The sequence below is a fragment of the Nonomuraea sp. NPDC049480 genome, from assembly GCF_044465905.1.
Lineage (GTDB): Bacteria > Actinomycetota > Actinomycetes > Streptosporangiales > Streptosporangiaceae > Nonomuraea.
Window position 1 is genome coordinate 1 of the sequence record NZ_JBITMD010000001.1, and the last position, 225,585, is coordinate 225,585.

Annotated in this window: 218 protein-coding genes, 1 tRNA gene, 1 pseudogene and 2 riboswitches (1 of these 222 only partly in view); of the genes and pseudogenes, 89 read left to right on the forward strand and 131 right to left on the reverse strand. The window is 69.5% G+C overall.

What is annotated here, in order from left to right; all coding sequences use genetic code 11:
• Positions 1-380: 380 nt before the first annotated feature.
• Positions 381-1,421, forward strand: a complete 1,041-nt coding sequence (locus tag ACIBX3_RS00005) for an AI-2E family transporter (protein ID WP_397111510.1) — start codon at positions 381-383, stop codon at positions 1,419-1,421.
• Here the strand turns inward: ACIBX3_RS00005 and ACIBX3_RS00010 are convergent.
• Complete coding sequence (locus ACIBX3_RS00010; RefSeq protein WP_397111511.1) at positions 1,398-2,102, reverse strand: DUF6597 domain-containing transcriptional factor; 705 nt, start codon at positions 2,100-2,102, stop codon at positions 1,398-1,400. The genes ACIBX3_RS00005 and ACIBX3_RS00010 overlap by 24 nt on opposite strands.
• Positions 2,103-2,138: 36 nt before the next feature.
• Complete coding sequence (locus tag ACIBX3_RS00015) at positions 2,139-2,993, reverse strand: hypothetical protein (RefSeq protein WP_397111512.1); 855 nt, start codon at positions 2,991-2,993, stop codon at positions 2,139-2,141.
• A 79-nt stretch (positions 2,994-3,072) separates the two neighbouring features.
• Here ACIBX3_RS00015 and ACIBX3_RS00020 point away from each other — a divergent pair, with 79 nt between their 5' ends.
• On the forward strand, positions 3,073-3,330 hold the full coding sequence (locus ACIBX3_RS00020; protein WP_397111513.1) for a hypothetical protein: 258 nt from the start codon (positions 3,073-3,075) through the stop codon (positions 3,328-3,330).
• Here the strand turns inward: ACIBX3_RS00020 and ACIBX3_RS00025 are convergent.
• From ACIBX3_RS00025 to ACIBX3_RS00050, 6 genes are read right to left on the reverse strand one after another with little or no spacing between them, the layout of a single operon-like run.
• Positions 3,320-4,516: an ABC transporter permease gene (locus ACIBX3_RS00025; protein ID WP_397111514.1), complete on the reverse strand. Its 1,197-nt coding sequence runs from the start codon at positions 4,514-4,516 to the stop codon at positions 3,320-3,322. The genes ACIBX3_RS00020 and ACIBX3_RS00025 overlap by 11 nt on opposite strands.
• Positions 4,513-5,175: an ABC transporter ATP-binding protein gene (locus ACIBX3_RS00030; RefSeq protein ID WP_397113341.1), complete on the reverse strand. Its 663-nt coding sequence runs from the start codon at positions 5,173-5,175 to the stop codon at positions 4,513-4,515. Before ACIBX3_RS00030 ends, ACIBX3_RS00025 begins: the two co-directional genes overlap by 4 nt.
• Entirely contained in the window at positions 5,175-6,269 is a 1,095-nt protein-coding gene (locus ACIBX3_RS00035) for a peptidoglycan-binding protein (RefSeq protein WP_397111515.1), read from the reverse strand. Before ACIBX3_RS00035 ends, ACIBX3_RS00030 begins: the two co-directional genes overlap by 1 nt.
• Entirely contained in the window at positions 6,266-6,793 is a 528-nt protein-coding gene (locus ACIBX3_RS00040) for a hypothetical protein (RefSeq protein ID WP_397111516.1), read from the reverse strand. The genes ACIBX3_RS00035 and ACIBX3_RS00040 overlap by 4 nt, the downstream gene beginning before the upstream one ends.
• Positions 6,794-6,816: 23 nt before the next feature.
• Positions 6,817-8,223, reverse strand: a complete 1,407-nt coding sequence (locus ACIBX3_RS00045; RefSeq protein WP_397111517.1) for a sensor histidine kinase — start codon at positions 8,221-8,223, stop codon at positions 6,817-6,819.
• A gap of 10 nt (positions 8,224-8,233) precedes the next feature.
• Positions 8,234-8,911 (reverse strand): response regulator transcription factor, encoded by a 678-nt coding sequence (locus ACIBX3_RS00050; RefSeq protein WP_397111518.1) that lies wholly within the window; start codon positions 8,909-8,911, stop codon positions 8,234-8,236.
• 239 nt (positions 8,912-9,150) lie between these two features.
• Between ACIBX3_RS00050 and erm the strand changes: the two genes are divergently transcribed.
• Positions 9,151-9,969, forward strand: a complete 819-nt coding sequence (gene erm / locus ACIBX3_RS00055; RefSeq protein WP_397111519.1) for an ErmE/ErmH/ErmO/ErmR family 23S rRNA (adenine(2058)-N(6))-methyltransferase — start codon at positions 9,151-9,153, stop codon at positions 9,967-9,969.
• On the opposite strand, the gene ACIBX3_RS00060 is transcribed toward erm, so the two are convergent.
• Positions 9,958-11,349, reverse strand: coding sequence for a hypothetical protein (locus ACIBX3_RS00060; RefSeq protein ID WP_397111520.1), 1,392 nt, complete (start codon positions 11,347-11,349; stop codon positions 9,958-9,960). The two genes, erm and ACIBX3_RS00060, sit on opposite strands and share 12 nt — an antisense overlap.
• Before the next feature lie 117 nt (positions 11,350-11,466).
• On the opposite strand from ACIBX3_RS00060, the gene ACIBX3_RS00065 reads away from it, so the two are divergent.
• Positions 11,467-13,056 (forward strand): molybdopterin-dependent oxidoreductase, encoded by a 1,590-nt coding sequence (locus ACIBX3_RS00065; protein ID WP_397111521.1) that lies wholly within the window; start codon positions 11,467-11,469, stop codon positions 13,054-13,056.
• Positions 13,057-13,082: 26 nt separating this feature from the next.
• Here ACIBX3_RS00065 and ACIBX3_RS00070 read toward each other — a convergent pair whose 3' ends face one another.
• The 8 genes from ACIBX3_RS00070 to ACIBX3_RS00105 all read right to left on the reverse strand — a co-directional run bounded on the left by ACIBX3_RS00070 (position 13,083) and on the right by ACIBX3_RS00105 (position 23,285).
• Positions 13,083-13,601 carry a carbohydrate binding domain-containing protein gene (locus ACIBX3_RS00070; protein WP_397113343.1) on the reverse strand — a complete coding sequence of 173 codons (519 nt, stop codon included), beginning with the start codon at positions 13,599-13,601 and terminating at the stop codon, positions 13,083-13,085.
• Positions 13,493-15,175: a fibronectin type III domain-containing protein gene (locus ACIBX3_RS00075; RefSeq protein ID WP_397111522.1), complete on the reverse strand. Its 1,683-nt coding sequence runs from the start codon at positions 15,173-15,175 to the stop codon at positions 13,493-13,495. The genes ACIBX3_RS00070 and ACIBX3_RS00075 overlap by 109 nt, the downstream gene beginning before the upstream one ends.
• Positions 15,172-16,746 (reverse strand): chitinase, encoded by a 1,575-nt coding sequence (locus tag ACIBX3_RS00080; protein ID WP_397111523.1) that lies wholly within the window; start codon positions 16,744-16,746, stop codon positions 15,172-15,174. Before ACIBX3_RS00080 ends, ACIBX3_RS00075 begins: the two co-directional genes overlap by 4 nt.
• A gap of 149 nt (positions 16,747-16,895) precedes the next feature.
• Positions 16,896-18,722: a M14 family zinc carboxypeptidase gene (locus ACIBX3_RS00085; protein ID WP_397111524.1), complete on the reverse strand. Its 1,827-nt coding sequence runs from the start codon at positions 18,720-18,722 to the stop codon at positions 16,896-16,898.
• Between the two features lie 199 nt (positions 18,723-18,921).
• On the reverse strand, positions 18,922-20,313 hold the full coding sequence (locus ACIBX3_RS00090) for a cellulase family glycosylhydrolase (RefSeq protein WP_397111525.1): 1,392 nt from the start codon (positions 20,311-20,313) through the stop codon (positions 18,922-18,924).
• Between the two features lie 101 nt (positions 20,314-20,414).
• Positions 20,415-21,005 carry a hypothetical protein gene (locus ACIBX3_RS00095; RefSeq protein ID WP_397111526.1) on the reverse strand — a complete coding sequence of 197 codons (591 nt, stop codon included), beginning with the start codon at positions 21,003-21,005 and terminating at the stop codon, positions 20,415-20,417.
• Positions 21,002-22,393 (reverse strand): selenium-binding protein SBP56-related protein, encoded by a 1,392-nt coding sequence (locus ACIBX3_RS00100; RefSeq protein ID WP_397111527.1) that lies wholly within the window; start codon positions 22,391-22,393, stop codon positions 21,002-21,004. Before ACIBX3_RS00100 ends, ACIBX3_RS00095 begins: the two co-directional genes overlap by 4 nt.
• A gap of 31 nt (positions 22,394-22,424) precedes the next feature.
• On the reverse strand, positions 22,425-23,285 hold the full coding sequence (locus tag ACIBX3_RS00105) for a TIGR03619 family F420-dependent LLM class oxidoreductase (RefSeq protein ID WP_397111528.1): 861 nt from the start codon (positions 23,283-23,285) through the stop codon (positions 22,425-22,427).
• Between the two features lie 91 nt (positions 23,286-23,376).
• Between ACIBX3_RS00105 and ACIBX3_RS00110 the strand changes: the two genes are divergently transcribed.
• From ACIBX3_RS00110 to ACIBX3_RS00120, 3 genes are all read left to right on the forward strand, one after another.
• Positions 23,377-24,570, forward strand: a complete 1,194-nt coding sequence (locus ACIBX3_RS00110; RefSeq protein WP_397111529.1) for a serine hydrolase domain-containing protein — start codon at positions 23,377-23,379, stop codon at positions 24,568-24,570.
• A gap of 3 nt (positions 24,571-24,573) precedes the next feature.
• Complete coding sequence (gene leuE, locus ACIBX3_RS00115; RefSeq protein WP_397111530.1) at positions 24,574-25,227, forward strand: leucine efflux protein LeuE; 654 nt, start codon at positions 24,574-24,576, stop codon at positions 25,225-25,227.
• A 214-nt stretch (positions 25,228-25,441) separates the two neighbouring features.
• Positions 25,442-26,083: a VC0807 family protein gene (locus ACIBX3_RS00120; protein ID WP_397111531.1), complete on the forward strand. Its 642-nt coding sequence runs from the start codon at positions 25,442-25,444 to the stop codon at positions 26,081-26,083.
• An 8-nt stretch (positions 26,084-26,091) separates the two neighbouring features.
• On the opposite strand, the gene ACIBX3_RS00125 is transcribed toward ACIBX3_RS00120, so the two are convergent.
• Positions 26,092-27,279, reverse strand: a complete 1,188-nt coding sequence (locus tag ACIBX3_RS00125; protein ID WP_397111532.1) for a sensor histidine kinase — start codon at positions 27,277-27,279, stop codon at positions 26,092-26,094.
• Positions 27,280-27,682: 403 nt separating this feature from the next.
• Here ACIBX3_RS00125 and ACIBX3_RS00130 point away from each other — a divergent pair, with 403 nt between their 5' ends.
• The 9 genes from ACIBX3_RS00130 (at position 27,683) to ACIBX3_RS00170 (ending at position 37,766) form a co-directional block, all read left to right on the forward strand.
• Entirely contained in the window at positions 27,683-28,300 is a 618-nt protein-coding gene (locus ACIBX3_RS00130; RefSeq protein ID WP_397111533.1) for a DedA family protein, read from the forward strand.
• 36 nt (positions 28,301-28,336) lie between these two features.
• Positions 28,337-29,149 (forward strand): DMT family transporter, encoded by an 813-nt coding sequence (locus tag ACIBX3_RS00135; protein WP_397111534.1) that lies wholly within the window; start codon positions 28,337-28,339, stop codon positions 29,147-29,149.
• A 75-nt stretch (positions 29,150-29,224) separates the two neighbouring features.
• Positions 29,225-30,442 carry a glycosyltransferase gene (locus tag ACIBX3_RS00140; RefSeq protein ID WP_397111535.1) on the forward strand — a complete coding sequence of 406 codons (1,218 nt, stop codon included), beginning with the start codon at positions 29,225-29,227 and terminating at the stop codon, positions 30,440-30,442.
• Positions 30,439-31,119, forward strand: a complete 681-nt coding sequence (locus ACIBX3_RS00145) for a DUF998 domain-containing protein (RefSeq protein ID WP_397111536.1) — start codon at positions 30,439-30,441, stop codon at positions 31,117-31,119. Before ACIBX3_RS00140 ends, ACIBX3_RS00145 begins: the two co-directional genes overlap by 4 nt.
• A 47-nt stretch (positions 31,120-31,166) precedes the next feature.
• Positions 31,167-31,907, forward strand: a complete 741-nt coding sequence (locus tag ACIBX3_RS00150; protein WP_397111537.1) for a hypothetical protein — start codon at positions 31,167-31,169, stop codon at positions 31,905-31,907.
• Positions 31,904-32,641, forward strand: a complete 738-nt coding sequence (locus tag ACIBX3_RS00155) for an isocitrate lyase/phosphoenolpyruvate mutase family protein (RefSeq protein ID WP_397111538.1) — start codon at positions 31,904-31,906, stop codon at positions 32,639-32,641. The genes ACIBX3_RS00150 and ACIBX3_RS00155 overlap by 4 nt, the downstream gene beginning before the upstream one ends.
• 30 nt (positions 32,642-32,671) lie before the next feature.
• A complete protein-coding gene (locus ACIBX3_RS00160; protein ID WP_397111539.1) occupies positions 32,672-35,491 on the forward strand; it encodes a BTAD domain-containing putative transcriptional regulator in 2,820 nt (939 codons plus the stop codon).
• A gap of 35 nt (positions 35,492-35,526) precedes the next feature.
• Complete coding sequence (locus tag ACIBX3_RS00165; RefSeq protein WP_397111540.1) at positions 35,527-37,035, forward strand: DHA2 family efflux MFS transporter permease subunit; 1,509 nt, start codon at positions 35,527-35,529, stop codon at positions 37,033-37,035.
• A 59-nt stretch (positions 37,036-37,094) separates the two neighbouring features.
• Complete coding sequence (locus tag ACIBX3_RS00170; protein WP_397111541.1) at positions 37,095-37,766, forward strand: hypothetical protein; 672 nt, start codon at positions 37,095-37,097, stop codon at positions 37,764-37,766.
• A gap of 301 nt (positions 37,767-38,067) precedes the next feature.
• Here ACIBX3_RS00170 and ACIBX3_RS00175 read toward each other — a convergent pair whose 3' ends face one another.
• From ACIBX3_RS00175 to ACIBX3_RS00205, 7 genes are all read right to left on the reverse strand, one after another.
• Positions 38,068-38,844 (reverse strand): serine hydrolase, encoded by a 777-nt coding sequence (locus ACIBX3_RS00175; protein ID WP_397111542.1) that lies wholly within the window; start codon positions 38,842-38,844, stop codon positions 38,068-38,070.
• A gap of 185 nt (positions 38,845-39,029) precedes the next feature.
• Positions 39,030-40,424, reverse strand: coding sequence for an NAD(P)/FAD-dependent oxidoreductase (locus ACIBX3_RS00180; protein WP_397111543.1), 1,395 nt, complete (start codon positions 40,422-40,424; stop codon positions 39,030-39,032).
• 37 nt (positions 40,425-40,461) lie between these two features.
• Positions 40,462-41,247: an ABC transporter permease gene (locus ACIBX3_RS00185; protein WP_397111544.1), complete on the reverse strand. Its 786-nt coding sequence runs from the start codon at positions 41,245-41,247 to the stop codon at positions 40,462-40,464.
• Positions 41,244-42,095, reverse strand: coding sequence for an ABC transporter permease (locus ACIBX3_RS00190; protein ID WP_397111545.1), 852 nt, complete (start codon positions 42,093-42,095; stop codon positions 41,244-41,246). Before ACIBX3_RS00190 ends, ACIBX3_RS00185 begins: the two co-directional genes overlap by 4 nt.
• A 2-nt stretch (positions 42,096-42,097) precedes the next feature.
• Positions 42,098-43,297 (reverse strand): spermidine/putrescine ABC transporter substrate-binding protein, encoded by a 1,200-nt coding sequence (locus ACIBX3_RS00195; RefSeq protein ID WP_397111546.1) that lies wholly within the window; start codon positions 43,295-43,297, stop codon positions 42,098-42,100.
• A 9-nt stretch (positions 43,298-43,306) separates the two neighbouring features.
• Positions 43,307-44,368, reverse strand: coding sequence for an ABC transporter ATP-binding protein (locus tag ACIBX3_RS00200; protein WP_397111547.1), 1,062 nt, complete (start codon positions 44,366-44,368; stop codon positions 43,307-43,309).
• Positions 44,369-44,374: 6 nt separating this feature from the next.
• Entirely contained in the window at positions 44,375-45,808 is a 1,434-nt protein-coding gene (locus ACIBX3_RS00205; RefSeq protein ID WP_397111548.1) for a gamma-aminobutyraldehyde dehydrogenase, read from the reverse strand.
• Between the two features lie 198 nt (positions 45,809-46,006).
• On the opposite strand from ACIBX3_RS00205, the gene ACIBX3_RS00210 reads away from it, so the two are divergent.
• Positions 46,007-46,498, forward strand: a complete 492-nt coding sequence (locus ACIBX3_RS00210; RefSeq protein WP_397111549.1) for an Lrp/AsnC family transcriptional regulator — start codon at positions 46,007-46,009, stop codon at positions 46,496-46,498.
• Here ACIBX3_RS00210 and ACIBX3_RS00215 read toward each other — a convergent pair.
• From ACIBX3_RS00215 to ACIBX3_RS00240, 6 genes are all read right to left on the reverse strand, one after another.
• Positions 46,495-48,000 (reverse strand): purine-cytosine permease family protein, encoded by a 1,506-nt coding sequence (locus ACIBX3_RS00215; RefSeq protein ID WP_397111550.1) that lies wholly within the window; start codon positions 47,998-48,000, stop codon positions 46,495-46,497. The genes ACIBX3_RS00210 and ACIBX3_RS00215 overlap by 4 nt on opposite strands.
• Complete coding sequence (gene speB / locus ACIBX3_RS00220; RefSeq protein ID WP_397111551.1) at positions 47,997-48,932, reverse strand: agmatinase; 936 nt, start codon at positions 48,930-48,932, stop codon at positions 47,997-47,999. Before speB ends, ACIBX3_RS00215 begins: the two co-directional genes overlap by 4 nt.
• A gap of 219 nt (positions 48,933-49,151) precedes the next feature.
• Positions 49,152-51,905, reverse strand: coding sequence for a glycoside hydrolase family 38 C-terminal domain-containing protein (locus ACIBX3_RS00225; protein WP_397111552.1), 2,754 nt, complete (start codon positions 51,903-51,905; stop codon positions 49,152-49,154).
• Complete coding sequence (locus ACIBX3_RS00230; RefSeq protein WP_397111553.1) at positions 51,902-52,987, reverse strand: Gfo/Idh/MocA family protein; 1,086 nt, start codon at positions 52,985-52,987, stop codon at positions 51,902-51,904. The genes ACIBX3_RS00225 and ACIBX3_RS00230 overlap by 4 nt, the downstream gene beginning before the upstream one ends.
• Entirely contained in the window at positions 52,984-53,859 is an 876-nt protein-coding gene (locus ACIBX3_RS00235; protein WP_397111554.1) for a TIM barrel protein, read from the reverse strand. Before ACIBX3_RS00235 ends, ACIBX3_RS00230 begins: the two co-directional genes overlap by 4 nt.
• Positions 53,860-53,905: 46 nt before the next feature.
• Positions 53,906-55,084, reverse strand: a complete 1,179-nt coding sequence (locus ACIBX3_RS00240) for a CehA/McbA family metallohydrolase (RefSeq protein ID WP_397111555.1) — start codon at positions 55,082-55,084, stop codon at positions 53,906-53,908.
• A gap of 372 nt (positions 55,085-55,456) precedes the next feature.
• Here ACIBX3_RS00240 and iolD point away from each other — a divergent pair, with 372 nt between their 5' ends.
• On the forward strand, positions 55,457-57,310 hold the full coding sequence (gene iolD / locus ACIBX3_RS00245) for a 3D-(3,5/4)-trihydroxycyclohexane-1,2-dione acylhydrolase (decyclizing) (protein ID WP_397111556.1): 1,854 nt from the start codon (positions 55,457-55,459) through the stop codon (positions 57,308-57,310).
• A 164-nt stretch (positions 57,311-57,474) separates the two neighbouring features.
• On the opposite strand, the gene ACIBX3_RS00250 is transcribed toward iolD, so the two are convergent.
• Positions 57,475-57,915 (reverse strand): DivIVA domain-containing protein, encoded by a 441-nt coding sequence (locus ACIBX3_RS00250; protein WP_397111557.1) that lies wholly within the window; start codon positions 57,913-57,915, stop codon positions 57,475-57,477.
• 168 nt (positions 57,916-58,083) lie between these two features.
• Here ACIBX3_RS00250 and ACIBX3_RS00255 point away from each other — a divergent pair, with 168 nt between their 5' ends.
• Together ACIBX3_RS00255 and ACIBX3_RS00260 are read left to right on the forward strand one after the other, a co-directional pair.
• Positions 58,084-59,010, forward strand: coding sequence for an ATP-binding cassette domain-containing protein (locus tag ACIBX3_RS00255; RefSeq protein ID WP_397111558.1), 927 nt, complete (start codon positions 58,084-58,086; stop codon positions 59,008-59,010).
• Positions 59,007-59,675, forward strand: a complete 669-nt coding sequence (locus tag ACIBX3_RS00260) for a hypothetical protein (protein ID WP_397111559.1) — start codon at positions 59,007-59,009, stop codon at positions 59,673-59,675. The genes ACIBX3_RS00255 and ACIBX3_RS00260 overlap by 4 nt, the downstream gene beginning before the upstream one ends.
• Position 59,676: 1 nt before the next feature.
• Here the strand turns inward: ACIBX3_RS00260 and rlmN are convergent, their stop codons facing one another.
• Entirely contained in the window at positions 59,677-60,777 is a 1,101-nt protein-coding gene (gene rlmN, locus ACIBX3_RS00265) for a 23S rRNA (adenine(2503)-C(2))-methyltransferase RlmN (protein ID WP_397111560.1), read from the reverse strand.
• 116 nt (positions 60,778-60,893) lie between these two features.
• Here rlmN and ACIBX3_RS00270 point away from each other — a divergent pair, with 116 nt between their 5' ends.
• A complete protein-coding gene (locus tag ACIBX3_RS00270; RefSeq protein WP_397111561.1) occupies positions 60,894-61,916 on the forward strand; it encodes a suppressor of fused domain protein in 1,023 nt (340 codons plus the stop codon).
• Here ACIBX3_RS00270 and ACIBX3_RS00275 read toward each other — a convergent pair.
• The 7 genes from ACIBX3_RS00275 to ACIBX3_RS00305 all read right to left on the reverse strand — a co-directional run bounded on the left by ACIBX3_RS00275 (position 61,913) and on the right by ACIBX3_RS00305 (position 68,697).
• Positions 61,913-62,752: a phosphatidate cytidylyltransferase gene (locus ACIBX3_RS00275; RefSeq protein WP_397111562.1), complete on the reverse strand. Its 840-nt coding sequence runs from the start codon at positions 62,750-62,752 to the stop codon at positions 61,913-61,915. The two genes, ACIBX3_RS00270 and ACIBX3_RS00275, sit on opposite strands and share 4 nt — an antisense overlap.
• 58 nt (positions 62,753-62,810) lie before the next feature.
• The gene (gene frr, locus ACIBX3_RS00280; protein WP_397111563.1) at positions 62,811-63,368 is read right to left on the reverse strand and encodes a ribosome recycling factor; all 558 of its coding nucleotides are present in this window, start codon (positions 63,366-63,368) and stop codon (positions 62,811-62,813) included.
• Positions 63,369-63,414: 46 nt separating this feature from the next.
• Complete coding sequence (gene pyrH / locus ACIBX3_RS00285) at positions 63,415-64,113, reverse strand: UMP kinase (protein WP_397111564.1); 699 nt, start codon at positions 64,111-64,113, stop codon at positions 63,415-63,417.
• 145 nt (positions 64,114-64,258) lie between these two features.
• On the reverse strand, positions 64,259-65,092 hold the full coding sequence (gene tsf, locus ACIBX3_RS00290; protein WP_397111565.1) for a translation elongation factor Ts: 834 nt from the start codon (positions 65,090-65,092) through the stop codon (positions 64,259-64,261).
• A gap of 573 nt (positions 65,093-65,665) precedes the next feature.
• Positions 65,666-66,640 (reverse strand): 30S ribosomal protein S2, encoded by a 975-nt coding sequence (gene rpsB, locus ACIBX3_RS00295; protein WP_397111566.1) that lies wholly within the window; start codon positions 66,638-66,640, stop codon positions 65,666-65,668.
• Positions 66,641-66,898: 258 nt separating this feature from the next.
• On the reverse strand, positions 66,899-67,552 hold the full coding sequence (locus tag ACIBX3_RS00300) for a response regulator (protein WP_397111567.1): 654 nt from the start codon (positions 67,550-67,552) through the stop codon (positions 66,899-66,901).
• Entirely contained in the window at positions 67,516-68,697 is a 1,182-nt protein-coding gene (locus ACIBX3_RS00305; protein WP_397111568.1) for a sensor histidine kinase, read from the reverse strand. Before ACIBX3_RS00305 ends, ACIBX3_RS00300 begins: the two co-directional genes overlap by 37 nt.
• A gap of 157 nt (positions 68,698-68,854) precedes the next feature.
• Between ACIBX3_RS00305 and ACIBX3_RS00310 the strand changes: the two genes are divergently transcribed.
• Together ACIBX3_RS00310 and ACIBX3_RS00315 are read left to right on the forward strand one after the other, a co-directional pair.
• Positions 68,855-69,775 (forward strand): ABC transporter ATP-binding protein, encoded by a 921-nt coding sequence (locus tag ACIBX3_RS00310; RefSeq protein WP_397111569.1) that lies wholly within the window; start codon positions 68,855-68,857, stop codon positions 69,773-69,775.
• Complete coding sequence (locus ACIBX3_RS00315) at positions 69,772-72,075, forward strand: alpha/beta fold hydrolase (RefSeq protein WP_397111570.1); 2,304 nt, start codon at positions 69,772-69,774, stop codon at positions 72,073-72,075. The genes ACIBX3_RS00310 and ACIBX3_RS00315 overlap by 4 nt, the downstream gene beginning before the upstream one ends.
• 68 nt (positions 72,076-72,143) lie before the next feature.
• Here ACIBX3_RS00315 and ACIBX3_RS00320 read toward each other — a convergent pair whose 3' ends face one another.
• Positions 72,144-72,758: an ArsR/SmtB family transcription factor gene (locus tag ACIBX3_RS00320; RefSeq protein WP_397111571.1), complete on the reverse strand. Its 615-nt coding sequence runs from the start codon at positions 72,756-72,758 to the stop codon at positions 72,144-72,146.
• A gap of 70 nt (positions 72,759-72,828) precedes the next feature.
• Between ACIBX3_RS00320 and ACIBX3_RS00325 the strand changes: the two genes are divergently transcribed.
• Together ACIBX3_RS00325 and ACIBX3_RS00330 are read left to right on the forward strand one after the other, a co-directional pair.
• A complete protein-coding gene (locus ACIBX3_RS00325; protein WP_397111572.1) occupies positions 72,829-74,157 on the forward strand; it encodes an MFS transporter in 1,329 nt (442 codons plus the stop codon).
• A gap of 110 nt (positions 74,158-74,267) precedes the next feature.
• Positions 74,268-75,134, forward strand: coding sequence for a murein hydrolase activator EnvC family protein (locus ACIBX3_RS00330; RefSeq protein WP_397111573.1), 867 nt, complete (start codon positions 74,268-74,270; stop codon positions 75,132-75,134).
• A 72-nt stretch (positions 75,135-75,206) separates the two neighbouring features.
• Here ACIBX3_RS00330 and ACIBX3_RS00335 read toward each other — a convergent pair whose 3' ends face one another.
• The 4 genes from ACIBX3_RS00335 to ACIBX3_RS00350 all read right to left on the reverse strand — a co-directional run bounded on the left by ACIBX3_RS00335 (position 75,207) and on the right by ACIBX3_RS00350 (position 80,445).
• Positions 75,207-76,088 (reverse strand): tyrosine recombinase XerC, encoded by an 882-nt coding sequence (locus ACIBX3_RS00335; RefSeq protein WP_397111574.1) that lies wholly within the window; start codon positions 76,086-76,088, stop codon positions 75,207-75,209.
• Positions 76,089-76,582: 494 nt separating this feature from the next.
• Positions 76,583-77,938 (reverse strand): DNA-processing protein DprA, encoded by a 1,356-nt coding sequence (dprA, locus tag ACIBX3_RS00340; RefSeq protein WP_397111575.1) that lies wholly within the window; start codon positions 77,936-77,938, stop codon positions 76,583-76,585.
• A 617-nt stretch (positions 77,939-78,555) separates the two neighbouring features.
• Positions 78,556-80,091 carry a YifB family Mg chelatase-like AAA ATPase gene (locus tag ACIBX3_RS00345; RefSeq protein WP_397111576.1) on the reverse strand — a complete coding sequence of 512 codons (1,536 nt, stop codon included), beginning with the start codon at positions 80,089-80,091 and terminating at the stop codon, positions 78,556-78,558.
• Positions 80,092-80,445: a YraN family protein gene (locus tag ACIBX3_RS00350; protein WP_397111577.1), complete on the reverse strand. Its 354-nt coding sequence runs from the start codon at positions 80,443-80,445 to the stop codon at positions 80,092-80,094.
• A gap of 89 nt (positions 80,446-80,534) precedes the next feature.
• Here ACIBX3_RS00350 and ACIBX3_RS00355 point away from each other — a divergent pair, with 89 nt between their 5' ends.
• The gene (locus tag ACIBX3_RS00355; protein ID WP_397111578.1) at positions 80,535-80,819 is read left to right on the forward strand and encodes a hypothetical protein; all 285 of its coding nucleotides are present in this window, start codon (positions 80,535-80,537) and stop codon (positions 80,817-80,819) included.
• Positions 80,820-81,227: 408 nt separating this feature from the next.
• Here ACIBX3_RS00355 and ACIBX3_RS00360 read toward each other — a convergent pair whose 3' ends face one another.
• The 14 genes from ACIBX3_RS00360 to ACIBX3_RS00425 form a co-directional block, all read right to left on the reverse strand.
• Entirely contained in the window at positions 81,228-81,551 is a 324-nt protein-coding gene (locus ACIBX3_RS00360; protein ID WP_026215037.1) for a DUF2469 domain-containing protein, read from the reverse strand.
• Positions 81,552-81,590: 39 nt separating this feature from the next.
• Positions 81,591-82,259, reverse strand: coding sequence for a ribonuclease HII (locus ACIBX3_RS00365; protein WP_397111579.1), 669 nt, complete (start codon positions 82,257-82,259; stop codon positions 81,591-81,593).
• 52 nt (positions 82,260-82,311) lie between these two features.
• Positions 82,312-82,905 (reverse strand): signal peptidase I, encoded by a 594-nt coding sequence (lepB, locus tag ACIBX3_RS00370; protein WP_397111580.1) that lies wholly within the window; start codon positions 82,903-82,905, stop codon positions 82,312-82,314.
• The gene (gene lepB / locus ACIBX3_RS00375; RefSeq protein ID WP_397111581.1) at positions 82,905-83,771 is read right to left on the reverse strand and encodes a signal peptidase I; all 867 of its coding nucleotides are present in this window, start codon (positions 83,769-83,771) and stop codon (positions 82,905-82,907) included. Before lepB (ACIBX3_RS00375) ends, lepB (ACIBX3_RS00370) begins: the two co-directional genes overlap by 1 nt.
• A gap of 146 nt (positions 83,772-83,917) precedes the next feature.
• On the reverse strand, positions 83,918-84,280 hold the full coding sequence (gene rplS / locus ACIBX3_RS00380) for a 50S ribosomal protein L19 (protein WP_397111582.1): 363 nt from the start codon (positions 84,278-84,280) through the stop codon (positions 83,918-83,920).
• A gap of 137 nt (positions 84,281-84,417) precedes the next feature.
• Positions 84,418-85,197 carry a tRNA (guanosine(37)-N1)-methyltransferase TrmD gene (gene trmD, locus ACIBX3_RS00385; RefSeq protein WP_397111583.1) on the reverse strand — a complete coding sequence of 260 codons (780 nt, stop codon included), beginning with the start codon at positions 85,195-85,197 and terminating at the stop codon, positions 84,418-84,420.
• Positions 85,197-85,697: a ribosome maturation factor RimM gene (gene rimM / locus ACIBX3_RS00390; protein ID WP_397113345.1), complete on the reverse strand. Its 501-nt coding sequence runs from the start codon at positions 85,695-85,697 to the stop codon at positions 85,197-85,199. The genes trmD and rimM overlap by 1 nt, the downstream gene beginning before the upstream one ends.
• A gap of 70 nt (positions 85,698-85,767) precedes the next feature.
• Positions 85,768-86,013, reverse strand: coding sequence for an RNA-binding protein (locus tag ACIBX3_RS00395; RefSeq protein ID WP_043634919.1), 246 nt, complete (start codon positions 86,011-86,013; stop codon positions 85,768-85,770).
• Between the two features lies 1 nt (position 86,014).
• Positions 86,015-86,461 (reverse strand): 30S ribosomal protein S16, encoded by a 447-nt coding sequence (rpsP, locus tag ACIBX3_RS00400; RefSeq protein ID WP_397111584.1) that lies wholly within the window; start codon positions 86,459-86,461, stop codon positions 86,015-86,017.
• 308 nt (positions 86,462-86,769) lie between these two features.
• Complete coding sequence (gene ffh, locus ACIBX3_RS00405) at positions 86,770-88,317, reverse strand: signal recognition particle protein (protein ID WP_397111585.1); 1,548 nt, start codon at positions 88,315-88,317, stop codon at positions 86,770-86,772.
• Positions 88,318-88,374: 57 nt separating this feature from the next.
• A complete protein-coding gene (locus ACIBX3_RS00410; protein WP_397111586.1) occupies positions 88,375-88,962 on the reverse strand; it encodes a GTP-binding protein in 588 nt (195 codons plus the stop codon).
• On the reverse strand, positions 88,943-89,368 hold the full coding sequence (locus ACIBX3_RS00415; protein WP_397111587.1) for a DUF742 domain-containing protein: 426 nt from the start codon (positions 89,366-89,368) through the stop codon (positions 88,943-88,945). Before ACIBX3_RS00415 ends, ACIBX3_RS00410 begins: the two co-directional genes overlap by 20 nt.
• Before the next feature lie 5 nt (positions 89,369-89,373).
• Complete coding sequence (locus ACIBX3_RS00420) at positions 89,374-89,796, reverse strand: roadblock/LC7 domain-containing protein (RefSeq protein WP_397111588.1); 423 nt, start codon at positions 89,794-89,796, stop codon at positions 89,374-89,376.
• Positions 89,793-92,672 carry a nitrate- and nitrite sensing domain-containing protein gene (locus tag ACIBX3_RS00425; protein WP_397111589.1) on the reverse strand — a complete coding sequence of 960 codons (2,880 nt, stop codon included), beginning with the start codon at positions 92,670-92,672 and terminating at the stop codon, positions 89,793-89,795. The genes ACIBX3_RS00420 and ACIBX3_RS00425 overlap by 4 nt, the downstream gene beginning before the upstream one ends.
• Before the next feature lie 490 nt (positions 92,673-93,162).
• On the opposite strand from ACIBX3_RS00425, the gene ACIBX3_RS00430 reads away from it, so the two are divergent.
• The 5 genes from ACIBX3_RS00430 to ACIBX3_RS00450 all read left to right on the forward strand — a co-directional run bounded on the left by ACIBX3_RS00430 (position 93,163) and on the right by ACIBX3_RS00450 (position 97,998).
• On the forward strand, positions 93,163-94,095 hold the full coding sequence (locus ACIBX3_RS00430; protein WP_397111590.1) for an ABC transporter substrate-binding protein: 933 nt from the start codon (positions 93,163-93,165) through the stop codon (positions 94,093-94,095).
• Positions 94,092-94,868, forward strand: a complete 777-nt coding sequence (locus ACIBX3_RS00435) for an ABC transporter permease (protein ID WP_397111591.1) — start codon at positions 94,092-94,094, stop codon at positions 94,866-94,868. Before ACIBX3_RS00430 ends, ACIBX3_RS00435 begins: the two co-directional genes overlap by 4 nt.
• Positions 94,865-95,656 (forward strand): ABC transporter permease, encoded by a 792-nt coding sequence (locus tag ACIBX3_RS00440; protein ID WP_397111592.1) that lies wholly within the window; start codon positions 94,865-94,867, stop codon positions 95,654-95,656. Before ACIBX3_RS00435 ends, ACIBX3_RS00440 begins: the two co-directional genes overlap by 4 nt.
• 86 nt (positions 95,657-95,742) lie before the next feature.
• On the forward strand, positions 95,743-96,678 hold the full coding sequence (locus ACIBX3_RS00445) for a methyltransferase (RefSeq protein ID WP_397111593.1): 936 nt from the start codon (positions 95,743-95,745) through the stop codon (positions 96,676-96,678).
• Positions 96,679-96,888: 210 nt separating this feature from the next.
• Positions 96,889-97,998: an ABC transporter substrate-binding protein gene (locus ACIBX3_RS00450; protein WP_397111594.1), complete on the forward strand. Its 1,110-nt coding sequence runs from the start codon at positions 96,889-96,891 to the stop codon at positions 97,996-97,998.
• A gap of 290 nt (positions 97,999-98,288) precedes the next feature.
• Here ACIBX3_RS00450 and ACIBX3_RS00455 read toward each other — a convergent pair whose 3' ends face one another.
• The 4 genes from ACIBX3_RS00455 to ACIBX3_RS00470 form a co-directional block, all read right to left on the reverse strand.
• Entirely contained in the window at positions 98,289-98,876 is a 588-nt protein-coding gene (locus ACIBX3_RS00455) for a GTP-binding protein (RefSeq protein WP_397111595.1), read from the reverse strand.
• The gene (locus ACIBX3_RS00460; RefSeq protein ID WP_397111596.1) at positions 98,857-99,288 is read right to left on the reverse strand and encodes a DUF742 domain-containing protein; all 432 of its coding nucleotides are present in this window, start codon (positions 99,286-99,288) and stop codon (positions 98,857-98,859) included. Before ACIBX3_RS00460 ends, ACIBX3_RS00455 begins: the two co-directional genes overlap by 20 nt.
• Positions 99,288-99,710: a roadblock/LC7 domain-containing protein gene (locus ACIBX3_RS00465; protein WP_020546542.1), complete on the reverse strand. Its 423-nt coding sequence runs from the start codon at positions 99,708-99,710 to the stop codon at positions 99,288-99,290. Before ACIBX3_RS00465 ends, ACIBX3_RS00460 begins: the two co-directional genes overlap by 1 nt.
• A gap of 67 nt (positions 99,711-99,777) precedes the next feature.
• A complete protein-coding gene (locus ACIBX3_RS00470; protein ID WP_397111597.1) occupies positions 99,778-102,594 on the reverse strand; it encodes a nitrate- and nitrite sensing domain-containing protein in 2,817 nt (938 codons plus the stop codon).
• A 619-nt stretch (positions 102,595-103,213) separates the two neighbouring features.
• Between ACIBX3_RS00470 and ACIBX3_RS00475 the strand changes: the two genes are divergently transcribed.
• The 4 genes from ACIBX3_RS00475 to ACIBX3_RS00490 all read left to right on the forward strand — a co-directional run bounded on the left by ACIBX3_RS00475 (position 103,214) and on the right by ACIBX3_RS00490 (position 106,734).
• Positions 103,214-104,215: an ABC transporter substrate-binding protein gene (locus ACIBX3_RS00475; protein ID WP_397111598.1), complete on the forward strand. Its 1,002-nt coding sequence runs from the start codon at positions 103,214-103,216 to the stop codon at positions 104,213-104,215.
• Positions 104,212-105,027 carry an ABC transporter permease gene (locus ACIBX3_RS00480; RefSeq protein WP_397111599.1) on the forward strand — a complete coding sequence of 272 codons (816 nt, stop codon included), beginning with the start codon at positions 104,212-104,214 and terminating at the stop codon, positions 105,025-105,027. The genes ACIBX3_RS00475 and ACIBX3_RS00480 overlap by 4 nt, the downstream gene beginning before the upstream one ends.
• Positions 105,024-105,863, forward strand: a complete 840-nt coding sequence (locus ACIBX3_RS00485; protein ID WP_397111600.1) for an ABC transporter permease — start codon at positions 105,024-105,026, stop codon at positions 105,861-105,863. Before ACIBX3_RS00480 ends, ACIBX3_RS00485 begins: the two co-directional genes overlap by 4 nt.
• Positions 105,864-105,963: 100 nt before the next feature.
• Positions 105,964-106,734: an ABC transporter ATP-binding protein gene (locus tag ACIBX3_RS00490; protein ID WP_397111601.1), complete on the forward strand. Its 771-nt coding sequence runs from the start codon at positions 105,964-105,966 to the stop codon at positions 106,732-106,734.
• A 34-nt stretch (positions 106,735-106,768) separates the two neighbouring features.
• On the opposite strand, the gene ACIBX3_RS00495 is transcribed toward ACIBX3_RS00490, so the two are convergent.
• Positions 106,769-107,245, reverse strand: coding sequence for an NUDIX hydrolase (locus ACIBX3_RS00495; protein ID WP_397111602.1), 477 nt, complete (start codon positions 107,243-107,245; stop codon positions 106,769-106,771).
• Between the two features lie 103 nt (positions 107,246-107,348).
• Between ACIBX3_RS00495 and ACIBX3_RS00500 the strand changes: the two genes are divergently transcribed.
• From ACIBX3_RS00500 to ACIBX3_RS00515, 4 genes are read left to right on the forward strand one after another with little or no spacing between them, the layout of a single operon-like run.
• Positions 107,349-107,690, forward strand: coding sequence for an ArsR/SmtB family transcription factor (locus ACIBX3_RS00500; protein ID WP_397111603.1), 342 nt, complete (start codon positions 107,349-107,351; stop codon positions 107,688-107,690).
• The gene (locus ACIBX3_RS00505; protein WP_397111604.1) at positions 107,680-108,276 is read left to right on the forward strand and encodes a TIGR03086 family metal-binding protein; all 597 of its coding nucleotides are present in this window, start codon (positions 107,680-107,682) and stop codon (positions 108,274-108,276) included. Before ACIBX3_RS00500 ends, ACIBX3_RS00505 begins: the two co-directional genes overlap by 11 nt.
• Complete coding sequence (locus ACIBX3_RS00510) at positions 108,264-108,743, forward strand: SRPBCC family protein (protein ID WP_397111605.1); 480 nt, start codon at positions 108,264-108,266, stop codon at positions 108,741-108,743. Before ACIBX3_RS00505 ends, ACIBX3_RS00510 begins: the two co-directional genes overlap by 13 nt.
• A gap of 5 nt (positions 108,744-108,748) precedes the next feature.
• Positions 108,749-109,090 (forward strand): YciI family protein, encoded by a 342-nt coding sequence (locus tag ACIBX3_RS00515; RefSeq protein ID WP_397111606.1) that lies wholly within the window; start codon positions 108,749-108,751, stop codon positions 109,088-109,090.
• A gap of 13 nt (positions 109,091-109,103) precedes the next feature.
• Here ACIBX3_RS00515 and ACIBX3_RS00520 read toward each other — a convergent pair whose 3' ends face one another.
• Positions 109,104-110,528 (reverse strand): glycoside hydrolase family 6 protein, encoded by a 1,425-nt coding sequence (locus ACIBX3_RS00520; RefSeq protein ID WP_397111607.1) that lies wholly within the window; start codon positions 110,526-110,528, stop codon positions 109,104-109,106.
• A gap of 132 nt (positions 110,529-110,660) precedes the next feature.
• Here ACIBX3_RS00520 and ACIBX3_RS00525 point away from each other — a divergent pair, with 132 nt between their 5' ends.
• Positions 110,661-111,215, forward strand: a complete 555-nt coding sequence (locus tag ACIBX3_RS00525; protein WP_397111608.1) for a hypothetical protein — start codon at positions 110,661-110,663, stop codon at positions 111,213-111,215.
• Between the two features lie 110 nt (positions 111,216-111,325).
• On the opposite strand, the gene ACIBX3_RS00530 is transcribed toward ACIBX3_RS00525, so the two are convergent.
• Positions 111,326-111,874, reverse strand: coding sequence for a GNAT family N-acetyltransferase (locus ACIBX3_RS00530; protein ID WP_397111609.1), 549 nt, complete (start codon positions 111,872-111,874; stop codon positions 111,326-111,328).
• Positions 111,875-112,332: 458 nt separating this feature from the next.
• On the opposite strand from ACIBX3_RS00530, the gene ACIBX3_RS00535 reads away from it, so the two are divergent.
• Positions 112,333-112,878 carry a GrpB family protein gene (locus tag ACIBX3_RS00535; RefSeq protein WP_397111610.1) on the forward strand — a complete coding sequence of 182 codons (546 nt, stop codon included), beginning with the start codon at positions 112,333-112,335 and terminating at the stop codon, positions 112,876-112,878.
• Positions 112,879-112,936: 58 nt separating this feature from the next.
• Here ACIBX3_RS00535 and ACIBX3_RS00540 read toward each other — a convergent pair whose 3' ends face one another.
• The 6 genes from ACIBX3_RS00540 to ACIBX3_RS00565 all read right to left on the reverse strand — a co-directional run bounded on the left by ACIBX3_RS00540 (position 112,937) and on the right by ACIBX3_RS00565 (position 120,485).
• Positions 112,937-113,515, reverse strand: a complete 579-nt coding sequence (locus ACIBX3_RS00540) for a GTP-binding protein (RefSeq protein WP_397111611.1) — start codon at positions 113,513-113,515, stop codon at positions 112,937-112,939.
• Positions 113,496-113,900, reverse strand: coding sequence for a DUF742 domain-containing protein (locus ACIBX3_RS00545; protein ID WP_397111612.1), 405 nt, complete (start codon positions 113,898-113,900; stop codon positions 113,496-113,498). Before ACIBX3_RS00545 ends, ACIBX3_RS00540 begins: the two co-directional genes overlap by 20 nt.
• Before the next feature lie 22 nt (positions 113,901-113,922).
• Complete coding sequence (locus ACIBX3_RS00550; RefSeq protein ID WP_201760494.1) at positions 113,923-114,336, reverse strand: roadblock/LC7 domain-containing protein; 414 nt, start codon at positions 114,334-114,336, stop codon at positions 113,923-113,925.
• Positions 114,337-114,345: 9 nt separating this feature from the next.
• A complete protein-coding gene (locus tag ACIBX3_RS00555) occupies positions 114,346-117,624 on the reverse strand; it encodes a nitrate- and nitrite sensing domain-containing protein (RefSeq protein WP_397111613.1) in 3,279 nt (1,092 codons plus the stop codon).
• Positions 117,625-117,801: 177 nt separating this feature from the next.
• The gene (locus tag ACIBX3_RS00560) at positions 117,802-119,199 is read right to left on the reverse strand and encodes an aminobutyraldehyde dehydrogenase (protein WP_397111614.1); all 1,398 of its coding nucleotides are present in this window, start codon (positions 119,197-119,199) and stop codon (positions 117,802-117,804) included.
• Positions 119,200-119,213: 14 nt separating this feature from the next.
• Complete coding sequence (locus tag ACIBX3_RS00565; RefSeq protein ID WP_397111615.1) at positions 119,214-120,485, reverse strand: glycosyltransferase; 1,272 nt, start codon at positions 120,483-120,485, stop codon at positions 119,214-119,216.
• 125 nt (positions 120,486-120,610) lie between these two features.
• Between ACIBX3_RS00565 and ACIBX3_RS00570 the strand changes: the two genes are divergently transcribed.
• Positions 120,611-121,216, forward strand: a complete 606-nt coding sequence (locus ACIBX3_RS00570; RefSeq protein WP_397111616.1) for a TetR/AcrR family transcriptional regulator — start codon at positions 120,611-120,613, stop codon at positions 121,214-121,216.
• Here ACIBX3_RS00570 and ACIBX3_RS00575 read toward each other — a convergent pair.
• Genes ACIBX3_RS00575 through ACIBX3_RS00590 form a run of 4 tightly spaced genes read right to left on the reverse strand, consistent with a single transcriptional unit; the run spans position 121,210 to position 125,080 of the window.
• The gene (locus ACIBX3_RS00575) at positions 121,210-122,259 is read right to left on the reverse strand and encodes an ABC transporter ATP-binding protein (RefSeq protein WP_397111617.1); all 1,050 of its coding nucleotides are present in this window, start codon (positions 122,257-122,259) and stop codon (positions 121,210-121,212) included. The genes ACIBX3_RS00570 and ACIBX3_RS00575 overlap by 7 nt on opposite strands.
• The gene (locus tag ACIBX3_RS00580) at positions 122,246-123,106 is read right to left on the reverse strand and encodes an ABC transporter permease (RefSeq protein ID WP_397111618.1); all 861 of its coding nucleotides are present in this window, start codon (positions 123,104-123,106) and stop codon (positions 122,246-122,248) included. Before ACIBX3_RS00580 ends, ACIBX3_RS00575 begins: the two co-directional genes overlap by 14 nt.
• Positions 123,099-123,953, reverse strand: a complete 855-nt coding sequence (locus ACIBX3_RS00585; protein ID WP_397111619.1) for an ABC transporter permease — start codon at positions 123,951-123,953, stop codon at positions 123,099-123,101. Before ACIBX3_RS00585 ends, ACIBX3_RS00580 begins: the two co-directional genes overlap by 8 nt.
• A 5-nt stretch (positions 123,954-123,958) precedes the next feature.
• Positions 123,959-125,080 (reverse strand): spermidine/putrescine ABC transporter substrate-binding protein, encoded by a 1,122-nt coding sequence (locus ACIBX3_RS00590; protein WP_397111620.1) that lies wholly within the window; start codon positions 125,078-125,080, stop codon positions 123,959-123,961.
• A 330-nt stretch (positions 125,081-125,410) separates the two neighbouring features.
• Between ACIBX3_RS00590 and ACIBX3_RS00595 the strand changes: the two genes are divergently transcribed.
• Positions 125,411-126,427, forward strand: coding sequence for a hypothetical protein (locus tag ACIBX3_RS00595; RefSeq protein ID WP_397111621.1), 1,017 nt, complete (start codon positions 125,411-125,413; stop codon positions 126,425-126,427).
• The gene (locus ACIBX3_RS00600; protein WP_397111622.1) at positions 126,424-127,452 is read left to right on the forward strand and encodes an SIS domain-containing protein; all 1,029 of its coding nucleotides are present in this window, start codon (positions 126,424-126,426) and stop codon (positions 127,450-127,452) included. Before ACIBX3_RS00595 ends, ACIBX3_RS00600 begins: the two co-directional genes overlap by 4 nt.
• Here the strand turns inward: ACIBX3_RS00600 and ACIBX3_RS00605 are convergent.
• The 4 genes from ACIBX3_RS00605 to ACIBX3_RS00620 are packed head-to-tail and all read right to left on the reverse strand — an operon-like array spanning position 127,449 to position 131,435.
• Positions 127,449-128,015, reverse strand: coding sequence for a GTP-binding protein (locus ACIBX3_RS00605; protein ID WP_397111623.1), 567 nt, complete (start codon positions 128,013-128,015; stop codon positions 127,449-127,451). The genes ACIBX3_RS00600 and ACIBX3_RS00605 overlap by 4 nt on opposite strands.
• Positions 127,996-128,364: a DUF742 domain-containing protein gene (locus ACIBX3_RS00610; protein ID WP_397111624.1), complete on the reverse strand. Its 369-nt coding sequence runs from the start codon at positions 128,362-128,364 to the stop codon at positions 127,996-127,998. The genes ACIBX3_RS00605 and ACIBX3_RS00610 overlap by 20 nt, the downstream gene beginning before the upstream one ends.
• A 12-nt stretch (positions 128,365-128,376) precedes the next feature.
• Positions 128,377-128,799, reverse strand: coding sequence for a roadblock/LC7 domain-containing protein (locus ACIBX3_RS00615; protein ID WP_397111625.1), 423 nt, complete (start codon positions 128,797-128,799; stop codon positions 128,377-128,379).
• Positions 128,796-131,435, reverse strand: a complete 2,640-nt coding sequence (locus ACIBX3_RS00620) for a nitrate- and nitrite sensing domain-containing protein (protein ID WP_397111626.1) — start codon at positions 131,433-131,435, stop codon at positions 128,796-128,798. The genes ACIBX3_RS00615 and ACIBX3_RS00620 overlap by 4 nt, the downstream gene beginning before the upstream one ends.
• A 369-nt stretch (positions 131,436-131,804) precedes the next feature.
• On the opposite strand from ACIBX3_RS00620, the gene ACIBX3_RS00625 reads away from it, so the two are divergent.
• From ACIBX3_RS00625 to ACIBX3_RS00640, 4 genes are all read left to right on the forward strand, one after another.
• Positions 131,805-132,833 carry a glycine betaine/L-proline ABC transporter ATP-binding protein gene (locus ACIBX3_RS00625; protein ID WP_397113347.1) on the forward strand — a complete coding sequence of 343 codons (1,029 nt, stop codon included), beginning with the start codon at positions 131,805-131,807 and terminating at the stop codon, positions 132,831-132,833.
• The gene (locus ACIBX3_RS00630; protein ID WP_397111627.1) at positions 132,830-134,854 is read left to right on the forward strand and encodes an ABC transporter permease; all 2,025 of its coding nucleotides are present in this window, start codon (positions 132,830-132,832) and stop codon (positions 134,852-134,854) included. The genes ACIBX3_RS00625 and ACIBX3_RS00630 overlap by 4 nt, the downstream gene beginning before the upstream one ends.
• Positions 134,851-135,822: an ABC transporter substrate-binding protein gene (locus ACIBX3_RS00635; protein WP_397111628.1), complete on the forward strand. Its 972-nt coding sequence runs from the start codon at positions 134,851-134,853 to the stop codon at positions 135,820-135,822. The genes ACIBX3_RS00630 and ACIBX3_RS00635 overlap by 4 nt, the downstream gene beginning before the upstream one ends.
• 171 nt (positions 135,823-135,993) lie before the next feature.
• A complete protein-coding gene (locus ACIBX3_RS00640; protein WP_397111629.1) occupies positions 135,994-136,926 on the forward strand; it encodes an ABC transporter substrate-binding protein in 933 nt (310 codons plus the stop codon).
• A gap of 12 nt (positions 136,927-136,938) precedes the next feature.
• Here ACIBX3_RS00640 and ACIBX3_RS00645 read toward each other — a convergent pair whose 3' ends face one another.
• On the reverse strand, positions 136,939-137,706 hold the full coding sequence (locus ACIBX3_RS00645) for a TetR/AcrR family transcriptional regulator (RefSeq protein ID WP_397111630.1): 768 nt from the start codon (positions 137,704-137,706) through the stop codon (positions 136,939-136,941).
• Between the two features lie 80 nt (positions 137,707-137,786).
• On the opposite strand from ACIBX3_RS00645, the gene ACIBX3_RS00650 reads away from it, so the two are divergent.
• Together ACIBX3_RS00650 and ACIBX3_RS00655 are read left to right on the forward strand one after the other, a co-directional pair.
• Positions 137,787-138,725, forward strand: a complete 939-nt coding sequence (locus ACIBX3_RS00650) for an ATP-binding cassette domain-containing protein (protein ID WP_397111631.1) — start codon at positions 137,787-137,789, stop codon at positions 138,723-138,725.
• Positions 138,722-139,531 carry an ABC transporter permease gene (locus ACIBX3_RS00655; RefSeq protein ID WP_397111632.1) on the forward strand — a complete coding sequence of 270 codons (810 nt, stop codon included), beginning with the start codon at positions 138,722-138,724 and terminating at the stop codon, positions 139,529-139,531. Before ACIBX3_RS00650 ends, ACIBX3_RS00655 begins: the two co-directional genes overlap by 4 nt.
• Here the strand turns inward: ACIBX3_RS00655 and ACIBX3_RS00660 are convergent.
• Positions 139,528-139,980: a MarR family transcriptional regulator gene (locus tag ACIBX3_RS00660; RefSeq protein WP_397111633.1), complete on the reverse strand. Its 453-nt coding sequence runs from the start codon at positions 139,978-139,980 to the stop codon at positions 139,528-139,530. The two genes, ACIBX3_RS00655 and ACIBX3_RS00660, sit on opposite strands and share 4 nt — an antisense overlap.
• Positions 139,981-140,055: 75 nt before the next feature.
• Between ACIBX3_RS00660 and ACIBX3_RS00665 the strand changes: the two genes are divergently transcribed.
• A complete protein-coding gene (locus tag ACIBX3_RS00665) occupies positions 140,056-140,925 on the forward strand; it encodes a nitroreductase/quinone reductase family protein (RefSeq protein ID WP_397111634.1) in 870 nt (289 codons plus the stop codon).
• On the opposite strand, the gene ACIBX3_RS00670 is transcribed toward ACIBX3_RS00665, so the two are convergent.
• From ACIBX3_RS00670 to ACIBX3_RS00700, 7 genes are all read right to left on the reverse strand, one after another.
• Complete coding sequence (locus ACIBX3_RS00670; protein ID WP_397111635.1) at positions 140,922-141,500, reverse strand: GTP-binding protein; 579 nt, start codon at positions 141,498-141,500, stop codon at positions 140,922-140,924. The two genes, ACIBX3_RS00665 and ACIBX3_RS00670, sit on opposite strands and share 4 nt — an antisense overlap.
• Positions 141,481-141,843 (reverse strand): DUF742 domain-containing protein, encoded by a 363-nt coding sequence (locus ACIBX3_RS00675; protein ID WP_397111636.1) that lies wholly within the window; start codon positions 141,841-141,843, stop codon positions 141,481-141,483. Before ACIBX3_RS00675 ends, ACIBX3_RS00670 begins: the two co-directional genes overlap by 20 nt.
• 26 nt (positions 141,844-141,869) lie before the next feature.
• On the reverse strand, positions 141,870-142,292 hold the full coding sequence (locus tag ACIBX3_RS00680) for a roadblock/LC7 domain-containing protein (RefSeq protein WP_397111637.1): 423 nt from the start codon (positions 142,290-142,292) through the stop codon (positions 141,870-141,872).
• A 21-nt stretch (positions 142,293-142,313) separates the two neighbouring features.
• Positions 142,314-145,160: a nitrate- and nitrite sensing domain-containing protein gene (locus ACIBX3_RS00685; RefSeq protein ID WP_397111638.1), complete on the reverse strand. Its 2,847-nt coding sequence runs from the start codon at positions 145,158-145,160 to the stop codon at positions 142,314-142,316.
• A gap of 137 nt (positions 145,161-145,297) precedes the next feature.
• Positions 145,298-147,523 (reverse strand): [protein-PII] uridylyltransferase, encoded by a 2,226-nt coding sequence (locus ACIBX3_RS00690; RefSeq protein ID WP_397111639.1) that lies wholly within the window; start codon positions 147,521-147,523, stop codon positions 145,298-145,300.
• A gap of 112 nt (positions 147,524-147,635) precedes the next feature.
• Positions 147,636-147,974, reverse strand: coding sequence for a P-II family nitrogen regulator (locus ACIBX3_RS00695; RefSeq protein WP_043616024.1), 339 nt, complete (start codon positions 147,972-147,974; stop codon positions 147,636-147,638).
• Positions 147,971-149,323 (reverse strand): ammonium transporter, encoded by a 1,353-nt coding sequence (locus ACIBX3_RS00700; protein WP_397111640.1) that lies wholly within the window; start codon positions 149,321-149,323, stop codon positions 147,971-147,973. Before ACIBX3_RS00700 ends, ACIBX3_RS00695 begins: the two co-directional genes overlap by 4 nt.
• 207 nt (positions 149,324-149,530) lie before the next feature.
• On the opposite strand from ACIBX3_RS00700, the gene ACIBX3_RS00705 reads away from it, so the two are divergent.
• Positions 149,531-150,466: an ABC transporter substrate-binding protein gene (locus ACIBX3_RS00705; protein WP_397111641.1), complete on the forward strand. Its 936-nt coding sequence runs from the start codon at positions 149,531-149,533 to the stop codon at positions 150,464-150,466.
• 1 nt (position 150,467) lies between these two features.
• Here the strand turns inward: ACIBX3_RS00705 and ACIBX3_RS00710 are convergent, their stop codons facing one another.
• Complete coding sequence (locus ACIBX3_RS00710) at positions 150,468-151,229, reverse strand: MOSC domain-containing protein (RefSeq protein WP_397111642.1); 762 nt, start codon at positions 151,227-151,229, stop codon at positions 150,468-150,470.
• A gap of 10 nt (positions 151,230-151,239) precedes the next feature.
• Entirely contained in the window at positions 151,240-152,046 is an 807-nt protein-coding gene (locus ACIBX3_RS00715) for an alpha/beta fold hydrolase (protein WP_397111643.1), read from the reverse strand.
• A gap of 82 nt (positions 152,047-152,128) precedes the next feature.
• Between ACIBX3_RS00715 and ACIBX3_RS00720 the strand changes: the two genes are divergently transcribed.
• Entirely contained in the window at positions 152,129-152,698 is a 570-nt protein-coding gene (locus ACIBX3_RS00720; RefSeq protein ID WP_397111644.1) for a TetR/AcrR family transcriptional regulator, read from the forward strand.
• A gap of 99 nt (positions 152,699-152,797) precedes the next feature.
• Here ACIBX3_RS00720 and ACIBX3_RS00725 read toward each other — a convergent pair whose 3' ends face one another.
• From ACIBX3_RS00725 to ACIBX3_RS00745, 5 genes are all read right to left on the reverse strand, one after another.
• On the reverse strand, positions 152,798-153,739 hold the full coding sequence (locus ACIBX3_RS00725; protein ID WP_397111645.1) for an RNA polymerase sigma factor RpoD/SigA: 942 nt from the start codon (positions 153,737-153,739) through the stop codon (positions 152,798-152,800).
• 103 nt (positions 153,740-153,842) lie between these two features.
• Complete coding sequence (hutI, locus tag ACIBX3_RS00730) at positions 153,843-154,991, reverse strand: imidazolonepropionase (RefSeq protein ID WP_397111647.1); 1,149 nt, start codon at positions 154,989-154,991, stop codon at positions 153,843-153,845.
• A complete protein-coding gene (locus ACIBX3_RS00735) occupies positions 154,988-156,313 on the reverse strand; it encodes a formimidoylglutamate deiminase (protein ID WP_397111649.1) in 1,326 nt (441 codons plus the stop codon). Before ACIBX3_RS00735 ends, hutI begins: the two co-directional genes overlap by 4 nt.
• The gene (locus ACIBX3_RS00740; protein ID WP_397111651.1) at positions 156,304-157,467 is read right to left on the reverse strand and encodes an allantoate amidohydrolase; all 1,164 of its coding nucleotides are present in this window, start codon (positions 157,465-157,467) and stop codon (positions 156,304-156,306) included. The genes ACIBX3_RS00735 and ACIBX3_RS00740 overlap by 10 nt, the downstream gene beginning before the upstream one ends.
• 93 nt (positions 157,468-157,560) lie before the next feature.
• Entirely contained in the window at positions 157,561-158,247 is a 687-nt protein-coding gene (locus ACIBX3_RS00745; protein ID WP_397111653.1) for an SDR family oxidoreductase, read from the reverse strand.
• A 64-nt stretch (positions 158,248-158,311) separates the two neighbouring features.
• Here ACIBX3_RS00745 and ACIBX3_RS00750 point away from each other — a divergent pair, with 64 nt between their 5' ends.
• From ACIBX3_RS00750 to ACIBX3_RS00760, 3 genes are read left to right on the forward strand one after another with little or no spacing between them, the layout of a single operon-like run.
• Entirely contained in the window at positions 158,312-158,833 is a 522-nt protein-coding gene (locus ACIBX3_RS00750; protein WP_397111655.1) for a PadR family transcriptional regulator, read from the forward strand.
• Positions 158,834-158,854: 21 nt separating this feature from the next.
• Complete coding sequence (locus tag ACIBX3_RS00755; RefSeq protein WP_397111657.1) at positions 158,855-159,808, forward strand: ATP-binding cassette domain-containing protein; 954 nt, start codon at positions 158,855-158,857, stop codon at positions 159,806-159,808.
• Complete coding sequence (locus ACIBX3_RS00760; RefSeq protein ID WP_397111659.1) at positions 159,805-160,554, forward strand: ABC transporter permease; 750 nt, start codon at positions 159,805-159,807, stop codon at positions 160,552-160,554. The genes ACIBX3_RS00755 and ACIBX3_RS00760 overlap by 4 nt, the downstream gene beginning before the upstream one ends.
• Here ACIBX3_RS00760 and ACIBX3_RS00765 read toward each other — a convergent pair.
• The 3 genes from ACIBX3_RS00765 to ACIBX3_RS00775 all read right to left on the reverse strand — a co-directional run bounded on the left by ACIBX3_RS00765 (position 160,534) and on the right by ACIBX3_RS00775 (position 164,864).
• Positions 160,534-161,370: a MurR/RpiR family transcriptional regulator gene (locus ACIBX3_RS00765; RefSeq protein WP_397111661.1), complete on the reverse strand. Its 837-nt coding sequence runs from the start codon at positions 161,368-161,370 to the stop codon at positions 160,534-160,536. The two genes, ACIBX3_RS00760 and ACIBX3_RS00765, sit on opposite strands and share 21 nt — an antisense overlap.
• A gap of 69 nt (positions 161,371-161,439) precedes the next feature.
• A complete protein-coding gene (gene hutU, locus ACIBX3_RS00770; protein WP_397111663.1) occupies positions 161,440-163,089 on the reverse strand; it encodes a urocanate hydratase in 1,650 nt (549 codons plus the stop codon).
• A 44-nt stretch (positions 163,090-163,133) separates the two neighbouring features.
• Positions 163,134-164,864, reverse strand: a complete 1,731-nt coding sequence (locus tag ACIBX3_RS00775; RefSeq protein WP_397111665.1) for an ABC transporter ATP-binding protein — start codon at positions 164,862-164,864, stop codon at positions 163,134-163,136.
• A 226-nt stretch (positions 164,865-165,090) separates the two neighbouring features.
• On the opposite strand from ACIBX3_RS00775, the gene ACIBX3_RS00780 reads away from it, so the two are divergent.
• The 5 genes from ACIBX3_RS00780 (at position 165,091) to ACIBX3_RS00800 (ending at position 170,716) form a co-directional block, all read left to right on the forward strand.
• A complete protein-coding gene (locus ACIBX3_RS00780; protein WP_397111667.1) occupies positions 165,091-166,467 on the forward strand; it encodes a DUF4331 domain-containing protein in 1,377 nt (458 codons plus the stop codon).
• A gap of 196 nt (positions 166,468-166,663) precedes the next feature.
• Positions 166,664-167,818: a tetratricopeptide repeat protein gene (locus ACIBX3_RS00785; protein ID WP_397111669.1), complete on the forward strand. Its 1,155-nt coding sequence runs from the start codon at positions 166,664-166,666 to the stop codon at positions 167,816-167,818.
• On the forward strand, positions 167,815-169,302 hold the full coding sequence (locus ACIBX3_RS00790) for a nickel/cobalt transporter (RefSeq protein ID WP_397111671.1): 1,488 nt from the start codon (positions 167,815-167,817) through the stop codon (positions 169,300-169,302). The genes ACIBX3_RS00785 and ACIBX3_RS00790 overlap by 4 nt, the downstream gene beginning before the upstream one ends.
• Before the next feature lie 35 nt (positions 169,303-169,337).
• Positions 169,338-169,916: a PadR family transcriptional regulator gene (locus ACIBX3_RS00795; RefSeq protein ID WP_397111672.1), complete on the forward strand. Its 579-nt coding sequence runs from the start codon at positions 169,338-169,340 to the stop codon at positions 169,914-169,916.
• Positions 169,916-170,716, forward strand: coding sequence for an SGNH/GDSL hydrolase family protein (locus tag ACIBX3_RS00800; protein WP_397111674.1), 801 nt, complete (start codon positions 169,916-169,918; stop codon positions 170,714-170,716). The genes ACIBX3_RS00795 and ACIBX3_RS00800 overlap by 1 nt, the downstream gene beginning before the upstream one ends.
• Here the strand turns inward: ACIBX3_RS00800 and ACIBX3_RS00805 are convergent.
• The 4 genes from ACIBX3_RS00805 to ACIBX3_RS00820 are packed head-to-tail and all read right to left on the reverse strand — an operon-like array spanning position 170,683 to position 173,219.
• Positions 170,683-171,375 carry a nucleotidyl transferase AbiEii/AbiGii toxin family protein gene (locus ACIBX3_RS00805; RefSeq protein ID WP_397111676.1) on the reverse strand — a complete coding sequence of 231 codons (693 nt, stop codon included), beginning with the start codon at positions 171,373-171,375 and terminating at the stop codon, positions 170,683-170,685. The genes ACIBX3_RS00800 and ACIBX3_RS00805 overlap by 34 nt on opposite strands.
• Positions 171,375-171,698: a hypothetical protein gene (locus ACIBX3_RS00810; RefSeq protein WP_397111678.1), complete on the reverse strand. Its 324-nt coding sequence runs from the start codon at positions 171,696-171,698 to the stop codon at positions 171,375-171,377. The genes ACIBX3_RS00805 and ACIBX3_RS00810 overlap by 1 nt, the downstream gene beginning before the upstream one ends.
• Positions 171,699-171,701: 3 nt before the next feature.
• Positions 171,702-172,457, reverse strand: coding sequence for a hypothetical protein (locus ACIBX3_RS00815; protein ID WP_397111680.1), 756 nt, complete (start codon positions 172,455-172,457; stop codon positions 171,702-171,704).
• Between the two features lie 57 nt (positions 172,458-172,514).
• Positions 172,515-173,219, reverse strand: coding sequence for a FadR/GntR family transcriptional regulator (locus tag ACIBX3_RS00820; protein ID WP_397111682.1), 705 nt, complete (start codon positions 173,217-173,219; stop codon positions 172,515-172,517).
• Between the two features lie 123 nt (positions 173,220-173,342).
• Here ACIBX3_RS00820 and ACIBX3_RS00825 point away from each other — a divergent pair, with 123 nt between their 5' ends.
• The 4 genes from ACIBX3_RS00825 to ACIBX3_RS00840 all read left to right on the forward strand — a co-directional run bounded on the left by ACIBX3_RS00825 (position 173,343) and on the right by ACIBX3_RS00840 (position 177,664).
• The gene (locus ACIBX3_RS00825; RefSeq protein ID WP_397111684.1) at positions 173,343-174,701 is read left to right on the forward strand and encodes a glutamine synthetase family protein; all 1,359 of its coding nucleotides are present in this window, start codon (positions 173,343-173,345) and stop codon (positions 174,699-174,701) included.
• A gap of 2 nt (positions 174,702-174,703) precedes the next feature.
• Positions 174,704-176,044, forward strand: coding sequence for an aldehyde dehydrogenase family protein (locus tag ACIBX3_RS00830; RefSeq protein WP_397111686.1), 1,341 nt, complete (start codon positions 174,704-174,706; stop codon positions 176,042-176,044).
• A gap of 115 nt (positions 176,045-176,159) precedes the next feature.
• The gene (locus ACIBX3_RS00835) at positions 176,160-176,966 is read left to right on the forward strand and encodes a 3-oxoacyl-ACP reductase (RefSeq protein ID WP_397113349.1); all 807 of its coding nucleotides are present in this window, start codon (positions 176,160-176,162) and stop codon (positions 176,964-176,966) included.
• An 8-nt stretch (positions 176,967-176,974) separates the two neighbouring features.
• Positions 176,975-177,664 carry a gamma-glutamyl-gamma-aminobutyrate hydrolase family protein gene (locus tag ACIBX3_RS00840; protein ID WP_397111688.1) on the forward strand — a complete coding sequence of 230 codons (690 nt, stop codon included), beginning with the start codon at positions 176,975-176,977 and terminating at the stop codon, positions 177,662-177,664.
• A 1-nt stretch (position 177,665) separates the two neighbouring features.
• Here ACIBX3_RS00840 and ACIBX3_RS00845 read toward each other — a convergent pair whose 3' ends face one another.
• The gene (locus tag ACIBX3_RS00845) at positions 177,666-178,523 is read right to left on the reverse strand and encodes a hypothetical protein (RefSeq protein ID WP_397111690.1); all 858 of its coding nucleotides are present in this window, start codon (positions 178,521-178,523) and stop codon (positions 177,666-177,668) included.
• Positions 178,524-178,616: 93 nt separating this feature from the next.
• Positions 178,617-178,714: riboswitch (glycine riboswitch) on the forward strand.
• A 90-nt stretch (positions 178,715-178,804) separates the two neighbouring features.
• Positions 178,805-178,903, forward strand: a riboswitch (glycine riboswitch).
• 34 nt (positions 178,904-178,937) lie between these two features.
• Between ACIBX3_RS00845 and gcvT the strand changes: the two genes are divergently transcribed.
• From gcvT to ACIBX3_RS00875, 6 genes and pseudogenes are all read left to right on the forward strand, one after another.
• Entirely contained in the window at positions 178,938-180,023 is a 1,086-nt protein-coding gene (gene gcvT / locus ACIBX3_RS00850; protein ID WP_397111692.1) for a glycine cleavage system aminomethyltransferase GcvT, read from the forward strand.
• Entirely contained in the window at positions 180,020-180,409 is a 390-nt protein-coding gene (gene gcvH / locus ACIBX3_RS00855; protein ID WP_397111694.1) for a glycine cleavage system protein GcvH, read from the forward strand. The genes gcvT and gcvH overlap by 4 nt, the downstream gene beginning before the upstream one ends.
• Before the next feature lie 57 nt (positions 180,410-180,466).
• Positions 180,467-181,843: an L-serine ammonia-lyase gene (locus tag ACIBX3_RS00860; RefSeq protein WP_397111696.1), complete on the forward strand. Its 1,377-nt coding sequence runs from the start codon at positions 180,467-180,469 to the stop codon at positions 181,841-181,843.
• Between the two features lie 143 nt (positions 181,844-181,986).
• Entirely contained in the window at positions 181,987-182,262 is a 276-nt protein-coding gene (locus ACIBX3_RS00865) for a Txe/YoeB family addiction module toxin (protein ID WP_397111698.1), read from the forward strand.
• A gap of 9 nt (positions 182,263-182,271) precedes the next feature.
• Positions 182,272-182,376: pseudogene (locus ACIBX3_RS00870) on the forward strand (L-serine ammonia-lyase, iron-sulfur-dependent, subunit alpha); the annotation flags it as partial.
• Between the two features lie 259 nt (positions 182,377-182,635).
• Positions 182,636-182,718, forward strand: a tRNA-Leu gene (locus ACIBX3_RS00875).
• A gap of 985 nt (positions 182,719-183,703) precedes the next feature.
• On the opposite strand, the gene ACIBX3_RS00880 is transcribed toward ACIBX3_RS00875, so the two are convergent.
• Positions 183,704-184,225, reverse strand: a complete 522-nt coding sequence (locus tag ACIBX3_RS00880; protein WP_397111700.1) for a hypothetical protein — start codon at positions 184,223-184,225, stop codon at positions 183,704-183,706.
• Between the two features lie 166 nt (positions 184,226-184,391).
• Here ACIBX3_RS00880 and ACIBX3_RS00885 point away from each other — a divergent pair, with 166 nt between their 5' ends.
• The 4 genes from ACIBX3_RS00885 to ACIBX3_RS00900 all read left to right on the forward strand — a co-directional run bounded on the left by ACIBX3_RS00885 (position 184,392) and on the right by ACIBX3_RS00900 (position 189,566).
• Positions 184,392-185,561, forward strand: coding sequence for a sensor histidine kinase (locus ACIBX3_RS00885; protein WP_397111702.1), 1,170 nt, complete (start codon positions 184,392-184,394; stop codon positions 185,559-185,561).
• 14 nt (positions 185,562-185,575) lie between these two features.
• On the forward strand, positions 185,576-186,226 hold the full coding sequence (locus ACIBX3_RS00890; protein WP_397111704.1) for a response regulator transcription factor: 651 nt from the start codon (positions 185,576-185,578) through the stop codon (positions 186,224-186,226).
• A 159-nt stretch (positions 186,227-186,385) separates the two neighbouring features.
• Positions 186,386-187,075, forward strand: coding sequence for an ABC transporter ATP-binding protein (locus tag ACIBX3_RS00895; protein WP_397113351.1), 690 nt, complete (start codon positions 186,386-186,388; stop codon positions 187,073-187,075).
• A gap of 1 nt (position 187,076) precedes the next feature.
• The gene (locus ACIBX3_RS00900; protein ID WP_397111706.1) at positions 187,077-189,566 is read left to right on the forward strand and encodes an ABC transporter permease; all 2,490 of its coding nucleotides are present in this window, start codon (positions 187,077-187,079) and stop codon (positions 189,564-189,566) included.
• Between the two features lie 164 nt (positions 189,567-189,730).
• Here ACIBX3_RS00900 and ACIBX3_RS00905 read toward each other — a convergent pair whose 3' ends face one another.
• The 3 genes from ACIBX3_RS00905 to bcp form a co-directional block, all read right to left on the reverse strand.
• Positions 189,731-190,000, reverse strand: coding sequence for a hypothetical protein (locus ACIBX3_RS00905; protein WP_397111708.1), 270 nt, complete (start codon positions 189,998-190,000; stop codon positions 189,731-189,733).
• Positions 189,997-191,058 carry a toxin glutamine deamidase domain-containing protein gene (locus ACIBX3_RS00910; RefSeq protein ID WP_397111710.1) on the reverse strand — a complete coding sequence of 354 codons (1,062 nt, stop codon included), beginning with the start codon at positions 191,056-191,058 and terminating at the stop codon, positions 189,997-189,999. Before ACIBX3_RS00910 ends, ACIBX3_RS00905 begins: the two co-directional genes overlap by 4 nt.
• 124 nt (positions 191,059-191,182) lie before the next feature.
• Positions 191,183-191,671: a thioredoxin-dependent thiol peroxidase gene (gene bcp, locus ACIBX3_RS00915; RefSeq protein ID WP_397111712.1), complete on the reverse strand. Its 489-nt coding sequence runs from the start codon at positions 191,669-191,671 to the stop codon at positions 191,183-191,185.
• Positions 191,672-191,798: 127 nt separating this feature from the next.
• On the opposite strand from bcp, the gene ACIBX3_RS00920 reads away from it, so the two are divergent.
• The gene (locus ACIBX3_RS00920; protein WP_397111713.1) at positions 191,799-192,128 is read left to right on the forward strand and encodes a DUF3618 domain-containing protein; all 330 of its coding nucleotides are present in this window, start codon (positions 191,799-191,801) and stop codon (positions 192,126-192,128) included.
• A 3-nt stretch (positions 192,129-192,131) separates the two neighbouring features.
• Here ACIBX3_RS00920 and ACIBX3_RS00925 read toward each other — a convergent pair whose 3' ends face one another.
• Positions 192,132-193,325, reverse strand: a complete 1,194-nt coding sequence (locus ACIBX3_RS00925) for an amino acid deaminase/aldolase (protein WP_397111715.1) — start codon at positions 193,323-193,325, stop codon at positions 192,132-192,134.
• 136 nt (positions 193,326-193,461) lie between these two features.
• Between ACIBX3_RS00925 and ACIBX3_RS00930 the strand changes: the two genes are divergently transcribed.
• Positions 193,462-194,061 (forward strand): DUF6286 domain-containing protein, encoded by a 600-nt coding sequence (locus ACIBX3_RS00930; protein WP_397111717.1) that lies wholly within the window; start codon positions 193,462-193,464, stop codon positions 194,059-194,061.
• Complete coding sequence (locus ACIBX3_RS00935) at positions 194,061-194,555, forward strand: hypothetical protein (protein WP_397111719.1); 495 nt, start codon at positions 194,061-194,063, stop codon at positions 194,553-194,555. The genes ACIBX3_RS00930 and ACIBX3_RS00935 overlap by 1 nt, the downstream gene beginning before the upstream one ends.
• Before the next feature lie 14 nt (positions 194,556-194,569).
• On the opposite strand, the gene ACIBX3_RS00940 is transcribed toward ACIBX3_RS00935, so the two are convergent.
• From ACIBX3_RS00940 to rph, 3 genes are read right to left on the reverse strand one after another with little or no spacing between them, the layout of a single operon-like run.
• Positions 194,570-196,426: a molybdopterin-dependent oxidoreductase gene (locus tag ACIBX3_RS00940; protein WP_397111721.1), complete on the reverse strand. Its 1,857-nt coding sequence runs from the start codon at positions 196,424-196,426 to the stop codon at positions 194,570-194,572.
• A 46-nt stretch (positions 196,427-196,472) separates the two neighbouring features.
• A complete protein-coding gene (gene rdgB / locus ACIBX3_RS00945) occupies positions 196,473-197,063 on the reverse strand; it encodes an RdgB/HAM1 family non-canonical purine NTP pyrophosphatase (RefSeq protein ID WP_397111723.1) in 591 nt (196 codons plus the stop codon).
• The gene (gene rph, locus ACIBX3_RS00950; protein WP_397111725.1) at positions 197,060-197,779 is read right to left on the reverse strand and encodes a ribonuclease PH; all 720 of its coding nucleotides are present in this window, start codon (positions 197,777-197,779) and stop codon (positions 197,060-197,062) included. The genes rdgB and rph overlap by 4 nt, the downstream gene beginning before the upstream one ends.
• A 68-nt stretch (positions 197,780-197,847) precedes the next feature.
• On the opposite strand from rph, the gene ACIBX3_RS00955 reads away from it, so the two are divergent.
• Positions 197,848-199,086 (forward strand): MFS transporter, encoded by a 1,239-nt coding sequence (locus ACIBX3_RS00955; RefSeq protein WP_397111727.1) that lies wholly within the window; start codon positions 197,848-197,850, stop codon positions 199,084-199,086.
• Here the strand turns inward: ACIBX3_RS00955 and ACIBX3_RS00960 are convergent.
• From ACIBX3_RS00960 to ACIBX3_RS00970, 3 genes are all read right to left on the reverse strand, one after another.
• Entirely contained in the window at positions 199,071-199,823 is a 753-nt protein-coding gene (locus ACIBX3_RS00960) for an MBL fold metallo-hydrolase (RefSeq protein WP_397111729.1), read from the reverse strand. The genes ACIBX3_RS00955 and ACIBX3_RS00960 overlap by 16 nt on opposite strands.
• A complete protein-coding gene (gene murI / locus ACIBX3_RS00965; protein WP_397111731.1) occupies positions 199,820-200,644 on the reverse strand; it encodes a glutamate racemase in 825 nt (274 codons plus the stop codon). The genes ACIBX3_RS00960 and murI overlap by 4 nt, the downstream gene beginning before the upstream one ends.
• Before the next feature lie 93 nt (positions 200,645-200,737).
• Positions 200,738-201,529 (reverse strand): thioesterase family protein, encoded by a 792-nt coding sequence (locus ACIBX3_RS00970; RefSeq protein WP_397111733.1) that lies wholly within the window; start codon positions 201,527-201,529, stop codon positions 200,738-200,740.
• Between the two features lie 109 nt (positions 201,530-201,638).
• Between ACIBX3_RS00970 and ACIBX3_RS00975 the strand changes: the two genes are divergently transcribed.
• Together ACIBX3_RS00975 and ACIBX3_RS00980 are read left to right on the forward strand one after the other, a co-directional pair.
• Positions 201,639-201,965, forward strand: coding sequence for a hypothetical protein (locus ACIBX3_RS00975; protein ID WP_397111735.1), 327 nt, complete (start codon positions 201,639-201,641; stop codon positions 201,963-201,965).
• Between the two features lie 86 nt (positions 201,966-202,051).
• Complete coding sequence (locus ACIBX3_RS00980) at positions 202,052-203,749, forward strand: DUF3352 domain-containing protein (RefSeq protein WP_397113353.1); 1,698 nt, start codon at positions 202,052-202,054, stop codon at positions 203,747-203,749.
• Positions 203,750-203,927: 178 nt separating this feature from the next.
• Here the strand turns inward: ACIBX3_RS00980 and ACIBX3_RS00985 are convergent, their stop codons facing one another.
• From ACIBX3_RS00985 to clpS, 5 genes are all read right to left on the reverse strand, one after another.
• Positions 203,928-204,875, reverse strand: coding sequence for a PLP-dependent cysteine synthase family protein (locus tag ACIBX3_RS00985; RefSeq protein ID WP_397111737.1), 948 nt, complete (start codon positions 204,873-204,875; stop codon positions 203,928-203,930).
• Between the two features lies 1 nt (position 204,876).
• Positions 204,877-205,152: a MoaD/ThiS family protein gene (locus ACIBX3_RS00990; protein WP_397111739.1), complete on the reverse strand. Its 276-nt coding sequence runs from the start codon at positions 205,150-205,152 to the stop codon at positions 204,877-204,879.
• A 230-nt stretch (positions 205,153-205,382) separates the two neighbouring features.
• Complete coding sequence (locus ACIBX3_RS00995; RefSeq protein ID WP_397111741.1) at positions 205,383-205,784, reverse strand: Mov34/MPN/PAD-1 family protein; 402 nt, start codon at positions 205,782-205,784, stop codon at positions 205,383-205,385.
• Between the two features lie 9 nt (positions 205,785-205,793).
• The gene (locus ACIBX3_RS01000; RefSeq protein ID WP_397111743.1) at positions 205,794-206,318 is read right to left on the reverse strand and encodes a DUF2017 domain-containing protein; all 525 of its coding nucleotides are present in this window, start codon (positions 206,316-206,318) and stop codon (positions 205,794-205,796) included.
• Positions 206,319-206,337: 19 nt separating this feature from the next.
• The gene (clpS, locus tag ACIBX3_RS01005) at positions 206,338-206,631 is read right to left on the reverse strand and encodes an ATP-dependent Clp protease adapter ClpS (protein ID WP_397111745.1); all 294 of its coding nucleotides are present in this window, start codon (positions 206,629-206,631) and stop codon (positions 206,338-206,340) included.
• A 46-nt stretch (positions 206,632-206,677) separates the two neighbouring features.
• Between clpS and ACIBX3_RS01010 the strand changes: the two genes are divergently transcribed.
• From ACIBX3_RS01010 to ACIBX3_RS01020, 3 genes are all read left to right on the forward strand, one after another.
• Positions 206,678-207,961, forward strand: coding sequence for a nicotinate phosphoribosyltransferase (locus ACIBX3_RS01010; RefSeq protein ID WP_397111747.1), 1,284 nt, complete (start codon positions 206,678-206,680; stop codon positions 207,959-207,961).
• A 15-nt stretch (positions 207,962-207,976) separates the two neighbouring features.
• Positions 207,977-208,546 (forward strand): isochorismatase family protein, encoded by a 570-nt coding sequence (locus tag ACIBX3_RS01015; RefSeq protein ID WP_397111749.1) that lies wholly within the window; start codon positions 207,977-207,979, stop codon positions 208,544-208,546.
• Between the two features lie 126 nt (positions 208,547-208,672).
• Positions 208,673-209,170 carry a hypothetical protein gene (locus ACIBX3_RS01020; RefSeq protein ID WP_397111751.1) on the forward strand — a complete coding sequence of 166 codons (498 nt, stop codon included), beginning with the start codon at positions 208,673-208,675 and terminating at the stop codon, positions 209,168-209,170.
• Here the strand turns inward: ACIBX3_RS01020 and ACIBX3_RS01025 are convergent.
• Positions 209,167-209,544, reverse strand: a complete 378-nt coding sequence (locus ACIBX3_RS01025) for an STAS domain-containing protein (protein WP_397111753.1) — start codon at positions 209,542-209,544, stop codon at positions 209,167-209,169. The two genes, ACIBX3_RS01020 and ACIBX3_RS01025, sit on opposite strands and share 4 nt — an antisense overlap.
• Before the next feature lie 178 nt (positions 209,545-209,722).
• Positions 209,723-209,950 (reverse strand): hypothetical protein, encoded by a 228-nt coding sequence (locus ACIBX3_RS01030; RefSeq protein ID WP_397111755.1) that lies wholly within the window; start codon positions 209,948-209,950, stop codon positions 209,723-209,725.
• A 565-nt stretch (positions 209,951-210,515) separates the two neighbouring features.
• Between ACIBX3_RS01030 and ACIBX3_RS01035 the strand changes: the two genes are divergently transcribed.
• Together ACIBX3_RS01035 and ACIBX3_RS01040 are read left to right on the forward strand one after the other, a co-directional pair.
• The gene (locus ACIBX3_RS01035) at positions 210,516-211,619 is read left to right on the forward strand and encodes a hypothetical protein (RefSeq protein ID WP_397111757.1); all 1,104 of its coding nucleotides are present in this window, start codon (positions 210,516-210,518) and stop codon (positions 211,617-211,619) included.
• Positions 211,609-212,865 carry a hypothetical protein gene (locus ACIBX3_RS01040; protein WP_397111758.1) on the forward strand — a complete coding sequence of 419 codons (1,257 nt, stop codon included), beginning with the start codon at positions 211,609-211,611 and terminating at the stop codon, positions 212,863-212,865. Before ACIBX3_RS01035 ends, ACIBX3_RS01040 begins: the two co-directional genes overlap by 11 nt.
• Before the next feature lie 765 nt (positions 212,866-213,630).
• Here ACIBX3_RS01040 and ACIBX3_RS01045 read toward each other — a convergent pair.
• Positions 213,631-214,737 carry a helix-turn-helix domain-containing protein gene (locus ACIBX3_RS01045; RefSeq protein ID WP_397111760.1) on the reverse strand — a complete coding sequence of 369 codons (1,107 nt, stop codon included), beginning with the start codon at positions 214,735-214,737 and terminating at the stop codon, positions 213,631-213,633.
• A gap of 367 nt (positions 214,738-215,104) precedes the next feature.
• Between ACIBX3_RS01045 and ACIBX3_RS01050 the strand changes: the two genes are divergently transcribed.
• Positions 215,105-215,620: a GNAT family N-acetyltransferase gene (locus tag ACIBX3_RS01050; protein ID WP_397111762.1), complete on the forward strand. Its 516-nt coding sequence runs from the start codon at positions 215,105-215,107 to the stop codon at positions 215,618-215,620.
• 145 nt (positions 215,621-215,765) lie between these two features.
• On the opposite strand, the gene ACIBX3_RS01055 is transcribed toward ACIBX3_RS01050, so the two are convergent.
• The 6 genes from ACIBX3_RS01055 to ACIBX3_RS01080 all read right to left on the reverse strand — a co-directional run bounded on the left by ACIBX3_RS01055 (position 215,766) and on the right by ACIBX3_RS01080 (position 223,015).
• A complete protein-coding gene (locus ACIBX3_RS01055) occupies positions 215,766-217,523 on the reverse strand; it encodes a DEAD/DEAH box helicase (RefSeq protein WP_397111764.1) in 1,758 nt (585 codons plus the stop codon).
• A 124-nt stretch (positions 217,524-217,647) separates the two neighbouring features.
• Positions 217,648-218,619 carry a hypothetical protein gene (locus tag ACIBX3_RS01060; protein WP_397111766.1) on the reverse strand — a complete coding sequence of 324 codons (972 nt, stop codon included), beginning with the start codon at positions 218,617-218,619 and terminating at the stop codon, positions 217,648-217,650.
• An 82-nt stretch (positions 218,620-218,701) separates the two neighbouring features.
• Positions 218,702-220,087 carry an MFS transporter gene (locus tag ACIBX3_RS01065; protein ID WP_397111768.1) on the reverse strand — a complete coding sequence of 462 codons (1,386 nt, stop codon included), beginning with the start codon at positions 220,085-220,087 and terminating at the stop codon, positions 218,702-218,704.
• A 26-nt stretch (positions 220,088-220,113) separates the two neighbouring features.
• Positions 220,114-220,992 (reverse strand): zinc metalloprotease, encoded by an 879-nt coding sequence (locus tag ACIBX3_RS01070; RefSeq protein ID WP_397111770.1) that lies wholly within the window; start codon positions 220,990-220,992, stop codon positions 220,114-220,116.
• A 77-nt stretch (positions 220,993-221,069) separates the two neighbouring features.
• Positions 221,070-221,330: a DUF3039 domain-containing protein gene (locus ACIBX3_RS01075; protein ID WP_305918338.1), complete on the reverse strand. Its 261-nt coding sequence runs from the start codon at positions 221,328-221,330 to the stop codon at positions 221,070-221,072.
• A gap of 77 nt (positions 221,331-221,407) precedes the next feature.
• The gene (locus tag ACIBX3_RS01080; RefSeq protein ID WP_397111772.1) at positions 221,408-223,015 is read right to left on the reverse strand and encodes an MFS transporter; all 1,608 of its coding nucleotides are present in this window, start codon (positions 223,013-223,015) and stop codon (positions 221,408-221,410) included.
• A gap of 159 nt (positions 223,016-223,174) precedes the next feature.
• Between ACIBX3_RS01080 and ACIBX3_RS01085 the strand changes: the two genes are divergently transcribed.
• The gene (locus ACIBX3_RS01085; protein ID WP_397111774.1) at positions 223,175-223,783 is read left to right on the forward strand and encodes a TetR/AcrR family transcriptional regulator; all 609 of its coding nucleotides are present in this window, start codon (positions 223,175-223,177) and stop codon (positions 223,781-223,783) included.
• Here ACIBX3_RS01085 and ACIBX3_RS01090 read toward each other — a convergent pair.
• Complete coding sequence (locus ACIBX3_RS01090; RefSeq protein ID WP_397111776.1) at positions 223,780-224,358, reverse strand: YqgE/AlgH family protein; 579 nt, start codon at positions 224,356-224,358, stop codon at positions 223,780-223,782. The genes ACIBX3_RS01085 and ACIBX3_RS01090 overlap by 4 nt on opposite strands.
• A gap of 161 nt (positions 224,359-224,519) precedes the next feature.
• Positions 224,520-225,131 (reverse strand): TetR/AcrR family transcriptional regulator, encoded by a 612-nt coding sequence (locus ACIBX3_RS01095; RefSeq protein WP_397111778.1) that lies wholly within the window; start codon positions 225,129-225,131, stop codon positions 224,520-224,522.
• Between the two features lie 244 nt (positions 225,132-225,375).
• Between ACIBX3_RS01095 and ACIBX3_RS01100 the strand changes: the two genes are divergently transcribed.
• Positions 225,376-225,585: the beginning of an IclR family transcriptional regulator gene (locus ACIBX3_RS01100; protein ID WP_397111780.1), read on the forward strand. It continues 540 nt past the right edge of the window; the window shows 210 of its 750 coding nt (coding positions 1-210); its start codon is at positions 225,376-225,378; its stop codon lies beyond the right edge, outside the window.

The window sequence follows — 225,585 nt, forward strand, 5'->3', positions numbered from 1 at the left end:
TCCAAGCAATAACCGTCAAATATGACGGGGTCATACATGTGTGATGCACATGCACTGGCTTTTAACACACTGTTGAGTTCTCAAGAAACGGACGCGTTTTCCGGCGTTTCGTTCCGTCTTTCGTTGTGTCTTAATTCTCGCCGCCGTTCGAGTTTCTGTCAAATTGACCGGACTCGCTCGATCTGCGGGAATCAATCCACGCCCCGTTTCCGGGACAACTCTTCTAACTTACCAGCTCTTCAGAGTGGAAGTGTCAGGGAGCCGTCCCCGAAGTGAGGTCGGCGATCAACGCCGTACTCGCGGGACTGGTGAACTCTATGTACGCCTCCCGGAACCGTCAAATCGACGCCTTCCCCCGCGGACGCGGGTAGGAACCCGGCGTGCGAGATCAACCACTGCCCAGAGCCGTCATCATCCTGGTGGGCGTCGCCGGCGCGGTGATCGCCCTGTTCGGCATCCGGGAGGTCGCCTCGATCGCCGGTCCCGTCGTGCTGGCTCTGGTCCTCGTCATCGCCGTCGCCCCCGTGCGCGGCTGGCTGCACGCCAAAGGGGCGCCCGCCTGGATACAAGTGGCGGTGCCGTTCCTCATCGTCGTCCTGGTGCTGGTGGCCATGGTCGGCATCCTCACCATCTCGGTCGCCGAGCTCGCCTCGCTGCTGCCCGCGTACGCGAACGAGTTTCAGCAGCTGGTGGCCGACGCCCAGCGGTTGGCCACCGCACACGGGCTGAGCAGCGACGTCATCAACCGGGCACTGCGGGCGTTCGACCCGAGCGGGTTGCTCGGATTGGCGCAAGCCCTGCTGGGGAGCTTGATCGGAGTTCTCTCCGGGCTGTTTCTCATCGTCGTGTTGTTGCTGGCGATGTGCCTCGACGCGCCGATCACCGCGAGAATTCTCTCCGCTGGGGAGGGAAGCCGGCCGCATCTCGTGACGGCGCTCTCTACTTTCGCGCACAAGACGCGTCGTTATCTCATCGTCTCCACGATTTTCGGGCTCTTGAACGCCATTCTCGACGTGGTCGCGCTGTCGCTGCTCGACGTGCCGTTGCCGCTGCTCTGGGGGGTGCTCGCGCTCATCGCCAATTACATCCCCAACATCGGATTCGTCATCGCGTTGTTGCCGCCCGCGATGCTGGGGCTGCTGGACGGCGGGGTGCGGACCATGGTGCTGGTCATCATCGCCTACAGCGTCATCAACGTCGTCACCCAGTCGTTCATCCTGCCCAAATTCCTGGGTGACGCGGTCGGGCTCTCGACGACGATGACGTTCATGTCGTTGCTCGTGTGGACTCTCGTGCTCGGTCCGCTGGGCGCCATCCTGGCCATCCCGCTGAGCCTGCTCGTCCGGGCGCTGCTCGTCGACAGCGATCCGAGCGCCAGATGGGCGCAGGCGCTCGTGTCAGGCAGGCCGCCGGACAGGTGACAGCAGCCGGCCCATCGGCACCCCGCTCAGCCGCTTGACGTCGTTGGACAGGTGCGCCTGGTCGCTGTAGCCGCCCTCGGCCGCCACCTCGGCGAGGGAGACGCCGGCGCGGGCCATGCGCAGCGCACGCTGGAAGCGGACGATGCGCTGGAGGATCTTGGGTGCGTAGCCGAAGGCGGTCACGCTGCGGCGGTGCAGCTGGCGCTCGCTGAGGCCGAGGTCCCAGGCCACCTCCGTCACCGTGCGCCCGGCCTTGAGCGCCTCGACCGTGGCGAACGTCGCGGGCTCGATGGAGTCGGAACGGGCCAGGCGGCTCTGGACCGCCGCCCGCATGGCCTCCAGGCGCCATTTCGGCTGCGGGGCGCACGCCTCGTCGATCGGCAGGCCGGGGAGCGCGGACAGGGGGACGCGCTGGTCACGCAGCTCGGAGAGCGGCACACCGAAGAAGTCGCCCACCGCGCCGGGCTTGAACCGGATGCCCACGAACGTGTCACCGGCCGCCATGGGCGTGGGCGCGGGGCCGGTGTCGGGTCCGGCCACGAACAGGCCGCCGGGGCCCCAGATCAGGTCGACGCAGGCGTCGGGCACCACCAGGTGGGTGCTGTCCGTCTCGCTGACCTGGTGCCACACGCAGGCGATGCGGCCGGCGAGGTCCGGGCCGGGAGGCCGTTCCGCGTACATACCTCCAACGTACGCGTCCCCGCCGACAGAACCATGTCAGCCCGGCAGCCGCCCGTACGCGCGCAGCGTCTTGAGCTGCGCGACGGTGAGGTAGCCGCTCCATTCGTGCGCCACCAGCGGCGTCCACATCTGGAAGTTCGGACTCCAGCCGCCCTCGTCGGACTGCGTGGACACGAGCGCGTCGAGGTGGGTGTCCAGGACGTCCTGCCCGAACAGCGGCAGCCGCAGCGGCTCGGGCGCGAAGTCCAGCGGGAAGTGCGCCTCCCCCGGCGTGTCCGGGTCCAGCGCGACCGTGGCGAGGATGGCCTCGCGCAGCCGGGCGAACTCGGCCTCCGCCCGTGAACGGTCCCGGACCAGGTTCAGGAAGGTCACGATCGCGCGGGCCTCGTACGGGCTGGTCTCCTGGACGGCCGCGATCCGCGACCAGCAGAAGTCGGTGGCGGTGGCCAGCCACGGATGCGAGATGCCGTGCTTGTGGAGGAGGCCGGCGATCGACGCCGTGGGGATGAGGTTGCCGGGCGGGTCGTCGTCCGTCTGCCACCAGGGGGCGCGCGGGTCGTCCCTGACGGAGGGCAGGACGAACGGGACCCCGCCGTCGGGGGTCGTGATGCCGGCCAGGTAGTCGCAGGCGGCGGGGACCATCGGCGAGTCGAAGGCGTCGAACTCGTCCAGGATCCAGAACGCCACCTCGACCGGCTCCGGTTGGCTGCCCGCGCCCCGCAGGTCGGGCTCGAGCGCGTGGCCGAAGCCGCCGTCGGGGTTCTGATAGCAGCACAGCACGTCCAGCACCCGCTCCCGCGAGCCGTCGCGGAACAGCGCCGCGAACCGCAGCCTCTCGATCAGCCGGCCGTGCAGCAGCAGGTATTGCTCCGCGCGATCCAGCACGTCCATGTCAGCCGTCCTTCCGTAGTGGGTTCTCGCGACGACGCTATCCATGGGCACATGCCGGGTTCTTGTAACAATCGGACGCATGGAGCGGCAGCGGCGATGGGACATCGACGAGCGGTACACCGGTGTGAGTGACGCGGCGGCGATGCTGCCCGCCGTGCACCAGCTGGAGGAAGCAATGCGCGGCGAGGGGTGGGTGACGGAGGAGCCGGACGCGCATCTGCTGCCCGCGCTGCGGCGGGTGCCCGGCTGCGAATGCGTGACGGGCGTGATGCCCGGCGACCCGCCGGGGGTGTACAAGTCGCACGGGCATCTCATCCGAGTGATCGTCACGGAGTAGCGAGTGCCTCCGTCGGCGGCATCCTGGCGGCGCGCATCGCCGGGTAGAAGCCCGCGACGCCGCCGATGACGAGCGTGGCGAGCACGCCGCCGAGCATGGCCCAGACGGGCACGATCGCCGGCCATGTCTGGAGGCTCGCGTACGCCGCGGTGACGCCGATGCCGAGGAGGACGCCGCCGACGCCGCCGATGGCCGACAGCAGCAGGGACTCGGCCAGGAACTGCAGCCGGATCTGGCCCCTGGTCGCGCCCAGCGAGCGGCGCAGGCCGATCTCGGCGCGGCGCTCCAGGACCGAGATGACCATCGTGTTGGCCACCCCCACGCCGCCGACCAGCAGCGCGACGCCGCCGAGGCCGAGCAGGAGGGCGTTCAGCGTGGCGTCGGTGGCCTGCTTGGCGGCCAGCGCGTCCGACGGTCTGGAGACCTCGACCTCGTTCGGCTTCTCCGGGTTGGCGGTGGCCGCCAGCACGTCACGGACGGCGACGACGTGCTCCTCCTGTGCCCTGGTGTAGATGGTGGTCGCGTACCCGTCGAAGTCCAGGCGCTCCTCCGCGACCGGCCAGCCGACCAGCGCGGCGGTGTCGAGTTCCGGGGCGAGCGGCGCGGGGGCGAGCACGCCGACGACGGTGAACCACTGGCCGCCCAGCCACACCCGCTGGTCGGGGCCCGCCTGGACGACGCCGAGCCGGTCGGCGGCCTTGGCCCCGAGCACGGTGGCCGGGTAGCGGTGCGTGGCCTCGTTCAGCCAGGAGCCGCCGGCCACGGTGGCGCCGACGTCCTTGAGCAGGTCGAGGCGGGCGGCGGTGACGGACACGCTGCCGGTCTCCGCCTTGGGGATGTGGTCGTTGCGGTAGACCTTGGCGGGCGTCGTGCCGGTGGCGGTGACCGAGGCGACGGGGGCGATCTGGCCGATCATGCCCTCGGCCTCGGCGGGCAGGTGGGACGCCTCCCCGAACAGGCTCTGGCCCGGCGACACGGTGAGCAGGTTCGTGCCGAGGGCTTCGAGCTGCCGGTTCAGGTCTTCCTGGCTGGAGGCGGAGATGCCGACGACGCCGAGCATGGCGGCGATGCCGATGGCGATGCCTAGCGCGGAGAGGAACACCCGCAGCGGCCGGGATCGCAGGCCCGCGCCGCCGACTCTGATCACGTCGCGGGGGCGCATGCGGGATGTGGTCAGCACCGTCACAGGCGTGCTCCTTCCGTGATGCGGCCGTCGAGCATCTCGACCTGCCTGGGCAGGGAGACGGCTATGTCGCGGTCGTGGGTGATGATCACTACGGTGGTGCCGCTCGCGTGCAGCTCGCGCAGCAGCTCCATCACGCCGGCCCCGGAGTGGGAGTCGAGGTTGCCGGTGGGCTCGTCGGCCAGCAGCAGCCGCGGTCCGCCGACGACGGCGCGGGCGATGGCGACGCGCTGCCGCTCTCCGCCGGACAGCTCGTGCGGGCGATGGCCGAGCCGGTGCCCGAGCCCCACGCGTTCCAGGGCGTCGTACGCGCGCAGCCGCCGCTCTCGGAGCGACGGGCCCGCGTACAGCAGGCCGTCGGCCACGTTGTCCAGCGCCGGCACCCCGCCGGCCAGGTGGAACTGCTGGAAGACGAAGCCGATGACGTTCGCGCGCAGGGCGGACAGCTGCTTGTCGGACAACGAGCCGACGTCGTGGCCGGCGATGCGGACGGTGCCGCCGGTGGGGCGGTCGAGGGTGCCGATCATGTTGAGCATGGTCGATTTGCCGGAGCCCGACGGGCCGACGATGGCGACGAGCTCGCCGTACTCGATGTTCATGGTGACGCCGCGCAGCGCGGCGACGTCGCCGTACAGCTTGCTCACGTCGCGCAGTTCGACGATCACTTGGGCACCGCCACGGCCATGCCCTCCTGAACGCCGTCGACCTCGACCTTGCCGTCGGCGAACAGGCCCGTCTCGACCGGGACGTAGCGGGTGGCCGAGCCTTCCACGACCTGTACGCCGTAGCCGCCCTCGGCCAGCGCGACCAGCGCGCCGACGGGCACGGCCAGGACGTTCTCGCGCTGTTCGGAGACGATCGTGACGTCCACGGGAGCGGCGTCGAACGACTTCTTCAGCCCGCTCACCGACACCGTGACCTCGACCGTGGTGGCGGTGTCGTTGCCGCTGCCGGTCTCGGTGGCGACCTTGCCGACGCTCGCGACCTTGCCCTTCACGGTGCTGCCGTCGGGCAACTCGACGGTGGCCTGCTGGCCCTTCTTGACCAGGTGCTCATCGGCCACGTCGAGGTTGACGAGCACCTCGCGCGTGCTGCCGGTGGCGGTCAGTACGGGGCCGCTCGCCGTGTCACCGAGGGTCTTCTTCAGCTCGGCGACACGGAGAGGGCCGTCGGCCACCACGACGTCGCCGGGCTGGACCACGCCTGTGACGTCGTGGCCGAGGTCCTCCTGCCAGTCCTCCACGGCCTCCCTGGTGGCCCAGGTGAACTCGTTGTCGACGTCGAAGCCGGTGTAGCCGAGTTTGTCCAGGTTGCGTTCGAGGAGCTCGACGTCCCTGCCCTCGACACCGTCCTCCAGGGTGCGGTAGAGGGGCATGTCGCCGTACAGGAGGGGGCGGCGGTCGGCGTCCACGCTGTAGACGCCGTGGCCTCGGGTGACGGTGGAGCCCTCGCCGGGGAGCCAGGTGATCGTGCCCTGGGACTTGCTCGCGATGGTGATCGGGTCGCCGTAGCCGAGGGCGCCGTCCACGGTCTTGGTCTCGGTGAGGGTGGTGCGGGTGACCTTGGCGGTGGCCGGAGGCGTGCGGCCGGCCACGGCCGTACCGGCGCCGTTGCCGCCGAAACCCACGGCGGCGGCCGCGAGGGCGGCGGCGAGCAGCGCGGCCCCGCCCGTCCAGGCCAGGACGCGCACCGGGCTGCGGCGGCGCGGCGGCAAAGCACGTGTGGCGCGCGCAGTCTTCTCCTCGATCTGGGTCACTCGGTCTCACCCGTTCTGGGGAACTTGTCCTGGCACGCGTCGAACGCCTTCTGGAACTGCGGGTCGTCGCGGTCGAAGTTGCGTCCTTCGCCGCTGCCCATGGTGCCGTCGGGGTTGGGGTCGGGCATGTCGACGCCGTTGTCGCGCATGCACTGGGCGAACTGCCGCATCTGCTCGATCTGCTCGGGGTTGAGCTGCGAGCGGTCCCTGGCCGGCGCGTAGTCGCGGCAGGCCTCCATGGCCTTCTGGACCTTGTCCCTGTCGACGTCCTCGCCGAGCTGCCTGAGACCGCCGCCGCCGTTGGGATCGGGGTCTTCCATGGGGATGCCCTGCTCGCGCATGCACTGGGCGAACTTCATGCCCTGTTCCTGGGGATCGGCGGTGCCGGTGGGCGTGGCGCCTGCGCTCGCCGAGGGCGGGGACGAGCTGCTGGATACGGAGGCGACTCCGGTGCTGCCCTGCTGCCCGCTGCAGCCGGCGGCCAGCGCGGCGAGCAGGGTCGTCGCGACGATTGTCCATCTCATGCTCCGAATGTGCCGAGCGCGCTTCAATACGAGCTGGGAGCCGCCTCGGAGTCAGGTAGGAGCACGCGGAAGCTGGTGCCCTTGTCCGGCGCGGTGTCGAGTTCGACGCGGCCGCCGTGTGTGCGGACGATGGCGGAGACAATGGCCAGGCCCAGCCCCGCGCCGCCGTCGGCCCTGGACCTGCCCTGGCCGATCCGGTAGAGGCGGTCGAACAGATGTGGCACGTGCTCGGGCGAGATGCCGGGCCCGGTGTCCGCGACCTCGAGCACGGCCATGCCGTCCGACCTGCCGACTTTGACGGTGATCACGGCGTCGGGCGGCGTGTGGCAGAGCGCGTTGCCGACGAGGTTGGCGGCCACCTGGCGCAGGCGGGCCTCGTCGCCCACGATCGAGACGGGCGCGAGGGGACCGCCGAACCCGCCCAGCCTGACCTGCCGCTCGGGCACCCGTACGCGGGCGTCCCTGATCGTGTCGGCGGCCACTTCGAGCAGGTCGACGGGGTGCCGGTCAAGCGGGCGTTCCTCGTCGAGCTGGGCCAGCGTGAGCAGGTCGTTGACGAGCACGCCCATCCTCGCGGCCTCCTCCTCGATCCTGCGCATCGCCTCGTCGGCGTCGCCGCCGCCCCTGCGGTGGAGCTCAGCGAAGCCGCGTACGGAGGTGAGCGGGGTGCGCAGCTCGTGGGAGGCGTCGGCGAGGAAGCGCCGCATGCGGGCCTCGGAGTCGGTCCTGGCGGCGATCTCGGACTCCAGCCGGTCGAGCATCACGTTCATGGCGCGGGCCAGCCGGCCGGGTTCGGTGTGCGGGTCGTGGCCGGGGACGCGGCGGGAGAAGTCGCCGCGGGCGATGTGCCCGGCGGTGGCCTCCATCCTGGTGAGCGGGCGCAGGCCGAGGCGTACCACGGCGGCGGCCGCCATGCCGAGCAGGAGCAGCACGAGCGCGCTCACCGCGACGGCGATGGCGATGGCCGCGTTCTGGGTCTGCTCCAGCTCGGCCAGCGACTGGGCGAACACCCAGACGCTGCCGTCGGCCACCTCGGCGGCGCGGATCCGCCACGACGGGCCCGAGGTGCCGGGAACGGTGTAGGCGACGTCGGTCCTGACCTCGTCAAGGACTGGAGCGGGGTCGCCGGGTGCGGAGCTCCTGAACCGCAGCGTGCCGTCGGGCTTGTAGATCATCATCTGGATGGCGGCGAACCGCCTGGTGAGCGTGTCGAAGTTGTCGTTCCCCTGGATCTGCCTCTGGGTGATCGCCGGGACACCCCGGGCGGTGGCGACCCTGGAGATCTGCGTCAGTTGCTGGTCCACGCGGCCCATCATGTTGTCGCGAAGCAGCGTGACGCCGAAGACGTTGGAGAGCACGAGAGCGACCGTGGTGAGGCCGAGGATGGCCGTGACCAGCCGGGTGCGCAAGGTCCAGGTGCCGGGTTTCATGGCAGGGTCCTCATCGCGGGGTCCTCAGCGTGTAGCCGACGCCGCGCACGGTGTGGATGAGCTGCGGCTCCCATTTGTCGATCTTCTTGCGCAGGTAGTAGACGTACGACTCGACGATGCTGGAGTCGCCGTCGAAGTCGTAGCGCCAGACGCTGTCGAGGATCTGCGCCTTGCTCACGACCCGGCCCGCGTTGGTCAGCAGGTATTCGAGGAGGTTGAACTCGGTGGGCGACAGGTCGACCGCCACCCCGGCCCGGCGTACCTCGTGGGCTTGCGGGTCGAGCTCCAGGTCGGCGTAGCGCAGGACGTCGTCCTCGGGGAGGGAGCGGCTGCGCCGCAGGATGGCGCGGATGCGCAGCACCACCTCCTCCAGGCTGAACGGCTTGGCCACGTAGTCGTCGGCGCCCAGTGTGAGGCCCCGCACGCGGTCCTCGACCTGGTCGCGGGCGGTCAGGAAGAGCACGGGGACACGCTCGCCGAGCCTCCTGGCGACCTCGAACCCGTCGAAGTCCTCCAGCATCACGTCGAGCACCACGATGTCGGGCGTGAACTCTCTGGCGGCCGTCACCGCCTCCGCGCCGGTCGCCGCCGTCCTGACCTCGAACGAGACCAGTCGCAGGGTTTGGGAGAGCAGGGCGCGGATGTTCGGCTCGTCGTCCACGACGAGAACCCTGGCCGGTCGGTCCATGGTCCAAGCATTACCCGAGCCAGCTCAATGCCAGCTCAAAATCCCTTTGCCGCGGCGACCCGGCACGACCTACTGTGATCGGCATGTCATGCATGTTCACCTGCCAGGTTTTCATTCGCATCCGCCGCAGCCGGGCTCTGGCCCGCTAGCGGACGCGATGACCTGAGGCCGCGCGTCCGCACGCGTGCCCAGGGCCCTTCGAGATTCGTTCACTCTCGAGGACCCGGAAGGGCAGTGCTGTGGCGCGGAATTTCGCACACGGAAACTATTCACACACCCAGAAGAAGGCCAGGAACACCGGGCGTACGGCCCGGGATCAGACGCGGCGTACGCTCTCGCAGAATTTCATGGTCGACCGGCATGCCGTCGACCTGATGGTCAAGGCCGCCGCTCCCGAAGGGCTCGTACTGGAGCCCGGCTCTGGGGAAGGGGCGCTCACGCTGGCGCTGGCAGAGGCCGGCGCGCGGGTCGTCGGCTACGAGATCGATCCCCGGCTGGCCGGACAGCTGGCCGCGCGTACGCGCAACGATCCCAGGATCGACGTGATCAGAGGCGACTTCACGGCCGCGCGGGCACCGCGTGAGCCGTTCGCGGTCGTGGGCAACATCCCGTACTCGGTCACGTCGAAGATCGTGGACTGGTGCCTGCGGGCGCCGGATCTGACCTCGGCGACGCTGCTCACGCAGCGCGAGTACGCCCGCAAGCGCGCCGGTGACTACGGCCGCTGGAGCCTGGTCACGGTGGAGTCGTGGCCGTGGTTCAGCTGGCGGCTCGGCGACACGATCGGCAGGGAGAGCTTCCGCCCCGTGCCGTCGGTCGACTCGGCGATCCTGCTCCTCCGGCGGCGGCCCGAGCCGCTGATCCGGGGCCGCCGTTCGTACCAGGAGCTGGTCGAGCTGGGGTTCGGCGGTGTCGGCGGATCGGTGCGGGCCTCGCTGAGGACCCGCTATCAGGGGGTGGACGCCGCGCTGGCGGCCGCGGGAGTACCCCGCGACGCCGTCGTGGGGTACGTCCACCCCGACCAGTGGATCACCCTGTGGGAGCGGCTATGCGGCTGAGGTGACCTTGGCCTTCGCCGATGTGTCGACGGCGGGGGCCAGGTCCGGGGCCGTCGAGACGCGGCGGCCCCACGGCATGGCCAGCGCCAGGATCGGCAGCAGCACGATCGAGGCGCGCGACCAGTCGCGGTGGAGATACCACCACGTGGTGACGTCGAACTGGGTCATGTAGAGATAGCCGTACGCCGCCCACAGCGAGACGCCGACGATCGCCGGCCAGGCGAACCGGGTGGGCCGGGCGATCAGGAACGGCATGAACCACAGCAGGTATTGGGCGCCCAGCCGGGGCGTCACCACCATGAACACCAGCAGGATGGCCATGGTCATGTCGATCGGGTCGGCCCGCCGCCAGACGAAGATCGCCCCGATGACGCATGCGTAGATGAGGTACGTGCCGAGCTTGGCCGCCCATGGGATCAGTGCCCAGTCGCCGCCGGTGATCCACGGCGTCCAGCCCCACTCGCCGATGATCGGCCGGATGTCCTGGATGATGCGGATGACCTCGGGGATCTGCTTGAGCGACGTGCCTGCGAAGATCGGCAGCGTCACCAGGAAGAAGATCGGCACCAGGCCGGTGGTGAACAGGGCGGCGACCCGGGAGCGCAGGTTGGGCAGGAGCAGCAACATGCCGGGGATCAGCCAGATCGGCCAGCTCTTGGCGCACAGCGCCAGGCCCATCAGCAGCCCGGCCAGCGCGGCGCGCTTGAGGTGCGCCACGTCGCCGGGGCCGGGCAGCAGGGCCCGGTGCAGCATGCCGCCGCGGCCGATCACCCGCGGGATCGAGGCGCGCACGCCGTACGCCGCCACGCCCCTGCGGACCTTGGCGACCACCTCGGTCCGCACCCCGGCCCGCTCGGGCGAGCCGGGGCCTCGGGCGACGACGAACGCGGCCACGCCGAACACGAGCGCGACCGGCTCGACCTGGCCGTGCACCGAGGCGATGAGCAGGGCGAGCGGGCTGAGCGCGTACTGCAGGGCGCGCAGCGACGCCTTGGGGCCGCCGGCCAGCTTGGCCACCAGCGGGATGAGCACGATGTCGGCGACCACGGTGACCAGGCGTCCGGCGTATTCCCACGGGATGCCGAGCCACAGCAGGATGCCGTACACGTAGGGGATCGTCGGCAGGAAGTGCCAGCCGCCCTCGCTGGCCAGCACCGGGTCCTGGCCCCGCAGCACCGCCTCGCCGGCGGGCTTGAAACTCTCCATGAAGTCGACGGGTTGCCATGAATCGATCGCCGAGGTGTACATGATGAGCACCCGCACGGCGACGCCCACCACGATGGCGACGACGAGCGGGGGCCGCCAATCGCGCCATTGGGCGACGAGGGCGAGCATGACACCGGCGACGAGGACTATCCCCGTGAGAACTGCGTAATCCATGGCGAGATCTAGCCTGCCGCAACAATCTGAGTGCCGCCACCTGGGCTTCCAATTCTTATCCCCGACATGCCGACACGTATCGCGATACGGCACCACGGTCTGTGTTCAACTTTTGCCATGGGGGGATCGCAGGTCAACCAGGCACTGGTCAGGCTCTACTTCGAGGTGAGGGATGGGCTGCGCGACCCGGTCGCGGCCTGGGCGAAACTCACAGGGAATTCTCAGCAATACGCCAGGGCGAGAGGCGAGCGCCGGGTACCGCTCGACGACGGCACGGCGGCCGAGCTGGCGGCGGCCGCGATCGTGCACACGGCCGCCGAGCACGGCGCCGAGCGGGTGGCCGCGCTGGCCACCTCGCCGCTGGCGGGGCTCGTCGGCGGGCTCGGGGGCGCGGTGCTGACCGAGCATCCGTGCGCGCCCGAGCAGGTGCTGGGGCCGCGGTTCGCCGGTCCGGGCGCCGAGGACTGGGCGCGGGCGGCGTACGTGCTGCTGTGGGGGGAGAACAACCGGCTCGTGCGGACGGCGGACACGCCGTGGGTGATCGCCGGCCGGTACAAGGGGCAGAAGGTGGTCGCGATCGGCACCCACCCGACGCGGCTGTCGGACGAGACACTGGTCGTGCGGCCTGGGACGGACGGGGCGCTGGCCATGGCCATGGGGCACGTGCTGCTCAAGGAGTTCTTCCTGGACCGGACGCCGTTCGCCCGGCATGCCATGGGGCGCACGGACCTGCCGTTCCTGGTGCGGCTGCGACCCAGGGAGGACGCGTACGTGCCGGGCGGGGTGGCGCTGGGGCGGGTCTGCGACCGGCTCGGCGTGTACGGCGGCGAGGCGGTGGAGGTGCTGCTGCCGCGCTTCGACGACGGGCCGGGTGTGCTGCGTCGCGGCGTGCCCGTGCTGCGTGACGGCGACGAGGTGCTGACGACGGTGTTCGACCTGCTGCTGGCGGTGTACGGCGTGTCACGCCCCGGGCTGCCGGGCGTGTGGCCGGACGGGTACGACGACCGCGCCGAGCCGTACACGCCGGCCTGGCAGGAGGCCTGCACCGGCGTGCCCGCGTCGCGCGCGCTGAAGATCGCCCGCGAGCTGGGGGTGACGGCGGAGAAGACCGGCGGCCGGTGCGTGATCGTGCCGGGACGGCTGGAGACGCCGCACGCCGACACCGCCTACCGGGCGATGCTGGCGTTGCTCGTGCTCACCGGGTGCGGCGGCGGCTGGGCGCAGGCGGGCGGGGCGGGCATCCCGCTGGTGCCCTACCTGTGCCTGCACGCCTGCGGCGAGGACCGGTCGGACGTGGGCGCGCTGAGCTGGGCGCTGGCGGAGGGGCTGTTCGCTCGCCGGACGTCGCGGTCGGTGCTGCTGGAGGCGGTGCGCGACGGCTGGCCGATGGCGCCGCCGCCGCGGGTGCTGGCCCTGCCGCGGCCGATCTACCCGCTGCCGCCCGGCGTGGATCTGCTCATCGGGCCCGACGACCACTGCGACCTGTCGCCGCCGGACGCGCGGCTGGTGGCCGACGCGGTGGCCAGGCTGACCGGGCACACGGCCGTGACCGAGCCGGACGGCCACAAGCCGGGCGGGCGGATGCGGCTGCTGGTGGACCACGCCTGGATGCACGAGTACGGCGAGGCCCTGCCGACGTACCGCCCGCCCGGCCTGGGCGTGCCGCTCAAGCCGACCCAGCTCGTCCGCGTCACGGGAGAGCGTTGAGATAGGACCGGTGGCTCCTGGAGACTTCATCGATGCGGGCAGCCGGATGGCCACCTGGTCCTGGCGCAGCGGCGGGAACACGTTGGACGGATCAGGTTGACGATGACCGGGTGGTGGGGGCGGCCCGTCCCCGGCCGGACGGTGACGGTCTGCCGGCACCTGGCGATGTCACTGCCCGCCGGGATGGCGCGCAACGCTTTCGCGCCGCCGTGCACGGGCGACGACACGGCCGCCGCGCCGGACCCCGCCGAGCAGGTCCAGCCGGTCAGCCCGGACTCGAAGCCCGGATTGGCCAGGATGTTCGCGGCCGCGGCCGGGGAGGAGTGGAGTGGAGTGCGGTGAGTCCCAGGGCGAAGAGGGCGGCCAGCGCTCGGAATCTCGTGGGAGCTCCTTCGCAGGGGCCCGCCCCTCGGTGAGGGGCGGGCCGGGTCGCGGGTCAGAAGCCGGCGGTGATCCTGGTGAACTCCCAGTCGGACTGGGCGATGCCGCTGCAGTTCGACACCACACCGCCGCCGGGGCAGGGGCGGTCGCGGTTGACGGCCCAGTACGCGAACCTGGTCAGGCCCTTGGACCTGGCCCAGTCACGGATCTGGGTCCAGGTGGCGGGGGTGGTGAGCTCCTGCTGGTCGGACAGGCCGTTCATGCCGGAGATGCCCATGCGCGCGTACGCCTGTGCGTCGCTCCAGCCGAACGCGTTCTTGAGGGCGTTCTTCAGTCCCTCGGAGGCGTTGACGGTGTCCTGGTAGATGTTGGAGCTGCCGAAGTCGAACGGCATGATCGTGTAGTTGTCGATCGGCACGCCCAGCGCCCTGGACTGGTTGATCAGCCGGATGCCGTGGGCGTTCGGGCCGGTCCGCGTGGTACCGAAGGTGACGACGACCTTGACGTTCGGGTTGTTCTGCTTGACGATCTTGAGGCCGTTCAGGATGCGGTCCTGGACGGTGTAGTTCTCGAACTCGTCGGTGTTCTCGATGTCGAAGTCCACGACGGCGGGGCCGACGGCGTTGATGACCTGCTGCACCGCGTTCGCGAACGCCTGCGGGGTGGAGCAGTTGGGGCCGAGCTTGTTGCCCGACCAGCCGCCGAAGGAGATCTGGACGTTGCCGCCCTTGGACTTGATCGTGTTGATCGCCTGCTGGTCGGCGCCGCCGGTCAGCGGGCGGTTGCCGTCCCAGGCAGGGGTGCAGCCGCCGCTGGACAGGATGAACGCCATCGTGAACGACCTGACGCCGGTCGCGTCCATGACCGTGCCCGGGTTGGGCGGGTTGCCCCAGCCCATGTAGAGGTAGGGGGCGCCGGCCATCTTGCCGGGGTTGGTGCAGCCGCTCGTGGTGGCGGTGGCGTCCCGCCCGTCCGACTCGCCGGCCGAGTTGTACGCGCGCACGGTGTAGGTGTGCGTCGTGCACGCGCCGAGCCCGGAGATCGTCGCGCTGGTGCCGGTTACCTGGGCGCGCTGCGCGCCGCCCTCGTACACGCGGTAGCCGGTCACCGTGCCGGACGAGGCACCCCAGCTGAGCGAGATGCTGGAGCCGGTGACGGACGTGGAGATCGTGCCCGGCCGTCCGGGAGCGCCGGTGCCGCCAGAGGTGGTGGCGGTCACGGAGTTGCTGTTGCCGGAGAGGTTGCCGGCGGCGTCTCGGGCCCGGACCGTGTAGGTGTAGCCGGTGTTGGCCGCGCGGCCGGTGTCGGTGTACGTGGTGCCGGTCACCGTGGTCACGAGGGTGCCGCCGCGGTAGACGTTGTAGCCGGTGACGCCCACGTTGTCGGTGGAGGCGTTCCAGGCCAGCGAGACGCTGCTGGAGGTGACGCCGGTCGAGCGGAGGTTGCCGGGGACGGACGGCGCGGTGGTGTCGCCGCCGCTGCCGGTGCCGGGCTTCCAGAGCGCGGGCACGTTCGGCGGCTCCCAGCCGGGCTGGGAGGTGTGGGCCTGGAGGCAGACGTAGTCGACGCCGTTGTAGGTGACGACCGCGCCGACGGCGTACGAGGTCCACGGGGCCCAGGCGGCGGCCATCTGCTGCGCCGCGCCGTAGGCGGCGGGGGCGCCGGTGGCGAGCCCGGCGCCGGTCAGGGCGAGGACCGTGCCGGCGAGTAATGCGAGGATTTTGCTGCGAAATTTCATGGCATTCCCTGAAGGTGCGGCTTGACGGTCTTGGAGAACGACCAGTTGTTGCTCGCGTCCCAGTTGATGGACCACGTCATCGCGCCCCGGATGTCCGGGTAGGCGCGTGGCGGCACGAAGGTCCCGCAACCGGTGCGCTTGGCCAGGCAGTCGAGCGCCTGGTTGACGAGGGAGGGCGACACGACCCCGCCGCCCGCCGCGCCCGGGCCGGCCGGCAGGCCCAGCGCCACCTGGTCGGGGCGCAGGCCGTTCTCGAGCTGGATGCAGGCCAGCGCGGTCATGAAGTTCACCGAGCCCTGGGCGTAGGCGAAGGCCTGATCGCATCCGAGCATGGAGCCCGAGTTGTAGTACTGCGTGTGGACGACGGTGAGGATGTCCTTGATCGACAGGGCGAGCTTGAAGTACTCCATCCCGGTCGACTGCATGTCGATGGTCTGCGGGGCCATCGTGATGATCAGGCTCGAGCCCGCCTTCGCGCGGAGCGCCCTGAGCGCCTGGGCCATGTAGGTGGCGTTGAGCCCGTTCTCCAGGTCGATGTCCACACCGTCGAAGCCGTAGCTCTGCATGAGGGCGTACACGGAGTCGGCGAACCTCGTCGCCGCCGCGGCGTCGGCGACCTGCACGCGCCCGGCCTCGCCGCCGACGGACAGGATGACCTTCTTGCCGCGCTGATGCAGGGTCTGCACGTCGGCCTTGAACTGGGCGTCGGTGTAGCCGCCCACCGCCGTGGCCAGGCCGGGGTCGAGGGTGAAGACGACCTGGCCGGGAGTGGCCGTGGCCTCGCCGAACGCGATGGCGACCAGGTCGTACTCGGCAGGCACGGCCGACAGCTTGAGTTCGGTGGCGGCGTTGACGAAGTTGTGCCAGTAGCCGGTGAGGAAGTGCCTGGGCAGCGTGCCGCCGCCACCCGTGCAGCCGGTGGTGGTGCCGGTCACGGGATCGCCGGGGGCCGACTCGCCCTGGCTGTTGTACGCCTTGACCGTGTAGGTGTGGCTCTCGCAGGCCCCGAGCCCGCCGATGGTCGCCGTGGTGCCGGTGACGGTGGCCTTGACCGTGGTGCCCTCGTACACGCGGTAACCGGTCACCGTGCCCGGCGAGGCGCCCCAGGTGAGGGTGATGGAGGTGTTCGTGCTCGTGGCCGAGGCCGCGCCTGGCTTGCCGGGGACGCCGGGCTGCTGGCCGCCACCGCCGCAGGACGCGCCGTTCAGCGTGCAGCCGGTGATGCCGGGGAAGTTGCCGGGGCTGCCGTTGAAGCCGAAGCTCGCGCTGGCCCCCGCGGCGAGCGTCGGCGCCCAGGTCGGGTTGGTGAAGGTGTAGTGCTGCCCGCTCCTCGTCATGACCGCGTCCCACGCGGAGGGGATCGAGAAGCCGGCCGGGACGTCGAACTGGACGTTCCAGCCGTTCATGGCCGTGGAGGTGCCGTTGGTGACGGTGACCTTGCCCTCGAATCCCGAGCCCCAGTCAGAGACTTCGACGAAGGTCGCGGTGGCCGTGGCGGCTTGGGCCGGAGATGGGGCGATCAGACTCAGTGCGACGGTTGCTAACGCCAGGAGGATCTCGCGGTGTTTCACGGGGGTCTTCCTTTGGGGGGTCGCGTGCCGTACGGCTCGCGCCGGGGGGCGAGAGCGCGAGCCGTGCGGCCCACTTTTAGGAAAGTTTCCTAAGAGTTGTCGCGATCGTAGCCTTGACACCCCATGCTTACAAGACCCAAAAGGCGTGTTTACGGCTGCTGCGTGATCCTGACGTCATCGACTCCGGCCTCGACCAGGGAGGCGCCCGAGGCGTCGGCGGCGTCGATGACAATGCGGACCGTCTGGCCCGCGAACGCGTTCAGGCTCGCGGAGGCGGTCGCCCAGGCGCCGTTGCGGTTGGAGGCCGCGCCTGCCTGGTTCAGGACGGTGGTCGTGGTGTTGCCCACGACGCGAACTCTGAAGTAGTCGGCGCTGGAGGCGTTCGAGCCGTGCGCCAGGTACCACGAGAAGGACAGGTTCAGCGCGCCCGACGACGGGAGCGTGATCGGCGGGGACTGGATGGAGGTGACGCCGCCGTCGATGTCGTTGGCGCCGGCGGACGCGCCTGCCAGCCTGGCGGTGACCAGGTCATTCGTGCCACTGACCGTTGTGCCGAGCTGCTTGGCGCCCGAGGACGTGGTGGCCTCGGGGTCACCGCGCTCCCACTGGCCCAGGGTGGCGGTGTCGGTGCCGCCCGGGTTGACGGTCCAGCCGGCGACCGTCTCGAAGGTGTCGGAGTAGACGGTCACCGGCGGGTTGCCGGTGCCGCAGTACTGGGCCTCCTTGCCGATGATCCGGTACACGCAGTCGGAGTACTCGAGGAAGCGGAGCACCGCCTCCCTGTTGCGGGTGGTCTGGGGGACGATCTGCTCGTCCGGCGGGTAGAAGCCGGGGTTGGAGCCGGTCGGGAACATCTCGAACGTGAAACTGAAGATCTTGTACGCGCCCCACATCCAGTCGTCGATGGTGCCGTCGGTGATGTAGAGGTCGCTGGCCTGCTCGGGCGTGTAGCCGTTGGTGGAGGCCATGTTCTGGCCGAGGGTGGCGTGGGCGTCCCGGTCGTCCTGGGTCAGGCCGGGCGCGGTGTCGTTGAAGGTGTAGCCGTAGGGCCAGAGGATCAGCTCGCTGTAGGTGTGCCAGTCGATGTGCGCCTTGAGCTGCTGGACGCCGCCTACGACGCGGCTGCGTACCCAGTTGGCCGCCGCTCTGACCTCGGGCGCCGACTCCGCGGCCGAGCCACGGTAGGTGTCGCTCGACGTCGAGCCCGAGGAGCCGCCGCAGCAGCCCCAGTTGTAGGCCCAGTTGCGGTTCATGTCGGTGCCGACGGCCGACGAACCGGAGTTGGGCTGGCGGTTCTTGCGCCAGGAGCGGTAGGTGCCGGTGGCGATGTCGTACTCGCCGCCGTCGGGGTTCATGTCGGGCATGATCCAGATCTCCCTGGAGTTGACCAGGTTCGTGATCCTGGAGTCGCTGCCGTAGTTGTCGGCGAGCAGGTGCATGATGTACAGCGCCATCTCGACGGTCAGGTGCTCGCGGGCGTGCTGGTGGGCGGTGAAGAGCACCTCGGGCTCGGCCTCGTCGGTCCCCACGTTGTCGCTGATCTTGATGAGGCGGAGCGCCCTGCCCTCGTGCGACGTGCCGTACGTCGTCTGGCTGACGATGTTCGGATGGGCCGCGACCAGGGCGTTGATGTTCGCTGTCATCTCGGCGAAGTTGTGGTAACCGGAGTCCGCCGGCGGGAAGTCAAACGCGTCGGCGGACGGGGGTGTCGGGCGCGGGACCTCCGCAACCCGGTAGCCGAGCCGCTTGATCGCGGACACCTCGGCTTCCGTGGCCGTGACCAGGACGGAGTCCGCGGCCACCTCCTCGATGGCCGCGCCGGTGGCGGCGACGGCGCTGCGCTGCTGCGCGGTGGCAGGGCCTGACACGCGGTACTGCTTGTTGGGCGGGGGCTCGGCCGAGGCGCCCGCCCCGGTCATGCCGGTGAGGCTGATCAGGCTGAGGGCTGCCAGAAGGATGACTAAACGGCGTTTCACCTGTCCTCCATGGGCGCTCGGGATCTCGGGTGTTGACCGGCGCCTGAACCGACATTGATGAGGTTGGCTCATGTAGGAAAGGCCCAAATTTACGGACATGCACCGTCGCCTTGACATGTCCTTGCCAGATCGAGCAGCGGATCTTCCGCGGCGGCCGGCCGGCCAGGGCCGGTGGGGACCCTGGCCGGAGCTGATGAGGTCAGAAATCGTCGGCGGTGCGGATGCGGTCGCGGATCCAGACGCCGGCCGGCTTGAGCCGCGAGGTGCCGGCGAAGGGGCCGCTCGGGCAGGTGCCCTCGGTGAAGACGGCGCCGGAGCGGAAGTCGTCGGAGTAGTTCCAGTTGACCCAGCTGATCTTCTTCTGCGCCATCAGGTCGATGTACTGCTGCGACCTGGTGAAGTTGTTCGACCCGTCACCGGAGGACGTCTGGGTGCCGAACTCCGTGACGAACATCGGGATCCGGTCGGCCGCCCTGGACAGCGTGTTGAGGTATTCGCTGCCGTGGGAGGCGGCGTAGAAGTGGAAGGTGTACATGATGTTGGTCGCGTTGACCGGGTTGTTGATCACCTCGGTCTCACTGGCGCCGTCGGAGACGCCGAGCGACGACCAGGCGCGGGTGCCGATGAGGATCGGGGTGTCGGGGTCGTGCTGCCTGATCACCGGGATGAGCTGGTGGGCGTAGTTCCTGACGGTGGACCAGGAGACGCCGTTGGGCTCGTTCGCGATCTCGTACAGGAGGTTCTTCTTGTCGTTGTGCCGCTGGGCGATCTCGGTGAAGAACGTCCTGGCGCGTGACAGGTTGTAGTTGGGGTCGCCGGGGCTGAGCATGTGCCAGTCGACGATGGCGTACATGCCGCGCGCGGTGGCCTGCTCGATCAGGTTGTGCACCCGGTCGGTGAACAGGCGGGGGTTGGTCTCGTAGCCGTCCTCCTGGATGTACATGGAGATGCGCAGGACATCGGCCTTCCAGTCGTTGGCCAGCGCGTCCAGGGAGGCGGTGTTGAGGCACTGGTGGTACCACTGCAGGCCGTGCGAGCTCATGCCGCGCAGCTGGATCTGCTTGCCGTTCTCGTTGCAGAGCCGGACGCCGCACACCGTGAGCTGCCCATTGGCCTGGACGGGGGTGCCGCCGGCCGAGGGGGCTCCGATGACGAGGCGGTCGAGGTTGGGGCCGCCGTTCGCGGTGGTGGCGGTCGCGCGGACCGTGTTGGCGCCGGCGTTCAGCGTTGCGGTGAGCGTGGTCTCCTGCCAGCCGGTCCAGGCGCCGGTGCCGGGGAAGTCCCGGTTGGTGGTGGTGCCGTTCACGGCGATGGCCATCGGGCGGTTGATGGTGGTGCCGTTGGCGTATCTGAAGGTGAGCGTGGCGGGGCCCGCCGTGGCGGCGTCCACGGCGAACTCGACGTACGAGCCGGTGGCGTTGACGTAGTTGACGAAGCCGGTGCCGCTGTAGCCGGTGTGGTTCGACTCGACCGCGCCCTGGGAGATCGTGGCGTTCTCGGCCTCGTACGTGGTGGCGGCCTGAGCCGGCACGGCCTGTAACGAGGCGATGACGATCGCGGCCAGCGCGGCGACGCGCAGGGATCGATGCATGGACGAGCGCTCCCTGTTTCATTAGGAAACTTTACTAACGAGCAAGTGGAGCGTAGATGCGCGAGCTGTCAGCGGACAAGACCCAAAATTGACCGGGCCGGTCAAGCCTGGAGTACGGTGAGGACGCCCGCGCAGACGAGCGCGACCGCCCACATGCGGTCCACGTTGAACCAGGCCCGCCGGAGCACCGCCAGCCCGGCCACCTTGTAGACGATCACGGCGATCGTCCCGGCCACCAGGAACATGGCCAGCGTGTGGTACGCCGCCACGGCCAGCCCCCCGGAGACGGCATGGCCGTGCGTGTGCTGCACGGTGAACACGGGCAGCAGCATCAGCCCGGCCCCGTGCGCCGACGACATCAGGAACGACCAGGCCGCCAGTTGCCACAGCGACAGGCGCATCCCCACCCAGCGGAAGTGCCGGGACGACAGCAGCCGCCACAGGCCGAACACCACCAGCACCACCCCGCCGCCGACCGCCAGCACGGTGCCGGTCGCCAGCGAGCCGGTGGCGGCCACGACGAGCGCCACCAGCGCCACCGAGCCGAGATGCCCTGCGGCGATCGCGGGGATGGACTGCAGGAGCCGGTCGACGCTGCGTTCCTGCAGGCCGCGGGCCACGGCGAAGAGCCAGCCCATGGCGGGGTTCAGCCCGTGGAAGGCCCCGAGCAGGAGCACCGCCGTCAGCGTCACGGGTAGCAGTAGGAGTCGGAGGAGGCATCGCCGCCTTGGAGACGGACCTGGTGGGGGCGCAGGCCGCGGAAGTCGTCGCCGTGCGGGAAGAAACGGGTGTCGAAGGTGAACGAGTCCGTGTCGATCTTGGCCATCCAGGCGCCCACGCCCTCGGGGTAGAACTGGTCGTCCCAGGAGCCGTACAGCGAGTTGGTGAGGTAGACGCGCCGGCCGTCGCGGCTGACCTCGACCATCTGCGGCCCGCCGCGCAGGGCGAGCCCCGGATCGGCAGGGTGCGGCTCCTGACGGGCGATGCCGCCGGCCCGCAGCGACCCCAGCTCCACCGGCCGGTACGGATCCGACACGTCGTACTGCTTGATCTCCCCCGTGCCCCAGCAGGAGACGTACAGCCGCTGGTCGTCCACCGCCAGCGCGATGTCGGTCACCAGCGGCGGCACGGCCTTGAACGGCTGCAACAGCGGCGGGAGCACGCTGGGATCGGCCGGCTCGGCCGGAATGGAGATGACCTTGCGGACCTGCCAGCGGCCGTCCTCGTGGAACCAGAGCCACACGGAGGCCGACAGGTCCTCGACGCTGATGGCGACGCCGACGAAGCCGTACAGGCGGGTCGGGTCGTGCGCGGGGCGCAGCTCCAGCGGCATCTGGTACTGGTCGCCCAGGTCGACCTCCTGGACGTGGGTACGCTTGCGCAGATCCCAGAAGTGCAGCTTGTGGCCGTATTTCCGGCCGAGCAGCAGCTCCCCGACCACCCCGTCCTCGATCATTGACGGCGTCCCCCACTCCGAGGACACCAGCACGTCATGGTTGATGTGCCACCAGAAGTCGTACGCCAGGTACTGCGGTCCCCGGTCCAGTTCCCACTGCCCGGTCACCTCGAAGGACGTGTGGTCGAGCACCGCGATGCCGCCCGGACCGTCCTGGCCGTCCGCACCGCCGAGCGCCGAGACGTACAGGCCCTCGGGCCCGCAGTGGACGGTGTGCGGGCGCGAGTAGCCGGCGCGGCGGGCCAGCGTCTCCGGTTCGATGACCTTGACCAGCTCCGGGCTGACCCGGTCCTTGGTGTCGTAGATGTGGATGCGCGAGGAGCGCAGGCCGGGCACGACGAGGTAGCGGCGCTCGACGTGCGGGTGCGGCGCGTTCGGGCACAGGGCGCTGCTGCACGCGTTCCAGCCGAAGTGGTGCAGCTCGTCGCCGGTGTTGGGCAGGTCCGTCCAGCCCGCGACCGTGCCGTAGCCTGCCGAGGAGGGATCGGTGTCGATGACGGCCAGCGCGTCCGGCCGCTCGGCCGTGCGGTCGAAGGCGGCCACGTAGGCCAGCTTCTCGGGTGGCGCGCCGGCCGCGTCCCTCGGCGACGGGTAGAACGTAGGATCGGGAGTCCAGAGTGTCATTACTCCAGATATAGACCGATTCCCGACCCGGTCAATAGGTATTGAGCTGCTGGATGCGGCCGACCATCTCGGCCGGGTCGGCGTCGAACGTCTGCCAGCAGACGTGGTCGACGCCCATCGCCCTGACCTCGGCCAGGTCCTCGGCCACCTGCTCGACCGACCCGGTCAGGGGCATGCGCTCGTCCAGCGGCCGGTCCGTGACCGACCCGTTGATCTGGGCGACCAGCGGCCCCTGGCCCTTGCCGTACGTCTGGACGGCGTCCCTGAGCTGCTCCCAGGCGAACACCACCACGGTCATCCCCAGCCCGAGCCTGGCCGCCCGCTCGATCGCGGCCGGCGCCGCCGCCCCTGCCAGCAGCGTCAGCCCGGTGGGCTTCGGGCCGATCTGCGACTCGGGGATGGAGTAGAAGCGGCCGTCGAAACGCACGGGGTCGGGGCCCCAGCAGGCGCGCATGGCGGCAAGGTGCTCCTCGAAGCCGGCGCCGCGCCGCCTGGCGGGCACGCCGGTCGCGTCGAACTCCTGCTGCATCCACCCCTGCCCCAAGCCGATCATGGCGCGCCCGCCGCTGAGCCGGTCGAGCGTCGCCAGCCGCTTGGCCAGCACGACCGGGTTGTGGAAGAGCGCGTCCACGACGCTCGTACCGAGCCGGATCGTGCTGGTCTTGGCCGCGACGTACGCCAGCGTCTCCAGCGGGTCGTACATGGCGCCGATGCCGTCCGGCAGCGGTAAGACCTGGTCGGTGCCGGCGAGCAGCGGCTCGGCGGGCCGCAACAGCCGCTCGCCCGTCCACACCGCGCCCAGTCCCGCCCGCTCCGCCTCCAGCGCCACCCCGGCGATCGCCTCCGGGTCCGCGTGCCGCCCCCACGTGGGGAGGCCGATTCCGAGATCCATCTCGGGCTCCTCTCTGCTCACCGGTATTGACCGGCATGACGATGAAAAGTCATCACTTTACGGAACCCTTCTTTCATGGTTGCTTCATGAGATGAGCGTGCAAGGTACCTGTGATCCAGGCTTCTCCCAGGTCGCGGAGGAGTTCGAGGTCAACCTCGCCTCCCGCGGCGAGGTGGGCGCGTCAGTGTGCGTGATCGTCGACGGCGAGGTCGTCGTCGACCTGTGGGGCGGCCAGGCCGCGCCCGGCGTCCCCTGGCAGCGCGACACCATCGGCCATGTCTGGTCGTGCACCAAAGGCGCCACCGCGCTCTGCGCCCACCTGCTGGCCGCGCGCGGCGAGCTGGACCTCGACGCGCCCGTCGTGCGTTACTGGCCCGAGTACGGCGCCGCGGGCAAGGAATCGACGCTCGTCCGGCACCTGCTCGCCCACCAGGCCGGGCTGCCCGCGCTGCGCGAGCCGCTGCCGCCGGGTGCCTTCTACGACTGGAAGCTGATGGCCGATCGGCTCGCGGCCGAGGAGCCGTTCTGGGAGCCGGGGACCGCGCACGGGTACCACGCGCTGACGTTCGGCTACCTCGTCGGGGAGGTGGTGCGGCGGGTGAGCGGGCGCTCGCTCGGCACATTCTTCCGCGAGGAGGTGGCCGAACCGCTCGGGCTGGAGTTCTGGCTCGGCCTGCCGGAGGAGCAAGAGGGCAGGATCGCGCCCACGATCCCCGCCGATCCTCCGCAGGTGCCGCCCACGTTCTACGTCAGGGCCTTCACCGATCCGGCATCGATGCCCGCGCTGCTGCTGGCCAACGAGGGCGGCTACATGGCGCCCGGCGAGTCGGACAGCCGGGCGGCGCACCAGGCCGAGTTCGGGGCCATCGGCGGGATCACGAACGCCCGGGGGCTGGCCGGCCTGTACCGGCCGCTGTCGCTGGGCGGCGGGGAGCTGGTCGGCAGGGAGCACCTGCAGGTCATGGCGCTGACGGCGGTGGCGGGCGGCGACGCGGTGCTGGCCGTGCCGACGCGCTTCTCCCTGGGGTTCATGAAGTCCGCGGACAACCGGCACCTGCCGCCCGCCGACAGCGAGGGCGCGCTGATGTCGGCGACCGCGTTCGGGCACGCGGGGATGGGCGGCTCGGTCGGGTTCTGCGATCCGGCGGCCCGGATGTCGTTCGGCTACACCATGAACAAGCAGGGCACCGGGCTCGGGATCAACCCGCGCGGGCAGGCCCTGGTGGACGCGACGTACCGGACGCTCGGCTACCAGCGGGTATACGGTGGGATTTGGTACATATAGGCCATGTTCTTCGGTATCACCGATTTCTGGGCCTACGTGATCGGCGCCTTCCTGATCATCCTCCTGCCCGGCCCGAACTCCCTGTACGTCCTCAGCTTCGCCGCCCGGCACGGCGTGCGCCAGGGCTACCGGGCCGCGGCAGGCGTCTTCGTCGGCGACACGGTGCTGATGTTCCTGGCCGCCGCCGGCGCCGCGTCCCTGCTCCGCTCCAACCCGGTGCTGTTCACGATCGTCAAGTACGCCGGCGCCGGCTACCTGGCGTGGATCGGCTTCCAGATGATCAGAGGCGCCTGGCGGTCCTGGCGCGCCAGGGGGACGGCCGCCGCCGCTCCCGAGGCCGTCGTCGAGCACCAGGCGCGCCCGTTCCGCAAGGCCCTGGTGATCAGCCTGCTGAACCCGAAGGCGATCCTGTTCTTCGTCTCGTTCTTCGTCCAGTTCGTCGATCCGGGATACGGGACGCCGGCGCTGTCGTTCCTGATCCTCGGCGCGGTGATCCAGGTCTTCAGCTTCCTCTACCTGACGGCGCTGATTTTCGGCGGGACCTTTCTGGCCAATCAGTTCCGCCGGAACCAGCGGCTCAGCGCCGGTCTGACGTCGTGCGTCGGCGCCGTCTTCCTGGGGTTCGGCGCGAAATTGGCCACGGCGTCACTCGGTTGAAAGTCTGGTTCAAGGCTTTGCTGATTTGGTAGGGAACAGATGGAACGTGTCAAAGGAGGCAGTCGCATCACTGCGGCTCGGGTACGGTAGGCCATCGGCGTGCTTCCCGGGATGCAGGGATCGTCGCTGCGGTTAGCGCGAGCGGTCCATCTGGTTAGCCTGGTCCCTCGAAGCCCGGGTAGTCGCTGATCGTCGGCCTATCTGCGGAGCAGCCTTGAACCATCCCCCGGTAACCCTCCCCCGCCTCACCGCACTCGCCCGGCAGGCGGCCCCCAAGCTGCTGGAAGGCGTCGTCGCGCCGTTGGCGGTCTTCTACTTGGCCATGGTCGTCCTCGGATTCAAATGGGCGCTCGTCGCGACGGTGGCGTGGGTCTACCTAGGGGTGGCGTGGCGGCTGGTCAGGCGGGTCAAGGTGCCGGCGACGATGTTGCTGGCGGCGTTCGCGATCACGATCCGCGCGCTCGTGTCGTTCTGGACGGGCACGTGGATGTGGTTCTTCATCCAGCCGGAGATGGGCACCATCTGCATCAGCATGGCCTTCCTCGCCTCGGTGCGGCTGAACAAGCCGATCGTGCAGAAGCTCACGCTCGACTACATCCACCTGCCGTCTGCGGTGCTCAAGCACGAGCGGATCCGCAGGTTCTTCGCCAGGATCACGCTGTTGTGGGCGTTCGTGCTGCTGATGAACTCGACGTTGAGCATCGCCCTGGCCGTCCACGAGAGCCTCTTCGGGTCGCTGGGCGGATTCATGCTGCTGCGGACGTCAGCGGTGGCCCTGATCAGCGGTGCCGCGATCGCGTTCTCAATCTTCGCGTTCAAGCGGGTGCTGCACCGGCTGCACGTCGCCCACGCCTGACCTCTCGGTCAGGCGGGCGTCCGCTCCCCTCCCGAGCGGCGGGGATCCTCCTCCCCCGCGCGGGGGAGATCGACGGCCAGCTCGAAGCCGTCGCCCATCGATCCCGCGGTCAGCGTGCCGCCCGCCAGCCGTACACGCTCCCGCAGGCCCGCCAGCCCCAGGCCGCCGGACCGGGCGAGAGGGCGGGAGCGCGGCGGTCCGTTGCGCACGCTCACGCGGTGCGGCGTGACCGAGACCCGTACGGCGGAGCCGGGGGCGTGCTTGGCGGCGTTCGTGAGCCCTTCCTGGACGACGGCGCGGGCCAGGCCGGGCACCGGCCCCTCCGCCAGGTCGAGGGCGATGGCCATGCCAGAGGCGGCGGCCCGCCGCACCAACTCGGCCACGTCCTCGTCCACAGGCGCCAGCGGTGCCCCGTCTGAGTCGTCGCGCAGCAGTCCGATGATCTGCCGCAGCCGCTCCGTGGCGTCCGCGGCCGCCAGCCGCAGCTCCCCGGCCGCCCTGACGTGCCCTGGATCAAGCCCAGGCGCCAGTTCCAGCCCGGCGGCCCTGACCGCGATCAGCGCCAGGTCGTGGCCGAGCGAGTCGTGCATGTCCCGGGCGATCCTCGCCCGCTCTCGCAGCCGCGCCTGCGCCTCGGCCGACAGCCTGGCCTGCCGGCGCTGCTGCAGCAGCCTGCGCCGTAGCAGGCCGAGCAGGTACGGCACGAGGTAGGTGCCGATGAGGGCGCTGACCATGGAGACCCACAGCGCCAGATCGCCGCCCATGGCCAGCACCGTGCCCACGCCGAACCCCGTGATCACGCAGAACACCGCCGCCGCGGGCCAGGTCCTGACCATGCGCCGGCCGGTGAGGTAGGCGTACCACATGATGAACGGCGAGGTGGCCAGCAGCGGGAGGATCTTCACGTTGCGCCTGGGCAGCAGCCAGGTCAGGTCCACGGTGGCGAACCCCTCGGTGAAGCGCCACGGCCCGAGCGGCAGCAGCAGCATCACGGCCGCCAGGGGCCAGCGGCGGCCGACCACCACCGCCACCGCGCACAGCGCGACCTTGGGCACGCTCACCAGGCCGAACGCGGCCAGATCCCGCAACGGGTCGGGGCCCATGGCGGTGACGAAGATGCCCAGGACGATCCAGAGCAGCACGTCGTAGACCACCTGGCGGCGGCTTTCCCGGCGCAGCAGGAGCAGATGCTTCACGGCACCGACGTTATCCGGCGACGGAGGCCGGGGCCCTCCCCCAAAGGCAGGATCCGACCCTGACGAAAGTCAGGCGAGGGAGTGAGGCCATGAACACAGCTGCGTTGGGGGTAGAGCTAGCCCCACCCCCAAAGCGCCTACCTCCACTCCTGTGCCCGTCTGCCGGAACGGGTTGGATCGAAGGTGTCACCCGGAGGTCGCAGCCCTGACCCCGACGAAAGTCGGGGGTGGTGCCTGCCGATCGACCGATGTGCCGTGACCTGCGCAGTTCCTACGTTCATGGGGTACCGGCCCTGACCCGTATAGGGGAAGGGTCCGCGTTCGACCCGGGGCATCCCCGATGTCCCGGGCCCGCTCACACAGAGACGCTGTGGGAGTGCCCTAAAGATCGGAGTACACGCTCATGTCGCACGCCGTCCTCGACCTGGTCCAGCAGGTCATGTCGTCGCCCTGGTTATACGCGGCGCTGTTCGCCCTGGCCTTGCTCGACGGGTTCTTCCCCATCGTGCCGGCCGAGACGTCGGTGATCACGGCGGCGGTCTTCGCCGCCTCCGGGGAGACGAACCTGGCTCTGGTGATCGTGGTCGCGGCACTCGGCGCGTTCGCGGGTGACCACATCTCTTATCTGATCGGCAACAAGTCCGGAGGCAGGTTCCGGAACAGGAAGGCGTTCGTCTGGGCAAGGAACGCGCTGGCGGAACGGGGCGGCCTCGTCCTGGTCGTGGCCAGGTACATCCCCGGGGGGCGTACCGCGACGACGCTGACCATGGGGGCCGTGCGTCACCCGCTGCGCTCGTTCACGTTCTTCGACGCGATCGCGGCGAGCTCGTGGGCCCTCTACTCGGGGCTGATCGGGTTCTTCGGCGGGATGGCGTTCGAGAACGACCCGATCAAGGGCCTGCTGCTGGGCCTGGGCATCGCGGTGTCCGTCACCGGGGTCGTCGAACTCGTCAGATGGGCCAAAAAGCGACGCGCCACCCAGACTTCCCCAGAACGTCTTCCAGCGGACACGTCCGTTTGACGTTGCCTGGCAACCATCCGTCTGAAAGGAGTGCGCATGACTGTGCTGGCCGCGGTGATCGCCTTGGTCGGTTCGCTGTTCTTCGCGCTCGGAGCCGCCCTGCAGCAGTTCGAGGCCGTCGGCTCGGCCAAGCCGGGCCTGCTGGCCCTGCTGCGCAAGCCGCGCTGGCTGCTCGGCGGGGCATCCATCCTGGCGGGTGGTGGCCTGCACATCGTGGCGCTCGGACTCGGTCCGCTGACCATCGTCCAGCCGATGGGCGTGGCGAGCCTGCTGTTCGCCCTGCCCCTCGCCGCCGCGTTGCACGGGCGCAAGCCCTCCCGCCGGGAGCTGGCCGCCGCGGCGGTGGTGGCGGCCGGGCTGATCGTCCTGGTGCTGCTGGTCCCGGAGTCCGCGGGACCCACGGTCCTCGCCCCGGACGGCGTGCTCATGCTGCTGGGCGTGGCCGGCGTCGCGGCGGTGCTGTTGTGGGCCGGCTCCAGGGCGGCCTCGCCGGCGGGCCGGGCGGCGCTGCTGGCGACCAGCTCCGGCGTCCTGTACGGCGCCACGGCCACGCTCGTGCGGGTGCTCGTGGACGGCACCTGGAACTGGTGGTACCTGCTGGCGCTGCCGGTGCCCGCCCTGCTCGCGCTCGTGATGCTGCAGCGCGCCTACGCCGTGGGCCACTTCGGCGTCTCGTTCGCCTCGCTGCAGATCGCCGACCCGCTGACCGCGGTCGCGTTCGGCGCGTTGCTGCTCGGCGAGCCGCTGCCGAGCGGGATCGCCCCGATCGCGGCGGCGGCGCTGACGGCGGCGGGCACCGTCGCCCTGGCCCGTACCAGCCCCTTGGAGGCCCGCAACGACCTCGCCTGATCCTCGCTCGTCGTCCCCCGTTCTTCCTCCGGCCCTCCCCCAGCCGGGTTCCCTTGTGAATTTGGAGTCACCGTCATGGCCATGCCCCTGCACAGCGTCACCGACCACGCCGAGCTCGCCCCCACCCCCGCCCCCGAGCGTCCTCGCCGGGTGCTGATCTCGTCCGATACCTATCCCCCCGACGTGAACGGCGCCGCCTACTTCACCCACCGCCTGGCCACCGGCCTGGCCGCACGCGGCAACGAAGTGCACGTGGTGTGCCAGTCGGACCTCGGCCCGGCCAGCGCCGACGTGGTGGACGGCGTGATCGTGCACCGGCTGCGCTCGGCGCCGCTGCTGGTCCACCCCACCATGCGCTTCACCGTCCCGACCCGGCTCGACCGGCTGGTCGCCGACATCAAGCCGGACGTGCTGCACACCCAGGGCCACTTCGTGGTCGGCAGGGCCGCCATCGCCGCCGCCCGCCGTGCCGGCGTCCCGGTCGTGGCCACCAACCACTTCATGCCCGACAACCTCTTCCAATTCGCCCACATCCCCGAGCGGCTGCGGGCGAAAGCGGGCCGGCTGGCCTGGCGCGACTTCAGCCGGATCTTCAACCGGGCCGACCACATCACCACGCCCACCCCGCTGGCCGCCAGGCTCCTGGCCGACCAGGGGTTCGCCCGCGAGGTGGAGCCGGTGTCCTGCGGGATCGACCTGGGCAGGTTCCACCCGCACGCCGAGCCCAAGGCGTGGGCGCGCAAGCTGTTCGACCTGCCCGACCGGCCCACCGTGCTGTTCGTCGGCCGCCTCGATGAGGAGAAGCGCATCGACGAACTGGTCCGCTCGCTGCCTCTCGTGCTCAACGAGACCGACGCGCAGGTCGCGCTCGTCGGCAAGGGCAACCAGCGCGGCGAGCTGGAGAAGCTCGCCAAGCGCATCGGGGTGGCCGAGCGGGTGTTCTTCCTCGGCTTCGTGCCCGACGAGAGCATGCCGCAGGCGTACGCCGCCGCCGACGTCTTCGCCATGCCGGGCGTCGCCGAGCTGCAGAGCATCGCCACGCTGGAGGCCATGGCCACGGGCCTGCCCGTGGTGGCCGCGGACGCGATGGCGCTGCCGCACCTGGTGAACGGCAACGGCCACCTGTTCCAGCCCGGCGACATCGTCGCGCTGGCCCGCCACCTGACCGCCATCCTGACCGACGACGACCTGCGGGCCCGGCTCGGCAGGTCCAGCAGGGAGCTGGCGCTCACCCACGACGACCAGACGTCGCTCGGCCGGTTCGAGAAGATCTATGACGAGGTGGCTCAATGACCCCATGGCAGGCCGTCTGGGGCACCGTCGCCGGCACCGTGGCGTCGGCGTGCGCGCTGGCGTACGCGCAGGTCGCCTTACCCGTTCAGCCGCTGATCAGCGACTACGCGCTGGTGTCCGGCGGGCTGGTACCGGTGCTGATCGGGATGCTGGCGCTGGCGGGGGCGTGCCTGTGTCTCGCGTACGGGCTGGCGGCGACCGAGCCGTCGCGGACGGCGGCCACCCGCGTGCTGCTGCTGGCCGGGGCCGCGGGCCTGATGATGAGCGCGATCTTCCCCACCGATCCCGGCACGTCGCAGGTCGGCTCGCTCTCCGGGGAGATCCACCGCTGGGCGGCCGCGGTCGTCTTCACGTCGCTGCCGGTCGCCGGCTGGACCCTGGCGAGAGGCCGGGAGGCGGCGCCACGCTGGAACGCGGTCCGGGCCATGAGCGTGGCCTCGGCCGTGACGCTGGCGGTGTACCTGGCGGCGCACCCCGCCTCCATCACCTCGCCGCTGATCAACGGCGTGGCCTACTACGGGCTGATGGAGCGTGCCGTGGTGCTGGCCGAGATGCTGCTCATCACCGTGATGGCGCTGGCGGCCCTCGCCGGCCGGCCGGCGGTGCGGGCCGAGGCGGCGCCCATCGAGGCCGCCGAGCCCGAGCGGCCCCACGATTCCCCTCGGCTGGCGGCCTGAGCACGCTTCGACCGCCGTCGAAATGATCGCGTTCTAGCGTGGAGTCCATGCTCATCACACGCCATGCCGAAGCCCTAGTGGTGCTGGCCGACGCCAGGTACGTGCCGCCTCCCGTACGCCAGGACGGCCGCGAGGGGACGCTGGCCTGGCTGCGCGCGCACGTGTCGCGGTTCAGCACCGGGGACACGCACACCGGTCGGCGCCGCCTGGTGGTGGACCGGCTGGCCGCGTTGGACCCCGCCGAACTGCGCACCGCGGCCAGGGCCAGGACCCTGGAGCGGGACGGCGACTGGCGGGGCGTGCCCACGGAGGTGCTGGGGACCGCGCTCGGCGTGCGGGACACCGGCGCCGTCCCGGCCGCCGCGAACGGCTACCTGTCGGGCGAGGAGAGCCCGGAGGCCGACGCCGCCGTCGCCAAGCTGCTCGCCCAGGCCGACCTTCCGGCCGTCACGCTGCTCCTGCAGGCCCACGCCGCCACGGAGGGCCTGATCGAGAACGCCCTTCGCCATGCCGACCACGGAGGCGACGTCGACGCGCTGCTGCGCGAGACGCTCAGACATGACCCGCCGCTCAAGGCCACCCGCAGACTCGACACGGTGACCGGCGACGAGGTGACGATCGATCTGGTGGCGGCCAACCGCGACCCCGGCGTGTTCGCCGGCCCGGACAGTTTCGATCCCGCACGCGCCGACGCGCCGCATCTGACCTTCGGACACGGCGTGCGCCCCTGCCCGGCCCCCGTCCACGCGCTCGCCCTGGCCGCAGGCGTACTGGAGGTCCTGCTGTGAGCTTCCGCGACCTGCACCGCCCCGGCGAACCGTTCCTCCTGCCGAACGCCTGGGATTACGGCTCGGCCGCCGCCCTGGCCGCGCAGGGCTTCCCGGCTATCGGCACGACCAGCCTCGGCGTGGCCGCCGTGTACGGGAAGCCGGACGCGGCCGGCGCCACCCGGGCCGAGACGATCGAGCTGGCGGAATCGATCACGGACCTGGGCGTCATGATCACGGTGGACGTCGAGGGCGGCTTCAGCGACGACCCGGCCGAGGTGTCCGACCTGGTGGCGAGCCTGGCCGCGCTCGGCGTGGCGGGTGTCAACCTGGAAGACGGCCGCCCCGACGGGACGCTGCGCCCGATCGAGCTGCACCAGCGGATCATCGAGGCGGCAATGGGCCACGGCGTGTTCGTCAACGCCCGTACCGACACGTGCTGGCTGCGTACCGGCGACACCCTGGAGCGGGTGCGGGCGTACGGTCACGCCGACGGGATCTTCGTGCCGGGGCTGCGCGACCTCGGCGAGATCGCGCAGGTGGCGGCGAGCACACCGCTGCCGCTCAACGTGCTCTACCAACCGGGCGGCCCCACGCCGGCCCGGCTCGCCGAGGCCGGTGTTGCCAGGGTGAGCACCGGGTCGCTGCTGTACCGGGCGGCGCTCCAGGGCGCGCTGGCGACGGCGCTCGGCATCCAGGGCAGACCCGCACCCCAGATCCCGACATATGCGGAGACGACCGCGCTGCTGCCGTGAGGCCATGACCCCAGCCGCGATAATCGACGCATGCGCTTCCACATCCTCGGGCCCACCGCCGCGCTGGGCGAGAACGGCGAGCCCGTCGCACTCGGCGGCCCCCGGGTGCGGGCCCTGCTCACGCTGCTGGCCCTGCACGCCGGGCGCATCGTCGGCGCGGAGCAGCTGGTGGAGGGCATGTACGGAGCGCATCCGCCCGACGGCGTGGCCAACGCGCTGCAGTCGCAGGTGTCCAGGTTACGCCGGGTGCTGGGCAAGGACCTGGTGGAGTTCCACCCGGCCGGATACCGGCTGGTGGCCGACCCGCAGGACGTCGACGCGCGGCGGTTCGAGCAGCTCGCCCAGGCCGGCAGGAAGGAGCTGGCCGGCGGCGACCCCGGCCGGGCGGCCGCGCTGCTCCGCGAGGCGCTGGAGCTGTGGCACGGCGCGCCGCTGGCCGACGCCCCCTACGCCGAGGCCGCGGCGACGGCGCTGGAGGAGCTGCGGCTGGCCGCCACCGAGGACCGCGTGCAGGCGGACCTGGACCTCGGCCGGCATCGGGAGCTGGTCGCCGAGCTGAGCCAGCTCATCGCCGCCCACCCGCTGCGCGAACGGCTGCGGGCCCAGCTCATGCGGGCCCTGTACGGCAGCGGCCGCCAGGCCGAGGCGCTGACCGTCTACGACGAGGCCAGGAAGATCCTGGACGAGGAGCTGGGCGTCGAACCGGGGCCCGAGCTGGCCGCCGCGCACCTGGCCGTGCTGCGGGCCGACCCGGCGCTCGGCGCGCCCCTGCCCCGGGCGGCCAGGCAGCGGCAGGGCCTGCGGGCGCAGCTCACCACCTTCGTCGGGCGGGCCGATGAGCTGGCCCAGGTGAGCGAGAGGCTGCATGCCGGCAGGCTCGTCACATTGATCGGCCCCGGCGGCGCGGGCAAGACGCGGCTCGCGATCGAGACGGCCGAGCAGGAGCCGGAGGACGTCTGCTTCGTGCCGCTCGCGCCCGTTTCCGACGCCGCTGACGTGCCCCGGGCGGTGCTGGCCGCGCTCGACATCCGTGACGCCCTGCGGCACCCTGCCGACGGACGGGCCGTGGACCCGGTCGCGCGGCTGGTCACCGCGCTCGCCGACCGCAAGCTGCTGCTGGTGCTGGACAACTGCGAGCACCTCGTCGCGGCCACCGCCGAGCTGACCGACCTGCTGCTGGCCTCCTGCCCGGATCTGCGGGTGCTGGCGACCGGGCGGGAGGCGCTGGGCATCACCGGCGAGTCGATCCTGCCGGTGGCGCCGCTGCGGCTGCCGCCACCCGAGACGGACGACCCGCTGAGCTATCCCGCTGTCCGGCTGTTCGCCGACCGGGCCGCCGCCGTCCAGCCCGGCTTCGCCGTGCACGCGGGCAACGCCGCGCACGTCGTGCGGATCTGCCGGGCGCTCGACGGGCTGCCGCTGGCGATCGAGCTGGCCGCGGCGCGGCTGCGGACGTTGTCGGTGTCCGACGTGGCGGCGCGGCTCGACGACCGGTTCCGGCTGCTGGCGCGCGGCAGCCGTACGGCGCTGCCCCGGCACCAGACGCTGCGCGCGGTCGTGGCCTGGAGCTGGGACCTGCTGGACGAGAGCGAGCAGCGGCTGGCCAGGCGGCTGACCGTGTTCGTGGGCGGGGCGCGGCCCGAGGCGGCCGAGCGGGTGTGCGGGCTGCCGGAGGAGGTGTTGTTCTCTCTGGCGGAGAAGTCGCTGGTGGAGTTCGTGGGCGGGCGCTACCGGATGCTGGAGACGATCCACGCGTTCTGCGCGGAGCGGCTGGCCGAGTCCGGCGAGGTGGAGGCGATGCGCGATGCGCACGCCGCGTACTACCTGGACCTGGTCCTCGCGGCCGACGCGCGGCTGCGGACCCGCACCCAGCTGGAGTGGCTGGCCAGGCTCGACGAGGAGAGCGACGACCTCAACGCGGCCGTGCGCTGGGCGACCGACTCGGGTCGGCTGGAGATGGCGCTGCGCCTGCTGGCGTACAGCGCCTGCTACTGGTGGATGCGCGGCGACCGCGCCACCAGCGCCGCTCTGGCCGCCGAGGTGCTGGCCAGGCTCGGCGCCACCCGGATCGACGGCATGGAGGAGGAGTACGTCATGTGCGTGCTCGTCACCGCCTGGGCCGGGCAGATCGACGACGAGCTGCGTGCGCGGCTGGCGGAGGTTCGCGAGATCCTGCCGATCACCTACCTGCCGCAGCGGGTCGAGTTCCTGATGATGTTGCTGTCGATGTTCACGGGGCCGCCCGACGACTTCGTGGCGGCCTACGAGGAGCTCACGGTCAACACCTCGGTCCTTCCTCCCTGGCCGAAGGCTCTGGGCATGGCCGGAGCGGCGTTCGTGCTCCAGGCGCTCGACCGCGTGGCGGAGGCCGTGGACCATTTCGAGCGGAGCCTGGCCGCGTTCAAGGCCATCGGCGAGCGCTGGGGCACCGTGCTGGTGCTGTCCGGGCTCGGCTACCTCTACCAGGCTGGGCGCGACTACCGGAGGGCGTACGCGCTGGCCGGCGAGGCGCTGCTGATCGCACGCGAGCTCGGCTCCAACACGGAGATCGCCGAGGCGCTGTGCCGCCGTGCCGACGCCCTGCTGAGCCTGGGCCACCCGGCGGGCGCCGGGGCCGACTACGCGCTGGCCGAAGAGCTGTCGCGCAGATACGGCTGCATGGACACGCTGGCCTGGGCGTATCTCGGCATGGGAGAGGTGGAGCTGGCGCGCGGCGAGGCGGCGGAGGCGCGCGCCCACCTGATCCGGGCCCGCGACGTGTGTCCCCAGGAGTGGTACAGCACCGAGGACACCCGCAAGCGCATCGACGCCGCGCTGGCCGAGGTCAGCCGGATGGTCAGCGAACGGTAGGCCGGCGGTCAGGCGATCGCTGAACAGTGGGCGCCATGAAGAACAAATGGGCCTGTCTGGCCATCGCCTGCCTGGCCACCCTGCTGCTCTCGCTCGATCTCACCGTCCTGCACCTGGCCCTGCCCCGGCTGGTGACCGACCTCGGCGCCGACTCCACGCAGCTGCTCTGGATCGGCGACATGTACGGCTTCGCGCTCGCCGGACTGCTCATCACCATGGGCAACCTCGGCGACCGGATCGGCCGCAAACGCCTGCTGCTGATCGGCGCGGCCGCGTTCGGGGCGGCCTCGGTCGTGACGGCGTACGCGCCCAACGCCGAGCTGCTGATCGCCGCCAGGGCGCTGCTCGGCGTGGCCGGGGCGACGATCATGCCGTCCACGCTCTCGATCGTCAGGAACGTCTTCACCGAGCCCGGCGAGCGGACCACGGCCGTCGGGATCTGGAGCGGCATGAGCGCCGCCGGCTTCGCCGTGGGCCCGGTGGTCGGCGGACTGCTGCTCGACCACTTCTGGTGGGGCTCGGTGTTCCTGATCAACGTGCCGATCATGCTGCTGGTGCTGGTCGGCGGGATCCTGGTGCTGCCCGAGTCGCGTAATCCGCACGCGGGCCGGCTGGACCTGATCAGCGTCGCCCTGTCGTTCACCGGCATGGTGACCGTCGTCTACGCGGTCAAGGAGGCCGCGCACAAGGGCGTCGCGCACGCCGACGTGCTGATTGCGGGCGTGGCCGGGGTGGCGCTGCTGGCGCTGTTCGTGTGGCGGCAGACGCGGCTGGCCGAGCCGCTGATCGACGTGCGGCTCTTCGCGCGCAGGGCGTTCAGCGCGTCCATCCTCACGAACCTGCTGGCGATCTTCGCGATGTCCGCCATGATGCTGATGTTCGCCTGGTACCTGCAGCTCGTGCTCGGCTGGTCGCCGCTCCAGGCGGGGCTGGCGCAGCTGCCCGGCGGCCTGAGCGGCGCGGTCGGCGGGGTCCTGGCCGCCAAGCTCATCCAGCGCATCGGCAGGAACGGCGTGGTCGCGCTGGGCCTGGCCATGAACGCGGGTTCGTTCCTCTACTACGCCACGCTCGGCACCGAGCTGAACTACCTGACCCTGCTGCCGGTCATGGTGATCGGCGGCGTCGGCATCGGGTTCGCCTTCACGGTCAACAACGACAACGTGCTGGCCACCGCGCCCAGGGAGCGGGCGGGGGCGGCGGCCGCGGTTTCGGAGACGGCCTTCGAGCTGGGCGGGGCGCTCGGCATCGCGATCCTGGGCACCGTGCTGACCAGCGCGTACCGCGCCAACCTGGAGCTGCCGGCAGGGGTGCCCGGGGAGGCCGCCGCGGAGTCGCTCGCAGGGGCGGTGGGCACGGCCGCGGCGCTGCCCGCCGAGCAGGCCGGGCAGCTGATGCGGGCGGCGCAGACCGCGTTCCTCGAAGGGGCACACCTGATGTCGCTGGTCACGGCGGTGATGCTGGCCGTGGTCGCGGTGCTGGCGCTGGTGGGGCTGCGGGGCGTGCCGAAGGAGATCCCGGAGGAGGTCCTGGCCGCCCGCGCGTAGTCAAACCTTCTACGGCGGTTTCGACCCCGGCCTGGAACTTCTCTATCCAGCCTGTGCTCGTGGAGCACAACGAGAACGCAGGAAACGATCTGCGACTCTTCTACGCACACTGCCGCCGGAAAGGTAACCGAATGCCAGCACCCACCTACCTCTACGACCTGCTGGTGTCCTACTGGCCGCCGGCGGAGGACCAGTTCGCCGCCGTCTGGGCCGAAGACCTCAGCACGGTCGAGGCCGCCACCCGTCTCGGAGCCGACCTCACGACCGCCACGCCCTGTTCCCTGCGGGGCATCGGCGGGGGATTCTTCAACGATGCGGAACGTCCCGCCGATGCCGATGGGATCATCCTGGTCGGCGAATGCCGCTCATGGACGTTGGCCGTGCAGGTCCAGCAGTTGGACATCGTCGAAGAGTGGGCTCTTTCCGCGCTGTCACGCAACGGTGGCCGCGCGATCGGCCTGTACTGGCACGTCAACGGTGGCCACCGTGTCGTCTACGCGATGGACGGCATCGTCGTCTCCTCCGGAGATATGCGCTACATTCCGGCTCCGCTGGAGGGCTATGCCGAGGGGTTACGCATGCCGGACACGGACGAGGACGACGATCTCTCCGACGAAGAAATGATCACAACGGCCCTGAAACTGGCCGGACGCGTCACGGGAGAGAGGATCAACGAGGACTGGCTCTACGATCCGCAGACCCGGTACATCATCCGTGCCGCCGGAACGTGATTCGGGGTCCTTGAGCCTGTCGGATGGCCGGAAGAAGGCGCACGTGCCGGCTCTGCACCCATCAGCACAGTTTCAAGCGGCATCCGAGCATTCGGGAAGGACTCCGCCGAGCGGTCTCGTCTGCGTATGTCCATGCCGACGATGTTGACTGGATCGCTGATCGGATCCGGAACCGGGGGCGGGAAGCAAGAGGCCTGCGGCTGAGGAACCGCAGGTCAGACGGAAAATGCCTGGTGGAGAAGAGTGCCCCAGGCCGGATTCGACCCTGCGGCACCCACGGTGGGAGAGCGGTGCCGGATGGTCAGGCGATTGGGGTGGCGGGGCAGGGGCGCGCGGTGGTTGGGGACAGGGTGTGGAGGCGGAACCCGATCATTCTGGCGATGCCCTCGATGGACTGGACCCCCGTCCCCTCCCCCGGTTGGCGGTCGGTCTGAACCGACAGGAGCAGGTCGCGCCCGGGACCCACGATGCGGCCGTAACTGGTGACGGCCCACGTGTTGTGGATGAACGGCCGGGGCGTCCAGCCGTTCTTGAGCGCCACCCGGTCCCCCGGCCGGGCGGCGGCGCTGACGCCCCACGCCTGGTCCTTCTGCACCCGCCCCATCAGCCCCAGCACCAGCCTCCGGTCGGCGGCGCTCAGCCCCTTGCCCCCTCGGACCAGCACTTTCAGCAGGCGGATCCGATCGGCGGGGCTGGTGGTGGTGCCGCCCCAGTACTTGCTCGGGCCGGGTGTGGTCTCCCGCAGGTCCACCCGGTCGTAGAAGGCGCTCATGCCGCCGCCCGCGCCGACCCGGGACCACATCGCGTCCGCCGCGCTGTTGTCGCTCTCCCTGATCATGCGGGCCGCAAGGTCCCGTTCGCCCTCGTCCAGCCCGCCGCTCCGGCGGGCCAGCAGCGCCATGACGACGTCCACCTTGGCGCCGCTGGCAGTGATCATGTCGTGCTCGTGCTCTCCCCGGCCCAGCCTGGCGCCGGTGACGAGGTCGAGCGCCGCGTAGACGATCCGCCCAGGGCGTCGGCTGAGATATCGGGAAATGTCGTGTTGGAGCCGCGCCCGAGCGGCGCGTCCAGCCCGCAAGTCAGGAAATTTCAGGACACATCGCCCTACCTTGACCGGCGCCTTCACCGCGGCAGGCAGGACCGGCGCCCGCTCGGCCCCGCACCCCACCACGAGCGCCAGGCCAACCCACGACGCCACACACTTCGCACGCACGCGCCAACCCCCGTGATCTCATCGGGGGTTGGCAGGATCATGCCCTCATGTCAGGAGTCGAATCCCAGCCCCATCCGGTCGAGCGCGCGCAGCCACAGGTTGCGCCTGCCCTGGTGCTGATCGGCCTGGGCGATCGACCATCGGGTGAACTGGATGACCCCGGACCGCACCGGCTCGGGCGGGAACGGGATCGGCTTCTCCTTCACCATCCGCAGCTCGGTCCGCTCGGTGCGCTCCCCGGACAGCAGGTCGAGCATGACGTTCGCCCCGAACCGGGTGGCCCCGACGCCCATCCCGGTGTAGCCGACCGCATAGACCAGCCTCCCGCCGTGCGCCTGCCCGTAGAACGCGCTGAACCGGCTGCAGGTGTCGATCACCCCGCCCCACCGGTGGGTGAAGCGCACCTTGGCGAGCTGTGGGAAGGTGTCGTAGAAGTGCCGCGCGAGCGTCACGAACGTCTCGTCGCGCTGGTCGTACTCCGGCTTGACCAGGCCCCCGTTGTAGTAGACGGCGTCGTAGCCGCCCCACAGGATCCGGTTGTCGTCGGTCAGCCGGTAGTAGTGGAAGCGGTTCCCGGAGTCGCCGACGCCCTGCCGGTTGCGCCAGCCGACCTCGGCGAGCTGGGCGTCGGTCAGCGGTTCGGTCATGAGCGCGTAGTCGTACACAGGGACCACGAAGTGCTTGAGCCACCGCAGAAGCGGCGGGAACACCCCGGTGCCGAGCGCCACGTGGCGGGCGGTGACAGTGCCGTACAGGGTGCGGAGGGCGATCGTGGCGCCGTCGTCGCGCAGCGAGCGGACCGCGCTGCGCTCGTGGACGCGTACGCCGAGCCGCAGGCACGCCTCCCGCAGCCCCCACGCCAGTCGCGCCGGGTCGAGCATGGCGCAGCCGCTGCGCTCCCAGAGCCCGCCCAGGTAGGTCGGCGAGTTCACCTCGGCCCGCACTTGGTCCCGATCCAGGGGCTGGTAGTCGAGCCCCAGCTCGGAGATCAGGTCGAGGTGCTCGTTGAGCCCGTCGAGCTGCCACGGCTCGGTGGCCACGTGCAGCTCCCCGGTACGCTCGAAGGAGCAGTCGACGTCGTAGCGCTCCAGTGTGCGCTCGATCTCGTCGAGGTTGTCCACCCCCATGCGCTCCAGCCGGTCGATCTCCTCCGGCCACCGTTCCAGCCCGTTGGCCAGGCCGTGGGTGAGGGTCGCCATGCAGAACCCGCCGTTGCGGCCGGTGGCCGCCCAGCCGATCCTGCGCCCTTCGAGCAGGACGACGTCCAGCGAGGGGTCGCGTTCCTTGGCCATCAGGGCCGTCCACAGCCCCGAGAAGCCGCCGCCGACGACGACCAGGTCGGCGGTGGTGTTTCCGATGAGCCGCGGCTGCGGCTCGGGTCTGGCCGGGCTGTCCAGCCAGTACGGCTTGCGCTCCGCGTCAGCCAGCGCCTTCAGCGGATCCACAAATCCCACTTCCCTACGAAAGAGTCAGGTACGGCCCTCAGTTTCGACGCCGGGCCGCGACCGCGTTCCCGATCGCGATCAGCACCCCGATGCCGAAGATCAGCGTACCCATGACGTTGACCTGCGGCGGGATACCCGTCTTCACCGCCCCGACGATCCACAGCGGGAAGGTGACGGTGGAGCCGTTGACGAAGCTGGTGACCACGTAGTCGTCGATGGACAGCGCGAACGACAACATCGCCCCGGCCATCACGCCCGGCAGGATCGACGGCAGCGTGACCTGCCGGAACGTGCCCCACGCCGTGGCCCCGAGGTCGCGAGCGGCCTCCTCCAGCGACGGATCGAGGGTGACGACCCGCGCCCGCACCGTGACGACCACGAACGACAGCGAGAACAGCACGTGCGACATGATGATCGTGTTGGCGTCGCGCGGCACGTTCCCGGAGACGAAGAGCGACAGCAGTGACGCGCCCATGACGAGCTCGGGCGTCGAGATGGCGGCGAAGACCAGGAAGTTCGTGACGCCTTTGCCGCGGAAACGGTGCCGGCCGAGCGCCAGCCCCAGCATGGTGCCGATCACGACTGTGATGATCGTGCTGACCGCGGCGATGACCAGCGAGTTCCGCAGCGCCACGGTCAGGTCGGAGATGTCGAAGAGCTCGGCGTACCACCGCAGCGTGAAGCCCTGCCAGGTGGTGTTGGACTTGCTCTTCTTGTCGTTGAACCCGAAAAGGATCATCACGGCGATCGGCGACGACAGCCAGAGGATGATCAGCCACGTGTAGACGTGGAGCAGCTTGTCCCCGAGCCGAGAGCCCCTCATCGGGCCGCCGCCTCGAGGACGTTCTCGGTGCCCAGCGCCCTGGCGTAGACGAAGATGCCCAGGAGCAGCACCGCCATCAGCGTGAACGACAGCGCCGAGGCGGTCGGGTAGTTGAGGTTGGTCAGATACTCGGTCTGGATGATGTTGCCGATCATCGTGTTGGAGGTGCCGCCGAGGATCGCCGCGTTGATCGGGTCCGCCGTGGCCGGCACGAACGTCATCAGCACCCCGGCGAACACCCCGGGCAGCGACAGCGGCAGCACGACCCGCCGGAAGGCGGAGGCCCGGGTGGCGTACAGGTCCTGCGCCGCCTCCACCACCCGCGGGTCCACCCGCTCCAGCGCCACGTAGATCGGCAGGATCATGAACGGCAGGAAGTTGTACGTCAGCCCGCCCACCACGGCGAACGTCGTGGCCAGTACGTGGAAGTCGTCAGGCAGCAGCCCCCAGCCCTTCAGCGTGCCGAACAGGACTCCGTCGTCCGACAGCAGGAAGTTCCACGAGATCGTCCGCAGCACGAACGACACGAAGAACGGCAGCAGCAGCAGGAACAGGTACATCGACTTGCGCCGCCCGCCCTTGAAGGCGATCCAGTACGCCACCGGGTACCCGATCATCAGCATGGCCACGGTCGCCATCGCGCCGTACAGCAGCGAGCGGACCAGCTGGGTGCTGTACCTGCCGAGCGCGTCCGAGTAGTTGGAGACGCTGAACGTCATGGCGAAGCCGTCGATCGCGTTGCCGGTCTGCAGCGACACCGACGCCATCGCCACCATGGGCACGACCAGGAAGATCGCCAGCCACATCCAGCTCGGCAGCGCCAGCAGGTAGGGGGTGAGCCGCCTCATCGCTACGCCTGGGTGATGGACTGGAAGATCGGGTTGAAGATCTGCTGCTGCTTGTTGTCCAGCGGCGTGTAGCCGCGCAGCTTGGCGTAGTCGGCCTCGGTCGGGAACATGAGAGAGCTGCCGACCATGTCCTCGAGCGCCTTCTTGGTCTCCCCCTTGGCCGTCTTGGCCTTCTCCCTGAGCAGGTCCTGGACGGCCGGGACGGGGGTGACGTACTGGATGAACTCATCCAACTCGGCGGCCACGGCCGGCTGGTAGAGGTAGTCCATGAGGATGAGCGCGTCCACCGGGTTGGCGGCGCCCTTCGGGATGAGCATGTTGTCGGTCCAGATCGTGCCGCCCTCCTCGGGCACCACGAACTTGACCGGCTCGCCGGCGAGCTGGCGCTGGAAGACGTCGCCCGACCAGGCCATGGTCAGCCAGACGTCGCCCTTGGACACGGCGTCGATATAGCTCTGGTCATAATATTTCCGGACAATTCCGGCGTCGCGCTGCTCCTTGAGCTTCTCCCCGGCCTTGCGCCAGTCCGCCTCGGTCGACTTCTCCGGGTCGATGCCGAGCGCGAACATGCCGAAGTTGCCGATCTCCTGCGCGTCGGACATCATGCCGACCCGCCCCTTGTACTTCGGGTCGAACAGCGACCGGATGCTGGTGATGCCTTCCTTGACGTGCTCGGTGTTGTACGCGATCCCGGTCACACCAGAGGTGTACGGGATCGTGTACTTGTTGCCCGGGTCGTAGGCGCGTTCCTTGTACTTCTGCCCCGCGTTGGCCGCGAAGTTCGGCAGCTGGGCGTGGTCGAGCGGCACGCAGTAGCCCAGCTGGATCATGTTCTGGAGCTGGATGCCGTTGGTCATGACGACGATGTCGTAGCCCAGCGACTGCCCGGCGCGCAGCACCGGATCGGCCTTGCCGAAGAACTCGGCGTTCTCCTGGATGACCTCTTTGTACTCGTACGAGATGCCGGTGGCCTGCTGGAACTGCTTCAGCGGAGCCTGGTCCTCGGGCATGTACTCGGGCCAGTTGGCGAAGACGAGCTTGCCGTGCTTGGTCTGCTTGGACCAGAAGTCCTTGACGGCGTCGGCCTTGGGCGGTGCGGCCTTCTGCCCCTGCACGCCGCAGGCGGCCAGGGCCAGCCCCGCGGCGGAGAGCCCGGTCAGCCTGAAGACGTCACGACGGGGGAGGTGGAGACGGGGTTCCATGAGGTGCTATCAACTTCCAATCACGTACGAGTGCTGCGCCTGCCAGGACAGCCACACGGAGTCTCCCCGCTCCGCCGTGGCCGTGGCGTCATGCGCGTTCTGCTGGAAAACGGTGATCTCGGCCCCGTCAGCGAGACTCACCGCGTAACTGTTGTAGGTGCCCAGGTAGACCACCTCGGCCACGGTGCCGCGGACGGAGCTCAGCCCGTCCGAAGGCTCCTCGGTGCCGATGGTGATCTTCTCGGGCCGGACGGTGACCGTCACGTCGCCGTCCTGGCCGGGCACCAGCACCCGGCCACCGCTGATCTTGAGCGTGCCGCCGGTCGCGGTGCCCGTCAGCAGGTTCGAGGTGCCGATGAAACCGGCCACGAACGCCGTCGAAGGCCGCTCGTAGATCTCGCGCGGCCCGGCGAGCTGCTCGACCAGGCCGTCGTTCATGACGGCGATCCGGTCGCTCATGGTCAGCGCCTCGTTCTGGTCGTGCGTGACGTACACGAACGTGATGCCGACCTCGCGCTGGATGCGCTTGAGCTCGATCTGCATGGCCTGACGCAGTTTGAGGTCGAGCGCGCCGAGCGGCTCGTCGAGCAGCAGCGCCCGCGGCCGGTTGACCAGGGCCCTGGCCAGCGCCACCCGCTGCTGCTGGCCGCCGGACATCTCGCGCGGGCGGCGCTTCTCCCTTCCCGTGAGGTCGACGATCTCCAGCATCTCGCCGACCCGCCGCCTGATCTCCTCCTGCGGCGTCTTGCGCTGCTTGAGCCCGAAGGCCACGTTGTCCCAGACGCTCATGTGCGGGAAGAGCGCGTAGGACTGGAAGACCATGTTGACGTCGCGCCTGTTCGGCGGGACGTTCGTGACGTCCTGGCCGTGCAGCTTCACCAGGCCCTTCGTCGGGGCCTCGAAGCCGGCGATCATCCGCATGGTCGTGGTCTTGCCGCAGCCGGACGGGCCGAGGAGGGAGAAGAACTCCCCCTCGGCGATGTCCAGCGAGACGCCCTTGACGGCTTGGACGGTCTCTCCGTGCGAGAGGTATTCCTTGACGACGTTCGCAAGCTCGATGGCACTGGTCATCGTGTGCTATTCACCGATGTAGTGCATGACGTGCTTGACGCGGGTGTAGTCGTGCAGGCCGAACACCGACAGGTCCTTGCCGTACCCGGAGTGCTTGAAGCCGCCGTGCGGCATCTCCGACACGAACGGGATGTGCGTGTTGACCCAGACCACGCCGAACTCGAGCCGGTTGGACATGCGCATGGCGCGGCCGTGGTCGGAGGTCCAGACCGAGCCGCTCAGGCCGTACTTGACGTCGTTGGCCTTGGCCAGCGCGTCGGCCTCGTCGGTGAACGTCTGGACGGTGATCACGGGTCCGAAGACCTCGTTCTGCACCATCTCGTCGTCCTGCTTGAGCCCGTCCACGATCGTCGGGGCGAAGAAGTAGCCCTTGTCGCCGACGCGCTGCCCGCCGGTGAGGATCTTGGCGTGCGGCGGGACGCGCTCGATGAAGCCCTGGACTTTGGCGAGCTGGTTCTCGTTGTTGAGCGGCCCGTACAGCGCGTCCTCGTTGTCGAGGCCGCCGGTGACGGTGCCGGCGGCGGCCTCGGTCAGCGCGGCCACGAACTCGTCGTGCACGCTCTCGTGCACGAGCACCCGGCAGGCGGCGGTGCAGTCCTGGCCGGCGTTGTACAGGCCCGCGGTGGCGATGTCGGCGGCGGCCTTGCTCAGATCCTTGACGTCCTCGAAGACCACGACCGGCGCCTTGCCGCCGAGTTCCAGGTGCACCCGCTTGAGGTCGTCGGCGGCGCTCTTGGCGACCGACATGCCCGCGCCTACCGAGCCGGTGATCGCGACCATGGAGGCCACCGGGTGGCTCACGACGAGCGCGCCGGTCTCGCGGTCGCCGGTGACGACGTTGAAGACGCCCGGAGGCAGGACCTCGCCGAGGATCTCGGCGAGCTTGAGCGTGGAGGCCGGGGTGGTGTCGGACGGCTTGAGCACGACCGTGTTGCCGGCCGCGAGCGCCGGGGCGATCTTCCAGACCGCCATCATCATCGGGTAGTTCCACGGCGTGACCTGGCCGACCACGCCGATCGGCTCGTGCCGGATGACGCTGGTGTGGTCGGCGAGGAACTCGCCCGCCGTGGGGCCCTCGAGCGTGCGCGCCGCGCCCGCGAAGAAGCGGAAGTGGTCGGCGGCGATGGGGGTCTCGTCCTCGGCCATGCGGGCACGCGGCTTGCCGGTGTCGCGGCACTCGGCCTCGTTGATCTCATCGGCCCGCGCGTCGATCGCGTCGGCCACTTTGAGCAGGAGGTTGGACCGCTCGCCCGGGGTGGTTCTGCCCCACGAGTCGAAAGCGGCGGACGCGGCGGCGAAGGCGGCGTCGACGTCCTCGGTGCCCGACACGGGGGCCTGCACATAGGCCTCACCCGTGCAGGGATCGATGATGTCGGAGAATCGGCCGCTCTTGGCGTCCACGAACTCACCGTTGATGAAGTTCTGCAGACGGGTGGTCATGCGCCCTCCTCGCGAGGTGGCTGAGATGCCGCGACTCTGACAGAGCGGAAGCATCTGGACAAGGGATTTCGTGGTGAAGATATCAAATTGCTACGAATTCGCTTGACAGACCGCCAAGAACTGACAACATGTCGCAGCAGGACGGCAACCAAGCGGGAATGCCCCCGAAACGCCGGACCGCTAGGAGGATCCCTCTCGATGACGACGCCGCCCCGCGTACGCCGAAACAGCTCGAACCCCGGTCCCGTCGTGCTCGACGACCTGTCCAAGCAGATCATCGAGCAGCTCCAGGCGGACGGGCGCATGCCGTACGCGTCGATCGGCAAGGCGGTGGGCCTGTCCGAGGCCGCGGTACGCCAGCGCGTGCAGCGGCTCCAGGAGGCCGGCGTCATGCAGATCGTCGCGGTCACCGACCCCCTGACGCTGGGTTTCCCCCGGCAGGCGATGATCGGGATCAACTGCGAGGGCGACCTGGAGGCGGTGGCCGACGAGCTGGCCGCCATCGAGGAAATCGACTATGTGGTGCTCACGGCGGGCTCCTTCGATGTGATCGTCGAGGTGGTGTGCGAGGGCGACGGGCACCTGCTGGAGATCCTCAGCAAGATCCGCGCCATCCCCTCGGTACGCGCCACGGAGTCGTTCGTGTACCTCAAGCTGCGTAAGCAGACGTACTCCTGGGGCACCCGCTAGCCCACGGTCTCGGTCTCCAGGATGGGCAGGATCGGTGTGTCCGCCGTCCGCACGAGACGCGGCCCGTCCGGGCCGTAGACCTCTCTCGGCTCAGGGAACGCGGTGAGCAGCGCCAGGTAGAGCACCCCGGCCACGGCCAGGCCCACCGGCAGCGAGACGTCCACGCCGCCCGCCAGGTCGCCGAGCGGGCCGACGAACTGGCCCGGCAGGTTCACGAACGCCAGCGCCGGCCCGGCCGACGCCAGCCAGGCGGTCAGGCCGCGCCAGTTCCAGCCGTGCGCGAACCAGTAGCGGCCGCCGCGCTGGCGGCGGTTGAAGACCTGGAGCGCCTCGGGGTCGTACCAGCCGCGCCGGGTCACGTAGCCGAGCATCATGATCACCATCCACGGCGCCGTGCACGTGATGATCAGCGTGGCGAACGTCGAGATGCTCTGCGTGAGGTTCGCGGCGAAGCGGCCGATGAAGATGAAGACGATCGACAGCGTGCCGATGAACACGGTCGCCCGCACCCGCGAGAACCGGGGGAAGACGCTGGAGAAGTCGAGTCCTGTGCCGTAGAGCGCGGTCGTACCCGTGGACATGCCGCCGATGAGCGCGATGAGACAGACGGGCACGAAGTACCAGCCGGGGGCGATGGCCAACAGCCCGCCGACGTAGTTGGGCGCGGCCGGATCCATGAGCTCCGCCGCCTTGACCGCGATGATCGACGCCGTGGCCAGCCCGAAGAAGAACGGCAGGATGGTGGCGATCTGCGAGAGGAAGGCGGCGGCCATGACCCGGGAGCGCGGCGTGCTTGCCGGGATGTACCGGGACCAGTCGCCCAGGAAGGCGCCGAACGACACCGGGCTCGACAACACGATCAGCGTCGCGCCGATGAACGACGGCCAGAACAGCGGATCGCCCGCCGGGAGCGTGCCGGGATAGGACGGGTCGAAGTCCCCGGCGAAGGCGAAGGCCCCCAGTACGAACAGCAGCGACGCCGCCGCCACCGCGACCTTGTTGACGAGCAGCATGAACCTGAACCCGTACACGCAGACGACGAGCACGAGCACCGCGAAGATCCCGTACGCGACGCCGTACGACAGGTCCGTGTCCGGCAGCCCCGCCAGCCGGTGCGCACCTCCCACCAAGGCGTCCCCCGACGACCACACCGAGATCGAGAAGAACGCGATCGCCGTCAGCAACGACAGGAAGGACCCCACGATCCGGCCGTGCACGCCCAGGTGAGCCGACGACGAGACGGCGTTGTTGGTGCCGTTGAGCGGCCCGAACAACGCCAGCGGCGCCAGGATCAGCGCGCCCGCCACGAGCCCCAGCACGGTCGCGGCCAGCCCCTGCCAGAACGACAGGCCGAACAGGATGGGGAAGGCCCCGAGCACACACGTGGCGAAGGTGTTCGCGCCGCCGAACGCCACCCTGAACAGGTCGAGCGGCCGCGCGGTCCGGTCCTCGTCCGGGATGCGCTCGACGCCGTACGTCTCGATCTCGGTGATCTCGCTCATGACTGTTTCTCCCGCATCGCCAGCAAGGTGACAAGGTCGTACGCCACGTGGGAGGCGGCGATCGAGGTGATCTCCGCGTGGTCGTAGGCCGGGGCCACCTCGACGACGTCCGCCCCGATGAGGTCGCATCCGGCCAGGCCGCGCAGAATCTCCAGCAGTTCCCGGCTGGTGAGGCCGCCCGCCTCCGGCGTCCCCGTGCCCGGGGCGTGGGCCGGGTCCAGCACGTCGATGTCGATCGAGACGTACAGCGGCCGGTCGCCGACCCGCTGCCGCAGCATGTCGATCACCTCGTCCAGGCCGCGCCGCAGCACGTCGGCCGCGGTCAGGATGCCGAACCCGAGCCGCCGGTCGTCCTCCAGGTCCTTCTTGCCGTACAGCGGCCCCCGGATCCCGACGTGGCTGACGGCCTCGGTGTCCAGCAGCCCCTCCTCCACCGCCCGCCGGAACGGCGTCCCGTGCGTGTACTCGGCCCCGAAGTAGGTGTCCCAGGTGTCGAGGTGCGCGTCGAAGTGCAGCAACGCGACGGGCCCATGCTTTCTGGCGGCCACCCGGAGCAGCGGCAAGGCGATCGTGTGATCCCCGCCGATGGTGACGAGCTTCGCCGGGACGGAAGCGGCGGCCTCCTCGATGCTCTCGATGGCCGCCCCGATATCGAAGGGATTGGCCGCGATATCTCCGGCATCGACCACCTGCGCCCTCTCGAACGGCGACACGTCGAGCCCGGGGTGGTACGGCCGCAACAACCGCGAGGCCTCACGGACCGCGGCGGGCCCGAACCTGGCGCCGGGCCGGTAGGAGACGCCGGCGTCGAAGGGCACCCCCACGACGGCGACGTCGGCCCGCTCCACCTGGTCGAGACGGGGCAGGCGGGCGAAGGTGGCGGGCCCTGCGAAACGCGGGACCCTGGCGGAGTCGACGGGGCCGATGTTCATATCGGCCAGTGTTTTCCATGCCTCTGAGCTGGGGCAATTGTCGGCGACATGAAGTAGAGCCGCGTGTGTTGTGGCTGCCCACAAGGCGGCGGGAGGTTGTGCGGCGATGAGGCACGCCGGCTACCCGGTCGTTGTCCGGGTCTCGTTGCGTCTCCCGAACGACGCCGAATTCGGTGGCTCGGGCCGGCGCGATATTACTTTTTGCGTTCGATACGCTACCTACAGTTGACGAATCTGGATGGTCGAGATTTCCCAAGCCTTCAGGCGAAGCCGTACCTCGCCATCCTTGACCTGCACTGACTCGCCCGGACGCCCTCGCAGGTCGGCATGCCGGGCTTGCACGATGCCGCCCGAAATCACGGCTTCCGTGTCGTTAGGGGTGAGCGCCACCACGCGGAGTTCCCGCCACCCGTCGCGGACCCGCAGCGAGGTCATCACCACGCCGTCCCCCGTCACCGACAGCCCGGCGGCAGGGGCGGGCAGGTCCAGAGAACGATCGCCGGTCCCCGGGACCACCAGCAGGTCGTGGCGGAAGGTCTCCGCCTGGGGGACCACCTCGCCCCACGACTTCTCGTACGGCATCAGCGCCAGGCTCACCGACCGCACCCCGCGCGACTGCGCCCCCGGAGTCGGCAGTTGCGGCCCGGCCGGTTCCGGGCGGAGCGCGTTGCGGTTGCGGGACAGGTAGCCGGCCGAGCGCAGCAGGGTCAGCGCCAGCTCCCCGTCCACCAGCTCGTACTCCGTCACGTGCTCCAGCAGCACGGCCACCCCGCCGGCCGCCACCCACGACGAGGCGGGGAAGGTGGGCAGGGGCGTCTCCCCGCAGCCCGGCTCCGCGGTCAGTCCGCGCGTCACGACGGCGAACTGGCCTTCGGCGTGCGACTTCGTCGCCGCGACGGGGAGCGGGACGTGCAGGCGGACACGGTGGTCGGTGCAACGGTTGTCGAACTCGACGTGCAGGCGGACGTACGGCTCGCCGGCCCGCAGCTCCACCCTGGTCGTGACGACGATCTCCTCCGTGCGGGAAGTCCTCGAAAGAGCGGGGACCTCGGGCGCGCCGTCGAGCCCGTCACCGGCCGCGGGCCACCGGTACGTGCGCCGTACGTCCACCGCCGCCACCAGCGGTCCTGAGCAGACGAGCTCCACCTCGACCGACTCCGGCGCGGACACGATCAGGTCGGCCGGCGGCGGCGCGTGGTTGTAGGTGTCGCCGACGTCGCCCCCGTCCACGATGCGGCCCGCTCCCGTCACGGTCGTGCCGTCCTGGCCGATCAGCGTCAGCGTCCCGTCGCCGGCGATGGCGACCCGCAGCAGCCCGTTGTCCATCACCTCCTCGTCGCCGCGCACCGGCAGGGTGGCCGAGTCGGAGCCGAGCCAGCAGGAATCGTGGTGCCGGATGTCAGGCAGGCCGCCGGAGGGCACGGGCGGGCCGAACACCCGCTCGCGCGGCACGGGCCGGAGACTGGTGTGGCCCAGCGGCGGCACCTCGACCATGGCCGCGACCGTGCGCCTGGGCTCGGCGAGGATGCGGACGCGGCTCACGCCGTCCAGCGCCCCGCGCAGGTCGGCCACGTCGAAGGCGGCCGAGGTCTCGCGGGCCACCGTGAAGGTCAGCACGCCGTTCTCGGCCGACCAGCCGGTGATGTGCTGCCCGTACAGCTCGGTGCCATGGATGAACGTCAGCGCCGTGGCGGGGTCCATCTCCTCGTCGAGCAGCAGCGTGGGCGCGTACTCGAGCGGCTGGGCCGGCACGGGAGCGCCCGAGGGGTCCACCAGCGGGTCGCTCCCGGCGACGTCGACGATCACGATGCCGCTGCGCACGCCGGGCGTGGGGTTGACGACGAGCACCCCGTCCGACGGCACGGCCGCGGCCAGCTGCGCGGTCACCATGTCGCGTACGGCCTGCCCGAGGTGCTCGGCCTCCGCGATACGGGCGGCCACCTGCTGGGCGGTCTCGTCCACGCCGCACCCGGTCACCGAGTCGTGCCCGCTGGCGTCCACCAGCCGCCACCACGCCATGTCGAGGAACCGCCCGGGCCACTCGCCGCTCCAGAGGGCGGCCATCGGCTCGGCGTAGCGCTCGACCATCCGCTCGGCGCGGCCCATGGCCTGCTTGAGGTGGGGGCGGATGGAGATGACGCCGGGGAGGATGTTGGCCCGGGCATGCGAGCGCAGCTCTCCCTCGACCCGGGGCAACCCCGCCACGTCATCCGAATATTGTCCGGAATAGCGGGACCCGATATAGCCGGACAAGGTGTCCATGCGGGCGTCGATCGCCGCCACCATCTCCGGCAGGCCGCGTACGGGCGCCGAGTGGTCGGTGCCGTACATCGCCAGCAGCGGCCCCTCGGGCCCGTGCCACTCGCGCATCGTCTTCACGAAGGCGGCCGCCCGGTCCGCCAGCCCTTCGGGGTCGTGGAAGAGGTGGGCGCCGTTGCCGTACCCGCCGGCCGGGAGGTACTGGGTCCGCAGCGCCGTCCCGTCGGGGGCGACCCAGGCGAAGGCGTCGGTGGTGACGGAGGACGGCACGCCCCGGTAGACGCAGGCGTCCGCGAGCCCGGCCTTGCGCAGGATTTGCGGCATCTGCGCCACGTGCCCGAACATGTCCGGCAGGTAGCCGACCGGCATCGCCCCGCCGAGCTTGTCGGCACGGTCCATGCCCAGCTCCAGGTTGCGGACGATGTTCTCGCCCGAGCACAGGAACTCGTCCAGCAGGATCTGCCACGGTCCCACCGCCAGCCTCCCCGACTCGACCAGCGCGGCGACGCGGTCGCGGTTCTCCGGCCGCACCTCCAGGTAGTCGTCCACGCAGGCGAGCTGGCCGTCGAGGGTGAAGTGGTAGCCGGGCTCGCGCTCCATCGTGTCGAGCACCTCGTCCAGCAGCGCCACCAGGCGCAGCCGGAAGCGCTGGAACGGCTCGTACCACTCCCTGTCCCAGTGCGTGTGCGGTACTACGACGATCTCCGTGCTCACACTGCCTCCCCTCCGATGGGCAGATCATGCTGTACGGCGTAGCGGGCGGCGATCCGCTGGGCCGTCACGATGTCCTCCAGCGCGCCGCGCACGTCGGTGAGCGGCGGCTTTCCATCGTTCACGAAAGCATGGAAGGCGGCCAGTTGTACTTCGAACGCCTCGGTCACGTCCCGGTATTCGTTGCGGGACTCGGCGCCGGACACGACGGTGAGCGTGGTCGGCGCGTTCATGAGGTAGGGCGCGGGGAAGGCCAGCTCCAGCGTGCCCTGGTCGTGGTGGATGGCCACGGTCTCGCGGTAGGCCGGGTAGTCCTCCAGGTAGTGCCAGCGGATGGCGAACCGGCCCTGGGCGGGCAGCCGGCCGGAGATCTCGATGGAGCCGGGGGCGGTGGCGGGGCCCCAGGCCTCCACGTACGAAATTTCCACAGGCGACCCGGTAAAGCGCCTCAAGAGCGACAAGTCGTGACATATCGACCCCAGCGCCACTCCGTACACATTCCGCACCGCCTCCGGCGCCGCATCCCCCAGCGCCCCTGAGACGAGCGCGCTCTCGGCGGCCCGCAGCGAGGCGAGCAGGCCGGCGTCCACGTCACGCGCCTGAGCCAGGTTCGCGAACGCCAGTTGCGACCCCGCGCTCGGATGCAGCACGGTCACCTCGACCGACCTGATCACACCGGGGCCGCCCAGCTCGGCCAGCAGTTCCTCGGCCCGGCGAACGGCGGGGTCGTACTGCTTCATGTAGCCGACCATCAGCCGCCCCGCGGGCAGCGCCGCCACCTCTGCCCTGGTCACGGCAAGAGGCTTCTCGCAGAGCACCGCGTAGCCGGCGGCCAGCGCCCGGCGCACGGTCTCGCCGTGGGAGCCGGAGGCCAGCACGAGCACGGCGTCGAAGCCGCCGGCGTCGATCAGTTCCTCCTGCGCCGTGTAGCGCCGGGCGACGCCGAGCCGATCGCCCACGGCGTCGGCGAGGGTGCGCGACAGGTCGCAGACGGCGGTCACCTCGAACAGGTCGCGGCGCCTGGACAGCAGCGGCACGTACACCGCCTGCGTGACCGCGCCGCATCCGATGAGAGCGATTCTCACAGTCCCAGTTCCTCCAGTTTGCGGCGGTTGGCGGCTTGGTCGGCGATGTTCTCGGCGACGGTACGGCGGCCGGGCAGGGTGTCCTGCTCGATGACGACCCAGCCCGCGTAGCCGATCTCGTCGAGCGTGCCCACCACGGCGGGCAGGTCCAGCTCGCCCTCGCCCAGCCGGGCGAACCCGCCGCGGCCCATGAGCTCGTGCAGATCGGCGCCGTCGGCCAGGGCCTGGGCGAGGATCGCGGTGTCGCCGTCCTTGACGTGCACGTGCCCGATCCGGCCGGCCCACGCGCGCAGCGCCGCGACCGGGTCTCCCCCGGCCAGCAACAGGTGCCCGGTGTCGAGGCAGAGCGGCACGTCGGTGAGCTCCAGCAGCCGCTCCACGTCCTGCGGTGTTTCCACGTACGTGCCGAGGTGGTGGTGGAAGGCGGGCTCGAAGCCGCGGTCGCGGCAGCGGTTCGCGGCCTCCTGGACGCGGGCGGCGTACGACGGCCACGCGGACGCCGTCAGCCCGGGAACGCTGCCGCCCGGCCGGGCGAACCGCTCCGGCGAGCCGGAACAGCCCAGCGTGGGCCGTGGCGGAAACGGAGCGGCCGGCGCCGCGGCGAACACGTCAAGGGTGGCCTCCAGCGCGGGCAGCCCTCGCTCGAACTCCTCGGCGTCGCCGTACCGCAGGTCGGCCCAGCCTCCGGCGAGCAGCAGCCCGCCGAGCCGGTCCATGCTCAGGTAGCCGATCGGCCCGAGGTCGATGCCTTCGTACCCGGCCCCGGAGACCGCGTGGACCATCTCGTCGGCGCTCAGCGGCGGCGGCACGTCGGTCAGCCCGAACACACCGAAACTCACGGGAGCGTTCGCCACCATCACTCGCGCGTTCACGGCCTCACTCCGTGAGGCGGTCTCGTTCGTCTTACACCGCCGGCACTCACTCGCATAGCGCGATCACCTCGTTCTCGTAGGTTTCCAGCCGGTGCGGTCCCGCGCCTGCCGGCACCAGCGCCCGCTCGCCGCGGATCACCCGCCGGGCGCCGCCGGGCCGGACCAGCACCAGGCCGTCGGCGTCCAGTGCCAGCAACTCCTCGCCCAGCCGCAGCAGCAGCGGCGCGTCCGGGCCCGCCGAGACGGCGGTGCGTCCCGCGCGTACGCCGTCCAGCACCGCGCCCGCGTCCTCGGCCAGCACCCAGGTCGTGGGCGCGCCGGGCAGGCCGTCGGAGCCGTGGCGGTGGAAGTCGCTGCCGCCGATCGCGATCACGTCGTCACGCCAGGCGTCCGCCCAGGCCAGCGGGGCGCCCCAGCGGCGGTCCCACCAGCCGGAGCTCCACACCTCGGCGACGCGGGGGCGGCGGCTGATCGGCAGCAGCCAGGCGCAGTCGCCGCCGAGCGGGTGGTTGACGGAGATCAGGCCGCCCGTGCGTTCGGCGTGCTCGGCCCAGGAGTCGGCCGGCTGCCGGAAGTCCACCCAGCCGACGTCACCGAAGACGTTCGCGTGGCCCCGGTCGGTGGTGACCTCCTGTCCGGGGATGAGGGCCACCCCCCGGTCGGTCTTGGCCAGCCAGGGGTGATGGCTGACGGTGTTGTGGTCGGTGACGGCCAGGAAGTCCAGGCCGCGCCCGTGGGCGAGCTCGGCCAGCTCGGCGATGGTGAGGCTCCCGTCGCTGTGCACGGTGTGGGCGTGAAAGTCCCCCGCGAACCACCGCATGCCGTCGATATCAGGGATGTCCCTCCGGGGCGGACGCTCTCCGTGCGGCGGCTCCTCGACGACCGGTTCGGGCGGGGCGACGTTTTCAGCGGAGACGTCGAGGGTGAAGTCGAGCCCGTGGGGCGGGATCCGGTGCAGCCGCAACCACACGTGCCATGTCCCGGCTTCCGGCGCGCCGGGCAGGTACCCGGGCGTCGCCCAGTCGGCGGTGATCACGTACTCGTCCCGCGCACCCCCCGACCAACCGCGGAAGCCGCCGGGCGAGCCGCACCCGAGGTCGATCACCCCCTGCGACCGGTCGTACCCCAGCCGGACCGTCACCGCGGCGGTCCCCGGGGGCACGTCGAAGGGCACCTCGCGCAGGATCCGCTCCAGCCGGTCGTCCAGGCTCCAGTGCCCTCTCACACTCGTTCCCCGTCCCACCACGGTCTCATAGCACTCACTCGATGACGCGTACGTTGAACCCGTTCCCTTGAGGGGGCAGTCATCGCCAATATGTCATGACATCCACATGACATAAAGGGTTGGCCGAATTCCGGTAAAGAGGCGCGGTGGATCGCCGCCTCCGCGGCCGCTCACCGACCGCCCGGAGCAAGGAGCCGGGCCCCGGACGCTCCCGCAGCCAACGTACGTTCCGAGTCGCCGTCGCGAAAATGGGCCCGAAGGCGTTTTCGCGCGTACCTCCTAGGAGAGCAGTCTGGTGAAGCCCGTGGAGGGTGGAGGACCTGATGCGAGGGCCGGTTCACAGACCCCAGACCGCCGTTCAGGAGGACCCTCATGACCCGTTTGACCGTCGCGCAGGCCGTCGTACGCTTCCTCGCCAACCAGTGGAGCGAGCGCGACGGCGCGGAGCGCAGGTTCTTCGGCGGCTGCATGGGCATCTTCGGCCACGGCAACGTCGCCGGGCTCGGCCAGGCGCTGGCCACCTCGGCGGAGGACCTGCCGTACCACCTGAGCCGCAACGAGCAGGCCATGGTCCACACGGCCGCCGCCTACGCCCGCGCCGCCAACCGCCTGGCCACCCTGGCCTGCACCACGTCGATCGGGCCCGGCGCCACCAACATGATCACCGGCGCGGCGGGCGCGACGATCAACCGGCTGCCCGTGCTCCTGCTGCCCGGCGACATCTTCTCCACCCGGGTGGCCGGACCGGTGCTCCAGGAGCTGGAGGACCAGCGTTCGTACGACATCTCGGTCAACGACTGCTTCAAGCCGGTCTCCCGCTTCTGGGACCGGATCAACCGCCCCGAGCAGCTGCCGTCCGCGCTGCTGGCGGCCATGCGGGTGCTCACCGACCCGGCCGAGACCGGCGCGGTGACGCTGGCGCTGCCGCAGGACGTGCAGGCGGAGGCGTACGACTGGCCGGACGAGCTGTTCGCGCACCGCGTCTGGCACATCCCGCGGCCGCGCCCCGAGCGGGCCGCCCTGGCGCGAGCGGCCGAGAGGATCAAGTCCTCCGCCCGCCCGCTGATCATCGCGGGTGGCGGAACGATCTACAGCGAGGCCACGGAGCAATTGCGGATCTTCGCCGAGACGTACGGCATCCCGGTGGCCGAGACCCAGGCCGGCAAGGGCGCGCTCGCGTACGGGCACCCCCTCGCCGTCGGCGCGATCGGCGCCACCGGCACCACGGCCGCCAACACACTGGCCCGCGAGGCCGACCTGATCATCGGCGTCGGCACCCGCTACAGCGACTTCACCACGGCCTCGATGAGCCTCTTCGACCCCGGGGCCGCCTTCGTGAACCTCAACGTCACCGGCTTCGACGCGGCCAAGCTCTCCGGCCTGCAGCTCGTCGCCGACGCCCGCGAAGCCCTTGCGGACCTGACCGGGGCGTGCGCGGGCTGGAGCGCTCCCGCCGCCCGCCGCGAGGAGGTCGCCGAGCTGACGCGGGCGTGGGACGCGGCCGTGGACGCCGCGTACGCGCTGGAGGGCTCGCCGTTGCCGCAGTCCGCGGTGATCGGCGCGGTCAACACGGCCGCGGGCGACGACGGCGTGGTGGTGTGCGCGGCCGGGTCGATGCCCGGCGACCTGCACAAGCTCTGGCGGCCGAGCGGCCCCGGCAGCTACCACGTGGAGTACGGCTACTCGTGCATGGGCTACGAGATCGCGGGCGGGCTGGGCGTCAAGATGGCGGTCCCCCAGCGCGAGGTGTTCGTGCTGGTGGGCGACGGCTCGTACCTGATGATGGCCCAGGAACTGGTCACGGCCATCTCCGAGGGCATCAAGCTGACCGTGATCCTGGTGGACAACTCCGGCTTCGCCTCGATCGGCCACCTGTCGGAGAGCGTCGGCGCGCAGCGGCTCGGCACCTCGTACGCCTACCGCGGCGCCGGCCGCTTCGACGGCGGCCCGCTGCCGGTGGACCTGGCCGCGAACGCGGCCAGCCTCGGCGCGTCCGTGCTGCGCGCGGAGTCGGTCTCCGACCTGCGCAAGGCCCTCGACGCGGCACGCTCGGGGACCGTCACCACGGTGATCTACGTCCGGACCGACCGGACGGCGGACGACGCGCCCTCCTCGGAGGCGTGGTGGGACGTGCCCGTGGCCCAGGTGGGGACGCCGAGCGCCATCCGGGACGAGTACGCGGCGAGCAAACGCTCCCAGCACCCGCACCTCGCCCCGCCCGGCTGACCAGGATTGCCGCCGATCGCGCAGGTGAAGTCCTCTGAGCTCCCGGCCGCCCGGTCACGTCCGTGATCGTGGCTCTGCTGCGCGGGCCGCCTGCCGTCACGCTGTCTTTCAGCACCTTGTGGGTGACGTCCCCGCGCACCGGCCGGGCGTCCGCCGCGTGTGGATCAACCGCGCCGTTCCAGCACGTCCGCGATGTCCGCCAGGAACGAGTCGACGTCCGCGATGAGGTAGCCGGACCTGAACAGCACGGTGGAGAACTTGGCCTGCCGCACCTCCTTCGCCGTCACCGGGAACTCGGTCGTGCCGCGTAACGTGGCCACGACGCGGTCGAGGAAGGCGTCGACCTCGTCCTCGTTGTAGCCGGTTCCCATCCGCCCCGGGCGGAACGCCACCCGCTCGACGCGGGCGGCCTGGGTCTCGAACCACTCCTCGTGCAGCAACTCGCCGGTGGGCTCGGCCATGGCCAGCCGTACGGGCCGTTTGGCCTGGGTCTCCAGGGCGACCACGAACGCCTCCAGGGCGAAGTCGACCGCGGTCTCCTGGTAGCCGCCGCGCCTGGCGCGGAAGGTGGCCGCCCGCACCTCATCGGCGGTGACGGGGTCCAAGGTGTGCGGTCCCCTGCCTAAGGTGGATTCGATGCGGCCGATTAAAGCATCGACTTCCACGGGGTCATAGCCTGAACGCATACCCATGACGCGCGGAAAGCGGTTCAAGCGCACTCCTCTTGAATCGTGCTGGGGGTTACCTCCATTGTGAGGCTCTTTATCGCGCCCATGCGACCCGACATATACCGTTACACCACCATGCGACTGTCCAAGGTCTCATTCCGCTACCGAAGGCGTGAACCCTTCGTCATCCACGACGCCGACGCCGAGCTCTCCCCCTGCGACGTGATCGAGTTGACAGGCGTCAACGGAGCCGGCAAGTCGACCCTGCTGCGGCTGCTGGCGGGACTCGCCGGGCCGACGAAGGGCACGATCGCCGGGCGTCCCGCGGTCGTCGGATTCGCGCCGGACCGCTTCCCCCCTGGCCAGCCGTTCACGGTCACGGCGTACCTGCGCCACATGGCGCGCGTACGCGGCGGCGCCCGATGGGAGCCGTGGGCCGAGCGGCTCACCATGGGACACCTCCTGGCGCTGCCGCTGGGTGAGCTGTCGAAGGGCAGCGCCCACAAGGTCGGCCTGGTCCAGGCGCTGATGGCGGAGCCGGGGCTGCTGATCCTGGACGAACCGTTCGCCGGGCTCGACGCCGAAACGCGTGAGGCGCTGCCCGAGATCGCCGCCGAGGTGGCGGCACGGGGCGGCATCGTGGTCGCCAGCGACCACCAGGGCGGCCTGCGCCGCCTTCCCACCGTGCGCCATTGGTCCCTGATCGACGGCCGCCTCAAGGAAAGCACGCCGGCCCCCGCGCTCGCCGCTTCCGCCGCCGGCACGACGCGGACCACGAGCACCACATACACCGTGAGCGCCACATACACCGCCAACACCGCCGCTCCCGGGGAAACAGCCGCCTCAGTGCAGGCCGCAGGCACCGCGGATGCCGCCGTGTCCCCCCAAGCCGGTGTATCCCCCGAGGGCGGCGCGGCCGGGCGGGCGCTGGCCACCGTCGCCGTCACCCTGCCCGCCGGCGAGCTCCACCACTTCCTGGCGAGGATGCGCGGCGAGGGCTACCAGGCCCGGGAGATCGAGGAGACCGGATGATCGCCCTGGCCACGTTCCGCCTGGCGGCCTACGTCCGCTCCCACCGCGTCTACCAGGCCCTCCTGCTGGCCTTGGCCATGCTGGCGATCCTGAACGGCAGCCGGGCGCCACGCGGCGCGGAGGTCGGCGTGCTCACCGACACCGCCGTACTGATGATCCCCATCCTGGCCTGGGCCGCGCGCAGCCTCCTCGACACCGAGCCCGACCAGCAGCGCGAGCTGTCCGCGGTGGCGGTGGGCAGTCGAGCCAGGGAGGTGGCCGCCGGGCTGGTGGCGGCGTTCACGACGTGCGCCGCGCTCGCCGGGATCGGGCTGGCCGCGGCGCTCTTGCTCGGCATGAGCGGCACCCCGAGGGCCGGCGTGCTGAGCGCGGGCCTTGCCCTGCACGCCCTGGCGGCGCTGGCGGGGACCGGGCTGGGCGCGCTCACCAGCCGCGCGATCCTGCCCTCCCCGGCCCTGTCGATCATGGGCTTGGTGCTCGGCTTCCTGCTGATGCTGCTGCTGAGCGCCTCGCCGTTGTACTGGCTCACGGTCCCGGTCGTCGTCTGGATGCGGGCCGCTAACGACGGCGACCTCCTCGCCCGCTTTCCCGAGCTGGCCGCCGTCTCGCTCACGTGGTGCCTGCTCGCCCTCGCGTTCTACGTCTGGCGGCGGCTCGGACGGTGACCTATTCGGCCGCGGCGAGCTGCCCGCAGGCGCCGTCGATCTCGCGCCCGCGCGTGTCACGCACCGTCACCGGCACGCCGTGGAACTGCAGCCGCCGGACGAACGCCCGCTCGTCCTCCGGCCGCGAGGCCGTCCACTTGGACCCGGGCGTCGGGTTGAGCGGGATGAGGTTGACGTGCACCAGTTTGTTCTTGACCAGCTTGCCGAGCAGGTCGGCCCGCCACTCCTGGTCGTTGATGTCCTTGATCAGGGCGTACTCGATCGAGACCCGCCGCTTGGTCCGTGCCGCGTACGCCCACGCGGCGTCGAGCACCTCCGAGACCTTCCACCGCGTGTTGATCGGCACGAGCGTGTCACGCAGCTCGTCGTCGGGCGCGTGCAGCGACAGCGCCAGCGTGACCGGAAGCCCCTCGTCGGCGAGCTTGCCGATGGCCGGCACCAGGCCGACGGTGGAGACCGTGACGCCGCGCGCGGAGATGCCCAGACCGTGCGGCGCGGGCTCGACCAGGCGGCGGACCGCGCCGATCACCTGCTTGTAGTTGGCCAGCGGCTCGCCCATGCCCATGAACACGACGTTGCTGACCCGCCCGGGCCCGCCGGGCACCTCGCCGGCCGCCAGCGTCCTGGCGCCGGCGACGACCTGCTCGACGATCTCGGCGGTGGACATGTTGCGGGTCAGGCCCGCCTGGCCGGTGGCGCAGAACGGGCAGTTCATGCCACAGCCGGCCTGGGACGACACGCACATCGTGACCCGGTCGGGGTAGCGCATGAGCACCGACTCGACCAGCGCGCCGTCGAACAGCCGCCACAGTGTCTTGCGCGTGGTGCCGCCGTCGGTGGCCAGCTCCCGGACCGGGGTGAGCAGGGTGGGCAGCAGCGTGGAGAGCTTCTCGCGGGAGTCCGCGGGCAGGTCGGTCATCGCGCCCACGTCGGTGGTGAGGCGCTCGAAGTAGTGGCGCGAGAGCTGGTCGGCGCGGAAGGCCTTCTCGCCCAGCTCGGTCACCGCCGCCCGCCGGTCGGCCATCGACAGGTCGGCCAGATGCCGGGCGGGCTTGGCCCGGCGCGGCGCGACGAAGGTGAGCTGACCTGGGGGCTGGGACACTGTTATCGCCTAACTGCCTTTGCTTCGAGGGTTGCCGACCAGGGTAATGAACGTTCGGATCGGAGGTGGCATTCCTGCTCGCGTCATGGTCTCAACCGGATCTACAGTGCACACGTATGGCGATTTTTCGGTCGGCGTCTGGCGAGGGTGGCGCCGAGGTGGTTCTCGCCGCCGGCAACCCGTACGGGAGCCGGACGCTCGTGGTCGAGCGTGACGAGGACTCCTCGGTAGCTTACCTGTGCTCTCCCGACGGCACCGTCCACGGCGCCGTCTGGCTGGCCAACCACCGCCCGGCCCCCGCCGTGGTGGACCTCGCCAGGATCAACGCCGGCCTGCCGCCGCTGATGCCCCGGGCCAACACACTGCACCCGGACGGTCGCCGCCCGCTCGGGCAGCTCACCGCGTTGTGGTTCGAGGAAGGCGACGGCGTCGCGCTGTACGAGGACGACGACCTGCTCGCGGTCATCCCCGGCTGGGCGGACATGAGCAGGGGCATGCCGGGGTACGCGCGTGACGCGGTGGGCGAGTCGCCGTTCGCCTGGGCGTTGTCGGAGGCGCTCGAAGGGCTGGATCCGCGCATCTCCAACGCCAAGTCCTACTGGCGCTGGCGGCACGGCGAGGGGTCGTGGCCGTCGTTCCAGCAGTTCGTCATGGGGCATCTGGACCGGGCGCTGGGGCCCGCGGGCCGATACTGGGACGCCAGCGGCGAGCGGCTGCCGACCGTCGGCATCACCGAGCGCCCGCCGCACGGCAAGCGTGACTTCACCGTGCTGTCCACGGTGGGGATGAGCTGCCAGCGCATGCCGACGGTGGAGCAGTGGATCGACCAGCCGGGCGCGTACGCCAGGATCGAGCTGGCCGTGGCCACCCGCGAGGATCCGAAGGACGCGGCGCTGCTGCTGGTGTGGCTGGCCCAGTATCCATGGCACTCGGTCACGTGGCTCGGCCACGGGCACACGGCGAAGTGGTATCACGAGCCGTCGACGTTCCCGCTGGGACCGCAGTACTCGGGTGTGCAGATGCTGGCCAAAACCCCCCACATGCCTGACATGTCAGGATTCGCGTTCGGCGGCGAGGCCGTACGGTGGCTGTGGCTGACCCCTGTCACCAGGGAAACGCTCGAAGCACAACACCGCTAGAAGAACAACGTCATCAGCAGCCAGACCGGCACCAGCGTGGTCACCAGCGAGTCCAGCCTGTCCATCAGCCCGCCGTGGCCGGGCAGGATCGTGCCGAGGTCCTTGATGCCGAGATCCCGCTTGATCATCGACTCGATCAGGTCGCCCACGGTCGCCAGCAGCGCTGCCAGCGCGCCGATCAACGCCCCCTGCCAGATCTCGCCCTCGAGCAGCCACGTCACCAGCCACGCCCCGACCGCCGTGCACGCGATCACCGACCCGGCGAATCCCTCCCAGGTCTTCTTCGGGCTGATGGCCGTCATCTTGTGCCTGCCGAACAGCACGCCCGCGATGTAACCGCCGATGTCGCTGGCCACGGTCACCGCGAGGAAGATCACCACCCGGTGGTCGCCGTCCTCGGCCCGCAGCAGCATGGCCGCGAACCCCGCCAGCAGCGCGGGGTAGAACAGCGTGAACACCGACGCCGTGGCGTCGCGTACGTAGCCTTCCGGCCCGTGGCTGAACATCCGCCAGATCAGCAGCACGAACGCGAACACCGCGAACGCGGCCAGCAGCCAGACCGGCCCGCCCCAGTACGCCGCAGCCTGAGTCGTCACCAGGCCGGCCAGCACGGGCACGGCCGGCACCTTGATGTCACGGGTCGCGAACGCCCTGGTCAACTCCACCACGCCGACGCCCACGGCACCCACGATCACCAGGAGGAACAGCTCCTTGACCGTGTAGAGGGAGCCGAGCGCGAGCGCGCCGAGCACCACCCCGACGGCGATCGCGGCAGGCAGGTTCCTTCCGGTACGGCTGCCGCCGCTCGAGCTGGTGCCAGCCGTACGTTCTTCCACAGAGTTCTCCAAGAGCCACGGCCCCCGCCTCCGGGGCGAGGGCCGCGCCGCGGGCCGCTCAGACCTCGAGCAGCTCGGTTTCCTTGTGCTTGAGCAGCTCGTCGATCTTGGCGACGTGCTTCTGGGTGATGTCGTCGAGTTCCTTCTCGGCCCGCCGGACCTCGTCCTCGCCCGCTTCGCCATCCTTGATCATCTTGTCGAGGATCTCCTTGGCGGAGCGGCGGATGTTGCGGATCGAGACCTTGGCGTGCTCGCCCTTGTTCCTGGCGACCTTGATGTACTCCTTGCGGCGCTCCTCGGACAGCTCCGGGAACGTCACGCGGATCACGTGGCCGTCGTCGGTCGGGTTGACGCCGAGGTCGGAGTCGCGGATGGCCCTCTCGATGGCAGTCATCGAACTCTTGTCGTAAGGCTGGATCAGCACCATGCGAGCCTCGGGCACGTGGAACGACGCCAGCTGCTGGATCGGCGTCGGCGTGCCGTAGTACTCGGCGTTGATCTTGTTGAACATCGAGGGGGTGACCCGGCCCGTCCGGATGCTCGCGAAGTCCTCCTTCGCGACCGAGACGGCCTTGTCCATCTTTTCCTCGGCTTCGAGGAGGGTTTCGTCGATCACAGCGGCTCCCTGTCGTCTTCTAGCTGGCGGTGTCGGGCTCGCTCCGTCATTTCCCTGCGGGACTCACCAGCGTGCCGATTTTCTCACCGCGTACCGCTCGCAGGATGTTGCCCTCGCCCATGAGGTCGAAGACCACGATCGGCAGATCGTTGTCCTTGCACAGGCTGATCGCGGTGGCGTCCATGACCGCGAGGTCACGCAGCAGCACCTCGCCGTAGTCGAGATGGTCGAACCTGACCGCGTCCGGGTTCTTCCGCGGGTCGGAGTCGTAGATGCCGTCCACCTGCGTGCCCTTGAGCAGCGCCTCGGCGCCGATCTCCAGGGCGCGCTGGGACGCCGCGGTGTCGGTGGAGAAGTAGGGCGAGCCGAGCCCGGCGCCGAAGATCACCACGCGGCCCTTCTCCAGGTGCCTGATGGCGCGGCGCGGCAGGAACGGCTCGGCGACCTGCTGCATGGTGATGGCGGTCTGCACGCGTGTCTCGACGCCCCGCCGTTCGAGGAAGTCCTGCAGGGCCAGGCAGTTGATGACCGTGCCGAGCATGCCCATGTAGTCGGCTCTGGCCCGGTCGATGCCGCCCTGCGACAACGTGGCGCCGCGGAACATGTTGCCGCCGCCGACCACGACGGCGACCTGCACGCCTTCCCTGACCGCTTCGGCGATCGAATCGGCCAGGTGATCGACGACCCCCGGATCGATGCCCAGCGGCTCATTGCCGGCGAACGCCTCGCCCGACAACTTCAGCATCACCCGCTTCCACCTCAGGTGGTTGAGCGGGTTTTGGGATGAGGAAGCCGCCGTCCGTGTGGATTCGTGGGCTGGCTCCCGGTGGTCCTGCACGGCGGCGGCCTCCTTCATTCGGTGGATCGTTGGGCTGGTGGCTTGCCTAAGCCTAAGCCTGACCGACCTTGAAGCGGACAAAGCCGAGGACCTCGACGCCGTTCTCCTCGGCGTACTTGCCGACGCTCTTCTTGTTGTCCTTGACGAACGCCTGCTGGAGCAGCGTGAAGTCCTTGTACCAGCCGTTGACCCGGCCCTCGACGATCTTGCCGATGGCGGCCTCGGGCTTGCCCTCCTCGCGGGTCATCTCCTCGAAGAGCTTGCGCTCCTTCTCGACGACCTCGGCCGGCACCGAGTCGGCCTTGAGGTACTGCGGGGCCATGGCCGCGGCGTGCTGCGCGATGTCCTTGGCGACGTCGGCGTTCGGCTTGTCCAGCTGGACCAGCACGCCGACGGCGGGCGGCAGCGCGGGGTCGGTCTTGTGCATGTACGCACCGATGTAGCCGCCCTCGAGCACCGCGAAGCGGCGAATCTCGATCTTCTCGCCGAGCGCCACGTTGGCCTCGTCGAGGTGCTGCTTGACGGCCTTGCCGTCGAAGGAGGACTCCAGCAGCGCCGCCACGTCGGCGGGCTTGGACTCCAGGACGTGCGCGACGACCTGGTTGGCCAGCTCCTGGAAACGCTCCGCCTTGGCCACGAAGTCGGTCTCGCAGTTGAGCTCCAGCAGCGCGGCGGAGGAGTCGCCGTCCTGCTTGAGCGCGACGAGGCCGTTGGAGGCGGTGCGGGCCTCGCGCTTGCCCACGTCCTTGGCGCCCTTGAGGCGCAGCAGCTCGATGGCGCGGTCGAAGTCGCCGTCGGACTCCTCGAGAGCCTTCTTGCAGTCCATCATGCCGGCAGCGGTGATCTCGCGAAGCCGCTTGACGTCGGCCATGTTCACGGAAGCCATTGCTCTTTTTCCTTGTGGGATTTCGTCGTCGTGGATCGGGTGGACGCCGGGGATCCGGTGCCCACCCTTGTTCGGCACTGCGGGCGCGTGCCGTACAGGAGCCTTTGTCGTGCTCGGGGCTCGGGGCGGCTCGCCGCTGCTCCGCTGGCATACTGCCCAGCCTCGCCGCGGCCTACCACCTGAGCTCGGCCACACCTCACAGCCACGGCCCGGCTTGGCACGGCCACCGCCGCGCCGCCTCGGCCCCCAGCCTGGCACGACCGCCGCGCCGCCTTTGGCTTGGCTTGGCCGGCCGTCTGACTGGCTGCCTTGGCTTGGCTTGGCCGGCCGTCTGACTGCCTTGGCCTGGCCGGCCGTCCGGCTGAGGTGCCATGCGGCCGGCTCGCCGCGCCACGGCCTGGCTTACCGCCTGACCGTGGCGCCGTGTGATCCGGCTCGCCGTGCCCGGCTCGGCCGTTTGCCCAGTCCGGACGCGTGCCTTGCCGGTTGGTGATGCGCCGCTCTTCAGATGTGGCTCGTCTTGCCTTCGCCCGAGCCCGTGGCAACGGCGGCGTCGCCGTTGCCATCGGGTTGTCAGGCCTGCTGCTCGGTCTCGCCCTCGGCGGCGGCCTCGACCGGAGCGGTCTCCTCGGCAGCGGCCTCGACCGGAGCAGCCTCATCGGCGACCTCGGCCGGAGCGGCCTCCGCCGGAGCAGCCTCATCGGCGACCTCGGCCGGAGCAGCCTCGGCCTGAGCAGCCTCCGCCGGAGCGGCTTCATCGGCCGCGCGCTCGCCGGTGCCCTGCTCGATGAGCTCGCGCTCCCACTCGGCCAGCGGCTCGGCGGCGGCCGGCTTCTCGTCACCGCGGGCGGCGCCGGAGCGGGCCATCAGGCCGGCGGCGACACCGTCGGCGACGACCCTGGTCAGCAGGCCGACGGCGCGGATGGCGTCGTCGTTGCCCGGGATCGGGTAGTCGACCTCGTCGGGGTCGCAGTTGGTGTCGAGGATCGCGACGACAGGGATGCCAAGCTTCTTGGCCTCGCTGATCGCGATGTGCTCCTTCTTGGTGTCGACGATCCACACCGCGCTGGGCACGCGGCCCATGTCCCGGATGCCGCCGAGCGTGCGCTCGAGCTTGTCCTTCTCACGACGGCGCATGAGGAGCTCCTTCTTGGTGAGCCCCGAGCCCGCGACGTTGTCGAAGTCGAGCTCCTCGAGCTCCTTCAGACGCTGCAGCCTCTTGTGCACGGTGGAGAAGTTGGTGAGCATGCCACCCAGCCAGCGCTGGTTGACGTAGGGCATGCCGACCCGCGAGGCCTGCTCGGAGATGGCCTCCTGAGCCTGCTTCTTGGTGCCGATGAACAGAATCGTGCCGCCGTGGGCGACGGTCTCCTTCACGAAGTCGTACGCACGATCGATGAAGGAGAGCGACTTCTGCAGGTCGATAATGTAGATGCCGTTGCGCTCGGTGAAGATGAAGCGCTTCATCTTCGGGTTCCAGCGGCGGGTCTGGTGACCGAAGTGAACGCCGCTCTCGAGCAGCTGTCGCATGGTGACGACGGGGGCCATCTGCTGGTCCTCCAGGTCTGGGCGCCCTGCGGATGGGCGCGGTTCTCGGTTGTGTCGCGGCAGCGCATAGGCTGCCGCCCTGATGCCCCGATCCCGCTCCAGCCGGGCGATGAGCCCGGACCGATGGCGCGGTCCGCGGTGGGACATGCGAAGTCGGCCTGTGGTCACAGGCCATCGAAAAGTCTACCTCCCACACCGCCCCAGGCTGACCGTCTGAGGTCAAAGGGACGTCCTGTCCCCTCTGTCACCGCCCAAGGATCATCCGGGGTCCGCCTCGAGGTAGGCGAGCACCGCCATGACGCGCCGGTTGTGATCGTCGCTGGGCGGCAGCCCCAGTTTGGCGAAGATGTTGTTGGTGTGCTTGCTGACCGCCTTGTCCGTGACGAACAGTCGCGCGGCGATCGCGGCGTTCGACATGCCCTCGGCCATCATCGCGAGCACCTCGTTCTCCCTCGGGGTGAGCCGGCCCAGCGGTTCGTCCCGCCGCCTGCGGGTGAGCAACTGGGCGATCACCTCCGAATCCATGGCGGTGCCGCCCGCCGCCACCCTGCGCACCGCCTCGACGAACTGCTCCACGTCCCCGATCCGGTCCTTCAGCAGGTAACCGACCGCGCCGGCCTGGTCGGACAGCAACTCGCGGGCGTAGAGCTGCTCCACGTACTGGGAGAGGATCAGCACCGGAAGTCCGGGCCGCCGCCTGCGGGCCTCCAGTGCCGCGCGCAGCCCTTCGTCGGTGCAGGTGGGCGGCAACCGTACGTCGACCACGGCCACGTCCGGCCGGTGCCGGTCGAGCGCGGCGAGCAGCATCGGCGCGTTGTCCACCGCCTCGACCACGTCGAACCCGTACGCCGACAGCAGGCGGACCAGCCCGTCCCTCAGGAGGGCGAGGTCTTCGGCGATGACAACGCGCACGGTATCTCCATGGTGAGTTCGGTCGGGCCGCCGGGTGGACTGTGGACGCCGAGCGTCCCGTCGAAGGCCGACAGCCGGCGCCTGATGCCGTCGAGGCCGCTGCCCGCCGCCGAGTAGGCCCCGCCGCGCCCGTCGTCGCCCACCATCAGCCGCAGGACGCCCGCCGATTGTCGCAACCGTACCCATGCCCTGGTGGCGGCGCTGTGCTTGGCGACGTTGGTCAGTGCCTCGGCGGTGGCGAAGTAGAGCGCGGACTCGACGGGCGGCTCCGGGCGGCCGGGCAGGTCGATGTCGACCTCGACCGGAATGGGGCACAGCAGCGCGACGGACTGGATCGCTCCGGCGAGCCCTCTGTCGGCGAGCACCGGGGGATGGATGCCGTTCACGAGGTCGCGCAGGTCGACGAGCGCCTGTCCGGCCGCCTCCCAGGCTTCCTGCACCAGCTCGCGGACTCTCTCCGGCTCGCCGGCGCTCTTGGCCATCCCCAGGCTCATCCGCACAGCGACCAGCCTGGCCTGCGCGCCGTCGTGCAGATCACGCTCGATCCTGCGCACTTCGGCCGCCTGCGCGCTCACGACCGCGGCCCTGGACTCGGTCAGCGCCCTGACCCGGTCCTCCCAGGTGTCCGGGGGCCGCAGGAACTGCTCCGCCAGGCGTGCCTGCAGCGTGCGCAGGCGCGGGATCGCCCACAGGGTGAGAGCCGCGATCGCGACGATCGCCAGCGACAGGGCGAGTGTCCGCGGCCGGCTGTTCTCCATGAGACGCAGGCGCCAGATCATGCCGATGGCAGCCGGTGCCAGCCCCAGGGAGATCAGGCAGGCCGGTCCGACGACGGCTTGCGCCGCCAGCCAGGCCACCGCGCGCCCGTTCCCGTCCGCGCGGTGCCGCCCGCGGCCCATGCCGTGCCCCACCCGCTCCGGCGCTCCGGTGACCTCGCGGCCGAGCACGCGCGCCGCCCAGTCGAGCTGGAACCCTGCCAGCGCACGGATGACGGCCAGAACGCGGGGCCGCAACCTCCGACCGCCCACCGGGACCAGCACCGCGCATCCTCCGAGCAGGAGCAGAAGCCCCCACGCCGCCACGCCCGTGACGGCGTTCAGCAGCAGCCCCGCGAAGGGCTCGACGACGTGCCGGATCCTGATCACCTGAATCAGTCTGCCCGCTCACGGCCACGAAGACGGTAGGCCTAGCCCTACCCGGGGAGGGGGCGAATTCCCACCTCCGCTGTGGTGGCAGGCCGATGGAGCCGGCGGACCCACGCCCCGAGGCTGTTCTTCAAGCAATCGAAACGAAGGACAGCCCATGATCGAAGTGACCGCTCTGACGATGCGGTACGGCGCCGCGCTCGCGGTCGACGACCTGACGTTCACCGTGCGCCCGGGCATGGTGACCGGTTTCCTCGGTCCCAACGGCGCGGGCAAGTCCACGACGATGCGCGCCATCCTGGGCCTGGAGAGCCCAGACAGCGGCACGGCGCTCGTGGGCGGCCAGCCGTACGCCTCGTTCCAGCGGCCGATGCGCGAAGTCGGGGCCCTGCTGGACGCCGGCGCCGTGCACGGGGGACGCACCGCCGCCGCGCACCTGTGGTGCCTGGCCCGCGGCAACGGCATCGCGCGCGACCGGGTGGGCGAGGTGCTGGAGCAGGTGGGCCTGGCCGAGGTCGCCGACCGGCGGATCGCCGGGTTCTCGCTGGGCATGCGCCAGCGGCTCGGCATCGCGGCCGCGCTGCTCGGGGACCCGGGCGTGCTGATGTTCGACGAGCCGGTCAACGGGCTGGATCCCGAAGGCATCCGCTGGATCAGGGAGCTGATGCGGCGGCTGGCGGCCGAGGGGCGTACCGTCCTGGTCTCCAGCCATCTGATGGGTGAGATGGCGCTCACCGCCGACCACGTCGTGGTCATCGGCCGCGGCCGGCTGATCGCGGACACCGCGATGGCGGAGATGGTGTCGCAGTTCGAGCAGGGCATGCTGGTCCGCGCGGCGGACCAGCCGGCGCTGGCCGGCGTGCTGAGAGCCGGCGGGGCGGACGTGCGCGAGGAGGACGGAGGGCTGTCGGTCATGGGCCTGGACGGTCCGCGGATCGGCGAGCTGGCCCTCTCGCACGGGATCGCGCTGCACGAGCTCACGCCGCGCGGCGCCTCGTTGGAGGAGGCGTTCATGAAACTGACGGAAGGCGACGTGGAGTTCGCCGCCGGAGCGGCTATGAGGGAGGCCGTGCGATGAGGAACGCCATCGCCTCCGAGTGGCTGAAGTTGCGCACTCTGAGATCGAATCTCTACCTGCTGGCCTTCTCCCTTCTGTCCGTGCTGCTGTGCGCCGGGCTGGCGTACATGGTCTCCCGGGGCTTCGACGGCCAGACCGGAGACGACAGGCTGAGCTTCGACGGCATCCGCGCCGGGCTCGGCACCGGGCTCCCGGTCGCGTACTTCGTCATGGCCGCCCTGGGCGCCTTGTCGATCACCTCCGAGCACGCGACGGGCCTGGTCAACACGAGCCTGGTGGTCGTGCCGAAGCGGCTTCTCTTCCTCTTCGCCAAGATCCCGGCCCTGGCGGCCGTCACCCTGGTGGCGGGGGAGGTGCTCGTGTTCGGCATGCATTTCGCCGCGCAGGCCGTGCTGGGGGATCGCGCAGATCAGATCACCATCGACGGCACCACGCTGGGTGCCGGCCTGTCGGAACCGGGCGTGGCGGCCGAGCTGCTGGTCGCGGGGGCGGCCATGCCGCTGGCCGCCATGATCGGGCTCGGCCTCGGCGCGGCCATCCGCTCCACGGCCGGCGCGCTCGTCACACTCATCGTGATCCTCTTCGTCCTGCCGATCGTGGCCCAGGCGCTGCCGAACGAGACCGGCGCGAAGATGGCCTCCTTCATGTTCGAGACCCTGCCCGGCCAGGTGGCCGGCGAAGGCGCCCCCGGCATCCTCACGCCGTTCGCGGCGCTGGCCCTGCTGCTCGCCTACCCGGTCGTGGCGCTCACCGCCGGTGCGGTCGCCATCTCGGCACGGGGCCGCGCGGGCACACCGTTGCTCGGCGGCGGCATGGTGACGGCCCTGCTGGGGGCCATCCTGGTGATCCCGCCGACCGCCTTGGGCGGCGAGGCGCCCGTGCGACCGTACGGCGAGCTGCGGGCATGGCCGGCCGCCACCTCCGCGCTCTCGTGGAAGTCCTGTGGCGGAGACCTCGAATGCGCCTCCGTCCGCGTGCCGGTCGCCTGGTCGAGGCCGACCGGCCGCAAGATCTCCATCGAGGTCGCCCGGCTCCCCGCCACGGGCACGCACCGCAGGATCGGCACGGTGTTCTTCACCCCCGGCGGGCCGGGCGCCTCGGGCATCGAGACCCTCAAGCAGAAGGGCGCCGTCTTCACCGCTCTGCGCCGGCGTTTCGACGTGGTCAGCCTCGCCCCGCGCAACACCATAGACCGGGGCGTCATCCCGTTCGGCTGCCTCACCAGCGGTCCCTGGATCACCCTGCCCGCCGGCCGCGCCGACTACGACAGGCTGGCCGCGCGGAACCGGGCATCCGCCGAACAGTGCCGCAAGGCCGACCCTGAATACTTCGACAACCTGGACTCGGCCTCCGTCGCCAGGGACATCGAGGCGATCCGCGTCGCCCTGGGCGAGCAGAAGCTGAGTTTCGTGGCCAACTCCTATGGTGGCGCGGTCGCCACCACATATGCCCGGCTGTTCCCCGAGGGCGTGCGCGCGATGTTCGTCGACGGCGCCATCGACCATCTCGCCGACCGAGCCATGGAGCAGCGGCTCAAAGCGGAGGGCGTCGAGGGCCAGTTCACCCGCTTCGCCGCCTGGTGCCGGTCCACCACGACCTGCGCCCTGCACGGTCGCGACGCCGGCGCCGTCTGGCGCGGCCTGACCACCGCCGCCGACCGTTCACCCGTCCCGGTGCGGCGCTCGCCCGTCGTGAAGGGGAAGCAGGTCGCCTACAACGGCTTCGACCTCAAGGTCGCCGCCGCGCCCGATCTGATCAGCCCGGGCCCCGCCCCGGACTTCCCCAACTGGCAACGCTTCGCCAAGGCCGTCGAGCAGGCCGTGGCCGGGGACGCCGGCGGCTTCGCCGACTACGTCGAGCAGGCCACGAAGAGCCTGAAGGTCCCCCTGTTCCGTGGCATGAGCATGACCCACTGCCCCGACGGGCTGGGATTCACCAGCTACGAGGAGTACCAGCAACTGAAGGCGCGTAGCGAGAGGCTCTCACCGAACTTCGCCGGTAACGAGCTCTGGCACTCGCTCGGCTGCGTGGGATGGCCGACACCCGTCACCAACCCCCCGACCCCGATGCCGGGCGACCGGCTCCCGCCGTTCGTCGGCGCGGGCACCTGGACCGACCACGACGACGTCGCCTCCATCGTGGCCCGCGTCCCGGGCTCGTCCACGATCCGCTACAACGGTCCCGGCCACGGCCTCTACCGCAGCGGAAACCAGTGCACCATCGCCCATGCCAACCGGTACCTGATCTCCCTCCGCCCGCCGGCCAAGGGCACCACCTGCCAGCCACCGCCCGTGGAGTGACGCGTCCACCGGCATCGGACGGAACGCGCTGACGCGCACCTGCCTCCCGCACGGCAGGCGGGTGCGCGTCAGCTCACCGCGTCGTGATCCTCTGTGGGCAGCCCCGGAACGACCCGCTTCGCCACCGGGAAGAGGTTGAACTGCACCTCGGCGATCCTGGCTCCGCTCGGCGCGTCCTTCTCGCCACGCCGGCGCAGGATGTACGGCTCTATCAGCTTCTCGATCTCCTCGTTGAGCCGCGCCAGTTCCTCGGCGGACACCCTGATCCACGACCGGTTGAAGCGGGTCGCGTCACGCCACTCAGGCGGCTCGTGAACGTTGCCCATCGCGCGATCCGCCTCATCGTTGGCCTCGCGACGAAACGCCATCATCAGCAGCAGCTTGGCATCCCGGACATCGGCCTGGTCATTCGGCAGAAGCCCCACGCTGAGCGGTCCCTCCACGGCCCGCCACAGCCGCTCCCTGCCGTCGCCCCGGGGCGGCGCGTCCTCCACGAAGCCGTACTTGGCCAGCATCCTCAGGTGATAACTGGCGGCGCTGGGCGTGATGCCGGCGATCTCCGCCACCTCCGTGGCGGTGGCGTCGCCCTCCATCTTGAGCCGGTTGAGGATCATCAGCCGCGCCGGGTGGGCCAGCGCCCGCATCGCCTTGGGATCGCTGAGCCCATCCCTGTCCCGAGTCATGCGACAAAAGTACCCGGCCCTCGATGTGAAACATTGCCTTCAGAACTATGAAGGGTTACTTTCATAGTTTATGAAGCAAACCCTTCATAAATCCGGGCAGGTCATTCCTGAACCGCCTCCCCTGCGCCGGCAACGCGATTACCGCCTGCTGTGGACCGCCCGTACGGTCTCGATCACCGGCTCGGAGGTCTCCAAGCTCGCCATCCCCCTGACCGCGGTGACCCTGTTGACCGCCTCCCCATCACAGATGGGACTGCTGACCGCGGCCGCCTCGGCACCCGCCCTCCTGTTCGGGCTCCAGTCGGGCGCCATCGCCGATCGCCTCTCCCGGCACCGCCCGCTGATGATCGCGTGTGAGCTGGTCTCCTGCGCGGCCGCCACCACGGTCCCCCTGGCCTGGCTCCTCGGCCTCCTGAACATCCCGTGGCTGATCGCCGTAGCCCTGGTGATCGGCACTGCCGGTGTGCTCTTCCGTGCGGCGAACTTCCCGCACCTGGCGGCCGTCGTACCGCCGGCGCGGCGCACGGAGGCGATGGCCGGCTTCCACGCCTCCTACTCAGTCGCCTCCGTCGGCGGCCCCGGCCTGGCCGGCCTCCTGATCCAGGGACTCACGGCCCCGCTGGCCGTCCTGGCGGAGGTACTGTCGTTCCTGGCGTCAGCCCTGCTGCTGCGCGGCATCCGCACGCCCGAGCGGAACAAGCCGGCGCCTTCGCGGGGCATGGGGCGAGACGTCATGGCGGGCCTGCGAGCCGTCGTCGTCCACCCGGTGCTGCGCGCGCTGATGGCGGCAGGCATCACGATCAACTTCTTCGCCATGGCGTACACGGCCGTCTACATGCTGTACATGCTGAACACCCTGCGCATCCCCAAAGGCATGATCGGCATCCTCATCGCCCTGGGTGGCGTGGGCGGCCTCCTGGGCGCCTGGATCACGGCCCGCCTGGCGAAGCGCTACGGCGAGAACCGCATTCTGCTGATCGCCGTACTCTTCTTCCCGATCGAAATCCTGACGGTAGGCCTCCTGACCGGTCCTCTCTGGTGGAAGCTCTCTCTGCTGTCGGTCACGGGCCTCGTCACGGGAGGCATCGTGGTGGCCTTCGCCACCTGCATGGGCGCGATCAGCCTCCGCGAGACACCCCCGGAGCTCCGCGCCCGCGTGAACGCCACCACGACCTTCGCGGTCCAAGGCGTCCTGGCCCTGGGCGGCCTGGCGGGAGGCCTGGCCGCCGACCTCCTCGGCCTCCGGCCGGTGATCCTCATCTGCGCGGGAGGCATGGCCCTGAGCGCTCTCTGGATCTGGGCCTCCCCGCTACGCCCGCACCGCCCCCGCCCTCCAGACCGACCGACGCCTCATTCCGTGGACGACCTCATTGCCATGAAACGCCACGGCTGGACCTGATCCGCACACCGCCGACGGACTATCCACAGGGCGTCCGCCACGTCGACCCGTCATCAACAGAACGACGCTCGGCCCTACGCCGTCCCGGGCTTCTCGACGAAACTCCCGCCATGAAATCCCGGACCGCCTTGCCGGCCCTCGTTCTGGCGATCGCCGTCATCCCCCTCGCCGCTCCCCCAGCACGGGCCTCCCCTCCCGACTGGCGCTGGCCGCTGGACGGTCACCCCCGCATCCTCCGCCGCTTCACCCCGCCTCCAGAGCCTTGGCTCGCCGGGCACCGCGGCATAGACCTGGCCGCCCCCGCGTCCACCCCGGTCCTGGCGGCAGGACCGGGCACGGTCCGCTTCGCCGGCGCCGTAGCGGGGAAAGGCGTGGTCACCATCGATCACGAGGGCGGCCTTCGGACGACATACCTGCCGGTCGCCGCATCGGTGAAACGGGGCCAGCAACTCACAACAGGAGCCGAGCTAGGCGTCATCGAACCGTCAGGAAGCCACTGCCAGGAGTCCTGCTTGCACTGGGGCCTCCTCCGCGACGCCCGCTACCTCAACCCGCTGCTCCTCCTGGGCCACGTCCCCATCCGCCTCCTCCCCTTCTGGCCCTCCGCTCCGGCACGAACGACCCCGCCGTCGCCACTCCATGACCTACCAGTCGCAACGGCGGCGACACACAACCCACCACACCGCCTCGCCGCATCCACCGCATCGCGCAAGTCCCCCGGCGCGACACCACCCAGCCCTCTGAACGGCTACCTCACCGGCAACTCGTCGCCCCATGCAGCCCCCGCCATCGGCCTGGCCCTCACATTGCTGGGGGCATTCCTTCTGATCGGCGCACTCCACCGCCGACGCCACCACCGAGCCAGAACGAGCGGGCACAGCCCGCGCGAAGGCCGGCACCGCAAAAATCGCCACAGACGCCACGGCGGAGGACCCCGCACCCGCCGCTCACGGTCTCGCCCCCATGAGGAGGACTAATCTCCATGAAAACGATGAACCAGCCACCCCCAGGAGAAGCAGAACCGGAACCCCGTCCCCTGAGCAGGAGCATCAAGCCCTCGGATGAGCTTGCCGATAGGCGGAACGCAAACGCTCGATCGAGACGTGTGTATAGATCTGCGTGCTGTTCAAGGACGCATGTCCAAGGAGTTCCTGAACACTACGAAGATCCGCGCCACCTTCGAGCAGATGGGTCGCCGCCGTGTGCCGCAACCCATGCGGTCCCATGTCCGGTGCCCCGTCCACCTGCGCCAGCCGAGCATGGACCACCCGCCGGACCGTCCCCGCGTCGATACGACCACCACGCACCCCAAGGAAGAGCGCCGGCCCCGACGCCGGCCGCATCCACCGCGGCCGCCCGTAAATACACCACCTGTCCAGCGCCTGGAGCGCAGGCAATCCGAACGGCACCGACCGCTCCTTGCGCCCTTTGCCCATCACCCTGATGACGTGCCGGTCGCGGTCCACGTCGTCGACATCGAGCGCACACAGCTCGCTCACCCGCACGCCGGTGGCGTACAGCAGCTCGAGAAGAGCCTGATCCCGCAGTTCCTTGGGCTCCGCCGTGGCCGGCGCGTCCAGGACGGCCCGCGCCTGTTCCTGATCGAGTACGGAGGGCAGAGAACGAGGCGCCTTGGCACTCCCGAGCAACAACCCGGGGTCCGCCGGCAGCCAGCCACGGCGATGGCAGTAAGCGGTGAACGTACGAGCGCAGGCGGCCCTTCGCGCCAGAGTGGCCCGCGCCTTGCCCTCCCCGTGCTGATCGGCCAGCCACTTTCTCAGCGTCCCGATGTCCAACATCTCGATCGGCCCGTTCAGGTGATCGAGCAGGGAACCGACATCTACCAGGTAAGCCCGAACCGTGTGCGGGGAAAGATCGCGCTCGAACCGCAAGTACCGCCCGAACTCGGCTACCACCTCATCCCTGCCCACGCGTACCTCCGTTCCCCGCACTCACGACGATCGTGCCACCCTCACCCGAACCCAAACAACCTCACCCACTCAGGCGGCATCGCCCCGGCCCTCGGCCGAACACAGGGGATGCCGCCCGAACGTCTGCCGAGCTCACAGAGATGACGAGGCGACATCCACGGTGGAGGACTCGGGAGCGAAAACCTGACCGCCCAATGCCTCGTGCAGAAATGGTGACGGCCACCGCAAGATCCTCCGAGGGCCTGAAAGAACCGGAGGAACGCCGAGCGATGGCCGCAGACATCAGTGTGTCCCCTGCGATGTCACCCGGCGGAGCAAACGACAACCGGTGACCCCCACTTTGCCGAGATCGCCCTCCACGCCCCCGGAGGCCGTGCCACCACCCACCTGAACCCAGCAGCTCACCCTTGACCGGCGTATCAGTCAGGCCGGGCTCGTCACTCAGACGACGATCTCATCGCACCGCGCCACCACATCGAGACAGGTGTAGCCCTTCATCCCAGGGCATGTCCCCTCTTCACCCCAGGGACGCATTCTTGTTCCGAGAAGCCACGTTCATCTTCTCTCCGACGACCATGCTTCGGCCCTGGGGGATCGTCCTCTGGACCGGGGAGACCGTCCTCGCGGCGCGCCAGGTCGTCCTCGTCCGGGTATGGCGGGTCCTGAGTCGGATCCGTGTCCTCCGCGATGGGTGGGCGCTCCAGGGCAGCGGAATCCGATGCCTTCCGGTACGAGGTCGTCCGCTTGCGGAGGCGCCAGCCGTCCGGCGACCGTTCGATGTAGCCCGCGGCTGCCAGGCCGCCCAGTGCGCTCAGGGTGGCGTCCAGGCCCAACCCCGCTGCGACCGCTATGGAGGCCGGGCCGACGCCGCCTCGGGCAGGGATCGAGTCCAGGACTCTTTTCGTCGACTCGCTGAGCTTGTCCCTGGGGACCGCGGGGGCTCGGGATTGCGGGGCCAGGTCGTCGCCGATCACGCCGACGAGCTCGATCATCTCCTCCGGCGAGGTGACGCATACGGCCTTGCGTTCGCGGAGAAGCCGGTGGCAGCCGGCCGACATGCGTGAGGTGACGGGGCCGGGGATCGCGGCCAGGTGCCTGTTGAGCGACAGGGTGTGGGCGGCCGTGTTGAGGGCTCCGCTGCGCAGGGCGGCCTCAACGACGACCGTGCCGCGCGCCAGGGCGGCTATCAGGCGGTTCCTGATGAGGAAACGCGCCCGGGTGGGGTGGACCCCTGGCGGGCATTCGCTGAGCACCACGCCTTGGTCTCTGACGGCCGCGAACAGGGTGTCGTGGCTGCTGGGATAGCAGACGTCGACGCCGCAGGCCAGGACGACCACCGTCGGCGAGCCGGCCGCCAGCGCTCCGCGGTGGGCCGCGCTGTCCACCCCGAAGGCGCCGCCCGACACCACGGTCCAACCGGACTCGCTGAGGCCGACGCCGAACTCGGCCGCGATGTGGACACCGTATGCGGTGGCGGACCTGGCACCCACCACGGCCACCGATGTGAGGCAGGAGAAGCGGAGGTCCGCCCTGCCGTGCAACCACAGTCCAAGGGGACGGCTGGGGCCGAGTTGGTCCAGTTGGGTAGGCCATTCCGGGCTGCCCGGAATGATCAGACGGGCTCCGGTCTTCTCTCCGGCTTCGAGGTCGGCGGCGGGGTTCGCGGCTGCCAGGCGGGCGTGCCATGCCTTCAGCCGGGTCGTCAGGGCGGTGGGACGCTCTTGCTCCGCCTCCTGGGCTACGAAGTCCGCGGGGAGAGTGCGGGCGCGGATCGCCTCCACGGCGCTTGCGGCTCCGTACTGTGCCACGAGACGGCCCATGATCGTGTCGCCGACGTCCGCGGCCCGCATGAGAGCGGCTCTTGCCTCATGCTCTGCACTGATCGGTGATGCACCGGCGGGAAGCCGATGTTGAGCCGCCACCGGCTCGGTCCCCATCGGTTCCGACGCCGGCAGCCCCGTCCCTGCCGTCCCTCTCGTGCCTGTCCGCGGCGGCTTCGTCCCTCCTGGTTCCGCCCCCACCATCGGCTCGGTCCCCGGCGGCTCGATCGCCAGAAGCCTCGTCCTTCCTGACTCCGTCACCACTGGCTCCGTCACGGTTCGTTCCGTCCCCACCGATGCTGTTCCCGACGGCGCTGTTCCCGACGGCGCTGTTCCCGACGGCGCTGTTCCCGACGGCGCTGCTTCCACCAGCTCCGTCCCCACCAGCTCTGTCCCCCTTGATCCCGTCCCCCTTGATCCCGTCCCGTTTGATTCCGGTGGCATGGGTGCGTGGGGCACGTAGTGCATCGCCTGTTGTGCGTTGTGCCCGCCCTGTGGGCTCGGCGTGCTCTGTGGGCTCGGCGTGCTCTGTGAGCTCGGCGTGCTCTGTGAGCTCGGCGTGCTCTGTGAGGCCGTGAGTGGTGAGGACATGATGCCTTCGGGGTGCGGGGGTGTTTCGTTGGGAGTTGTGGAGGTGATGGCGCGCATTACGACATGACCCCCAGCCAGAAGTGAAGGGCTGCCGTGGTTTCCTCTTCCTCCGGACGCTCCTTGTCGGCCAGATCGGCGAGGGTCCAGGACACGCGGACCGCGCGGTCCAGGCCGCGAGCCGTGAGAGTGCCTGAGTCCAGGCAGGACGTCATGGGTTTCATGGCCTCTGGGGACGGGCGGTATTCGCTGTGGAGGACGGATGAGGGCACTTCGGCGTTCGTCCGCCACGGGGTGCCGGCCAGGCGTTTGACGGCTCGGTCGCGTGCGGCGAGGACGCGTTGGGCCACCGTCGCGCTGGATTCCGTGAATTGGCGGTCGGCCATGAGCTCACGTCTGGAGGCGCGGACCACGGTGACCTTCATGTCGACGCGGTCCAGGAGCGGGCCCGAGAGTCTGCCGAGGTAGCGGCGCCTGACCGTGGGGGAACACCTGCAGTTTTCGCCCTGGTCCTCGGCTTGGGCGCACGGGCAGGGATTCGCGGCCAGGACCAGCATGAACCTGGCCGGGAACGTGACCGAGCCCGCCGATCTCGACACGGTCACGCGGCCGGACTCCAGCGGCTGGCGCAAGGCGTCGAGTACGTGGCGGGGGAACTCCGGGGCTTCGTCCATGAAGAGAACGCCTCGGTGGGCGAGAGAGACCGCGCCAGGGCGCACGATCGTGCTGCCACCGCCGATGATCGCGGCCGCGGTCGCAGTGTGGTGAGGGCTGACGAACGGCGGTCGGCTCATCATGGGTGCGTTGGACGGCAGGACGCCCGCGACCGAGTGGATGGCCGTGACCTCCAGGGCGTGGTCGAGCTCCAGGTCCGGGAGAAGCGTGGGGAGGCGTTCGGCCAGCATCGTCTTGCCGGTGCCGGGCGGACCCAGCATCCACAAATTGTGGCCGCCCGCCGCGCACACCTCCAGAGCCCGGCGGGCGACCGGCTGGCCGACGACGTCCGCCAGGTCCACCGCGGGATCCGTGGTGGTCGTGGGCGGTTCCAGGCACTCTTCCGCCTGCGGTTCGGGGGCTTCCTCACCCTTGCGGAGCCACTCCACCAGCTGGCGCAGGCTCGCCACCGGAATCACCTTCACGTCGGGGACCAGAGCCGCTTCCGCCGAGTTCGCGGAGGGGACGATGACCGTGGCGTCTCCGTGCTTCGCCGCACCGAGGACGGAGGGCAGCACCCCGCGTACGGGTCTTATCCGGCCGTCGAGGCCTAGCTCCCCCAGGAAGAACGGCTCCGCGATGCGCTCGGCGGGGACCACCCCCGCGGCGCCCAGGATCGCCACCGCTATGGCCAGGTCGAACTGCGAACCGCGCTTGGGGAGGCTGGCCGGGAAGAGGCTGACGATGATGCGGGCGTCGGGCCACGGGTAGGTGCTGTTGACCACCGCGGATCTGACCCGGTCGCGGGCTTCGCTCAGTGCCGTGTCGGGGAGGCCGATGAGGTGGATGCCCGCCAGGCCGTTGCCCACGTCGGCCTCGACCTCGACGCTGCGGCCCGTGACACCGACGAGGGCCACGCTACGGGTGCGGGCCACTGCCATCTAGATCGCCCCCCGTACGTGGCGCAGCGCGAAGTCGCCCGCGAAGCGGTCCAAGGCGATCACGTCCACCCGTACGGCGTCGAACGTGCGCGACTGCGTGGCCAGCCACTTGGCGGCGAGCATCCGGAGCCTGGCCAGTTTGGTATGGCTCACCGATTCCAGGGCCGTGCCGTGGGATCTGCCCGATCGGGTCTTGACCTCGACGACGATCAGGAGGGGTCCCTCCTCGGCGATGATGTCGATCTCGCCGTGGCGGCAGCGCCAGTTTCGGTCGATGATCTTCATCCCCTTGGCCTCCAAGTACGTCACGGCCAGTTGCTCGCCTTGCTTGCCGAGCTCGTCTTTCTTAGCCATGTGCCACCTCCGTCAGGTCCGGGTCCGGTTCGGGAACCGACCTTTGCGGATGCAGGGCGGCGGCCGTTGGGCCGAATGGGGTTCTGGGGATGGCGAGGGCGCGAAGGCTGTGGGTTGTGGACGAGGACGGGTTTGGCGTCCCCCACCAGACCCGCGTCCACGCCCTCGACAACGGCCGTTCCATCGCCCCTGGCCGTCTCGGCAAGGCCCCAGGGCAGCGCCACCCGGACCGGCGCCGCACCGCCCCGGACAACGCCTCGGCAGCCCGTCCCAGGCCGCAGCCCCCGACCGCCGCACTGCTGGTGGGAGCACATGCCAGGAGCGTGGGACTCGCGCGGCAGCGGGCCGCTCAGCGAGGGAGGGAAGGCGGGTGAGGTCGTGTGAGCGGGGCCTGACGCGGATCATGCCGCGGTGGAGCGGCCCCTTGTGGGATGCGCGGCGACAGCCTCTTGGCCGACGTGCGGCCCGGCCCGTCGACGACGACGACGCGTGAATGGGACCGTGGCCGGCAGGGTCACGGCAAGGATTCGTGACGGGATGGCGACACGAATCCCCTGATCAAGGGAACCGCGCGCGGGGAGGCAAGTGCGGCTCCGATGGCCGGCGAAGCCGACAGGCATGCTGACAGCCGTGCTGAGTGGACGCGGGTGGGCGCCTGACGACCGAACCTGGTCGAGGGCGCATGGTGCGTTCACAGCGTGCTGAGAGGACGCGGGCGGTGCCTGAGGACCGAACCTGGCCGGAGCACCTGGTGCCCTGCCAAGCGAGCGAGTGACTGCGGTCTACCCCGAGAACCCCTCCTTGGGCATCTCCAGATCTGCCTTGGCCAGCTCCTCCACGTTCACATCCTTAAACGTGACCACCCGCACGTTCTTCACGAACCGCGCCGGCCGATACATGTCCCACACCCAAGCGTCCTGCATCTTCACATCGAAGAAGACGTCGCCGTTCTCCGCGGTACGGACGTCGAGATCGACCGAGTTGGTCAGATAGAACCGCCGCTCAGTCTCCACAACGTATGTGAACAAACCGACGACATCACGGTATTCGCGGTAAAGCTGCAGCTCCATCTCGGTTTCGTACTTTTCGAGATCCTCTGCGCTCATCGCGGTCCTCCTGTCGTACCGGTCCCCCGGTTTGCCTGCTCAGGCAACCCCGGCCCCCATTTCATTCTCACCCATCTCCCTGGCCACCGTGACGAAGGAGTAACGGTGGTCGGCACATGGGCCATGCGTTTCCAGCGCCAGCCGGTGCCCCGGTGTGACGTACCCCTTGTGGTCGGCGAAGCCGTACCCAGGGAAGCGCTCGTCGAGCGCGACCATCATGCGGTCCCTCGTCACCTTGGCGACGATGGACGCGGCCGCCACGCACGCGGCCACCTGGTCCCCCTTCCACACGGCGAGCGACGGCGCGGGCAGCCCCGGCACCGGGAAGCCATCGGTCAGGATGTACTCCGGGTCACAGGGCAACTGTGCGACAGCTCGCCGCATTCCTGAAACATTGCATTTGTGAAGACCTTTGGCGTCGATCTCCCCCGGCGGGATGATCACGATGCCTACGTGGGAGACGCGCATGATCTTGTCGTAGAGGCTCTCGCGCACCGCGGGCGTGAGCAGCTTCGAGTCGCCGAGGCCGTCGATCTCCCTGCGCAGGATCACGGCCGCGACCACCAGCGGCCCCGCGCAGGCGCCGCGGCCCGCCTCGTCGACGCCGGCGATCGGAGTGAGGCCACGGCGGGCCAGCGCCCGCTCATAGGCGTAGAGTCCGGAATCGCGCCGGACGACGCTCGGTCGAGGGCGGAACGCAACTGTCATGACACAGGCAGCGTACGCCCCATTCGCCGCAGCCCGCGACCGAAAGCCCCCTCTACTTGACCTTGTCGAAAATGTCGGGACGCGAGAAGAGATAGCCGCGATTCAGCGGCCAGTAACGCACCACTGCCTTGCCGATCACCGCGTCTTCCGAGATGAAGCCGTCACCAGGCTCCTCCACGTGGGCCCGGGAGTCGGCCGAGGCGCTGCGGTGGTCACCCATCAGCCACAACTTCCCCGCCGGCACCTTGATGTCGAACTTTTCGTCGGAGGGGTAGTCGCCGGGGTAGAGGTAGGACTCCTCGTCCAGCGGCGTCCCGTTGACGGAGATGCGCTTCTTCGCGTCGCAGCACTTGACCCGATCGCCGCCGACGCCGATGACCCGCTTGATGGTGTCCTCGCCGTTCCAGCCCTTGAACACCACGATGTCGCCGCGCTCGGGCTTGCCCGCGAGCTTGTTGACGAACACGCGGTCGTTGATCAGCAGCGTGTTCTCCATCGACTCGGACGGGATGTAGAACGAGCCGACCACGAACGTCTGCAGCAACAGCGCGATGCCGACGCCCATGACCAGGAGCAGCAGCGTCTCACGGAAGCCGCTCTTCTTCTTCTCTTTCCCCACGCCCTCCGCCTTCTTGGTGACGGCCATCAGCGCCTCCTTCGCAGCCAACGCCGACGAACCAGGACCAAGGGTATGGCGAGCCCGAATCCGGCGACCAGCGGTACCGAACCGCCGAGTGCCTGGAGCGCGGGCTGCGCGAACGTGGCCGGGATGTCGATCACACTGGCCCGGTCGAACGGCCAGACGATCACGAACGCCCGGCCGATGACCTGGCCTTCGGGAATGGAGCCGCCACCCGGGTCACCGGTGTGGGAACGCGAGTCGAGCGAGACCGAGCGGTGGTCGCCCATCACCCACAGCCGTTCCTGCGGCACCTTGATGTCGAAGAACTTGTCGGAGGGCACGTTCCCCGGATAGAGGTAGCTCTCCTCGTCGATGGGCGTGCCGTTGACGGTGATGCGCCCCTTGGAGTCGCAGCACTTGACGTGGTCGCCGCCCACGCCGATGACCCGCTTGATGTAGTCCTTCTCGCCGGGCACGACGCCGAACGCCGTCCCGACCCACCTGAAGAACCCCGCGACCGGGTTGGACGGCTCCTCGAGCTGGAACTCGCCGTCCCAGGAGTCGACGCCGGAGAACACCACCACGTCGCCCCGCTCGATGTCACGCGTGTGGTAGACGAGCTTGTTGACGAGGACCCTGTCGTTTTTCAGCAGGGTGTTCTCCATCGACTCCGATGGAATGTAGAAGGCCTGGACCACGAAGGTCTTGATGATCAGTGCCAGGACAAGGGCTACGACGACGAGAACAGGGAGCTCTTTCCAGAACGATCCCTTCTTCTCCTTCTCCTTTTTTCCGCCCTTGGCCGGCTTCTGAGTCTCTTCCGCGACCACGTCCACCTCGTCCTCGACAGGGCGGCGCGCCGCGCCGTGCTCCTGGCTTTCGCTAGTCATCAACTGTCGAGCCTAGATGATGGATGGGCCCGACAAGCCTCGACCGACGTTACACCCACGCACGGGTCGCTCCACATAAAGGAAACGCCGCCGTAAAACCGAATGGCCCGTGCGCGGGCACGGGCCACAGGGCAAGGACCAGGGCTTTACTTCGCGGTGGTCGTCTCGCGCTTCTCGCGGATGCGGGCGGCCTTGCCACGCAGGTCGCGCATGTAGTAAAGCTTGGCCCGGCGGACGTCGCCGCGGGTGGCGAGCACGATCTTCTCGATGACCGGGCTGTGCACGGGGAAGGTGCGCTCGACGCCGACGCCGTAGCTCACCTTGCGGACCGTGAAGGTCTCGCGGGCGCCGCTGCCCTGCCGGCGCAGGACGAAGCCCTTGAAGACCTGAATACGGGAGCGGTTGCCTTCGACGACTCGTACGTGAACCTCGAGCGTGTCACCGGGGCGGAACCCCGGCACGTCGCCGCGCAGGGTCGCCTGCTCGAGCTCCTGGATCTTCGTGTGCATGAGAGCTGTCCTCAAGTCCTCGTGAGCACGCGGAGGTCCACCCGGCCGAAGCTCGCGGCGGACGCGCTTGCTGATGTGATGAGCCCGGGACCGTTTCCCGGGCATGACGGACCAACCAATTGACAGTTGGCAGCGATTCAGTTTGCCATATCTTCCGGCCCGACGCGAAACGACAGCTCCTCGAGGAGCTTCCTGTCGTGCTTGTCGAGCGTCCCGGGGTCGAGCTCCGCCGCGAGTTCCGGCCGGTTGCGCACAGTACGGCGCAGCGCCTCGTCCCGCCGCCACCTGGCGACCTTCCCATGGTGCCCGGACAGCAGCACGGCCGGCACCTCGTGGCCGCGCCAGACGGGCGGCTTGGTGTAGACCGGGCCCTCGACCAGGTTGCGCATGGACCCGGCCGCGAACGAGTCGTCCACGGCCGACTGGGCGTTGCCCAGCACGCCGGGCAGCAGCCTGCCGATGGCCTCCACCATGACCAGCACCGCCACCTCACCGCCGGCCAGCACGTAGTCGCCGATGCTGACCTCGTCCACCCGCAGCCGCGTGGCGTATTCCGCCATGACCCGCGAGTCGATGCCCTCGTAGCGCCCGCACGCGAACAGCAGCCACGGCTCGCCCGCCAGCTCCTGCGCGAGCTCCTGGGTGAACGGCCGGCCGCTCGGCGTCGGCACGATCATCCGGGGCGCGCCGTCGCCGATCACCGCGTCGATGGCCTCGCCCCACACCTCGGGCTTCATGACCATGCCGGGACCGCCGCCGTACGGCGTGTCGTCCACGGTCTTGTGCACGTCGTGCGTCCAGTCGCGCAGCTGGTGCACGCGTACGTCCAGCGTGCCGCGCTCGCGCGCCTTGCCGATCAGCGACACGTCCAGCGGCGCGAAGTATTCAGGGAAGATCGAGATGATGTCGAGCCGCATCACAGCAGGCCCTCCGGCGGATCGACCACCAACCGGCCCCCCGCCAGGTCGACCTCGGGCACCAGCGCCTTGACGAACGGGATGAGAGCCTCGTCCTGCCCTTCGCGGCGCACGACGAGCAAATCCTGGCCGTGGTGGAGCACGTCCTCCACCTCGCCGACCGGCTCGCCCGAGACCGTCTCCACCGCCAGGCCGATGAGCTGGTGGTCGTGGAACTCGTCGGGGTCGTCGGACGGCTCGACCTCGGCCGAGTCGATGACCAGCAGGGTCCCCCGCAGGTCCGCGGCGGCGTCGCGATCGGTCACGCCCTCGAACGTCACCAGCAGGACGTCCTTGTGCCAGCGGCAGCCGGCGACGACGAGCGGCCCTCTGCCGGCGGGGTCCGTCGCGATCGACGTGCCGACGGCGAAGCGCCGCTCAGGCTCGTCGGTGCGCACCTCCACGGTCACGTCACCGCGTACCCCGTGCGGACGGCCTATCCGGCCGACGACCAACTGCACGTGAATGTGCCCTTTCTCACGCAAGCGCCCTCATCGGTAAGCGAACCGATGAGGGCGCGGAAACCTGACGCTAACGGACTGCTTCGTGCAGGTCGAGCAGGTCGACCCGAACGTACTTCCCGTCGGCCAGGGCGTTCACGACCGTGCGCAGCGCCTTGGCGGTGCGCCCGCCGCGTCCGATGACCTTGCCCAGGTCCTCGGGGTGCACCCGGACCTCCAGGACGCGCCCGCTGCGAATGCGGCGTGCGCGGACCCGGACATCGTCTGGATGTTCGACGATGCCCTTGACGAGGTGCTCGAGAGCCTCCTCGAGCACGTCAGCCCTCGCCCTCGGTCGGGGTCTCGGCGGGGGCCTCGGCTACTTCTTCCTTCTTCTTGGCCGCCTTCTTCGGCGTGGTGGCGGCCGTGCCGGTGTCGCCACCGGACAGCGCCTCCTTGGCCGCGGCCTCGTAGATGGCGTGACGGTCAGGCGCGGGCTCGGCGACCTTCAGCGGTGCAGGGGCGGCTTCGCCCTTGAACTTCTGCCAGTCGCCGGTGAGCTTGAGCAGCTTGAGCACCGGCTCGGTCGGCTGCGCGCCGACACCCAGCCAGTAGGCCGCACGCTCGGCGTTGACCTCGATGCGCGAAGGGTCGTCCTTCGGGTGGTACAGGCCGATCTCCTCGATCGCCCGGCCGTCACGCTTGGTGCGGCTGTCGGCGACGACGATACGGTATTGAGCGTTGCGGATCATGCCGAGCCGCTTGAGCTTGATCTTGACTGCCACGGGTGTGGTCTCTCCTGCATTCGAGCGTGGGTGAGCGACGTCTCGCCGAGTGGGGCACGGTTGAACGACGCTCCAGGGACAGGCGCGGCCGGCGGGAGATGAGAGGGCACCCGCCTGGTCACGATGTTCCAACATGTCATTGTGCCAGATCTACGGCACTGCCTTCGACCTCACATGGAACGGCGCCCCAAAGACTCGGCAAGAATCTCGTCTCGCCCGCCCCGAACGCGTCCCGCACGCGCGGCACCCACGACCCCAAAAGGGCCGTGGGTGAGCCGGCAGCGCCCCTCCCAGGAGGGCGGACGGCGTTAGTTCTGGCCGGGGAGCTTGAGCTTGGAAGGGTCGAAGCCGGGCGGCAGCTCCATGCCCGGAGGCAGCTTGCCGTGCAGGTTGCCCAGCATCCCGCCCTGCTTCGGCTGCGCGGAGCCGTCGCCGGACGACGTCTTCTCCAGACCCGCCTTACGCGGGTCACCGCTCACCCGCCGCCCCTTCTTGTTCTTCTTCTGAGCCTTGGCCGCCTTGCCACGCCCCCCCGGCATGCCGGGGATGCCCATCCCGCCGGCCATCCGCTTCATCATCTTCTGTGCCTCGAAGAAGCGGATGACCAGGTTGCTCACAGCAGTGACCGTGACGCCGGAGCCGGCGGCGATGCGTGCCCGCCGCGACCCATTGATGATCTTCGGATCCTGGCGCTCGCCCGGGGTCATGGAGCGAATGATCGCGGCGATGCGGTCGAGGTCGCGGTCGTCGATCGCGTTGAGCTGGTCGCGCATCTGACCCATGCCGGGCATCATGCCGAGCAGGTTCTTGATGGGGCCCATCTTCTGGACCATCATCATCTGCTCGAGGAAGTCCTCCAGCGTGAAGCTCTCGCCCGAGGTGAGCTTGCCGGCCATCTTGGCCGCCTGCTCCTCGTCGAACGTCTTCTGAGCCTGCTCGATCAGGGTGAGGATGTCACCCATGTCGAGGATGCGGGAGGCCATCCGGTCGGGGTGGAAGGCGTCGAAGTCCTCGAGCTTCTCACCCGTCGACGCGAACATGATCGGCCGGCCGGTGATGTGCCTGACCGACAGCGCGGCACCACCGCGGGCGTCGCCGTCGAGCTTGGTCAGCACGACCCCGTCGAAGCCGACGCCCTCCATGAACGCCTGCGCCGTGGTGACGGCGTCCTGGCCGATCATGGCGTCGACCACGAACAGGACCTCGTCGGGCGAGACCGCGTCGCGGATGTCGGCGGCCTGCTTCATCATCTCCTGGTCGATGCCCAGGCGGCCGGCGGTGTCGATGATGACGATGTCGTGATTGAGGCGCTTGGCCTCGTCGATCGACCGGCGGGCGACCCCGATCGGGTCGCCGACGCCGCTGCCCGGCTCGGGCGCGTAGACCGCGACCTCGGCGCGCTCGCCCACGACCTGAAGCTGCTGGACGGCATTGGGGCGCTGAAGGTCGGCGGCGACCAGCATGGGCGCGTGACCCTGCTCGCGCAGCCACTTGGCCAGCTTGCCGGCCAGCGTGGTCTTACCGGCGCCCTGCAGACCCGCCAGCATGACGACGGTCGGGGGCGTCTTGGCGAAGCGGAGCCTGCGGGTCTCGCCGCCGAGAATCTCGATCAGCTCGTCGTTGACGATCTTGACGACCTGCTGCGCCGGGTTGAGCGCCTGGGAGACCTCGGAACCGCGGGCGCGCTCCTTGACCTGGGCGACGAACGCCTTGACCACCGGGAGCGCGACATCGGCCTCCAGCAGGGCGATGCGGATCTCCCGGGTGGTGGCGTCGATGTCGGCATCGGACAGCCGGCCCTTGGATCGGAGGGAGGAGAAAACCGATGTGAGGCGGTCGGAAAGCGTCTCGAACACGTGGTTGGCCAGTCCTCGAAGCGAATGAACGTCTAAGACTCCAGCCTATCCGCTCTCCTAGCCGCTCCAGCCGGGCACGGCCATCCGGACTGTGAGCGCGTGCTCGACGAGGTTGATCAAAGCGATCTTCACGGAGTCCTTCGAGCGGGCGTCGAGCCGCACCATCGGGATGTGCGGCGCCAGCGTCAGGGCGTCGCGCACCTCGGAGTCACTGTGCGGGTAATCGCCGTCCCAGCCGTTCACCCCCACGATGAACGGCAGCTGGGCCTCCTCGAAGTAGTCGATCGCCGGGAAGCTGTCGGCAAGACGGCGGGTGTCGACGAGGACGACGGCGCCGATGGCGCCGCGCACCAGGTCGTCCCACATGAACCAGAACCGGTGCTGCCCGGGCGTGCCGAACAGATAGAGGATCAGGTCACGATCGAGGGAGACCCGGCCGAAGTCCATCGCCACGGTCGTGGTCGACTTCAGCGGTGTCATGCCCAGGTCGTCGATGCCGGCGGAGGCGTCGGTCATCACCGCCTCCGTGGTCAACGGCATGATCTCCGACACCGCACCGACGAACGTCGTCTTGCCCACCCCGAATCCCCCGGCCACGACGATCTTCGTCGAGGTGAGGCCGGGGCTAGAGCCTGCGAAGTCCACTGAGCACCCTTTCCAGCAGGTTGACGTCCGGTCTACCCGCATCCAGCTGCGGCTGATGCACGCGTACGAGGCCCTCCGCCGCCATATCCGCGATCAGAACGCGCACCACGCCGAGAGGGATCCGCAGCAGCGCCGACACCTCCGCCACCGATCTGACCTGGAGGCAGAGCTGGCTGATCGCCTTGTACTCGGGCGTGATGTGCGAGAACTCCCGGTGCTCGGCGGTCGCCGAGGAGACCAGAGCCTCCATCGCCAGTTTGACCTTGGGCGCGGTACGCCCTCCCGTGACGGCGTAGGGCCGCACCGGCGAGGCGGGTTCCGAGCTGGAGGGCGGAGGCTGCGGGGGTTCCCATCCACCGCTGTTCCATCCGCCGCTGTTCCAGCCCTCGCTGTTCCAGTTCGTCACCTACATCACCTGGTCTGACTGGCGCGCAGCTCCGCGCGCACAGCCGGGGTCAGCACCTGACCGGCGCGATCAACCATCAACGTCATCTGGTACGCCACCAAACCCATGTCGCAGTCCGGCGCCGCCAAGACCGCGAGGCACGAGCCGTCGCTGATCGCCATGATCAGCATGAGCCCGCGCTGCATCTCCACGATCGTCTGATTGACCGCACCGCCCTCGAACACCCTGGCCGCGCCGTGCGTCAGGCTCACCAGGCCCGACGCGATGGCGGCCAGCTGGTCGGCCCGGTCGGCCGGGAAGCCGGACGAGGCCGCCAGCGGCAGCCCGTCGGACGAGACGACCACTGCGTGCGCGACCCCTGGAACGGTACTGACGAAGTCGGTGATTAACCAGTCCACCCCGCGTGCCGCGTGGCTAAGGTCGTTCACGCGCCCTCCTCCCCATTGTTACTCCTGGGGCCGGACCCGTACGTCCTGCCCTCGCTGATGTCGTCCCGCGCGGCTCTGAAGCCTTGCTGGAAGTTCGAAAGGCGGCTGCGCACCCGGTCGGGCGAGATCGTCGGCATGGGCGCGACGCCCTTCGGCGCCGAGACGGCCTCGGCGGAGCCGGGCACCAGGTTGGCCTTGGGCACCCGCTTGGGGAGCCCGGAGGCGGTGGCCCCGTCGCGCACCGGTTCCACGACGGCCTGGGCGGCACTCCAGCCGGCGTCGGCCTTGGCCGAGCTCCAGGTGGCGTCGCTGTCGCCGGTGTGCTCGAACCAGGCGGACTCGACCGAGGCGAAGATCGGCAGGTACTCGTCACCGGCCGAGGCGGGCTTGACCACGGGAATGGGCCCGGTCGCCGCGGACTCCGTCTCGGGGAAGTCGTAGCGCTGCGACAAAGCGCTCGGCTGCTGTTGCTCGGCACCCCGCGTCCAGGCGCTCGGCTGCTGTTGCTCAGCACCGCGCGTCCAGGCGCTCGGCTGCTGTTGCTCAGCACCGCGCGTCCAGGCGCTCGGCTGCTGTTGCTCGGCAGGACCACCCCGCCGGGGCAGCACGGTCTCTCCCGTCACGGGTCCGCGCGAGGACACCCACACGTCGGACGAGGGAGCGGGGTTGTCGGCCATCCAGTTGCCGCCGCCGTTGTCGGCCGGCCACTTCGGCGCCGACGACCAGGGCGTGCTCGGCGCCGACTCCGACGGATACGACGGATACGACGGGTGCCCGGGACCCGGCTGGTAGCCGCCGGCCGGCCACTGGGCGGCGGCCGCGGGCTGCGGCGTGGGGAACGGCTCCTCGCGAACGGCGTTCGCGGGCGCGGCGCCGGTGAACGAGGGGGGCGCCTGCGCGCCGAGCAGGGACTCGGGAATGAGCACCATGGCGGTCAGGCCGCCAGTGCCGTGCGGGCGCAGCTGCACCCGGATGCCGTGCCGGTGCGCCAGCCTGGCGACCACGAACAGGCCCATGCGCCGCGACACCGACACGTCCACGGTGGGTGCGTGCATCAGGCGCTCGTTGGCGGCGGTGAGTTCGTCGCCGGTCATGCCGATGCCGGAGTCGCTGATGGACAGCATCACGCCGCCGCCGTCGATCCTGCTGCCGGACACCGTCACGCGGGTCTCGCGAGGGGAGAACGACAGCGAGTTCTCCACCAGCTCGGCGATCAGGTGGATCACGTCGTTGACGGCCTGGCCGGCCACGGAGACGCCGTCGGGCACCTGGAGGACGACCCGCTCGTAGTTCTCCACCTCTGACAGCGAGGCGCGTGCGACGTCCACGAGCTTGACGGGCTTGCTCCAGCGGCGCGGCGGTTCCTGGCCGGCGAGGACCAGGAGGTTCTCGCTGTTGCGGCGCATGCGGGTGGCCAGGTGGTCGAGCTTGAACAGGTTCGCGAGCCGCTGCTCGTCCTGCTCGCCCTGCTCCAGCCCGTCGATGAGGGTGATCTGCCGCTCGACCAGCGTCTGGCTGCGCCGCGACAGGTTCACGAACATCGCGTTGACGTTGGTGCGCAGCCGTGCTTCCTCGCCGGCCAGCCGGACCGCCTCGCGGTGCACCTCGTCGAACGCCCGCGCCACTTCGCCGATCTCGTCCTTGGAGTTGATCTCGATGGGCGGCACGCGGAGCTCTTCGGGGCTCACGTCCGTACTGCGGAGCTGGCGCACGAGGTCGGGCAGGGTATGGCCGGCGATCTTCAGTGCGTCGCCGCGCAGGCGCCGGAGCGGCCGCACCAGCGAGCCGGCCATGACCGCGGTGATCGCGAGAACCAGGACCAGCAGCGCGGCGACGATCGCGATGTTGAGCGCGGCGAGTTGCCGGTCGCCGCTGGCGACGTCGGCGCTCCGAGTGGCGATCTGGGTCCCGAGCGCCTTCTGGACCTGGAAGAGCCGGTCGATGGTCTCGCTGATGGACTCGAACCAGCGGTCGGCGTCGTTCGCGGCGTCGAGGTCCAGCCTGCGCAGGCTGGTCTTGTTGTTCTGCAGCAGGATGGCGCGGTCGATGTAGAACTCGGCGCGGCCGATCTTCTGGCTGGCTACCGTGTCGTCGAAGGCCTGCCTCTGGTCCAGCGTGGCGACGGCGAGAAAAGCCGCGCGCTCGGCGTCGCGCCGGAAGGTGGCGTCGAGGAAGGCGTTGAACTCGGTCTCTTCGAACCCGGGGATGGGTTTGGCGAGCGCCATCGTCAGCGCCGCGCGCTGCTTGGACGCCTCTTCTCCGGCTCGGGCGATGGCACGCAGTCCGTCACTGGTGGAGATCAGTTCCTCGTCCGTCGCGCCCTGGCCGAGCTCCTCGTAGAGCTGCAGCATCTCGGCGATCGTCTCGGAGTACTTCTCCATCGTCGGCAGCGGCGGCAGGGTCGACTTCGTCACCGTGTCACGCAGGGACTTCAGCTGGTTGAGCCGGATCTTGAGGCGTTCGAGGTTCCTGCGGCCGATGTCCGACAGGGAGGGCTCGACGACCCTGGCGGTGAACAGGACACGGTTGACGCTGATGTCGACGACGCCCTGCTGTTCGACGAGCCGCTGCTGCGTGGCCGCCGTCCTGCCGGCGGCGGCGAAGCGGGTGGCCAGGTCTCTCTCGAGGCCGAGGTCGCGGGAGAGCTCGCCGACATGGCTGATCAGCGTGCCGACCTCGCCGATGACCTGGTACTGCTGGGCACTGGAAATCGAGCCGGTGACCCGCAGGGCGCCCAGGATCACGGCCACGAGCGTGGGGATGGCGATGAGGGCGATGAGGCGGCTGCGTACTCGCCAGTTGCGCAGCGCGAGCGGGCTGCCCGGCTTGGGCAGCTCAACGTCCGGCACCTCGCCGTCCACTGGCTTCTCGGGCACATCTGGGGCCGTGCCACGACCGGGGTCGGTCGTTTTTGTCCTCACTGGTGGCAACCTCTCGCCATGGCCTGCTTCGGGGGTCTCAGCGGCTTCGTCGCGCAGACGGGTGATCGCAGGCTAGTTCGAGGCCCAATTTGAGCACAAACATCATACTTCAGCCAACGTCTCAGCCGTTTTCAACCGTTCCAGCTCACACATTGTTCACGTCGCAAGCCCTCGAACACGGAGCGCAACTACAACACCAGTTCGGACAGACGACCCTCAAACGGTCTTTATCCCCATATTTACATCTACAGACGCTTACTGCCATATTGATCCGATAACCCGGCGATACGAGGCGCAGGGCCACCCGATCAGATCCCCCTTCCGGTACGCTTCACGCCCGGTATCCTGTGCCGATCTCCAAAGACTTCCCCCTCGTAGGAGAACCCCCCCAATGACACGCAAACTGCGCTGCAGCGCCGTCGTACTCGGCGTCGCAGTCGCTCTAGTGCTAACTGCCTGTAGCGGCTCCGACAGCTCCACGAGCGCGTCGGCCGGCGCCAACGGCTTGGAGAAGACCACCATCAAGGTCGGGGCGATCCCGATCCCTGACTCCGTATCGCTCTATGTCGCCATCAACAAGGGCTACTTCAAGCAGGAGGGCCTGACGGTCCAGCCGGAGGTCATCACCGGTGGCGCGGCCGCGATGCCGAAGCTCATGAGCGGCGCCCTCGACGCCACGCTTCAGAACTACGTGTCGGGGTTGGTGGCCTTCAGCGCGGGCCAGAAGATCAAGCTGGTCGCGGAGGCCTCCCAGGGCGCCCCGAACACGTTCGTCCTCATGGTTCCGAAGGACTCGCCCATCAAGACGGTGGCGGACCTGAAGGGCAAGACCGTCGCGGTCAACACCTTCAACAACATCGGCACGCTCGCCGTTGAGACGCAGCTCAAGGTGGCCGGGCTCACCAAGGCCGACGTCAAGTACAAGGAAATCCCGTTCCCCGACATGACCAACGCGCTCAACACGGGCCTGGCCGACGCGGGCTGGATGGTCGAGCCCTTCATCACGACCAGCCAGAGCACGGTGGGCTTCCGCAAACTGGCCGACACGATGACCGGCCAGACCGAGAACTTCCCCATCTCCGGTTGGTCGGTCACCGAGGACTGGGCGAAGAAGAACCCGAAGACGCTGGCCGCGTTCCAGCGAGCGATCGCCAAGGCGCTGAAGGACCTCTCGACCGACCGTAAGGAGCTCGAGGTTACCCTGCCGAAGTACACGAAGATCGACGCGAAGACCGCGTCCGTGATCACGCCGCTCACCTACCCGACCGAGCTGACCGCGAACCGCCTGCAGAAGGTGGCCGATCTCCTGCTCGAGTACGAGTACATCAAGAGCGCGATCGACGTGAAGTCCATCATCGTGCCCCCTCCGGCCGGATGACCGGTACTCGAGTGCTCCGCGGCGCCGCCGGCGCCGCGGGGCTCCTTGTCATCGGGGAGCTGCTCGTCCGCTTCGTCATGAGCGACGACGTGACCTTCCCGGCCCCCTCGACCATCCTGTACGAAGCCGCGCGCCTCCTGGTCGACACCGATTTCCTGACGGGACTCGGCACGACCCTGACGAACTGGGCGTTCGGCCTGCTGATCGCGATCGGGATCGCCGTCCCCCTGGGCGTGCTGCTCGGCGCACTGCCGCCGGTGGAACGGGCCATCAGGCCCGTGCTGGAGTTCATGCGCCCGATCCCCTCGGTCGCGATCATCCCGCTCGCCATCCTGCTGATCCCGGTGGACGGGCTGATGAAGATCTCGGTCATCGTGTACGCCTGCATGTGGCCGATCCTGATCAACACCCTCTACGGCATGCACGACGTGGACCCGCAGGCCAAGGAGTCCTTGCGCAGCTTCGGCTTCGGCCAGCTGTCCGTGCTCGCCAGGGTGAGCCTGCCCAGCGCCGCCCCGTTCGTCGCGACCGGGGTCAGGATCGCCGCGGGCATCGCGCTGATCCTGGCGGTCAGCGCCGAGCTGCTGGCCGGCGGGGCCGCCGGCATCGGCGTCTACGTGGTCACGGCCAGCAGCGGCAACCGGATGGACCTCATGATGGCGGCGACGTTCTGGGCCGGGATGTTCGGCGTGATCGCGAACCTGACGCTGCTGGCCGGGGAGCGCCGCCTGTTCCACTGGCACCGCATGCGGACGGGAGCGCAGGAGTCGTGAAAACCCTCGTGAAGGCCGGCGCCAGGCTCTGGGTCGTCCCCGTGGTGCTCGTCGCCTGGGAGCTCATCGCGCGGGGGCTGGAGGACATCAACTTCCCCCCGCCCACGACGATCGTCGCCCGCATGTACGAGCTGTGGTTCTCCGGGCCCGTCTCGCGGATCTTCCTCACCGACGACGCGGTGGGCAACCTGTTGCCGAGCCTCGGCCGCATGTTCAGCGGCTGGGCCCTGGCCGCTGTGCTCGGCATCGTGCTCGGCGTCGTGCTCGGCCGCTCGCGGACGGCGACCGACTACGTGGACCCACTGATCGAGTTCGGCCGGGCCATCCCGCCGCCGCTGCTGCTGCCTGTGTTCATCGTGCTGTTCAAGGCCGGGCTCACCATGCAGCTGGCCTCGATCGTGTTCGGCGTGATCTGGCCCGTGCTGCTCAACTCCATCGACGGGGTCAGGGCCGTGGACCGCACGTACACCGAGACGGCCAGGGTCTTCAACCTGTCGAAGGCACAGTACCTGCGCGTGGTGGTCCTCCCGGCCGCCTCGCCGAAGATCTTCGCCGGGCTCCGGCTGAGCCTGTCGCTCGCGCTGATCCTCATGGTCATCTCGGAGCTGTTCGGCAGCACCGACGGCATCGGCTACCAGCTGCTGCAGGCCCAGCGCAGCTTCGACGGCGCGGGAGTGTGGGCCACGATCGCCCTGCTCGGGGTGCTGGGCTACCTCGTGAACTCCGTGTTCGTGCTCGTGGAGCGGCGCCTGCTCGTCTGGCACCGGCAGGCCACCCGCAACGCGTGATTCATCTGGAAGGACTCATGCCGCATTCCGACGGCCTCCTCTGGGGAGCCGTAGGCGATTTATCCCGTTTCGCAGCGCTCCTGACCATGGCGGAGCTGGGCCTGGCCGACCACCTGGCGAACGGCCCGCTCGACACCGCCGAGCTGGCCAGGCGCTGCGGCGCGCACGCGCCCTCGCTGCGCCGGGTCCTGCGCGAACTGGCCGGCATGGACCTGGTCCGCCCCGCCGGCACGGACGCCCACGACCTCACCGCGAAGGGCACCGCCCTGCGCTCGGACGTCCCCGACTCGGTCCGCTCCTCGATCCGCATGCTCGGCGAGGAGAGCTTCTGGTACGCCATCGGCATGCTCCCCGCCACGGTGCGGGAGGGCAGCTCGGCCTTCGTGAAGCGGTACGGCCACCTCTACGACCACTTGGCGAAGAACCCCGCGACGAGCAGCATGTTCGACGAGTACATGACGCGCCGGGCCCTCACCTTCACCGTGGCCCTGGCCAAGCGGTGCTCCTTCCCCTCCACCGCGACCTTGGTCGACGTGGCCGGCGGCAAGGGCCACATCCTGGCCACGGTCCTGCACGCCAACCCGCAGATGCGCGGCATCCTGTTCGACCTGGAGCACGTCGCCGCGCACGCGGAGCGGACGCTGGCCGCGGAGGGCCTGTCCGACCGGACGGAGGTCGTCTCCGGCGACTTCTTCGCCTCGGTGCCGCCTGGGGGCGACGTCTACCTGCTGGCCAGCGTGCTGCACAACTGGGACGACGAGGACGCCGTCAAGATCATGCGCAATGTCCGCCGGGCCATGAACCCCGGCGGCCGCGTGCTGATCCTGGAAGTGGTGCTGCCCGACGACGAGACGCCGCATCTGGGCAAGGACATCGACCTGCGGATGCTGGCCATCTTCAACGGGGGCACCGAGCGCAGCCGCGAGGAGTATGCGGTGCTGCTCGGCCAGGCCGACCTGACGCTCAGCGACGTCGTCGAGCTGAGCGCGGATGCGAGCCTCATCGAGGCCGTCCCCCGCTGACATCCGTCCTCGCACGGCTCGACCTACCAGGCAGGGGCATGCTCCCGGTGCTGCCAGGGCAGTCAAGGGGCACGATCGCGGCGCCGGGCTCGGCGGCTTCTCCACCGCGGTGAACCCCACCCGGCTGCAGAGCGTGGCGGACCTGATTCTGGAGTTCGGCTACCTCAAGACGAAGTACGACATCAACACCATCCTGGCCCCAGGAGTCTCGTGATCGCTCCGAACATTCCCAGCGCACCCCGGGCACGCGGGCTCCGCGGCCGCGCGTTCGTCCTCGGCCTCGCGCTCGTTCTCGGGCTCACCGGATGCGGCGGCGCGGCCGAGGCGCCGCTGCCCATCGTTCACGGCCTCGAGAAGACCTTGATCAGGGTCGGAGCCCAGGCCACCGCCTACCCCGTGGCGCTGTACATCGCCCTTGCCCAGGGCTTCTTCAGGGAGGAGGGACTGACGGTCGAGCCCATCTCGATCACCGGCGCGGACGCGCTGCCGCAGATCGAGAGCGGCCTCCTGGACATCTCGCAGGCCAACTACGTCTCGACGTTCCGGGCCGTCAGCCGGGGCAAGCAGGTCAAGCTGATCGCCGACATGTTCCAGGCGGCTCCCGGCACCTTCGCCCTCATGGTCCCCAAGAACTCCCCGATCAGGACGGTGGCCGATCTGAAGGGTAGGACGATCCTGGTCAACAGCCTCAGGAACATCGCCACACTGGCCGTGACGACGCAGCTCAGAGCGGCCGGCCTCAGCGAGGCGGACGTCACGTTCAGGGAGATGCCCTCCCCCGAGATGGGGGAGGCGATCCACGCGGGACAGGCCGACGCCGGGCTGATCATCGAGCCCTTCATCGCGGCCAACCGGGGCGCACTCGGCTTCCGTACGCTGGCCGACGCGATGACGGGCCGGACGGCGGACCTGCCCGTCGCGGGGTGGATGGCCACCGGTGATTGGGTGCTGCGGCACCCGAAGACCATGGCCGCGTTCCAGCGGGCGATCTCCAAGGCGCAGCAGCTCGCCGCCTCCGACCGCAAGACGATCGAGACCACGCTTCCGATGTACACGATGATCGACGCCAAGACCGCCTCGGAGATCACCCTGGGCTCCTACCCGAGCCGCCTCGATCCGGCTCGACTGCAGAACCTGGCGGACCTCATGCTCGAGTACAAGTACCTGCGCAGACCGGTCGACGTACTGTCGATGATCGTCCGCAGCACCGGGCCGGCCACTCCGAGCTCGATGTCCTCGGCCTCGCCCGGGGTCAGGCCGCCGGCCGGGAGCGCCAGGGCGCAGTCGATGGCCGGATGCGTGAAGTGGTTCGCCGGGTAGGGCTTGTAGACCTACGCAGGGCACCCTCCTCGGTCCCATAGCCGTGCACGCTGGACCGATGGCGTCCGAAGGGACGTGCCACACGGGCCGGGGGCTTTGCCCACCGGCACCAGGGCACGAAGACGATCGGTGCATGCCCGGCATTTCGCCGTGCACTATTCCTCAGGATCGCTAAACCGATCAGAGACGCTTGGAAGAAGCCGAACCGGCCCTCCAGCACGCGGGATGGCTCCCCTTTCCATCACCACAATGACCTTTAGACAGTACAGGTGACGGAGGGGGCCTCTTCGCTAGCCGCCCCAGCCCGGCACGGCCATCCGCACCGAGAGGGCATGTTCGACGAGGTTGATCAGTGTGCTCTTCACCGAGTCCTTCTTGCGGGCGTCGAGCCGCACCAGCGGGATGTGCGGCGCCAGCGTCAGGGCGTCGCGCACCTCGGAGTCGCTGTGCGGATACTGGCCGTCCCAGCCGTTGACGCCCACGATGAACGGCAGCTGGGCCTCTTCGAAATAGTCGATCGCCGGAAAGCTGTCGGCAAGACGGCGCGTGTCCACCAGCACGACGGCACCGATCGCGCCGCGTACGAGGTCGTCCCACATGAACCAGAACCGGTGCTGCCCGGGCGTGCCGAACAGGTACAGGATCAGGTCACGATCGAGGGAGACCCGGCCGAAGTCCATCGCCACGGTCGTGGTCGACTTCAGCGGCGTCATGCCCAGGTCGTCGATCCCCGCGGAGGCGTCGGTCATCACCGCCTCCGTGGTCAACGGCATGATCTCCGACACCGCACCGACGAACGTCGTCTTGCCCACCCCGAATCCCCCGGCCACGACGATCTTCGTCGAGGTGAGGCCGGGGCTAGAGCCTGCGAAGTCCACTGAGCACCCTTTCGAGCAGATTGACGTCGGGCCGACCGGCGTCCAGCTGTGGCTGATGCACGCGGACCAGGCCTTCGGCCGCCATATCGGCGATCAGCACGCGGGCCACGCCGAGAGGGATCCGCAGCAGGGCCGACACCTCCGCCACGGACCGGACCTGCCGGCACAGTTCGCTGATCGCCCGGTACTCCGGCGTGATATGCGAGAACTCCCGCTGCTCGGCCGTGGCCGAGGACACCAGAGCCTCCATCGCCAGCTTGACCCGCGGCGCCGTCCGTCCACCTGTCACCGCGTACGGGCGGACGGGCGAAGCGGGATCTGGGTTCAGCTGCGACTGGGACTGGGGCTGTGAGTGGGGCTGTGACTCTGGCGCCCAACCGCCGCTGGTCCATGTGGGGTCTGACACGTACATCACCTGGTCTGGCTGGCACGCAGCTCCGCGCGCACAGCCGGGGTCAGCACCTGGCCGGCGCGATCGACCATCAGCGTCATCTGGTACGCCACCAGACCCATGTCGCAGTCCGGGGCGGCCAGCACCGCCAAGCACGAGCCGTCGCTGATCGACATGATCAGCATGAGCCCGCGCTGCATCTCCACGATCGTCTGATTGACCGCACCGCCCTCGAACACCCTGGCCGCGCCCTGCGTCAGGCTCACCAGGCCCGACGCGATGGCGGCCAGCTGATCAGCCCGGTCGGCCGGGAAGCCGGACGAGGCCGCCAGCGGCAGCCCGTCAGATGAGACGACCACCGCGTGCGCGACGCCCGGTACCGTGCTGACGAAGTCGGTGATTAACCAGTCCACCCCGCGTGCCGCGTGGCTCAGATCGTTCATGGGCCCTCCTCCGCCGGTCCCATGAACGAGACTCGGCTGTGTTCAATGGGTCGCTCGCTTCGCTCGCTCATGCGCCCTCCTCTCTGTCGTCGCTCCAACGGCTCGAGGGACTCGAGGGCAGCGCTCTGCCCTCGCTGATGTCGTCACGCGCCGCCCGGAATCCCTGCTGGAAGCTCGAGAGCCGGTTGCGCACCCGGTCCGGCGACACCGACGGCATCGGCGTCACGCCCTTCGGCGAGGTCGCCGTGGCCGCCGAGCCGGGCACCAGGTTGGCCTTGGGCACCCGCTTGGGCAGCCCGGCCGCCGTCGACTCGCCGCGTACCGGCTCCACGACCGCCTCGGCCGCGTTCCAGCCCTCGTCCGCCTTGGTCGAGTTCCAGCTCTTGTCACGCCCGAACCAGGCGGACTCCACCGCGGCGAAGATCGGCAGGTAGTCGTCCCCGCCGGAGGCCGGCGCGGCCGACGGCATGGGACCCGTCGACGCCGACTCGGATTCGGAGATGCCGAACCCCGGCCGCTGCGGCGGCATGGTGTCGCCGTTCCAGCCGCCGGGGGGCGGCTCAGGGGGCGTGGGACGCTTGGGCAGGCTGCCGCCGTTCCAGGACGAGCCGCGGGGCGTCGACCAGACGTCGTTGTCGAATCCGCCGACGACGCGTGGCTCGGAAGGCCAGGCGCCCGGGTCGGGCTGCCACTGGGGCTGCGCCGGCCAGCCACCCGCCTCCGGGTTGGACGGGAAGGACGGGTGGCCGGGCCCCATCTGGAACGTCGGCGGCGCCGGCCAGTCCGTGGCCGGGGGCGCGGGATGCGGCCCCGAGTACGGCTCGTCCCTGCCGCTCCCCGCACCGGAGAAGGCCAGCGGCTGATCGCCGGCGAACGCGGGCGGCTTGTTGAACGGCGACGGCTGATCGCCGGCGAGCGGCGAGGGCGGGTCGCCCGCGAACATGGGCGGCGGGTTGAACGACGGGGGCTGGTTGCCTGAGTAGGACGGCTGGCCCGGGAAGGTCGGGGCCTGCGAGCCCAGCATGTTCTCCGGGATGAGCACCATCGCGGTCAGGCCGCCGGAGGCGTGCGGGCGCAGCTGCACCCGGATGCCGTGCCGGTGCGCCAGCCTGGCGACCACGAACAGGCCCATGCGCCGCGACACCGACACGTCCACGCTGGGCGCGTCCGTCAGCCGCTCGTTCGCCTGGATCAGCTCCTCCTGCGTCATGCCGATGCCGGAGTCGGTGATCGACAGCATCACGCCGCCGCCGTCGATCCTGCTGCCCGACACCGTCACGCGCGTCTCCCTCGGCGAGAACGACAACGCGTTCTCCACCAGTTCGGCGAGCAGGTGGATCACGTCGTTGACGGCCTGGCCGGCCACCGAGACGCCGTCGGGCACCTGGAGCACCACCCGCTCGTAGTTCTCCACCTCCGACAGCGACGCCCGCGCCACGTCGACCAGCTTCACCGGCTGGCTCCACCGGCGCGGCGGGTCCTGGCCGGCCAGCACCAGCAGGTTCTCGCTGTTGCGGCGCATGCGGGTGGCCAGGTGGTCGAGCTTGAACAGGTTGCCGAGCCGCTGCTCGTCCTGCTCTCCCTGCTCCAGCCCGTCGATGAGGGTGATCTGCCGCTCGACCAGCGTCTGGCTGCGCCGCGACAGGTTCACGAACATCGCGTTGACGTTGCTGCGCAAGCGGGCTTCCTCGCCGGCCAGCCGGACCGCCTCGCGGTGCACCTCATCGAACGCCCGCGCCACCTCACCGATCTCGTCGTGCGTGTTCACGCCGATCGGGACGACGGGACCGACCGTGCCGTCGCCGCTCTCGCGCAGCTGCTGCACGGTCTCGGGCAGCCGCTGCTCGGCGATGTCGAGCGCCTCGCGGCGCAGCCTGCGCAGCGGCCTGATGAGCGAGCGGGCGATGAGCGAGATGATCGCGAGCACCGCGAGCAGGAGGATCAGGATGAGTCCGCCGGAGATCATCGCCGATCGGTTGGCGCCCTCTTCCAGGGTGCGGGCCCGCAGGATCACGGAGGAGGCCAGGTCCTTCTCCACGGTGCGGAGCGCGTCGATCTTGCCTGTGCTGGCCTCGAACCACGTGGTCACGTCCCTGTTGGACGGCACGCCGATGCTCAGCTCCTTGCCCTCGGCCGACTGCGCCATGGCCCGGAGCCGGAACAGGTCTGTCTGGTCGACGTCCCTGCCGACGACCGTGTTGCGGTAGAGCTCCAGCTGGTCGAGGTTGGCCAGCGTGGCGAACAGGGTCTCCTCGCTCTCCTCGCGCGACTTGGCGTCGGTGAGCGCGTCGAGCTCGCCGCTGTCGAAGCTCTTCTTGTCCAGCGCGCTGGCCAGGATGCCCCGCTGCTTGGACGCCTGCTCCTTGGCCCGGGCGATCGCGGCCATCGAGCCGGCGCTGCGGGCGACCTCGTCGTCCACCGCGACCTGGCCGACCTGGCCGTGGAACTGCAGGAGGGTCGCGATGATCTCCGAGTACTTCCGGATCACCGGCAGCGGCTGGATCTTCCCGTTGACCGCCGTGTCGCGCAGCGTGGGGATCTCGTCCAGGCGCCGCAGCACCGGTCGTACGGCCTCGGCATGGGTGTCCATGAGCCCGCGCGCCCGCTGCTCGGCCTCCTCGATGAGGCCGTTCACGCCGCTGTAGGTGGTGCGCAGCTGGGCCTCGCGGTTCTGGGGGCGTCCCTGGGCGATGTAGAGCGCGGTCTCGTCGCGTTCGAAGGACAGCTCGTGGGTGACGGCCCCGAGCTGCTCGCTGAGCTCGGCGACCTCGCGGAGGTTCTGGTAGGTGTTGGCGTCGTTGAGCGAGGTGATCACGTTCAGCCCGCCGAGTCCCACGGCCACGGCCGTGGGAACGACGATCAGCGCGACGAGGCGCGACCGCACGTGCCAGTTGCCCAGTCCGAACCTTCCAGAGGAAGGTTTGGACAGCCGTCGCTTCTGGTGCGCGTGCGGCTCGCGGTCAGCGGAAGCTTCAGCGCTCTGCGTTCTCACTTGCCTTCGCAACCTCTCGCCCCGGAGGGGAATTCTCGGTGACATGCAGGTAAATGCACGTGGGGCAATATGTACGTCGAGATAAGCGCCATTTGAGCACACGGGTTAGCACGGGCCAACCACCGAAAGTGCCCCGATGAGGTGTTTATCCCGTATTGTCCGAAAAATACGACAGAATCGGTAGACCGCCATCCACCTGGGGAAACAGGCAGCGAGAGATCATCCCGCGAGCCGAATCCAGACCCGCGGACAAGATCGAACGCCCTGTATCATCCGTATCCGAAGTCCCGCCGCCACCACCTTTCCCAAAAAGGACAAACACTAAGTTTCTTACGGTCCGTCAAAATTCACGATATAGCGGCAATCGGACATTGCAACCACAAGTGTTATCTTCGCGATAATGACCACCAATTTGGTGCTACGGTCGATCCCTGTTGTGCGTCAGGCACGCAGCCTCCGGCAGCAGAAGCCGCCCGGTCCCCCCTGGCTCCATCTGAAGGGAGTCCCTGACATGAGGCTTGGCCGTCCCGCCAGGGCCGCCATCATCGGATTAGCTTTGACACTCGGCGCCGTCGCGTGCAGCACGGGCGGCTCCACGACCGCCAGCGCACCACCGGCCGCCACCGCCGCAGGCGGTCTGGAGAAGACCAAGATCAAGATCGCTACTCTGCCCGCCATCGACAGCGCCGCCCTCTACGTCGCGATCGACCAGAAGCTCTTCGAGAAGGAGGGGCTGGAGGTCACCCCGCAGGTGGTCCAGGCCGCGCCCGAAGCCATTCCCATGATGCTGAACGGCGAGATCGACGCCATGTTCGGCAACTACGTGTCGATGTTCGCCGCCCATGACAAGGGCGCGCTCAAACTGCGCATCCTGGCCGAGGGCTCGCGTGCCGCCCCCGACTCGCTGAGCATCATGGCGCTGCCCAACTCGCCCATCAAGACGGCCAAGGACCTCGAAGGCAAGACGATCAACGTCAACGTCCTGCGCAACTTCCAGGAGCTCGCGCTCACGCAGGTGCTGAAGGCCAACAACGTCGACCCGGCCTCGATCAAGTACGTCGCGGTGACGTTCCAGAACATCATGCCCTCGTGGAAGAGCGGTCAGATCGACGCCGCCTACCTGGGCGAGCCCATGGTCACGGCGGCCACCACCAAGGAGGGCGCCCGCAAGATCCTCGACCCGGCCTCCGGTCCCGCGGCCGAGTTCCCGATCTCCGGCTACGTCAGCACCCAGGACTGGTACGACAAGAATCCGAAGGTCGCGGCGGCGTTCCAGCGGGCCATCCACAACGCGGCCAAGCTGATGGAGAACAACCGCGAGGCGGTGGCCAAGGTGCTGCCGACCTTCACCCAGATCGACGCGGCCACGGCCGCCACCGTCACGTTCCCGTACTTCTCCAGCAACGACAACCCGGTCCGCCTGCAGCGCGTGGCTGACTGGATGCTGGAGGCCAAGTGGCTGTCCAAGGCGATCGACGTCAAGGCGCTCATGTCGCCGACCACCTCCGGGTGAGCGCTCAGACCCTGACCCGCGTCCGCCCGGCCGGCACCGCCACGCGGTGGTCGCGCCGGGCGGCCGGGGCCGTCGCCTTCGCCGCGCTGATCGAGCTGCTCAGCCGGACGGGCCTGGCCGATCCCGAGTTCCTGCCGCCCGCGACGGAGATCGCCGGGCGGGCGGTGACGCTCGTGGCCAATCCGGCCTTCCGCGCACACGCCCTGACCAGCCTGCTGGCCTGGACCGCCGGGCTCGGCCTCGCGACGCTGATCGCGGTGCCGCTCGGCCTGCTGCTCGGCAGCGTGCCGATCATCGACGCGGCGACCCGCTCGGTCGTGGAGTTCCTGCGGCCGATCCCCTCCGTGGCGCTGATCCCGCTGGTGGCGCTCGTCATCGGCACGGGCCTGCAGCTGAGGGTCACGCTCGTGGTCTATGCCTCGCTGTGGCCGATTCTCTACAACACGATGTACGGCCTGCGCGGCGTCGACCCCGTGGCCAAGGAGTCGCTCAGGTCGTACGGCTTCGGCCCGTTGTCGGTGCTGCTGCGGGTGTCGCTGCCGTCGTCGGCGCCCTTCATCACGACCGGCGTCCGGCTGGCCGCCGGAGTGGCGCTGATCCTGACCGTCAGCACCGAGATCGTGGCCGGGCGGGGCGAGGGCATCGGGGTGTTCATCTTCTTCGCCGGCATCGCCGTGCCCGCGCGGATGGCCGACATCCTGGCCGGGGTCTGCTGGGTGGGGCTGTTCGGGGTCGCGGTGAACGCGCTGCTGGTCGCCTTCGAACGGCGGGCGTTCCGCTGGCATCACGCGCGGTTGGGAGAGCAGGGATGAAGGCCACCGCAGAGGTCGCCGCACGGACCGGGATCGTCAGGACGACCCGGACCGCCCGGCGCCGGGGTGTGCGGACGGCGGCCTTCCGCTGGCTGGTGCTGGTCGTGCTGGTCCTCGTGTGGGAGGCGGCCACCAGAGCGTCGGGCAGCGCGTTCTTCCCCACGCCGAGCACGATCGTGACGCGGATGCACGCGTTGTGGTTCTCCGGGCCGCCCGGCACGCTGTTCCTGACCGACCAGGCCATCGAGAACATCCTGCCCAGCCTCGGCCGGATGGCCGCCGGGTTCGCCGGGGGCGCGCTGGCCGGGGTCGTGCTCGGGCTGGCGCTGGGGTTGTCGGCCCGGGTGTACGACTATCTGGACGGAGTGCTGCAGTTCCTGCGGGCGATCCCGCCGCCCGCGCTGGTCACGGTGTTCCTGGTGTTGTTCGGGTTCGGGCTGCGGATGCAGCTGGCGTTCATCATGTTCAGCATCGTGTGGCCGGTGCTGCTCAACACCGCCGACGGCGCTCGTTCCGTGGAGCCGCTGCACCTGCAGACGTGCCGGGTGTTCCGGCTGTCGCGAACCGAGCGGCTGCGCCGGGTGATCATTCCGTCGGCGCTGCCCAAGATGTTCGCCGGGCTACGGCTGGCGCTGTCGCTGTCGCTGATCGTCATGGTGTTCTCCGAATTGCTGCCCGGGACCACGAACGGCATCGGGTTCCAGCTCACGGACGCGTACTCTATGTTCGACCTGCCCGCCATGTGGGCCGGGATCGTGCTGCTCGGAGTGCTCGGCTACGTGCTGAACGAGCTCTTCCTGGTCGTGGAGCGCCGGGTGCTCGCCTGGCGTACGTGAAAGAGGTTTACGCGCCGGACATGTCCCATCGTTTCGCACTCCGATATGGTTTTGTCCTGACTCTCGACCCGTCTGCGGTCTTGCCCCCAAGGAACCCCCATTGCTCGAGATAGACAACCTCTCCCACGTCTACGGCGCAGGCACCCCTAACGAGCACCGCGCCATCGACGGTCTCAACCTGAGCGTCGCCGCGGGCGAACTGCTGTGCATCGTCGGGCCGTCGGGCTGCGGGAAGTCGACGCTGCTGCGTTCGATCGCCGGCCTGATCAACCCCACGGGCGGCCAGGTCACCGTCGAGGGCAACCTGGTGCGCCAGACGCCGGACAACCTGGCCGTGGTCTTCCAGGACTACAGCCGCTCGCTGTTCCCGTGGATGTCGGTGGTGGACAACGTGGCGCTGCCGCTGCGCCGTAAGAACATGGACAAGCGGGCGCGGCGCGAGGCCGCCCACGAGGCCCTGGAATCGGTCGGGCTGTCGGGCGCGGAGCGCAAATACCCGTTCCAGCTGTCGGGCGGCATGCAGCAGCGCGTGGCGATCGCGCGGGCGCTGGCGTACCGGCCGTCGCTGATGCTCATGGACGAGCCGTTCGGCTCGGTGGACGCGCAGACCAGGGAGGACCTGGAGGACCTGGTCCTCAAGGTTCGCGGGCACCACCAGATGACGATCGTGCTCATCACGCACGACATCGACGAGAGCGTGTACGTCGGCGACCGCGTGGTGGTCCTCTCCAAGGCCCCCGCGCACGCGGTCGGCGACCTCAAGGTGGACCTGCCCGAGCCCCGCGACCAGATCACCACCCGCGAGCACCCTGACTTCGTGCACCTGCGCGCCGAGGTGGGCCGCCTGGTTCGCGGTCACGCGGCTGTCTGAGGCCGCGCTGTCGCGGATGTGAGCGGGGCCTCGGTCAGGCCGGTCCTCCGGCGTGCCCCAGCAGCGCCGCGAGCGGCTCTCGGATGTCGGCGGGATGCAGGTTGAGCTCGTCGAACTCGTCGGCCGTCACCCACATGAGCTCGAAGCTGTTGTCCGGCCCGTGTGCCTCGGCCTCGCTGCCGGACAGGACGGGTGTGCCCTTGACCTCCGCCAGCAGGAAGTAGGAGGCCGGGCGGCGGTTGTGCCGCCCGGTCCACAGCAGCCGATCGATCCTGCCCTCGAGCGTCGTCTCCTCGGTGAGCTCCCGCAAGGCCGCCGTCTCCGCGCTCTCGCCCTCCTCGACGTGACCACCGGGCAGCACGGCGTAGTGGTGCCCCGGGCACATCGGCCCCCGCCCGCCGGCGGCGTCGCACATGGCGCAGCCCTCGGAGCGCGCCTGCCTGAGGAAGCGCTTGATGATCAGCACTCGGGGCCCGTCGACCACCACGGCGACGGCTCTGGGAATCGGCATGTGCCCGATCATGACATCCGCCTCCGACAATCGAGGGCCGCCTCCTGGATGTCGTCCGCCGACCCCATTTGACAACCGATCGGTTATATTAATACTTGGTGATGTGAGTACCGAAAGTCTCGATGCCACCTTCGCGGCGCTCGCCGATCCGACGCGCCGGGCGATCCTGGCCCGGCTCAGGGCGGGCGAGGCCACGGTGATGGAGCTGGCGGCGCCGTTCGCCATGACGCAGCCGGCGATCTCCAAACACCTCAAGGTCCTGGAGCGGGCGGGGCTGATCTCCCGCGGCAGGGACAGGCAACGGCGTCCCTGCCGCTTGGAGGCCGGTGCGCTCAAGGAGGCGACCGACTGGCTGGAGAGCTACCGGGAGTTCTGGGAGGACCGCTACGAGAGCCTCGACGTCCTCCTCGACGAGCTCAAGAAAGGCGACACCCATGAGCAGTGAGACAACCGATCGCTACCGGCGCCGGGCCGACGCGTTCGAGCGCAAGGTCGTGTCCGTCCGTCCGGACCAGTGGTCCAACCCGTCTCCGTGCGAGAAGTGGACGGCCACGGACGTGGTGCGGCACATCGTGGACATGCATGGGGCGATGCTGCGGCCCCTCGGGCGTTCTCTCAGCCCGGCGCCGTCGGTGGACGACGACCCGGTGGCGGCCTTCCGCGCCGCCCGCGCCGACGTGGAGGCGATCCTGGAGGACCCGTCACTCGCCGGCCGGGAGTGCGACACGCCGACCGGCCGGATGACGGCGGAGCGGCACATCGACCAGGTCGTCAGCGACGACCTCCCGCCGCACGGCTGGGACCTCGCCCGCGCCACCTCCCAGGACGACACCATGGACCCCGAAGACGTCGAGCGGGCCTGGTCGGCGATGCGCGCGATTCCCGGCGAGCTGCTGGAGAAGTTCCGGACGCCGGGCGCGTTCGGACCGGGGATCGAGGTGTTCGGCCCGGAGGTGAAGGTCGCGGAGGACGCCTCCGATCAGGACAAGCTGCTGGCCTTCATCGGGCGGGATCCGCAGTGGCGGCCCTGACCGTCGCGACGCCGTCGGACCGCGCGATCGTCATGAAGCGGTCGTTCGACGCCCCCTGCCACCTGGTCTTCGCCGCGTGGACCAGGCCGGAGCTGATCTCCCGCTGGTACGGCGCGAAGGGCTGGGACATCGTCGACGCGCGGATCGACCTGCGGGTGGGCGGCGTGTGGCGGTTCGTCTGGCAGGGGCCGGGCGGCGCCACCATGGCCTCCGGCGGCGTCTACCGCGAGATCGTCACACCCTCGCGGCTGTCGTACACGGAGTCGTTCGACGACCACTGGTATCCGGGCGAAGCGCTGGTCAGCCACGACTTCGCCGAGCAGGGCGGCACCACCACGCTCACCACGACGCACCTGTTCGCCTCCCGGCAGGCGCGCGACCTGGTGATCCTCTCCCCGATGGCCCGCGGGGTGGCCGAGGGCTACGAGCGGCTCGACGACGTGCTCGCGACGAAAGGGATGCGATGAAATACATGTTGATGCAGTTCGGCGACGAGTCCGCGCTGAGCGCCAAGTCCCGGGAATGGGTCCAGCAGATGATCAAGTTCATGACCGAGTTCACCACGGGGCTCAAGGAGTCCGGTGAGCTGCTGGCCGACGAGGGTCTGGCACTCGCCCCGAACGCGAAAGTCGTCAGCATCGAGGACGGCGCGGTGGCCACCCGGGACGGCACGTTCACCGATCCCGAGCAGTCGCTGGCCGGCTGGTGGCTGGTGGACGTCGTGGACGAGGCGAGAGCGCTCGAACTGGCCCGTCAGATCGTCGCCGGAGCCGGTGAGCCCGTGGCGGTCCGCCGCTGCCACGAGCTCCCCTGAGCCCGGCGGCGCGTCAGGAACCGCCGTTGATCAGTGCCATCGCCAGCTCGGGGCTGAACTTCCCGGCCGGGGTGTTCGGCGGAGCGATGCCGCACTGTCCGTCGGAATCCCCGGGCACCTTGACCCAGAGGAGGTACTCGGCGCCGCTCCCCTGCTGGGTGGGTGGCGTCCCGAGCCGGCGCTCGGGCGGGTTGCACCAGTTGTCCTCGGGGGTCGGGTCCGTGTACGGGCCGTTGCCGTTGCGGCTGGTGTCGATCACGTACGGCTTGGCGCCGACCGTGCCGGACAGGCGACCGTTGAGCGCGGTGGCGTACGCCTCGCTGTCGTCGGTCGTGATGTAGTTGGACACGTTGAGCGAGAAGCCGCGGGTGTTGGCGATGCCGGACTTGACCAGCATCGGTGCCATACGGTCGGCCGAGATCCAGGTGGCGTTGCCCGCATCGAGGTAGACCCAGGCATTGGGTGCCTGGGCGCGCAGCACCTGGGTGGCGTCCAGCAACATCCGATACTGATCCTCCGGGTCCTTTCCGATCTTGGCGACGCATTCGGCGGCGGCCACCGCGTCCGGCTCCAGCACGACGATCGCGTGCCTGCTGCCGATGGCCCCGGCGAACTCGGTGATCCAGTTGTGGTAGGCGGTGGCGTCGCCCGCGCCTCCGCCGGAGTGCCCCGCGCAGGCGTCACGGTTGGGGATGTTGTACGCCACCAGCATCGGCAGCCGATCCGCAGCCTGGGCGGCACCGACGTAGGAGTCCACGGCCAGCGTGAGGTCGCCGTACCAGCCGCCGAACCACTCGAAGATCGGCTTGCTGGCGATGTGCGCCTGGATGGCGTCCGCCTCTGGCGTGCCCGCGTGGTCGTCGGCCCACCTGGCGGGGTTCGAGCCGGTGGAGACGTACAGGGCGGTCGGGCGGGTCGTCTGCGTCTCCATCAGCGACACGTTGTCGAAGCGGACCGTCGGGACCCCGCCGGAGCCGCCGAGTTGGAAGGTCACCTCGGCGGCCGTGTCGGTCGCGGCAGCGGCCACGAAGGGAATGCTGTATCGCTTGCTCGCCGTCGTGAGCTGCACGTTCGTGGCCAAGGACTGATTGGTGCTCGGGGTGGCCACGTACTGGACAGTGGCGCGGGCCGTGAAGACGGTGTCGGAGTACGCGTCGAACGACAACGTGTAGCTCTTGCCGGGGTTGAGTGCGGCGGTGGAGGGCGCGGCGACCATGGCGTCCCAAGGGTTGGCGACGGCCCTCTTCACATCCACCCGCATGCGCCCGGAGTCGGCCGCGACCGTCGTCTGGCCGATCGCGGTCCATGGGGCGGTGGAGCCGGTGAAGGTGCCGTTGCCGATGAGCTGGGCGGCGGCGGAGGCGGGGGGTGGGGCCAGGAGTAAAGCGGTCAGGGAGACGGCGGCTAAGGCCACGATCTTGCCTGCGATGGAGCGCACGTGTTCACCTTTCGGCGGGGGCATCGCTGTTGATCATCACTGACGCTCCTGACAGGGTCAATAATCCCTGTGAAGCGGAATCAGCACTCCCCGTAGGCCGTTCCCTCCGGTATGGGGAAGCTCGATGAACGCGTGGACCAGCATTTTTGGGTGGCGTTCCCGGCGAGTGCCCTGCTCATCGGCGCGATTCCCGTGATCCTCTGGCAGCAGGTGGCCGACCAGGCCGAGTTCTGGCCGCGTCTCACGGCGGGCGCCGTGATCGGCACGGGGCTCGTGGCCCTCGTCTCCTTCCCGGTGCTCTTCCGCAGGACACGCCGGACGGCACTGAACACGCTGGCCCTGGTCATCGCGCTGGGGCTGCTGGTGGCGGCCGCAATGGCGGCATACAGCGTGCGGCTCCCGCTTCCGCTGGCGGACCCCGGTCAGGCCGAGCTCGTGGGCGCCGCGGCGATGATCACCGCCTGGGGCGCCGTGGCGGTGCTGGGAATGGGCCGTTACGCGGTCGCCGGGCCGGCGCGCGGCCGCCGGCACTGTGGTTTCATCGAGGAGTTCGGCGGGGGCGCAGAGTACGCGGCGGCCTGCGAGTGCGGCTGGCGCGGCCAGGTCGTTCAGGACAGCTCGGTGGCCTTCACCCGCGCGGGCGACCACGCGAACACGGTGCGGCTCACGATCCGGAAGATCTCATAGTCCCGGTGATCCAGCAGCGAGCTCGCGTATGCCCCGGCTCACCACGGATCTGATCACGAGCCGTTCGGCGGCGCGAGTAGTGCGGCAAGACGATAGGACGGGCCGAGAGATCAGGTCCTCAGCTGAACGCTGATCTGCGCACCGTACTCCCTGAAGCCCAGCGCCCGAGCGACTCGTCGCGACGGCTCCGGACGCGCTCTCCACTGCGGCAACAAGCCGTTGGCGAGCGCGTCGGCCACCGCCGCCGAGGCCACCAGGCGAGCCAGTCCACGCCCCCGATACCCCGAAGCGGTCAAGACCGCCATGTGCGCCGCCGCATCCAGCCACGGCCCATATCCCGCAGCCGCGATCACGTCGCGCCCCTCGCGGAGCACGAAGACCGGCGAAACAACCTCGTCAAGACCGCACTCATCGGCGTCCTGCTCGTCCACCGAGGCGATCAGAGCCTGGACGTCCCGATGCCCCGCCGGAAGACTTTCGACCTCACCGTCGATATGGGCGGCGGCGAAGTCCTCAGCATCGAGATACGCCAGCGTCGCCGGGCCCAGGACGTCCTGCACCGGCAGTTGACCCGCGAGCCGAGCAAGATCGATCTCCGTCTCTCCGAGGTGCCGGAGCAACGCGCCGCGCAACGGCTCGATCAGGGCGTCCTCGGGCACGGTGCTCAGAAGGGCGCCGTCCAGGGCGACGATGCCCGCCCATCCCGGCGGGCACAGCCACGAACCAGGCGAGGCGACGACGCTCGCCTCACCACGCCTGGGAAACACGACTGGGACACACGCCAAGTCCGCCCACAACCGACGCGCCCGATCCGACGAGCTCCGCGACACTCATCCATGATCCCGGCTGCCGACCATCTGCTGCAACGTGGTTGATTGTCTGGAGTGCCCGGATAGAGAGATCAATGTCGCGTCTCACCGCGTACAACACGTCGCCACCGCCCGGGCCCTGCGCAGCGGTTCGGGGATCGGCGGGAGGTCGGCGCTGCGGTCCGCGACCGCAGCGAGGCACTCCGGCGAGCCGCGTGCTCTTCCTGGAACACCTCCCGCACAACCTGCACGAGTGGCTGAGAGGGCAGGTGCGAGCGGGGCGGAGAGGCGGGTGGCACAATCGGGGCGTGGGAGATCCCGTCGAGATCGTGGACTACGATCCCGCGTGGCCGGCGCAGTTCGCGACGCTGGGCGGAGTGTTGCGTGAGGTGCTCGGCGACGCCGCGGCGCGGATCGATCACATCGGCTCCACCTCGGTGCCCGGCCTGGCCGCCAAGCCGGTGATCGACGTTCAGATCTCCGTGCGGTCATTCGAGCCGCTGGACGCCTTCAAGGCACCGCTGGAAGGCGTCGGTCTGGTGCATCGGCCGGACAACCCGGAGCTGACCAAGCGCTACTTCCGGGAGGCGCCGGGAAGTCGCCGCACCCATGTCCACGTGCGCGAAGCCGGCACCTTCTCCCAGCAACTCCCTCTGCTGTTCCGCGACTACCTGCGCGCCCACCCCGCCGCCGCGTCCGAGTTCGCGGACGTGAAACGGCGGTGTGCGGCGGAGTCCGGGGATGCGCGGCAGAAGTACGTCGCGGCCAAGGAGCCGTTCGTCTGGGACATTCTGCGTCAGGCGGACGCCTGGGCCCAGGGCATCGGCTGGAGACCGGGGCCGAGCGACGCTTGAGCTGGAGGAGGGTGCCGCCGGCCCACCTACGACAAGGCGGCACCCAGAGTGCGAACGTCTATACGGGCGTGTGCATGTGACGGGTCAGAGCATGCTCCACCAGGGTGATCAGGGTCGACTTGACCGACTCGCGCTGCCGCGCGTCCAGCCGCACGATCGGTATGTGACCGCCGATCGACAGCGCCTCCCGGATCTCCTCCTCCGCGTGCGCGAACTGCCCGTCCCAGCCGTTGATACCGATCACGAACGGCAGTTTCGCCTCTTCGAAATAGTCGATGGCCGGAAAACTGTCCGCGAGGCGGCGGGTGTCCACCAGGACGACCGCGCCGATCGCCCCTCGTACGAGGTCGTCCCACATGAACCAGAACCGGTGCTGCCCGGGCGTGCCGAACAGGTACAGGATCAGGTCACGGTCGAGCGAGACGCGGCCGAAGTCCATGGCGACGGTCGTGGTCGTCTTGTTCGGCGTGAGGGAGACGTCGTCCACGTGCGCGGACGCGTCCGTCATCACGGCTTCCGTGGTGAGCGGGAGGATCTCCGAGACCGCACCCACGAACGTCGTCTTCCCCACGCCGAAGCCCCCGGCCACGACGATCTTCGTCGAGGTTAGGCCGGGGCTAGAGCCTGCGAAGTCCACTGAGCACCCTTTCGAGCAAGTTCAGGTCCGGCTTTCCGGCGTCCAGCACAGGCTGGTGCACACGGATCAGGCCCTCCGACGCCATGTCGGCGATCAGCACCCGGACCACGCCGAGGGGCTGCTTTAGAAGGGCGGAGATCTCGGCAACCGACCGGACGTTCCGGGTCAGTTGGATGATTGCCTGATACTCCGGACTGAGTAGGGAAATGTCTTGGTATTCAGACGTCACGGAGGACACCAGCGCCTCCATGGCGAACTTCATCCGCGGTGCAGTGCGCCCCCCGGTCACGGCATAAGGCCGTACCAGGGAGCTCTGCTTCTGCGGACGGGGAGCCGCCGGATGCGGCGGAGTGCTATCACCAGCCCAACCCTGACCTGTCACCATGATCTCCTGTCACGCACCCCCGTTAGCGGGGGCGTGCCGCTTGCAGCTCTGCGCGTACGGCCGGAGTCAGGACCTGCCCCGCCCGCTCGACCAGCAGGGTCATCTGGTACGCCACCAGACCCATGTCGCAGTCGGGAGCGGCGAGGACCGCCAAGCAGGACCCATCACTGATGGACATGATCATAAGGAGCCCACGTTGCATTTCGATGACGGTCTGGGTCACCATTCCGCCTTCGAAGACCCGAGCGGCGCCCTGGGTCAGGCTGATCACACCAGAGGCGACCGCCGCGAGCTGGTCGGCCCGGTCCTTGGGGAACCCCTCGGAGAAGGCCAGCGGCAAGCCGTCGGACGACACCACGACCGTGTGCGCAACGCCTGGCACGTTGTTCACGAAGTCCGTGATCAGCCAGCTTATGCCGCGCGCTCCCTGACTCATCTCTCTCATTTAGTCCTCCTCATTTTCGTCTCCGCGGGTGAACGCTCGGCCCTGCCGGACACCCTGCTGGAAGCTGGAGAGCCGGCTGCGCAACCGCTCAGGCGAAATCTGCGGCGCCGGTGACGTGGGCTGGGGCTCGGCGAGGCTCGCCGTACCGGGCACCAGGTTGGCCTTGGGGACGCGGCGCGGCAGGCCCGAAGGGGTCGTGCCGCCCTGCGCGGGCTGCGCCGCGGCCTGCGCGGCCTGGAAACCGGAGTCCGCGGGCGAGGACCAGGACGCGCTCACCCCCGACGCCCCGGGCTTGCGCTGCGGCAGCGACGACCTGCCCGCGGTGTCGGCGGCGGACTGGGCCGGGGGCGAAGGCACGGCCGGAGCCGAGGGCGGATCGGCGTGCACCGCCCGACGCACCGTGGCGGTGTCCTCCTCGTACGAAGGCTCCGGCTCGGTACGCGGCTTCAGCACGTCGGGGTCCGGCCGCCGGAACCAGTCCGAACCGACCGACGAGAAGATCGGCAGGAACTCCTCGCCCTGCTCCTCCATGGGCGAGGTGCGCACCACGGGGAGCGGCCCGGTCATGTCCTGGGAGGAGTAGTCCCCCCGTCCGAACGGCCCGTAGTCGGACTGCCCGTTCTGCCCGAACCTGTCGGCGTGCCTGGGCTCCTCCGCGAACGGCAAGCCGTGGTCCAGGCCCGGCCGCGACTGCCGCTCATCGGTATCGAACATCGACCTGCCCGGCAGCGGGTCCGAGAAGGACGACCACCGGGGCGGCTCCTCCTGCTCCTTCGGCGGCTCGGTGGAGAACGACGGCCAGCGCGGCTCTTGCTCCTGCAGGGGCGGCGGCTGCTCGGCGAACGACGGCCACCGGTTCTCCGCGAACGACTGGGGCTGCACCGGCTCGGGCGGCGAAGGCTCCTCCGCGAACGACGGCCACCGGTTTTCCTCGGCGAACCAGCGGTGCTCCTCCTGCGGCGCCCCGGGCGAAGGCTCCTCGGCGAACGAAGGCCAGCGCGGCTCGTCCACCCCACCGGCAGGCGGCTGGTCCCCGAAGGCCGGCGGCCTGTCGCCGAACGCCATCGGCTGCTCACCGAAAGCGGGCTGCTCACCGAAAGCGGGCTGGTCACCGTAGACGGGCTGGTCACCGAAGGACGGCCAGTTGCCGGTCCCCGGCGCGGGAACCGAACCCGGCCACTGCGTGTCCACGACGTGGTCGGACGAGTCCCCGGGCTGCGAGTGACGCGGGCCCGACCCGTTCGTCGACGGCTGGCCGAACATGCTCGGGTCGAACGAGGTGAACGCCTCGTACTGCCCGCCCGGCTGGGGCACCCCGGCCCCGTTGGTGATGAGCATGTCGGGCAGCATGACCAGCGCGCTCAGGCCGCCCGTCTCCCGCATGCTGAGCTGCACCCTGACGCCGTGCCGCAGGGCCAGGCGGCCGACCACGAACAGGCCCATGCGCCGCGACACCGACACGTCCACGACCGGCGGGTTGGCCAGCCGCCAGTTCGCCTCGGCGAGCTCCTCCTGGCTCATGCCGATGCCCACGTCGTTGATCGTCACGAGCATTCCGCCCTCGGCGGGTGTGCTGGTGACCGTGACCTTGCTTTCCCGCGGGGAGAACGAGATCGCGTTCTCGATCAGCTCGGCGAGCAGGTGGACGGCGTCAGTGACGGCCGGGCCGACGATCAGCGTGCCGGACGGGATCTGGATGTGGACGCGCTCGTAGTTCTCGACCTCGGAGAGCGAGGCCCGGGCGATGTCGACCAGCGGCACCGGCTCGCTCCACTTGCGCGCGGCCTCCTGGCCGGCGAGGACCAGGAGGTTCTCGCTGTTGCGGCGCATGCGGGTGGCCAGGTGGTCGAGGCGGAAGAGGTTCGCGAGCCGCTGCTCGTCCTCCTCGCCCTGCTCCAGGCCCTCGATGAGCTGCAGTTGCCGCTCGACCAGCGTCTGGCTGCGCCGCGACAGGTTGACGAACATGGCGTTGACGTTGGCCCGCAGCTTGGCCTCGTCGCCGGCCAGCCTGATCGCCTCGCGGTGGACCTCGTCGAACGCCCGCGCCACTTCACCGATCTCGTCCCGCGTGTTGACGCCGACCGAGGGAACCTCGGGGATCCGCGCGTTGTCGCCGGCCTCCCGCAGCACGCGGACGGTCTCGGGAAGGCGGGAGGTGGCGACCTGGAGCGCCTCGGCCCGCAGCCTGCGCAGCGGGCGGACGAGCGAGCCGGCCACGCGGGTGGTGATGATCAGGACGAGGAGCAGCAGGACGAGGATCATCGCGCCGGAGATGATCGCGCTGCGCTGCTCGGCGTCGCTCAGGTCGCGGGATCTGGTCACGATCTCCGTGGCCATGGCCTCCTCGACCTCGCGCATGGCGCTGACGGCCAGTGTGGTGCTGTCGTGCCAGAGGGTCAGGTCGCGGGTGGTGGTGACGTCGAGGTCCCTGATCCGGTTGTTCTCGCGCATCTGGGCCAGCGCCCGCTGCCGCATGGAGTCGCCGCGGTCGATCTGCAGCCCTCTGACGCTCTGCCGGTATTCCTTCAGGTGGTCGGCGTCGACAGTCTGCTCGAAGGCGGCCAGCTCGGCCTGCTGCCTGTTCCAGGAGCCCAGGAAGTCGGTGAAGGCCTCATTGTCCAGCCGGCGCTCGACAAGTGCGACGATCATGATGATCTGCTGGCGCGAGACCTCTTCCTTCATGCGCGACATGGAGTCCAGCGCGGCCACGTCCCCTTGGAGATGGTCGTCGCTGATGCCGTCGGCCAGACTGTCCTCGATCGCCGAGAAGACGTCGATCATGGTGGTGTACGTGCCGATGGCCGCGCGGGGCGGCACGTTCCCCGACATGGAGGTACGCAGGCTGTCGAGGCCGTCCAGCCAGCGGCGCATGTTCGCCACGCCCTCCTGGATGCGGCTGGTGTACGCCCCGTCGATGCCGGAGACGGCGCTGACCACCTCGGTCTTCGCCTTGTCCGTGGCCTGCCGCTGCGTCTTGAGTTGGACGAGGCGCCCGGCCCTGCGGTCGGCGACGTACCACGCGGTGAGCGTGCGTTCCTTGGCCAGCTCCTGGTTGAGCGCGCCGACGCGCTGAACCAGCTCGGCGACCTGGGTCAGTCGCTGGTACTCGGCACCGGTGGCGATGGCGTTGGTCAACTGGATGCCTGCGAGGAGCACGCCCACGACCGTGGGGATGAGGATCAGCGCGACCAGCCTCGAGCGCACGCGCCAGTTGGCCAGCCGGAACCTTCCGCCTGTGTACTCCCCCGACCGCGTGTGCCTGGGGTCTTTCGTCCTCACTGACTCTCGCAACCTCTCGCCGGTACGTGCTCGAAAAAAATCAGACACGCGTGTGGCGCATGGGATTTAGTCCGGCTGGGTAATTGGAACACAACCCGTACCAGATGGGCCAACCGAACATACCCCATCAAACACGCCCGTCACAGCACTTCAGGGCGTATATCGCCGTACACGTTCTCAGGCGGGCCGGAAAGAATCCCGCTCGACCGGTGCCGCGTGCTTCACCATGAGGTGCCGCGTCACCGAATACTCCAGGACCGCTTCCTGGCTCATGTCCTTGCCGAACCCGCTGCCCTTCACCCCGCCGTGCGGCGCCTCGCTGGCGATGGGCAGATGGTCGTTCACCCAGGTCACGCCCACATCCAGCCGATGCGCGACACGCATCGCCCGCGACACGTCGCGCGACCAAACCGACGATGCCAAACCGTACCTGGTGTCGTTGGCCAGCCGGACCGCCTCCTCCTCGCCGTCGAACGGCAACACCACCAGGACCGGCCCGAACAGCTCGCCTTGCACGATCTCGCTGTCCTGTGCGACATCCGTCACAAGCGTGGGCGAGTAGAAGAATCCCGGCCCGCCCGCCGGAGCGCCGCCGTGCAGCACGCGCCCGCCGGAGCGGGAGACGAACCCGTGCACCCGGTCCCGGTGGGCGGCCGAGATCAGCGGGCCGATGTCCGTCGCCGGGTCCCACGGGTCTCCAAAGGAGATTTCGGCAAGAGTTGCCCGGATCGCCTCCACCGCGTCACCGAAGATCTCCCCGGCGACGTAGACGCGGGTGGCGGCCGTGCAGTCCTGCCCGGTGTTGTACGTCGCCCCCATGGCCACGCCGCGGGCCGTCTCCGCCAGGTCGGCGTCCTCGAAGACCAGCGCCGGCGCCTTGCCGCCGAGCTCCAGGTGCACCCGCTTGAGCGTGGCGGCGGCGCCGGACATCACGGCCCGGCCGGTCTCCGTGGAGCCCGTGACGCTCACCATGTCCACGCCGGGGTCGGTGACCAGCGCCTGGCCCACCTGGGCATCCCCGGTGACCGCCTGGACGAGCCCGTCCGGCGCTCCGGCCTTGGCGAACAGCTCGGCCAGCCGCAGCGTCGTACGCGGTGTCTGCGGCGCCGGTTTGATCACCACCGCGTTGCCCGCGGCCACCGCCGGGCCGAGCTTCCAGACGGCCATGACGAACGGAAAGTTCCACGGTGCGATCGACCCCACCACCCCGACGGGGCGGCGCAGCATGACCGAGGTGTAACCGGGGCTGAACACCCCGGCGCCCGAGCCCTCCAGCGAGCGGGCGGCGCCCGCGAAGAAGCGCAGGTTGTCCACGGCGAACGGCAGCTCGCCGTCCCTGAACACCGCCGCCGGCTTGCCGGTCTCCTCCACCTCGAGCCTGGTCAGCTCCTCGGCGTCGGCCTCCACGAGATCGGCCAGCCGCAGCAGCAGCCGCGCGCGCTCGGCCGGGGTCGTCTGCGACCACTCCTCGTACGCGGCACGCGCGGCCCGTACGGCCGACGCCACGCCCTCCACCGGCGTGTCCGGAATCTCGGCGCACGGAAGCCCGGTGGCGGGGTTGATCAGTTCACGCATGGAAAGTCATGTCCTCACTGGCCGAGCTGCTCGATCAGGTCAGCGGCCTTGCGCAGGCCGTCGCGACGCCGGATCTCCTCGCCCGCGGCGGCGAGCCGAGCCCGCAGCTCGGTGTCGCCGAGCAGCCGGGCGACCGCTCCCGTCAGTTCCTCGTCGGTGAAGGTGTAGGTGGAAAGCCTGACACCATAGCCCATTTCATCGACCCGCTGGGCGTTGTCGTACTGGTCCCAGAAGAGCGGCAGCAGGATCATCGGCTTGCCGAAGTGCAGCGCCTCGGTGGTCGTGTTGTTGCCGCCGTGCGTGATGACCAGGTCACACTGAGGAATGATCTTGGTCTGCGGGAGGAACTCGGCGCCCCACATGTTGTCGGCGAGCTTGATCTCCGCGTGCAGCGGCCCCTTGGAGACGATGTACTGGTGCGGCGTGGCGGCCAGCACGTCGATCACCCGCTGCATGAGCTCCACGTCGGAGGAGCCCAGCGAGCCGAGCGAGAAGTAGATCAGCGAGCCATCGTTGCGCTCGAAGGGCAGCTCGAACTCCTCGTCGGTCTCGCGGACCGAGGAGTCGAGCCGGTGCCAGGTCGCGCCGAGCGGGCGGGCGTCGGCGTAGTCGAGGATCTCCGGGTAGACGTAGAGGTTCAGGTCGCCCTCGTGGATGAAGTCGAGGTCGGGCAGCGGCTCGGTGCCCTGCTCGACGCACCACTCGTTGAAGGCGGTCCACAGCTCGCGGTGGGTGCGGTCGTACTCGGCGCGGAAGGCGTCCCACTCGGAACGGTCGCCGGCGGGCAGGCCGGAGAACACCGGCGCGACGTTCTCCCCGCGCACCTCCAGCGGGTTGCAGGAGACGATGCGGACGAACTTCTTGCCCGCCGTGAGCAGCGCCGGGAACGTGATCACGTTGTCCTCGACGATCACATCCGGGTTCACCCGCTCGATGATGGCCTTGAGCTGCGGCTCGCAGTACTTCGCACCCTCGATCAGCTCGGCCCAGATGGGCGCGGTGACGGTCTCGAGCTGCTCCTGCGTGCTCTTGCGGTATTCGGGCGCGGTCTCGCGGATGAAGTCCTTCCAGAACTGGCCCGGGTCCTGCTCCTCGGCGTTCTCCGGCGGCGGGGCCAGGTCGACGAGGTCCTCCTCGAACCCGAGCGCCTCCAGCTTGCCCTTCCACGACGCCTCGGCGGCGAAGACGACGCGGTGGCCGCGGCGGCGCAGGATGTCGCCGATGCCGATGGAGTTGTTGGTCGGGCCGTACGCGCTTTCCGGCATGAACAGGATCGTGAGAGACATCGAGACTCCGGGGGATCTCAGCGAGTTGAAGGGCAATTCAAAAACGTGTCTAGCGTGATGGTCAAGTTAAGGGCACTATGGTCACGGCTAACTGAACAACAGCCGAACGAGTGAAGGTGGTGGGGGTGACCAAGCGCAAGAGCCGGAGCGACCGCCGCCTCGATTTGATCGAGGCCGCGCGCAAGGCCATCGTCCGCCACGGGATCGACGGGACGCAGCTCTCGCACGTGGCCGAGGAGGCCGGGCTGACCTCCGGCGCCGTGCTCTACCACTACCCCGACCTCGGCGAGCTGCTGGTCGAGGCGCAACACGCGGGCATGGAGCGCTTCTACGAGCAGCGGGTGCGCCGGCTGGCCGACTTCACGGACCCGGCCGAGAAACTGGTCGTCACGATCAGGTCCGGCCTGCCCACCGGGCCGCTCGACCCGGACGTCCGGCTGCTCAACGAGCTCGGCGGGGCCGCGGGCCGCAACCGGGTCTACGGCGTCCTGCTCACCTCGCTCTACGACCGCCAGGTGTCGATGTACCAGGCGATCCTGGACACGGGGTCCGCGCTGGGCGTGTTCAAGCTGAGCTCGGACTCGCAGACGATCGCGCGCAACCTGGTGTCCCTGGAGGACGCGTACGGCTACCGCATCACGGCCAGGCACCCGGTGATCGGCCCCGAGGAGGCGGCCGAACTGATCCTGTCCTACGCCCGCACGGCCACGGGCAACGACCTGGCTCATTGATCGACCGCCATGATGACCGCGTCCTCGGCGGCCCATCGGACCTTGACCTTGGCGCCCGTCCGCACCGTGCCGGCTCCCTGCACGGCCGCCAGCACCGGCTTGGGGTGCCCGGGCACGCCCACGGAGATGTGTGACACGCCGCCGTAGAAGGCGACGTCCAGAACGCTGCCCGGGAGACCTCTGACGGCACTCTCGTCGGCGAGGTCTATCTTTTCCGGACGTACCGCCAGAAGCGCCGCAGAGCCCCCCACAAGCTCCGTGAGCGGCGTTCCGGGCAACATCCCGAACTCCTCGCTCTTGAGCGCCTCCAGGCCACTTGCGACGCCGCGGAAGAGGTTGTTGGCGCCGACGAAGTCCGCCACGAACGGCGACCTCGGCCGCTCGTAGAGCGCGACCGGCTCGTCCACCTGACGCACCCTGCCGCTGTCGAAGACCGCGATGCGGTCGGCCAGCGACATGGCCTCCTCCTGGTCGTGGGTGACGACCACGAACGTGATGCCGACCTCGTGCTGCAGCCGCTTCAGCTCCAGCTGCATGTCGGCGCGGACCTTCTTGTCCAGCGCCGACAGCGGCTCGTCGAGCAGCAGCAGGCGGGGGCGCTTGACGATGGAACGCGCCAGCGCGACCCGCTGCCGCTGCCCGCCGGACAGCTGGGCGGGCCTGCGGTTCGCGTGCTGCGACAGGCCCACGGTCTCCAGCACCTCGCCGACGCGCTGCTTGATCTCTTGGCGCGCCAGCCGCTCCCGCTCCAGCCCGTAGGCCACGTTCTTGGCCACGGTCATGTGGGGGAACAACGCGTATGACTGGAACATCAGGCTGATCGGCCGCCGGTTCGGCGCCTTGGCCAGCAGGTCCTCGCCGTCGAGCGAGACCCTGCCGCGGTCGGGCGTCTCGAACCCGGCGATGATGCGCAGCAGCGTGGTCTTGCCGCAGCCGGAGGGCCCCAGCAGGGCGAAGAACTCGCCCTGCTCGATCTGGAGCGAGACGTCGTCGAGCGCGGTGACGTCCCCGAACCTCCGGGTGACGCCGTCAATCTTGAGCACGTGACACTCTCTTACTGGTCGAGTCCGCCTCACCTTGCACCTGGAGGTCCACACGTGGTCCTCCAGGTGTGCGCTTCGGCTCCCTCTCCCCGATCTTGGTCAGTCGCTGCCCGGCGATCACCGCCGTGAAGCTCACCAGGAGCAGGATTGCGGCCAGGGCGTTGATCTTCGGGGTCACCCCGAAACGGATCATGGAATAGATGACGATCGGCAGCGTCGGCTCGGCGTTCCCGATCGTGAAGAAGGCGATCACGAACTCGTCCAGCGACAGCGTGAACGCCAGCAGTGCGCCCGCGACGATGCCGGGCGTGAGCTGCGGCAGCGTGATCTTCAAGAACGTGACCACCGGCCCGGCCCCCAGGTCGCGCGAGGCCTCCTCCAGCGAGGAGTCGGCGCCCGACAGCCTGGTGCGCACCACCGCCGCGACGAACGCCATCGAGAAGAGCGCGTGCGAGAGCATCACCGACTGCAGGCCGAGCGTCATCTGGATCAGGCTGTAGAACATCAGCAGCCCGATCGCCAGGACCAGGTCGGGAAGCACGGCCGGCATCAGCGCGAGCGCGTCCAGGGCCTTCGACCTGGTGTGCCGGGCCAGGCCCACGGCCAGCAGCGTGCCGAGCACGGTCGCGATCACGGTCGAGCCCGCGGCCACCACCAGCGTGTTGACCACGCCGGTCATGATCCGCTGGTCCTCGGCCAGCGCGCCGTACCACTTGAGGCTGAAGCCCTCGTACGTGTACGCCGAACTGCCGGAGTTGAACGACATGACGACCAGCACGACGATCGGCAGGTAGAGGAAGAGGTACGTCGCCCAGAACGGGACGTACAAGAGCTTGGACCTACGCACGGCGGGCCGCCCATGCCTGCGCGAGCAGCAGCAAGACCAGCACTGCGATGAGCGCCAGCGTCACCGTCGAGGCGAACGGCCAGTCGCGCGCCTTCAGGAACTCGTTGCGGATCACGTTGCCGGCCATCAGCGTCTTGCCGCCGCCGAGGATCTCGGGAATGACGAAGTTCCCGAAGCTCGGCACGAACACGAACAGGCAACCGGTCAGCACACCCGGCACCGTGAGCGGCAGCGTCACCTTGCGGAACGTGGTGAACCCGGAGGCCCCCAGGTTGGCCGACGCCTCGCGCAGTTGCGGGTCGAGCTTCTCGATGGCGGCGTACAGCGGCAGCACCATCAGCGGCAGGTACGAGTAGAGCAGGCCCACCACGATCGTGCCCTCTTTGTAGAGCAGCTCCAGCTCCGTGCCCAGCAGCGAGTTCACCAGGCCGGGCCCGCTCAGCAGGATGATCCAGGCGTACATCCGGATGATGAAGTTCGTCCAGAACGGCAGCACGACCATCACCAGCGCCACAGTCTTCCACTTCCTGGGCAGCTGGGCGATGAGGTAGGCCGTCGGGTAGCCGAGCAGCAGCGCGAGCAGCGTCGTGAGGCCGGCGATCTTCAGCGACCCGCCGAGCACGCTCAGGTAGAGCGGGTCGATCAGGCGGGTGAAGTTCTCGGTCGTGAACTCGTACACCACGCCGCCGAAGCGCCCACGCTGGAACACCGTGTAGCTCAGCACCAGCGCCAGCGGCACCAGCAGCAGCACGACCAGGTACGTCAACCCGGGCGAGAGGAAAACGAACGCGCCCAGCCGGCGTCCCCTCGCATGGGACACCGGCCGGGCCTCAACCTCAGACTTCACCGCGACTACGACTGCGTGACTTCGCTCGACAGGCGGGTGTACTTGGTCGACGACTGACCCAGGTCGATGATCGACTCACCGTCGAGCAGCTCTGCGGGCTTGATGCCGAGCAGCGAGCCCTTGGGGACCTGCACCTTCTCCATGGCGGCCTTGTTGGGCACCTTGTAGTTGATGTTCTGGGCGGCCCAGCTGTGGATCTCGGGGTCGAGGACGTAGTTGATCAGGGCGTGCGCCGCCTCCTTGTTCTTGGAGGACTTCATGATCACCATGGTGTCCACCCAGAGGTCGCTGCCCTCCTTCGGCACCTTGAAGGCGATGTTGCCCTTCGGGTCCGTGGTCGGGCACCAGCCGTCCCACGCCTCGACCATGACGGCCTCGCCGGACTTCAGCAGGTCGCCGAACGTGGTGTCGTCGTACTTGAGCAGGTGAGGCTTGGCCGCCATCAGCAGCTCCTTGACCTTGGCGATCTCCTCGTCCTTGTCGGTGTTGACCGAGTAGCCGAGGGACTTGAGCGCGGGCAGGGCCAGCCAGCGCTCGGTGGTCATCATCGTGACCTTCTTGTCGGCCCAGGCAGGAGGCTTGAGAAGATCGTTCCAGCTCGTCGGCTCGGCCTTCACCAGGTCCGTGCGGTAGCAGATGCCGGTGGTGCCCCAGGTGTAGGGCACGGAGTACTTGTTGCCCTTGTCGTAGGACAGCTGGGTGGCCTCGGGGTAGAGGTTGGCCAGGTTGGGGATCAGCTCGGGATGGATCGGCTCCAGAAGGCCCTGCTCGTTGAGCGCCTGGGCGTACTGGCCGGACACGAACGCCACGTCGACGCCGCTGTCACCGGAGGCGGTGAGCTTGGCCATCGCCTCCTCGTTGGTGGCGTGGAGGGTGATCTTCATGTCCTTGACCTTGAGCTTCGCCTTGACCTTCTCAGGAAGCTCCTTGGGCGTGTAACCGTCCCAGACCGTCACTTGGAGTGACTGTTGCGACAGATCCGCGTTGGGCTTGAGCTGATCGGCTGCCGCCACGGTCGTGCCTTCTGAGCCGTTCGACGACTCACCGCCGCACGCCGCTACGGCAAGCGCGAGGCCGGCCGCCGCCGCGGCAGCCGGAAGACGACGGGTGAACCGGGTACGAGACACGGCCGCTACTCCTTCTGAATGTGCGATGTACGAGGGGTCGCGCGACCTTACCGGACACAGCAGACCAGACCAGGAGTGTTGCAGCAGTAGTCAACATGAGCAAGACTTTTCCCCACATTGCTACCAGGAAGTTTGTTCTACGTGTTGAATTCGTATTCAATTGCTCGGCGATTGATCTCGCTGGGTGAGAAACCCCTTACCGCCCGAGATCGCGGGCTCACCGCCGCTCTCCTGACGGTGTTGGAGGGGGAGGTGCCGCCGCCGTTCACCGTACGACGCTTCCTTCCGTTGCCCAGCCTCCCGTACGACCTTGGAGATCTCCACACCGGGGTGCCTACTGAGCGTGATTTCGGCGCTCACGTGGACCAGACGAACTACTCGGTCGTGGTGGCCGAAAAGGTGGTCGTCAAGTGGCTGACCCCGCCGGCGCCGCTTCCCCACCCCACCCCGGACCTCCTCGCCCACCTCGTTGAGGCGGGCTTCAACGAGACAGCCCCGCCTTATGCCGCCCTGACGGGGCCGGTGGACGGCCGCGAATGCCTCCTGGCCCTGGTGACCGGCTTCCTGCCGGAGGCCAGGGACGGCTGGGAGTGGTGCGTCGACGAGGCCGCCGCCGGCCGCACCGCCTTCGCCACCGCCCTCGGCCACCTCACCGCCGGCCTCCACCTCGCCCTCTCCACCTTCCCCGCCTCTTCACCGCACGAGGACACCTCACCAGAGGAACGGACCCCGCCAAGCGCCGGTGCGGCCAGCACCCGTACGACGCAGCCCGGCGGGACACCGGCGGCCGTGCGGGCGGAGGCGGCGCTCGCCGAGGCGCTCGCACTCACGGACGGCGAGGACGGCCGCTGGCTGGCCGCCGGAGCCGAGCGCCTCAGACACGAGCTGACCAGGCTCAACGCCCCCATCACCACCCCGCGGATCAGGATCCACGGCGACCTCCACGTGGGCCAGATCCTCAAATGGCAGGACGGCTACGCGGTCATCGACTTCGACGGCAACCCCACGGTCGCGGACGCCGACCCGCACCAACCGGCCGCCAGGGACGTGGCCCAGCTGACGACGAGTCTGGAGCACGTGGCCCAGGTGGCGATCAAGAGGAGGGCCACCCCACCCGACCGGGCGGCGGCCTGGGCGGCCGAGGCCCGCGCCACCATGCTGGCCGCCTACCGCGCCCGCCTGGCCGCGCGGAACCGCCCGGACCTCCTGGACGAGAACTTGATCCGCCCGTTCGAGGTCGAGCAGGAGTGCCGCGAGCTGATCTACGCCGCCCGCCACCTCCCCCGCTGGCGCTACGCCCCCATGGGCGTCCTGCGCACCTGGTACCCCGAGGAGAACATCACGTGAATCCTGAGCTCTACCTCTCCGACCTGGAGTCCAAGCCGGACGCCCTGGCGAACCTGGCCGACGCCCTCACCGCCGAGGACCCGTTCGAGAACCTCCCGGAAAGCCCGGCGAGGGTCCTGTTCCTGGGCATGGGCAGCTCCCGCTACGCCGCCGGCGTCGCCGCCCTGCGCCTGCGCGCCGCCGGCATCGACGCGTACGCCGACTACGCCTCAGCGGCGGCCACCTACCCGCCCTCACCCGGCACGCTGGTCGTCCCGATCTCGGCCACGGGCGGCAGCAGGGAGACCCTGGACGCCGTGGAGCGCTACGCGGGCGGCCCGGCTTTCGTGGCCGCGCTCACGAACTTCCCACCAACCAACCCCGGCCGACCTCCCGGCTTCCCACCAACCAACCCCGGCCGACCTCCCGGCGCGCCCGCATCGCCCCTCGCCGCGGGCGCCGATCAGGTGATCCCGATGCGGGCCGGCGAGGAACGCGGCGGGGTGGCTTGCCGTACGTTCCAGCACACGCTGGCGCTCCTCCTTGCCCTGGAGGCGAAGCTGACCGGGACGGGCCGCGACGTGCCCGCGCTGATCAGGCGGAGCGCCGAGGCCACCGCGGACCTCCTGGACCGCAGGGACGAGTGGCTCCCGCTGGTCATGGAGCTGCTGGACGGCCCCCACGGCGTGTACACGATCGCCCCCGCCGAGCGCCTGTCGTCGGCCGAGCAGTCGGCGCTCATGGTCCGGGAGGGCCCGCGCCGCCCCGCCGACGCCTGCGAGACGGGCGACTGGGCCCATGTGGACGTGTACCTGACCAAGACCCTCGACTACCGGGCCCTGTTCTTCCCCGGATCCCGGTACGACGCGCAGGCCATGGACTGGGTACGCGAGCGCGGGTCCACCGTGATCGCCGTGGGCGCGGAGGTGAAGGACGCCGCGGCCACCGTGCGGTACGCGTACGACGACGATCCGGACGTCGCCCTGCTGACCGAGACGCTGGTGGCGGAGCTGGTGGCAGCCTACTGGTGGGCCGACCAGGTTTAGTCGGCCCGGACGGAGACTGCGTGCTCCACGAGCGTGATGAGCGTGTTCTTGACCGCCTGCCGCTCGCGGGCGTCCGTCCGGACGATCGGGACGTGCGGCGAGAGCGTGAGCGCCTCCCGCACCTCGTTCTCGATGTGCGGAAACTCGCCGTTCCAGCCGTTGAGGCCGACGATGAACGGGAGGCCCGAGTCCTCGAAGTAGTCGACGGCGGGAAAACTGTCGGCCAGGCGCATGGAGTCAACGAGCACGACGGCGCCGATGGCGCCGCGTACGAGGTCGTCCCACATGAACCAGAACCGGTGCTGCCCGGGCGTGCCGAACAGGTAGAGGATCAGGTCACGATCGAGCGAGAGCCGGCCGAAGTCCATCGCCACGGTGGTGGTCGTCTTGCCGGGCGTGTGCCCGAGGTCGTCGATGCCCTGGGAGGCCTCGGTCATCACCGCTTCCGTGGTCAGCGGCATGATCTCGGAGACCGAGCCCACGAACGTGGTCTTGCCCACACCGAACCCGCCGGCCACAACGATCTTCGTGGAGGTGAGCCGGCTAGAGCCTGCGAAGTCCACTCAAAACCCTTTCGAGCAGGCCCCTGTCCGGCAGGCCCGCCTCCAACTGCGGCTGGTACACCCTGACCAGCCCATCCGCCTCCATGTCGGCGATCAGCACCCGCGCCACGCCGAGCGGGACGCCCAGCAGCGCGGAGATCTCCGCCACGGATCTCACTTGACGGCACAGCTCGCTGATCGCACGGTGTTCGCGGGCGTAGGTCGGTCCGAGCTGCACCGAGGTGGCCGACGATACCAGGGCTTCCATGGCGAGGTCGGTGCGCGGAGTGGTCCGGCCGCCTGTGACGGCGTACATCCGGACCAGCGAGCTGCGCTCGGGCTCCGCCTCCCCGTTGTGCCATGATGCCAACGTCTGCTCCCCTCACCATGGTCGCGCGGACGAGAGTTCCGCCCGCACGGCCGGCGTCAGCACCTGTCCGGCGCGCTCGACCAGGATCGTCATCTGGTAGGCCACCAGGCCCATGTCACAGTCGGGCGCGGCCAGCACCGCCAGGCACGATCCATCGCTGATGGACATCACCAGCAGCAGACCGCGTTCCATCTCGACGAGGGTCTGGGTGACCCCTCCGCCCTCGAAGACGCGCGCGGAGCCCTGCGTGAGGCTGACCAGCCCGGCCGCGATGGCGGCCAGTTGGTCGGCGCGGTCCTTGGGAAAGTCTCGGGAGAACGCCATGGGCAGGCCGTCGGCGGAGACGACCACTGCGTGCGCGACGCCGGGGACCTCCTCGACGAAGCTGGTGACCAGCCAGTTCATGTCCCTGGCGGCTTGACTCAGCTCCTTCATGAGTCCTCCTCGAGCTCTGAGCGACCCTTGCGCACGCCCTGCTGGTAGCTGGCCAGCCTGCTGCGCAGGCGGTCAGGTGAGAGCGAAGGAGCGGGAGCGGGCGGCGGCTTCGGGTTTGCGGTGCCCGGTACCAGATTCGCTCTTGGCGTCCGTTTCGGCAAGCCAGAGTTGGTCGTCCCGCTCTGCGCGGGCTCCGCGGCCGCGCCGGCCGCCTGCCAGCCCTGGTCGGCGGACGACGACCAGCCGGCGGGCTCGCGCCGGTCGGCCGTCGGCGTCGACTTGCTGAACCAGCTGCTCTCCTCGACGGAGGCGAAGATCGGCAGGAACTCGTCCTTCGCCGGGGCCGCCGGGCCCGGCGCGTGGGAGGACGGGGCAGGCGTGGCGAACGACGGGTACGACGCCGCGGGATCCAGCGGCTGCTCCAGGGACGCCGAGCCGGAATGCGGGTGCTGCGAGCTGAACCAGGACGAGGGCGCGGGCGCCGGAGGCGCGATGTCGAAGGACGGGTGCTCAAAGGAGGGATGTTCGAAGGATGGGTGCCCGAAGGAGGGATGTTCGAAGGACGGGTGCCCGAAGGACTGCATGGCGGAGGCGGCCTGCCTGGGCACCTGCACGTCCGGCTGATGCTGGGGCGGCGGCTGGAGCTGCGGCCGCGACTGGGGCAGGGGCAGCGGGCTGGGCGCGGCGGTGAGCAGCATGGGCGGGATCAGCACCATGGCGGTCAGCCCGCCGATGTCCTGGCGGCGCAGCTGGACCCTGATGTTGTGCCGCAGCGCCAGCCGGCCGACCACGAACAACCCCATGCGCCGCGACACCGACACGTCCACGACCGGGGGGTTGTCCAGCCGCCAGTTCGCCTCGCCCAGCTCCTCCTGGCTCATGCCGATGCCGTTGTCGGTGACCGACAACATCAGCGCGCCGCCGTCGATGCGGCTGCTGTTGATGATGACCTTGGTGTCCCGCGAGGAGAAGGAGACGGCGTTCTCGATCAGCTCGGCGAGCAGGTGCACGACGTCGGTGACGGCCTGCCCGGCGACGGCGACGTCCGACTCGATCTGGATGCTGACCCGGTCGTAGCTCTCGACCTCACCGAGCGCCGCGCGCACGATGTCCATCAGCTCGACCGGCTCGCTCCACTTGCGCGCGGCCTCCTGGCCGGCGAGGACCAGGAGGTTCTCGCTGTTGCGGCGCATGCGGGTGGCCAGGTGGTCGAGCTTGAACAGGTCGCCGAGCCGGGTGTCGTCGCGCTCGCCCCGCTCCAGCTTCTCGATCAGCGTGAGCTGCCGCTCGACCAGCGTCTGGCTGCGCCGCGACAGGTTGACGAACATGGCGTTGACGTTGGAGCGCAGCCGCGCCTCGTCGCCGGCCAGCCGCACGGCCTCGCGGTGGACCTCGTCGAAGGCGCGGGCGACCTCGCCGACCTCGTCCTTGGTGAAGATGCCGATGGGCGGGACCTCGGTGTCGACCGCGCCGTCGCGGGACTCGCGCAGGTGCTGGACGAAGGCGGGCAGGCGCTTGCCGGCGATCTCCAGGGCCTCGCCGCGCAGGCGGCGCAGCGGCCGTACGAGCGACCTGGCCACTCCGGTGGTGACCAGCAGCACGGCCACCGTCAGCGCGAGCACGGCGCCCGCGATCGCGATGGCCCGCTGCCGCTCGTCCGCGCTGAGCGACTCGCTGCGGGCCACGATGCCCTGGGCGTGGCGCTCCTCGACCTTGCGCATGGAGTCGACGACGACCTTGGTGGCCGTGAACCACTCCCTGGCGTCGTCCTTCTTGGCCAGGTCGAGGCCGCGCAGCGGCAACCCCTCCGTGGCCCTGATCAGCACCAGCTCTCTCAGGAACAACATGCGCTCGGCGGAGTTGCCGTAGACCGTCTCGTCGAAGAAGCGGCGCTCGTCGGCGGTGGCCTCGGCGTCGAAGGCCTTGCGTTCGTTGTCCTCCTTGGATTGCTCGCCGAAAAAGCGCTTGAGCTGGTCCTGGTCGAAGGCCTCCTCGACCAGGACGACCGTGACCAGCGCCTGCTGGTAGGAGACGCTCTCCTTCGCACGGGCGAGCGCGTCGAGCAGGCGGGTCTGGCGGAACAGCTCGTCGTCGGCGCTGCCCTTGATCAGCTCGTTGTGGACGGACAGCAGGTCGTTGATCACCGTCGTGTAGAGCTCGACGGCGGGGGCGGCCAGCAGGTTGGCGTCGAGGGCCTGCTTGCGCAGGCCGGTCAGGTCGTCCAGGCGGCTGAGCAACTGCTCGAGCTGGTCGGCGGTACGGCCGGTGACCTCGGCCAGCAGCTGCTTGGCGATGCCGCGCACATCCTTGGCCTCGAGGTCCACCTCGTTCATCTGGTTCTGTACGTCGCCCAGCATGCTCGCGGGCCGGTTGCGTGCGATGTACCAGGCGGTCCTGGCCCGCTCGCCGGAGACGGCGTGGGTGAGCGCGCCCAGCTCCGAGGAGAGCTGGGCGAACTGGTTCGTACGGGCGAAGTCGCCCGCGGCGGACGTCGAGGCGAGCACCTGGATGCCGCCCAGCAACACCGCGGCGGCCGTCGGAATCAGGATGAGAGCGACGAGCCGTGCCCGGACACGCCAGTTACGCAGGCGCCAGTTACTCTCGCCGGCCTGCATCTGGCCCAGCTCTGTACTCACCGAACGCACCTCGCCCAAATCGGCGTATATGAGGGGGTGCTGTGTCCCCTGGCAAATCATCAAGTGTCGGTAATTGGAACACATCACACCGCTGGTGGCCAAGCGAACATAACGCGACAAAATTTGAGCCGTGTGACTCCTGGGAATAGAAGCTGGAGCTCCATGTGCCCCACTCTGGGGGTCAGAAATGGATCTTCCACCCACCCCATGTCCACTTATGGGGGATTTAATCGATTCAAACCGAATAACACACTGGAAGCACCCAGGTCTCTGGACGGTCACAGCGTTGAGATTGACGTTATTCACCACATATGTTGAGCGACGGCAAACGAGGAGGCGAGTGTGGGGGTTTCTCCCGACAGCGCGGCAATCACTGTTGCGGGGCTTTGGAAGATCTTCGGACCCAGGGCACAAAGGGTGCTGGACAGCGAGGACCGGCATCTCGAACCCGCCGCGTTGAGAGAGAGGACCGGCTGCACCGCCGCCGTGAGGGACGTGAGCTTCGAGGTGCGCCCCGGCGAGGTCTTCGTGGTCATGGGCCTGTCGGGCAGCGGCAAGTCCACCCTCGTACGCTGCCTCACCCGGCTCATCGAGCCCACCGCCGGCGAGATCAAAATCGGTGGCGATGACATCGGACGGGCCTCACCCGCCCGGCTCCGCGAGATCCGCCGCCACCAGGTCAGCATGGTCTTCCAGCACTTCGGCCTGCTGCCGCACCGCAAGGTGATCGACAACGTCGCGTACGGCCTGGAGATCCAGGGCACCCCCAAGGCCGCCAGGCACGCGCGGGCGGCGGAGATCCTCTCGCTCGTCGGCCTCGACGGGTACGCCGACGCCTATCCCGACCAGCTCTCCGGTGGCATGCAGCAGCGTGTGGGCCTGGCCCGCGCGCTGGCGGTCGACCCGCAGGTGATGCTGTTCGACGAGCCGTTCAGCGCGCTCGACCCGCTGATCAGGCGGGACATGCAGGCCGAGGTGATCCGCCTGCACCGGGAAGTCGGCAAGACGATGGTGTTCATCACGCACGACCTGTCGGAGGCGCTCAAGCTGGGCGAGCGGATCGCGATCATGCGGGCGGGCTCGATCGTGCAGCTCGGCACCGCGGAGGAGCTGGTGGGCGCGCCTGCCGACGACTACGTGGCCGACTTCGTCCGCGACGTACCCAGGAGCCACGTGCTGACCCTGCGGTGGATGTGCCGCGAACCGGAGCCCGGCGAGCCGCTGGACGGTCCGGAATTGGCGGCCGCCACGCTCATCAAGGACGCCATCGGCGTGGCCTCCGCCTCGTCCCGCCCGATCAAGGTCGTGGACGGCGGCGAGCTCGTGGGCGTCGTCGACCGCGTGGACCTGCTGACCTTCCTCTCGGGGCAGGACGTCGCCGTCAAGGCGGGCGCATGAGCACAACGACGGCGGTCAGCACGCCTTCACGCCTCGGACTGCCGAGGTGGGCGGCGCCGGCGGGGGTGGCGGTCCTGTTCGCGGTGGCGTACGTGGTCTTCCGCGGCACGGGGACGCTGCCGCACGACAAGGAGGCGCCGCAGTTCCTCGCCATCACCGACCTGCGCGAGTGGATCGACGACCACCGCAACGACAACCCGCTCTTCCTGTACTTCCTCAACTACATCAGGCTCTTCGTCGGCGAGCTCTACGGCCTGTTCCAGGCCGTCCTGCACGCGCTCGGCTGGCCGGGCCTCACCGGCGTCATGGGCGCTCTGGCCTGGCTGGCCGGCGGCTGGCGCATCGCGCTGCTCGTGGTCTCGGGCGTGAGCGCGCTCGGCTTCCTGGGGCTCTGGCAGTCGAGCATCGACACGCTGGCCCTGGTCGGAGTGGCGGTCCTGCTGTCGCTGGCGATCGGGATCCCGGTGGGCGTGTGGGCCGGGCGGTCGGACCGCGTGCGGCGGGCGATCACGCCTGTGCTGGACGTCATGCAGATCATGCCGACGTTCGCGTACCTGGCGCCGCTCGCGTTGTTCTTCCACATCGGCGCGCCCGCCGGGGTCATCGCGACGATGATCTACGCGATCCCGCCGGCCATCCGCATCACCGCGCTGGCCATCTCGGAGGTCTCCCCCACGGCGGTCGAGGCGTCGTCCTCGCTGGGCGCCACCCGGCGGCAGACCCTCTTCAAGGTCTACCTGCCGCTGGCCAGGTCCACGATGGCGCTGGCGGTCAATCAGACGATCATGATGGCGCTGTCCATGGTCGTCATCGCGAACCTGATCTCCGCGCCGGGTCTCGGCAGCGAGATCATCCGGGGCCTGTCGCGAGCCCAGGTCGGCATCATGCTGCCGGCGGGCGTGGCCATCGTGATCATGGCCGTGATGCTCGACCGGATGATGATGGCGATCGCCCGCAAGGGAGTGCCGTCGCCTGGAGGAGCGGCGGGAGCGGAGCGACCAGAGCGGGGGAAGGCGGCGGCGTATGGCGACCGAGCCGCCTCACGGAGTGAGGCCATGAACAGGCGGGGGCCGCACACCAAGCTCGGCAGAGTCGACCTGGCGGCGGCCGGCGTGCTCGGCGCGGCAGGTCTCGCGCTCATCCCCGTGCTGCCGCGCCAGTGGCCGGAGAGCTGGACGGTCAACCTCGTGGCCGAGGTCAACGACGCCGTCCGCTGGGCCGAGACCACCTGGTATCCCGTCACGACGTTCATCAAGGACCTCGTCACCATCAACGTGCTCAACCGGCTGGAGTCGCTGCTGGTCTCGGCCCCCTGGTGGCTGGTGGCGCTCGCGGTGCTGGTCGTCGCCTGGCGGGTGAGCGGCGTGCGCCCGGCGCTGATCGCGGTCGGCTGCCTGCTGGCGATCGCGCTGCTCGGCACGTGGGAGCACGCCATGCAGACGATGACCACGGTCGCTGTCGCGGTGCTGGTCACGCTCGTCATCGGGCTGCTGCTCGGAGTGGCCGCGGCCCGCTCGCCCCGTTACTCGGCCGTCCAGCGGCCCCTGCTCGACGCCGCTCAGACCATGCCGGCCTTCGTGTACCTGCTGCCGGCGCTGGCCCTGTTCGAGACCACCAGGTTCACCGCGATCTTCGCCTCCATCATCTACGCGGTGCCGCCGGTGGTGCGCCTGGTCGAGGACGGCATCAAGGCCGTCCCCACCGAGGTCGTCGAGGCGGCCACCGCCGCCGGCTCGACGCCGGGCCAGCTCCTGTGGAAGGTGCAGCTGCCGATGGCCAGGCAGGCCATCCTGCTGGCGGCCAACCAGGGCATCGTCATGACGCTGGCCATGGTGGTCGTCGGCGGCCTCGTCGGGGCCGGAGCGCTCGGCTACGACGTGGTTCTCGGCTTCTCTCAGCGCACCGACTTCGGACTCGGATTCGTGGCAGGCATCGCGACCGTGCTCCTCGGAGTCATGCTCGACCGCATCACGCAGGGCGCCGACAGGCGTCCGTCCCCCCGAAAGAGGAAGCTCACATGAAGATTCGCCTGCTCGCAGGCCTCCTAGTACTTGGGCTCGCCGCCGTCGGCTGCGGCGGCGCCACTGTGGAGACATCTCCCAGCGCCTCCGCCGCCGCCCCGCAGGGCGGCTCGTCCAGCGCCGCCGGGACCGTCAAGATCGCGATCAACCCGTGGGTGGGGTACGAGGCGAGCGCGAACGTCGTCGCGTACCTGCTGAAGAACGAGCTCGGCTACACGGTCGAACTCCCCGAGATCAAGGAGCAGCTGGCCTGGGAGGGCTTCGAGACCGGCGACGTCGACGTCATCATCGAGAACTGGGGCCACCCGGATCTGAAGAAGAAGTTCATCGACGAGAAGAAGACCGCGGTCGTGGCCGGCTCCACCGGCAACAAGGGCGTCATCGGCTGGTACATCCCCAAGTGGATGGCCGAGAAGTACCCCGACATCACCGACTACAAGAACCTCAACAAGTACGCCGAGCTCTTCAAGACCTCGGAGTCCGGCGACAAGGGTCAGCTGCTCTTCGGCGACCCGTCGTACGTCAGCAACGAAGAAGCACTGATCAAGAACCTCAAGCTGAACTACAAGGTCGTGGTCGGCGGCAGTGAGGCGGCCCTGATCAAGGGCGCTCAGCAGGCGCAGGAGCAGAAGAAGCCGCTGCTGTTCTACTTCTGGGACCCGCACTGGCTGTTCAGCAAGACCGAACTGGTCCGGGTCAAGCTGCCCGCCTACACCGAGGGCTGCGACGCCGACCCCAAGAAGGTCGCCTGCGACTACCCGGAGATGGACCTCGACAAGATCGTGAGCAAGAAGTTCGCCGACGCCGGCGGCAAGGCCTACGAGCTCGTCAAGAACTTCAGCTGGACCAACGAGGACCAGAACGCCGTCGCCGACGACATGACCAACAACGGCATGACCGGCGAGCAGGCCGCCAAGAAGTGGGTCGAGGCCAACACCGCCAAGTGGCAGGCCTGGATTCCCAGCTGACCCCCTCATGACCGCGGCCCCCATGCGGGGGCCGCGGCCGCGGAGAACCCCATGCGCTTGACTTCCTCGCCCCGGCCGTGGGCCGGATCTTCCCGCCACGCCGCCGACCGCCCTTCGGAGGGCGTACTCTCGTCACACTCTCGCACCCGCTCCACGGATCGAGGAGGCTCGATGAGGAAGCTGGCAGGCCCGATGGCGGCGGCCATGCTCCTGCTGGCGGCGTGCTCCGGTGAGGAGCCCAAGACCGCCGCCGGGTCCAAGGGCACCGTCAACCTCGACATCCACGCCTGGGTCGGGTACGAAGCCCAGGCCGCCGTGCTGGCGTACCTGCTGGAGCGCGAGCTGGGCTACAAGGTGAACCTGCGGAAGATGAAGGAGGACGATTCCTGGCGGGATTTCGCGGACGGCAAGGTCGACGTGATCGTCGAGAACTGGGGCCATCCACATCTGAAGAAGGAGTTCATCGAGCAGAAGAAGGTGGCCCTGTCAGCCGGCCTCACCGGGAACAAGGGAGTGATCGGCTGGTACGTCCCCGAATGGATGGTCAAGAAATACCCCGGCATTACGGACTACCGAAACCTCAACAAGTACAAAGATCTATTCCGGACCCAGAAAACCGGGGACCTCGGGCAGATCTTGGACGGCGATCCGACCTTCGTCACCAATGACGAAGCCCTCGTCAAGAACCTCGGCCTCAATTACAAGGTCGTCTACTCGGGCAGCGAGGCCGCGTTGATCAAGGCGGCCCAGGAGGCGACGAAGAACCGTACGCCGTTGCTCATGTATTTCTACGAGCCGCAATGGCTGTTCACCAAGGTCAAACTCGTGAAAGTCGCGCTGCCCCCGTACGCCGTGGGTTGCGACGCGGACCCGGCGAAGGTCGCCTGCGACTACCCGCCGTACCTGCTGGACAAGATCGTCAGCAAGCGGTTCGCGACGAGCGGCGGCAAGGCGTACGAGCTGGTCCGGAACTTCAGCTGGACCAACGACGACCAGAACGCCGTCGCCAGCGACATGATCAACGAGAAGATGACCGCCGAGCAGGCCGCCGCCCGCTGGGTGGCGGAGAACAAGATCGTGTGGAAGGACTGGATCCCCCGCTGAGGTTCGGCCTCGTCATCGTGGGTGGCGGCTGTTCACCAGGGCCTCGATGCCGTCGAGGACCCGCTGCAGGCCGAACTCGAAGGCGTGCTCCGGACTGTAGGCCGCGTTGAGCGCCTCGCCGGCCGCCTGGCCGACCCTGGACGCGGTCGGGAAGCGGCCGGCGTCGACGATGCGGCCGAGGAAGGGCGCGTGCGCGGCCCACCACTGCTCGTCGGTCATGCCCGTCTGGCTCTCCGCCTGCGCGGCCTCCACCGCGCCCCGCGCCGTGCCGTGGACGAAGCCGGTGATCAGCGTGATCACCGAGTCCATCTCCACGTCCGTCAGGCCGATGCCGTCCACGGCGCGCAGCTCGTAGTCGTATTTGGCGGTGACGTTCGGCCCGAGCACCGGCCGGCTGGCCGCCACCTGCAGCAGCCACGGATGGCGCAGGTAGAGCGCCCAGTTCTCCCTGGCGATCTGCTCCAGCCTGCCCCGCCAGCCGCCGGGGACGTCCTCCGGCCGGGCGGTCTCGCCGTAGACCGTGTCGAGCATGACGTCGAACAGCTCCGGCTTGCCCGGCACGTACGTGTACAGCGACATCGTCCCCACGCCCAGCCGCTCGGCCACGCGTCGCATGGACAACGCCTGCAGCCCTTCCGCATCGGCCACCTCGATGGCCGCGCGCACGATGCGGTCGACGCTCAGCTCCGGCTTGCCCTTGCGACTGGCCCGCTCGCTGGTGCGCCAGAGCAGCGCGAGGCTGCGGGCGGGGTCGCCCTTTCCCGAGTATTCGACGGTCACCTTCGTACGGTACACCGTACGGTTGCCAAGTTGAATCGTATGTCGTACGGTACGGCGTACGGCAGCGAACGGAGGGCGGCATGTCAGCGGTACTCGCGCAAGGGCTGCGTAAGACGTACGACGGAAAGGCGGCGCTCGACGGCGTCGACCTGGACGTGGACCGGGGCACGGTCCGCGGCCTGCTCGGCCCGAACGGCGCAGGCAAGACCACGACCGTCCGGATCCTCACCACGCTCCTGCGAGCCTCCGGCGGCCGGGCGGAGGTGGCCGGGTTCGACGTGGCGACCCAGCCCCGGCAGGTGCGCCGCAGCATCGGCCTCGTCGGCCAGCACACGGCGGTGGACGAGTTGCTGACCGGGCGGCAGAACCTGGAGCTGTTCGGCCGCCTCTACCACCTGGACGCGGCGGCGGCCCGGGCCAGGGCGGACGAATTACTCGAACGATTCGGGCTCGAGCACAAGGGTCCGGCGAAGGAGTATTCGGGCGGCATGCGGCGCCGGCTCGACCTGGCGGCCGGCATGATCCTCGCGCCGCCCGTGCTCTTCCTCGACGAGCCGACCACGGGGCTCGACCCCCGCAGCCGCGCGGAGATCTGGCGCACAGTCCGCGACCTGGTGTCAGGTGGCACCACCGTGCTGCTGACCACGCAATACCTGGAGGAGGCCGACCAGCTCGCGGACCGGATCTCGGTGATCGACGCGGGCCGGGTGGTGGCCGAGGGCACGCCCGACGAACTCAAGTCGAAGCTCGGCGGCGACCGGCTCGACGTGGTGATCCACGACCCTGAGCGGCTGGCGGAGGCCGCCGCGATCGTGGGCCGGGCGGCTTCGGGGCCGGCCGAGGTCGATCACGACACCAGACACGTGTCGGCACCCGTGAGCGAGCGGGTGCAGGCGCTCACCGAGGTGCTCGCGGCACTGTCGGCGGCCGGGATCGAGATCGAGGACGTGGCGCTGCGCCGGCCGACGCTGGACGAAGTCTTCCTGGACCTCACCGCTACCGGAGGCGACGCGAAATGACCGAGATCTCGATGAAGGAACGGCGGCTGCGGTGGGCGCTGGCCGACGGCTGGACGGTCGCCCGCCGCGACCTGATCCACTGGGCCAACCAGCCGATGACGGTGATCTTCGGGGTGATCTTCCCGGTGGTGGTCACGCTGGCCTTCGGCTACCTGTTCGGCGGCGCGGTGAAGGTGCCGCAAGGCGCGGACTACTTCGCGTTCCTCATGCCCGGCATGTACGGCATGACGATGCTCTTCGGCCTGAGCAGCACCATGGTCGCCGTCACCACCGACGCCTCCAAGGGCGTCACCGACCGGTTCCGCTCGATGCCCATGGCTCCGTCGGGCGTGCTCATCGGCCGCTGCATCGCCGACCTGCTCCACTCGGTGCTGATCCTGGCCGGGCTGCTGACCTGCGGCCTGGCGGTGGGCTGGCGCCCGGCCACGCTGCCGGGCGCGCTGGGCGCGGTGGGCCTGCTGCTGCTCCTGCGCTTCTCGCTGCTGTGGCTCGGGATGTACCTCGGGCTGCTGGCCAAGAACCCGGGCGGCGTGGTGGCGATCCAGGCGCTGGAGTTCCCGATCGGCTTCCTGTCGAACGCCTTCGTCGCCCCGGACACCATGCCGGGCTGGCTGGGCGCGATCTCCGAGTGGAACCCGCTGTCGTCGACGGTGGCGGCGGCCAGGGAACTGTTCGGCAACCCGGGCTGGGGCGGGGATTCATGGGTGGCGCAGCACGCGGTCGTCATGGCCGTGCTCTGGCCCCTGGCGATCACCGTCGTGTTCTTCGTCCTGGCGGTCCGCCTCTACCAGCGCCTCGACCGCTAGTCCTCCGACAGCGCCTGCTCGTAGGCCAGCAGCGTCTCGACGAACATCCGGCGCTGCTCCGGCGTGAGCGGCTCCAGCGCCTGCCGCCACGCCTGGGCGCCGCGCCCGAGCCACTCATGGATCGCGCCCTGGCGCCGCTCGGGGATGCTCACGATCGTGCGTCGCCGGTCGGCGTCGTCCTCGCGCCGCTCCAGCACCCCCTTCCGGCTGAGCTCTCCCACCATCAGGCTGACCGTCGTCGGCGCCACCTCCAGCCGCGCGGCCAGCTCGTTCACCGTCATCGCGCCGTCGAACAGCAGGTACGCCAGCAACGACAGGTGCCGCGGCGCCAGCGCCAGCGATTGCAGCTCGGCGGGCACCTTGTGCCGCTTCACCCGCCCCACCATCCGGGGCATCAGCAGCAGCAACGTCCTGATGCCCTCGTCCACGCTCAAGCCGTCAGTTGACATCCACAATACCTTGCTGCCTAAATTAGCTTTGCTTGCAAAGCAAATATGATCCTCATCTCATCCAAGGATAGTGACGTGACGGAGCTCGCGGATTTCAACCAGCAGGTCATCGCGGAGTTCAGGGCCAACGGCGGCAAGGTGGGCGGCAGGTTCGAGAGAGCCCCGCTCGTGCTGCTCACCACCACGGGCGCCAGGTCCGGGCGCCCTCGCACCAATCCGGCGGTCTACCTGCGCGACGGCGACCGCATCCTGGTCTTCGCCTCCAACGCCGGAGGACCTGTGACGGATCCGCCGCGAAGCGAGGACATCCGTCACAGGACCTCCTCGCGGAGCGAGGCCATCAGACGCGGCGATCCGGCCTGGTACCACGACATCCTGGCCGACCCCAAGGTCGTCGTGGAGCTGGGCGAGGAGCGGTTCGCGGCCAGGGCGGTGCCGCTGGAGGGCGAGGAACGCGACCGCGTGTACGCCCGCCAGGCCGCGATCGAGCCGGCCTTCGCCGCGTACCAGGAGGGGACGGACCGCGTCATCCCGGTCATCGCCCTCTATCCGGAGAACGAGCGGCTGCTGGCGTTCGGGAACGAGCTGGTCAAGATCCACGACTACTTCAGGGCCGAACTGGCCCGGCTGCGCGCCGGTGAGGCGTCCGCCGACGACCTGCGTGTGCACTGCCTGGCGTTCTGCGACAGGCTGACCTTCCACCACACAGGCGAGGACGGCGTGGTGTTCCCGCACCTGGAAAGGGCGTTCCCCGAGCTGGCGGAGCCGCTCGACCGGCTGCGGAGCGAGCACGTGGTCATCGCCGCGCTCATCGGGGAGCTGCGTGCGGGCACCGAGCCGGCGACGCTGGAGCGTGTCGCCGGCGAGCTGGAGGCCCATTTCGCCTACGAGGAGGAGCAGTTGGTGCCGGTGCTCAACTCCCTGGCGAGCGTCCCGTGGGGCTAGCGCACGGGAGCGGCGCGCAGGCGGACGACGTGCTCGACGAGCGCGATCAGCGTCGCCTTGACCGACTCGCGGTTGCGGGCGTCCGTACGCACGACCGGCACGTGCGGCGGGAGCGCGAGCGCCTCCCTGACCTCCTGATCGGAGTGCAGGAACTGCCCTTCCCAGCCGTTGATGCCGATCACGAAGGGCAGCTTGGCCTCTTCGAAGTAGTCGATCGCGGGGAAACTGTCGGCCAGGCGGCGGGTGTCGGTCAGCACCACCGCGCCGATCGCGCCGCGCACCAGGTCGTCCCACATGAACCAGAACCGGTGCTGCCCGGGCGTGCCGAACAGGTAGAGGATCAGGTCGCGGTCGAGCGAGAGCCGCCCGAAGTCCATGGCCACGGTCGTGGTCTGCTTGTTCGGGGTCATCCCGAGGTCGTCGATGCCCGCGGACGCGTCGGTCATGACCGCTTCCGTGGTGAGCGGGAGGATCTCGGACACCGCCCCCACGAACGTCGTCTTGCCGACGCCGAAGCCCCCGGCGACGACGATCTTCGTCGACGTGAGGCCAGGGCTAGAGCCTGCGTAGTCCACTGAGCACCCTTTCGAGCATGTTGAGGTCTGGCTGTCCCTGGCTGAGGCGTGGCTGGTGCAGGCGGACGAGCCCTTCATCGGACATGTCCGCCACGAGCACCCTTGCCACGCCCAGCGGGACGCGGAGCAGGGCCGAGATCTCGGCGACCGACCGGAACGTTCTGCAGAGTTGCATGATGGCCTCGTGCTCGGGGGTGAGCAGGGCCATCTCGTCGTCCGGGATCGACATGGACGAGACCAACGTCTCCATCGCAAGGTGATAGCGCGGCTCGGAACGGCCGCCGGTCACCGCGTAAGGACGGAACAGGGGCTCTTCTTCCCCGATTCCGTCAATGCCGTACACGGCCCTCTCCCATCAGTTCCATCACATCACCGCGTCCTGGCGGCCTGGAGCTCGGCGCGCAAGGCCGGCGTCAGCGCCTGCCCAGCCCTGTCTACCAGCAGCGTCATCTGATACGCCACCAACCCCATGTCACAATCGGGACCCGCCAGCACCGTCAGCACCGAGCCGTCGCTGATCGCCATGACCAGCAGCAGGCCGCGCTGCATCTCGACGACGGTCTGCGTCACGGCGCCGCCCTCGAACACCCTGGACGCGCCCACGGTCAGGCTCAACAGACCCGCGGAAACGGCGGCCAGCTGGTCGGCCCGGTCTGGCGGGAAGCCTTCGGAGGCGGCCAGGCAGAGGCCGTCCGCGGAGACGCAGACGGCATGCGCGACTCCAGGCGTGTTGCGGACGAAGTCGGTGATCAGCCAGTCGAACCTGTGCGCCTCATGGCTAAGCGTTGTCACGCATCCTCCCCGGCGGGACGCTTACTCACTCTGTTCCTCCTGTTGACGTGCTTCCTGACGAGCCCGCCGCACACCCTGCTGGTAGCTGGCCATCCGGCTGCGCAGCCGGTCCGCGGAGACCGGTGCCGCCGGCGCCTGCTGCGGCTGCTGTTGCTGGGCCGGCTGACTCGCCGTGCCCGGCACCAGGTTGGCCTTGGGGGTGCGCTTCGGCAGCCCGGCGGCGGTGACGCCGCCGAGGCTGGGCTCGCTGGCTGCGGCCGCCGCCCGCCATCCGGCGTCTGCGGCCGTTTGCCACGATTCCTCCCCAGAGGGTACGGCTTGCGTGGGCGTGGCCTCGCCCTCGCCCACCACCTTCGCCGGCAGCGCCTGCTCACCGGGCGGCCGCCGGAACCAGGCGGACTCCACCGACGCGAAGATCGGCAGGTACTCCTCCTGCTCCGGCTCCATCGGCGACACCTCGACCGAGGGCGTCGCATCTGCGTCCCCCGCCCCGCGAAAGCGCACATCGTTCGTGGAGTACGACGGCGGCGGCGTCTGGAACGCGCCATTTCCGGATGGGTGGGAGCCCGTGCCGGGGTACGAAGGGAAGGTCCCGGAGTCGAATGAGTGCGACGGCCTGCGGTAGGAGCCGCCGTCGGTGTCGGCCGTGAAACCGGTCACACCGGGCTGACCGAGGTCCGAGCTGAACGAGCCGAACGCAGGCCGGGGTGCGCCGTTGGGGCGGGCTGGGCCGCGGTCGACGGAGTCGTAGCTGCCGAACGACCGGAACGTCCCGTTCGGCGTCGCCGGCTGGCCGGGCACGCCCGCGGGGCCGCCACCGAACGCCGGAGCCGGCGGGGTGGGCACACTTCCGCCGCCGAACGCCGGACGCTGCGGCAGCGGCTGCTGCGTGCCGTCGGCGATCAGCGCGGGCGGAAGCAGCACCATGGCGAGGAGGCCGGCCCCCTCACCCTTCCTGAGCTGCACACGGATGCCGTGGCGCAGCGCCAGGCGGCCGACCACGAACAGGCCCATGCGCCGCGACACCGACACGTCCACGACGGGCGGCTCGGCCAGACGGCGGTTGGCCTCGGCCAGCTCCTCCTCGGTCATGCTGATGCCGGTGTCGCTCACCGACAGCAGCGCTCCGCCGCCCTCGATCATGCTGCTGGTGACCACGACGTTGGAGGTGTTCGGGGAGAACTGGATGGCGTTCTCGACCAGCTCGGCGACCAGGTGGACGAGGTCGTTCGCGCAGCTGCCGAGCACCGACGTGGCGCGGTGGACCCGCACCTGGACGCGCTCGTAGCCCTCGACCTCCGACAACGCGGCGCGGACGACGTCGACCAGCTTGGCCGGCTGGCTGCGCCGGCGGGTGGCCTCGTGACCGGCCAGGACCAGAAGGTTCTCGGAGTTGCGGCGCATGCGGGTGGCCAGGTGGTCGAGCTTGAACAGGTCGGCCAGACGGCCGCCGTCCTGCTCGCCCTTCTCCAGGCCGTCGATCAGCGAGATCTGCCGCTCGACCAGCGTCTGGGTGCGGCGCGAGAGGTTGACGAACATCGAGCTGATGTTGCCGCGCAGCTCGGCCTCCTCGCCCGCCAGGCGCACGGCCTGCCGGTGCACCTGGTCGAAGGCCCGGGCCACCTCGCCGATCTCGTCGTTGCCCTCGATCTCGATCGGGCGCACGTCGCCCACCGCCGCGTCGCCGTTGATCCGCAGCTGGCGCACCACGTCCGGCAGCCGGAAGCCGGCGATCTCCAGGGCCTCGGTACGCAGCCGCCGCAGCGGGCCGACCATGGACCGGGCGATGGCCACGGTGAGGAGCAGGACCAGCAGCAGCAGCGCGACGATCAGCGCACCCGCGATGATCGCGTTGCGGATCTCGGACTCGCGCAGCTCCTGGCTGCGCAGGTTCACCTTGGCGGCCAGGTCCTTCTCGACGTCGTGCAGGACGTCGACGACCGCGCTGTTGTTCTCGAACCACTCCTGGCGGCTGGCCCTGGCCGAGATCAGGTTCTCGGTGATCCGGATGCCAGGCGCCCGGCCGCTGGCCAGCGTGATCGCGCGGGACTTGGTGAGCTGGACGTTGACGTACTCGTTCCTGGAGGTCAGCGCCTTGGACAGTTCCAGGCCCGCCTCGGCGCCGGCCTCGGTGCCGACGGTGGAGATGTCGGTCAGCTGACGGGCGTTGGAGGCGATGAACTGCTCGACGGTCTTGGCGTCCACGGTGTCGGGGCTGTAGGAGGCCTGGAGCAGCAGGACGCGCTGCCGGGAGATCTCCTCCTTCGCCCTCGCCAGCGCGCTCAGCGCGCGGAACTGGCCGACGATCTGGGAGTCCTCGGACATGAGGCTCAGCTCGTCGTGCAGGATGAGCAGGCTGTCGGTGAGGAAGTCGTACTCGACGGTGCGGGTCTGGCCCTCGGCCCTGACCTTCGCCAGCCGGCTCAGGTCGGAGCGCGCCTCGGTGGCGGCCTTGACCACGCGCGGGCCGTAGGACTCGTCGATCGTTTCGAGGTCGGCGCGGACGGTCGTGGCCAGCTTGTCGACGGCCGCCTTGCGTTCGGCGAACGGCGTGGCGAGCGGTTTGCGCATCGCCCGGCTGGCGCCGATCCAGCCGCCGGTGTCGCGCTCCAGGCCCAATGCCTGGACCAGGTCGCGGATGCGGTTCGCCTGCTCGGCGGCGGCGGCGGTGCGATCGTACTCGCCGATGCTCTGGACGGAGGCGACCACGCGCGCGCCGCCCAGGACGACGGCGGCGATCGTGGGCACCATGATGAGGGCCGTGAGGCGCCACCGCACGCGCCAGTTGCGCAGGCCCAGGCGCGACAGCGACCGCTTCCCGCGGTACCGCTTCGCGGCGAAGCCACCGTCGGAGTTCCCCGTAGTCACTGCTCCCGCTACCCCTCAATCATCCCGTTCCGGGAACGGGCTACCAAACCGGCACACAAGGTATCCGCAGCAACCGACTAGACCGACCTTATCGGACACAATCGTTACAAACGCGACCGGCAGTTCTGTGCTGTTGGTTATCGCAATGCGGCAAGCACGTGATCGCGGACTTGTGCCCTCTGCGCATCGTCGCTGAGGGGGCGACCAGCGCGATCTACCACATAGAAGACGTCCACCGCCTCCGCGCCGAGAGTCTCTACGCGAGCGGCCCTCACGTCAAGACCACACTCACCGAACGCCCGCCCGATACGCCACAGAAGTCCCGGCCTGTCATGGGCCCTGACTTCCACCACGGTGGCGGTCGCGGAGGCGTCATCGACCAGCGTCACCCGAGGTGGCGCCACGGGTACCCGAGGCGGCCTCATGGCGCGGGCACGACGGGCCAGCCGTTGTTCGATGTCAAGACGCCCAGCAAGGACGAGACGGAGATCTGACTCCAGCGTGGCGGGGTCGGGCGGGGAGCCGTACTCCGGGATGACGGAGAACTCGATCACCGCCGTGGAGCCCGCGGAGGCGGACGAGGCGGAGCGCACGATGAGCCGGTGCGCGGAGAGCACGCCGGCGGCGCTCCAGAGCAGCCCCACCCGGTCGGGGGCGACGACCGTGACGCTCCCGCCGTTGACGCGTACCGCGCCGCCGCCGTGCCTGGCCAGCGAGGCCTGCTCGGACGACAGGGTGGGCGGCTTGGGCGGCGGCGAGCCGGCCAGCACGGACCTCACCCGGCGCACGAGGTCGGCGACGAGCCCGGCCTTCCAGCTGTTCCAGGCGGCCGGACCGGTCGCGTGGCCGTCGGCGACCGCCAGCGCGGCCAGCAGGTCGAGGACCTCCCGCGAGCCGACGGTGCCGGCGACCTTCTCGATCGTGACGGGATCGTCGAGGTCCCTGCGGGTGGCGGTCTCGGGCAGCAGCAGGTGGTGGCGTACGACGGTGGCCAGGATGTCCACGTCCGGCGCGGGCAGGCCGATGCGGGTCGCGATGTCGCGGACCACGACCTCTCCGGTCGCCGAGTGGTCGCCGGGCCAGCCCTTGCCGACGTCGTGGAAGAGCGCCGCGATCAGCAGGAGGTCGGGACGGGAGACGTCGCGGGTGTGGCTGGCGGCGTTCGCGGCGGCCTCGATCAGGTGCCGGTCGACCGTGAAGCGGTGGATCGGGTTGCGCTGGGGGCGGTGGCGTACGCGCTCCCAGTCAGGAAGCAGCTTGACAAGGATGCCCGCCTGGTCGAGCTCCTCCCACACGGGCACGGCGGCACGGCCCGCGCCGAGGATCGACACCAGCGCGTCCCGCGCCTCCTCAGGCCACGGCACCGGCATGGGAGCCGACTGAGCAGCGAGAACGGACACCGTGGCGGGCGCGAACGGCAGCCCGGAGTCGGCCGCGGCCGCGGCCGCGCGCAACACCAGAACGGGGTCCTTGCGAGGGTCGACCCCCCTGGCGAGCACCACTTCGCCACCGTGCTCGACCACGCCGTCCGCCAGCGGGCGGCGGCCTCGGGGAGCCGGTCCTGACACGAGCCTGTCAACGGTGCGCCAGGTGGCGTCGAAAGCATGGGAGACGGTACGGCCCGCCTCGGCGAGCCGGCGCATGAGCGCCTCGGCGTCGAGCAGGCCGAGCAGCCCGGCCACGGCGTCCTGCTCCTGCAGGACCAGCCGGTCGGTGCCGCGGGCGGTGACGACGTGCAGCGCGTGCCGCACGTCGAGGATGAACTCGTACGCCTCCCGCGCCCGGGGACCCGGCGCGGAGGCGACCCAGGCCGCCGCCACGGCCTGCATGGCCTGGACGTCGCGGAGCCCGCCGCGGCCGTCCTTGAGATCAGGTTCGAGGAGGAAGGCCAGCTCACCGCTGACCTGCGCCCGCTTGTCGGCGGCGTCCCGCAGCTCCCCGAGCCTGCGCCGGGAGTCCGCCCGCCACTCGGCGAGCACCGCCTCCCTGGCCTTCCTGGTCAGCTCGGGATCGCCGGCCACGTGCCTGGCCTGGATGAGTCCGAGCACGGCCTTCAGGTCCTGCCTGGCGACGGCCACCGCCTCTTCGACCGTGCGTACGGAGTGGTCGAGGTTGACCGCCGAGTCCCAGATCGGATACCAGATGCGGTCGGCGATCCTGGCCACGTCGGGCCGCCCGTTGTGCAGGAGGACCAGGTCGATGTCGCTGCCGGGGGCCGGCTCGCCCCTCCCCAGGCTGCCGACGGCGATGAGTGAGACGTGGTCGCCATCGCTCGCCGTGCGGAAGAGATCCTTGAGCCAGCGGTCGGTGTCCGCGGTGCGCTCCTTGCGGGCCGCGGCGTACGAACGGGCTTCTCCTCTCACTGCTGTGCCCCCTTGCCGAGCTCTGCCCGGACATCGTCGTCCGGGCAGCGCCGCTTCGTGAAAGCCTTCCAGAGCTCCGCCCGGACCCCCTTGTCCGGGCGCTCTAGGTTCATCACAGGGCCTCCGGGCCCCTCTCTCCCGTACGTACGCGGATGACGGTGTCCACGGGCACGGACCAGACCTTGCCGTCACCGATCTTGCCGGTGTGCGCGGCCTTGACGATGACGTCGATCACGTCCTCGGCGTCATCCTCTTCGGCGAGGACTTCGAGCCGGACCTTGGGGACCAGGTCCACTTGGTACTCGGCGCCGCGGTAGACCTCGGTGTGGCCGCGCTGCCGGCCGTAGCCGCTCGCCTCGCTGACCGTCATTCCCTTGATGCCGAACTGTTCGAGCGCGGCCTTCACGTCATCCAGCTTGAAGGGCTTGATGATCGCCGTGATGAGCCTCATGCGTCCACCTTCTTAGGAGCGGGGGCGGGGCCGTTGGAGGACGTCACGCCGGAGGCGTGGAAGGTGCCGATGTCGTAGCCGGTCTCGGCGTGGGTGGTGATGTCGACGCCGGTGACCTCGGCGTCCTCGGCGATCCGGAAGCCCATCGTCTTGTCGATGATCATACCGAGGATCCAGGAGATCACGAAGGAGTAGAGGCCGACCGCGACCGGGCCGAGGACCTGGAGGCCGAGCTGGCTGATCTGCCCGCCCTCGATCAGGATGCCCTTGTTCTGGCCGGGCAGGAACGGGTAGGCCGCCACGAAGCCCAGGGAGACCGCGCCGATCACACCGCCGACCAGGTGCACGCCGACCACGTCGAGGGAGTCGTCGAAGCCGAGCTTGTACTTCAGGCCGACCGCGTAGGCGCAGCCCACACCGGCGAGCAGGCCGATGACCACGGCCGCCCACGGGTCGACGAAACCACAGGCCGGGGTGATGGCGACCAGACCGGCCACCGCGCCGGAGGCGACACCGAGCGTGGTCGCGTGACCGTCGCGCAGCTTCTCCACCACGAGCCAGGCGCCGGCGGCCACGGCCGTGGCCACCTGCGTGTTCATGAACGCCAGACCGGCGGTCTGGTCGGCAGCCAGCTCCGAGCCCGCGTTGAAGCCGAACCAGCCGAACCACAGCAGGCCGGTGCCGAGCAGCACCATGGTCAGGTTGTGCGGCCGCATGGGCTCCTTCTGCCAGCCCTTGCGCTTGCCCAGGACGAGCGCGAGCGCGAGCGCCGCCGCACCTGCGTTGATGTGGACGACCGTACCGCCGGCGAAGTCCTCGATGCCGAGCTGGCCCAGCCAGCCGCCGCCCCAGACCCAGTGAGCGACGGGGAAGTAGACCACCGTGGCCCACAGCAGGGAGAACACGACCCAGGCGCCGAACTTGGCCCGGTCGGCGATCGCGCCGCTGATCAGCGCCACGGTGATGATGGCGAAGGTCAGCTGGAAGGCGGCGAACACCATGAGCGGGAAGTTGTCGACGGCCGCGGCCTCGGGCGTGACGTCGCCGCCCGCGACGATGATGTTCTCGTAGACGGCGTTGAAGACCCCGCTCAGACCGACGTAGTCGAGTCCTCCCACGATCTTGTTGACGAAGCCGGATCCGTCTCCGGCGGGGTCGAACGCGAGGGAGTAGCCGTACAGCACCCAGGCGACCGTGACGACGATGATGCTGACGAACGACATCATCATCATGTTCAGGACACTCTTGGCCCTGGTCATGCCCCCGTAGAAGAACGCGAGGCCCGGAGTCATCAGCAGCACCAGGGCGGTGCATACCAGCATCCAGGCGGTAGTGCCGCTGTCGATCATCGAAGCGACCCTCCTTACATGTGACGTGTGGCCACAGCGTGTTCTTCCGGGGTTTCGTGGCGCGACCAGGTGTGTTTCACATTCGTGAATCTCGCCGCACAGGTGTTTCGGGTAGGTTTCGGACGCCTCACAGCTAGCATTTCGGCACTGCAATTCCAGGCGTGCGATACTTAGGGTTGCCTTATCTAAATCGATCAAGGAATGCTGATGCGCCTCCGCCTGGCCGTCGCCGCCATGCTGCCCCTCCTCACCCTCGCCGCCTGCGCGAGCTCCGGCACCTCCACCTCCTCCCAGGAGGCGGGTCCCACCCGGGCCGTGAAGCACGCCATGGGAGAGACGAAGGTGCCGGCGACCCCGAAGCGGGTCGTGGTCCTCGACACGGACAAGCTCGACACGATGGTCTCGCTCGGCCTCGCACCCGTGGGCGCGGCGCAGGCCCAGGAGAACCAGAAGTGGCCGGCGTACCTCGGCTCGGCCCTGTCGGCCACCAAGCCGGTCGGCACCCTCCAGGCCCCGAACATCGAGGCCATCATCGCGCTCAAGCCGGACCTCATCCTCGGCTCCAAGTTCCGGCAGCAGTCCTTCTACGACAAGCTCAGCAAGATCGCGCCCACCGTGTTCACCGAGAAGGTCGGCGTCACCTGGAAGGAGAACTTCCTGCTCGACGCCGAGGCGCTGGGCAAGAAGGACCAGGCGCAGCAGTTGCTGTCCACCTACGAGACGCGTGCCAAGGAGGTCGGCGCGAAACTCTCGAAGCTTCAGGTGAGCATCGTGCGGTTCATGCCGACCGAGATCCGCATGTACGGCCCCGAGTCGTTCAGCGGCATCGTCGTGGGCGACGCCGGCATCCCCCGGCCCGAGGCCCAGCAGCTCGCTGACCAGCAGGACAAGCGATTCGGCAAGCTGAGCCAGGAGAACATCGCCCAGGCCGACGCCGACGCGGTCTTCTACAGCGCGTACGGCGAGGCGGCCGCCAAGTCCCAGGCCGAGGTCACCGGTGGGCCGCTGTGGAAGAACCTCGCCGCCGTCAAGGCCGGCCACGCCTACAACGTGGACGACGAGATCTGGATGACCGGCATCGGCGTCACGGCCGCCGGCAAGATCCTTGACGACCTGGACAAGTACCTGGCGCCGCTGGCCTGAGTCACGCCAGGCCCACCGGGTCGCCCTTCCTGATCCTGCCGGGCCGCGCCACGCGGGCGTACACTCCCGCGCACGGCTGCGGAGCCAGATCGAACACCGGCACCCGGTTGTGCCTGGCCACCGTGCGCAGCGCGTCGGCGTCGCGGCCCAGCGCCCCGTGCGCGAGCGTCGGCACGGCGCAGCGCGGGCTGGCCACGACGACCTCCAGCACCACGTCATCGCCGACGTGCAGCTCCCGGCCCACCCAGGCGTTCTCGGGGAAGCCCTCCGCGTCCGTCCCGACGACCAGGTTCGGCCGGTAGCGGAGGGCTTCGACGTGCCCGCGCGGGCTGAGCGCGCCGATCCGCCGGAGCGCGGACGTGGTGATCAGATGGACCGGCGCGAAGTCGAAGAACGTGCCGGCGGGCGACGCGGCCCCCAGGGTGCCGACGGTGTGGGGCACCTCCGCCTCGATCCCCTCGGCCAGCACCCGCTCGGGGACCGAGCGCTCGAACTCGGCGCCCTCCGGGGGCACGTCGATCAGCCGCACCTCGCGCCCGAGCAGCTTGGACAGCTCCTCGTCGCCCGGGACGCACGCCCCCTCGATCGTCAGCAGGTCCCGCCAGAGCCGGGGGTTCTTCGCGCTGGCGATCTTCCCGGTGGCGACGTCGAGCACCGCCCGCGCCCGGTCCCCGGCCAGCCCCCGCTCGGTCACCTCACTCTGCGCGATCTCCTCGCCCAGCATGGACTTGACCGGATAGCGCCGCAACATCTCGACATTCACAGACGACAGCCTAGGGCTGCCGCGCCCAGAACCGCCGTAGATGCGGCACCAGCTCACGGGCCCGCTCATCCGGGAAGAACAACCGCCCGCCCTCGATCTCGACGATCTCCCTGACCCCGGGGATCGTGTCGCGCAGCCAGCGGGCCCAGCTCACGTCGAAGAACACGTCGCCCGTCCCCCACACCACGAGCGTCGGCACGGTCAGCACGGTGAGCTGCGGCTCGATGGCGATCATGTCCTTGGCGTCGATGGAGGTCAGCACCCGCTCGAAGGCCCGGCCGCCGTCCGGCCTGGCGAAGATCGGCCGGAGGTACGCCTCCACCAGCGCCGCCGGGTCGTCGATCCGCTCGTAGCCCTCGCCGTAGGCGGTGCCGGCAATCAGCTCCGGCTGGTCGAGCAGGGCGGCCGTGAGCTCGGCCAGCTCGCCCCTGGCGGCCAACTCCACGGTGGGCTTGAACGACTCGGGCGGGGTGTTGGTGTGCACGTCGCAGTTGGTCAGCGTGAGCGTACGCAGCCGGTCGCGGTGCCGTACGGCGAAGACCTGCGCCACCGCGCCGCCCGTGTCGTTGCCGACGAGATCCACGTCCGTGAGGCCGAGCCCGTCGCACAGCTCCGCCACGGCCTCGGCGAGCGCGGGGATCGACAGGTCGTCGCGCGGCGCGCTGCCGCCGTGCGCCGGCAGGTCGATGGCCACGCAGCGGCGCTCGTCACGGAACTCGGCGATGACGTTGCGCCACAGATACGAGCTGGTGCCGACGCCGTGCACGAACAGCGCCACCGGGCCCTGCCCCACATCCACGTACTTGATGCCCTCCATGGACCGTTCTCCTCCCGATTACAAACCGACTGTCGGTCTACGAAATTACCGACTGACAGTCGGTTTGTCTATGGTGGGATCCATGAACCTCAAGGCGGAACGCGGCGCGGCAACCCGCGACAGGGTCCTGGCGATCGCCACGCGGCTGTTCGCCGAACGGGGCTACGACGACACCTCGATCGAGACAGTCCTGCAGGAGACGGGGCTGAGCAGGGGGGCGCTATACCACCACTACGCGGGCAAGGACGCGCTGTTCGAGGCCGTGCTCGAGGCCACGGAGTCGGCCGTCGGAGGCAAGATCATGGAAGCGGTGCGCGGCATCAGGGAGCCGGCCGCGTCACTGAAGGCGGGGGTGCTGGCCTGGATCAGGCTCGCCGGGGATCCCGTCATCAAGCAGATCATCCTCATCGACGCCCCTGCCGTGCTGGGGTGGGAGCGCTGGCGGGCCATGGAGGAGCGCTATTCGTTCGGCATGCTGAAATCGGCTCTGAAGGCCACGGGGTCGGTGCCGCCCGAGTTCCTGGATCTGCACGCCCACATGTTGCTGGCGGCCATCAACGAGAGCGTCCTCCTGGTGGCCAGGGGCGGCGACCGCGCCGCCGCCGAGGCCGCCGTCGAGGAATTCCTCCGCCGCCTCCTCCATCACGCCTGACCCACGCCACCGCCGTCACCCGCCCCGGCGTCTCCGGCCAGCCGCGTAAACAAGCCCTGCCCGGCGCGGAGCACGCGCCGGGCAGGGCAAAGGCAAAGGTCAGGCCGCGGCCGTGGCCATCTTGCGGAGGCGGGCCAAGGCGTCGCGTTCGATGCGGCGGGCGCGGTCACGGCCGATGCCGTACCGTTCGCCCACCTCTGTCAGCGTGTGCTCGCGCCCGTCCACCAGCCCATACCGCCACCGCAGCATCTCGCTGGTCGCGCCCTCGAGCCCGGTCAGCCACTGGTCCAGTCGCTCCCGCTCCAGGATGTCGATGGCCTGCTGCTCGGGATCGGCCCACGTCTCGTCGGCGATCATGTCGCCGAGCTCGGTCTCGTCCTCGTCCCCGACCCCCAGCTGGAGCGAGACGGGATCGGACGCCCACCGCCGCAGCTCCCGCACCCGCTCGATCGGCAGCTCGAGGATCGCGGCGAGATCGTCGTCGGTCGGCTCGGCGTCGAACTCGGCCAGCATGTCCCGCCGCACCCGCATCAGCCGGGTCATCTGCTCACCCGCGTGCGTGGGCAACCGCACCGGCCGCGCCTGCTCGTGGATGGCCCGCCCCACCGACTGCCGGATCCACCACGTCGCGTACGTCGAGAACTTGTATCCCCGCCGGTAGTCGAACTTCTCCACTGCACGAACAAGGCCCAGGTTCCCCTCCTGGACCAGGTCGATGAGCGGCATCCCCCGACCCGAATATTTCCTGGCCACCGCCACCACAAGGCGCAGGTTGGCCTGGATGAACTCGTCTTTGGCCCGCTGGCCGGAAATGGCCAGGCGCTCCAGCTCCTCGTCGGCCGCGTCCCCGATACGCGGCTCCGAGCCCCCGCTGTCGAGCAACTGCTCCGCGAAGAGGCCCGCCTCGATCCGCTTGGCGAGCTCCACTTCTTCCTCCGCCGTAAGCAGCGGGACGCGGCCGATCTCGGCCAGATACGTCCCCAGCAGATCGCGATCCGCGACGTGCTGCTCCTGCGTGCGACTCCCCGTAGGCCTTGCCATCCCCAGGCACCTCGTTCCGCAGCTGCGTTCTATACCCGGCCAACGTCCGGCCAGATGCAAAGATTCCCTAAAGCACTACGTCCGAGGGAGGGTTCTGGATGTCCTACTCAAGGAGGAGACCTTCCTGAAACACCTGGTGAACGAGGGGTACGCCCGGCCGGTAGGCCAGATGGACGTAGGACGGGGCGTCGAGCACGACGAGGTCCGCGCGGGCTCCGGGCCGCAACCAGCCTACGTCCGCACGCCGTAGCGCGCGTGCCCCGCCGTACGTCGCCGCCCTGATCGCCTCCAGCGGCGTCATCCGCATCTCGCGCACGGCCAGCGCCACGCAGAACGCCATCGACGACGTGTACGACGACCCCGGGTTGCAGTCGGTGGCCAGCGCCACGGTGACCCCGGCGTCGATCAGCCGCCTGGCGTCGGGGTAGGGCGACCGCGTCGAGAACTCCGCCCCCGGCAGCAGCGTCGCCACCGTCTCCGAGGCGGCCAGCGCGTCCACGTCGGCCGCCGTGAGGTGGGTGCAGTGATCGGCCGAGGCCGCGCCCAGCTCGCAGGCGATCCGCACTCCCGGGCCCTCGCCGAGCTGGCCGGCGTGCACCCGCGCCCCCAGCCCCGCCTTCAGCCCGGCGCTCAGGATCTCCCGCGTCTGGTCCCCGTCGAAGGCCCCACGCTCGCAGAACACGTCCACCCACTTCGCGTACGGGGCGCACGCCTCCAGCATCTCCCCGGCCACGAGCCGCACGTACGAGTCGGCGTCCATGTCCGCGGGCACCACGTGCGCCCCCAGGAACGTGGTCTCGCCGGTCAGCCCGCCGGCGATCTCCAGCGAACGCCGTTCGTCCTCGACGGACAGCCCGTAGCCGCTCTTGATCTCCACGGTGGTCGTGCCCTGGGCGCGCATCTCGCCGACCAGCGCCCGGGCGCGGCCGGCCAGTTCGGCGTAGCCGGCCTGCCGGGTGGCGGCGACCGTGGTCCTGATGCCGCCGCCGGTGTACGGCTCGCCGGACATGCGGGCCTGGAACTCGGCCGTGCGGTCGCCGGCGAAGATCAGGTGCGCGTGGCTGTCGACGAAACCGGGGATGACGGCCCGGCCCGCCGCGTCCACCCGCTCGTCGGCGTCCGGGGCCCCGGCGGCAGGACCTGCCCAGGCGACCAGCCCGTCCTCCAGCACCAGCGCCGCGTCCGCGATCTCCTCGCGCTCGGGGTCGCCGGTGTAGAGCAGCCCGATCCCGTCGATCAGCGTCGTCGTCATCGCAAGGCTCCTATCGCCTCAGCCAGCAGGGGACCGACGTCGCCGAGCCGGTGCCGCCCGTCCTCGGCCACGCGGCGCCCGCCGGAGATCACCGAATGCACATCCGCCGCCGTGGCCGCGAACACCACGGCCTCCAGCCCTTTCGCGCCCGCCGTACGCACCGAGTCGAGGCGTACCGACACCAGGTCGGCCCACGCGCCGGGCACGAGCATGCCCGCGTCCGGGAAGCCGAGCGAGGCCTGGCCGGTGCAGGTGGCGGCGGCGAGCAGGTCGGCGGCGGGCCAGTGGCCGCGTTTCCCGCTGGCCCGCCGCTCGTCCAGCTCGACCGCGCGGGCCTCCTCGAACAGGTCGATCACGGCGTGGCTGTCGGAGCCGAGCGTGATCGGCGCGCCCCGGTCGGCGAGGGTCCTGGCCGGGCCGATGCCGTCGGCGAGGTCGCGCTCGGTGGTGGGGCACATGCAGATGTACGTGCCCGAGTGCGCGAGCAGCTCCATGTCCACGTCGGTCAGGTGGGTGGCGTGCACGGCGGTCGAGCGCGGTCCGAGTGCCCCGTGCTCGTGCAGGAGCTGGACGGGGGTGGCCGCGTACATCTCCACGCAGGCCGCGTTCTCGGCCGGCTGCTCCGAGACGTGCGCGTGCAGGGGCGCGGCGTGGTGGTGGGAGAACTCGGCGACGACCGGCAGTTGCTCGGGCGGCACCGCGCGGACCGAGTGGACGGCCGCGCCGATCTCCACGTCGGCCTGGCCCTGGTAGGCGGCGGCGAGGTCATCGGTCCGGGCGGCCCAGCGCTCGGCGTCGCCGTCGCCGAAGCGCACCTGGGCGCCGGCCAGGGGCTTGCCCATGCCGCCGGACAGATAACAGGTGTCGAGCAGCGCGATGCGCAGCCCGGCGTCGCGGGCGGCCTGGACGAGAGCGTGGCCCATGGCGTTCGGGTCGTCGTACGGGCTGCCGTCCGGCGCGTGGTGCAGGTAGTGGAACTCGCCCACGCACGTCACCCCGGCCAGCGCCATCTCCGCGTAGACGGCCCTGGCCAGCCGCAGGTAACCGTCGGGGTCGAGCCGGGCGGCCACCTCGTACATGCGCTCGCGCCAGGTCCAGAAGTCGCCCTTGCCCTCCTGGGCGGCGCCCCTGAGCGCGCGGTGGAAAGCGTGGGAATGGGAGTTGGCCAGGCCTGGGACGGTGAGCCCTGGCAGCCGCTCGGCGGAGGGTGGCGGCGGGCCCTGGCCGATCCTGGCGATCCTGTCGCCGTCGACCACGACGAGCACGTCGTCCGCGACGCCGTCGGGCAGCCATGCCTGCTCGCACCAGTACGTCAGCGACACAGATCCTCCAGCACGTCCGCCAGCGCCAGGACTCCCGCCTCGCAGTCTGCCTGCTCGGCGTGCTCATCGGGGGAATGGGACACGCCGGTGGGGTTCCTGACGAACAACATGCCGGTCGGCACGCCCGCCGCGGCCAGGATTCCCGCGTCGTGCCCGGCTCCGGTCGGCAGGATCGGCGCGGGCGTGTCGCCGCCGGTCACCCTGGCCAGCCGGTCCCTGAGCGCCGGGTCGAAGCCGACCACCGGCGTCCACGACTCCTCGCGTACGTCGAGCCCTTCTGCCAGCTCCGCCACCAGGTCCCGCACGTCCCGCTCCTCCGGCCCTCGGGCGTCCAGCCAGGCCGTCACCAGGCCGGGGACGGCGTTGGCGTTGCCCGGCGAGACGCGTACCTTGCCGACCGTGGCCACCAGGCCACGGCGCTCGGCGCCCGCGCGGGCGGCCAGCACCATGCGGGCGAACGGCAGCATCGGGTCGTCGCGGTCGGCCAGCCTGGTGGTGCCCGCGTGGTCCGCCCGGCCGCGGAAGTCGAACCGCCAGCGCCCGTGCGGCCAGATCGCGCTCGCCACGCCCACCGGCCTGTCCTGGTCGACGAGCCCGCGGCCCTGCTCCACGTGGAGCTCCACGAACGTGCCGATCGTGGCCAGCGTCTCGTCGTCCCGCCCGATCCCGTACGGCTTCCTCCCGGCCCTCGTCATGACGTCGGCCAGCGTGTCCCCGTCGTCGTCGGTGAGCGCGAGCGCCCTGTCCGGCTGGATCGCGCCCGTGAGCAGGCGCGACCCCATGCACGGCACGCCGAACCTGGCGCCCTCCTCGTCGGTGAAGCAGGCCACGCCCACGGGCCTTCCGGGCGTCACGCCGCGGGTCTTCAGCAGGTCCAGGGCGGCGAAGGCGGACACGACGCCGAGCGGGCCGTCGTACGCGCCGCCCTGGCGTACGGAGTCGAGGTGGCTGCCGGTCACCACGCCCGGACGTCGCGAGGGGTCGCCCCACCAGGCCCAGAGGTTGCCGTTGCGGTCCTCACGCAGGTCGAGGCCGCGTTGCGCCGCCTCCCCCGCGAACCACTCCCGTAGCTCCATGTCGGCCTCCGACCAGGCGTCCCTGACGTAGCCACCGGTCGCCGGGTCCCGTCCTATGCGTGTGAGTGGTTCCAGCATGGACCCACTGTAGTGAATGGATCCATTCAGCGGTTTCGCCGGGCCCAAGGCCCGGAGCGCTGAACGGATGTCCTCACTCCGTTGCGGATCCGTTCAGCTGGGAGGACCGGCCGCCGGGCGGAGGGTGAGCTCGGTGAGGTGGGCGTCCGGTCCGGCGTTGAGCGCGGCCAGGACGGCCTGCGCCACGCTCTCCGGCCGCAGGTACTTCTCCGGCTCGAACGCGCCGCCCTCGTACCTGCGCACCTCGTGCTGCATGTCGGTGGCCGTCCGGCCGGGGTAGACGGTGGTGACCCTGAGGTCGCGCTCCTCCAGTCGCAGCGCGTCGGCGAACGCCTTCAGCGCGAACTTGCTGGCCGCGTAGGCGGCCCAGTCCGGATTGGCGCGCTGGCCGGAGCCGGAGTTGACGCACACGACGTGGCCGCGGGCGCGCCGGAGGGCGGGCAGGAGCAGCCTGGTGAGCTCGGCGACCGCGACGACGTTCACCTCCATCATCCGGAGCCAGGCGTCGGCGGGGAGGTCGGCGATGCGGCCGAGCCTGGCGACCCCCGCGCTGTGCACGAGCACGTCGAGCCGCTCGACGCCCGCGACGTCCGCCTCGGTGACCCGCGTCAGCTCCACGGGCCAGGGCCGGGCGTCGGGCAGCTCGGCCGCCACTTCGGCGAGCGCTTCTTCGTCCCTGCCGCCCAGGACGACGTGATGGGTCGGCCCGAGGGCCCGGGCGACGGCCGCGCCGACACCCCGCGAGGCGCCGGTGACCAGCGCCGTTGGTCGTTCAGTCATGGCGATCAGCTTATTGAGGTTGACGAAGTAATCAAATTTGAGTACAAACTTGAGTATGTCATCGATGCGCGTCCTGATCCTCGGCGTCCTGCTCGACGACCCCATGAACGGCTACGGCGTCCGCAGGCGACTGGAGGCGATGAGCGCCGACGTCTGGGCCAGCATCGCCTACGGCTCGATCTACCACGGGCTCGGCAAGATGGCCGACGAGGGCCTGCTGGAGATCGTCGAGGGGGCCAAGGGCGGCAAGGGCGTCTACGCGATCACGGACGCGGGCCGGCAGGAGTTCCACCGGCTGCTCCTGAAAGCCTGGCACGAGGTCAAGCCCATCATCGACCCGTTCCAGGTGGCGATGACGTTCATGGACAAGCTGAAAAAGCAGGAGCTTCTGGACGCCCTGTATGGCAGGATGACGCAGCTCAAGATGAGCGTCGAGACCATGGGCCACATCGTTGACCTCAAACACCACCACGGCGCTCCAGATCACATCCGCGAGAACCTGCTGCTGACGCGGGCCATGCTCCAGGCCCAGCTCGACTGGGTCGAGAAGGCCGTCGCGCGGGTCGAGGCGGACGAATTGCCATGAGATCACCTTCGAGGGAGCCTGATGATCATTGAGGCACGCGACTTAAGGAAGACGTTCACCACCAGGAGCCGCAAGGGCCCGCAGACCGTGGAGGCGGTGCGGGGCGTCGGCCTGGAGGTCGAGAAAGGAGAGATCTTCGGAGTGCTCGGGCCCAACGGCGCGGGCAAGACGACCACGATCAGGATGCTCGCCACGTTGATCGGGCCCGACGCGGGCACGGCCACGATCGCGGGACACGACCTGTTGAAGGAGCCCGCCGCCGTCCGGCGCAAGCTCGGCTACGTCAGCCAGGCCGGCGGGGTCGAGGACACCACGTCCGCCAGGGCCCAGATCATGATGGCCGCCAAGATCCACGCCATCGCGGATCCCCAGCGGGCCACGGCCGAGGTGCTGGAGCGCTTCGACCTCACCGAGATCGCCGACCGCCCCAGCCGTACGCTGTCCGGCGGCCAGAAGCGGCGGGTCGCCATCGCGATCGGGCTGGTGCACAACCCACCGCTGCTGTTCCTCGACGAGCCGACCACCGGCCTGGACCCGCAGAACCGGGCGAACCTGTGGGATCGCATCGCCGAGCTGCGCGAGTCCGGCACGAGCGTGCTGCTCAGCACCCACTACCTGGACGAGGCCGACGCGCTGTGCGATCGGCTGGTGATCGTCGACCACGGCCGGATCGTGGCCGAGGGCACCCCGGCCGCGCTCAAGCGCGAGGTCTCCGGCGACGTGATCACGCTCAGGGTCGACGAGCCCGCGCGGGCCGCCGAGACGCTGGAGCCGCTCGCCCGCGAGACCCGGCTCGACGAGGACGTGCTGCGCGTCTACGTGGACGACGGCGAGCACACGCTGCCCGCGCTGCTGCGGGCGCTGGAGGAGCAGGGCATCAAGCTGAGCTCCATCGCGCTCGACCGTTCCACGCTGGACGACGTGTTCCTGGCCAAGACCGGCCGTTCCCTGCGCGACACCGGAGCCGACGCATGATCCGCCACACCGCCCTCTTCACCGGCTACGAGTTGAAGAAGTCGTTCAGCAACCCGATCTGGCCGCTGTTCGGCATCCTGCAGCCGGTGCTCTACCTGGTGATGTTCGCGCCGCTGCTGAAGACCATGACGCCCGGCGGCACGACGGAGGACGCGCTGCGCATGTTCACCCCGGCGGCGATGATGATGATCGCCGTCTTCGGGTCGATGTTCTCCGGATTCGGGCTGATCGCCGAGGTGCGCAACGGCTCGATCGAACGGTATGCCGTCAGCCCCGCGTGGCGCCCGGCCATCGTGCTCGGGCGGGTGGCCAAGGACATGGTCATGCTGGTGTTCCAGGCGATCCTGGTGCTGATCGTGGCGATCGTGATGGGCGTGCGCATCGGGGCCGTCGAGCTGGTGCTCGTGCTGTTGCTCATGGCCGCGACCGGCCTGTTCGCCTCCAGCCTGTCGCAAGGGCTGGCGCTGACCATCCGGGACGAGAACGGCATGTCGCAGACGCTCAACCTGTTCATGTTGCCGATCATGCTGCTGGCCGGGCTCTTCGTGCCGATCTCCTTCGCGCCCGATTGGATGAAGGCGATCGCGCCGGTCAATCCGCTCTACCACGCGGTGGAGGCGGGGCGGGCGCTGTTCGCCGGGCAGCTGTCGAACTCCTCGATCCCGATCGCGTTCGCGGTGTTCATCGTGCTGGCGGTGCTGACCACGATCTGGTCCATGCGGGCGCTAAGCAAGATCGCCGGGTAGGAACGCACCGGTCTCGTCGGTCATCCGCTCGTACTCCTCGAGCCGCGCCTGCGTACGCAGCGGCGCCGCGTCCGCCATGGCCTCGACCAGGGCCATGGCGATGGCCAGCGGCGCCGCGTGGGAGTCGAACACGAGCCGGTCGCCGACAGGCGCGTCCAGCACCACCTCGGCCGGGAAATCCGGCTTATCCGTAATCGCCGCCACCCTGAGCCCCAGCTTCTCCGCGTACTCCAGCGCCTGCACGGCCTCCCTGGGATAGCGCGGCAGCACCACGGCCACCAGCCACTCCGCCCCGGCCCTGCGGGCGGCGTGCAACCCGTCGACCAGCTCCGACCCGCCATGCGTGAGAAGCCGCACGTCGGGGTGGATGCGGCGGGCGTAGTAGGCGAACGTGGTGGCCAGCCCGCACGACACGCGCAGCCCCAGGATGGGCAGGGGCTCGGTGGCGGCCAGCTGCTCGCCCAGTTCCTTGAGCGGGAACGCCGTCAGACGGTCGCGCACCACGGCCAGGTTGCGGATCTCGCAGTCGATGGCGGTGCGCAGCAGGCTCTCCTGCGGCTGCCCCGCCCCCGCGCCGCCCAGCACCAGAGGCCGCAACGCCTGCCGGAGCTCGGGGTATCCGGCGAACCCCAGGACCACGGCGAATCTGGTCACCGAGGGCTGGCTGACCCCCGCCCGTTCGGCCAGCTCCACGCTGGACAGGAAGATCGCCTCATCCAGGTGCTCACTGAGGTAGTGCGCGATCCTCCGCTGCACGGGCGACAGCCTCCGGCCATCCAGCAGCACATTCAGCCCACCGTGATATCCGTCCGCCACGCCACCTCCAACGCCGCCGACCCGCCATTCTCATCCCTCGCCCCAGCACCACGGCCTTCGGGGATACGGTCAGGACTCGCGCATGGGGATGCGGACCCCGCGCTCGGCCGCCACCTCGGCGGCCTTGTCGTAGCCGGCGTCCACGTGGCGCATGACCCCCGTCCCGGGGTCGTTCGTCAGCACGCGGCTCAGCTTCTCCCGTCCCAGGGCGGTCCCGTCGGCCACCGTGACCTGCCCGGCGTGGATGGACCGCCCGATCCCCACCCCGCCCCCATGGTGGATCGACACCCAGGCGGCCCCCGAGGCCGTGTTGAGCATGGCGTTCAGCAGCGGCCAGTCCGCGATCGCGTCCGACCCGTCCGCCATCGCCTCCGTCTCCCGGTACGGCGACGCCACGGACCCGCTGTCGAGATGATCACGCCCGATCACGACAGGCGCCTGGAGCTCCCCGGACGCCACCATGTCGTTGAAGCGCTCCCCGGCGACGTTCCGCTCCCCGTATCCCAGCCAGCAGATCCGCGCGGGCAGCCCCTGGAAGTGCACCTTCTCCCCGGCCTTCCTGATCCACCGCGCGAGCGCCTCGTTCTCGGGAAAGAGCTCCAGGATCGCCCGGTCGGTGGCGGCGATGTCGGCGGGATCGCCGCTGAGCGCCGCCCACCGGAACGGCCCCTTCCCTTCGCAGAACAGCGGCCGTATGTAAGCAGGCACGAACCCGGGGAAGTCGAAGGCCCGCGCGTATCCCGCCAGCCGCGCCTCACCCCTGATCGAGTTGCCGTAGTCGAACACCTCGGCCCCCGCGTCCCGGAACCCGACCATGGCCTCCACATGCCGCGCCATCGAGGTCCGCGCCCGCTCGGTGAACCCCGCGGGGTCCTTGTCCCGCTCAGCGGCCATGTCCTCGAAGGCCACGCCCAGCGGCAGGTACATCAGCGGATCGTGGGCGGACGTCTGGTCCGTGACGATGTCGATCTCGGCCCCGCTCGCCAGCAGCCCGGGGACGACCTCGGCCGCGTTCCCCACGAGCCCGATCGACAGGGCCCGCCGCGCGTCGCGCGCCTCGTACGCCAGCCGCAGCGCGTCCTCCACGGACGCGGCCTCCACGTCCAGATAGCCATGGGAGATGCGCCGGGCGACCGAGCGCGGGTCGCAGTCGACGCAGAGGGCCACCCCGCCGTTCATGGTGACGGCCAGCGGCTGGGCGCCGCCCATCCCGCCCAGGCCCGCCGTCAGCGTGATCGTCCCGGCCAGCGACCCGCCGAAGCGTTCGGCGGCCACCGCCGCGAACGTCTCGTACGTGCCCTGCAGGATGCCCTGCGTGCCGATGTAGATCCAGGACCCGGCGGTCATCTGCCCGTACATGGTGAGCCCGGCGGCCTCCAGCCGCCGGAACTCCTCCCAGTTGGCCCAGTCAGGCACCAGGTTGGAGTTGGCGATGAGCACCCGGGGCGCCCACTCGTGGGTGCGGAACACCCCCACGGGGCGCCCCGACTGCACCAGGAGGGTCTCGTCGCCCTCGAGCGTCGTGAGGGTCCTGACGAGCGCGTCGTAGGACGCCCAGTCACGTGCGGCCCGGCCGGAGCCGCCGTAGACGACCAGTTGCTCGGGGTGCTCGGCGACCTCCGGGTCCAGGTTGTTCTGGAGCATCCGGAGCGCGGCCTCCTGCGGCCATCCCTTGGCGGTGATCGTCGTGCCTCGCGGCGCGCGCACGCTGCGACCCATTGTGACCCTCCTGAATGAAGACATTCATCCATGTCACCCGCAGACTACAACGGCTCGCCGACCAAGAACTGGGTGGCGGCCAGCTCCCGGTAGAGGTCGTCCGCGCCGACCAGCTCGTCGTGCGTCCCCACCGCCCGTACGCCGCCCGCCTCCATGACCACGATCCGGTCGGCGTTGGTGACCGTGGACAGCCGGTGGGCGATGACCAGCACGGTCGTCTCCCTGGCGACCTCTGCGATGACCTCGCGCAGCCGCAGCTCGTTGACCGCGTCGAGCTGGGAGGTGGCCTCGTCGAGCAGCAGCAGCCTGGGCTTGCGCAGCAGGGCCCGGGCGATGGCGACGCGCTGCCGCTCGCCGCCCGACAACAGCACGCCACGGTGGCCGACCGGCGTCTCCAGCCCTTCGGGCAGCCTGGCCACCAGGTCGTCGAGCCTGGTGCGGGCGATGGCGCGGCGCAGCTCCTCCTCGGTGGCGTCCTGGGCGGCGAACAGCAGGTTCTCCCGCAGGGAGCCGGCCAGCACGGGGGCGTCCTGCTCGACGTACCCGAGTGCGGCCCGCAGCTCGCCCAGCGGCCAGTCGCGGATGTCGCGCCCGCCGATCGAGATCCGCCCGTCCTGGTGGTCGTAGAAGCGTTCGAGCAGGGCGAACACGGTGGACTTGCCCGCCCCCGACGGCCCCACCAGCGCGGTCAGCCCACCGGGCGGCACCTCGAAGCTGGCCCCGTCGTGCACGAGGGGCCGGTCCTCGCCATAGCGGAACACCACGTCCTCGAACGTCACCCCGATCGGCGCCCCGCTCGATTCCGGGTCGCCCGTGACGGCGACCGGCTCGGCGGGCTCGGCCGGCAGCTCCTCGATCTCCTTGATCCGCTTCAACGCGGCCAGCCCCTGCTGGAGCTGGACACCGCCCTGGACGAGCTGCCCGATCGGCGGCACCAGGTAGAACAGGTACAGCAGGAACGCGATCAGCGACGAGACCTCCAGCGTGCCGGAGGCGACCCTGGCCCCGCCGACGGCCAGTACGCACAGGAACGCGATCTGCACCGCCATCCACGTCGCCACTCCGGCCAGCGACGTCCACCCGGCGACCTGCAGCCCCCGGTCGCGGGCGCGCTCGGCCGCGTCGCCGACCACGGCGATCTCCCGCTCCTCGGCACCGCTCGCCTTGACGGTCCGGTACGCCTGCAGCGCCCGGTCGAGCACGGCCCCCATCTCGCCCACGGCCTCCTGGGCCTGTGACTGCGCACGCTGGATCTTCGGCATGATGAGCGCCACCAGCCCGCCGATCACCACGACCACGAGCAGCGTGACCAGCAGCAGCACGCCGTCCATGGTCGCCATCATGACGATGGCCCCGACCAGCATGAACGCCGCGCTGACCGACTCGACGATGCCGTTGGTCAGCACCGCGCGCAGCAGCGTCGTGTCACCGGTCACCCGCGACAGCAGATCGCCGGGCTTGAGCCGGTCCACGTCCGCGACCTTGAGGCGGAGCATCCGGTCGACGAGCTTGCGCCGGGCGCTGAGCACGATGCCCTCGCCGGTGCGTTCCATCAGATAATTCCCCGCGGCGGACACGACCGCGCCCACCAGCACCGCCACGGCGAGCCCTGACAGCGGCCCGGCCATCGACCCGTTCTGGCCGAAGGCGTCCACGACGTACTTGGCCAGCAGCGGCATCGCGAGCCCCGCCACCGAGCCGATCAAGCCCAGCAGCCCGCCCAGGAAAAGGACCTTCCGGTGCGGACGGACGTAGGCGAGTAACTCTTTGACCACCACATCCCCCTTTACGACATTTCTCGACTTGCCAACGAACGGGCCGACGAGATCGGCACCACCGCGACAGGGTCAACCTAAATTGACGACCTAAGTATGTCAACTTTGGTTGACCTCTCCTTCTTGAGGAGGAGACGACATCCGGAGGCCGCCCGCGGACGAATAGGGCGTCGAGGAACCCGGCCGGAACCTCGTAGGACCGAACAGTCATCCGAAAGGACTGAAAATGGAGCTCCGGATCAACCGGCGCGCTCTAGTCGGACTTGGCCTCGTCGCAGCGGTAGCCGCGTCGTCGTTGGCCGTGCTCCGTACCGACTCCGGCATCGCTTCCTCGCACCGTGAGGCCCCCAAGACCGCGGCCATGCCGCAGATCGACAACACCGACGTCTACGCGTTCGTCAGCCCGGACAAGGCCGACACGGTGACGCTGCTGGCCAACTGGAACGGATTCCAGGAGCCCAACGGTGGCCCCAACTTCTACCCCTGGGACACCGGCGCGCGGTACAACATCAAGATCGACAACGACGGTGACGCCAAGACCGACATCACCTACCAGTGGACGTTCCGCGACGAGGACAAGCGCGGCACCACCACGTTCCTGTACAACAACGGGCCCGTCACCTCGCTGGACGACCCCAACCTGCTCTTCCGCCAGCGCTACACGCTCAAGCGCATCACGCCGGACGACACCAAGACGCTGGTCTCGGACGGCATCGCCGCGCCGAGCAACGTCGGCCGGGCCTCCATGCCGGACTACGGCACCCTGCGCGCCCAGTCCATCAAGAACGTGCCGGGCGGCGGCAAGACGTTCGCCGGACAGTCGGACGAGGCGTTCTTCCTGGACCTGCGCATATTCGACCTGGTCTACGGCGGTGACCTGTCCGAGGTCGGCCAGGACACCACCAGGGGCTACAACGTCAACACGATCGGCCTCCAGGTGCCCGCGTCGGACCTGGCGCTCAAGGGCGACGCCAAGCGCAACCCCGTGATCGGCGTGTGCTCGACGACCGACAAGTCCAACGGCGACAAGTACGTCCAGGTCTCACGCCTGTGCAACCCGCTGGTGAACGAGGTCGTCTCGTCCGCCGGGATCAAGGACGCCTACAACGCGCTGGACCCGTCGAAGGACGCCGACGTCGCCGCGCTGGTCGCACGGGTCACCGATCCAGAGGTGCCGAGGCTGCTCGAGACCTTCTACGGCATCAAGGCCCCCGCGACCCCGCGCAACGACCTGGTCGAGATCTTCCTGACCGGCATCGCCAAGCAGAACGGCCCGATCAAGGCCGATCTGAACTCGCAGGTGCTCAACAAGGACGCGGGCAAGCTGCGTCCCTCCGAGCAGCTGAGGCTCAACATGTCGATCCCGCCGTCGAAGGACCCGAACAGGCTCGGCGTGCTGGCCGGTGACCTGCAGGGCTTCCCGAACGGCCGCCGGCTCCTCGACGACGTCGTGGACATCGAACTGCAGGCGCTGGCCGGCGCCGCGCAGAGCGGCAAGCTGGTGCCCGGTCTGACGGACAAGGTGGACAAGAACGACAAGGCCTTCGGGCAGTCGTTCCCGTACATCCCGCTGCCGAGCAACGTGGCAGTGAACCAGCGCTAGACCACGACCGGCCGGTCCCTCTCCAAACCGGCCGGTCCACCCCCGGCGGCAGACCCTCGTCTCCCATCGTCTGCCGCCAGAGAGAGGGCCGGCCGGCCGTGCTCCCCGTCACGGCCGGCCGGCCCGACCACCCAGCTCTGGAGTCTTCGACATGCGCACGTTCGCGATATTCGCCGGATTAGCCCTCGTAGGGGCAATGATCTTTACGATCTTCTCCTTCTCCGCGGCGCCCGCCGAGCAGCAGGCGGCGGCCGAGCCCGTCACCGAGACGCTCCAGGAGCGTCTCAAGCGCCTGCCTGGCGACTACCGCAGCTGGGCCGAGCTCGCCTCCCAGTACGTGGACCAGGCCCGGATCACCGGCGACCCGTCGTACTACGCCAAGGCGGAGGGCGCGCTCGACACCGCCGCCAAGCTGAAGGCGGACGACGACGCGGTGCTCACCGGCCAGGCGGCGCTGGCCGCGGGCCGCCACGAGTTCACCGACGCGGTACGGCTTGCCGAACGCGCCATCGACGCCAACCCGTACGGCGCCAATGCCTACGGCGTGCTGGCCGATGCGAAGACGCAGCTCGGGGACCTGCGCGACGCCGAGCGTGCGGTGACCAAGATGCTGGACCTGCGCCCGGGAGTGGCGGCGTTCGCCCGCGCCTCCTACGCCGCCGAGCTGCGCGGCGACCAGAACGGGGCCCGTAAATACCTGGAGCTGGCGCACAAGGACGCCTGGCAACCGGCCGACAGCGCTTACACCCGCTACTACCTGGGCGAGCTGGCGCTGCACGCCGGCGACCTGGCCACGGCGCAGGACTGGTACACCAAGGCTCTGCAGGCCTACCCCGCCTACACGCCGGCCCTCGCGGGCCAGGCCAGGGTGGCGGCGCTCGGCGGCCGCCTGACCGAGGCGCTCGACATCTACGAGCGAGTGGTCGAACGGCTCCCGCTCCCCCAGTACCTCATCGAGCAGGGCGAGACCAAGCTCAAGGCCGGGCAGCAGGCCGACTGGACGCTGCTCAAGGCGCAGCGCACGCTGTTCGAGGCCGCGGGCGTGCGGGACGACCTGACGTGGGCCGAGTTCGAGGCCGACCACGGGAATCCGGCTCAGGCGGTCAAGCACGCCAGGGCCGAGTACGACCGCAACCCCAACCTCGTCGCCGCCGACGCCCTGGCCTGGGCGCTGTGCAAGGCCGGCAAGCCGGCCGAGGCGCTGCCGTACGCGAAGAAGGCCACCTCCACCGGCTGGCGCAACCCGCTGCTCGCCTACCACCGCGCCGTGATCGAGCGGGCGCTCGGCCGACCGGCACGCGTCGACCCCGCCTTCGATCCGTCCCTGCCCGCCCTGGCGAGGTTCTCATGAGAACGGTCCGGCTCGGCCTGCTGTCCGCCCTGGCGGCCCTCCTGCTGTCGCTCCTGCTCGCGGACCCGGCACAGGCGTCGGCGGCGCACCCGAACGGCAGGTTCACCGTCAACCACTACAACGGCCTGCGGTTCACCCCGTCCGAGGTGCGCAACCTCGCCGTCGTGGACCTGGCCGAGCTGCCGACCCTGCAGGCCAGGCCGCAGGTCGACGCCGGGTACCCGGCCCGCCGCTGTGCCGCCCTGGCCGCCGCGCAGCCGCTCAAGGTCGCGGGCAAGGCGGTGCCGTGGCGGGTGGCGGGCTCCGAGTTCGCCTACACCCCCGGCGAAGGGGGTCTTCAGACCAGCCGCCTGACCTGCCGGCTCGTGGCCGGAGTCCGCGCCGCGGGCGCCGTGGAGTTCACCGACGGGTTCGAGCAGGACAGGATCGGCTGGCGCGAGATCACCGCCGTCGGAGACGGGGTACGCCTGATCGGCTCCTCGGTTCCCGCCGTGAGCGTTAGCCGGGAGCTGCGGGCGTACCCCGACGACCTGCTGGCCGACCCGCTCGACCAGCGCACCGCCACGATGACCGTGTCCGGACCGGGCGGCGGCCTGGCCGCGTCCGGCGGGCCGGGCACGGGCGGCGCCGCCGCGCCCGGCGGGATCGGGATCGGCGGGCCCATCGGTGACGCGCTGGCCGCCCTGGATCGGACGTTCACGGAGCTGGTCGGCTCGGACTCGCTGACGGTGCCGCTCGGGCTGCTGGCCGTCGGGCTGGCCATGGTGCTGGGGGCCGGGCACGCGCTGATCCCCGGGCACGGCAAGACGATCATGGCGGCGTACCTGGCCGGGCGGCGCGGGCGCCCCCGCGACGCGCTCGTGGTGGGCGCGACGGTGACGGCCACGCACACGGCCGGGGTGCTCGTGGTGGGGCTGCTGCTGACGGTGTTCACGACGCTGGCCGGGGAGTCGGTGCTGTCCTGGCTTGGCGTCGTCAGCGGCGTCCTGATCGCCGTCATCGGCCTCCGCCTCCTGCTGAACGCCCGCCGCGGCTCCCTCCACGACCGCCGCCACGACCACGGGCATGGGCACGGGCATGGGCATGGGCATGGGCACGGGCACGGGCACGGGCACGGGCACGGGCACGGGCACGGGCACGGGCACGGGCACGTCGGTGAGAACAAGCGTGGCGGCCTGGTGGGTCTCGGCGTGGCGGGGGGCCTCGTCCCCAGCCCGTCAGCCCTGATCGTCCTCCTCGGCGCCATCGCGCTCGGCCGCACCTGGTTCGGCGTGGCACTGGTCACCGCCTACGGAATCGGCATGGCCGCCACCCTGACCGTCACAGGCCTGCTCCTGGTCAAGCTCGTCGACCGCCTGGAACAGCGCGCCTCGGCGGGCCGCCGCCTGGCCGCCAGGGTGTCCGGCCTGGCCCCGTTGGGAACGGCCGCGATGGTGGTGCTGCTGGGCACGGGCCTGGTCCTCCGCTCGGTGGCTGCCCTATAGTCATGTCCATGATTACTCACGGACATGACTAGCGAATGGCCCTCCGACACGCCGTCCTCGCCGCTCTCCTCGACGGCGAGTACAGCGGCTACCAGCTCACCAAGATCTTCGACGTGGGTGTCTCCAATTTCTGGTACGCCGCCCCGCAGCAGCTCTACGCCGAGCTGACCAGGCTGGAGACGGACGGCCTGGTGGCGGGCCGCGAGGTGGTCCAGCACGGCCGCCCCAACAAGCGGGTCTTCAAGGTCACCGAAACCGGCGTGGAAGAGCTGACGGCCTTCGCCGCGGCCCCGCCCAAGCCGCTGCTCATCCGCGACGACCTGGCCGTCCGCGTCCACGCCGTCGACCGGCTCGACCCCGCCCCCGTGATCGCCCAGCTCCACGAGCGGGCGGAGGCGGCGGCGGCCAAGCTCGCCCTGTTCGAGAAGATGCTCATCCGCCTGCGCGGCGACCTCGACGAGAAGACGTTCCTGCGCGAGGGGGACCGCGTCGGCCCGTACCTGTCCTGCCTGGCCGGATGCCGGCTGGAGCGGGAGATGCGCGATTGGTGCCTGCGGACGGCGCGGACGCTGAGCGAGCGCACCGCCGCCCATGCCGGAAGGGAGCTGCCCTGATGTACGCCCGTTACGTCGCGCTCGGCGACAGCCAGACGGAGGGCCTCGGCGACGGCGACGACGTCCGCGGCCACCGCGGCTGGGCCGACCGCCTCGCCGAGCACCTGGCCCGTGCCAACCCCGGCCTGCTCTACGCCAACCTCGCGGTCCGGGGCCGCCGGGCCGTCCAGATCCGCGACGAGCAGCTGCCGGTCGCCCTGGAGCTGCGTCCCGACCTGGCCACGGTCATGGCGGGCATGAACGACCTGATCCGGCCGGGTTTCGACGCCGCCGCGGTGAGCGCGGTGCTGGAGGAGATGTACGAGGCACTGACCGGCGCGGGTACGCAGGTGATCACCGTGACCTTCCCCGACATCGGCGCGATCGCGCCCCTGGCCCGCCGGTTCCGGCCCAGGGTGCTCGACCTCAACGCCCGCATCCGGGACGCCGCCGCGCGCCATGGCGTCACGTTGATCGACACGTACCCGCTCGCGTACGTCACCGACGCCAGGATGTGGAGCGTGGACCGGCTGCACGCCAGCCCGGAGGGTCACGACCGCTTCGCCGCCGGGGTCGCGCACGCGCTGGGTCTGCCGGGCAGCGACGACACGTGGATGGCCCCGCTCCCGGCGCTTCCCACGCCTTCCGCCTGGCGGGCGACGGCGACGGAGGTGCGGTGGCTGGCCACGTTCGCGGGCCCGTGGATCGGCCGCCGCCTGCTGGGCCGCTCCTCAGGCGACGGACGCACCGCCAAGCGCCCGCTGCTCACGCCGGTGATAGGCGAAGATCAATCGATATCGGGCACGTCATCGGCGTCGTAGTCCACGTCTCCGTCATCGGCCCGCCGCAGCTTGATGTCCGCTGCCCATCCCTGGGCGAACCGGCGGATCTCCTTGATCTGCGTCTCGACGACGCCATATGCCTCGAACGCTTCGTCGTCCATGAGATCGACATATTCCAGCCGCGTGAGTAGCTCATGTATCGAGAAGTAGTCGTGGTGCATGGCGGCGAGCTGCTCGAGCTCGCGGTAGGAGTACAGGTGCGACACGGAGGCGATGTCGATGATGTCACGAGCGAGACTACGCTCGTGCACGGCCCGCATTTTCAGCCCGACAGCGTCGTCCAGACCGAGCACTTTCAGCGAGCCACATGTGATCGGCGCCTGCTGAAGCGCCTCGCGAAGGAGGTCGAACTCGCAGGTTTCCCCGGTCGCCATGTCCTCAACCATCAGACGGCCCATACGTGGCGTGACTTCGATGATCGACGCCTCTAAGTCGGCTTTTTGGAACGCTCCAACAACCCCAGCGGCCACGTCGGGCAGCGGCGTCTCCTTGGCAGTGGCGAAGTCGAGGTCCTTGCTCGGCCGGTCGGTGAAGCCGTGGGCCTTGATCGCGTAGCCACCCGCAAGCACCAGGCCGTAGCGCTCGCAAACAGGCAACACGGCATGCAGCAGCCGCTCTTGGAAGGGCGGAAAGTGCATCAGGCGGATGTCTCCCGTGGCAGCGAGAGCTTCTTCTCCCAGGCATGACGGTAGCCCGGTCCGAGTCCTCTCCTCAGCACCAGCCAGTCGGCGGTGAGGTGACCCGCGTTCAAATACGTCTCATAGTCGGCCCGCTGGCCAGTGGTGATCACTGTGCGATACATCTCCATCCGAATCCCGGGCTTGGACAGGTCAAACTCAGTCAACCCGGACCATGCCAGGTGCAGCGGCAGAGCCACCACGCCTTCAGCCGGGCCGTGGAGATCGTCCAGAGAGTCGGGAACCTTCTCTTCCAGCCCCTCATAGATCGAAGGAAGTGCCATGCCTCAAGTATGCCGACGGCTACGCCGCGTGGAAGGCAGATCATGACGCCCGGAGAGAAACTCCTGGAAGGCGATCTTGACCCGGATCACCGGCCGCCGCCAGCGTTCCTCACGATGGATCGCCCGGGCCATCTTCCGAGGCGACCGCTTGGCGAAGAACCAGTGAGCCCACGGCGACCCTGGCCGTGCGAGCCGGATCGCGCCGACCAGGAGCATCGGGGGCACGAAGAGCCCGGCCATGCCGGTCCAGATCTTGCCCTTGAGCAGCGTGATCACGGCCAGCGCCAGATTCGCCACGATGAGCGCGGCCGGGCTGACCCAGGTGCCGTAGTCCCACGTCAGAGGGCGCAGGCCGATGAGGAGCAGGCCCGTCACGGCGACCGCGATGAACACCGCGTCGACGGACGTCCGCCCCTCCTCCTCCCAGTACACGTCGTGCAGATGCAGGATCAGTGCGAACTCGTCCAGCACTAAGGCCGACCCGACACCGAAGACGCACGCCGCGACCGCGTATCCGGCCTGCGAGGCGGACGAGACGATGAGCCCGGTCACGCCTCCGACCAGCATCAGCACCACGCCGAACACCACGTGGTGGATGTGCATCTCGCCCACGTTCACGTTCCTGAACCAGCCGATCTTCGCCCTGATCAGGCGGACGTTGATGCGGGTGGCGACGAAGGCCAGGATGAGCGTGACGAAGTAACAGAACAGCGGTAGCCGTCCTGTGGCGATGATGTTGTGCTGAAACCAGTTCCCCATAACCCCAAACAAACGATGGCCCCAAAATGATGGTACGGGGCGCTTGCCGGGATCGTGTCAGGACAGGAACGCCCGCAACAGGGCGGCCGTGCCCTCCAGGTGCTCGGTCATCGCGCGGCGGGCCGCGTCCGGGTCGCCGGCGAGGATGGCGTCCACGATGGCCTGGTGCTGCACGGCGGCGTGGTCCAGGTTGACCTGCAGCATCGGGATCGCGTTCAGCAGGTCGCTCACCCGCGATCGTGCGTCCGCGCAGGTCGTGGCCAGCAGGGTCGAGCCGGTCAGCTCGGCGATGGACAGGTGGAAGGCCGTGTCGAGGCGGCGGTAGTCCTCGATCGACGCCTCGTTCAGGTCCGCCAGCCTGCGGACGAGCATGGCCCGCTTCTCCTCCGTGAGCTCGGACGTGGCCAGCACCTGGGCCGCACCGCACTCCACCGCCAGCCGGAACGTGAGGGCGTCCGCGAGGTCGTCCATGCCCATCTCCGCCACCGCCTGGCGCAGGTCGCCGGCGTCCGGCTGCGGCGGCACGTACGTGACGAAGGCTCCCCCGTACCGCCCCCTGCGTACGTCGAGGTAGCCCGCGTCCGACAGGGCCCGGAGCGCCTCGCGGAGCGTCACCCTGCTGATGCCGAGCTGTACGGCCAGCTCCCGCTCCGGGGGGAGCTTGTCGCCCGGCGCCACCACTCCCAGCTTGATGGCCTGGAGCAGCCGCTCCACGGTTTCCTCGAAGGCGTTGCCCGCCCGCACCGGGCGCAACAACGTCATCAAACGCGCCGACTCGTCCAACGTGTCCTCAGGTCTTGACAAGGGATCCCGCCATGCACATCAATGGTCTAAGACTAGCCCAATCAACGGGAAAGTGCGCGAGCCAGATCGGAGCGACGTCACGTGAGAGATGGGTTCCTGACCGTCGGAGAGCTGCGTGACGAGGTGACGGCCGGGCGGATCGACACGGTCCTTCTGGCGATCGCCGACATGCAGGGCAGGTTGCAGGGCAAGAGGCTGTCGGCGCGCTATTTTCTCGACGAGGTGGTGGACCACGGCTCCGAGGGCTGCAACTACCTGCTCGCGGTGGACGTCGACATGAACACCGTGTCCGGATACGCGATGTCGTCCTGGGATCGCGGGTACGGCGACTTCGTCATGAAACCGGATCTCGGCACGCTGCGCCGGGTGCCGTGGCAGGAGGGCACCGCGATGCTGATGGCGGACCTGGCCTGGGAGGGCGGCGGCGACGTGACCGCCTCGCCCCGCCAGATCCTGCGCAGGCAGCTCGCCCGCCTGTCCGAGCGGGGCCTGGTCGCGTACGTCGGCACCGAGCTGGAGTTCATCGTCTACGAGGACAGCTACGAGGACGCATGGAAGCGGGCATACCGCGATATGTCGCCCGCGAACCTCTACAACGTCGACTACTCCCTCCTCGGCACCGCCCGCATCGAGCCGCTCCTGCGCCGCATCAGGCTCGGCATGGAGGGCGCCGGCCTGTACGTCGAGTCCGCCAAGGGCGAGTGCAACCTGGGCCAGCACGAGATCGCCTTCCGCTACGACGAGGCGCTCAAGTCCTGCGACAACCACTCGATCTACAAGAACGGAGCCAAGGAGATCGCCGCCCAGGAGGGCAAGTCGATCACCTTCATGGCCAAGCCGAACCACCGCGAGGGCAACTCCTGCCACATCCACATCTCCGTCCGCAGCCAGGACGGGGATCCCGTGATGGCCGGCGAGGGGCCGTTCGGGTTGTCGCCGCTCGGCGCCCGCTTCATCGCCGGGCAGCAGGCCTGCCTGCGCGAGCTCACCCTCATGTACGCCCCCAACGTCAACTCCTACAAGCGCTACGTCCCCGGCAGCTTCGCCCCGACGGCCGTCAAGTGGGGCGTCGACAACCGCACCTGCGCGCTCCGGCTCGTCGGCCACGGGCACTCGCTGCGCGTGGAGAACCGCGTGCCGGGCGGCGACGTCAACCCGTACCTGGCGGTGTCCGCGCTGGTGGCGGCCGGGCTGCACGGGATCGACAACGAGCTGCCGCTGGAGGACCCCTACGAGGGCAACGCCTACGCCTCGGGCGCCGAGACCGTGCCGCACACGCTGCGCGACGCGCTCGCCCTCTTCGAAGGCTCGAAGCTGGCCCGCGAGGCGTTCGGCGAGGACGTGGTGGAGCACTACGCCAACAACGCGCGGGTGGAGCTGGCCGCGTTCGACGCGGCGGTGACGGATTGGGAGTTGTTCCGTGGTTTCGAACGGATGTGAGCATGAAGATCGTTAATCCGGCGACCGAAGAGGTGCTCGCCGACGTCGAGCTCGCCGACGCGGCCGAGATCGACCGGGCCGTGGAGCGTGCCAGGAAGGCGTACCCGGCCTGGCGCGACGTGGCCCCGGGCGACCGGGCGCGGCTGCTGCGGCGCTTCGCCGACCTGGTGGGCGAGCACGGCGAGGAACTGGCGCGGCTGGAGCTGGCCAACGCCGGGCACACCATCGGGAACGCCCGCTGGGAGGCCGGCGCCGTACGCGACGTCCTGCATTTCTACGCCGCCGCTCCCGAGCGCAACCACGGCAAGCAGATCCCGGTGCCCGGTGGCGTGGACATCACGTTCCAGGAACCCCTGGGCGTGGTGGGCGTCATCGTGCCGTGGAACTTCCCCATGCTGATCATGTCATGGGGCCTGGCCCCCGCGCTTGCGGCCGGTAACACCGTGATCGTCAAGCCTGCGGAATGGACTCCGCTGACCGCGCTGAGGCTGGCCGAGCTGGCCCTGGCGGCGGGCCTCCCCGAGGGGGTGCTCCAGGTCCTGCCTGGGGCAGGGGAGGTCGCGGGGGCCCGATTGGTCGAGCACCCGGACGTGGCCAAGATCGTGTTCACCGGCTCGACCGAGGTCGGCAAGGAGATCGCCGCCAAGGCGGCGGCCCACGTCAAGCGCATCACGCTCGAACTCGGCGGCAAGTCGGCGAACATCGTCTTCGCGGACGCGGATCTGGAGAAGGCGGCAAAGGCCGCTCCCTACTCCGTGTTCGACAACGCGGGCCAGGACTGCTGCGCCCGCTCCAGGCTGCTGGTCCAGGCCGACGTGTACGACGAGTTCATGGCGCTGCTCACGCCCGCCGTCCAGGCGGTCAAGGTCGGCGACCCTCTCGACGAGAGCACCGAGATGGGCCCGCTGATCAGCGCCGAGCACCTGGAACGGGTACGCGGCTTCGTCCAGGACCCCTACCTGCAGGGATCCTGCCCGCAGGGCAAGGGCTTCTGGTTCCCGGCGACCGTGCTGACCCCCGACGTCACCGACCGGGCGTTCACCGAGGAGATCTTCGGGCCCGTGGTGTCGGTGGCCGCGTTCAAGGACGAGGCGGACGCCGTGCGGATCGCCAACGACACCCCGTACGGCCTGAGCGGCTCCATCTGGACCCGCGACGTCGGGCGGGCGCTCCGCGTGGCCAGGGCGGTCGAGTCGGGCGCGCTCTCGGTGAACTCCAACTCGTCGGTGCGCTACTGGACCCCGTTCGGCGGATTCAAGCAATCCGGCCTTGGCAGGGAGCTCGGCCCGGACGCCCTGGCGGCGTTCACCGAGACAAAGAACGTCTTCATCTCCTGGGAGTGAACCCGACGCAGTGAGCGGAGTGAAGGCCCGACGGAGGAGGGACTTCGCGAAGCGAATGAGGAGTGGTGAACGACCCAATGAGCAGGGAGTGAACCCGACGCACTTCGCGAAGCGAATGAGGAGTGGTGAACGACCAAATGAGCAGGGAGTGAAATCAGTGCAGAGGTTGCAGGATCGGGTGGCGGTCATCACCGGCGCGGGCAGCGGCATCGGGCTGGCCACGGCCCGTAGGTTCGCCGGCGAAGGCGCCAAGGTCGTCTGCGTGGACGTCGACGAGGAGGCGGGCAACAAGGCCGCGGCCGAGGTCGGCGGCCGCTTCGTCAAGGCCGATGTGACCAGCGAGGACGACGTCGTCCGGATGTACGAGACGGCGCACGACGCGTACGGGAGCGTCGACATCGCCTTCAACAACGCCGGCATCTCGCCGCCCGACGACGACTCGATCCTGGAGACCGGCATCGACGCCTGGCGCCGCGTCCAGGAGGTCAATCTGACCAGCGTCTACCTGTGCTGCAAGCACGTCATCCCGTACATGCGGCGGCAGGGCAAGGGCTCGATCATCAACACCGCGTCCTTCGTGGCCGTCATGGGGTCGGCGACGTCGCAGATCTCCTACACCGCCTCCAAGGGCGGGGTGCTGGCGATGTCGCGCGAGCTGGGCGTGCAGTTCGCCAGGGAGGGCATCCGGGTGAACGCCCTGTGCCCGGGGCCGGTGAACACGCCCCTGCTGCAGGAGCTGTTCGCGAAGGACCCGGAGCGGGCGCAGCGGCGGCTCGTGCACGTTCCCGTGGGGCGCTTCGCCGAGGCCACGGAGATCGCGGCGGCGGTGGCGTTCCTGGCCAGCGACGACGCCTCGTTCATCACCGCCAGCGAATTCCTGGTGGACGGAGGCATCTCCGGCGCCTACGTGACGCCGCTCTAGGAGGAATCATGCGTCCGGTCATCGGCATCACGTGTTACGTCGAGCCCGCCACATTCACGGTGTGGGAGGACATGACCGTCGCGCTGCTGCCGTACATGTACGTGGAGCAGGTCGCACGCGCCGGCGGGCAGCCCGTCGTGCTGCCGCCGGCCGGCGATCCCGCGCGGCTGGTGGAGCGGCTGGACGGGCTCATCCTGGCCGGCGGTGGCGACATCGACCCGGCCAGGTACGGGGAAATGCCACACGAAAAGTCCGGATATGTCCGCAAATTTCGCGATGAGGCGGAGTTTGCGGTGCTGGCCGCGGCGCTCGACGCCGAGCTGCCCTACCTGGGGATCTGCCGCGGCCTGCAGGTGCTCAACGTCGCCCTCGGCGGCACGCTGCACCAGCACCTCCCCGACGTGGTCGGGCACGCGGGCCACGCCCCCGCGCCCGGCCGCTTCGGCCCGCTGCCCGTCATCCCCGTGCCCGGCACCCGCCTGGCCAAGACGCTGGGCACGGAACCGGTGACGGTCCCGCACTACCACCACCAGGCCGTCGACCGCCTCGCCGACGGACTCACGGTCTCCGCCACCGCCGAGGACGGCACGATCGAGGCGGTGGAGCTGGACGCCGGACCGTTCACGATGGCCGTCCAGTGGCACCCGGAGGCGGCCGAGGACTGCGCCCTCTTCGAGGCCCTCGTGGCAGCCTGCTGAGCTATCCGACCGGCTTCAGCACGCTGTCGAACACCACGACGCCCTTGCCGTATTTCTCGTCCGTCCTGCGGCGCAGGTCGTCGGTCGCCAGCCAGACCTCCACTTCCACCCGGTTCCGCGTCACGCTGGACGACGCCGAGAGGAACCCGTCGCCCACGTCCTTGACGACCTGTTCCTGGGTCTTCTGCAACTCGCCCTCGCTCCGTTGCGCGCCGCTGATGCACAGCGCGCCGCCCCACACTTCGCGAATCCACTCCTCGCGGTCCGCCAGATCGCCGGTGAACTTGAGGTTCAGCACCAGCCGCTTCGGGTCGTTGCCCTGCTTCTCCATCTCCTCACGGGTCGTCGGAGGCGGGCCGGGGTAGTTCTGGTCGAGCCACGCTCCGGCGAACTCCGCGACCGTGCCGGCCCGCGCGATCGCCTTCTCCATGGCCTTCAGCGTGGCCTTGGCGGGATCGACGGGTCGCCAGCCGCCCGCGGGCTCGGGACACGGGCTCGCGAAGCCGTCCTCGCCCGTAGGCTGCTCCTGGCCCTTCACCGGCGCCCCCGGCGGCTCCGTCAGCGTCAGCCTGGCTCCGTCCCAGGTGCCGACGACCCGGTACGAGCCCCACTTCACACCCGCCCGCGACTCGTGCTCCACCTTGCTCCAGTCCCAGCCGACGACATCAGGGCCACCGCACTGCGGCGGGTCCGACGTCTGGACCGTCCCGCACAGCTGCGGCCCGTGCCCACCGCCTTCGAGCACCGTCAGGCTCGCCTCGTAGCGAGGTGGCGGCGCGGGGGAAGCGGCCTCCTGGGTGCCGCAGGACGTGACCGTCAGGGCGGCCGCCAGGCCGAGAGCCGCTGTTCGCCGATTCATACCCTATCGACGTCATAGTTCCCCGAGCGGTTCATGGAAGATCCGCACGCGACAAGACGCCCATGTCGGCACTAGGCTGACGGACATCACCGACGAAACCGTGCGGGAGAGCACTCTGACAGCCGGTCAGGGTCCCTGAAGGAGCAAGCCCTCCCCGCGAACCTCTCAAGGCAAAGGACCGCACGGACGTCGAATGAGAAATCTGCCGAGTGGACTGCCGCTACGGTCGTGCCGCACACGACGGTAGGGCGACAGTCCGCCTGAGCCGGGTTTCTTGTTCGAAGGTGTCCTCTGGAAAGCAGGCCCGTGGGCCTCGCCGAAGGTGAAAGTCCGGCAAAACTCGGGCGAAGCTCTCAGGCATCGATGACAGAGGGGGAGGATGCTGGCATCCGACCCTGTCCTGAGGTGCGACAAATGTCCCGACCGACACCGCTACGAGACGTTCACGAGAGCCTCGGCGCCACGCTCACCGACTTCGCGGGGTGGCTCATGCCCCTGCGGTACGGCAGCGAGTCCGCGGAGCACAACGCCGTCCGCGGGGCGGCCGGGCTGTTCGACCTCTCGCACATGGGCGAGATCTTCCTGACGGGGCCGCAGGCCGGGGAGGCGCTGGACTACGCGCTGGTCGGCCACCTGTCGGCGCTGGTGCCCGGACGGGCCAGATACACCATGATCGTGAACGAGCGGGGCGGGGTGCTCGACGACCTCATCGTCTACCGGCTCGGGGACGAGGAGTTCATGGTGGTGGCGAACGCCTCGAACTACGAGATGGTCGGAAATGAGCTAAAAAATCGCGTGAAGGCGTACAACGCGGTCGTCGAAGATCGCTCCGACCAGTACGCGCTCATCGCCGTCCAGGGGCCGCGCTCCCAGGAGATCCTCGCCACGCTCACCGACGCCGACCTCGGCGGGCTGAAGTACTACACGGGTCTCCCCGGCCTGGTGGACGGCCGGCAGGCGCTCATCGCCCGCACCGGCTACACCGGCGAGGACGGCTTCGAGCTCTTCGTCGCCAACCAGGACGCGGTGCCCCTCTGGAACGCCCTCATGGCGGCCGGCGAGCCGTACGGCCTCAAGCCCGCGGGCCTGTCCGCCCGCGACACGCTCCGGCTGGAGGCCGGCATGCCGCTGTACGGCAACGAGCTCACCGCCGAACTCACTCCGTTCGACGCGGGACTGGGCAGAGTGGTGAAATTCGACAAGCCCGGCGACTTCGTCGGCAAGTCGGCGCTCGAGGCGGTCAAGGACGACACGCCGCGGCGCCGCCTCGTCGGCCTGGTCGCGCAGGGCCGCCGGGTGCCGCGCCACGGTTACCCGGTCACCAAAGACGGCGCCGTCGTCGGCGAGGTCACCAGCGGTGCGCCTTCCCAGACCCTGGGCAAGCCCATCGCGATGGCCTACGTCGACACCGGCGTCGAAGCAGGCCTGGCTGTGGACATCCGGGGCAGCCATGAACCTATGGACCTGGTTGAGCTGCCCTTTTACAGGAGGAAGAAGTGAGCAACATCCCTGACGAGCTGAGCTACACCAAGGAGCACGAGTGGGTGGCCGGGGTCGACGACGGGCTGACCGTGACCGTCGGCATCACCGACTACGCCGCCGAGGCCCTTGGTGACGTCGTCTTCGTGCAGCTCCCCGAGGTCGGTTCGGTCGTCGAGGCCGGCGACTCCATCGGCGAGGTGGAGTCCACCAAGTCCGTGAGCGAGATCTACACGCCGGTCGGCGGTGAGATCGTCGAGGTCAACCAGACCGTCGCGGACGACCCGTCGATCGTCAACAGCGACCCGTACGGCGAGGGCTGGATGTTCCGCGTCCGTATGGAAGGTGACCCGGAGGACCTGCTGTCCGCCGAGGAGTACAAGGCGCTCACCTCCGGCGAGTCCTAAAGATTCCCGCCGGGGCCCGGCACCGGGCCCCGGCCTTGCGATGAAGGGCGCACATCAATGGCGATCAGCGTCTTCGACCTCTTCAAAATAGGCATCGGCCCCTCCAGCTCCCACACGGGCGGCCCGATGGCGGCCGCGCACAAGTTCGCCCGTGGCCTGCACGACGACGGCCTCCTGCCGCGCGTGGCGCGCGTCGAGGCGATCCTGTACGGCTCCCTCGGCCTCACCGGCAAGGGCCACGGCAGCGACAAGGCCGTCCTGCTGGGCCTGTCGGGTGAGAAGCCCGAGCTCGTGGACGTGGAAACGATCGAGGACCGTCTGGCCGCGATGCGCGCGTCGGGCACGGTCAAGCTGTACGGCGTCCGCGAGATCCCCTTCGTCGTGGGCGAGGACCTCGTCTTCGAACGCAAGATCTCGCTCCCCGAGCACCCCAACGGCATGCGCTTCACCGCGTACACCTCGGAAGGCGAGAAGCTCCGGGAGAAGGTCTACTTCTCGGTCGGCGGCGGCTTCGTCGTGGACGAGAAGGCCACCGGCGCCGACCGCATCAAGCCGGACGACACCGTGCTCCCCCACCCCTTCACCACCGGCGAGGAGCTGCTCAAGCACTGCTCCAACACGGGCCTGTCGATCTCCGCCCTGATGCTGGAGAACGAGAAGGCCTTCGGCCGCACTGAAGAGGAGATCCGCGCGGGGATCCTCAACCTGTGGCGCGTCATGTCGGAATGCGTGCGGCGCGGAATCGCCAAGGAGGGCGTGCTCCCCGGCGGCCTCAAGGTCAAGCGCCGCGCCAACCAGCTCTACCGCCGCCTGCAGTCGGAACCGGCCGAGAAGGACCCGTTGCAGGCCATGGACTGGGTGACGTTGTTCGCACTGGCGGTCAACGAGGAGAACGCGGCGGGCGGCCGCATCGTCACCGCCCCCACCAACGGCGCCGCCGGCATCATCCCCTCCGTCCTCTCGTACTACACCCGTTTCGTCCCCCACGCCGACGACGACGGCGTGGTCCGCTTCTTCCTGACGGCCGCCGCGATCGGCGTCCTGTTCAAGGAGAACGCCTCGATCTCGGGCGCCGAGGTCGGCTGCCAGGGCGAGGTCGGCTCCGCCTGCTCGATGGCCTCCGCCGGCCTCACGGAGGTCCTCGGCGGCACGCCTGAGCAGGTGGAGAACGCCGCCGAGATCGGTATCGAACACAACCTGGGCCTGACCTGCGACCCGATCGGCGGCCTGGTCCAGATCCCGTGCATCGAACGCAACGCCGTCGCCTCCAACAAGGCGATCACGGCGGCCAGGATCGCCCTTCGCGGCGACGGCCGGCATTTCGTGGCGCTTGACAAAGCGATCAAGACGATGCGCGACACCGGCCGGGACATGCTCGACAAGTACAAGGAGACCTCGCGCGGCGGCCTGGCCGTCAACGTCATCGAATGCTGAACGGCAGAGGAATACGAAGCCCTCCGGGAGACGGCCTATCTGCTCCGCTCCCCCGTCAACGCACGCCGGTTGATCGAGTCCTACCAGGAGGCGGTCGAAGGACGCCATGAGCGGCACGAGCTGCTGGGCGACGAGGATGCTCGGTGAAAGTCGCGTTCACCGATCAGGGCCGGGAGGACTACGTTCACTGGCAGACAGCTGACCGGCAGATCCTCAAGCGCATCAACCGGCTCATTGAGGACACCCTGCGTGATCCTTACGAGGGCATCGGCAAGCCCGAGCCGCTCAAACACGCATTGGCGGGTGCGTGGTCGCGGCACATCACTGATGAGCATCGCCTGGTGTACCTTGCCGCGAACGACGAGATCATCATCTTGCAGGCCCGCTACTCCTACGAGAGACAGCGGATCTCCGTGTGAGAGGCATGGTTGGACAAGGCCATCAAGACCATGAGGGACACCGGCCGAGACATGCGGGACAAGTACAAGGAGACGTCGCACGGGGGTCTCGCGGTCAACGTGATCGAGTGCTGAACCGTCGTCAGGAAGAGAATCGTCTCCAAGCGAACACGCGCCGACGTATCGAGTCCTACCAGGAGGCAGCCGATGGCGTCGGGAACGGTGGACATCGGCTGGCCGGTGCCGCTCGAATACGCGTAGATGAGCGCGTGGTCGCGGTGTGTCACGGACGCAAACGCGCCCACCGCGAATCTCGTGGGCATCTCATCTTCGCTTGCTCCCCGTGCCCGCACAGGGCGCTAAACTGTTTCAGGCCCGCATCGGCGGGGACAGCGCGGGCGTGGCGAAATGGCATACGCGGCAGGTTTAGGTCTTGTTGGTGGAGACACCGTGGGGGTTCGAGTCCCCCCGCCCGCACGTCTATACACCGGTCCGGTGCCTGGTTTCGCCCGGCGAATGTCGCCGTTTGCGAGTGGCAGTTCGGGCACAGCAACCGCAGGTTTTGCCGGCGATTGTCGAGCAGGTCGCGTTGATGTGGTCCACCTCCACTGTCAGTGGCGCTCCTCGCCAGACTTCACCGGCCCCGCACTTCACACAGGCGACCGGCACCCCGATTTCACCCAGCGCGCGTCGCAGGGCTGCGCCCGGGGTGTGGCTCGTACCAGGGGGACGTCGCACGAGAAGGGCTGTGGGGTCTCTGCGTGGTTCGGTCATCACCACGCTGGTGAGCCTGCGCTCGAAGTGGGATGTGTCGATGCTGTGTCGCGCGATGCAACGCAGGAGACGTCGCCGGTTCGGCTCGCTGACTGGCAACCCGAGACGGCGCATCATCGACGCCAACGAACGTGACTCCGCCGCTGCGGACCTGATTTCGTCTCCTCCGAGCTGTAGGCGCTGGAAGCCGGTGGGCTCGGGCAACCCGAAGACACGGAGCTGACAGCGGACTTCTTTCCTGGATGTCCCGGATTCTGCCACTCCAAGACGCCGCAGAATTTCCCGCATGCTCCTCGCATCCCCGGCCGCCGCTTCGAGAGTGCCACGATCGAACTGCTGCCGAGGACTCGCCCTCCGGCCAGGAACATGAGAAAAGTGCGATATATCAATATTGAAGGCCTTGATACGGCGGCTGATTATGGGAATGCGATCCACCGCTGCGCGGCTATTTTCCGCCTCATGCCCGCGCGGCGACCGCCCGAGTTTTCAGGCCGGGCATCGATAGGAGCTCCGACATCGAGCGAGCCTGGCTCACGTATCGGGCCGGCTCTTGCGAGGTGGGATCGGCGTACAACATGGCCACAGCCTACGAACGCCGATCGACAGTTTTTCGAAACGGATCAGCGCTTCAGCCGCCCGCCGTTTCCTGAAATAAACCACTATCTCGCATTAAACGGCACGCCCACACTTAACCGGTGCTCGTGGGTTCCACATCGGGCACCCGGAACGCCGGGGGCGGCGGCACCACGCATTCGACGCCCTCTCCGGCCGGATGACAGGACCGATCCAGGCGTTCGGGGAACATGCGCGGCTGCATGGGCTCCCAGCCGCCATGTATCCAGACGCCGTGCCTGTCGTGCCGATCGTCCATGTTGCTCACCACCGCCACTGCGGTGCCACCGAGCAGAGCCCCTGCGAAGAGGCCGATCAAGCCGGCGCCGATGATCTGGGCGGGCTTCTGCCGGACGAAGTCCCTGAAGGACCCGGAGCGCTGCTGGGACGAATCCGAGCCGCCCCGGCCGGGCATGGTGTGCGCGGTGGGTGGGTAGTCCGGGGAACCCGGGGGGATCTCTCCGTACTTCAGATTGGACTGGGTGGGGTAGACATCAGTGTCGCGCTCGTTCGGAGAGGCCGTGGTCTCGTCCGGGTCAGGGTCGCGCGGCGCTTCCTCTTCACCGCGCGACCCGGCGTCGCGATCATGATCCGCCATCACGATCTCCCTTTACTCGCCCCACAGAAGGGGCGCTCCCGGTATAGAGGATGCCCAATCGCCCGTAAGCCCCGCGTAAGACCCTCGTCATGTGCGACCTGGGTCGTACACGTACTTCCACCTGAAGGCGGACCAATGCCGCATCAGCGCTGCATATCGTGATGATGTGTTCGGCAGGGTACGGGCGTGGTCCAGACGCCATGAGAAGCTGGGGGGCGCCCTCCGGGTCGCTCCTCTCGCCGCGCTGTGCGCGATCCTCGCGGTCCCGTTCATGACCAACATTCCGCCGGGCGGCGGCCAGTATCTCGGCCTGGCCGGCTACGTGGGGCTGTCCGCGATGCTGCTGGCGCCGCTGCTGTGGCGGGATCGGCCGCTCGCCGCGTTCTCGGTGATCGCGCTGGTCTGCTTCGGTCAGTGGCTGGCGGGCGAGCACCTGCTGCCGGCCAACTTCGCGGTGCTTGTCGCGCTGTGGGCGGTGGCCTACCAGTGCTCGTTCCGCTGGGCCCTGGCCGCGTGCCTGGTGGCGGAACTGGGCATTTTCATGGCGCTGGTCAACTGGGACATGCCCACGTTCGGCATGTTCTTCAGCGGCTCGATCTTCGTGGTCACCGTCTGGCTGGCCGGCCTGTACGCCAACACCCGCCGGCGCTACCTGGAGGGCTTGGAGGAGCGCGCCGAGCGGGCCGAACGCGAGCGGGACCAGCAGGCCAGGATGGCCGCCGCGGCCGAACGCGCCAGGATCGCCAGGGAGCTGCACGACGTCATCGCCCACAACGTCAGCGTGATGGTGGTGCAGGCCGACGGCGCCGGCTACGCGTTGGACAGCGACCCGGAAGCGGCCCGCCAGGCCGTCAGGAACATCTCCAAGACCGGTCGCGCCGCACTCGCCGAGATGCGCAGGCTGGTCGGCGTGCTGCGCGAGAACGAGCTCGGCGACACCGACTACACCCCGCAGCCGGGGCTGGGCCAGCTGGAGGAGCTGGTGCGCGGCTCCGCCGTGCCCGCCAGGCTGCGCGTCGCCGGCGCGCCCGGTGACCTGCCGGAGGGCCAGCAGCTCGCGATCTACCGCATCGTCCAGGAGGCTCTCACGAACGCGCTCAAACACGGCGGCCCGGGCGTCCAGGCGGTTGTGGAGATCGAGTACGGCGGTCCTGAGCTGGTCGTGCGCGTGACCGACGACGGCAGGGGCGCGGCGGCGCCGAGCAGCTCCGACGGACACGGGCTGATCGGCATGCGTGAGCGGGTCGGCATGTACGGCGGCGCCGTGTGGGCCGGCCCCCGGCAGGGCGGCGGCTTCGAGGTGCTCGCCAGGTTGCCCATGGTCAAAGCGGCGTAGGAGGAGGCGGCCCGGTGATACGCGTGATGCTGGTCGACGATCAGGAGCTGTTACGTGCCGGATTCCGAATGGTGCTGGGGGCACAGCCGGACATCGAGGTGGTGGCGGAGGCCGGCGACGGGGCCGGGGCCCTGGAGGTGCTGAAGACCACCGAGGTGGACGTCGTCCTCATGGACGTGCGCATGCCGAAAATGGACGGCGTCGAGGCCACCAGGCGGATCGACGGCCCGAAGGTGCTGATCTTGACCACGTTCGACCTCGACGAGTACGCCTTCGCCGCGGTCAAGGCGGGCGCGGCCGGGTTCCTGCTGAAGGACGTGCCGCCGGCCGACCTGGTCAGCGCCATCCGGCACGTGCACGCCGGTGACGCCGTGGTGGCGCCGAGCACGCTGCGGCGGATGCTCGACAAGTTCGCCGCGCAACTGCCGTCGGGTGAGCCGATGCCGGGGGCCGACCTGACGCCGCGCGAGCGGGAGGTGCTGCTCATGGTGGCGCGCGGCCTGTCCAACATGGAGATCGCGAACCGCCTGGAGGTCGCGGAGGCGACCGTGAAGACGCACCTCGGACGGGTGCTGGCCAAGCTGGGGCTGCGGGACCGGTCGCAGGTGGTGGTGTACGCGTACGAGGCCGGGCTGATCGTGCCGTCCCATCGACCGAAAGTCTGACGGGGGTCATCTGGAGTCCTACGCGAAGTCCCTCCTCAAGGCCCAGAGATCAAGCAATTTCCACTCCTAGCGTGGTTCGCGTTGTTGGGATCGCGACGAGGAGTGAATGTGACGCTCACCCAGGCCCCGCCTGCCGCGGTGGCCACGAATCTGACCAAGATGTACGGCCAGGGCGACGCCGCCGTGCACGCCCTCTGCGGCGTGGACGTGGCCTTCCAGACCGGGGCGTTCACCGCCATCATGGGCCCGTCGGGCTCCGGAAAGTCCACGTTGATGCACTGTCTGGCCGGGCTCGACACCGCCACCTCGGGCACCGTGCACATCGGCGACGTGGAGCTGACCGGCTTGACCGACCGGCAGCTCACGCTGCTTCGCCGCGAGCGGATCGGGTTCGTCTTCCAGGCGTTCAACCTGCTGCCCACGCTGACCGCCGAGCAGAACATCCGCCTGCCGCTGGACATCTCCGCCCGCCGGCCCGATCAGGCGCTCTTCGACCGGGTGATCGACACCGTCGGGCTGCGGGACCGGCTCTCCCACCGGCCGACCGAGCTGTCCGGCGGCCAGCAGCAGCGCGTGGCCGTGGCCAGGGCGCTGATCAGCAAGCCTCAGGTGATCTTCGCCGACGAGCCGACCGGGAACCTGGACTCGCGCAGCGGCGCCGAGATCCTGTCGTTCCTGCGCACGTCGGTGCGCGAGCTGCACCAGACCATCGTCATGGTCACGCACGACCCGGTGGCGGCCGCGTACGCCGACCGCGTGGTCTTCCTGCGCGACGGCGAACTGGTCACCGAGATCAGCGCGCCCACGCCGCAGTCCGTCCTGGACACGCTCGTGAAGCTGGAGGCGTGAGGTGCTGAAGACGGCGCTGGCCGGGCTGCGCGCGCACCGGCTCCGGCTGCTGCTCACCTCGCTGGCGATCACGCTGGGGGTGGGGTTCATCGCGGGCACGTTCGTGCTCAACGACACCATCCAGGCCGGGTTCTCCCAGCGGGTCACAGCCGACGCGGACAAGGTCGACGTGGCCGTGCTGCCCGAGAACGCCGACGGTGTGCTGTCCGAGAAGACGCTGGAACGGATCCGCGCCGTCGCGGGCGTGACCGAGGCACAAGGGCTGATCCAGGCGCCCGCGCCGCTGCTCGGCAAGGACGGCAAGGCCGTCGGGAGCGTGCCCACCACGGCCGTGTCGATCGTCCGCGGGCCGCTGGACCGCACGGCGATCGTCTCCGGCAGCGGTCCGGGCACCGACGATCAGGCCGCCGTGCTGGACGAGAACACCGCCAAGGCCGAGGGCTTCCAGATCGGCGACACGATCACCGTGCTCGACGGTGAGCAGGCCGAGCACCGGTTCAAGCTCGTCGGGCTGCTCGACCCCGGCGTGGACCAGGTGCTGGCCTACACCGGCGTCGTCGGCTTCACCGCGGCCACAGCGCAGCGGATGACCGGCGCGAAGGGGTACCGCGAGATCGACGTCGCGGGCGGCTCTCCGGGGCTGAAGCAGGCCGTGGCGGCGGCCGCCGGGGGCGCCGCGGTGGTCAAGACCGGCGACGAGCTGGCCGCCGACCTGGCCAAGGCGGCCGGATTCGAGATGAAGACGCTGACCGTGGGCCTGCTGATGTTCGGCCTCGTGGCGATGATCGTGGCCGCGCTGGTCATCTACAACACCTTCAACATCCTCGTCGCGCAGCGGACCAGGGAGATGGCGTTGCTGCGGTGCATCGGATCCACGCGGGGGCAGGTGTTCGGCTCGATCGTGCTGGAGTCGGTCGCGGTCGGCCTGGTCGCCTCCGCGTTCGGCCTGGCCATCGGGTACGGCCTGGCCGTGCTCGCACTGGCCGTCCTCGCCGCGTTCGACGCCCCGCTGCCCACCGACACGACCGTCACGCTGGCGCCGGCCACGATCGCCGTCGGCCTGGCCGTCGGCCTGGTGGTGACCGTGTGCGCGGCACTGCTGCCGGCGCGGTCGGCCACGCGGGTCCCCCCGGTCGCGGCGCTGCGTGCGCAGGCGGAGGAGCAGACGTACCGCACGGGCGTGCTGCGCTGGATCTTCGCGACACTGTTCCTGCTGGCCGGGACGGGGACGACCGGCTTCGGCGTGTGGGGGATGCAGCCCGGCGAGCCGCCCACGATGTTCGTCGTGATGGCGGGCGGCGCGCTGACGTTCCTGGCCGTGCTGATCCTCGGGCCGGTGCTCGTCAAGCCGCTCGGCGCGGCGGTGGGCTGGATCCCGGCCCGGCTGTTCGGCGTGCCCGGGCGGCTGGCACTGGACAACTCCACACGTAACCCCAGGCGGGCCGCGACCACCACCGTCGCGCTCACGATCGGGGTGACGCTGATGACGCTGATCTCGGTGCTCAGCGCGTCCACCCGGATGACCGTGTGGAACAAGCTCGATGAGCAGTTCCCCGTCGACTACATGCTGGCCGCCCAGGGGCGCGAGGCCGAGGTGCCCCGGTCCGTCGCGGCGGAGCTGCGGGGGAAGCCCGAGCTGGCCTCTGTGCTGCAGATCCGCCAGACCCCGGCCAAGGTGGCGGGCCGGACCTACGACATCGGCACCTTCCACGGGAGCGTCACCCCCGAGGTGGTCTCCGGCTCCATGGCCGGGCTGTCCGAAGGCCAGGTGGCGCTGCTGGACTACGCGGCCGAGGAACTCGGCGTCGGGGTCGGCGGCACCGTGCGGGCCAGGACGGAGCGGGCCGGGACCGTGCCGCTGCGCGTGGTCGCCGTGCTGAACGGCGACAACTCCTGGCTGCCCGCCCTGACCGTCGCCGAGCGGCCGTTCGACACGTACTTCGACCGGCTGCCCGACTCCGGCGTGATGATCAACATCCGCGACGGCGTGCCCGCTGACCGGGCCCGCGCGGTGGTGGAGGCCGCCATCGCCGCCTACCCGACCGTCCAGCTGGCGAGCTCCACCGAGGTACGCGGCCAGTTCGACGAGACCCTGGACATGCTGCTCATGATCATCACCGGGCTGCTGGGGCTGGCGATCCTGATCTCGTTGCTGGGCATCGCGAACACTCTGTCGTTGTCGGTTTACGAACGCACCAGGGAGTCCGCGCTGCTGCGGGCACTCGGGCTGACCCGGCCGCAGCTGCGCCGGATGTTGTCGATCGAGGCGCTGGTGCTCGGGCTGATCGGGGCGCTTGTCGGGGTCGCGCTCGGCCTCGTGTACGGGTGGGCCGCCGTGATGGCGATGATCGACGGGGCCGTGCTGTCGGTTCCGGTGCCGCAGATCGCGCTGTTCGTGGTGCTGTCGGGGCTGGCGGGCGTGGTGGCCGCCGTTCTGCCGGCCCGGCGGGCGGCGCGGGCCTCGATCGTCGGTGCCCTCGCCACCGGCTGACCCGGACGAAAGCCCATAAGACGAATAAAACCGAAAAACTCGGATAGAGGGAACCTTATCCTCCGGCGGGCTGCTCCAGCACGTCGTCCCATGCAGCCCGCGCGGAGAGGGTCGGGCGTCTTATGGGGGCGGCGCCCGGCCCTTTCGTCAACGGTGCTTGGGCGTCATCGGGGCATGGGGCCCGGCCACAGCTCGGCGATCGTCTCCGGGTCGAGCAGCGGCCGGGCCACCACCTCGCCGGTGGTCCGGTCGATCATGATGCACCCGCCGCCCACCGTCTCCGGCAGCCTGCCGGGATCGTCGGGATCGAGTTCCCGCACCCAGGCGACATATCCGTCATGGAACCCGAAGATACCCACCGGAAGGGCCTCGTCCGGCGGTCGTACCCCGTTGAAGTACTCCTCAGCCAGCGCCCTGGCCTGATCCAGGTTCATCGTGGCCGCCCTTGCCGGTCGAGTATCACGCAGAACACCCCGGTCACCGTCGTATAGGGGGGCTCGACGGACATGTGCCCCCGCTGTGCGTCGATCCAGATCACCTCGCCGTCGGCGTTGACGGCGTTCCAGGCGTGGGTGCCGCCTCCCGGCCAGCGCACCACGATGACGGCGCCCGCCCCGTGCCCTGCCTCGAGCAGCCGCCGCGCGATCATCGGGTACGCGTGCCGGCCCTGGCCGGCGTACTCCAGACGCTGCCCGACCCACCGCTCGATCCTGGCCGTGCTGCCCCGCTCGCCGGTCAGCAGCGGCCGGCCGATCCTGTCGTACTCCGGCATCCTGGGTGCGGCCGTCGCGGGCTCGCCGTGCCAGGTGGACAGGACGGCCAGCGCGCAGTCGGCCGCGTTGGACGACCTGAACGGGTCGTCGGCGGGCCCGCCGACGTTGATCAAGCGGATCCACGTGCCGCGCGGGTCGGGGAAACGCGCACCGGGCGGCAGCGCCTCGATCAGGTCTCGCTCCCCCTGAGGGTCCGGTTGCGCGAGCCCGCCCGGCACCCCGTAGGGCCGGCACTCGGTCAGCCTCGGCGGCCGATGCGGCCGATCGAACCAGTCGCCCTCGACGGCCCGCTCAGCGGGTGCGTCGAGCACGCCCAGCACGTCGAGCACATCGAACCGCCGCTCGCCGCCCGCGACGGCACCGTCGTCCCTCGAAGGGACCGGAGTGGATTCGACATGTGGCGTCCCGCCGGCCTCGGCGGGCGGAACCACGCTGGACTCCGCCCCTGTACGGGATTCGGCCGGCGGCGCCGCGCTGGACTGGGCCGGCGGTGCCGCCGTATCGCCAGGTCTCCCTGTGCCGGGCGCGTTCACGGGCTCCGGCACGGCCAGAGGCTCTAAGGTCGTCGAGGCATGGGGACCCTCGCGGTCCGGCATGGACACGGTGTCCATCTCGGCGGCCCGCTCGTAGTCGAGCCACCGCACCCCTTCCCCGACGACGGGGTTGTACTGCCCTTCTGGAAGGACCCACCGGACACTCGGCTTGCGCTCGCGGTACACGGCCTGCCTCCTGTCATCCTCGATGACCGATCGTAGAGGCGTCGTTACGCTCCGGAGGCGAAGTCGGGAAGATTGCCGTCAGGACGACTCGCCGTACATGCGCAAACGTGCCTGAATCCGGCTGTCAGGCCAGGCCCAGCTTCTTCTTCAACGAGGCCACGTGCCCCGTCGCCTTCACGTTGTAGAGCGCCTGCTCGACCTTCCCGTCCCCATCGATGACGAACGTCGAGCGGATGACCCCCACGACCTCCTTGCCGTACAGCTTCTTGGTGCCGTACACCCCATATGCCTGGTGGACCGCCAGGTCGGGGTCCGCCAACAGGGGAAAGGTCAGCGCGTCGCGCTCGACGAACTTCGCCAGCTTTTCCGGCTTGTCCTTCGACACGCCGAGCACCACGAAACCCTCCGCCGTCAGCTGGGCCAGGTTGTCGCGGAAATCGCAGGCCTGCTTGGTGCAGCCGGGCGTCATCGCGGCAGGGTAGAAATAGAGGATCACCCGCTTGCCGCGGTAGGTGTCGAGAGAGACGGTGCCGCCGTCGGCGGTGGGTAGCGTGAACTCGGGCGCGGCGTCGCCGGGCGCGAGCTTGGTTTCTGGCTGCTTGGTTTCGGTCACGGGGCCTCCTGAGTTCTTCCCGCAAACTTACCGGCCCTGCCGCCGTGCCGTACGGTGCGGCGACCTGACAGACTGATCACGACCAGAGCGGGCAGCGCGGCCACGCGAAACGGTCGAGAGGAGAGCCATGGCTGACACCGATCCTGACGAGCTGGAGCGGCGGATCGCGCGCACGCGCGCGGAGTTGGCGCAGACGGTCGACGCCATTGCCGACCGGGTGAGCCCCAAGCGGGTCGCCGAGCGCAGGATGGCCGACGTAAAGAGCAGGGCCGAGCACTTCGTGGCATCCGTGGGGGATGCCCTCGGAGTCACGCCGAAGCCGGTCGAGTACGCCGAGGACCCCGACCGGGTGTGGGAGGAGGAGCGGCCCAACCTGGCGCCGGTGCTGATCGGAGTCGGCGCGGTGCTGGCCGTGGGGGCGGCCATCGTCCTTTGGCGGCGCCGCCGGAGCCGCTGACCGTCACAGGAAGGTCTGGCCTTCGCCCCGGTATGTCCGCACGGACTCCACGAGGGCGTCGCCCTCGACGAGGTGCAGGGCGTCGAAGCGCTCGCACAGCTCGCCTGCCTTGGCGTGCCTGAACCACACCCGGTCCCCGATGCGCAGGTCCTCGGCCGCCTGGCCGAGCAGCGGCGTCTGCACCTCGCCCGCCCCTTCGTCGGGCGCGTAGCGCAGGCCTGCGGGCAGGTACGGCTGCGGCAGCCGGCTCGGTCCCGCCGGTCCGGAGGCCAGGTAACCCCCGCCGAGGACCGTCACCGTGTCCGGGTTCGGCCGGCGCACCACCGGCAGCGCGAACAACGCGGCCGGGTGGCCGGTGAAGCGGCGGTAGAAGTCGAACAACCGTGGATGGAACAGGCCGGAGCCGGCGGCGACCTCCGTGACCGCCTTCTCGCGCACGGTCCGCTCGAGTGAGCCGGTGCCGCCGCCGTTGACGAACTCGAGGTCGGCGATCTGGCGGACGGCGTTCACGATGCGGCCGCGCCGCAGCACGAGCTCCCGCGCGGAGCGCGCCTGCATGAGCCGGATGGCGCGGGCGTAGGCGGCGTTCCCCGGCGGGGCGTCGCCGACGCCGGCGATCTGACCTTCGTACGCCATCAGTCCCACCAGCCGGAAGCCGGGCCGCTTGGCGATGGCTGCGGCCAGGCCGGCGGCCTGGTCGGGCTCACGGATCGGCGATCGGAGAGCTCCCGCCCGGAACCTCCCGCCGAAAGCGACAAATCCGGCGTCGAGGTCGATGCAGAGCCGGATCTCCGCCCGCGGGCGCGCCCCCGCCACGGCCGCCTCGATGAAGTCCAGGTGAGCGGTGGAATCGATGGTCACGGTGATCTGCGCGGCCGCGTGGGGGTCGCCGGCCAGCGCGGCGAGCGCATGCCGGTCGGCGGTCGGGTAGGCCACCAGGATGTCGGTGAAGCCGTGGCCGGCCAGCCACAGCGCCTCCGGCAGCGTGAAGGCCATGATCCCTTGGAAGCCGTCCATGGCCAGGACGCGTTCGAGGACCGGGCGGCTGCGTATCGACTTGCTCGCCACCCGGATCGGCTTGCCTGCCGCCCGCCGTACGAGCTCGGCCACGTTGGCACGCATAGCCGCCAGATCGAGGATCGCGAACGGCGGCTCCAGTGCCGCTGTGGCGCGGTCGTAGCGCTGGCGGTCGTCCATATGAGCAGCGTATCGGCATAAAGGGCAAATGAATATGAGCGTGGTTCATATTAGTTCGGCTCCCCGTAATGTTCGGGCAAATCGGCGGCGAGGGCGCGGTTCAGGCCATGCGGACCCATGTACGTCTGTCGTTGTGATGACCACGCTTCAGCAGCTAAAGCCCGGCGCCCCCGCCACCGCGCAGCACACCGGCTTGCGCCGGGCGAGCAGGGTCCTCAGGCCGGCTCGCACGCTCCCGGGCGCCGTCGTGTCGCTCACGCTCGCGGCCGGGCTGGGGGCGACCTCGGCGGAGGTGGTGTCGGCACTGCTCGGACACCCGCTCGGCTGGGTCCCCGTGAACGAGCTCGTCGAGCTCGCGAGCCGGAGCACGTGGCCGGAGGCGTCCACAGCCGCCGTCGCGGCGGCGGGCGCGGGTGCGCTGATGCTGCTGCTCGCCGTCGTGCCCGGCCGCTGCCGCCTGGTGCCCGTGCGGACCTCCGACCCACTGATCGTCATCGGCATCACCCGCTCCGGCCTCCGCCGCACCCTCCGCGCCGCCGCCCAGCAGGTGCCGGGCGTCGAGAAGGCACGCGTACGCCTGCGCAGACGAACCATCGAGGTCAACGTCGTGACCGGCGCGGAGAGCTCGGGCTCGATGCTCAGGCAGGTCGGCACCGCGGTCGGCGACCGCCTGGCCGGTGTGGGCAGCCTCGGCACGGGCGAGGTCGTGGTACGCCTGCGCGGAAAGGGCTTGTGATGCGTCAGTACGCCGGCAACCGCGTCGGCCTGGCCGTCGTCGGCGGCACGCTGGTGACCATGGGCGCGTACGCCTGGCTCCGGGGCCACGACCGCCTCTTCGGCCTGCCCCCGAACGCCAAGATCCTCCCGCCCCAGGCGTCCCGCGCCCTGGCCGCCGAGCCCTGGCCGCTGTGGGCCGTGGCCCTGGCCCTGCTCCTGCTGTCCCTGGCCGCTCTCCGCTGGCTGCTGCTCTGCCTCGGCTGGGGCCGCCGCGGCGCCCGCGACGGCACGGGCACCGCCATGCTGCTCGTCGGGCTCAAGGGCGTGGAAGGGCTTGGCCGCTCCGGGGTGCGGGTCGGTGCGGACGGCGTGCGGATCAGCCTGACCTGCCCCGCGTCGGCCGACGTGGGGGCAGTGGTGAGCAAGCTGGACCAGGACATCGCCGGCAAGATCCGGCGTGAGGTCCGCGACGACGAGACCGCCACGGTCGTCCGCCTGCACGTACGCCGGTAGCCCCGCCGACCGGCCTAAGCCACGCTCACCGTGAGGGTGTGCCAGCCGGTCGCGCCGTCCGGGGCGGGCGGGGCCGCCTGCTCGGTCTGGGTACGCCCGGCGGCGTCGGTCGCGCGGACCTGGAGCGTGTGCCGGCCCGGGGTGGCGTCCCAGTCCATCGACCACTGCCGCCACGTGTCGGGGCCGGGGACCTCGGCCAGCCGGGCCTCGCGCCACTCGCCGCCGTCCACCCGTACCTCCACGGCGTCGATCCCCGTGTGCTGAGCCCACGCCACGCCGGCGATCGTGGTGCGACCGGCCTTCAGTGAGCCGTCCTGCTTGGGCACGTCGATACGGGACTGGGTCTTGATCGGGCCCTTGGCCGACCAGCCGCGTGGCGTCCAGTACGCCTCGTCCCTGTCGAACCTGGTCACCTTGATGTCCACGACCCACTTGGTGGCCGACACGTAGCCGTACAGGCCCGGCACCACCTGGCGCACCGGGAAGCCGTGGTCCACGGGGAGGACCTCACCGTTCATCGCCACCGCGAACAGCGCGTCGCGGCCGTCCATGACCACGTCGACCGGGGTGCCGCAGGTGAAGCCGTCGGCCGAGGTGGACAGGAGCATGTCGGCGTCCGCCTGGAGGCCGGCCTGGCGCAGGACGTCGGCCATGCGGGCGCCGAGCCAGCGGGCGTTGCCGACGAGGTCGCCGCCGACCTCGTTGGAGACGCAGGCCAGCGTGACGTCGGCCTCGGTGAGCGGCAGGCGCAGCAGGTCCGCGTAGGTCAGCTCGATGGGCCGGTCGACCATGCCGTGGATGCGGAGCATCCAGTCGTTCGGGTCGACCTGGGGGGCGATGAGGGCGGTGTCGATCTTATAGAAGTCCTCATTTTTCGTGATGAAAGAGGACAAGCCACTGATGCGAAGGTCGGCGCCGGCCGGGAGGGGTTTGGCCGGGGTCGCGGGCCTGGGAAGGGCCGTGCCCACGCGGGCGGCGTGCACCGTCTGCCGCTCGCCGAACTGCCGCCCGAGCAGCGCGGCCGCTCCCGCGACCACCACACCCCCGGCGACCCCGGTCAGCAGCCGCCTCCGATCGAACGCCACCGGCTCCGCCCTGACGAGCTGCGACTTCGCCCCGGCGGCCGGCGACTCGGTGCCGGCGCCCCGCGACGCCGCCCCGGCGAGCCGCGACTCCGCTCCAGGCCGCGGCACGGCCGGCCGCCCCAGATCACCGCGGTTCTGGCCCACCTGATCCGGGGCACTGCCACGGCCGCCGCCGGAGGTCTGGTCGGTGACGCCACTTGGGCGCGCAGTGTCGCCCTGGTCCGAGCTGACGCCCTGGTCCGAGCTGACGCCCTGGTCCGAGCTGACGCCCTGGTCCGAGCGGGTGGCCTGGTCGGTCGTGTGGTCTTGGTGGCGGGTGGTGGGCCGGCCGGCGGCGCCGCGTGCGCCACCGGCCCGCCGTACCAGCCAGGAGAGCACCCACATGCCGGCGGCCACCCCGACCAGGGTCGGGAGCACGTCCAGGGTCCCGGTGTCCGGCCGGGTCAGCACGGCGAGCAGACCGATCGCCCCGAACCCCGCCAGCCCCAGGAACCCGTACGCGAGCCGCCGTCTGGCCAGCACCCCGATGACGGCCGCGACCCCCGCGAGCACCACCAGCACCCCTCCGATGAGGACCGGCTTGTCGTACACGCCGAATGTCTCTTTGGCGAATTCCACCACCGGGGGCGGCGACAGGTCGACCGTGGCGTCGCCCACGGCGAGGACGGGAAACGCCTCCGGCCGTACGAGCCCGGCCACCAGCTGTGCGATCCCGAGGGCCACGCCCCCGGCCGCCAATCCCGCCAAGGCACCAGCCCAGGCGGGCACCATCTCATTCCTCTGCACAATGCGAAGGTACGTCGTCCGGGGCCACGGGGTTCTTACGCGATGGTTACGAGGTCACCAGCTCGCGCACGATCGGCGCGAGCGCGCGGAAGGCCCGCCCCCGATGGCTGATGGCGTCCTTCTCGTCCGGCGACATCTCCGCCGTGGTGCGGTCGTGGCCGTCGGGCACGAAGATCGGGTCGTACCCGAAGCCGTTGGAGCCGCGCGGCGTGGGGACGAGGCGGCCCGGCAGCGTGCCCTCGACCACGCGGGAATCGCCGGAGGGCAGCGCCAGCGCGGCGACGCAGGCGAAGTGGGCGGTCAGCCTGTCCGAGGGCACGTCGGAGAGCTGGGCGAGCAGCAGGTCGAGGTTGGCCTGGTCGTCGCCGTGCCGCCCCGACCAGCGGGCGGAGAAGACGCCCGGCATGCCGCCCAGCACGTCGACGCAGAGCCCGGAGTCGTCGGCGACCGCGGGCAGCCCTGAGCCCTGCGCGACGGCGTGCGCCTTGAGCAGGGCGTTGTCCTCGAACGTGACCCCCGTCTCGGCGACCTCGCCGATCGAGGGGAACTCCTCGAGGCCGACGATGTCGAAGCCGGACAGGATGCGGCGCAACTCCGCGATCTTGCCCGCGTTGCGGGTGGCCAGCACGATCCTCATGACTCCAGGGCCTCCTGCTGGATCAGCGTCAACTCCTCACAACCCGCCACGGCCAGGTCGAGGAGCTGGTCGAGCACGGCGCGGTCGAACGGGGCGCCCTCGGCGGTGCCCTGCACCTCCACGAAGCTGCCCTCCCCCGTCATGACGACGTTCATGTCGGTCTCGGCGGCGACGTCCTCGCTGTAGCAGAGGTCGAGCAGCGGCACCGCGCCGACCACGCCGACGGAGACGGCCGAGACGGAGTCGATCAGCGGGTCTCCCGGGCACATGCGGCGCTCGCGCATCCAGGCCACCGCGTCGGCCAGCGCGACGTAGGCGCCGGTGATCGCGGCGGTCCTGGTGCCGCCGTCGGCCTGCAGGACGTCACAGTCCAGCAGAATGGAGTTTTCGCCCAACGCCTTGTAATCGACGCACGCCCGCAGGGAACGGCCGATCAGCCGCGAAATCTCGTGAGTCCTGCCGCCGATTTTGCCGCGGACCGATTCGCGATCGTTACGAGTATTGGTCGCCCGCGGAAGCATGGCATATTCGGCCGTAACCCAGCCCTGGCCGCTGCCCCTTCGCCAGCGCGGCACGCTGTCCTGGACCGAGGCCGCGCACAACACCTTGGTGCCGCCGAATTCGACCAGCACCGAGCCCTCGGCGTGCGCCAGCCAATGTCTGGTGATGGTAATGGGGCGGAGCTGGTCAGGGTTGCGGCCATCCTGTCTGGACATGCAGATCACCCTATCTCCGCGCCCCAATGCTCTTGACCAAATGTGTCCGACACATGGATCCTTACGCAATGACAACGGGGGTGTTGCGAAACCCTGACTTCCTCCGCTTCCTCAGCTCGCACCTCGCCAACGAACTCGGGGCGAATATCTCCCGTGTGGCGCTCCCACTGGTGGCCGTGATGGCGCTGCACGCCGGCCCCGTGGAAGTCGGCCTGCTGGCGTCGCTGCAGACGGCCGCGTACCTGCTGATCGGCCTGCCCGCGGGGGTGTGGGTCGACAGGCTGCGCAGGCGGCAGGTGATGGTGGTGTCCGACCTGGCGAGGTTCGTGCTGCTCGGAAGCATCCCGCTGGCGGCCGAACTGGGTGTGTTGTCGATCGAGATGATGTTCGCGGTGGCCCTGCTGGCGGGCACGGCGCAGGTCTTCAACGACGTGGCGGACCAGACATACCTTCCCAAGCTGATCAACAGCAGGCAGCTCACCGACGGCAACGCGAAGATGGAGGTCGCGCGCGCGGCGGCGGTCCTGACGGGACCGGGCCTGGGCGGCGCCCTGGTGCAGTTGCTCGGCGCCTCGCGGACGCTGTTCGCCACCGCGCTGAGCGCGCTCGCCTCGGTGCTCTTCCTGAACTCGATCAAGACGCCGGACAAGCCGCCCAAGGACGCCGAGCACCCGCCACTCCTGCGCGGGATGGCCGAAGGGCTGGCGTACGTGTGGCACGACCGGCTGATGCGCATGTTCGTGACCTCTTCGGCGATCGGCAACCTCTGCGTCAGCGGCGTGGTCGGCCTGTCGGTGCTGTTCCTGGCCGATGAGGTAGAGCTGGCGCCCGGCCTCATCGGCCTGCTCCTCATGTCGGGCGGTATCGGCGGGCTGATCGGCGGCTTGACCGGAGGGTGGCTGTCCAGGAGATATGGCACGGCCAGAATGACGTGGCTGGCCGTGACGGTGGGCGCGCCGTTCGCCCTGCTGCTGCCGATGACGCAGGCCGACTGGCGGGCGGTGTGCTTCGCGATCACCTCGATCATGATCTCGTGGAGCGCTGTGCTCTCGAACGTGGGCCAGATGACCTACCGGCAGTCGGTGACCCCCGAGCACCTGCTCGGCCGGGTCAACGCCTCGGTGAGGTTCGTGTCCTGGGCCACGATGCCGCTGGGCGCGCTGCTCGGCGGCATCGTCGCCCAGCAGATCGGGGTACGTCAGGCGCTGTGGGTGTTCCTGGCGGGCCGGGCACTGGCGTTCGTGCCGCTGTTGTTCTCGCCGCTGCCCCGCATGCGGGACTTCACCGAGATTCAGGCCAGGTCGTAGACCGCGCCGCTGCGCGCCAGCTCGACGGGCCCGTGGTAGCCGCCCTTGGAGGCGTCGTCGAGCACGGTGGCCTGGTCGTTCCATGGGACGAGATGGGTGAGCACGAGCCTGCCGACGTCGGCCTTGGCGGCGTGCTCGGCGGCCTGGCGACCGGTGAGGTGCAGGTCGGTGGGCAGGTCGGGCTGCTCGATGAAAGACGCCTCGCACAGCAGGAGGTCTGTGCCCGAGGCCAGCCTCACCAGCTCGTCGCACTCGCCGGTGTCGCCGGAGTAGGCCACGGACTTGCCGCCGCTCGCGACGCGGAAGCCGTACGCCTCGACCGGGTGGTTGACCAGGCCCGCGGTGAGCGTGAACGGCCCGATCTCGAACGAGCCGGGGGTCAGGGGCACGAAGTCGAACGCGGTCTCCAGGCCGGGCTCGTCCGGCATCCCGTACGCGGCCGACAGCCGGACGGGGGCGTTGGCGGGCGCGTAGACGGGCACCTTGGGGTACGGCGCCGCGGGCCCGTACGTCCGCGCCACGTGATATCCGCACATGTCCAGGCAGTGGTCAGCGTGCAAGTGGGACAGGCAGATCGCGTCCACGTCGTACAGGCCGATGTGGCGCTGGAGCGCGCCGAGCGACCCGCTGCCGAAATCGAGCAACATCCTGAACCCGTCCGCCTCGAGGAGGTAACAGGACGCTGGGCTGTCGGGACCCGGGTAGCTGCCCGAGCATCCGACGATGGTCACCTTCATGTGGGCCTCCCGTTAGAGGTAGTACCCCCCACTGGAGCGACTTCGACCACATCGATCTCCGGGCCCAGGAAGCGTCGCCCGAGCCGGGCGAAGAGCAGGGAGTCGCCGGTGGCGCGGAAGCGGTGCCGGGGGGTGGCCTCACTTCCCGCCGCCAGTTCGCGGTCGTGCAGGATCCGGTAGACGTCCTTGGCCGTCTCGTCCGCGCTGGAGACCAGCGTGACCTCGTCACCGGCGACGTACGAGATCGCGCCGGTGAGCAGCGGATAGTGGGTGCAGCCGAGGATGAGAGTGTCGCACCCGGCGGCCCTGATGGGCTCCAGGTAGTCGCGCACGACCTCGATGAGTTCGTCGCTCATCGTCTCGCCTCGTTCGACGTACTCCACCAGGCGTGGGGCGGCCACGCCGGTGAGCTGTACGTCGGGAGCCGCGGTGAAGGCGTCGTGATACGCCATGGACTCGATGGTGGCCCTGGTGGCGATCACGCCGACCCTGCCGTTGCGGGTGGCCCGCACCGCGCGCCTGGTCGCGGGCTGGATCACCTCGACGACGGGCACGTCGTAGCGCTCGCGGGCGTCGCGCAGCACGGCGGCACTGGCGCTGTTGCACGCGATCACGAGCATCTTGACGTCGTGCTCGACGAGGTGGTCCATCACCTCCAGGGCGTGGGCGCGGACCTCCGCGATGCGCTTGGGCCCGTACGGCTGTCGGGCCGTGTCGGCCACGTAGATGATGGACTCATGGGGCAACTGGTCGATGATCGCGCGGGCGACCGTCAGGCCGCCGACCCCACTGTCGAAGATCCCAATACTCGTGTCCGGCACGCTTCAGAGCGTAAGCGACCTGCACGATCAACACTGCGTAAGAATCCTCACACCTGGTACGCCTGGGCCTGATGCGGTGTTGTCTTGCTCACATCAGCCTCTGCCGACGCGTGCGAGCTGGCGTGACTGGGCGATCAGACGGCCGGTGGAGTCGCGTACCTCGACCTCCTCGTCGAACCACCCGTCGGAGACGAGCCGGCCGCTGCCGAGCAGCGTGAGCCAGCCGGGCGCGGGCAGCGCGCGCAGGTGCCAGGTGAGGTCCACGGTCGGCGCCCAGCCGCGCTGACCGGCCGAGAACACCACGGGCGGCAGCGCGTCCACGGCCAGCGCCAGCACGTACGGATCCGGGTCCTGGGGCTCGGCCATCCTGAAGTACGCCCGCGACTCGGGCCGGCCGGTGGGCGCGCCGGTCAGCCAGCCGATCGTGGGCGGGTCGAAGAGCAGCTCCATCTGGCCGTTCAGGTTCATGCCGGACTCGGGCTTGGGGTCGGGGAGCTTGGCGCAGTCGTCGAGAGACGGCATGTCATAAGCCGCTTTTTCCGCATAAATCGGCTCGACGTCGTTCAGCGTGGCCGTCGTGATCAAGCTCTCGATCTGCGCCACGCCGTCCTGGACGAGCGTGGCCCTGGCGAACGCGGCCGTCCTGCCCGCCTTCAGCGGCTCGACCCTGACGTGCGCGGGCCCGGCCACCGGCGCCTTGAGGAACTGCGCGGTCGTGCTCACCGGATGCTCGAACGGCGAGGCGTCCACGGCCGCCCGCAGGATCACCGCCATGAGGTAGCCGCCGTTCAACGGCCCGCCGATCGCGTAGCCGGGATCGAGACACACGTCATAGGTGCCGTCGTCGACCTTGATCGCCTGCGTGGCCTCGTCGAACTTGGTCATCCGCCCCTACCTCAAGCTGGAACTATATTCTGTTAGCCACTCACTTTAGAGCATTCCCCCATCAGCGCGCCTACCTGCGGAAACGCAACCAAGCTGAGACGGTTTGATCATGACAACTGTTACCGAACTCATAGGTCAGTCCGTCTGGGACGCCAATGGGGTGTGGGTCGGTCACGTCGTCGACATCCGAGTGGTCAAGCACAAGGGAGAGCTCCAGCAGAGCCACACCGTCTACGGCCTCGTCGTGTCGAGCCTGCGCGCCCCGCTCCTGCTCGGACTCACCCGCGACCGTGAGGGACGCTCGACCTGGCTGACCCGCGCGCTGGCGCGCGTGGTCTACGCCGGGTGCACGTTCGTGCCGTGGGCGGGCATCACCGACTACGGCGACGGCGAGGTCCACATCGCCATGCTCAGGAAGGAGCTCACCAGAGCCTGAATCTCAACTTCAGCACTTTGCAAGCGCCTGACAAGCAACATCCATTAGCTTCGGTGTGGCCAAAAGTCCACATTGTGAGTTGAGTGATGTCTGCGAATAATCCCCCATACGGCCAGGATCCTGACCGGACCACGGCGTACAACTGGAACCAGGGGCAGCCGTACCCGCCTCAGCAGCCCTATGGCCAGCAGCCCCAGCAGGGGCAGCAGGGGTCTTATGGTCAGCAGCAGCCGTACAACCCGCAGCAGGCGTACGAGCAGCAGCCCGCCTACGGGGCGCCCCAAGGGCAGCAGCACGGCCAGCCCGGCTACCAGCAGCAACCGCAACAGGGTGGCTGGCAGCAGGAGCAGGTGCAGCAGGGCGGTTGGAACCAGGAGCAGGGCTGGCAGCAGCAGGGCCAGTACGCGCAGCAAGGTTGGCAGCAGCAGGGCCCCGAGGGCTACGGCCCCTCTGAGCCGGCCAAGAAGGGCCGCAAGACCTGGATCATCGCGGCCGCGGCGGCGCTCGCGGTGATCTTGCTGGGCGGCGGCGCGGTGTGGGCCGTTGGCGCGATCGGCGGCGGCGGCACGCAGCCGGACGAGGTCCTGCCGGCCAATTCCATCGCCTACGCCCGCCTGGACCTGGACCCGGCGGCGAACCAGAAGCTCGCGCTCTTCCAGCTGGCCAGGAAGTTCACGGTCACGAAGGACTCCTTCACGGGCGAGGACCCGCGCAAGGCGCTGTTCGACACGATCAACAAGGACTCAGACGACAAGATTGACTTCGCCAAGGACGTCGACCCGTGGCTGGGCAGCAGGATCGGCTTCGCCGCCGTCCCCTCCGGCAAGGAGGAGCCCGACTTCGCCGTCGCCGTCCAGGTCAAGGACGAGGCGCAGGCCAAGGCCGGCATCGCCAAGCTCATGGACGGCGACAAGTACGGCATCGCCTTCCGCGAGGACTACGCCCTCCTCACGCCCACCCAGGCGCTGGCCGACAAGTACGCCCAGGCCGGGGACAGCCTCGCGGACAACGCCGAGTTCAGCGACGACATGGGTGCGGTCGGCGAGCAGGGTGTGCTTTCGTTCTGGGCCGACATGGGCGGCCTCATGGAGCTGGCCAAGAAGGAGCTCCCCGCCGACCAGCAGGCGGCTCTCGACCAGGTCAAGGACGCCAGGTTCGCCGGCGCCCTCCGCTTCGACAGCGCCTACGTCGAGCTCGCCGGCACGGTGCGCGGCGCCAAGGGCATGAACCCCGAGGGCGACCTGCCCAAGGCCGACCTGGGCACCCTGCCCGCCACCACAGCCGGCGCCCTGTCGTTCTCCGGCCTGGACCAGATGGTCACCAAGCAGTGGCCCGAGATCGAGAAGCAAGCGGGGGTCTCGCAGCTCATCCAGCAGGCCAAGACCCAGTTCGGCCTGGAGCTGCCCGCTGACCTGGCCACCGTGTTCGGCAAGAACTTCACGCTCGCGGTGGACGGCGAGGGCCTGGACACCAACCAGATCAAGGGCGGCGTGCGGATCGCCACCGACCCGGCCAAGGCGCAGGCCATCCTCCGACAAGATCCAGAAGGCGATGGCCTCCAGCGGCCAGCCGGCTCCGCAGATCGCCAAGGTCGCCGGCGACGGCGTGTTCACGGTGGCGACGACGGACGAGTACGCCAAGAAGCTGGCCGGGGAGGGCACGCTGGGCGACTCGGAGACGTTCCAGACGGCGATCCCCAACGCCGGCGACGCGACGTCCGCGCTCTTCGTCGACCTGGACAAGGTCGAGAACCTCTACCTGAAGTCCATGCAGGGCGACGATAAGGCCAACCTGCAGGTGCTGAAGGCCATCGGGGTCAGCGGCACGCAGACCGACACCGAGGCGACGTTCTCGATGCGGGTCCTGTTCAACTGACCCCAGCGAAAAGGGGCGGCCGGTTCGGTGAACCGGCCGCCCTTTCGTGTTGAGTCACGTCCGCGACGATGAGCCGTTGGGCCTGGGTCAGGCCCAGAGCTGGCCTTCGAGGCGCTCTTCCGCCTCCTCCAGGGTGCCCTCGTAGGCGCCCGTGGACAGGTATTTCCAACCGCCGTCGGCCACCACGAACACGACGTCGGCGCGCTCGCCCGCCTTGACCGCCTTCCTGGCCACCCCGAGCGCCGCGTGCAGCGCGGCCCCGGTCGAGACCCCGGCGAAGATGCCCTCCGCGGCCAGCAGCTCGCGGGTGCGCCGCAGCGCATCCGCGGAGCCGACCGAGAAGCGGGTGGTCAGCACCGACTCGTCGTAGAGTTCGGGGATGAAACCCTCGTCCACGTTGCGCAGGCCGTAGACCAGCTCGCCGTAACGCGGCTCGGCGGCGACGATCTGCACGCCCGGCACCCGCTCGCGCAGGAACCGCCCCACCCCCATCAGCGTCCCCGTCGTGCCCAGCCCGGCCACGAAGTGCGTGACGGTGGGCAGATCCTCGAGGATCTCGGGACCGGTGGTCTCATAGTGCGAGCGCCAGTTGGCCGGGTTGCCGTACTGGTAGAGCATCACCCAGGACGGGTTCTGCGCCGCGAGCTCCTTGGCGACGCGTACGGCCTCGTTGGAGCCGCCGGCCGCCGGCGAGGAGATGATCTTCGCGCCCCACATGCGCAGGAGCTGCCGCCGCTCCTCCGAGGTGTTCTCCGGCATGACGCAGATCAGCTTGTAGCCCTTGAGCTTGGCCGACATCGCCAGCGAGATGCCGGTGTTGCCGCTGGTGGGCTCCAGGATCGTGCAGCCGGGCGTGAGCAGGCCGTCCTTCTCGGCCTGCTCGACCATCCACAGCGCGGGCCGGTCCTTGATCGAGCCGGTCGGGTTGCGGTCCTCCAGCTTGGCCCACACGCGTACGTCGGCGGACGGCGACAACCTCGGCAGGCCGACGAGCGGAGTCCGCCCCACCGAGTCGATCAGCGATTCGAAGCGCATGTCATCCGCCGGCGACGGCAGGGAGCACGGTCACCGTGTCGCCGTCGGACACCGGGGTGCCGAGACCGCCGAGGAAGCGCACGTCCTCGTCGTTGAGATAGACGTTGACGAAGCGGCGCAGGCCGCCCGCGTCGTCGATCAGGCGGCCCTTGATGCCCGGGTGGCGGGACTCCAGATTGGTGATCAGCTCGTCGAGGGTGGCGCCCTCGGCGCTCACGGCCTTCGCGCCGTCGGTGTAGTTGCGCAGAATGGTCGGAATGCGAACCTCGATGGCCATCGCGGTCAGTCTCCTCAGGTCATGTCGTCGTCCCATCGGCATGCAACGCCGACGGCTGAATCCGGATTCCACGGAAGCTTCCGATGAGAAACCTGCTCGTGAGACTGCCGCCTACTGTCGCGCCCGGCTGGGACCGTAGCGGCAGTGGGGCGGCAGTTTTCTCATGGGACAGTCGTAAACGACGACAGCCGGAGTGTGTGCGAAGAGGAAGCTCTGCACCGGCCGGACCATCATGGGAGAAACCTTACCTCCTCCTCCGTGACCACTCCTTCGAGGATCCGGTACGAGCGGAACTCGACCTTGTCCTCCTCCCTGGTGGAGACCAGGACGTAGTGCGCGTTGGGCTCGGAGGCGTAGGAGACGTCGGTGCGCGACGGGTACGCCTCGGTGGCGGTGTGAGAGTGGTAGATCACGACGGGTTCCTCGTCGAGGTCGTCCATCTCGCGCCAGACGCGCAGCTGCTCCATGGAGTCGAAACGGTAGAAGGTGGGCGAGCGCTCGGCGTTCTCCATCGGGACGAACCGCTCCGGCACGCCGTTCTTGCCCGCGATCACGCCGCACGCCTCATCGGGGTGGTCGGCGCGGGCATGGGCGACGATCTTGTCAGCCAGTTCCTGCGAGATCGAGAGCATGCCCGGAAATTACCAGAGCGCCCGGACCAGGCTGTCCTGGAGGTAGGTCAGCCAGTCGTAGGTGACGTAGGCCGGATATCGGGGGTCGTCCTCGGACATCATGGCGATCTCGTCGTGGACCTCCTCGGTCACCTCCAGCTTGATGCCGAGCGTGAGGCGTATGTCGTTGAGCGCGCGCAGCCACGCCTGGGCCTGCTCGGGCGTGAGATCGGCGTGCCCGGACCTGGCCGTGTCGAGGACGGTCTGCGCGTCGGCGCGCTTGCCGTCGCGCAGGGTGGCCTCGGTGTAACGGCGGAACTCCGCCGCGTCCTTGTCGTCCTCGTACGCCGACGGGAACAGGCGCGCCAGCACCGGGTCGGTCGGAACCTCGCTTGCCCCGATGCCCAGCGCGCGCTCGAGCGGATCGTCGCTCGTCTCCCCCGGCGACACGAGCCCGAGCATCATCGACACGAGCGAGCGCAGCAGCGAAACCTCCGCGGCCTCGAACCGCGCGACGACTCCGCCGCCCTTGCCCGGCGAGAACCCCGAACTCACAGGCACCTCTTCACGTGGCCTACTTGACCGAATCCGGCTGGAGCGTCGCCCACAGACCGTAGGAGTGGAGAATCTGCACATCGCGTTCCATCTCTTCGCGCGTGCCGCTGGACACGACCGCCTTGCCTTTGTGGTGTACGTCCAGCATGAGCTTCTCGGCCTTCTCCTTGGTGTAGCCGAAGACCGTTTGGAAAACGTAGGTCACGTAGGACATGAGGTTGACCGGGTCGTTCCAGACGATGGTTACCCAGGGCAGATCGGGCCGGACGTCCGATGACGGACGCTCGACGGCGAATGGAGCGGTGGTACCCACATCCCCGAGTCTGCCCTATCCGGGCCGTAGTCTTCGAGTCGTGACAATGACCATGAGCACTGCGTTGCTCACAGATCACTATGAGCTGACAATGCTGCAGGCGGCCCTGCGGAGCGGTGCGGCGCACCGGCGCGCGGTCTTCGAGGTGTTCGCCCGGCACCTGCCGGGCGGGCGGCGCTACGGGGTTGTCGCCGGGACGGGACGTGTCCTCGACGAGCTCGAACGCTTCCGTTTCGGTGACGAGGAACTCACCTATCTGCGCGAGCACCGGGTCGTTGACGAGGCCACTCTGGCATTTCTGGCCGATTACCGGTTTTCCGGGAGCATCTACGGCTACCGCGAGGGCGACCTCTATTTCCCCGCCTCCCCCATCATGATCGTGGAGGGCACGTTCGCCGAAGCCGTGTTGCTGGAGACGCTGACGCTGTCGATCCTGAACCACGACTGCGCGATGGCCTCCGCCGCCTCCCGCATGACCAACGCGGCGGGCAAGCGCCCGATCATCGAGATGGGCTCGCGCCGGACGCACGAGAGCGCGGCGGTGGCCGCCGCGCGGGCCGCGTACATCGCCGGGTTCGCCTCGACCTCCAACCTGATGGCCGGGCGCGTGTACGGCATCCCCACGGCCGGCACGGCGGCCCACGCGTTCACGTTGCTGCACGACTCGGAGCGGGCCGCGTTCGAGGCCCAGATCGCCTCGCTCGGCCCCGAGACCACGCTGCTCGTGGACACGTACGACGTGCCGGGCGCCGTGCGCACGGCGGTGGAGGTGGCCGGTCCGAAGCTGGGCGCGGTCCGCATCGACTCGGGAGACCTGGCCGCGGCGGCGCAGGAGGTGCGTGAGCAGCTCGACGCGCTGGGCGCGTTCAACACCCGCATCCTGGTCACCTCCGACCTGGACGAGTACGCCATCGCCGCGCTCGCCGCCGCCCCCGTGGACGGCTACGGCGTCGGGACCTCGCTGGTGACCGGGTCGGGGGTGCCGACGGCGGCGCTGGTGTACAAGCTGGTGGCGCGTGAGACGGCCACCGGGAAGCTGGAACCCGTGGCCAAGCGCTCGGTGGGCAAGCCGTCGCGGGGCGGCCGCAAGGAGGCGTACCGGCTGCTGGACGACTCCGGCCACCTCGAGACCGAGCTGATCACCACTGGCGGCGTGGTCCCGGAGGGCGGCATCCCGCTGCTGCACGAGCTGGTGCGCGACGGCGAGGTCGTCGGAGGGGAGCCGCTGTCCGCCGCCCGCGAACGCCACGCCCTCGCGGTCGCCACGCTGCCGCTGGAGGCCCTCCACCTCGGCCGGGGGTACGCGGCCGTCCCCACCGAATTCGCATGACATATCGTGCTGTTTATGGGCTCAGCGCTGATCATCGTCGATGTGCAGAACGATTTCTGTGAAGGTGGCAGCCTGCCGGTCGCGGGTGGGTCCGCGGTGGCGGCGGCGATCACCCGCCACGTGGCCGAGCACGGCTATGACCACGTGGTGGCGACCCGCGACTACCACGTCTCCCCCGGCAGCCACTTCTCGGAGACGCCCGACTACGTCTCCACCTGGCCGCCCCACTGCGTGGCGGGCACGCCAGGGGCCGACTTCCATCCGTCCTTCGACGTCTCCGCGGTGGAGGAGGTCTTCAGCAAAGGGGCCTACACGGCGGCGTACAGCGGCTTCGAGGGCACGTCCGGCGACGGGGTGACGCTGGCCGAGTGGCTGAATGAGCGCCGGGTGCACCAGGTCGACGTGGTGGGCATCGCCACCGACTACTGCGTGCGCGCCACCGCGCTGGACGCGGTCAAGCACGGGCTGGCGGTCCGAGTGCTGCTGGACCTCACGGCGGGAGTCTCCCCGGGCACTGCCGAGTCGGCGATGGCCGAGCTGACGGACGCGGGCGCCACCCTGCGAGGCGCGCCCGCCGTGGGCTGACCGTCGATAACGAAGCGTACGCGGTGGGCAACGCTGAGGTGATGTGGTATCCAAGAGGACGAACCCTCTCCGCATCTGAAGCAGTACGGAGAGTAACACGTCGTCCTCGTCGTGGGAGGTCTCCCCATGCTGGCCCTCTCCTTAGGTGTGGCCTGGCTGCTCCTCGCACCCCTCAGCCTGTGGCTCCTCGTCAAGGGCAGCGCCGGTGAGCGCGTGGCCGCGATCCTCACCCTGGTTCTGCTGGAAGGCGGGACGATCGCCATGGATCACATCCGCCGGCACCCCATCCCCGACGCCTCCGTCGTGTCCCACGACGTTTCACCACCGCCCGCCTGCGACCCTCGCACCCCGGCTCCCGGGTCCGCGAGGGTCGGCAGGGCTCTCGTCCTGACCTGGGCCGCCGATCGGCACGAATGCGAGACGGCCGAGGTCTGGGTCCGCACCGAAGGGAGACGGCTGCTGATCTGGGTGCGGACGGGCCGGGGTTCCGGCGGCCCCGCGGTGCCCGTACGAGTCAAAGGGGACACCGCCGCGGTCACGGTCCCGCTACCGGAGAAATCGGGCCGTGTCCCGGTGGACGGCCGCAACGGCCGCCGGATCCCGGAGGCTGACCGGCCGGGCTAGGGCGGGGCCACGGCCAGCCGCAACGCGTCGTCGAACTTGGCGAAGACCTCGAACGCATGCCGCAGCCCGGTGATCGACAGCACCCTGGCCATGACCCCCTGAACCCCCCCGAGCAGCAACCTGGTCCCCCGGGCCTCGCACCGCTGCATGACGCTGATGAGCTCGTTCATCCCTATCGAGTCGCAGAACGTCACCTCGGCGAGGTCCAGGATCAGGAACGGGTGCGGGGGCAGATCCCAGATGGGCTGCATGTGCTCACGCAGGACGGGCACCGCGTTGACGTCGAGCTCGCCCTCGAGCCTGATGATGACAGCGTTGCGCGAGAGGCCTGAAGTGACGCTGAGCGTCGACTTGCGGTAGGCCTCAGATGACATGGGTGAAGTCCTTCTGCACATCTCAAGACGAGCCAAGAGAGGTTGTTGCCGCTTCCGCTGGGCTTCTAACAGGAGGTCACTGCTCTGTGTCCAAATGCATAGGTGCCCGGCGGGAGCGGGGGGGCGTACCTGGACGCGCGCAGCGCTGGGGGGCGATGCGCCGCGCGCGACGACACCTTCAGCCCGGGCTGAAGGTGATCAGGTAGGCGAGGAGAAGAACGGCGAGGATCACGAGCAGGACGCCGGTACCGCTGATCATCACGATGATCCGGGTCCGCCGGGCCACCCAGCGGATCGCCGCCACCACCAGCGTGATCATGACGGCCAGGATGAGGAGGGACACGCTCTTGGCGTCGGCCGAAGGGGGCATTGCCACCGCGAGGTGGAGGGCTAGAGTCGTCTTCATAGGTTTTCCCTGGTGCGGAGACGCGCTGTGACAGAAACCTTGCTTCGCGGACACCTCCGGTGATGATTGGCCTCGTCATGGGGGTGTCCGTCGTCTGTTCTGCGTGGGGTGCCGGCACTTTGAGACCGGACAAAGTTTCCATTGGCGTCCGGCTATCTCATTGTGCGATCGCATCGCAAGGCCTGACAAGCAAAAACCATTCATATCGACAGTTTCATGTGAAGTGTAGGTCGATACGCTGATCAGCGGTTTTTTGCTGAGGTCCGAAGAACTTCAGAAGACTTTGACAATGGTTCCGTATTTCGAAACTTAAGATACGGGACCGTGACCCAGTCGGCTTGATCTCTCCACCATCGAAACGGGGGGACCACATGGCCCTGCTGAAGTTCAGCGTGCTTCACTGAATACATGAGTTCGACACGGAGGAGCATCGTCCGACTCGCTCACCCCTCCTGTCAGGCCCGGATCTGCTCGCACGGGCTCTGGCGAGGTGAACGCCCGCTCTGCCTCGACGTGGACACTCAGGTGATGTTAACTGAAGACTTGAAGTACAGGTCATGGAGGCGTGAAGGTGGAAGACGCTCTTCCGGAGGCCCTGGCACGCCGGCTACGCGACCTACGCAAGAATCACTGGCCGGGTATGGAAATCACCCAGGCACGATTGCATGAGGCCATGGGGATCAGCCCCACCTTGATCTCGTCCTGGGAATCCACCAAGAAGCCCACCATCCCGCCCCAGCACAGGCTCGAGATGTACGCGGCGTTCTTCGCCACCAAGCGGTCGATCGAAAACGATGTGGCACGCGTGCTTTCGCCTTCCGAACTGACCAAGGACGAACTGCACCAGCGCCGCATCCTGCTGGATGAGTTGCTCCGGCTACGCGGTGCGGCATTGCGCTCTCGGAGCACCGACCCGATCCCGGAACCCCGTTCCGCGCAGAACCTTCCGTTCCAGGATCCCTGGCACTTCACCGACGGCAATCGGATCACGATCATCTGCTCCCAGCTACCGAAAGAGGACCTCGCCAAGATCCCGAACGCCGATCCCGCCGCCCCCAACTACGTCGAGTTCTACAAGTATTCTGATCTGGACTCGTTGTTCGAACTGTGGGGTCACCTTCGTGCCATGAACCCACATAGCCGAGTCACCCTGCGCACCGCCGAAGATCTACGCTCAGAGGACCTCTCGACCCACCTGGTGCTGCTGGGCGGGATCGACTACAACCGGATCACCGCCTCCATGCTTGAGAGAATCAAGCTACCAGTCCGCCAGGTAGCTGACTGGGGCGGCGAGAAGGGACCTTATTTCGAGGTGGACGATGGCGGCGACACACACAGATACTATCCCGTAATCCACGGCTCCCAGGATAAGCAATTACTCGAGGACGTTGGATTCTACTATCGCGGCATCAACCCAGCCAATGTCAGGAGGACCCTGACGATCTGCAACGGGATGTACGCCCGAGGGGTGTACGGTGCCGTCCGGGCGCTGACCGACGAACAGTTCCGCGAGAGGAACGCGGCCTACCTGCATACCCGTTTCGACACCGCCACGTCGTACAGCATTCTCACTCGCGTCGCGATGGAAGGACGGATCACTCTTACTCCGGATTGGACCATCGATGCGTCCCGGTTACACGAATGGCCGGAGCCCGGTGATGGAGGCTGAAATCGCACAGATCATGGCGGGTCACCACCACGACTCCCACAGGCATCTAGTAGACGAACACTCCGTCGGACGCGTAGTCGCGGAACCCGGGACCATCGATGCCATCGTCGTCCCCACCATACGGCATCCGAAGTGGCTGGCACATGTAATCCACCTGGCGGCCGAACTCGACTGCCCGCTCGTGACGCTGCATAGCGGTAAATGGAGTAAAGCAGAGCTCGCGGCACTTCTGATGCCGGCGAACGTCAAGTTCATCGCGATCGACATCGATAATCCGACTTTCCTGAACCTACCGGATTTCAAAACGACGGCCCTGCTGAAGAACACACCGTTCGCCCGCGCGACAGACCTCGGCGCAAAACGTAACATGGGCCTGCTGCTGGCCCGGCTCATGGGTTGGGAACGTATTGTCTTCCTCGACGACGACATTGAGGTGAGCAGTCCCGAAGAAGTCTCGCGAGCGGCGACTCTGCTCGACACCTACGACGCAGTAGGCATGTATATCGGCGGCTACCCGGACAATTCGGTGGTCTGCCACGCTCACCGGCTCTCAGGAGGATGCCAGGACTCCTTCGTGGGCGGCGGCGCCTTGGCCATCGAGACGACGCGCAACCCCTCATTCTTTCCCAATATCTACAACGAGGATTGGTTCTATCTGCTGGGCGAGAAGTCACTACGTCCGCTCGCGGTCACCGGAACGGTCGCACAACGCCCGTACGACCCATTCGACCGACCCATTCGCGCACGGGACCAGGAACTCGGCGACGTGCTGGCGGAGGGCGTGTACTGGCTCCTCGACGGGAAGGAGGGGACGGGATGGGAGGCCGCGACCGACCCGGCACACTGGAGGAGGTTCCTCGCCGAGCGCAAGGTGTTCATCAATGATGTGCACCGGCGCGTCAAGCGACTCCCGGCGTGCTTGGCGGCGAACCCGCAGGCCATGGTGAGTTCACTGCAAGCCGCGCTCGGCCGCCTCGACCTCATCAACGAGCAACTCTGCGTCTCCTACCTCAAGGCCTGGATGGAAGACCGCCGTCAATGGGCCGATTACTTGGCCGAGACCCCGCAACTGAAGTCCTTGGCCGCCGACGCGATTAAATGGCTGACCAGGGACGGGATGCCGAAATTGCGTTGGTGGATGTCCATGCAGCGGCATGACATACCAGCTGATTCCCGAACAACTCACAAAGTACAGCATGCACGCAAAATGCATCCACTCCATCCTCGACGACATAGTGCACGATAAGGGATCCGCAACCGATCCACGTCACTGGCCCGATTCTCTACGCAGGGACAGGACCTTCATGAAGATATCCCGTGCCGGGTCGATCGGTTACTTCCAAACGAGTAGCCATGGTCAAGTCCGTTTCCACTTACCGTTCTCGGCCGCTCAGCCAGCATCAATCCCGGAACCCGTCTCGACACATCGCAACCCGCGCAGCACAACCAATACAAGCGGATCGATCAACTTGGATATCATTGCGTATAGGCCATCATACGGCGGCTCGGACAGGGTCAGTATTTCATCGAAAGCCTAGCTCGCAAGCCACGGGCGCGGGTTCCTACGGGGCTGACCGGCAGCGGCACGCGGCCGTGGGAATGTCTACGTCTGGTAGGCGCCGCCGAGGAGCAAGAGTTGCGGGCACACCTAGCGAATGTCGCCCTGCCGGCACATCTTGAGGTCGTTCCCTCGCGCCCCGATCAAAGCATCGGAGGCATGCTCCTACTGGCCACCGAGAAAGCGACTCTTCGCGGTCGGGCACACGCAGGTCGCCCTTGGGCGAGGCTGGACAATGATGGCACATAGCGCCTGCACAGATGCCAGGCTACGAGGAGTGGCCGCATGGCGAGGCGGCCACGACAGAGGTCGTTTACCACCACGGCAGGCATGAGTTCCGGCCGGAAGTATGCCGGATCATGGTCATGCAGCTCGGCCAGAATATCCATGGGATTGTGACTTCGAACGGACGGAATACGATCAACCATAGTCTTCGTAATGGCAGCTCCTATTTCATCCTCGACCGGCTTCCCCCGGCCACTCGTGCAGCCGGAACCTATCAATAGTCCAGTCCGGTGTGAGGACGACTGTGCCTTGGACCCCGACCCGCATGAGAATGCTGTACGACTCGGCGGTGCCGAAACGCGACCGAATATAGCCGGCGTTCCGCTCGTGGAATCGAATGTCGGTCAGCGCTCGTACCGCCCCGTACACGCCTCTGGCGTACATCCCATTGCATATGGTCAACGTGCGTTCGACGTTGTAGGGGTTGACTCCGCGATAGAAAAAGGCGACGTCCTCCAGCAGCCGTAGGTTATCGCCGGCCCCCTCCGTGACCGGATAGTGCCGGCGCGTGTCGTCACCCTCTTTGACCTCGAAATACGGTCCCCTCTCGCCTTCCCAGTCCGGGACCTGCCGCACCGGGAGCTCGATGCGGGCGAGCGTGGACGCGGTGACCGCGTTGTAGTCCACCCCGCCCAGGAGCGCCACGTGCGTGGTCAGATCGTCGGAGTTCAGGTCGTCCGTGGTGCGGATCGCCGTCGGGCTGAACGGGTTCGCGGCCCGCACGCTGCCCCACAGCTCGACCAGGGAGTCCAGGTCCGAGTACTTGTAGAACTCGATGTAGTTGGCGTTCATGGGATCCGGGTTCGGGATCTTGGCGCGGTCCTCTTCGGGGATGCGCGAACAGATGATCGTGATCGGCTCGCCCGGGAGGAAGTGCCAGGGGCCCCGGGCGTAGCCGTCGTCGATCGGCTCGGACTCGGCGGCGTCTCCGGCGCTTTGGTGCCGCAACGTGCTCTGGCGGAGCCGGGTCAGCTCGGCGAGGAGCCTCTTGCGCTCGTCGCGTTCGTCCGCGGTCAGCTCGGTCAGCGGGAGCACGCGCGCCTTGCCGTTGTCGATCGATCGTTTGGTCGCGAAGAACGTGGCGTACTTCTCCAGCCGGTGTAACGGCGGGATCTTGATCGCCGAGGTCGACTCCCAGGACGAGATCAGCGGAACGCTGATCCCGAACGCGTCGCGCAGCTGGGCCTGGGTGACCCGCACGTCAGGCCATCGGCTGTCGCGGAGCTCGCGCAGGCGCCGCGCGAGCGCGGTCCGCGCGGAATCGTCACCGCTCATCCCAGCCTCACTCGTGTGAACTTCACTAATTTCTAGTGAACGCCCATTCGAGCGGCGGAGTCGATGGAGAATCCGCAGCTAGGCCGTAACGGAACGGTCTACGCGTGAGAACCGTACGCACATCCCAGCCCTCGCCTCACCTCACCACACTTGCTCGGCTGCGCCCATAATTATCCGGATACATACAAAGTTGCAATATTTGGTTAAGTAAAGTGAATGGAGGCGAGGCGGTTCATGTCACGGACCCCATGAGCTCTAGCCACGGGAATGGACCAGGATAGAAAGATGTCGGACGCCTCCACGCGCTGGCATGTACCAAGCACCCCCGCGCTGCTTCGCCCGAGCGCAGACGGGAATCTGTCGTTCCGTGGGGACACCCGACATACGCCAAGCCGTCCGTGCGGATCTCCGTGCCGTCGTCCGCTCCTTCGGCCAGGAAACCTATTTCCGCGACCGGCTCTCCAAGCAGGAAGCGGGGCACGGGGTCCTCCTCGTCGCCTGGGAGCGGGATGTGGCGGTGGGCGACGTGTACGTGTGGCTGGCGCCCGCCGAGGAACCGGAGCTGCGGACCCACTTACCCGGCGTCGCGCTGCTCACCCATCTGGAGGTCGTGGCCGGGCGGCGTAATCAGGGAATCGGGACGATGCTGCTGTGGGCGGCCGAGGACCGCCTCTTCGCCACCGGCCACCGGCAGGTCGCCCTGGGGGTGGGACTGGACAATCTCGACGCCCAGCGGCTGTACCGCCGGCGGGGGTTCGTGGAGTGGCCTCATGGGCAGGTGGCCACGACAGAGGTCGTTTACCACGCGGACGGCAGGAGGGAACGGCGGCCGGAGGTGTGCCGCATCATGGTCCGGCAACTGGGCCCCAACCGCTTCACATGAGCCGGCTCTCCCGCGCCCCACCGCACGACCTCGCCGCGGCGCGGCGGGCGGCCGGGACCTCGCGTGGCTGGAGGAAGCCGGAATTCACCCCCTGGGCCGCTCCAGGGCCGTCCGGAGACGCCCCTCGAACGGCGCCGGGAGCCGTTCAGCGGCGCTGGGTGGCCCAGCGGCGGATCATGTCGATGCGTTCCTGGATCTGCTCGGCCGTGGCCTGGGCGATCGGCGGGCCGCCACACGCGCGCCGCAGCTCCGAATGGATCACCCCATGGGGTTGCCCCGTGCGGTGGTTCCAGGCGCCGACCAGGCCGTTGAGCTCCCGCCGCAACTCCGCGATCTGCTCGTGCGGCGCCAGCGTCTCACTCGGCTGGTCGGCCGACGTCTGCTGCTTCCGCTTGGCGGCCTGCTGGTCCGACTGCCGCTTGCGCAGGAGCGTGGCCACCTGGTCGGGCTCCAGCAGGCCGGGCAGGCCGATGAAGTCCTCCTCCTCGGCGGAGCCGATCTCCGCTCCCGTGCCGAACTCTCCGCCGTCGAACAGGACCCGGTCGAACGTGGCCGACGTCTCCATCGTCTCGAACGGCAGCTCATCCCCGAGGACGTCAGGATTGTCCTTCTTGCGGTTGGCCTGCTCCAGGAGGCTGTCGTCGAGGCCGTCCTCAGGTGGCCGCTTGTTGAGTACGTGGTCGCGCTCCACCTCCATCTCGTTGGCCAGGCCCATGAGCGTGGGCACCGAGGGGAGGAAGACCGAGGCCATCTCGCCGCGCTTGCGGGCGCGCACGAAACGGCCCACCGCCTGGGCGAAGAAGAGCGGGGTCGAGGTCGAGGTGGCGTAGACGCCCACGCACAGCCGGGGGATGTCGACGCCCTCCGAGACCATGCGCACGGCGACCAGCCAGCGGTCCTGCGAGGCGGCGAACTGCTTGATCTTCTTCGAGGCGCCGGGGTCGTCGGAGAGGACCACGGTGGCGCCCTCGCCGGTGATGTTGCGCAGGTGGCGGGCGTAGGCGCGGGCGGTCTCGTGGTCGGTCGCGATGACCAGGCCGCCCGCGTCGGGAACGCCTCGGCGCACCTCGGTGAGGCGGCGGTCGGCGGCCTGCATGACCTGGCGGATCCAGTCGCCCTTGGGGTCGAGCGCGGCCCGCCACGCCTGCGAGAGCTGGTCCTTGGTGAGCGGGGTGCCGAGCGTCGCGGCGAGCTCGTCGCCGGCGCGCGTTCGCCACTTCATCTCCCCGGAGTAGGCCAGGAAGATCACCGGGCGCACGACCCCGTCGTCGAGGGCGGGGCCGTAGCCGTAGGAGTAGTCGGCGACGCTGCGCTTGAAGCCCTCGGCGTCCTCCTCGTAGCCGACGAACGGGATCGGGTTGTCGTCCGACCTGAACGGCGTCCCGGTGAGCTGCAACCGGCGAGCGGCGGGCTCGAACGCCTCCCGCACGCCGTCGCCCCACGACTTGGCGTCGCCCGCGTGGTGGATCTCGTCGAAGATGATCAGCGTCTTGCGCGCCTCGGTGCGCGCCCTGTGCAGGGCGGGGTGCATGGCGACCTGCGCGTACGTCACGGCGACCCCGGTGTAGTCCCGGGACGTCGTGCCCTGGCTGTTCTTGAACTCGGGGTCGATGCCGATGCCGACCTTCCCGGCGGCGTCGGCCCACTGGCGCTTGAGGTGCTCGGTCGGGGTCACGATGGTGATCGCCCTGATCACCCCGCGGGAGAGCAGCTCGCTGGCGATGCGCAGGGCGTAGGTCGTCTTGCCCGCGCCCGGCGTCGCCACGGTGAGGAAGTCACGCGGCTCGCGCGTGAAGTAGAGGTCGAAGGCCTCCTGCTGCCACGCGCGCAGCTTGGGGGCGGTGCCCCATGCGGCCCGGTCTGGATAGGAAGGCGAAAGATGGGACGCGGCGAAGGTGCTCACCGCATCACCCCTGGGGTTCGTGTGCTTCGCTCTCTCACAGTGACCCAAGAGTAATCGGGCCCACCGACAAGACGTGCCGTGAGCCGTGGATTCTGGCCAAGGTTCTCCTCACGTGCTATGTGGCTTATCTGAGCCTCGCCATGACCGCGTCCAGGGCCTGCCGGCGTGCGGTTTCCTCGGGTTGGAGCAGCCCGAGGAGGAGTACGGCCTGCTCGCCACGAGTGATCAGCATCACTCTCAGGAACGCGGGCCGGTTGACCACGTCCCGGTATTCCGCCCGCAGCGCCCGCGTGTGTCCCCCGGGGATCTCCTTGTCCTCGACGATGCTCACGCGATCCCCTTTGAGCAGGAGCCTGGAGTACAGCTCCGCCGCCTCCGCCGTGGCCTTCTCGGCGTTCTCCACGGGCCCGGGCACCGGTCTGGCCATGACCAGACCCCCTCCCCCGTCCCTGGCGACCGACGTGAACCCCGTCACGGGCGCCACCGCCCCCACGCGCCACCCCTGCGGCAACGTCGCCGACACCCCGGCCAGCCCGTCGGTCAGCCGCCCCGTCTCGATCGGCGGCGCGGTGATCCGTAAGACCACCGTGGTCGCCCCCGCCACGAGCCCCGCGCCGGCCAGCAACGCCGCCAGCACGCCCGCCCACCGCCGCCACACGCGCCCTCCCGCGCGTCTGCGCGCTCCCGGGTCCACCGGGGTGCCGTACAGCCGGGCGGAGGGAGGGAGCGAATCCCAGGACGGCGAGGACGGCTCATCGGGGTCCAGATCACGGGCCGGGCCGCGGACCCGCGGCCACGCCGGATCCGGCTCCGGGGGCCACTCCCCCTGGGGTGGCCATTCGGGCTCGTCGTCGGGCTCACGTTCCACGGTCCTGCGGATCCGGGGGTTCCACGGCTCATCGAGGTCCTCGATCTCCGCCGGGCCGAGGTCCAGCGGGTGGGGCCGCCGAGAACTCGCGTGTTCGCGCCGGCCCCGTCCCGGCTCCTCCTCAGGGCGCGCCGGAGCTCGGCCCCACACGGGCTCCGTGTCCTCTGGAGGAGTACGGCGATGCCTGGCCCCCGGCAGCGGCGGCCAGACACGGTGATCACCCTCCATGACACCTCCTTGTCCGCTGTCCTATCACTCCTCGCCACGAGGTTCCGGCGATCCGTGATCGCTGTGACGGGAGTGACGGAATTCAGCGGATGCGGCCGGCGAGCACGACGGCGCTCAGCCCGACGACCGCCATGAGGAGGCAGATGACGAGGAATCCGGTGGCGATCTGGGCGGAGGAGTGCCCGATCAGGTTGATCAGCGCCCCGCCGATCCCGATCGCCAGCGCGGACCCGAGCATGTCCGTCACCGTCAGCGCCGCCGAGTTCGCGCCCTGCTCGTTCACCGGCGACTGCTTGAGCGCCGTGACGCTGATGGTCGCCATCCCGAGCCCCATCCCGAACCCGGCCACGATCCACGCGGGCACCGCGACCCAGCCGGTCATCCAGGGGAGCACGGCGAACAGGGACAGCAGGATCCCCGCGGTGACGCCCGCTGCCGCGAGCCTGATCCTCCGGTGCGGCTCCGCGGTCCGCCGGCTCTGCAGGAACGACCCCGCCGACCAGCCCAGCGCCCCGGTCGTCAGCGCGATCCCCGCCTCCTCCAGCCTGAACCCCTTCACGTCCTGCAGCGCCAGCGGGATGAAGGAGTTCACTCCGAAGAAGGCGGCGGTGAACAACCCGCGCATCAGCACGGTCGTGGGCAGCCCGCGCACGAAGCGCAGCGAGCCTTGCGGCAGCAGCCGGTACAGCCCGTAGATCACGAAGCACAGCCCGGCCACCGTCTCGGCGGCGCCGATCGCCGGCGCGAGATGCAGCCGGTCCACTCCGTGCAGCAGCACCCCGGCGCCGCCGGCCGTGGCGGCCGCGGCCAGCGTCATCGCCAGCGGTCTTGAGCGCGGCCCCTCCGAAGGCGCCTCGTCGGAGGTGGCGGGCCTGCGCAGCGCGGGGACGAGCATCACCAGCGCGGGCACGACGAGCGGGATGATCCCGTAGAAGACGTACCGCCACCCCCAGTTCCCCGCCACGAAGCCCGCGACGGCCGGACCGACCATGGACGGCACCACCCAGGCGGCGGAGATCGCCGCGAACGCCTTGGGCCGCATCTCGGCCGGATAGACCCGGGCGATCATCACGAACAGCGCCACGAACGAGGCTCCCGCGCCCAGCCCTTGCACGGCCCGGGCCGCCAGGAACATCACCGCCGTCTGCGCCGCCCCGGCCAGCCCCATTCCGGTCACGAACAGCGCCAGCCCGGCCAGGAACGGCACCGCGTACCCGCGCCGGTCCGACCAGAGCCCCGCCACCACATTCGCGAACAGGCTGGAGACGAGAAAGGCCGAGAAGCTCAGCCCGTAGAGGTCGAGGGCGTGCAGCTCGCGGGCGAGGTCGGGCATGACCACTCCGACCGACATGCCCTCGAATGCGATCAGCGTGACGACCAGCAGGATGCCGAGACTGGCGGTGCGGTAGGCGGGGCCGAAGATTCGGGGAGGTACGTGGGGAGCGTCGAGTGCCTTTGGTGCTGTCACCCACTCATCGTAATTTGTCGCACGATCTAGGCATCTGCGCTGTGCCGGTACGCCGCCCACATCTCGTGCATGCGCTCGGCCTGTCCCCGCGTGAACTCCGACATGCACCGGTCGTGGGCGTAGTCCATGAAGTTGCGCGTGGGGTCGTGCCCCGGCTCCGCGCAGGTGTCCTTCTGCACCGGGCACGCCTCGGTCGGTTTGGCCTCGGCCGGGGTGTCGTCGATGCCGTCGCCGGGCTCCTCGCAGCCGTTCTCGAACGTGTGGAACAGGCCGAGCCAGTGCCCGATCTCGTGCACGCCGGTGAGGCCCCGGTTGTAGTCGGTCATCGGACCGCCGGGCAGGCTGCGCCAGTCGATCACGACGCCGTCGAGCCGGGGAGCGTCCGCGTACCAGTAGGGGTAGCTGGCGAAGCCCAGCATCATCTCGCTGAGCTGGGCGATGTAGAGGTTGAGCGTGCCGGCCCCGCCCCTGTGCAACGCGGTCTTCATGGCCCGCTCGTGCCCGACCGGGTCGGCGAACCAGGAGCCGTTCTCCTGGACGGAGATGCCGTCGAGCCGGAAGCGCACGCCGGTGTCCACGCCGCCGAAGGCACCGCCGTACGCGGAGTTGAGCACCGCGATCTGGCTCTTGATCGCCTGCTCGGAGACCGGCCGGCCGCCTCGGGTGATGACGTGCACGCGGGTGGGCACGGTGATCGTGCCGGGCGGTGTGATCCCGGACAGCCGCCGCCCGAGTTCGGCCATGACCTTGGCCACGTCCTGGGGTCGGGGCGAGCGCGGCCCCGGCGTGCTCCGGTGCGGGCTCCGGGCGCAGGCGGCGGCCCAGGCGGCGTCGAGCCGGAGCGGTGGCGCGATCCCCACTGTGAGCAGGCATGCCAACGAGACGGCGGTCACGCGCCGGGCCATGCGATCCCCCATGACGGTATGAGCTGGTCTGGGTACTGACCGTAGCCCTACCTGGGGAGATTACCTCTGAGCAACACTCACTGCTTGTTGTCGCCCTGGTCGCCGCCACCCACGGGCAGACCTTCGTAGATCTCCTTGCACTCCGGGCAGACGGGATATTTCTTGGGGTCACGACTGGGGACCCAGATCTTGCCGCACAGCGCGCGGATGGGGGTGCCCGTGACCATGCTCTCGGTGATCTTGTGCTTGTCCGCGTAGTGCGCGAACCGCTCGTGATCACCGTCGCCGTGCGACGTCTGCGGCGTGGTCTTCTGCTCTGGGAGGATCTTCGTGCTCACCCCATCGATTTTATGCCCGCCCGGACAGCGGTACGGCCCCCGCCGCGCGGCGGGGGCCGTACACACACGCCGGAGGCTCAGCCCACGTGGACCGGCGCGTTCTCGGTCTTGCGGCCCGCCTTCACGAACAGGGTCAGGGCCGCGGTCAGCACCGCGATGCCGGTGCTCACCAGGAAGGCCACGTGCATGCCGTCCATGAAGGAGTTGTGCACGGCGTCGACGACCGCCTGCGGCAGCCCGGGCGGCGCCGCGCCGAACGCGGCAGCCTTCTCCAGCCCCGCCAGCTGGGCGGCCGGGATGGCCTGGGCCGCCGGGCCGAGGTGGCCGGGCAGCGTGCTGGAGATCTCGGCGGCCATCACGGCGCCCAGGATCGCGGTGCCGAGAGCGCCGCCGACCTGCATGGCCGACTGCTGCACACCGCCGGCGACCCCGCTCATCTCCACCGGGGCGTTGCCCACGATGATCTCGGTGGCGCCCACGAAGACCGGCGAGAGGCCGAAGGCCAGCAGCAGGAACGGGATGCCGCTCTCGATGAACGACGCGTCGATGCTGAGCTGGGACATGAGGAACATGGAGAGTGCGGTGATCAGCAGACCGGCCGCCATCGTGATCTTCGGGCCCAGCTTGCCGATCGCCATGCCCGCCAGCGGCGAGGCGAAGATCATGCCGGCGCTCATCGGCAGCATGCGCAGGCCGGCCTCCAGCGGGGACAGGCCGTGCACGCCCTGGAAGAAGAAGCCCAGGAAGAACATCGCGCCGAACATCGCGAACGCGACCATCATCATGAGCACGGTGCCGATGGAGATCGAAAGGTTCCTGAACAGCGAGAGCGGGACCAGCGGTTGCCTGTTCATCTTCTGGGCCTTGCTCTGCCAGAAGATGAAGGCGGCGATGAGCACCGCGAACACGGCCACGAAGGTCAGGGTCGTGCTGTCGCCCCAGCCCCAGTCGGGCGCCTTGATGATCGTCCAGACGAGGGAGAACATCGCACCGGACAGCAGCAGGACGCCGAGCCAGTCGATCCGCGCCAGCGTCTGCGCGCGAGTGTCCTTGATCAGGAAGATGCCCATGACCAGGGCGACGAGGCCGACGGGCGCGTTGATGAAGAAGACGGTCTCCCAGCTCGCGTTCTCGACCAGCAGGCCGCCCACGATCGGGCCGGCGGCGCTGGACAGGCCGATGATGGCGCCCCAGGCCCCCATCGCCTGGTTCAGCTTCTCACCGGGGAACGCGCTGCGCAGCAGCGCCAGCGCGGCGGGCTGGAGCAACGCGCCGAACAGGCCCTGCAGCACCCGCAGCCCGATCAGCGCGCCGACCGGCGTGACGCCGGGAATGATGTCGGCCAGCTCGGCGCTGAGTCCGATGCCCACCGAGGAGAGGGCGAAGCCGGCCACGCCGATCAGGAAGACGCGCTTGTGACCGAACAGGTCGCCCAGCTTGCCCGCGGTGATCAGGAAGACCGCCAGAGCCAGGAGGTAGCCGCTGGTCACCCACTGCAGGTCGGACAGGGACGCCTTGAGGTCATGCTGAATCGACGGGTTCGCGATGCCCACGACCGTGCCGTCGAGCATCACCATGATGACGCCCAGGCTGACCGCCAGCAGCACGAGCCACGGATTGCCCCCGGTCCCCGTCTTCGCAGGGCCGGGCGAGGACGGTACGTCAACCGCCTTCGCTTGAGCCATGAAGTCCCCCTCAATACGCAATACGCCCAGGACACGGGCATAGATCTCGTAAGCCTCAGGTAATGTATGTCAGTCCATGACAGATGACAACTGACTTTTAATAGGCACCAGGTGACTTATGGCACACTGTGACAGAAAGATGTCGAGGGAGTGACCACGGTGGGTCTACGGGAACGCAAGAAGGAGAAGACGCGCCTGGCGATCCTTGACGCGGCGCTCGACCTTTTCCTCGAACAAGGATACGAGTCGACCACGGTGGAGCAGATCTCAGGGGTCGTCGACGTCTCCCCTCGCACCTTCTTCCGTTATTTCACCAGCAAGGATGATCTGGTGCTGTGGTTCCACGACCATGGCGAGGAGATCATGCTGGACACCCTCGCGTCCCGCCCGGAGGACGAGTCCCCGTTCACCGCCCTCATGTACGCGCTGCGCGCGGTGTTGAGCGATATGGAGGACTCAACGCCGGAGGAGTCCGGGAGGTTCCTCAAGCTGCGCCGAATCCTGGACGAGAATCCGCGTCTGATCGGCCAGTCGGTGGCCAGGGGCGCGGAGACCGAGCGCCGGCTGGCCGAGCTTGTGGCCGCGCGCCGGGGCGCCGACCCCGACAACGACCAGCTCTCGCACCTCATCGTGGCGTTCGCCATGTGTACGCTGCGGGTCGGCTTCGAGTGCCCGCGCCGCGACGGGACCCTGCCGGAGGTCACCAGCCGCATGGCGGAGACCATCGCACTGGCCGAACGCTCACTCCGGCCGGGCTGGGACCGCTAGTTCATCGTCGGGTCGTCCGGACACGTGGCCACGAACGCCAACTCGCCGCGCTGCCGGCGCAGCACGTGCCGCCAGAGCGAGCCGGGGTCCGCGTGGAACGTGTCGCCGGCCTCGGAGTCGACGATGTACCAGGCGCCCTCGGCGATCTCGCTCTCCAGTTGCCCCGACGACCAGCCCGCGTACCCCGCGAAGATGCGCATCTGCGCGATCTCGCCCTGCAGGATCTCCGGCGGGGCGTCCAGGTCCACCGTGCCGAGCCGGGATACGGCAGGGGTGCCGGCATGCAGTCTGCGCCAGCCGAGCGGCTCCTCGCCGCTCGGGACCGCAGCCAGCGCGAGCGCGCTGTCGGTCTGCACCGGCCCGCCCTCGAAGAGCACCGACGGCCCGGTCACCAGCGGGTCCCACACAGGGAGCACCTGTGTCACCGAGATGTCGCTCGGCCTGTTGAGCACCACGCCAAGAGTCCCGCCGTCGTGGTCGTGTTCGAGAACCAGCACGACGCTACGCCGAAAGTTGGGGTCGTCGAGAAGCGGCGTCGCCACCAACAAACCGCCGACGTAGATCGCTTCCGCCATACATCCATGATGGACGGTCGAGGGGGGTTCGCGCTCCCCCAGTGGGCTCATGTTACCTTTCATATTCGTCTGAGCACTTTGGGTAGTGGAAATCACGCCTGCCGATTCGGACGGGTGGCAGCGACGCTGCGCAACCAGACCCGTCAGGCCGTCCGCGGTCCCTAGGGGATGAACGCCCCGGCCCGGGCGGCGGCCAACGTGCGCCGCACCGATTGCTCGGCGACCTCGGGCGTCACCGGCTCCCGCGTGACCACGAGGCGGTAGTAGAGCGGGGCCGAGACCGCCCGGATCACCTCCATGGCGTCTGTCCCCCTGGGCAGCTCCCCCCGCTTGACGGCCAGCTCGACGGAGCCGGCCCACTCCTCGACGCGGCGCCGATAGAAGGCCCGCAGGGCGTTGGCCGCCTGCTCGTCGCAGGTGGCCGCGGCGATCATCGCCTGGAACGTGGCCCCGAGCCGCCCGTCGTTGACCGCCTCACACACGGCCAGGGCGTTGGCACGCAGGTCCCCCTCGATCGAGCCGGTGTCGGAGTGCGGCGAGGACTGGTCGGCCAGCTCGGTCATGAGGTCGGTGACCAGGCCCGCCGGGCTCCCCCAGCGCCGGTAGACCGTGGTCTTGCCGACACCCGCCGCGGCGGCCACCTGATCCATGGTGAGACCGTGGAAGCCGTGCTCGACCAGCTCGTCCTGCGTGGCCTGGAGCACGGCCGCGCGTACCCGCGCTGTGCGGCCGCCGGGCCGCACGGTTCCCGCCACGCGGGAAAGTTGTTCCATCAAATCTCCTCAACGCACTACGGCATGCCCAACTAACGGGATGACTATCCCTTTAAGCTCCACGGTGTGGGCGGCGCGGGCTGTTCCTGGGCTCGAGTTGCCGACCGCTTCGTTCGCGAGGTCCGGGCGCTGTGGCTGGAGGAAGCGTTGCCGCCGGCGCAATTGTAAAGCCGGCGGGCCCCGGGACAGCGATGTGGCGACAGCGTTCGGCAATACCGAACTCAACTGCGCTAGGGTTCCGATTGTGGGAGAGACGATTCAGTCGGTCGAGCGGGCCGCCGCCATCCTGCGACTGCTCGCCTCCGGCCCCCGGCAGCTCGGGGTGGCCGAGCTGGCCAGGGCGCTGGGCCTGCCGAAGGGGACGCTGCACGGCATCCTGCGCACGCTGGTCCGCGTCGGGTTCGTCGAGCAGGACCAGGCCACGGGCAAGTACCGCCTCGGCGCCACGCTCCTC

What these genes read in the sequence shown, in the direction of transcription:
- ACIBX3_RS00010 (WP_397111511.1), bottom strand. Translation starts at nt 2,102, where the DNA reads ATGTACGCGGAACGGCCTCCCGGCCCGGACCTCGCCGGCCGCATCGCC.
- ACIBX3_RS00015 (WP_397111512.1), bottom strand. Translation starts at nt 2,993, where the DNA reads ATGGACGTGCTGGATCGCGCGGAGCAATACCTGCTGCTGCACGGCCGG.
- ACIBX3_RS00020 (WP_397111513.1), top strand. Translation starts at nt 3,073, where the DNA reads ATGGAGCGGCAGCGGCGATGGGACATCGACGAGCGGTACACCGGTGTG.
- ACIBX3_RS00040 (WP_397111516.1), bottom strand. Translation starts at nt 6,793, where the DNA reads ATGAGATGGACAATCGTCGCGACGACCCTGCTCGCCGCGCTGGCCGCC.
- ACIBX3_RS00045 (WP_397111517.1), bottom strand. Translation starts at nt 8,223, where the DNA reads ATGAAACCCGGCACCTGGACCTTGCGCACCCGGCTGGTCACGGCCATC.
- ACIBX3_RS00050 (WP_397111518.1), bottom strand. Translation starts at nt 8,911, where the DNA reads ATGGACCGACCGGCCAGGGTTCTCGTCGTGGACGACGAGCCGAACATC.
- ACIBX3_RS00060 (WP_397111520.1), bottom strand. Translation starts at nt 11,349, where the DNA reads ATGGATTACGCAGTTCTCACGGGGATAGTCCTCGTCGCCGGTGTCATG.
- ACIBX3_RS00065 (WP_397111521.1), top strand. Translation starts at nt 11,467, where the DNA reads ATGGGGGGATCGCAGGTCAACCAGGCACTGGTCAGGCTCTACTTCGAG.
- ACIBX3_RS00075 (WP_397111522.1), bottom strand. Translation starts at nt 15,175, where the DNA reads ATGAAATTTCGCAGCAAAATCCTCGCATTACTCGCCGGCACGGTCCTC.
- ACIBX3_RS00090 (WP_397111525.1), bottom strand. Translation starts at nt 20,313, where the DNA reads ATGCATCGATCCCTGCGCGTCGCCGCGCTGGCCGCGATCGTCATCGCC.
- ACIBX3_RS00100 (WP_397111527.1), bottom strand. Translation starts at nt 22,393, where the DNA reads ATGACACTCTGGACTCCCGATCCTACGTTCTACCCGTCGCCGAGGGAC.
- ACIBX3_RS00105 (WP_397111528.1), bottom strand. Translation starts at nt 23,285, where the DNA reads ATGGATCTCGGAATCGGCCTCCCCACGTGGGGGCGGCACGCGGACCCG.
- ACIBX3_RS00110 (WP_397111529.1), top strand. Translation starts at nt 23,377, where the DNA reads ATGAGCGTGCAAGGTACCTGTGATCCAGGCTTCTCCCAGGTCGCGGAG.
- leuE (WP_397111530.1), top strand. Translation starts at nt 24,574, where the DNA reads ATGTTCTTCGGTATCACCGATTTCTGGGCCTACGTGATCGGCGCCTTC.
- ACIBX3_RS00130 (WP_397111533.1), top strand. Translation starts at nt 27,683, where the DNA reads ATGTCGCACGCCGTCCTCGACCTGGTCCAGCAGGTCATGTCGTCGCCC.
- ACIBX3_RS00135 (WP_397111534.1), top strand. Translation starts at nt 28,337, where the DNA reads ATGACTGTGCTGGCCGCGGTGATCGCCTTGGTCGGTTCGCTGTTCTTC.
- ACIBX3_RS00140 (WP_397111535.1), top strand. Translation starts at nt 29,225, where the DNA reads ATGGCCATGCCCCTGCACAGCGTCACCGACCACGCCGAGCTCGCCCCC.
- ACIBX3_RS00145 (WP_397111536.1), top strand. Translation starts at nt 30,439, where the DNA reads ATGACCCCATGGCAGGCCGTCTGGGGCACCGTCGCCGGCACCGTGGCG.
- ACIBX3_RS00150 (WP_397111537.1), top strand. Translation starts at nt 31,167, where the DNA reads ATGCTCATCACACGCCATGCCGAAGCCCTAGTGGTGCTGGCCGACGCC.
- ACIBX3_RS00160 (WP_397111539.1), top strand. Translation starts at nt 32,672, where the DNA reads ATGCGCTTCCACATCCTCGGGCCCACCGCCGCGCTGGGCGAGAACGGC.
- ACIBX3_RS00165 (WP_397111540.1), top strand. Translation starts at nt 35,527, where the DNA reads ATGAAGAACAAATGGGCCTGTCTGGCCATCGCCTGCCTGGCCACCCTG.
- ACIBX3_RS00185 (WP_397111544.1), bottom strand. Translation starts at nt 41,247, where the DNA reads ATGAGGGGCTCTCGGCTCGGGGACAAGCTGCTCCACGTCTACACGTGG.
- ACIBX3_RS00190 (WP_397111545.1), bottom strand. Translation starts at nt 42,095, where the DNA reads ATGAGGCGGCTCACCCCCTACCTGCTGGCGCTGCCGAGCTGGATGTGG.
- ACIBX3_RS00195 (WP_397111546.1), bottom strand. Translation starts at nt 43,297, where the DNA reads ATGGAACCCCGTCTCCACCTCCCCCGTCGTGACGTCTTCAGGCTGACC.
- ACIBX3_RS00200 (WP_397111547.1), bottom strand. Translation starts at nt 44,368, where the DNA reads ATGACCAGTGCCATCGAGCTTGCGAACGTCGTCAAGGAATACCTCTCG.
- ACIBX3_RS00205 (WP_397111548.1), bottom strand. Translation starts at nt 45,808, where the DNA reads ATGACCACCCGTCTGCAGAACTTCATCAACGGTGAGTTCGTGGACGCC.
- ACIBX3_RS00210 (WP_397111549.1), top strand. Translation starts at nt 46,007, where the DNA reads ATGACGACGCCGCCCCGCGTACGCCGAAACAGCTCGAACCCCGGTCCC.
- ACIBX3_RS00215 (WP_397111550.1), bottom strand. Translation starts at nt 48,000, where the DNA reads ATGAGCGAGATCACCGAGATCGAGACGTACGGCGTCGAGCGCATCCCG.
- speB (WP_397111551.1), bottom strand. Translation starts at nt 48,932, where the DNA reads ATGAACATCGGCCCCGTCGACTCCGCCAGGGTCCCGCGTTTCGCAGGG.
- iolD (WP_397111556.1), top strand. Translation starts at nt 55,457, where the DNA reads ATGACCCGTTTGACCGTCGCGCAGGCCGTCGTACGCTTCCTCGCCAAC.
- ACIBX3_RS00255 (WP_397111558.1), top strand. Translation starts at nt 58,084, where the DNA reads ATGCGACCCGACATATACCGTTACACCACCATGCGACTGTCCAAGGTC.
- ACIBX3_RS00260 (WP_397111559.1), top strand. Translation starts at nt 59,007, where the DNA reads ATGATCGCCCTGGCCACGTTCCGCCTGGCGGCCTACGTCCGCTCCCAC.
- ACIBX3_RS00270 (WP_397111561.1), top strand. Translation starts at nt 60,894, where the DNA reads ATGGCGATTTTTCGGTCGGCGTCTGGCGAGGGTGGCGCCGAGGTGGTT.
- pyrH (WP_397111564.1), bottom strand. Translation starts at nt 64,113, where the DNA reads ATGCTGAAGTTGTCGGGCGAGGCGTTCGCCGGCAATGAGCCGCTGGGC.
- tsf (WP_397111565.1), bottom strand. Translation starts at nt 65,092, where the DNA reads ATGGCTTCCGTGAACATGGCCGACGTCAAGCGGCTTCGCGAGATCACC.
- rpsB (WP_397111566.1), bottom strand. Translation starts at nt 66,640, where the DNA reads ATGGCCCCCGTCGTCACCATGCGACAGCTGCTCGAGAGCGGCGTTCAC.
- ACIBX3_RS00310 (WP_397111569.1), top strand. Translation starts at nt 68,855, where the DNA reads ATGATCGAAGTGACCGCTCTGACGATGCGGTACGGCGCCGCGCTCGCG.
- ACIBX3_RS00315 (WP_397111570.1), top strand. Translation starts at nt 69,772, where the DNA reads ATGAGGAACGCCATCGCCTCCGAGTGGCTGAAGTTGCGCACTCTGAGA.
- ACIBX3_RS00320 (WP_397111571.1), bottom strand. Translation starts at nt 72,758, where the DNA reads ATGACTCGGGACAGGGATGGGCTCAGCGATCCCAAGGCGATGCGGGCG.
- ACIBX3_RS00325 (WP_397111572.1), top strand. Translation starts at nt 72,829, where the DNA reads ATGAAGCAAACCCTTCATAAATCCGGGCAGGTCATTCCTGAACCGCCT.
- ACIBX3_RS00330 (WP_397111573.1), top strand. Translation starts at nt 74,268, where the DNA reads ATGAAATCCCGGACCGCCTTGCCGGCCCTCGTTCTGGCGATCGCCGTC.
- dprA (WP_397111575.1), bottom strand. Translation starts at nt 77,938, where the DNA reads ATGCGGGCCGCGGACGTCGGCGACACGATCATGGGCCGTCTCGTGGCA.
- ACIBX3_RS00345 (WP_397111576.1), bottom strand. Translation starts at nt 80,091, where the DNA reads ATGGCAGTGGCCCGCACCCGTAGCGTGGCCCTCGTCGGTGTCACGGGC.
- ACIBX3_RS00350 (WP_397111577.1), bottom strand. Translation starts at nt 80,445, where the DNA reads ATGGCTAAGAAAGACGAGCTCGGCAAGCAAGGCGAGCAACTGGCCGTG.
- ACIBX3_RS00355 (WP_397111578.1), top strand. Translation starts at nt 80,535, where the DNA reads ATGGCGAGGGCGCGAAGGCTGTGGGTTGTGGACGAGGACGGGTTTGGC.
- ACIBX3_RS00360 (WP_026215037.1), bottom strand. Translation starts at nt 81,551, where the DNA reads ATGAGCGCAGAGGATCTCGAAAAGTACGAAACCGAGATGGAGCTGCAG.
- ACIBX3_RS00365 (WP_397111579.1), bottom strand. Translation starts at nt 82,259, where the DNA reads ATGACAGTTGCGTTCCGCCCTCGACCGAGCGTCGTCCGGCGCGATTCC.
- lepB (WP_397111580.1), bottom strand. Translation starts at nt 82,905, where the DNA reads ATGGCCGTCACCAAGAAGGCGGAGGGCGTGGGGAAAGAGAAGAAGAAG.
- lepB (WP_397111581.1), bottom strand. Translation starts at nt 83,771, where the DNA reads ATGACTAGCGAAAGCCAGGAGCACGGCGCGGCGCGCCGCCCTGTCGAG.
- rplS (WP_397111582.1), bottom strand. Translation starts at nt 84,280, where the DNA reads ATGCACACGAAGATCCAGGAGCTCGAGCAGGCGACCCTGCGCGGCGAC.
- trmD (WP_397111583.1), bottom strand. Translation starts at nt 85,197, where the DNA reads ATGCGGCTCGACATCATCTCGATCTTCCCTGAATACTTCGCGCCGCTG.
- ACIBX3_RS00435 (WP_397111591.1), top strand. Translation starts at nt 94,092, where the DNA reads ATGACCGGTACTCGAGTGCTCCGCGGCGCCGCCGGCGCCGCGGGGCTC.
- ACIBX3_RS00445 (WP_397111593.1), top strand. Translation starts at nt 95,743, where the DNA reads ATGGCGGAGCTGGGCCTGGCCGACCACCTGGCGAACGGCCCGCTCGAC.
- ACIBX3_RS00460 (WP_397111596.1), bottom strand. Translation starts at nt 99,288, where the DNA reads ATGTACGTGTCAGACCCCACATGGACCAGCGGCGGTTGGGCGCCAGAG.
- ACIBX3_RS00465 (WP_020546542.1), bottom strand. Translation starts at nt 99,710, where the DNA reads ATGAACGATCTGAGCCACGCGGCACGCGGGGTGGACTGGTTAATCACC.
- ACIBX3_RS00475 (WP_397111598.1), top strand. Translation starts at nt 103,214, where the DNA reads ATGAGGCTTGGCCGTCCCGCCAGGGCCGCCATCATCGGATTAGCTTTG.
- ACIBX3_RS00485 (WP_397111600.1), top strand. Translation starts at nt 105,024, where the DNA reads ATGAAGGCCACCGCAGAGGTCGCCGCACGGACCGGGATCGTCAGGACG.
- ACIBX3_RS00495 (WP_397111602.1), bottom strand. Translation starts at nt 107,245, where the DNA reads ATGCCGATTCCCAGAGCCGTCGCCGTGGTGGTCGACGGGCCCCGAGTG.
- ACIBX3_RS00505 (WP_397111604.1), top strand. Translation starts at nt 107,680, where the DNA reads ATGAGCAGTGAGACAACCGATCGCTACCGGCGCCGGGCCGACGCGTTC.
- ACIBX3_RS00515 (WP_397111606.1), top strand. Translation starts at nt 108,749, where the DNA reads ATGTTGATGCAGTTCGGCGACGAGTCCGCGCTGAGCGCCAAGTCCCGG.
- ACIBX3_RS00545 (WP_397111612.1), bottom strand. Translation starts at nt 113,900, where the DNA reads ATGGTGACAGGTCAGGGTTGGGCTGGTGATAGCACTCCGCCGCATCCG.
- ACIBX3_RS00550 (WP_201760494.1), bottom strand. Translation starts at nt 114,336, where the DNA reads ATGAGTCAGGGAGCGCGCGGCATAAGCTGGCTGATCACGGACTTCGTG.
- ACIBX3_RS00560 (WP_397111614.1), bottom strand. Translation starts at nt 119,199, where the DNA reads ATGCGTGAACTGATCAACCCCGCCACCGGGCTTCCGTGCGCCGAGATT.
- ACIBX3_RS00565 (WP_397111615.1), bottom strand. Translation starts at nt 120,485, where the DNA reads ATGTCTCTCACGATCCTGTTCATGCCGGAAAGCGCGTACGGCCCGACC.
- ACIBX3_RS00615 (WP_397111625.1), bottom strand. Translation starts at nt 128,799, where the DNA reads ATGAAGGAGCTGAGTCAAGCCGCCAGGGACATGAACTGGCTGGTCACC.
- ACIBX3_RS00630 (WP_397111627.1), top strand. Translation starts at nt 132,830, where the DNA reads ATGAGCACAACGACGGCGGTCAGCACGCCTTCACGCCTCGGACTGCCG.
- ACIBX3_RS00635 (WP_397111628.1), top strand. Translation starts at nt 134,851, where the DNA reads ATGAAGATTCGCCTGCTCGCAGGCCTCCTAGTACTTGGGCTCGCCGCC.
- ACIBX3_RS00640 (WP_397111629.1), top strand. Translation starts at nt 135,994, where the DNA reads ATGAGGAAGCTGGCAGGCCCGATGGCGGCGGCCATGCTCCTGCTGGCG.
- ACIBX3_RS00650 (WP_397111631.1), top strand. Translation starts at nt 137,787, where the DNA reads ATGTCAGCGGTACTCGCGCAAGGGCTGCGTAAGACGTACGACGGAAAG.
- ACIBX3_RS00655 (WP_397111632.1), top strand. Translation starts at nt 138,722, where the DNA reads ATGACCGAGATCTCGATGAAGGAACGGCGGCTGCGGTGGGCGCTGGCC.
- ACIBX3_RS00660 (WP_397111633.1), bottom strand. Translation starts at nt 139,980, where the DNA reads ATGTCAACTGACGGCTTGAGCGTGGACGAGGGCATCAGGACGTTGCTG.
- ACIBX3_RS00695 (WP_043616024.1), bottom strand. Translation starts at nt 147,974, where the DNA reads ATGAGGCTCATCACGGCGATCATCAAGCCCTTCAAGCTGGATGACGTG.
- ACIBX3_RS00700 (WP_397111640.1), bottom strand. Translation starts at nt 149,323, where the DNA reads ATGATCGACAGCGGCACTACCGCCTGGATGCTGGTATGCACCGCCCTG.
- ACIBX3_RS00705 (WP_397111641.1), top strand. Translation starts at nt 149,531, where the DNA reads ATGCGCCTCCGCCTGGCCGTCGCCGCCATGCTGCCCCTCCTCACCCTC.
- ACIBX3_RS00715 (WP_397111643.1), bottom strand. Translation starts at nt 152,046, where the DNA reads ATGGAGGGCATCAAGTACGTGGATGTGGGGCAGGGCCCGGTGGCGCTG.
- ACIBX3_RS00720 (WP_397111644.1), top strand. Translation starts at nt 152,129, where the DNA reads ATGAACCTCAAGGCGGAACGCGGCGCGGCAACCCGCGACAGGGTCCTG.
- ACIBX3_RS00725 (WP_397111645.1), bottom strand. Translation starts at nt 153,739, where the DNA reads ATGGCAAGGCCTACGGGGAGTCGCACGCAGGAGCAGCACGTCGCGGAT.
- hutI (WP_397111647.1), bottom strand. Translation starts at nt 154,991, where the DNA reads ATGACGACGACGCTGATCGACGGGATCGGGCTGCTCTACACCGGCGAC.
- ACIBX3_RS00740 (WP_397111651.1), bottom strand. Translation starts at nt 157,467, where the DNA reads ATGCTGGAACCACTCACACGCATAGGACGGGACCCGGCGACCGGTGGC.
- ACIBX3_RS00745 (WP_397111653.1), bottom strand. Translation starts at nt 158,247, where the DNA reads ATGACTGAACGACCAACGGCGCTGGTCACCGGCGCCTCGCGGGGTGTC.
- ACIBX3_RS00750 (WP_397111655.1), top strand. Translation starts at nt 158,312, where the DNA reads ATGCGCGTCCTGATCCTCGGCGTCCTGCTCGACGACCCCATGAACGGC.
- ACIBX3_RS00755 (WP_397111657.1), top strand. Translation starts at nt 158,855, where the DNA reads ATGATCATTGAGGCACGCGACTTAAGGAAGACGTTCACCACCAGGAGC.
- ACIBX3_RS00760 (WP_397111659.1), top strand. Translation starts at nt 159,805, where the DNA reads ATGATCCGCCACACCGCCCTCTTCACCGGCTACGAGTTGAAGAAGTCG.
- hutU (WP_397111663.1), bottom strand. Translation starts at nt 163,089, where the DNA reads ATGGGTCGCAGCGTGCGCGCGCCGCGAGGCACGACGATCACCGCCAAG.
- ACIBX3_RS00780 (WP_397111667.1), top strand. Translation starts at nt 165,091, where the DNA reads ATGGAGCTCCGGATCAACCGGCGCGCTCTAGTCGGACTTGGCCTCGTC.
- ACIBX3_RS00785 (WP_397111669.1), top strand. Translation starts at nt 166,664, where the DNA reads ATGATCTTTACGATCTTCTCCTTCTCCGCGGCGCCCGCCGAGCAGCAG.
- ACIBX3_RS00790 (WP_397111671.1), top strand. Translation starts at nt 167,815, where the DNA reads ATGAGAACGGTCCGGCTCGGCCTGCTGTCCGCCCTGGCGGCCCTCCTG.
- ACIBX3_RS00795 (WP_397111672.1), top strand. Translation starts at nt 169,338, where the DNA reads ATGGCCCTCCGACACGCCGTCCTCGCCGCTCTCCTCGACGGCGAGTAC.
- ACIBX3_RS00800 (WP_397111674.1), top strand. Translation starts at nt 169,916, where the DNA reads ATGTACGCCCGTTACGTCGCGCTCGGCGACAGCCAGACGGAGGGCCTC.
- ACIBX3_RS00805 (WP_397111676.1), bottom strand. Translation starts at nt 171,375, where the DNA reads ATGCACTTTCCGCCCTTCCAAGAGCGGCTGCTGCATGCCGTGTTGCCT.
- ACIBX3_RS00810 (WP_397111678.1), bottom strand. Translation starts at nt 171,698, where the DNA reads ATGGCACTTCCTTCGATCTATGAGGGGCTGGAAGAGAAGGTTCCCGAC.
- ACIBX3_RS00815 (WP_397111680.1), bottom strand. Translation starts at nt 172,457, where the DNA reads ATGGGGAACTGGTTTCAGCACAACATCATCGCCACAGGACGGCTACCG.
- ACIBX3_RS00820 (WP_397111682.1), bottom strand. Translation starts at nt 173,219, where the DNA reads ATGACGTTGTTGCGCCCGGTGCGGGCGGGCAACGCCTTCGAGGAAACC.
- ACIBX3_RS00830 (WP_397111686.1), top strand. Translation starts at nt 174,704, where the DNA reads ATGAAGATCGTTAATCCGGCGACCGAAGAGGTGCTCGCCGACGTCGAG.
- ACIBX3_RS00835 (WP_397113349.1), top strand. Translation starts at nt 176,160, where the DNA reads ATGAGGAGTGGTGAACGACCAAATGAGCAGGGAGTGAAATCAGTGCAG.
- ACIBX3_RS00840 (WP_397111688.1), top strand. Translation starts at nt 176,975, where the DNA reads ATGCGTCCGGTCATCGGCATCACGTGTTACGTCGAGCCCGCCACATTC.
- ACIBX3_RS00845 (WP_397111690.1), bottom strand. Translation starts at nt 178,523, where the DNA reads ATGAATCGGCGAACAGCGGCTCTCGGCCTGGCGGCCGCCCTGACGGTC.
- gcvT (WP_397111692.1), top strand. Translation starts at nt 178,938, where the DNA reads ATGTCCCGACCGACACCGCTACGAGACGTTCACGAGAGCCTCGGCGCC.
- ACIBX3_RS00860 (WP_397111696.1), top strand. Translation starts at nt 180,467, where the DNA reads ATGGCGATCAGCGTCTTCGACCTCTTCAAAATAGGCATCGGCCCCTCC.
- ACIBX3_RS00880 (WP_397111700.1), bottom strand. Translation starts at nt 184,225, where the DNA reads ATGGCGGATCATGATCGCGACGCCGGGTCGCGCGGTGAAGAGGAAGCG.
- ACIBX3_RS00895 (WP_397113351.1), top strand. Translation starts at nt 186,386, where the DNA reads ATGTACGGCCAGGGCGACGCCGCCGTGCACGCCCTCTGCGGCGTGGAC.
- ACIBX3_RS00905 (WP_397111708.1), bottom strand. Translation starts at nt 190,000, where the DNA reads ATGAACCTGGATCAGGCCAGGGCGCTGGCTGAGGAGTACTTCAACGGG.
- ACIBX3_RS00920 (WP_397111713.1), top strand. Translation starts at nt 191,799, where the DNA reads ATGGCTGACACCGATCCTGACGAGCTGGAGCGGCGGATCGCGCGCACG.
- ACIBX3_RS00925 (WP_397111715.1), bottom strand. Translation starts at nt 193,325, where the DNA reads ATGGACGACCGCCAGCGCTACGACCGCGCCACAGCGGCACTGGAGCCG.
- ACIBX3_RS00930 (WP_397111717.1), top strand. Translation starts at nt 193,462, where the DNA reads ATGACCACGCTTCAGCAGCTAAAGCCCGGCGCCCCCGCCACCGCGCAG.
- ACIBX3_RS00935 (WP_397111719.1), top strand. Translation starts at nt 194,061, where the DNA reads ATGCGTCAGTACGCCGGCAACCGCGTCGGCCTGGCCGTCGTCGGCGGC.
- rdgB (WP_397111723.1), bottom strand. Translation starts at nt 197,063, where the DNA reads ATGAGGATCGTGCTGGCCACCCGCAACGCGGGCAAGATCGCGGAGTTG.
- rph (WP_397111725.1), bottom strand. Translation starts at nt 197,779, where the DNA reads ATGTCCAGACAGGATGGCCGCAACCCTGACCAGCTCCGCCCCATTACC.
- ACIBX3_RS00955 (WP_397111727.1), top strand. Translation starts at nt 197,848, where the DNA reads ATGACAACGGGGGTGTTGCGAAACCCTGACTTCCTCCGCTTCCTCAGC.
- ACIBX3_RS00960 (WP_397111729.1), bottom strand. Translation starts at nt 199,823, where the DNA reads ATGAAGGTGACCATCGTCGGATGCTCGGGCAGCTACCCGGGTCCCGAC.
- ACIBX3_RS00970 (WP_397111733.1), bottom strand. Translation starts at nt 201,529, where the DNA reads ATGACCAAGTTCGACGAGGCCACGCAGGCGATCAAGGTCGACGACGGC.
- ACIBX3_RS00975 (WP_397111735.1), top strand. Translation starts at nt 201,639, where the DNA reads ATGACAACTGTTACCGAACTCATAGGTCAGTCCGTCTGGGACGCCAAT.
- ACIBX3_RS00980 (WP_397113353.1), top strand. Translation starts at nt 202,052, where the DNA reads ATGTCTGCGAATAATCCCCCATACGGCCAGGATCCTGACCGGACCACG.
- ACIBX3_RS00985 (WP_397111737.1), bottom strand. Translation starts at nt 204,875, where the DNA reads ATGCGCTTCGAATCGCTGATCGACTCGGTGGGGCGGACTCCGCTCGTC.
- ACIBX3_RS00990 (WP_397111739.1), bottom strand. Translation starts at nt 205,152, where the DNA reads ATGGCCATCGAGGTTCGCATTCCGACCATTCTGCGCAACTACACCGAC.
- ACIBX3_RS00995 (WP_397111741.1), bottom strand. Translation starts at nt 205,784, where the DNA reads ATGCTCTCGATCTCGCAGGAACTGGCTGACAAGATCGTCGCCCATGCC.
- ACIBX3_RS01010 (WP_397111747.1), top strand. Translation starts at nt 206,678, where the DNA reads ATGACCATGAGCACTGCGTTGCTCACAGATCACTATGAGCTGACAATG.
- ACIBX3_RS01015 (WP_397111749.1), top strand. Translation starts at nt 207,977, where the DNA reads ATGGGCTCAGCGCTGATCATCGTCGATGTGCAGAACGATTTCTGTGAA.
- ACIBX3_RS01020 (WP_397111751.1), top strand. Translation starts at nt 208,673, where the DNA reads ATGCTGGCCCTCTCCTTAGGTGTGGCCTGGCTGCTCCTCGCACCCCTC.
- ACIBX3_RS01025 (WP_397111753.1), bottom strand. Translation starts at nt 209,544, where the DNA reads ATGTCATCTGAGGCCTACCGCAAGTCGACGCTCAGCGTCACTTCAGGC.
- ACIBX3_RS01030 (WP_397111755.1), bottom strand. Translation starts at nt 209,950, where the DNA reads ATGAAGACGACTCTAGCCCTCCACCTCGCGGTGGCAATGCCCCCTTCG.
- ACIBX3_RS01040 (WP_397111758.1), top strand. Translation starts at nt 211,609, where the DNA reads ATGGAGGCTGAAATCGCACAGATCATGGCGGGTCACCACCACGACTCC.
- ACIBX3_RS01045 (WP_397111760.1), bottom strand. Translation starts at nt 214,737, where the DNA reads ATGAGCGGTGACGATTCCGCGCGGACCGCGCTCGCGCGGCGCCTGCGC.
- ACIBX3_RS01060 (WP_397111766.1), bottom strand. Translation starts at nt 218,619, where the DNA reads ATGGAGGGTGATCACCGTGTCTGGCCGCCGCTGCCGGGGGCCAGGCAT.
- ACIBX3_RS01070 (WP_397111770.1), bottom strand. Translation starts at nt 220,992, where the DNA reads ATGGCCCGGCGCGTGACCGCCGTCTCGTTGGCATGCCTGCTCACAGTG.
- ACIBX3_RS01080 (WP_397111772.1), bottom strand. Translation starts at nt 223,015, where the DNA reads ATGGCTCAAGCGAAGGCGGTTGACGTACCGTCCTCGCCCGGCCCTGCG.
- ACIBX3_RS01090 (WP_397111776.1), bottom strand. Translation starts at nt 224,358, where the DNA reads ATGGCGGAAGCGATCTACGTCGGCGGTTTGTTGGTGGCGACGCCGCTT.
- ACIBX3_RS01095 (WP_397111778.1), bottom strand. Translation starts at nt 225,131, where the DNA reads ATGGAACAACTTTCCCGCGTGGCGGGAACCGTGCGGCCCGGCGGCCGC.